This is a genomic window from Leclercia sp. CFBP8987 (genome assembly GCF_034044995.2).
Lineage (GTDB): Bacteria > Pseudomonadota > Gammaproteobacteria > Enterobacterales > Enterobacteriaceae > Enterobacter > Enterobacter tamurae.
Genome location: NZ_CM188255.1, coordinates 631,291 through 861,976 on the forward strand (window position 1 = coordinate 631,291; position 230,686 = coordinate 861,976).

203 protein-coding genes, 3 tRNA genes, 2 pseudogenes, 1 riboswitch and 1 other annotated feature (2 of these 210 running past the window's edge) are annotated in these 230,686 nt (G+C 56.8%); of the genes and pseudogenes, 116 read left to right on the forward strand and 92 right to left on the reverse strand.

Annotated elements, in window-relative coordinates:
• The 3 genes in view from hpaD to hpaG are tightly spaced (at most 1 nt apart) and all read right to left on the reverse strand, a layout consistent with a single transcriptional unit that may run on beyond the window.
• Positions 1-359, reverse strand: partial view of a 3,4-dihydroxyphenylacetate 2,3-dioxygenase gene (hpaD, locus tag SOM40_RS02980; protein ID WP_261644713.1) — the 5' end (the start) only. Its footprint begins 493 nt before the window's first position; the window shows 359 of its 852 coding nt (coding positions 1-359); the start codon lies at positions 357-359; its stop codon lies off the left edge, out of view.
• A gap of 1 nt (position 360) precedes the next feature.
• Positions 361-1,827 carry a 5-carboxymethyl-2-hydroxymuconate semialdehyde dehydrogenase gene (gene hpaE / locus SOM40_RS02985; RefSeq protein ID WP_320529940.1) on the reverse strand — a complete coding sequence of 489 codons (1,467 nt, stop codon included), beginning with the start codon at positions 1,825-1,827 and terminating at the stop codon, positions 361-363.
• Positions 1,824-3,113: a 4-hydroxyphenylacetate degradation bifunctional isomerase/decarboxylase gene (hpaG, locus tag SOM40_RS02990; RefSeq protein WP_320529941.1), complete on the reverse strand. Its 1,290-nt coding sequence runs from the start codon at positions 3,111-3,113 to the stop codon at positions 1,824-1,826. The genes hpaE and hpaG overlap by 4 nt, the downstream gene beginning before the upstream one ends.
• 272 nt (positions 3,114-3,385) lie before the next feature.
• Between hpaG and hpaR the strand changes: the two genes are divergently transcribed.
• Entirely contained in the window at positions 3,386-3,826 is a 441-nt protein-coding gene (hpaR, locus tag SOM40_RS02995; RefSeq protein ID WP_320529942.1) for a homoprotocatechuate degradation operon regulator HpaR, read from the forward strand.
• 84 nt (positions 3,827-3,910) lie between these two features.
• The gene (tsr, locus tag SOM40_RS03000) at positions 3,911-5,575 is read left to right on the forward strand and encodes a methyl-accepting chemotaxis protein (protein WP_320529943.1); all 1,665 of its coding nucleotides are present in this window, start codon (positions 3,911-3,913) and stop codon (positions 5,573-5,575) included.
• A gap of 118 nt (positions 5,576-5,693) precedes the next feature.
• Here the strand turns inward: tsr and SOM40_RS03005 are convergent, their stop codons facing one another.
• Both SOM40_RS03005 and SOM40_RS03010 read right to left on the reverse strand, forming a co-directional pair.
• The gene (locus SOM40_RS03005; protein WP_320529944.1) at positions 5,694-7,055 is read right to left on the reverse strand and encodes an MFS transporter; all 1,362 of its coding nucleotides are present in this window, start codon (positions 7,053-7,055) and stop codon (positions 5,694-5,696) included.
• Positions 7,056-7,261: 206 nt separating this feature from the next.
• Complete coding sequence (locus tag SOM40_RS03010) at positions 7,262-8,176, reverse strand: GntR family transcriptional regulator (protein WP_106995722.1); 915 nt, start codon at positions 8,174-8,176, stop codon at positions 7,262-7,264.
• A 201-nt stretch (positions 8,177-8,377) separates the two neighbouring features.
• On the opposite strand from SOM40_RS03010, the gene SOM40_RS03015 reads away from it, so the two are divergent.
• A complete protein-coding gene (locus SOM40_RS03015) occupies positions 8,378-9,400 on the forward strand; it encodes a zinc-binding alcohol dehydrogenase family protein (protein ID WP_320529945.1) in 1,023 nt (340 codons plus the stop codon).
• 50 nt (positions 9,401-9,450) lie between these two features.
• Here SOM40_RS03015 and opgB read toward each other — a convergent pair whose 3' ends face one another.
• From opgB to SOM40_RS03055, 8 genes are all read right to left on the reverse strand, one after another.
• On the reverse strand, positions 9,451-11,742 hold the full coding sequence (opgB, locus tag SOM40_RS03020; protein ID WP_320529946.1) for a phosphatidylglycerol--membrane-oligosaccharide glycerophosphotransferase: 2,292 nt from the start codon (positions 11,740-11,742) through the stop codon (positions 9,451-9,453).
• Positions 11,743-11,953: 211 nt separating this feature from the next.
• Positions 11,954-12,451 carry a YjjA family protein gene (locus tag SOM40_RS03025; protein WP_320529947.1) on the reverse strand — a complete coding sequence of 166 codons (498 nt, stop codon included), beginning with the start codon at positions 12,449-12,451 and terminating at the stop codon, positions 11,954-11,956.
• An 84-nt stretch (positions 12,452-12,535) separates the two neighbouring features.
• A complete protein-coding gene (gene dnaC, locus SOM40_RS03030; RefSeq protein ID WP_106994132.1) occupies positions 12,536-13,273 on the reverse strand; it encodes a replicative helicase loader DnaC in 738 nt (245 codons plus the stop codon).
• Entirely contained in the window at positions 13,270-13,815 is a 546-nt protein-coding gene (dnaT, locus tag SOM40_RS03035; protein ID WP_312077843.1) for a primosomal protein DnaT, read from the reverse strand. Before dnaT ends, dnaC begins: the two co-directional genes overlap by 4 nt.
• A gap of 106 nt (positions 13,816-13,921) precedes the next feature.
• Positions 13,922-14,350 (reverse strand): organic hydroperoxide resistance protein, encoded by a 429-nt coding sequence (locus SOM40_RS03040; protein ID WP_142488135.1) that lies wholly within the window; start codon positions 14,348-14,350, stop codon positions 13,922-13,924.
• A gap of 32 nt (positions 14,351-14,382) precedes the next feature.
• Positions 14,383-15,024 (reverse strand): TetR/AcrR family transcriptional regulator, encoded by a 642-nt coding sequence (locus tag SOM40_RS03045; protein ID WP_106994135.1) that lies wholly within the window; start codon positions 15,022-15,024, stop codon positions 14,383-14,385.
• A 66-nt stretch (positions 15,025-15,090) separates the two neighbouring features.
• Positions 15,091-15,564 carry a threonine/serine exporter gene (locus tag SOM40_RS03050; protein WP_106994136.1) on the reverse strand — a complete coding sequence of 158 codons (474 nt, stop codon included), beginning with the start codon at positions 15,562-15,564 and terminating at the stop codon, positions 15,091-15,093.
• On the reverse strand, positions 15,555-16,331 hold the full coding sequence (locus tag SOM40_RS03055; protein ID WP_313824769.1) for a threonine/serine exporter family protein: 777 nt from the start codon (positions 16,329-16,331) through the stop codon (positions 15,555-15,557). Before SOM40_RS03055 ends, SOM40_RS03050 begins: the two co-directional genes overlap by 10 nt.
• Before the next feature lie 210 nt (positions 16,332-16,541).
• Between SOM40_RS03055 and SOM40_RS03060 the strand changes: the two genes are divergently transcribed.
• The 3 genes from SOM40_RS03060 (at position 16,542) to bglJ (ending at position 18,135) form a co-directional block, all read left to right on the forward strand.
• The gene (locus tag SOM40_RS03060; RefSeq protein WP_225759622.1) at positions 16,542-16,703 is read left to right on the forward strand and encodes a hypothetical protein; all 162 of its coding nucleotides are present in this window, start codon (positions 16,542-16,544) and stop codon (positions 16,701-16,703) included.
• 65 nt (positions 16,704-16,768) lie between these two features.
• The gene (locus SOM40_RS03065) at positions 16,769-17,500 is read left to right on the forward strand and encodes a helix-turn-helix transcriptional regulator (RefSeq protein WP_181247290.1); all 732 of its coding nucleotides are present in this window, start codon (positions 16,769-16,771) and stop codon (positions 17,498-17,500) included.
• Positions 17,500-18,135: a DNA-binding transcriptional activator BglJ gene (gene bglJ, locus SOM40_RS03070; protein WP_106994138.1), complete on the forward strand. Its 636-nt coding sequence runs from the start codon at positions 17,500-17,502 to the stop codon at positions 18,133-18,135. Before SOM40_RS03065 ends, bglJ begins: the two co-directional genes overlap by 1 nt.
• Positions 18,136-18,179: 44 nt before the next feature.
• On the opposite strand, the gene SOM40_RS03075 is transcribed toward bglJ, so the two are convergent.
• A complete protein-coding gene (locus SOM40_RS03075) occupies positions 18,180-18,638 on the reverse strand; it encodes a YbaK/EbsC family protein (RefSeq protein WP_261644723.1) in 459 nt (152 codons plus the stop codon).
• 332 nt (positions 18,639-18,970) lie between these two features.
• On the opposite strand from SOM40_RS03075, the gene SOM40_RS03080 reads away from it, so the two are divergent.
• A complete protein-coding gene (locus SOM40_RS03080; protein ID WP_320529948.1) occupies positions 18,971-20,314 on the forward strand; it encodes a PTS sugar transporter subunit IIC in 1,344 nt (447 codons plus the stop codon).
• A gap of 97 nt (positions 20,315-20,411) precedes the next feature.
• Here the strand turns inward: SOM40_RS03080 and fhuF are convergent, their stop codons facing one another.
• The gene (gene fhuF / locus SOM40_RS03085) at positions 20,412-21,200 is read right to left on the reverse strand and encodes a siderophore-iron reductase FhuF (protein WP_262672757.1); all 789 of its coding nucleotides are present in this window, start codon (positions 21,198-21,200) and stop codon (positions 20,412-20,414) included.
• 156 nt (positions 21,201-21,356) lie between these two features.
• Here fhuF and SOM40_RS03090 point away from each other — a divergent pair, with 156 nt between their 5' ends.
• Positions 21,357-21,587 (forward strand): DUF1435 domain-containing protein, encoded by a 231-nt coding sequence (locus SOM40_RS03090; protein ID WP_106994142.1) that lies wholly within the window; start codon positions 21,357-21,359, stop codon positions 21,585-21,587.
• A 41-nt stretch (positions 21,588-21,628) separates the two neighbouring features.
• Here SOM40_RS03090 and SOM40_RS03095 read toward each other — a convergent pair.
• The 4 genes from SOM40_RS03095 to rsmC form a co-directional block, all read right to left on the reverse strand.
• A tRNA-Leu gene (locus tag SOM40_RS03095) sits at positions 21,629-21,714 on the reverse strand.
• A gap of 32 nt (positions 21,715-21,746) precedes the next feature.
• Positions 21,747-21,832: transfer RNA gene (locus SOM40_RS03100), tRNA-Leu, on the reverse strand.
• 29 nt (positions 21,833-21,861) lie between these two features.
• Positions 21,862-21,947, reverse strand: a tRNA-Leu gene (locus SOM40_RS03105).
• A 140-nt stretch (positions 21,948-22,087) separates the two neighbouring features.
• Positions 22,088-23,116: a 16S rRNA (guanine(1207)-N(2))-methyltransferase RsmC gene (rsmC, locus tag SOM40_RS03110; RefSeq protein ID WP_106994143.1), complete on the reverse strand. Its 1,029-nt coding sequence runs from the start codon at positions 23,114-23,116 to the stop codon at positions 22,088-22,090.
• 102 nt (positions 23,117-23,218) lie between these two features.
• Between rsmC and SOM40_RS03115 the strand changes: the two genes are divergently transcribed.
• The 8 genes from SOM40_RS03115 (at position 23,219) to SOM40_RS03150 (ending at position 29,617) form a co-directional block, all read left to right on the forward strand.
• Positions 23,219-23,632, forward strand: coding sequence for a DNA polymerase III subunit psi (locus SOM40_RS03115; protein WP_261644725.1), 414 nt, complete (start codon positions 23,219-23,221; stop codon positions 23,630-23,632).
• Positions 23,601-24,044: a ribosomal protein S18-alanine N-acetyltransferase gene (gene rimI, locus SOM40_RS03120; protein ID WP_312190246.1), complete on the forward strand. Its 444-nt coding sequence runs from the start codon at positions 23,601-23,603 to the stop codon at positions 24,042-24,044. Before SOM40_RS03115 ends, rimI begins: the two co-directional genes overlap by 32 nt.
• A gap of 17 nt (positions 24,045-24,061) precedes the next feature.
• Positions 24,062-24,739, forward strand: a complete 678-nt coding sequence (gene yjjG / locus SOM40_RS03125; RefSeq protein ID WP_320529949.1) for a pyrimidine 5'-nucleotidase — start codon at positions 24,062-24,064, stop codon at positions 24,737-24,739.
• Positions 24,740-24,829: 90 nt separating this feature from the next.
• Positions 24,830-26,419 carry a peptide chain release factor 3 gene (gene prfC / locus SOM40_RS03130; RefSeq protein ID WP_166181543.1) on the forward strand — a complete coding sequence of 530 codons (1,590 nt, stop codon included), beginning with the start codon at positions 24,830-24,832 and terminating at the stop codon, positions 26,417-26,419.
• A 304-nt stretch (positions 26,420-26,723) separates the two neighbouring features.
• Positions 26,724-27,341 (forward strand): molecular chaperone OsmY, encoded by a 618-nt coding sequence (gene osmY / locus SOM40_RS03135; protein ID WP_106994148.1) that lies wholly within the window; start codon positions 26,724-26,726, stop codon positions 27,339-27,341.
• 124 nt (positions 27,342-27,465) lie between these two features.
• Positions 27,466-27,627 (forward strand): DUF1328 domain-containing protein, encoded by a 162-nt coding sequence (locus SOM40_RS03140; protein WP_002887716.1) that lies wholly within the window; start codon positions 27,466-27,468, stop codon positions 27,625-27,627.
• A 149-nt stretch (positions 27,628-27,776) separates the two neighbouring features.
• Positions 27,777-28,838: a patatin-like phospholipase family protein gene (locus tag SOM40_RS03145; RefSeq protein WP_262672755.1), complete on the forward strand. Its 1,062-nt coding sequence runs from the start codon at positions 27,777-27,779 to the stop codon at positions 28,836-28,838.
• Positions 28,835-29,617 (forward strand): metal-dependent hydrolase, encoded by a 783-nt coding sequence (locus SOM40_RS03150; protein ID WP_106994150.1) that lies wholly within the window; start codon positions 28,835-28,837, stop codon positions 29,615-29,617. The genes SOM40_RS03145 and SOM40_RS03150 overlap by 4 nt, the downstream gene beginning before the upstream one ends.
• Here the strand turns inward: SOM40_RS03150 and SOM40_RS03155 are convergent.
• Positions 29,612-30,472, reverse strand: a complete 861-nt coding sequence (locus tag SOM40_RS03155) for a YjjW family glycine radical enzyme activase (protein WP_320529950.1) — start codon at positions 30,470-30,472, stop codon at positions 29,612-29,614. The genes SOM40_RS03150 and SOM40_RS03155 overlap by 6 nt on opposite strands.
• Complete coding sequence (locus tag SOM40_RS03160; RefSeq protein ID WP_320529951.1) at positions 30,444-31,985, reverse strand: YjjI family glycine radical enzyme; 1,542 nt, start codon at positions 31,983-31,985, stop codon at positions 30,444-30,446. The genes SOM40_RS03155 and SOM40_RS03160 overlap by 29 nt, the downstream gene beginning before the upstream one ends.
• A gap of 261 nt (positions 31,986-32,246) precedes the next feature.
• Here SOM40_RS03160 and deoC point away from each other — a divergent pair, with 261 nt between their 5' ends.
• The 5 genes from deoC to yjjJ all read left to right on the forward strand — a co-directional run bounded on the left by deoC (position 32,247) and on the right by yjjJ (position 37,994).
• Entirely contained in the window at positions 32,247-33,026 is a 780-nt protein-coding gene (gene deoC / locus SOM40_RS03165; RefSeq protein WP_106994153.1) for a deoxyribose-phosphate aldolase, read from the forward strand.
• A gap of 55 nt (positions 33,027-33,081) precedes the next feature.
• A complete protein-coding gene (gene deoA / locus SOM40_RS03170; RefSeq protein ID WP_106994154.1) occupies positions 33,082-34,404 on the forward strand; it encodes a thymidine phosphorylase in 1,323 nt (440 codons plus the stop codon).
• 50 nt (positions 34,405-34,454) lie between these two features.
• Positions 34,455-35,678: a phosphopentomutase gene (deoB, locus tag SOM40_RS03175; protein WP_166181549.1), complete on the forward strand. Its 1,224-nt coding sequence runs from the start codon at positions 34,455-34,457 to the stop codon at positions 35,676-35,678.
• Between the two features lie 125 nt (positions 35,679-35,803).
• Positions 35,804-36,526: a purine-nucleoside phosphorylase gene (gene deoD / locus SOM40_RS03180; RefSeq protein ID WP_010427122.1), complete on the forward strand. Its 723-nt coding sequence runs from the start codon at positions 35,804-35,806 to the stop codon at positions 36,524-36,526.
• Between the two features lie 139 nt (positions 36,527-36,665).
• Complete coding sequence (gene yjjJ, locus SOM40_RS03185; RefSeq protein WP_320529952.1) at positions 36,666-37,994, forward strand: type II toxin-antitoxin system HipA family toxin YjjJ; 1,329 nt, start codon at positions 36,666-36,668, stop codon at positions 37,992-37,994.
• 70 nt (positions 37,995-38,064) lie between these two features.
• Here yjjJ and lplA read toward each other — a convergent pair whose 3' ends face one another.
• Positions 38,065-39,081: a lipoate--protein ligase gene (gene lplA / locus SOM40_RS03190; protein ID WP_320529953.1), complete on the reverse strand. Its 1,017-nt coding sequence runs from the start codon at positions 39,079-39,081 to the stop codon at positions 38,065-38,067.
• A 39-nt stretch (positions 39,082-39,120) separates the two neighbouring features.
• Positions 39,121-39,765 (reverse strand): YtjB family periplasmic protein, encoded by a 645-nt coding sequence (locus tag SOM40_RS03195; protein WP_106994326.1) that lies wholly within the window; start codon positions 39,763-39,765, stop codon positions 39,121-39,123.
• Positions 39,766-39,886: 121 nt separating this feature from the next.
• Here SOM40_RS03195 and serB point away from each other — a divergent pair, with 121 nt between their 5' ends.
• Genes serB through nadR form a run of 3 tightly spaced genes read left to right on the forward strand, consistent with a single transcriptional unit; the run spans position 39,887 to position 43,520 of the window.
• Positions 39,887-40,855: a phosphoserine phosphatase gene (gene serB, locus SOM40_RS03200; RefSeq protein ID WP_106994325.1), complete on the forward strand. Its 969-nt coding sequence runs from the start codon at positions 39,887-39,889 to the stop codon at positions 40,853-40,855.
• Positions 40,856-40,866: 11 nt separating this feature from the next.
• On the forward strand, positions 40,867-42,252 hold the full coding sequence (gene radA / locus SOM40_RS03205; RefSeq protein WP_261644730.1) for a DNA repair protein RadA: 1,386 nt from the start codon (positions 40,867-40,869) through the stop codon (positions 42,250-42,252).
• A 35-nt stretch (positions 42,253-42,287) separates the two neighbouring features.
• Positions 42,288-43,520: a multifunctional transcriptional regulator/nicotinamide-nucleotide adenylyltransferase/ribosylnicotinamide kinase NadR gene (gene nadR / locus SOM40_RS03210; RefSeq protein WP_106994159.1), complete on the forward strand. Its 1,233-nt coding sequence runs from the start codon at positions 42,288-42,290 to the stop codon at positions 43,518-43,520.
• A 94-nt stretch (positions 43,521-43,614) separates the two neighbouring features.
• On the opposite strand, the gene ettA is transcribed toward nadR, so the two are convergent.
• Complete coding sequence (gene ettA, locus SOM40_RS03215) at positions 43,615-45,282, reverse strand: energy-dependent translational throttle protein EttA (protein WP_106994160.1); 1,668 nt, start codon at positions 45,280-45,282, stop codon at positions 43,615-43,617.
• A gap of 220 nt (positions 45,283-45,502) precedes the next feature.
• On the opposite strand from ettA, the gene sltY reads away from it, so the two are divergent.
• Entirely contained in the window at positions 45,503-47,440 is a 1,938-nt protein-coding gene (gene sltY / locus SOM40_RS03220; protein ID WP_320529954.1) for a murein transglycosylase, read from the forward strand.
• Between the two features lie 56 nt (positions 47,441-47,496).
• The gene (gene trpR, locus SOM40_RS03225; protein WP_106994162.1) at positions 47,497-47,826 is read left to right on the forward strand and encodes a trp operon repressor; all 330 of its coding nucleotides are present in this window, start codon (positions 47,497-47,499) and stop codon (positions 47,824-47,826) included.
• A 30-nt stretch (positions 47,827-47,856) separates the two neighbouring features.
• On the opposite strand, the gene yjjX is transcribed toward trpR, so the two are convergent.
• Positions 47,857-48,372, reverse strand: a complete 516-nt coding sequence (gene yjjX, locus SOM40_RS03230; RefSeq protein ID WP_225759610.1) for an inosine/xanthosine triphosphatase — start codon at positions 48,370-48,372, stop codon at positions 47,857-47,859.
• Between the two features lie 49 nt (positions 48,373-48,421).
• On the opposite strand from yjjX, the gene gpmB reads away from it, so the two are divergent.
• A complete protein-coding gene (gene gpmB, locus SOM40_RS03235) occupies positions 48,422-49,069 on the forward strand; it encodes a 2,3-diphosphoglycerate-dependent phosphoglycerate mutase GpmB (RefSeq protein ID WP_225759609.1) in 648 nt (215 codons plus the stop codon).
• Here gpmB and robA read toward each other — a convergent pair.
• The gene (robA, locus tag SOM40_RS03240) at positions 49,066-49,935 is read right to left on the reverse strand and encodes an MDR efflux pump AcrAB transcriptional activator RobA (protein ID WP_106994164.1); all 870 of its coding nucleotides are present in this window, start codon (positions 49,933-49,935) and stop codon (positions 49,066-49,068) included. The genes gpmB and robA overlap by 4 nt on opposite strands.
• 214 nt (positions 49,936-50,149) lie before the next feature.
• On the opposite strand from robA, the gene creA reads away from it, so the two are divergent.
• The 4 genes and pseudogenes from creA to creD all read left to right on the forward strand — a co-directional run bounded on the left by creA (position 50,150) and on the right by creD (position 54,156).
• Positions 50,150-50,620 carry a protein CreA gene (gene creA, locus SOM40_RS03245; protein ID WP_106994165.1) on the forward strand — a complete coding sequence of 157 codons (471 nt, stop codon included), beginning with the start codon at positions 50,150-50,152 and terminating at the stop codon, positions 50,618-50,620.
• Between the two features lie 14 nt (positions 50,621-50,634).
• Positions 50,635-51,324, forward strand: a pseudogene (gene creB / locus SOM40_RS03250) (two-component system response regulator CreB).
• On the forward strand, positions 51,324-52,748 hold the full coding sequence (gene creC, locus SOM40_RS03255) for a two-component system sensor histidine kinase CreC (protein WP_320529955.1): 1,425 nt from the start codon (positions 51,324-51,326) through the stop codon (positions 52,746-52,748). Before creB ends, creC begins: the two are co-directional and overlap by 1 nt.
• A gap of 58 nt (positions 52,749-52,806) precedes the next feature.
• On the forward strand, positions 52,807-54,156 hold the full coding sequence (gene creD / locus SOM40_RS03260) for a cell envelope integrity protein CreD (RefSeq protein ID WP_261644731.1): 1,350 nt from the start codon (positions 52,807-52,809) through the stop codon (positions 54,154-54,156).
• 44 nt (positions 54,157-54,200) lie between these two features.
• Here creD and arcA read toward each other — a convergent pair whose 3' ends face one another.
• Positions 54,201-54,917 (reverse strand): two-component system response regulator ArcA, encoded by a 717-nt coding sequence (arcA, locus tag SOM40_RS03265; RefSeq protein ID WP_032616427.1) that lies wholly within the window; start codon positions 54,915-54,917, stop codon positions 54,201-54,203.
• 95 nt (positions 54,918-55,012) lie between these two features.
• On the opposite strand from arcA, the gene yjjY reads away from it, so the two are divergent.
• From yjjY to SOM40_RS03300, 7 genes are all read left to right on the forward strand, one after another.
• Positions 55,013-55,153, forward strand: a complete 141-nt coding sequence (yjjY, locus tag SOM40_RS03270) for a YjjY family protein (RefSeq protein ID WP_001541509.1) — start codon at positions 55,013-55,015, stop codon at positions 55,151-55,153.
• A gap of 399 nt (positions 55,154-55,552) precedes the next feature.
• Complete coding sequence (locus tag SOM40_RS03275; RefSeq protein WP_225759605.1) at positions 55,553-56,239, forward strand: tRNA/rRNA methyltransferase; 687 nt, start codon at positions 55,553-55,555, stop codon at positions 56,237-56,239.
• A 212-nt stretch (positions 56,240-56,451) separates the two neighbouring features.
• Positions 56,452-56,520, forward strand: a complete 69-nt coding sequence (thrL, locus tag SOM40_RS03280; protein ID WP_103181027.1) for a thr operon leader peptide — start codon at positions 56,452-56,454, stop codon at positions 56,518-56,520.
• Positions 56,459-56,576, forward strand: a sequence feature (Thr leader region). Its footprint overlaps the gene before it by 62 nt.
• Positions 56,577-56,601: 25 nt before the next feature.
• Positions 56,602-59,064, forward strand: a complete 2,463-nt coding sequence (gene thrA / locus SOM40_RS03285) for a bifunctional aspartate kinase/homoserine dehydrogenase I (protein WP_320529956.1) — start codon at positions 56,602-56,604, stop codon at positions 59,062-59,064.
• Position 59,065: 1 nt separating this feature from the next.
• Complete coding sequence (gene thrB / locus SOM40_RS03290) at positions 59,066-59,995, forward strand: homoserine kinase (RefSeq protein WP_106994171.1); 930 nt, start codon at positions 59,066-59,068, stop codon at positions 59,993-59,995.
• A 3-nt stretch (positions 59,996-59,998) separates the two neighbouring features.
• Positions 59,999-61,285, forward strand: coding sequence for a threonine synthase (gene thrC / locus SOM40_RS03295; protein ID WP_166181560.1), 1,287 nt, complete (start codon positions 59,999-60,001; stop codon positions 61,283-61,285).
• Between the two features lie 212 nt (positions 61,286-61,497).
• On the forward strand, positions 61,498-61,785 hold the full coding sequence (locus tag SOM40_RS03300) for a DUF2502 domain-containing protein (RefSeq protein ID WP_106994173.1): 288 nt from the start codon (positions 61,498-61,500) through the stop codon (positions 61,783-61,785).
• A 30-nt stretch (positions 61,786-61,815) separates the two neighbouring features.
• Here the strand turns inward: SOM40_RS03300 and yaaA are convergent, their stop codons facing one another.
• Both yaaA and SOM40_RS03310 read right to left on the reverse strand, forming a co-directional pair.
• Positions 61,816-62,589, reverse strand: coding sequence for a peroxide stress protein YaaA (gene yaaA / locus SOM40_RS03305; RefSeq protein WP_312078753.1), 774 nt, complete (start codon positions 62,587-62,589; stop codon positions 61,816-61,818).
• 66 nt (positions 62,590-62,655) lie between these two features.
• Entirely contained in the window at positions 62,656-64,086 is a 1,431-nt protein-coding gene (locus SOM40_RS03310) for an alanine/glycine:cation symporter family protein (RefSeq protein ID WP_225759603.1), read from the reverse strand.
• A 261-nt stretch (positions 64,087-64,347) separates the two neighbouring features.
• Here SOM40_RS03310 and tal point away from each other — a divergent pair, with 261 nt between their 5' ends.
• From tal to SOM40_RS03325, 3 genes are all read left to right on the forward strand, one after another.
• The gene (gene tal, locus SOM40_RS03315) at positions 64,348-65,301 is read left to right on the forward strand and encodes a transaldolase (RefSeq protein ID WP_106994176.1); all 954 of its coding nucleotides are present in this window, start codon (positions 64,348-64,350) and stop codon (positions 65,299-65,301) included.
• A 110-nt stretch (positions 65,302-65,411) separates the two neighbouring features.
• Positions 65,412-65,999: a molybdopterin adenylyltransferase gene (gene mog, locus SOM40_RS03320; RefSeq protein ID WP_106994177.1), complete on the forward strand. Its 588-nt coding sequence runs from the start codon at positions 65,412-65,414 to the stop codon at positions 65,997-65,999.
• Between the two features lie 123 nt (positions 66,000-66,122).
• Entirely contained in the window at positions 66,123-67,415 is a 1,293-nt protein-coding gene (locus SOM40_RS03325; RefSeq protein WP_320529957.1) for an MFS transporter, read from the forward strand.
• A gap of 30 nt (positions 67,416-67,445) precedes the next feature.
• Here SOM40_RS03325 and SOM40_RS03330 read toward each other — a convergent pair whose 3' ends face one another.
• The 4 genes from SOM40_RS03330 to satP form a co-directional block, all read right to left on the reverse strand.
• Positions 67,446-68,582 carry an ABC transporter substrate-binding protein gene (locus SOM40_RS03330; RefSeq protein WP_320529958.1) on the reverse strand — a complete coding sequence of 379 codons (1,137 nt, stop codon included), beginning with the start codon at positions 68,580-68,582 and terminating at the stop codon, positions 67,446-67,448.
• An 18-nt stretch (positions 68,583-68,600) separates the two neighbouring features.
• Positions 68,601-69,377: an ABC transporter ATP-binding protein gene (locus SOM40_RS03335; RefSeq protein WP_320529959.1), complete on the reverse strand. Its 777-nt coding sequence runs from the start codon at positions 69,375-69,377 to the stop codon at positions 68,601-68,603.
• Positions 69,374-70,447, reverse strand: a complete 1,074-nt coding sequence (locus SOM40_RS03340) for a FecCD family ABC transporter permease (protein WP_106994181.1) — start codon at positions 70,445-70,447, stop codon at positions 69,374-69,376. Before SOM40_RS03340 ends, SOM40_RS03335 begins: the two co-directional genes overlap by 4 nt.
• A gap of 250 nt (positions 70,448-70,697) precedes the next feature.
• Positions 70,698-71,267, reverse strand: a complete 570-nt coding sequence (gene satP / locus SOM40_RS03345; RefSeq protein WP_166181566.1) for an acetate uptake transporter — start codon at positions 71,265-71,267, stop codon at positions 70,698-70,700.
• A 296-nt stretch (positions 71,268-71,563) separates the two neighbouring features.
• Here satP and dnaK point away from each other — a divergent pair, with 296 nt between their 5' ends.
• The 4 genes from dnaK to nhaR all read left to right on the forward strand — a co-directional run bounded on the left by dnaK (position 71,564) and on the right by nhaR (position 77,014).
• Positions 71,564-73,483: a molecular chaperone DnaK gene (dnaK, locus tag SOM40_RS03350; protein ID WP_106994183.1), complete on the forward strand. Its 1,920-nt coding sequence runs from the start codon at positions 71,564-71,566 to the stop codon at positions 73,481-73,483.
• 86 nt (positions 73,484-73,569) lie between these two features.
• The gene (gene dnaJ / locus SOM40_RS03355) at positions 73,570-74,706 is read left to right on the forward strand and encodes a molecular chaperone DnaJ (RefSeq protein ID WP_106994184.1); all 1,137 of its coding nucleotides are present in this window, start codon (positions 73,570-73,572) and stop codon (positions 74,704-74,706) included.
• A 174-nt stretch (positions 74,707-74,880) separates the two neighbouring features.
• The gene (gene nhaA / locus SOM40_RS03360; RefSeq protein WP_262672738.1) at positions 74,881-76,056 is read left to right on the forward strand and encodes a Na+/H+ antiporter NhaA; all 1,176 of its coding nucleotides are present in this window, start codon (positions 74,881-74,883) and stop codon (positions 76,054-76,056) included.
• Positions 76,057-76,114: 58 nt separating this feature from the next.
• Positions 76,115-77,014, forward strand: a complete 900-nt coding sequence (gene nhaR, locus SOM40_RS03365) for a transcriptional activator NhaR (RefSeq protein WP_166181568.1) — start codon at positions 76,115-76,117, stop codon at positions 77,012-77,014.
• Between the two features lie 57 nt (positions 77,015-77,071).
• Here nhaR and rpsT read toward each other — a convergent pair whose 3' ends face one another.
• Positions 77,072-77,335, reverse strand: coding sequence for a 30S ribosomal protein S20 (gene rpsT / locus SOM40_RS03370; RefSeq protein ID WP_012015991.1), 264 nt, complete (start codon positions 77,333-77,335; stop codon positions 77,072-77,074).
• Positions 77,336-77,436: 101 nt separating this feature from the next.
• Here rpsT and SOM40_RS03375 point away from each other — a divergent pair.
• From SOM40_RS03375 to ispH, 6 genes and pseudogenes are all read left to right on the forward strand, one after another.
• A pseudogene (locus tag SOM40_RS03375) lies at positions 77,437-77,655 on the forward strand (DUF2575 domain-containing protein).
• 7 nt (positions 77,656-77,662) lie between these two features.
• Positions 77,663-78,601, forward strand: a complete 939-nt coding sequence (gene ribF / locus SOM40_RS03380; RefSeq protein WP_320529960.1) for a bifunctional riboflavin kinase/FAD synthetase — start codon at positions 77,663-77,665, stop codon at positions 78,599-78,601.
• Between the two features lie 33 nt (positions 78,602-78,634).
• On the forward strand, positions 78,635-81,451 hold the full coding sequence (gene ileS / locus SOM40_RS03385) for an isoleucine--tRNA ligase (protein WP_320529961.1): 2,817 nt from the start codon (positions 78,635-78,637) through the stop codon (positions 81,449-81,451).
• The gene (lspA, locus tag SOM40_RS03390) at positions 81,451-81,951 is read left to right on the forward strand and encodes a signal peptidase II (RefSeq protein WP_320529962.1); all 501 of its coding nucleotides are present in this window, start codon (positions 81,451-81,453) and stop codon (positions 81,949-81,951) included. Before ileS ends, lspA begins: the two co-directional genes overlap by 1 nt.
• Before the next feature lie 96 nt (positions 81,952-82,047).
• Positions 82,048-82,518: an FKBP-type peptidyl-prolyl cis-trans isomerase gene (gene fkpB, locus SOM40_RS03395; protein ID WP_106994190.1), complete on the forward strand. Its 471-nt coding sequence runs from the start codon at positions 82,048-82,050 to the stop codon at positions 82,516-82,518.
• Positions 82,499-83,449, forward strand: a complete 951-nt coding sequence (gene ispH, locus SOM40_RS03400) for a 4-hydroxy-3-methylbut-2-enyl diphosphate reductase (protein WP_106994191.1) — start codon at positions 82,499-82,501, stop codon at positions 83,447-83,449. The genes fkpB and ispH overlap by 20 nt, the downstream gene beginning before the upstream one ends.
• Positions 83,450-83,466: 17 nt before the next feature.
• Here ispH and SOM40_RS03405 read toward each other — a convergent pair whose 3' ends face one another.
• Positions 83,467-84,372, reverse strand: a complete 906-nt coding sequence (locus tag SOM40_RS03405; protein ID WP_320529963.1) for a LysR family transcriptional regulator — start codon at positions 84,370-84,372, stop codon at positions 83,467-83,469.
• A gap of 92 nt (positions 84,373-84,464) precedes the next feature.
• Here SOM40_RS03405 and SOM40_RS03410 point away from each other — a divergent pair, with 92 nt between their 5' ends.
• Positions 84,465-85,097 carry an alanyl-tRNA editing protein gene (locus SOM40_RS03410; RefSeq protein WP_312190199.1) on the forward strand — a complete coding sequence of 211 codons (633 nt, stop codon included), beginning with the start codon at positions 84,465-84,467 and terminating at the stop codon, positions 85,095-85,097.
• Between the two features lie 210 nt (positions 85,098-85,307).
• Positions 85,308-86,129 (forward strand): 4-hydroxy-tetrahydrodipicolinate reductase, encoded by an 822-nt coding sequence (gene dapB, locus SOM40_RS03415; RefSeq protein WP_106994194.1) that lies wholly within the window; start codon positions 85,308-85,310, stop codon positions 86,127-86,129.
• Between the two features lie 147 nt (positions 86,130-86,276).
• Here dapB and SOM40_RS03420 read toward each other — a convergent pair whose 3' ends face one another.
• Positions 86,277-86,519, reverse strand: a complete 243-nt coding sequence (locus SOM40_RS03420; RefSeq protein ID WP_501050400.1) for a hypothetical protein — start codon at positions 86,517-86,519, stop codon at positions 86,277-86,279.
• Positions 86,520-86,584: 65 nt separating this feature from the next.
• Between SOM40_RS03420 and carA the strand changes: the two genes are divergently transcribed.
• From carA to SOM40_RS03435, 3 genes are all read left to right on the forward strand, one after another.
• Positions 86,585-87,733: a glutamine-hydrolyzing carbamoyl-phosphate synthase small subunit gene (carA, locus tag SOM40_RS03425; protein ID WP_320529964.1), complete on the forward strand. Its 1,149-nt coding sequence runs from the start codon at positions 86,585-86,587 to the stop codon at positions 87,731-87,733.
• Between the two features lie 18 nt (positions 87,734-87,751).
• The gene (carB, locus tag SOM40_RS03430) at positions 87,752-90,976 is read left to right on the forward strand and encodes a carbamoyl-phosphate synthase large subunit (protein ID WP_106994197.1); all 3,225 of its coding nucleotides are present in this window, start codon (positions 87,752-87,754) and stop codon (positions 90,974-90,976) included.
• Positions 90,977-91,163: 187 nt separating this feature from the next.
• Positions 91,164-91,397, forward strand: coding sequence for a YgdI/YgdR family lipoprotein (locus tag SOM40_RS03435; protein ID WP_106994198.1), 234 nt, complete (start codon positions 91,164-91,166; stop codon positions 91,395-91,397).
• Positions 91,398-91,448: 51 nt separating this feature from the next.
• Here SOM40_RS03435 and SOM40_RS03440 read toward each other — a convergent pair whose 3' ends face one another.
• Positions 91,449-93,914 (reverse strand): autotransporter family protein, encoded by a 2,466-nt coding sequence (locus SOM40_RS03440; RefSeq protein ID WP_320529965.1) that lies wholly within the window; start codon positions 93,912-93,914, stop codon positions 91,449-91,451.
• Positions 93,915-94,673: 759 nt separating this feature from the next.
• Here SOM40_RS03440 and kefF point away from each other — a divergent pair.
• From kefF to folA, 3 genes are all read left to right on the forward strand, one after another.
• Positions 94,674-95,204 carry a glutathione-regulated potassium-efflux system oxidoreductase KefF gene (kefF, locus tag SOM40_RS03445; RefSeq protein ID WP_166181576.1) on the forward strand — a complete coding sequence of 177 codons (531 nt, stop codon included), beginning with the start codon at positions 94,674-94,676 and terminating at the stop codon, positions 95,202-95,204.
• A complete protein-coding gene (gene kefC / locus SOM40_RS03450; protein WP_166181577.1) occupies positions 95,197-97,062 on the forward strand; it encodes a glutathione-regulated potassium-efflux system protein KefC in 1,866 nt (621 codons plus the stop codon). The genes kefF and kefC overlap by 8 nt, the downstream gene beginning before the upstream one ends.
• Before the next feature lie 114 nt (positions 97,063-97,176).
• Positions 97,177-97,656 (forward strand): type 3 dihydrofolate reductase, encoded by a 480-nt coding sequence (gene folA, locus SOM40_RS03455; protein WP_039030411.1) that lies wholly within the window; start codon positions 97,177-97,179, stop codon positions 97,654-97,656.
• A 43-nt stretch (positions 97,657-97,699) separates the two neighbouring features.
• Here the strand turns inward: folA and apaH are convergent, their stop codons facing one another.
• The 6 genes from apaH to lptD are packed head-to-tail and all read right to left on the reverse strand — an operon-like array spanning position 97,700 to position 104,424.
• Positions 97,700-98,548 (reverse strand): bis(5'-nucleosyl)-tetraphosphatase (symmetrical) ApaH, encoded by an 849-nt coding sequence (gene apaH / locus SOM40_RS03460; RefSeq protein ID WP_106994203.1) that lies wholly within the window; start codon positions 98,546-98,548, stop codon positions 97,700-97,702.
• A gap of 2 nt (positions 98,549-98,550) precedes the next feature.
• A complete protein-coding gene (gene apaG / locus SOM40_RS03465; RefSeq protein WP_106994204.1) occupies positions 98,551-98,928 on the reverse strand; it encodes a Co2+/Mg2+ efflux facilitator ApaG/CorD in 378 nt (125 codons plus the stop codon).
• Between the two features lie 3 nt (positions 98,929-98,931).
• Positions 98,932-99,753, reverse strand: coding sequence for a 16S rRNA (adenine(1518)-N(6)/adenine(1519)-N(6))-dimethyltransferase RsmA (rsmA, locus tag SOM40_RS03470; protein ID WP_106994205.1), 822 nt, complete (start codon positions 99,751-99,753; stop codon positions 98,932-98,934).
• Positions 99,750-100,736, reverse strand: a complete 987-nt coding sequence (gene pdxA, locus SOM40_RS03475; RefSeq protein WP_320529966.1) for a 4-hydroxythreonine-4-phosphate dehydrogenase PdxA — start codon at positions 100,734-100,736, stop codon at positions 99,750-99,752. Before pdxA ends, rsmA begins: the two co-directional genes overlap by 4 nt.
• Positions 100,736-102,022 (reverse strand): peptidylprolyl isomerase SurA, encoded by a 1,287-nt coding sequence (surA, locus tag SOM40_RS03480; RefSeq protein ID WP_106994207.1) that lies wholly within the window; start codon positions 102,020-102,022, stop codon positions 100,736-100,738. Before surA ends, pdxA begins: the two co-directional genes overlap by 1 nt.
• A gap of 53 nt (positions 102,023-102,075) precedes the next feature.
• Entirely contained in the window at positions 102,076-104,424 is a 2,349-nt protein-coding gene (lptD, locus tag SOM40_RS03485; RefSeq protein WP_320529967.1) for an LPS assembly protein LptD, read from the reverse strand.
• A gap of 239 nt (positions 104,425-104,663) precedes the next feature.
• Between lptD and djlA the strand changes: the two genes are divergently transcribed.
• A complete protein-coding gene (gene djlA / locus SOM40_RS03490; protein ID WP_142488203.1) occupies positions 104,664-105,482 on the forward strand; it encodes a co-chaperone DjlA in 819 nt (272 codons plus the stop codon).
• 40 nt (positions 105,483-105,522) lie between these two features.
• Here djlA and rluA read toward each other — a convergent pair whose 3' ends face one another.
• The 6 genes from rluA to araB all read right to left on the reverse strand — a co-directional run bounded on the left by rluA (position 105,523) and on the right by araB (position 115,676).
• Positions 105,523-106,182, reverse strand: a complete 660-nt coding sequence (gene rluA, locus SOM40_RS03495; RefSeq protein WP_225759592.1) for a bifunctional tRNA pseudouridine(32) synthase/23S rRNA pseudouridine(746) synthase RluA — start codon at positions 106,180-106,182, stop codon at positions 105,523-105,525.
• 12 nt (positions 106,183-106,194) lie between these two features.
• A complete protein-coding gene (gene rapA, locus SOM40_RS03500; protein ID WP_320529968.1) occupies positions 106,195-109,101 on the reverse strand; it encodes an RNA polymerase-associated protein RapA in 2,907 nt (968 codons plus the stop codon).
• A gap of 129 nt (positions 109,102-109,230) precedes the next feature.
• Positions 109,231-111,588, reverse strand: a complete 2,358-nt coding sequence (gene polB, locus SOM40_RS03505; RefSeq protein WP_320529969.1) for a DNA polymerase II — start codon at positions 111,586-111,588, stop codon at positions 109,231-109,233.
• A gap of 118 nt (positions 111,589-111,706) precedes the next feature.
• A complete protein-coding gene (araD, locus tag SOM40_RS03510) occupies positions 111,707-112,402 on the reverse strand; it encodes an L-ribulose-5-phosphate 4-epimerase (RefSeq protein WP_225759590.1) in 696 nt (231 codons plus the stop codon).
• Positions 112,403-112,453: 51 nt separating this feature from the next.
• Complete coding sequence (gene araA, locus SOM40_RS03515) at positions 112,454-113,956, reverse strand: L-arabinose isomerase (RefSeq protein WP_312078794.1); 1,503 nt, start codon at positions 113,954-113,956, stop codon at positions 112,454-112,456.
• 10 nt (positions 113,957-113,966) lie between these two features.
• Positions 113,967-115,676: a ribulokinase gene (gene araB, locus SOM40_RS03520; RefSeq protein ID WP_320529970.1), complete on the reverse strand. Its 1,710-nt coding sequence runs from the start codon at positions 115,674-115,676 to the stop codon at positions 113,967-113,969.
• Between the two features lie 335 nt (positions 115,677-116,011).
• Between araB and araC the strand changes: the two genes are divergently transcribed.
• Both araC and SOM40_RS03530 read left to right on the forward strand, forming a co-directional pair.
• Positions 116,012-116,857 (forward strand): arabinose operon transcriptional regulator AraC, encoded by an 846-nt coding sequence (araC, locus tag SOM40_RS03525; protein ID WP_225759588.1) that lies wholly within the window; start codon positions 116,012-116,014, stop codon positions 116,855-116,857.
• Positions 116,858-116,986: 129 nt separating this feature from the next.
• On the forward strand, positions 116,987-117,754 hold the full coding sequence (locus SOM40_RS03530; RefSeq protein WP_320529971.1) for a DedA family protein: 768 nt from the start codon (positions 116,987-116,989) through the stop codon (positions 117,752-117,754).
• Between the two features lie 6 nt (positions 117,755-117,760).
• Here the strand turns inward: SOM40_RS03530 and thiQ are convergent, their stop codons facing one another.
• The 4 genes from thiQ to sgrR form a co-directional block, all read right to left on the reverse strand.
• Positions 117,761-118,456, reverse strand: a complete 696-nt coding sequence (gene thiQ, locus SOM40_RS03535) for a thiamine ABC transporter ATP-binding protein ThiQ (protein WP_312190187.1) — start codon at positions 118,454-118,456, stop codon at positions 117,761-117,763.
• Positions 118,440-120,050 (reverse strand): thiamine/thiamine pyrophosphate ABC transporter permease ThiP, encoded by a 1,611-nt coding sequence (gene thiP, locus SOM40_RS03540; RefSeq protein ID WP_261644755.1) that lies wholly within the window; start codon positions 120,048-120,050, stop codon positions 118,440-118,442. The genes thiQ and thiP overlap by 17 nt, the downstream gene beginning before the upstream one ends.
• On the reverse strand, positions 120,026-121,009 hold the full coding sequence (thiB, locus tag SOM40_RS03545) for a thiamine ABC transporter substrate binding subunit (protein ID WP_320529972.1): 984 nt from the start codon (positions 121,007-121,009) through the stop codon (positions 120,026-120,028). Before thiB ends, thiP begins: the two co-directional genes overlap by 25 nt.
• A 34-nt stretch (positions 121,010-121,043) precedes the next feature.
• A riboswitch (TPP riboswitch) is annotated at positions 121,044-121,143 on the reverse strand.
• A 36-nt stretch (positions 121,144-121,179) separates the two neighbouring features.
• Positions 121,180-122,835 (reverse strand): HTH-type transcriptional regulator SgrR, encoded by a 1,656-nt coding sequence (gene sgrR, locus SOM40_RS03550; protein ID WP_166181588.1) that lies wholly within the window; start codon positions 122,833-122,835, stop codon positions 121,180-121,182.
• 87 nt (positions 122,836-122,922) lie between these two features.
• Between sgrR and sgrT the strand changes: the two genes are divergently transcribed.
• From sgrT to SOM40_RS03565, 3 genes are all read left to right on the forward strand, one after another.
• On the forward strand, positions 122,923-123,075 hold the full coding sequence (gene sgrT, locus SOM40_RS03555) for a glucose uptake inhibitor SgrT (RefSeq protein WP_166181589.1): 153 nt from the start codon (positions 122,923-122,925) through the stop codon (positions 123,073-123,075).
• 103 nt (positions 123,076-123,178) lie between these two features.
• Positions 123,179-124,384, forward strand: a complete 1,206-nt coding sequence (locus SOM40_RS03560; RefSeq protein WP_166181590.1) for a sugar efflux transporter — start codon at positions 123,179-123,181, stop codon at positions 124,382-124,384.
• 197 nt (positions 124,385-124,581) lie between these two features.
• The gene (locus tag SOM40_RS03565; RefSeq protein ID WP_261644757.1) at positions 124,582-124,734 is read left to right on the forward strand and encodes a Hok/Gef family protein; all 153 of its coding nucleotides are present in this window, start codon (positions 124,582-124,584) and stop codon (positions 124,732-124,734) included.
• Between the two features lie 89 nt (positions 124,735-124,823).
• Here the strand turns inward: SOM40_RS03565 and leuD are convergent, their stop codons facing one another.
• The 5 genes from leuD to leuL form a co-directional block, all read right to left on the reverse strand.
• The gene (leuD, locus tag SOM40_RS03570; RefSeq protein ID WP_225759582.1) at positions 124,824-125,429 is read right to left on the reverse strand and encodes a 3-isopropylmalate dehydratase small subunit; all 606 of its coding nucleotides are present in this window, start codon (positions 125,427-125,429) and stop codon (positions 124,824-124,826) included.
• A gap of 10 nt (positions 125,430-125,439) precedes the next feature.
• Positions 125,440-126,840 carry a 3-isopropylmalate dehydratase large subunit gene (gene leuC / locus SOM40_RS03575; protein ID WP_261644758.1) on the reverse strand — a complete coding sequence of 467 codons (1,401 nt, stop codon included), beginning with the start codon at positions 126,838-126,840 and terminating at the stop codon, positions 125,440-125,442.
• A 2-nt stretch (positions 126,841-126,842) separates the two neighbouring features.
• Positions 126,843-127,934, reverse strand: a complete 1,092-nt coding sequence (leuB, locus tag SOM40_RS03580) for a 3-isopropylmalate dehydrogenase (RefSeq protein ID WP_320529973.1) — start codon at positions 127,932-127,934, stop codon at positions 126,843-126,845.
• On the reverse strand, positions 127,934-129,505 hold the full coding sequence (leuA, locus tag SOM40_RS03585) for a 2-isopropylmalate synthase (protein ID WP_320529974.1): 1,572 nt from the start codon (positions 129,503-129,505) through the stop codon (positions 127,934-127,936). Before leuA ends, leuB begins: the two co-directional genes overlap by 1 nt.
• 92 nt (positions 129,506-129,597) lie before the next feature.
• Positions 129,598-129,684: a leu operon leader peptide gene (gene leuL, locus SOM40_RS03590; RefSeq protein WP_106994229.1), complete on the reverse strand. Its 87-nt coding sequence runs from the start codon at positions 129,682-129,684 to the stop codon at positions 129,598-129,600.
• Between the two features lie 633 nt (positions 129,685-130,317).
• Here leuL and leuO point away from each other — a divergent pair.
• From leuO to mutT, 23 genes are all read left to right on the forward strand, one after another.
• The gene (leuO, locus tag SOM40_RS03595; RefSeq protein WP_106994230.1) at positions 130,318-131,262 is read left to right on the forward strand and encodes a transcriptional regulator LeuO; all 945 of its coding nucleotides are present in this window, start codon (positions 130,318-130,320) and stop codon (positions 131,260-131,262) included.
• Between the two features lie 386 nt (positions 131,263-131,648).
• Positions 131,649-133,373: an acetolactate synthase 3 large subunit gene (gene ilvI / locus SOM40_RS03600; RefSeq protein WP_320529975.1), complete on the forward strand. Its 1,725-nt coding sequence runs from the start codon at positions 131,649-131,651 to the stop codon at positions 133,371-133,373.
• A 1-nt stretch (position 133,374) separates the two neighbouring features.
• Positions 133,375-133,866 (forward strand): acetolactate synthase small subunit, encoded by a 492-nt coding sequence (gene ilvN, locus SOM40_RS03605; protein ID WP_032616525.1) that lies wholly within the window; start codon positions 133,375-133,377, stop codon positions 133,864-133,866.
• Positions 133,867-134,045: 179 nt separating this feature from the next.
• The gene (cra, locus tag SOM40_RS03610) at positions 134,046-135,050 is read left to right on the forward strand and encodes a catabolite repressor/activator (protein WP_320529976.1); all 1,005 of its coding nucleotides are present in this window, start codon (positions 134,046-134,048) and stop codon (positions 135,048-135,050) included.
• Between the two features lie 599 nt (positions 135,051-135,649).
• Positions 135,650-136,108: a division/cell wall cluster transcriptional repressor MraZ gene (mraZ, locus tag SOM40_RS03615; RefSeq protein ID WP_103178262.1), complete on the forward strand. Its 459-nt coding sequence runs from the start codon at positions 135,650-135,652 to the stop codon at positions 136,106-136,108.
• A 3-nt stretch (positions 136,109-136,111) separates the two neighbouring features.
• The gene (gene rsmH, locus SOM40_RS03620) at positions 136,112-137,053 is read left to right on the forward strand and encodes a 16S rRNA (cytosine(1402)-N(4))-methyltransferase RsmH (protein ID WP_320529977.1); all 942 of its coding nucleotides are present in this window, start codon (positions 136,112-136,114) and stop codon (positions 137,051-137,053) included.
• Complete coding sequence (gene ftsL, locus SOM40_RS03625; protein ID WP_106994234.1) at positions 137,050-137,415, forward strand: cell division protein FtsL; 366 nt, start codon at positions 137,050-137,052, stop codon at positions 137,413-137,415. The genes rsmH and ftsL overlap by 4 nt, the downstream gene beginning before the upstream one ends.
• A gap of 15 nt (positions 137,416-137,430) precedes the next feature.
• A complete protein-coding gene (ftsI, locus tag SOM40_RS03630) occupies positions 137,431-139,197 on the forward strand; it encodes a peptidoglycan DD-transpeptidase PBP3 (protein ID WP_106994235.1) in 1,767 nt (588 codons plus the stop codon).
• Complete coding sequence (gene murE, locus SOM40_RS03635; protein ID WP_312078809.1) at positions 139,184-140,671, forward strand: UDP-N-acetylmuramoyl-L-alanyl-D-glutamate--2,6-diaminopimelate ligase; 1,488 nt, start codon at positions 139,184-139,186, stop codon at positions 140,669-140,671. The genes ftsI and murE overlap by 14 nt, the downstream gene beginning before the upstream one ends.
• Positions 140,668-142,023 carry a UDP-N-acetylmuramoyl-tripeptide--D-alanyl-D-alanine ligase gene (murF, locus tag SOM40_RS03640; protein WP_320529978.1) on the forward strand — a complete coding sequence of 452 codons (1,356 nt, stop codon included), beginning with the start codon at positions 140,668-140,670 and terminating at the stop codon, positions 142,021-142,023. The genes murE and murF overlap by 4 nt, the downstream gene beginning before the upstream one ends.
• Entirely contained in the window at positions 142,017-143,099 is a 1,083-nt protein-coding gene (mraY, locus tag SOM40_RS03645; protein WP_039030377.1) for a phospho-N-acetylmuramoyl-pentapeptide-transferase, read from the forward strand. The genes murF and mraY overlap by 7 nt, the downstream gene beginning before the upstream one ends.
• Before the next feature lie 2 nt (positions 143,100-143,101).
• Positions 143,102-144,418 (forward strand): UDP-N-acetylmuramoyl-L-alanine--D-glutamate ligase, encoded by a 1,317-nt coding sequence (murD, locus tag SOM40_RS03650; protein WP_320529979.1) that lies wholly within the window; start codon positions 143,102-143,104, stop codon positions 144,416-144,418.
• Entirely contained in the window at positions 144,418-145,671 is a 1,254-nt protein-coding gene (gene ftsW / locus SOM40_RS03655; protein WP_106994239.1) for a cell division protein FtsW, read from the forward strand. Before murD ends, ftsW begins: the two co-directional genes overlap by 1 nt.
• On the forward strand, positions 145,668-146,732 hold the full coding sequence (gene murG, locus SOM40_RS03660; protein WP_320529980.1) for an undecaprenyldiphospho-muramoylpentapeptide beta-N-acetylglucosaminyltransferase: 1,065 nt from the start codon (positions 145,668-145,670) through the stop codon (positions 146,730-146,732). The genes ftsW and murG overlap by 4 nt, the downstream gene beginning before the upstream one ends.
• A gap of 59 nt (positions 146,733-146,791) precedes the next feature.
• Positions 146,792-148,267: a UDP-N-acetylmuramate--L-alanine ligase gene (gene murC, locus SOM40_RS03665; protein ID WP_320529981.1), complete on the forward strand. Its 1,476-nt coding sequence runs from the start codon at positions 146,792-146,794 to the stop codon at positions 148,265-148,267.
• Positions 148,260-149,180, forward strand: a complete 921-nt coding sequence (locus SOM40_RS03670; protein ID WP_320529982.1) for a D-alanine--D-alanine ligase — start codon at positions 148,260-148,262, stop codon at positions 149,178-149,180. Before murC ends, SOM40_RS03670 begins: the two co-directional genes overlap by 8 nt.
• A gap of 1 nt (position 149,181) precedes the next feature.
• On the forward strand, positions 149,182-150,018 hold the full coding sequence (ftsQ, locus tag SOM40_RS03675) for a cell division protein FtsQ (RefSeq protein WP_106994243.1): 837 nt from the start codon (positions 149,182-149,184) through the stop codon (positions 150,016-150,018).
• Positions 150,019-150,020: 2 nt separating this feature from the next.
• Positions 150,021-151,277: a cell division protein FtsA gene (ftsA, locus tag SOM40_RS03680; protein WP_106994244.1), complete on the forward strand. Its 1,257-nt coding sequence runs from the start codon at positions 150,021-150,023 to the stop codon at positions 151,275-151,277.
• Between the two features lie 63 nt (positions 151,278-151,340).
• Positions 151,341-152,492, forward strand: coding sequence for a cell division protein FtsZ (gene ftsZ, locus SOM40_RS03685; RefSeq protein WP_032616544.1), 1,152 nt, complete (start codon positions 151,341-151,343; stop codon positions 152,490-152,492).
• A 101-nt stretch (positions 152,493-152,593) separates the two neighbouring features.
• Positions 152,594-153,511 carry a UDP-3-O-acyl-N-acetylglucosamine deacetylase gene (gene lpxC, locus SOM40_RS03690; RefSeq protein ID WP_039030368.1) on the forward strand — a complete coding sequence of 306 codons (918 nt, stop codon included), beginning with the start codon at positions 152,594-152,596 and terminating at the stop codon, positions 153,509-153,511.
• A 251-nt stretch (positions 153,512-153,762) separates the two neighbouring features.
• Positions 153,763-154,266, forward strand: a complete 504-nt coding sequence (gene secM / locus SOM40_RS03695) for a secA translation cis-regulator SecM (protein WP_166181602.1) — start codon at positions 153,763-153,765, stop codon at positions 154,264-154,266.
• A 59-nt stretch (positions 154,267-154,325) separates the two neighbouring features.
• Positions 154,326-157,031, forward strand: coding sequence for a preprotein translocase subunit SecA (gene secA / locus SOM40_RS03700; protein ID WP_106994245.1), 2,706 nt, complete (start codon positions 154,326-154,328; stop codon positions 157,029-157,031).
• A 57-nt stretch (positions 157,032-157,088) separates the two neighbouring features.
• A complete protein-coding gene (gene mutT, locus SOM40_RS03705; RefSeq protein ID WP_225759574.1) occupies positions 157,089-157,481 on the forward strand; it encodes an 8-oxo-dGTP diphosphatase MutT in 393 nt (130 codons plus the stop codon).
• Between the two features lie 34 nt (positions 157,482-157,515).
• On the opposite strand, the gene yacG is transcribed toward mutT, so the two are convergent.
• From yacG to coaE, 3 genes are read right to left on the reverse strand one after another with little or no spacing between them, the layout of a single operon-like run.
• The gene (gene yacG / locus SOM40_RS03710; RefSeq protein WP_106994247.1) at positions 157,516-157,710 is read right to left on the reverse strand and encodes a DNA gyrase inhibitor YacG; all 195 of its coding nucleotides are present in this window, start codon (positions 157,708-157,710) and stop codon (positions 157,516-157,518) included.
• A 9-nt stretch (positions 157,711-157,719) separates the two neighbouring features.
• Complete coding sequence (gene zapD, locus SOM40_RS03715) at positions 157,720-158,463, reverse strand: cell division protein ZapD (protein WP_166181604.1); 744 nt, start codon at positions 158,461-158,463, stop codon at positions 157,720-157,722.
• Positions 158,463-159,074: a dephospho-CoA kinase gene (gene coaE, locus SOM40_RS03720; protein ID WP_320529983.1), complete on the reverse strand. Its 612-nt coding sequence runs from the start codon at positions 159,072-159,074 to the stop codon at positions 158,463-158,465. Before coaE ends, zapD begins: the two co-directional genes overlap by 1 nt.
• A gap of 235 nt (positions 159,075-159,309) precedes the next feature.
• On the opposite strand from coaE, the gene SOM40_RS03725 reads away from it, so the two are divergent.
• Entirely contained in the window at positions 159,310-160,353 is a 1,044-nt protein-coding gene (locus SOM40_RS03725; RefSeq protein WP_106994250.1) for a GMP reductase, read from the forward strand.
• Positions 160,354-160,384: 31 nt separating this feature from the next.
• On the opposite strand, the gene hofC is transcribed toward SOM40_RS03725, so the two are convergent.
• The 4 genes from hofC to nadC all read right to left on the reverse strand — a co-directional run bounded on the left by hofC (position 160,385) and on the right by nadC (position 164,483).
• Complete coding sequence (hofC, locus tag SOM40_RS03730; RefSeq protein WP_320529984.1) at positions 160,385-161,581, reverse strand: protein transport protein HofC; 1,197 nt, start codon at positions 161,579-161,581, stop codon at positions 160,385-160,387.
• The gene (gene gspE, locus SOM40_RS03735; RefSeq protein WP_320529985.1) at positions 161,571-162,956 is read right to left on the reverse strand and encodes a type II secretion system protein GspE; all 1,386 of its coding nucleotides are present in this window, start codon (positions 162,954-162,956) and stop codon (positions 161,571-161,573) included. Before gspE ends, hofC begins: the two co-directional genes overlap by 11 nt.
• Complete coding sequence (ppdD, locus tag SOM40_RS03740; RefSeq protein WP_106994253.1) at positions 162,953-163,405, reverse strand: prepilin peptidase-dependent pilin; 453 nt, start codon at positions 163,403-163,405, stop codon at positions 162,953-162,955. Before ppdD ends, gspE begins: the two co-directional genes overlap by 4 nt.
• 184 nt (positions 163,406-163,589) lie before the next feature.
• Positions 163,590-164,483 carry a carboxylating nicotinate-nucleotide diphosphorylase gene (nadC, locus tag SOM40_RS03745; protein WP_106994254.1) on the reverse strand — a complete coding sequence of 298 codons (894 nt, stop codon included), beginning with the start codon at positions 164,481-164,483 and terminating at the stop codon, positions 163,590-163,592.
• An 87-nt stretch (positions 164,484-164,570) separates the two neighbouring features.
• Between nadC and ampD the strand changes: the two genes are divergently transcribed.
• Positions 164,571-165,134 (forward strand): 1,6-anhydro-N-acetylmuramyl-L-alanine amidase AmpD, encoded by a 564-nt coding sequence (gene ampD, locus SOM40_RS03750; protein ID WP_106994255.1) that lies wholly within the window; start codon positions 164,571-164,573, stop codon positions 165,132-165,134.
• Entirely contained in the window at positions 165,131-165,985 is an 855-nt protein-coding gene (gene ampE, locus SOM40_RS03755; RefSeq protein WP_106994256.1) for a beta-lactamase regulator AmpE, read from the forward strand. The genes ampD and ampE overlap by 4 nt, the downstream gene beginning before the upstream one ends.
• Before the next feature lie 18 nt (positions 165,986-166,003).
• Here the strand turns inward: ampE and SOM40_RS03760 are convergent, their stop codons facing one another.
• The 3 genes from SOM40_RS03760 to aroP form a co-directional block, all read right to left on the reverse strand.
• Complete coding sequence (locus tag SOM40_RS03760) at positions 166,004-166,954, reverse strand: glycoside hydrolase family 43 protein (RefSeq protein ID WP_225759571.1); 951 nt, start codon at positions 166,952-166,954, stop codon at positions 166,004-166,006.
• Between the two features lie 10 nt (positions 166,955-166,964).
• Positions 166,965-168,362 carry a glycoside-pentoside-hexuronide (GPH):cation symporter gene (locus SOM40_RS03765; RefSeq protein WP_106994258.1) on the reverse strand — a complete coding sequence of 466 codons (1,398 nt, stop codon included), beginning with the start codon at positions 168,360-168,362 and terminating at the stop codon, positions 166,965-166,967.
• A gap of 159 nt (positions 168,363-168,521) precedes the next feature.
• Complete coding sequence (gene aroP / locus SOM40_RS03770; protein WP_320529986.1) at positions 168,522-169,892, reverse strand: aromatic amino acid transporter AroP; 1,371 nt, start codon at positions 169,890-169,892, stop codon at positions 168,522-168,524.
• Positions 169,893-170,430: 538 nt separating this feature from the next.
• Here aroP and pdhR point away from each other — a divergent pair.
• The 4 genes from pdhR (at position 170,431) to lpdA (ending at position 177,493) form a co-directional block, all read left to right on the forward strand.
• Positions 170,431-171,195, forward strand: coding sequence for a pyruvate dehydrogenase complex transcriptional repressor PdhR (gene pdhR, locus SOM40_RS03775; protein WP_103947083.1), 765 nt, complete (start codon positions 170,431-170,433; stop codon positions 171,193-171,195).
• Between the two features lie 121 nt (positions 171,196-171,316).
• A complete protein-coding gene (aceE, locus tag SOM40_RS03780; RefSeq protein ID WP_225759570.1) occupies positions 171,317-173,980 on the forward strand; it encodes a pyruvate dehydrogenase (acetyl-transferring), homodimeric type in 2,664 nt (887 codons plus the stop codon).
• Positions 173,981-173,994: 14 nt separating this feature from the next.
• A complete protein-coding gene (gene aceF / locus SOM40_RS03785) occupies positions 173,995-175,893 on the forward strand; it encodes a pyruvate dehydrogenase complex dihydrolipoyllysine-residue acetyltransferase (RefSeq protein ID WP_166181609.1) in 1,899 nt (632 codons plus the stop codon).
• Positions 175,894-176,068: 175 nt separating this feature from the next.
• A complete protein-coding gene (lpdA, locus tag SOM40_RS03790; RefSeq protein ID WP_106994262.1) occupies positions 176,069-177,493 on the forward strand; it encodes a dihydrolipoyl dehydrogenase in 1,425 nt (474 codons plus the stop codon).
• Positions 177,494-177,551: 58 nt separating this feature from the next.
• Here lpdA and SOM40_RS03795 read toward each other — a convergent pair whose 3' ends face one another.
• Positions 177,552-178,346 (reverse strand): DUF2950 family protein, encoded by a 795-nt coding sequence (locus tag SOM40_RS03795; protein ID WP_320529987.1) that lies wholly within the window; start codon positions 178,344-178,346, stop codon positions 177,552-177,554.
• 11 nt (positions 178,347-178,357) lie between these two features.
• Positions 178,358-179,851: a DUF3300 domain-containing protein gene (locus tag SOM40_RS03800; RefSeq protein ID WP_320529988.1), complete on the reverse strand. Its 1,494-nt coding sequence runs from the start codon at positions 179,849-179,851 to the stop codon at positions 178,358-178,360.
• 890 nt (positions 179,852-180,741) lie between these two features.
• On the opposite strand from SOM40_RS03800, the gene acnB reads away from it, so the two are divergent.
• Both acnB and yacL read left to right on the forward strand, forming a co-directional pair.
• Complete coding sequence (acnB, locus tag SOM40_RS03805) at positions 180,742-183,339, forward strand: bifunctional aconitate hydratase 2/2-methylisocitrate dehydratase (protein WP_320529989.1); 2,598 nt, start codon at positions 180,742-180,744, stop codon at positions 183,337-183,339.
• 162 nt (positions 183,340-183,501) lie between these two features.
• Positions 183,502-183,864, forward strand: coding sequence for a protein YacL (gene yacL / locus SOM40_RS03810; protein ID WP_106994266.1), 363 nt, complete (start codon positions 183,502-183,504; stop codon positions 183,862-183,864).
• Between the two features lie 30 nt (positions 183,865-183,894).
• Here the strand turns inward: yacL and speD are convergent, their stop codons facing one another.
• The 3 genes from speD to SOM40_RS03825 form a co-directional block, all read right to left on the reverse strand.
• The gene (gene speD, locus SOM40_RS03815; RefSeq protein WP_106994329.1) at positions 183,895-184,689 is read right to left on the reverse strand and encodes an adenosylmethionine decarboxylase; all 795 of its coding nucleotides are present in this window, start codon (positions 184,687-184,689) and stop codon (positions 183,895-183,897) included.
• 5 nt (positions 184,690-184,694) lie between these two features.
• Positions 184,695-185,552: a polyamine aminopropyltransferase gene (speE, locus tag SOM40_RS03820; protein WP_261644776.1), complete on the reverse strand. Its 858-nt coding sequence runs from the start codon at positions 185,550-185,552 to the stop codon at positions 184,695-184,697.
• Positions 185,553-185,662: 110 nt separating this feature from the next.
• Positions 185,663-186,010 (reverse strand): YacC family pilotin-like protein, encoded by a 348-nt coding sequence (locus SOM40_RS03825; protein WP_103178301.1) that lies wholly within the window; start codon positions 186,008-186,010, stop codon positions 185,663-185,665.
• Positions 186,011-186,155: 145 nt separating this feature from the next.
• Between SOM40_RS03825 and cueO the strand changes: the two genes are divergently transcribed.
• Entirely contained in the window at positions 186,156-187,697 is a 1,542-nt protein-coding gene (cueO, locus tag SOM40_RS03830) for a multicopper oxidase CueO (RefSeq protein WP_261644777.1), read from the forward strand.
• Between the two features lie 73 nt (positions 187,698-187,770).
• Here cueO and SOM40_RS03835 read toward each other — a convergent pair whose 3' ends face one another.
• Positions 187,771-190,158, reverse strand: coding sequence for a glucose/quinate/shikimate family membrane-bound PQQ-dependent dehydrogenase (locus tag SOM40_RS03835; protein WP_320529990.1), 2,388 nt, complete (start codon positions 190,156-190,158; stop codon positions 187,771-187,773).
• 205 nt (positions 190,159-190,363) lie between these two features.
• Between SOM40_RS03835 and hpt the strand changes: the two genes are divergently transcribed.
• On the forward strand, positions 190,364-190,900 hold the full coding sequence (gene hpt, locus SOM40_RS03840) for a hypoxanthine phosphoribosyltransferase (RefSeq protein ID WP_106994270.1): 537 nt from the start codon (positions 190,364-190,366) through the stop codon (positions 190,898-190,900).
• Between the two features lie 97 nt (positions 190,901-190,997).
• On the opposite strand, the gene can is transcribed toward hpt, so the two are convergent.
• On the reverse strand, positions 190,998-191,660 hold the full coding sequence (can, locus tag SOM40_RS03845) for a carbonate dehydratase (protein WP_106994271.1): 663 nt from the start codon (positions 191,658-191,660) through the stop codon (positions 190,998-191,000).
• A 107-nt stretch (positions 191,661-191,767) separates the two neighbouring features.
• On the opposite strand from can, the gene SOM40_RS03850 reads away from it, so the two are divergent.
• The 4 genes from SOM40_RS03850 (at position 191,768) to SOM40_RS03865 (ending at position 195,317) form a co-directional block, all read left to right on the forward strand.
• Positions 191,768-192,694, forward strand: coding sequence for an ABC transporter ATP-binding protein (locus tag SOM40_RS03850; protein WP_106994272.1), 927 nt, complete (start codon positions 191,768-191,770; stop codon positions 192,692-192,694).
• A complete protein-coding gene (locus SOM40_RS03855) occupies positions 192,691-193,461 on the forward strand; it encodes an ABC transporter permease (RefSeq protein WP_106994273.1) in 771 nt (256 codons plus the stop codon). The genes SOM40_RS03850 and SOM40_RS03855 overlap by 4 nt, the downstream gene beginning before the upstream one ends.
• Before the next feature lie 105 nt (positions 193,462-193,566).
• Positions 193,567-194,007 (forward strand): PTS sugar transporter subunit IIA, encoded by a 441-nt coding sequence (locus SOM40_RS03860; RefSeq protein WP_320529991.1) that lies wholly within the window; start codon positions 193,567-193,569, stop codon positions 194,005-194,007.
• A 62-nt stretch (positions 194,008-194,069) separates the two neighbouring features.
• Positions 194,070-195,317 carry a polysaccharide deacetylase family protein gene (locus tag SOM40_RS03865; RefSeq protein ID WP_320529992.1) on the forward strand — a complete coding sequence of 416 codons (1,248 nt, stop codon included), beginning with the start codon at positions 194,070-194,072 and terminating at the stop codon, positions 195,315-195,317.
• 3 nt (positions 195,318-195,320) lie between these two features.
• Here the strand turns inward: SOM40_RS03865 and panD are convergent, their stop codons facing one another.
• From panD to thpR, 9 genes are all read right to left on the reverse strand, one after another.
• Positions 195,321-195,701, reverse strand: coding sequence for an aspartate 1-decarboxylase (panD, locus tag SOM40_RS03870; RefSeq protein ID WP_106994276.1), 381 nt, complete (start codon positions 195,699-195,701; stop codon positions 195,321-195,323).
• 83 nt (positions 195,702-195,784) lie between these two features.
• The gene (gene panC / locus SOM40_RS03875) at positions 195,785-196,639 is read right to left on the reverse strand and encodes a pantoate--beta-alanine ligase (protein WP_106994277.1); all 855 of its coding nucleotides are present in this window, start codon (positions 196,637-196,639) and stop codon (positions 195,785-195,787) included.
• Between the two features lie 11 nt (positions 196,640-196,650).
• On the reverse strand, positions 196,651-197,442 hold the full coding sequence (gene panB, locus SOM40_RS03880; RefSeq protein ID WP_106994278.1) for a 3-methyl-2-oxobutanoate hydroxymethyltransferase: 792 nt from the start codon (positions 197,440-197,442) through the stop codon (positions 196,651-196,653).
• A gap of 122 nt (positions 197,443-197,564) precedes the next feature.
• Positions 197,565-198,044 (reverse strand): 2-amino-4-hydroxy-6-hydroxymethyldihydropteridine diphosphokinase, encoded by a 480-nt coding sequence (gene folK, locus SOM40_RS03885; RefSeq protein WP_106994279.1) that lies wholly within the window; start codon positions 198,042-198,044, stop codon positions 197,565-197,567.
• Positions 198,041-199,438 (reverse strand): polynucleotide adenylyltransferase PcnB, encoded by a 1,398-nt coding sequence (pcnB, locus tag SOM40_RS03890; protein WP_207630114.1) that lies wholly within the window; start codon positions 199,436-199,438, stop codon positions 198,041-198,043. Before pcnB ends, folK begins: the two co-directional genes overlap by 4 nt.
• A 53-nt stretch (positions 199,439-199,491) precedes the next feature.
• Positions 199,492-200,379 (reverse strand): tRNA glutamyl-Q(34) synthetase GluQRS, encoded by an 888-nt coding sequence (gene gluQRS, locus SOM40_RS03895; RefSeq protein WP_106994330.1) that lies wholly within the window; start codon positions 200,377-200,379, stop codon positions 199,492-199,494.
• Between the two features lie 72 nt (positions 200,380-200,451).
• On the reverse strand, positions 200,452-200,907 hold the full coding sequence (gene dksA, locus SOM40_RS03900) for an RNA polymerase-binding protein DksA (protein ID WP_012016093.1): 456 nt from the start codon (positions 200,905-200,907) through the stop codon (positions 200,452-200,454).
• Positions 200,908-201,084: 177 nt separating this feature from the next.
• Positions 201,085-201,789 carry a DNA/RNA nuclease SfsA gene (gene sfsA, locus SOM40_RS03905; RefSeq protein WP_320529993.1) on the reverse strand — a complete coding sequence of 235 codons (705 nt, stop codon included), beginning with the start codon at positions 201,787-201,789 and terminating at the stop codon, positions 201,085-201,087.
• Between the two features lie 12 nt (positions 201,790-201,801).
• Positions 201,802-202,332, reverse strand: a complete 531-nt coding sequence (thpR, locus tag SOM40_RS03910; RefSeq protein WP_106994282.1) for an RNA 2',3'-cyclic phosphodiesterase — start codon at positions 202,330-202,332, stop codon at positions 201,802-201,804.
• A gap of 73 nt (positions 202,333-202,405) precedes the next feature.
• Here thpR and hrpB point away from each other — a divergent pair, with 73 nt between their 5' ends.
• The 6 genes from hrpB (at position 202,406) to fhuB (ending at position 213,777) form a co-directional block, all read left to right on the forward strand.
• On the forward strand, positions 202,406-204,835 hold the full coding sequence (gene hrpB, locus SOM40_RS03915) for an ATP-dependent helicase HrpB (protein ID WP_320529994.1): 2,430 nt from the start codon (positions 202,406-202,408) through the stop codon (positions 204,833-204,835).
• A 219-nt stretch (positions 204,836-205,054) separates the two neighbouring features.
• Positions 205,055-207,574, forward strand: a complete 2,520-nt coding sequence (gene mrcB / locus SOM40_RS03920; RefSeq protein WP_320529995.1) for a bifunctional glycosyl transferase/transpeptidase — start codon at positions 205,055-205,057, stop codon at positions 207,572-207,574.
• A gap of 232 nt (positions 207,575-207,806) precedes the next feature.
• Positions 207,807-210,056, forward strand: a complete 2,250-nt coding sequence (gene fhuA / locus SOM40_RS03925) for a ferrichrome porin FhuA (RefSeq protein WP_106994285.1) — start codon at positions 207,807-207,809, stop codon at positions 210,054-210,056.
• Between the two features lie 54 nt (positions 210,057-210,110).
• The gene (gene fhuC, locus SOM40_RS03930) at positions 210,111-210,908 is read left to right on the forward strand and encodes a Fe3+-hydroxamate ABC transporter ATP-binding protein FhuC (protein WP_106994286.1); all 798 of its coding nucleotides are present in this window, start codon (positions 210,111-210,113) and stop codon (positions 210,906-210,908) included.
• Positions 210,908-211,798, forward strand: coding sequence for a Fe(3+)-hydroxamate ABC transporter substrate-binding protein FhuD (gene fhuD, locus SOM40_RS03935; protein WP_320529996.1), 891 nt, complete (start codon positions 210,908-210,910; stop codon positions 211,796-211,798). Before fhuC ends, fhuD begins: the two co-directional genes overlap by 1 nt.
• Positions 211,795-213,777, forward strand: a complete 1,983-nt coding sequence (fhuB, locus tag SOM40_RS03940) for a Fe(3+)-hydroxamate ABC transporter permease FhuB (protein WP_320529997.1) — start codon at positions 211,795-211,797, stop codon at positions 213,775-213,777. Before fhuD ends, fhuB begins: the two co-directional genes overlap by 4 nt.
• A 142-nt stretch (positions 213,778-213,919) precedes the next feature.
• Here fhuB and hemL read toward each other — a convergent pair whose 3' ends face one another.
• Complete coding sequence (hemL, locus tag SOM40_RS03945) at positions 213,920-215,200, reverse strand: glutamate-1-semialdehyde 2,1-aminomutase (RefSeq protein ID WP_312190114.1); 1,281 nt, start codon at positions 215,198-215,200, stop codon at positions 213,920-213,922.
• A 177-nt stretch (positions 215,201-215,377) separates the two neighbouring features.
• On the opposite strand from hemL, the gene clcA reads away from it, so the two are divergent.
• Together clcA and erpA are read left to right on the forward strand one after the other, a co-directional pair.
• Positions 215,378-216,754 (forward strand): H(+)/Cl(-) exchange transporter ClcA, encoded by a 1,377-nt coding sequence (gene clcA, locus SOM40_RS03950; RefSeq protein ID WP_320529998.1) that lies wholly within the window; start codon positions 215,378-215,380, stop codon positions 216,752-216,754.
• Positions 216,755-216,833: 79 nt separating this feature from the next.
• Positions 216,834-217,178: an iron-sulfur cluster insertion protein ErpA gene (erpA, locus tag SOM40_RS03955; RefSeq protein ID WP_032616597.1), complete on the forward strand. Its 345-nt coding sequence runs from the start codon at positions 216,834-216,836 to the stop codon at positions 217,176-217,178.
• A 50-nt stretch (positions 217,179-217,228) separates the two neighbouring features.
• On the opposite strand, the gene SOM40_RS03960 is transcribed toward erpA, so the two are convergent.
• The 3 genes from SOM40_RS03960 to mtnN are packed head-to-tail and all read right to left on the reverse strand — an operon-like array spanning position 217,229 to position 219,361.
• Positions 217,229-217,852 (reverse strand): TRIC cation channel family protein, encoded by a 624-nt coding sequence (locus SOM40_RS03960; protein WP_262660676.1) that lies wholly within the window; start codon positions 217,850-217,852, stop codon positions 217,229-217,231.
• 2 nt (positions 217,853-217,854) lie between these two features.
• Positions 217,855-218,670: a vitamin B12 ABC transporter substrate-binding protein BtuF gene (gene btuF, locus SOM40_RS03965; protein ID WP_320529999.1), complete on the reverse strand. Its 816-nt coding sequence runs from the start codon at positions 218,668-218,670 to the stop codon at positions 217,855-217,857.
• The gene (gene mtnN, locus SOM40_RS03970; RefSeq protein ID WP_106994294.1) at positions 218,663-219,361 is read right to left on the reverse strand and encodes a 5'-methylthioadenosine/S-adenosylhomocysteine nucleosidase; all 699 of its coding nucleotides are present in this window, start codon (positions 219,359-219,361) and stop codon (positions 218,663-218,665) included. Before mtnN ends, btuF begins: the two co-directional genes overlap by 8 nt.
• Before the next feature lie 82 nt (positions 219,362-219,443).
• Here mtnN and dgt point away from each other — a divergent pair, with 82 nt between their 5' ends.
• The 3 genes from dgt (at position 219,444) to cdaR (ending at position 223,839) form a co-directional block, all read left to right on the forward strand.
• Positions 219,444-220,958 carry a dGTPase gene (dgt, locus tag SOM40_RS03975; protein ID WP_320530000.1) on the forward strand — a complete coding sequence of 505 codons (1,515 nt, stop codon included), beginning with the start codon at positions 219,444-219,446 and terminating at the stop codon, positions 220,956-220,958.
• A 130-nt stretch (positions 220,959-221,088) separates the two neighbouring features.
• A complete protein-coding gene (gene degP, locus SOM40_RS03980; protein WP_106994296.1) occupies positions 221,089-222,522 on the forward strand; it encodes a serine endoprotease DegP in 1,434 nt (477 codons plus the stop codon).
• Between the two features lie 159 nt (positions 222,523-222,681).
• The gene (gene cdaR / locus SOM40_RS03985; protein WP_039030313.1) at positions 222,682-223,839 is read left to right on the forward strand and encodes a DNA-binding transcriptional regulator CdaR; all 1,158 of its coding nucleotides are present in this window, start codon (positions 222,682-222,684) and stop codon (positions 223,837-223,839) included.
• Positions 223,840-223,980: 141 nt separating this feature from the next.
• Here the strand turns inward: cdaR and SOM40_RS03990 are convergent, their stop codons facing one another.
• From SOM40_RS03990 to map, 4 genes are all read right to left on the reverse strand, one after another.
• A complete protein-coding gene (locus SOM40_RS03990; RefSeq protein ID WP_032616607.1) occupies positions 223,981-224,370 on the reverse strand; it encodes a DUF3461 family protein in 390 nt (129 codons plus the stop codon).
• 111 nt (positions 224,371-224,481) lie between these two features.
• Positions 224,482-225,306 carry a 2,3,4,5-tetrahydropyridine-2,6-dicarboxylate N-succinyltransferase gene (gene dapD, locus SOM40_RS03995; protein WP_106994297.1) on the reverse strand — a complete coding sequence of 275 codons (825 nt, stop codon included), beginning with the start codon at positions 225,304-225,306 and terminating at the stop codon, positions 224,482-224,484.
• Between the two features lie 30 nt (positions 225,307-225,336).
• Entirely contained in the window at positions 225,337-228,012 is a 2,676-nt protein-coding gene (glnD, locus tag SOM40_RS04000; protein ID WP_166181629.1) for a bifunctional uridylyltransferase/uridylyl-removing protein GlnD, read from the reverse strand.
• Between the two features lie 62 nt (positions 228,013-228,074).
• Positions 228,075-228,869 (reverse strand): type I methionyl aminopeptidase, encoded by a 795-nt coding sequence (gene map, locus SOM40_RS04005; RefSeq protein ID WP_106994298.1) that lies wholly within the window; start codon positions 228,867-228,869, stop codon positions 228,075-228,077.
• A gap of 321 nt (positions 228,870-229,190) precedes the next feature.
• On the opposite strand from map, the gene rpsB reads away from it, so the two are divergent.
• Together rpsB and tsf are read left to right on the forward strand one after the other, a co-directional pair.
• Positions 229,191-229,916: a 30S ribosomal protein S2 gene (rpsB, locus tag SOM40_RS04010; RefSeq protein WP_103178332.1), complete on the forward strand. Its 726-nt coding sequence runs from the start codon at positions 229,191-229,193 to the stop codon at positions 229,914-229,916.
• 117 nt (positions 229,917-230,033) lie between these two features.
• Positions 230,034-230,686, forward strand: partial view of a translation elongation factor Ts gene (tsf, locus tag SOM40_RS04015; protein WP_039030310.1) — the 5' portion only. 199 nt of this gene lie beyond the right edge of the window; only the first 653 of its 852 coding nucleotides appear in the window; it begins with the start codon at positions 230,034-230,036; the stop codon falls past the right edge of the window.

A 230,686-nucleotide genomic window follows, 5' to 3' on the forward strand; every position in this document is an offset into this window, starting at 1 on the left:
CTCGGGATGTTGTGCGCTTTGGCACGCACGCCCTTCGCCACCGCTTCGTCGGCGATCAGCTGGCCCAGCTCCGGGTTGCCGTTATAGTCGTAGGTCATGTCGCGGATAAAGTGCGGCAGCTCGTTACTGGTGTAGACCCCGGCAAAATGGTCCGCACAGTTGATGTGATAGGCGCTGTTCACCAGCCAGTGGGTGTCGAAGACGATAATGGTATCGACCCCCAGCTCGCGGCAGCGTCTGCTGATCTCTTTATGCCCGTCGATGGCCCCCTGACGGCAGCCAAAGTTTTTGCCCGGTATCTCCGAGAGGTACATCGACGGCACGTGAGTGATTTTTGCGGCTAACGCTAACTTGCCCATCTCATACCCCCCATTTCGGGATTGGGTGGTCGCCCATGGAGATACAGACGTTTTTCATCTCCGCGAACACCTCGAAGCTGTATTCCCCGCCTTCACGGCCAGTGCCGGAGGCCTTCACGCCGCCAAACGGCTGGCGCAGATCGCGCACGTTCTGGGTGTTTACAAACACCATCCCCGCTTCGATGTTGCGCGCCAGGCGCAGCACCTTGCTGATGTCCTGGGTCCAGATGTAGGAGGCCAGGCCGTACTCGACGTCGTTCGCCAGCCGCAGTCCTTCGGCTTCGTCCTTAAACGGCAGCAGGCAGGCCACCGGGCCGAAGATCTCCTCCTGGGCCACGCGCATCCGGTTGTCGACATCCGCCAGCACCGTCGGGCGCAGGAAGTTGCCGCCTTTCAGGTGGGCAGGCAGATCGGTCGGTTTGTCCGGGCCGCCCGCCAGCAGGGTGGCGCCTTCCTCAATGCCGAGGCGGATATAGCCGGAGACTTTCTCCCAGTGCTGCTGGCTGATTAGCGCCCCGATCTGGGTGTTCGGATCGGTCGGATCGCCCACCCGCAGGCGGTTGGCGCGCTCGGCAAAGCGCTTGACGAATTCCGGGTAGATGCTCTGCTGAATAAAGATGCGCGAGCCGGCGGTGCAGCGTTCGCCGTTGATCGAGAAGATGGTGAACAGGGCGGCGTCCAGGGCGCGTTCGATATCGGCGTCTTCAAAGATCAGTACCGGCGACTTACCGCCCAGCTCCATGGAGTATTTTTTCAGGCCACCGGCCTGCATGATCCGGCGTCCGGTGGCGGTGCCGCCGGTGAACGACACGGCGCGGATATCCTGATGACGCACCAGGGCGTCACCCGCCGTCGCACCGTAACCCTGCACCACGTTCAGCACCCCCGCCGGAATACCCGCCTCCAGCGCCAGCTCGCCCAGACGGTCGGCGGTCAGCGGGGAGAGTTCAGACATCTTCAGCACCGCGGTGTTACCTAAGGCCAGGCAGGGAGCGACCTTCCAGGTGGCGGTCATAAAGGGCACGTTCCACGGCGACACCAGGGCGCACACCCCCACCGGCTGGACCAGGGTGTAGTTGAGCATCTTGTCATCGACCGGGTAGGTCTTGCCGTTCATCTGCTGGCACACTTCGGCGAAGAACTCGAAGTTGTGGGAGGCGCGCGGGATCAGCACGTTTTTGGTCTGGTGGATCGGCAGGCCGGTGTCGGCGGTCTCCATCGCCGCGATCTCCGGCACGTTCTGGTCGATCAGATCTCCCAGACGACGCATCAGGCGTGCGCGCTCTTTCATCGGCAGGTTGGCCCATTTCGGGAAGGCTTCTTTAGCGGCGGCTACGGCCTGGCCGATCTCCGCTTCACCGCCCGAAGCCACCTCCGCCAGCACCTCGCCGGTGGCCGGGTTGGTGGTGTGGAAATAGTCGTTACCCGCCACGTTTTTGCCGTTGATCCAGTGGTTTATCTTTTTCATGAGTTTGCCTCCTCGCTGACAATCCGGTTGACCAGACGGCCAACGCCTTCCACTTCCACTACCACTTCATCGCCCGGGCGCACGTCGGCCAGCCCTTTCGGCGTGCCGGTGGCGATCATGTCCCCCGGCTGCAGGGTCATAAATTCACTCAACCAGGCGATCAGGAACGGGATGCTGAAGATCAGATCCGCGGTGCTGCCCTGCTGGCGCAGCTCGCCGTTGATCCAGGTGCGTAGGGTGAGGTTGTGCGGATCGGCAATCGCCGATTTATCCACGATCTGCGGGCCGATGGGCGTCAGGCCGTCGCGGCTTTTCACCCGCAGGTTCGGGCGGTAGTAGTTTTCCAGGTAGTCGCGGATGGCGTAGTCGTTGCAGACCGTGTAGCCCGCCACGTAGTCCATGGCGTCGGCTTCGGCGACGTGGCGCGCGGTTTTGCCGATCACCACCACCAGCTCGGCTTCGTAGTGCATGTACTCGACGTTGTCCGGGCGCACCGAGGTCTGGTTGTGTTCGTTAAAGGAGTTCGGGGCTTTGATAAACACCAGCGGCTCGGTAGGCGGCTTGAAGTCCAGCTCGCTGGCGTGATCGGCGTAGTTCAGCCCGAGGGCAAACAGCGTCCCGCTGGTGCAGAGTGGCCAGGCGAAGGTTTGCTGAGCAGGCAGTTCGCAGGCGTTAACCACGCTGTTTTCCAGCGTCGGTAGCCCTTCCGCCAGCACGCGCACACTGTCACCCGGGTGCAGCGCCACGCGGGAGTGCGGGGTGCCCAGCAGAATGGCGTCGCCCGGGTTGAGGGTGGCGAAGGCGCTCAGCTCGCTCAGCAGGGTCGCGGCGTTGCGTTGCAGATCGGCGGTGTTCCAGCGATCCACTTCCCGGCCGTTGATCTCGGTGACGATCGTCAGGTCATCGATGTTGTCGATCGTCGCGCGATCGCCTACCGGACAGAACCCGTCCCGGCATTTGGCTTTGATCGCCGGGCGGTAGAAGCTCTCTTCCGGCAGGCTCACCTCGTTGGCCAGCGCGTACCCGGCAATATAGTCGGCGGCCTCTTGCGGGCTGATTTTGCTCGCGGTCTTGCCGACAATCAGCGCCACCGTCGCGCCGCTCAGCACCTGTTCGCCTTCGGGATGCGGGATGGCCTCGCCGGAGCGGATCAGGGTATTACGCGGTTTGATAAACCAGACGGCGGTTTTCGGCGGCGTGTTGTAAGGGGGCTGGTGAAATGCGTCGCGCCAGGCATCAAGCTGGCTGCGGTGATTGAGTGCCACCGCGAAAACAGTACCTTTCATTCCTTTCTCCTCGGGCCCGGGTATCGGGTTTTGAGTTCATTAATATGTTAATGATTAGGTTTTAGCCCCTTGCCGGGTGTTTGGCAAACAGAAGTAAATAATTTGTGATAGCAATAACAATAAATTTACATTCACTGTAATTTATTTATTTAGATCAATAAGTTAATATTTTTATGTGATATCTGTTAGACTTTTTGTCCGCGCCGCTGGTGCCGGGAAGCCGCGTGAGGCATTGATTGTTTCGTTATTAATGATGTTGAGGTGGGAGCGCCATGCACGATTCGTTAACTATCGCACTACTCCAGGCGCGGGAAACCGCGATGACCTTTTTTCGCCCAATTATCAAGCAGCACAATCTGACGGAGCAGCAGTGGCGGATCGTGCGCGTGCTGGCGGAACATCCGTCGATGGATTTTCACGATCTGGCCTTTCGCACCTGCATTCTGCGCCCGAGCCTGACCGGGATCCTCACGCGCATGGAGCGCGACGGGCTGGTGCTGCGCTTAAAGCCGCTTAACGACCAGCGCAAGCTGTATGTGTCGCTCACCAGAGAGGGCAGCGCCCTGTATGAGCGTGCTCAGGCTCAGGTGGAAGAGGCCTATCAGCGCATTGAGGCGGAGTATTCGCCGGAGAAAATGCAGCAGCTGACGGCGCTGCTGGAAGCGTTTATTGAACTTGGAAACCGGCAAGTCGCAGAGCGAGAAGAAGAGTAAAAACCACAAATTTCAGGATGATTTCCGTAAAGTTTTCGCTTCCCAGGCCGAAAATTCTGTACCTGTCTGGTGGAATGAGAACTCATGTTAAATCGTATAAAGATTGTTACCAGCTTATTGCTGGTCCTGGTTATTTTTGGCCTGTTACAACTCACATCCGGTGGTCTTTTCTTTAATGCTCTGAAGCATGACAAAGAAAACTTCACCGTTCTGCAAACCATTCGTCAGCAACAATCCACGCTTAACGGCAGCTGGGTAGCGTTGCTGCAAACCCGTAATACCCTGAACCGCGCGGGCATCCGCTACATGATGGATCAGAACAATATCGGTAGCGGTGCGACCGTGAACGATCTGATGCAGATTGCGTCGACATCCCTGAAGCAGGCGGAAAAAAACTGGGCGGAGTACGAAGCCCTGCCGCGCGATCCGCGTCAGAGCGAAGCTGCCGCGCTGGAAATCAAACGTAACTACGATATCTACCACGGCGCGCTGGCCGAGCTGATCCAGCTCCTGGGTGCGGGCAAGATCAATGAGTTCTTCGATCAGCCGACCCAGGGCTACCAGGACGGTTTTGAGAAGCAGTACGTCAACTATCTGCAGCAGAACGATCATCTGTATCAGACCGCGGTCGATGACAGCAACAGCTCCTACAGCCAGGCGATCTGGATCCTGTTAAGCGTGCTGGTCCTGGTGCTGGCGGTGATTGTCGGCGTCTGGGTCGGTATCCGTCACGCGCTGATCTCTCCGCTGAACCGTCTGACCGACAGCATTCGCCATATCGCCAGCGGCGATCTGGTGAAGCGCATTGAGGTGGACGGGACTAACGAGATGGGTCAGCTGGCTGATAACCTGCGTCATATGCAGGCTGAGCTGATGCGTACCGTGGGCGACGTGCGTAATGGTGCCAATGCCATTTACAGCGGCGCGAGCGAAATCTCCATGGGCAACAACGATCTCTCCTCCCGTACCGAGCAGCAGGCCGCTTCCCTGGAAGAGACCGCCGCCAGCATGGAAGAGCTGACCGCTACCGTGAAGCAGAACGCCGAGAACGCCCGTCAGGCAAGCCATCTGGCGCTGAGCGCGTCCGAAACCGCGCAGAAAGGCGGGAAAGTGGTGGATAACGTGGTGCAGACCATGCGTGACATCGCTGGCAGTTCGCAGAAGATTGCTGACATCATCAGCGTGATCGACGGCATTGCCTTCCAGACCAACATCCTGGCGCTGAACGCCGCGGTAGAAGCGGCACGTGCCGGTGAGCAGGGTCGTGGCTTTGCGGTGGTTGCCGGTGAAGTCCGTAACCTGGCGCAGCGCAGCGCCCAGGCTGCACGCGAGATCAAGAGTCTGATTGAAGACTCCGTGGGTCGCGTTGAGCTGGGTTCTACCCTCGTAGAGAGCGCCGGTGAAACCATGGGCGAGATTGTCAGCGCGGTCACCCGCGTGACCGACATTATGGGCGAAATCGCCTCTGCCTCTGACGAGCAGAGCCGCGGTATCGACCAGGTGGGTCTGGCGGTTGCCGAGATGGATCGCGTGACGCAGCAGAACGCCTCGCTGGTGCAGGAATCTGCGGCAGCCGCCGCGGCCCTGGAAGAGCAGGCGAGCCGCCTGACTCAGGCAGTGGCGGTGTTCCGTATTCAGCAGGACCAGCAGAAATCCCGTGCGCACGCGGCGGCGAAAACCGTTGCCACGCCGATGACGACGCGTAAAGCGGCCGTTACCGACAGCGGTGATAACTGGGAAACCTTCTGATGTAAAAAGCGCCCTGTTCAGGCAGGGCGCTGTTTTGCCGGGTGGCGGCTTCGCCTTACCCGGCCTACAAAACCCGTAGGCCCGTGCAAGCGCAGCGCCGCCGGGCAATTCCACACTATTACTGCTGGCGCGGATCGCTAATCGGCTGACGCACCAGGAAGATATACGCCAGTGCCCCCAATGCCGTGACGCAGCCGCAGATGATCAGCGCCAGGCGGAACGAGTGGGTGGTGTCGACGATAAACCCGGTGACAATCGGCGCAAACGAGGCGCAGATGAAGCTGGCGAAGTTCTGAATGCTGCCCACCGAGGCGGTCATTCGTGATGCCACGGCCACGTGGATCAACCCCCAGCACGACGTTCCCGCAAAGTGGATGCAGAACAGCGCCATCCCAATCAGCAGTACCGCACTCATCGCCGTGGTGGCTTCCGGCACCACAAAGGTAAAGGCCGCCGATAACAGCATCCCGCTGATAATACACAGCTTACGGCTGCGGACCGGTGCCATCCCGCGTTTGACCAGTGCATCGGTGGTAAAGCCGTTCACCAGCATACCCGCCGCACCAAACAGGAACGGGATCGCCGCCATCAGGCCGGTGCTTTTCAGATCGAGGTTATAGGCGGTTTGCAGATACCCCGGCAGCCAGGCGAGGTAGAGCCAGGCGGTATAGTTGATGCCGCTGAAGCCCAGCATCATCCCCCACATGGTGCGGTTGCGGAACAGGCTGCGCCATTCAGCAAAGCTTAACGGATCGCGGCGGGCATTAACGCTCCCGGCATTAAGGTACGCCTGCTCGACGCCGCTCAGGGCAATCTCCTCGCGGTTGCGATAGAGCATGTACCAGCCAATGGCGAGGAAAATGCCCAGCACGCCGATGGTGACAAACATCCCGCGCCAGCCCATCACCAGCATCATCGCCGCCAGCAGTGGTGGGCTGATCGCCACGCCGATGGTCGAGGCGGCGTTAAAAATGCCCATCGGACGGCCACGCTCTTTGATGTTGAACCAGTCGTTGATCACCTTTACGCCGCACGGGTTCATCGGCGCTTCGCCAATACCCATCCCGATGCGTACCAGCACGAACTGGGTAAAGCTGTGAACCATCCCGGACATCGCCTGGAACAGCGACCAGAAGAACATCCCCAGCCCCAGCATCAGGCGCGGGCCTTTGCGGTCCAGTAGCGGGCCGCAGGGCAGCTGCGCGATGCCATACGCCAGCGAGAAGACCGACAGCAGGGCGCCGATCTCGGTGGCGCTGAGCCCCAGCTCTTCGCGGATGGTTAAATTCGCCACCGACAACGAACTGCGATCGAGATAATTAATCACCGCGGCAAAAAATAATAACAGCATCGCCGTGGTCTGGATGCGCTTAATACGCGCGCTACGCTGAATAGTGCCCGCTGGCGGCAGAGACATATCGGGTATATTTTCTTTGTCAAAGGTGGTCTGCGGGTCGAGAGTTATATTGCTTTTTTCCACGCCGGACTCCTGAATAAATGTAGGGTTATTTCTCGGGTCTATTTATTGGAGAAATATCTATAACGACCAGTGATGAAATAAAGGTATTCATCACCACTCACGAAAATAAGTCGACTCCAGGTGAGCATAGGCAGCCGCTAATTTCCCGCGTGCGCCCGATTGCGGAAGCGTGCAGTCCGTATAGATTTGCTGTTTTTAATCGGTACTTAATAAAAGACCGTCGCGCTCTGTTTGATGGAGCGGATCATCGACTGTTTGGCGGTATTCAGGTGGTTGCGCATCGCCAGATTGGCATCGAGATCGCTGCGGCAGATCAGCGCGCTGAGGATGGTCATGTGCTCGTCGATGGCGATGATATTGCGCTGCTTCAGGTCGCTTTCGTCCCACTGGTAGTGGAAATGGAAGATAAACGAGATGATCTCCAGCGACTGGTTGAAGAAGATATTGTTGGCGGCGGAGAGCAGCAGGGAGTGGAAGTCGCGATCCAGCCGGGAGAACTGGCGAAAGCTGTCGCCGATGCTGTCGCGCAGGGCCCGGTGCTCCTCCAGCAGGGTGCGGGCCTGCAGCCAGCGCGGGTCGCTGTCGGGCAGGTTCAGAAAATGCTGCAGGGCATGGGTTTCCAGCATTTCGCGCAGCTCGAACAGCTGCTCGGCCCACGACTGGTCGAACTGCTTCATCCGCCACTGACCGCGTTTTTCGCTCTCAATCAGGTTGTAGCGACTGAATTTAAGTAAGTACTCCCTAACCACCACAGGACTGACGCCTGCGCTACGCGCCAGCTCCAGCTCCGAAAAGGCCTCCCCGGCACGCAGGATGCGCTGGTTAATCATCGACAAAAAGCTCTGCTCAAACAGCCGGGTCTGCTCCGCCAGCGGGGCGATTTCGCAGGTAAAGCCGTCCCCGGCGTCGGGCTTACGGGCAATCACGTAGTCACTGTTGACCCGTGTCAGAACGCCGCAGTCGCAGAGATGGGTCTGGATATGGCGCACGGTGGTGCGGCTGATGTTGTACATCTCCGCCAGCGCGCTCTGGGAGGGCAGCGGCGACGGGATGTGGCCCCGGGCCATATCGTCGATCACCTGGTTAATCACGTTGTGACGCAAATTTTGTGAACGGCTCATGGGGCTCCTTTTACTCCCTCTCCCTTGAGGGAGAGGGCTGGGGTGAGGGGGAACATATCGCACTGTCGGTTATTTCGGCGTATTAAAACCCTATTTAAAACGGCTTTATGCGCGGGAATTCACACTTCCTGTTTTTGTCTGCCCGTTATTTCGCGTTTTCATCAATATCTGAAACCACGAAAGAACAGGAGAGCGAAAAAAATGACGACGATGAATACGCTGGTGTGTCAGGAGCCGAAAAAATTACGCTGGGTGCAAAGGGACGTGCCCGCTCCCCGGGATAACGAAGCGCTAATAAAAATAAAAACCGTGGGGATTTGCGGAACGGATATACATGCCTGGGGCGGCAATCAGCCCTTTTTTAATTATCCCCGCGTGCTCGGGCATGAAATATGTGGCGACGTTGTGGCGCTGGGAAAAAATATTCAGACGCTAAATATAGGCCAGCAGGTGGCGGTTATCCCTTACGTGGCCTGCCAGCAGTGCCCGGCCTGCCAGAGCGGTAAAACCAACTGCTGTGAAGCGATCTCGGTGATCGGCGTGCATCAGGACGGCGGTTTCAGCGAGTATCTGTCGGTGCCGGTGAGTAATCTGCTGCCCGCCGACGGCATTAATCCGGAGGCGGCGGCCCTGATCGAGCCCTTTGCCATCAGCGCCCATGCGGTGCGCCGGGCAGCCATTCAGTCAGGGGATTGTCTGCTGGTGGTGGGGGCGGGGCCGATTGGTCTGGGGGCGGCGGCGATTGCTCACGCGGAGGGGGCGAACGTGATCGTGGCCGATACCAGCCCGGCCCGGCGCGAGCATGTCCAGGCCTGCCTCGGGGTGCCGACGCTGGATCCCTCCGCGGCTGATTTTACTGACCAGCTGCGGGCGCAGTGCGGCGGCCCGCTGGCCCAGAAGGTGATTGATGCCACCGGCAATCCGCAGGCGATGAACAATGCTGTCAATCTGATCCGTCACGGAGGGTCGATCGTTTTCGTCGGGCTGCATAAAGGCGATCTGCAGTTTTCCGATCCGGAGTTTCACAAGAAAGAGACCACCATCATGGGCAGCCGTAACGCCACCGGAGAGGATTTTGCCAAAGTCGGGCGGTTGATGGCCGAAGGGAAGTTAAGCGCAGAGATGATGCTGACCCACCACTATGCGTTTCGCGAGCTGGCGGAGGTGTACGAGGCGGAGGTGATTAATAATCGCGGGCTGATTAAGGGTGTGATTGCATTTTGAGCTTGCCATGCAGCGCCCGGGGTCAGGTTGGGCGCTGCTTTTTTATGCTGTCAGCCTTCGGCGTTAACCACTTTGATCTCCACCATGCCGATCCCCAGCTGACGCGGGGAGTGACCGAGGATATTCCCCTCGTTGGTGGATTCCGGCGCAGGCGGCACAATCACCAGGGTGCTGCTGTGCGACGGGTTGTCGAAATGCAGCGTGGTGGTGGTAACGTCGTTACCGAGGGTCAGGGTCTGTTCGGCATTGCCAATGCGTACCGGAATCGGTTTATTAGCGTTTGGCCCCCAGGCTTTGGCGGTGATCACCAGGTCAAACTTCGCCGGCAGCGGCTGGTTGTACTCGATCTTCACCTCATCCCCGAGCTGGGCGTTGGACCAGCGGCCCCAGGACTCCGGACGTGAAATACCGCTGAACTGCTTCACCTCTTCCGGCGCGCCAGCGACGTTAAAGACGAAGCTGTCGGCTTTGTAGCGGATGTCGTTGTCGGAGACTTTCAACATATCGACGTTGCGCTGATAGCGGTCGGTGCTGATGACGGTCTCTTTAAAGGCGGTTTTACCCTTCCACTGCGCTTTATCAACGTGCTGTACGGTCTGCTCGCCGCCCAGTTGGCCCTGGGAAACACACCAGTCAGTAGAGAGCGCCAGCGGCTGCGACCACAGCTGACCCATCTTGTAGCAGCGATCGACCCAGACGAAGTTATCCCGCGGGGCGAAGTCGGCCAGCTGATAGCGCAGCGGGGCGGAGTATTCGCTTTCCGGCAGCGGTTCGACCCGCTTATCGGAAACGCGCAGCAGCAGCGGCAGACGGAAATGGCTCCCGGAGAAGGCCATCATGTTCTTCTGGCTGTCGATGGTGAACTCTTTCAGCTCTTTCGGGAAATTCCACAGGCGGATCACGTCCGGCTTCCACGCCAGCACTTTATCCTTCATGTTGAGGAATACCTCGGACAGCGACTGCCCGGAGAGGCTGCTGCGGCCGAGGCCGATAAAGTTATCCCCGCCGAGAATATCCAGCACCGTTGCGCCGTTATCCATGGTGTTGCGCTTAACGGCCATCACCTCCTGCTGAGGTTTGTCGCCACGCAGGACAAAGAACAGGTTGCTGCGATCCTGCTTGTTCAGCGCCTCCCAGGCGCTGTTTTTCATCGCCAGATGGTCGGACGAGACCACAATCACCGTGTTTTTAAAGTACGGCGAGGCTTTGATTTTTTCGATCAGCGCCGCGATATGCTCCTGGCTGCAGCCCACCGCGCTGAAGGACTGATTGGGTTTACCATCAATCGCATAGCTTTTGCGCTGGCAGGTGCGGGAGATAAAGCCGTCCGGGTGGTGGGTATCCACCGTCAGGGCAAACAGCGAGAAGCGTTTGCCGGACTGCGACAGCTCCTCGAATTTTTTCCAGGTTTCGTCCAGCACCGTGTCGTCGTAAAAGCCCCAGTCGTTGCGGTACGTCGGGTCCGCGACGGTGGTTTTTAACTCTTCCGCGCCGTACAAATGGTCAAAGCCGTGGGACTGCAGGAACACATCTTTCCCGGCGAAGCGCAGGTTGGCACCCTGCATAAAGTAGTTCTCATAGCCGGAGTTCTTCAGGATATCGCCAAGGCAGATGTTCTGCGGGAAGAAGCTGGAGACCGACGCCGAGGCGTTGCCCTCGAACGGCGCAAACAGCGGGATCCCGCACTGGGAGGCGACCATTCCGGCGATGGTGTAGTCGGTGCCGGGCAGCTGCGCGGTATGGCTGAAGTCGATCCCTTCATTTTTGATGGCGCCCAGCTCCGGGGCGAGATCCGGGAAGGCGTTGTTATCAAAATAGGTGCGCTCAAGGCTCTCGCCATAGATATAGACGAGATTGAGTTTCGGGTTCGGGATCGTTTTGCCCGGCTCTTTATAATAGGCTGCGAAATCAGGATCGCCGTCGCGCGATTGCGATTTCACCAGCTCGGTGATCTGATGAAACGCCGGGCTGGCGTCCACCGAGGCGAGCGCCAGCACCAGCGCCAGCAGGCTGTAGCCGAGGTGGTGCGGGTGATGACGGCGGCGGCGTAGGATCCAGCCCAGCAGGGCAAATACGCTCACCAGAGCAACCACCACGCCGACGCCAGGCAGGATGTACTTACTGATCCCTGCGCCGGTCAGGCTGTTGGTCAGGGTATAAAGGACGGCATCGTTAATACCATCCCCGGTAAAATAGTCGCTGGCGTAGAGGGTAATGTTTAAAACGACAAAAAGCCCCAGCACCAGAAGGGTGACGGCAAACCACCAGGTATTACGACCCGCCTTGCGGGAATAAATCACCACCGAGGCGAGAAACAGGGCAACAGAAATAAACTCTGACAACAACTTATCCTCAATAAGGGCAGTCGCTGGTTAGCGGACTAACTGTATAATTTTTGGGTGATACAATGTAATGGCGATGCCATTTAGCTGCAATTGTAGTGTCACGGAATTGTGCTGTTGTTAGGATTTGGTTTAGAAAATGCAATGTTTGACGGGCGTCGCTTTACGCAGAAGGGTGAGACGCCGCGACGTTAATCGCGGCGTAGTGGGATCAGGAGATAAAGCTGAGACCCTGTTTCAGGACAAAATCGCAGGCCTGAGCTTTGACCTTTTTCGCCAGCGGGGTGTTGCCGATGGTTTCCAGGTTCAGCTGCTGGCCGTTGTTCGCATTCAGCAGACCCTGGATCCCTTCCAGATAGTTGGTGTCCTGCTGCTGCTCTTGCGGGGTATCCAGGCCCAGTTTCCCTAATACCTGATTTTTAATATTGGTGGCATCAGTCATCGAGGCCAGCTTCTCTTTGGCGCAGTATTCGAGGATCCCGGCTGCGTTATTCATGTTGCTGGCGCTGAGGGAGTCGGTGCCGTTGTTGAGCAGGCCGGTCAGTGAGGAGAGAGAAAGACCGCCGGTCTGGGACGTGGTGGTGCTGTTGCCCGCGCTGAGCTGGCTGGCAGCGCTGTTGAGCGAATCCTGCCAGGAGGTTGCCGCCTGTGCTGCACCGGTGACCAGCAGGGCGCTTAAGGCGGCGCTGAGAAGAAAATGTGTTTTCATAGGAGCTACTCTGTCGATGGCCCGCCGGGGCGGAGTGGCTGGCAGTATAAACCCCCGCGGCACCGGACTTCCTGGGTAAATATCCTAATACTCTTTGCCGGTCACGCGGCTGCGATAGCTTTCCCAGTCAAAAATCACATACAGGCTGTTGCCGAGCTTCATGCGATCCATCACCCGCTCACCCAGCAGGCGGGTCATCTCATCCACGTTGTGGTTGGTGAGCATGCCGGTCGGGCGCTTGGAGGAGGATCGACGATCGACGATCTGGTTGATGATCACTTTTTCGTAGCGCGATTCGGTCTGGACGCCGATCTCGTCGATCACCAGCAGATCCACGTTACTCAGATCGTTCAGGAGCTGCTCTTCGCTGGTTTCCCGGTTGCTGAAGGTATCTTTCATCGCCGACATAATGTCGGCCACGGTGATGATCAGTACCGATTTGCCGCGCAGCAGCAGTTCGTTGCAGATCGCCGCCGCGAGGTGGTTTTTACCGGTGCCCGGCTTGCCGCTAAAGATAAAGCTGGCGATGTTGCCGTCGAACTCTTCCACGTACTGGCGCGCCTGTTGCAGGGCTTTTAGCTGCCCCTGGCTTTCCACGTTGTAGTTATCGAAGGAGCAGTTCTGATGCAGGGGGCGAATACCGGAGCGATTGAAGGTGCGCTGCATCTTCATGGCGCGGTTTTCCCGGGCCAGCGCAGCCGCGCGGATCTCACCCTGCTCTTTCTGCCACGCCAGCAGCTCTTCGCCGGTGGTAAAGGCCGGTTTGACGTTGGCAGGCATCATCTTCTGCAGACGTTTCATCAGTTCGCCGAACTCTTTCATTTGGCACCTCGGAATCCGTGGGGGATCTGTTTATCCGGTTCTGAAAAGGCATTCACGTCGCGTTTTGATTGTGCGCCGCTGCTGGCCCGGTTGATCTGCACGCTGCGGGCCAACTTTTGCTGCCACTGGATATGGTGGAAGACTTTCCCTTCCGCCTGCCAGTAAGCGGTGAAGGCGGCCAGCTCTTCCGGGGCGACGGGCTGGGTGAGGGCAATGCCCCACAGCGCCGCCTGGCGTTGGAAATCGGGGTCGGGCTGCCAGCCGTTATACATGGCAAATTTGCCCATCGGCACGGCAACCGGCGCGCTGGTGGGTTCGTCGAAGAATTGCGTATCCAGAGTGACATCGCTGGTCGGGCGCGCCAGGCGCGCTTCCAGCTCCAGCAGCTGAGCCAGACGCTGGGGCGTGATCGCATAAAAAGCCGGTGCATTATCGGCAAAAACGGCGACAGTACCGCCTTCAGCATTGGCCAGCACGCCGCGGGGATCGTGCATAAAGGCATCAATGCCAGTGACGCTGTTGGTCAAAATTCTGGAGGACATAATACTTCTCTACTGGATTACTGCGGACGTGATATGGGCTTATGGTAGCACAGAGAGGAGGGGGGCTGGCAGGGGTCTGATACCCACTCTCTGCCCCCCTGAAAAATCAGGAGATAATGTTCAGCGTCACGTCAATATTATTGCGGGTGGCGTTGGAGTACGGGCAGACAATATGCGCCGCATCGACCAGTTTCTTCGCCTCGGCGGCGTCCATCCCCGGCAGATGAATATTCAGCTTCGCTTCGATACCAAACCCGGTTGGCAGCGGGCCGATCCCCACTTCCCCTTCAATAAACGCGTCCTGCGGCAGGGTGATTTTGTCGCGGTTAGCCACAAACTTCATCGCGCCGAGGAAACAGGCCGAATAGCCTGCGGCAAACAGCTGTTCCGGGTTGGTCACTTCCCCGCCCGCGCCGCCCATCTCTTTGGGAACACCCAGTTTGACATCCAGAACGCCGTCGGACGAGGTGGCGCGGCCATCACGGCCCCCGGTGGCTTTGGCTTTGGCGGTATAAACAACTTTATCTAAAGACATGTTGAGTTCCTTATTTCAGGGTTGTGTGCAAGCTATGGACAGGTATAACGCAAGGCAACCTGAACCGCCATCTTTCGATAGTGCTGGCGCTGGGCCTGCTCATCGGCCCCGTCTTCAAACAGCAGGGTGAAGGTGTAGCTGTTGGCCACATAGTGAAAGCTGAAGCTGCTGATCAGGCGGTGCAGATCCCGGGCGTTGACCGTCTGGTTAAACAGCTGCTTCGCTTTTCCACGCTCAAGGATGGATTCCAGCAGCTCCAGCGCGCTGCGGTTTACCTGGCGCAGCAGCGCCGATTGCTGCATAAACCGTCCGCGCTGCATGTTCTCCATGCAGATAATCCGGATGTAATCCGGGTGGTCAGCGTGATAATCAAAAGTGGTTTCGACCAGATTCACCAGCGCTTCAACCGGCGGCAGCGCATCCAGACTGAGCTGCTTTTCACTGGCGCGGATCTGGGTGTAGACATACTCCAGCACCAGCAGATAGAGGTTCTCTTTGGTCTTAAAGTGATACACCACCATGCGTTTGGTGGTGCCTGCTTTTTCGGCAATCTGCTCCATGCGCGCGCCGTTCAGTCCGTACTCGGCAAACAGCGAGAGGGCGCTGAGAAAAATTTTGTCTTTCAGGCGGGATCCGTCACTGTTTTCTGCGTGTTCGCTGTCAGGGGTAGACACATCCGTTCCTTACTTAGCCACATGAGAACACAGGATTATCACCACCACAGCGGGATAACACAACTCTCAAACCCGGGGGCGTTTGCGGTAGAGCCAGAGCCCGGGGATCGAGAGCCCGATCGAGAGCGCGCCGACGATCGACGACGCTTTCAGGAAGTTGGTCAGCAGCATGATCATCTGCGCTTCGCTGTAGCCAAAATGGCTAATTTTCACCGCCGAAATCATCGCCGTATAGGCGGAGATGCCGGGAAACATCGGAATAACCGCCGCGACGGTAAACACCTTCGGGTGGGCCAGATACCAGCGCGACCACTGGATCCCGATGCTGCCTACCAGCATCGAGGCCATAAAGGTCGACCACTCGATGTTCAGCCCGGCAGTCATCATCGCCATCCGCGAGCCGTGACCGATGGCCCCCAATAACGCACACCAGGGCAGGGCGCGATGGGGAACGTTAAATACCATCGCGAAACCCACCGCCGGTATGGCCGACAGCACCATGTCCTGGGCCAGCGCCCACAGAAAATCGATTATGCCCATCCGCGCAGCCCCCATAAGGTCATGGCCATCACCACCCCGATACAGGTGGCCAGAGTCAGCAGGCTGGCAATCGCCCAGCGCGCCAGGCCGGTATTGATGTGCCCTTTAAACATATCAGCCACCGCATTGATCAGCGGAAACCCCGGCACCAGCAGCAGCACGCTGGCGGCCATGGCGATGGTGGGGGTGGTGGTGAAGGCCGGAACCCGCAGCAGCAGGCCGGAGACCGTAGTGGCGACAAAGGCGGTGATACAGAAGTTAATTTGCGGGTGCAGATGCCGGTGGGTCAGCACCTGTCGCACGTACATGGCGAGGGTACTGGCGATTAAGGTGACAAAGGCGCCGTCCCAGCCGCCGTTATTGAGCTTGCAGAAGCAGGCGCAGGAGAGGCCAACCATCAGCACCACCAGCCAGCGCGGATAGCGCAGCGGTTTGATCTGGCTGAAACGCTTTTCGACCCCCTGTGCATCCAGCAGCTTATGTTCCGCCATGATGACGATGTGCTGCACCTCGGTGACGACGTGCATGTTGATCCCGCGATCCTGGTTTTTGCGCGTGGAGGTCAGACACTGGCCCGCTTTAATGGTGGTTAGCACAATGGCATTCGAGGAGATCGCACTCTCCACGCTGTCCATGCCGAGCGCCAGCCCCAGTCGGGTGGAGAGCTCCTCCACCAGGGCGCTCTCTGCCCCGTGTTGCAATAAAAAAAGGCCGCACTGAATACACAGTCGCGTAGCGGCCCGTTGTGATGACTGATCTGCCTGCATCTGTTGCCCTGAGGAGAGAGTGACGGTTGGATAGTTGCAATGGTTACTTTTAGCACACAACCCGGTGGCGCTTGCTCTGGGTTAGATCAAGGTTTAGGCAGATTAGCGCCCCATGACAGTGAAAAGAGCGGAACAACTAATTATTAATTATTATGGGTTTTATATTTATATAGTTATATTTTTTATATTTAGAATATCTAACGTGCTTTTGTGGATAATATCACGGATAAGGGATTAACTTTTAATGCTGATTTTGCGATATTGACGCCGGTTTTGGCGGTGTATAAATTTGTGATGCTGGTTCTTATCGCACTCTCATTTCGCTCAGCTAATGAAAAAGGAAAAACATTACATTTTTACGTCGCCCTGTAAAAGAGACAGGTATTTCAAATGGATGAAAGACGTGGAATGATTGTATGAATGGATTCGGAGCGCCAATGCCGTCTAAAGGTTGTAAAAGCGCAATAATAATTAGTAAATCACCCATAATGCAAACCGGTCTCGGTAGCGTTATGTCTCGTTATTTTCCGGACTATGAGCGCGCATTTAGCCGGTCTCAGGAAGAACTCACGCTTCTTCAGCTACGCCGCGCTATTGTAGTTATTACGGATCTTTCTGGCGACCAGCGCAATGCGCGTAGCCTCTGTGAACAGTATTACAGGCTACAAAATCAGTATCGGGACATTCACTGGATTTATCTGGTTCCGCGTACCATTTATCCCCTTGCTGTCGAGCTCTTGATGCGGCCAGAAAGCACGTTGCTTTCCGACATTGAGCCCATTGAAGGCGTGGTGAACGCCATCCGATCCGGGAGCGAGCATGCGGAACGTATTAGTCAGACATTGTTAAAACCCGAGCCGGAAGAGTTTTATGACAATCAGGATGATGTCATGTTGACCTTTTCGGAACGAAAAGTACTGCGCCTGCTTGGCAAAGGATGGGGAATTAATCAGATCGCAACATTACTGAAAAAAAGTAATAAAACGGTAAGCGCGCAAAAGAATAGCGCCATGAGAAGACTCTCCTTAACCAGTAATGCCGAAATGTATGCGTGGATTAACAGCACCAAGGGAATGAAAGAGCTGAGTTTATTCTCTGCCTATGGAGAGCAAGACGAATGGAAAAGAGCGCCGCAAAAAGACATATCGCTATCGTCGAAAAGTGCATGATGAGTGCTATGGGGCTGAAGCACCTTTTTACCAGCCCGGTATTTAATGGTTATGAAGTACATCTGTTTAATAACATCGCCAGTTTTCAATCCACACTTAATTTTGTCCCGTATTCAACGTTAATTTATTCACTCTCAGATGAGCGTGAAGAACGACGCAATTGTCTGGTATGTATCAAAGAGCTGGCTGCCAGCCACGGTATGATTCAGCGCGTTGTGCTGGCGTCAGACGAGAAAGAAGCCAGCCTGATGAATCAGCTTTCACCTTCACGTCTGCACGGGATTATTCTCAAGTCCGATCCGCTGGCAAGTCTGCAGGAGCAGCTCAGCAAACTGTTGAATGAGAATCGCCGGGTGAATGACAGCATAAACAACCACTGGAATATTCATCGTGGTCGGCTGCTGAGCCCGACCGAACGCGCCATTTTACAGTTTATGTCCTGCGGCTATTCTATCCAGGAGATTGCTACCCAGCTGGATCGCAATATCAAAACCATCCGTGCGCATAAATTTAATGCCATGATGAAGCTCGGCGTGCACTCCGACGTGGGGCTTCTGGATGCGGCAGATATTCTGACGCACTTCCCGGTGCCCGATCACCGCGCGCCGCGCTTCCTTCCTGCGCTCCATTCCTGAGCCGCGATACAGCGCCTGTGCCAGTCCCGGGGCTGGCGCAGGGCTTACAGGCAAACGTCCACCCATGTGGCTTTGGTCAGATCGGCCATGCGTTCCGGTGAAATGCGCACCGCGCTGTGAATGGCGCCTGCTGCAGGCAGGACTTCGGCATACTCCCGCAGCGAAATATCGCAGTAGATCGCCAGCGGATTTTCCAGCCCGAAAGGGCATACACCCCCGACGGGATGGCCGGTCACGGTCACCACCTCGTCGCTGCTCAGCATCCGGGCTTTTGCGCCAAAGGTCTGCTTCAGCTTTTTGTTATCCAGGCGCGCGTCACCTTTGGCAACCACCAGAATTACCTCATCTTTAATTTTCAACGACAGCGTTTTCGCTATCTGACCCGGCGCGACATTATGCGCCTCGGCAGCCAGCGCAACGGTAGCGGTACTTTGACCCAGCTCGATGACTTCAACGTCAGGGGCATGGTCAGCAAAAAACTGGCGCACAGACTGCAAACTCATTGTTTCCTCCAGAAAAATACTCGGCGTAATCTGTCATAAGAAATTATGCTCTGTAAATATTCCCTAAGTAACAAAACTCCAACATCAGCGATTTCTGGATCCTCTTCACAATCACGGAAACCGGTTACAGTAACCGGTTGCAGACCGCGAATCAGAGATTAATACTGATTACGTCATTTCCCCTGTATCCCATAAATAATAAGAGTCGATTATGAAACCTATCCGTTTGAGCAGTACCGCTGGTAAGCGAACCAGCAAGGTGGTGAAAGTGGTATATGGAACACCGTGCGGCGTGACTGCGCCCGAAACGATCGTCTGACAGGAGAGCCGTTATGTCTGCCAACCATGCTGCGTTTAACCTGATATTCCGCTTTGTCGAAAACTATGTCAGCCCCATTGCCGGACGCATCTCTTCCCAGCGTCACGTGATGGCGATCCGCGACGGCTTTATCTCCGCCATGCCGTTTATGATTGTCGGCTCTTTCTTATTAGTGTTTGCCTACCCGCCGTTTTCACCGGACACCACCTGGGGCTTTGCCCGCGCCTGGCTGGATATGGCGAAACAGTTTGAAGGCCAGATCCTGACCCCGTTCGATATGACCATGGGGGTGATGTCTCTCTATATCTGCGCCGCTATCGCCTATAACCTCGGCAAGCACTACGTCAAATCGCACCAGCTCGATCCCTTCATGTGCGCCATGCTGTCGCTGATGGCCTTCCTGCTGATTGCTGCGCCAAAAACAAAAGGCATGCTGCCGGTGGACAGCCTCGGGGGAACCGGGATTTTCACCGCCATTCTGGTGGCGATCTACTGTGTGGAGATGATGCGTTTCCTGAAGGCGCACAACATCGGTATTCGCCTGCCGGATCAGGTTCCGCCGATGATCAAAAACTCCTTCGATCTGCTGATCCCGGTGCTGGTGGTGGTGTTAACCCTCTATCCGCTGAGCCTGTTCATTCAGTCGGAGTTTGGCATGCTGATCCCGCAGGCCATTATGGCTATCTTTAAGCCACTGGTATCCGCTGCGGATTCGCTGCCGGCAATCCTGCTGGCGGTGCTGATCGGCCATCTGCTGTGGTTTGCAGGCATTCACGGGGCGGCGATTGTCTCCGGGATGCTGCAGATGTTCTGGCTGACCAACCTCGGGCTTAACCAGACCGCGCTGGCGCAGAGCGCGCCGCTGCCGCATATCTTTATGGAAGCGTTCTGGACCTTCTTCATTGTGATTGGCGGCTCCGGGGCGACGATGGGGCTGGTGTTCTGCTACCTGCGTAGCCGTTCGGCGCACCTGCGTTCGATTGGTCGTTTGAGCGTGGTGCCGAGTCTTTTCAACATCAACGAACCGGTGATCTTTGGTACGCCGATCGTTATGAACCCGGTGTTCTTTATTCCGTTCCTGCTGGCCCCGATGGTGAATGCGGTGCTGGCGTGGGCGGCGATGAAGCTGGATCTGATTGGGCGCGTGATTTCCGTAGTGCCGTGGACGGCGCCGGCGCCAGTGGGGGCCGCCTGGGCGCTGGGCTGGGATTTCCGCGCGGCGGTCCTGGTGGTGCTGTTAGCCCTCGTTTCCGCCATCATCTACTACCCGTTCTTCAAAGTGTACGAGAAGCAGCTGCTGGCGCAGGAAGCCGAAGAGGCTCAGCGTGCCGACGAAGAAAGTCAGCAGGTGGCATAGGTAAAAGCAAAACGGCAACCAAAAGGTTGCCGTTTTTAATGTGTGTACCCTCTCCCCGTGGGAGAGGGCCAGGGTGAGGGCATCAGGCCGCACCCGTTTATTTAAGCGTGCAGTCCCCGCACTGCTGCACATCCGGCAGGCGATAGCGCTGGCAGCAGGTGCGACGCACCAGCAACCCGTCGCGCGGAACCACCGTACGATAAAGCGGGTTATCACGCCCATCCGACAGCTGGCGGGCAAAGAAGATGGACTGGCGCAGCGCGTCGACCTTCTCATCACCCAGCAGGGTTTTCATTTCGGTCAGATACCAGTGAATTAAATACCCGGTATTGCTCCAGATAAGCTTGCCATTGATCTCACCTGTCTCTTCCAGCGCCTCAACCACCGGGATCAGCGCCCGGGTAATCAGCACTTCAATTCTTTGCTGCGCAGAAAGCGAGGTCGTCTGACTGTCTTCCTGGACGTCGATCCAGAAGCAGGCGGCGCGCCCGGTTTCGTGAAACTCAACGTGGAAGTGCTCAGGGGAGAGATCCAGCGCCACGTCCTGAGTGAGCAGGGCCAGCATCATCGGCGGCACCATCAGCCCGATATACCATTGCGCCCACAGCGACAGCAGCGGCTTGTTTTCGCGCGCTAACGTAGGTTGATTGCGATAGATGTGATCCGCATAGGTCGCCAGCAGCGACTGCAGTTCGGCAGGGCGTTGCCACTGTGCCAGCGTCAGGGCGTGATGCGGAGGCGTTTCATCCAGCTTAATGACATCCAGCATATGCGCACGCGTTTCGGCAATGGCATCGCGTACCGCATCCGCAAGCCCTGAAGGCCCGGTCGGAAGGCGGGTTTGCCAGATAACATTCTCAATGACGTGTGCGGAGCGTATGGCCATAAGTGAGCTGGATAAAAATCTAAATGATAATGATTGCCAATCCTAACTATAGATAAAACCGTGCGCAAGATTTTTTACACATTTACGCCCTGCGCTGACAAATGAGAAATTATATCATATGATATTGGTTATCATTATCGAGGCGGGAGACAGATCATGTTGAGCAGAGCGTTAGGGAGTGGATGGGGAGTGATACTGCCGGGGGCGATGATGGCCGGGCTGGCCTTTACCGATCTGTCGCTGGCGGTCTGGAAACTGATTATCGTGTCGGGATTGCTGATCTCATCCGCCATGATCTGGCATAAACAACTACGGCACTTTGTGCTGCTGCCATCCTGTGTCGCGCTGATTGCGGGCATGTGGGTTCTGGCGATGAATCTGAACTGAGAGGATAACAAGAGAGAATTGCAGGAGAGAGATAAGATAATTGGTGCGAGGGGGGGGACTCGAACCCCCACATCCTAAGGACACTAACACCTGAAGCTAGCGCGTCTACCAATTCCGCCACCTTCGCACAGTCATCTTATTTTATTGATATCGCCTCGTTGGTGCGAGGGGGGGGACTCGAACCCCCACATCCTAAGGACACTAACACCTGAAGCTAGCGCGTCTACCAATTCCGCCACCTTCGCCCAGTGCGAGCAATATCAATCATGGTTGTTGGTGCGAGGGGGGGGACTCGAACCCCCACATCCAAAGGACACTAACACCTGAAGCTAGCGCGTCTACCAATTCCGCCACCTTCGCATACCAACGATACAAAAAAGTATCGCAACCACGGAGGCGCATTCTAGATGTTTTCAGCTATTCGTCAACAGATAATTGTGCCGGATGTTTTGATTGTTGCAAAAATGGCCCGATCGGGGAGATCGGGCCAGATGTGGACGTTACTTCTTCGCCTGACGGGTCATGATCGCGCGGTAGATCTTAAAGCGGCCGGTCTGGGCCAGTACTTCGTGGAAGCCGAAGACTTCATCCAGCACTTTCGGATACGGCAGGAAGGCGTTCGCCACGATGCGCAGCTCACCGCCGCTGTTCAGATGGCGTACCGCGGTGCGGATCAGCGTCTGTGCGGCTTCGAGGCTGGTTTCCATCCCGTCATGGAACGGCGGGTTGGAGATGATCATATCGAAACGACCGGTCACGTCGGAGAGCACGTTGGAGGCGAATACCTCACCTTCAATGCCGTTAGCGGCCAGGGTCGCGCGGCTGGCTTCAATCGCGGATGCGCCGACATCGGTGAGGGTTAAACGCACCTTCGGCGAGTGGCTGGCGAGTACTACGGAGAGCACGCCTGCGCCACAGCCGACATCCAGCACTTTACCTTTGGTGTGCGGCGTGAAGGTGGAGAGCAGCAGCTGGCTACCAACGTCCAGACCGTCACGGCTGAAGACGCCCGGCAGCGTTTTGATGGTCAGGCCATCCAGCTGATATTCGCCCCAGTATTTTTCTGCGTCGAAGGTCGGTTTTTTGTCCAGACGACCATGGTACAGGCCACAGCGGCGGGCGCTGTCGACTTTGTTCAGCGTGGCATAATCTGCCAGCATCTGCTCGGCGCTGCGCACGCCGCTGCGGTTTTCACCGACCACGAAAATATCGCAGCCCACTGGCAGCAGGGAGAGCAGGTTCATCAGCTGGAACTGGGCTTCGGGTTTGTTCTTCGGCCAGTAGTAGATCAGCGTATCGCAGTCCGCCACGTCGCTCTGCTCAGCTACCAGGCTGTAGCGAACACGCTCGCCCATCTGGCGGCTCAGTAACTGCCAGTGGTGATACTGCTGGGTGTGGGCGCGGCTCTCAGCGCACTCGAAACGGGCAGGCAGGTCATCCTGCATATCTCCGGCAAACAGAATACGGCTTTGTTCGAAATCATCACTGTGGCGCAGCAAGACTTCACTTGCCGGGGTAAATGCAGACATGAATTGTTCCTCAATAAACTCAGGCGGGGATTATAGTAGGTAGATGGCGCAGATTCGACACATTTGGTATATTTGCGCGCCTGACAGACAGGAGTTTTCGCAATGGCATCCCGACGAGACAGGCAATTACAGCAACTGGGCATCACCCAGTGGGCGTTGCGTCGCCCGGCGGCCTTGCAGGGCGAAATCGCCATCTCGCTTCCGGCGCACATTCGCCTGGTGATGGTGGCGCAGGAACTGCCCGCGCTGAACGAGCCGTTGATTGCTGACGTGCTGCGCGCCCTGAAGCTGGACGCCGATCAGGTGCTGCAGCTGACGCCCGAGCGCGTAGCCATGCTGCCGCCAGACGGTCGCTGTAACAGCTGGCAGCTTGGCGTGACGGAAGAGATGGCACTGGAGGGCGGCAACCTGGCCACCCCGGTATTGGACGAACTTAACGCGAACCCGGCGGCACGTCGCGCGCTGTGGCAACAAATCTGCGAACATGAACACAATTTCTTCCCTCACGACGACTGATTTAGCCCAGGCTTTTGAGATCGAAAAACGCGCCCACGCCTTTCCGTGGAGTGAAAAAACGTTTGCCAGCAACCAGGGCGAGCGTTACCTCAACTATCGGCTGGATGTCGATAATACCCTGGCGGCTTTCGCCATTACGCAGGTCGTTCTGGATGAGGCGACGCTGTTTAACATCGCCGTGGATCCTGCCTTTCAGCGCCGTGGGCTGGGCAGAGCGCTGCTGGAACATTTAATTCGCGAGCTGGAAACACGAGACGTTTTCACGCTGTGGCTGGAAGTACGCGCCTCGAACGCCGCCGCCATCGCACTCTATGAAAGCCTGGGCTTCAACGAGGCGACGATCCGCCGTAACTACTACCCCACCGCAGAAGGACGTGAAGACGCCATCATCATGGCTCTGCCGCTTGGATAACTAAAAAGGTTGTAACGATGAACTGGGACTGGATTTTCTTTGATGCTGACGAAACGCTGTTTACGTTTGATTCGTTTGGCGGCTTACAGCGGATGTTTCTCGACTACAGCGTGACCTTTACCGCTGAAGATTTCCAGGATTACCAGCTGGTGAACAAACCGCTGTGGGTGGATTACCAGAACGGAGCCATCACCGCGTTACAGCTGCAGCATCAACGTTTCCAGGGATGGTCTGAGCGTCTGAACGTTCCGCCAGGCGATCTGAACCACGCCTTCCTTAACGCGATGGCCGAGATCTGCGCCCCGCTGCCGGGTGCCGCGTCGCTGCTCGCCTCCCTGAAAGGAAAGGCGAAGCTCGGGATCATCACCAACGGCTTTACCGCCCTGCAACAGATCCGCCTTGAGCGCACCGGTTTCCGTGACTATTTTGATCTGTTAGTGATCTCCGAACAGGTTGGCGTGGCCAAACCGGCCGCGAAAATCTTTGATTATGCGCTGGCCCAGGCCGGAAACCCTGACCGGGCAAAGGTGTTGATGGTAGGGGATACGGCAGAGTCCGATATCCTTGGCGGGATGAACGCCGGGCTGTCCACCTGCTGGCTGAATGCGCATAACCGCCCCCTGCCGGAAGGAATCAAACCGACCTGGACCGTGGCCTCCCTGAGCGAACTGGAGCAACTCCTGTGTAAACATTGATTGCCTGCCCCCCGTTGATGGGTAAAATAGCCGCAAATTCGTATTCCAAATGCGTGGCGTACTGCCGCGCTTATTAAAGAAGATTTTACTATGACGTTGTCTCCTTATCTGCAAGAGGTGGCCAAGCGCCGCACTTTTGCCATTATCTCTCACCCGGATGCCGGTAAAACCACCATCACCGAAAAGGTGCTGCTGTTCGGACAGGCGATCCAGACCGCCGGTACGGTAAAAGGCCGTGGTTCCAGCCAGCATGCAAAATCTGACTGGATGGAGATGGAAAAGCAGCGTGGTATCTCGATTACCACCTCCGTGATGCAGTTCCCGTATCACGACTGCCTGGTGAACCTGCTCGATACCCCGGGGCACGAAGACTTCTCCGAAGATACCTACCGTACCCTGACGGCGGTGGACTGCTGCCTGATGGTCATCGATGCCGCGAAAGGTGTTGAAGATCGTACCCGCAAGCTGATGGAAGTTACCCGTCTGCGCGATACGCCGATCCTCACCTTTATGAACAAACTCGACCGTGACATCCGCGATCCGATGGAAGTGATGGACGAAGTGGAGCGCGAGCTGAAGATCGCCTGCGCGCCAATCACCTGGCCAATTGGCTGCGGCAAGCTGTTCAAAGGGGTTTACCACCTCTATAAAGACGAAACTTACCTGTATCAGACCGGTAAAGGTCACACCATTCAGGACGTGCGCGTCGTGAAAGGGCTGGATAACCCGGAACTGAACGCGGCGGTCGGCGATGAGCTGGCAGAGCAGCTGCGTGACGAGCTGGAGCTGGTAAAAGGTGCGTCCCACGAGTTCGATCAGGATCTGTTCCTCGCGGGCGAAATCACCCCAGTCTTCTTCGGTACCGCGCTGGGTAACTTCGGCGTCGACCATATGCTGGACGGTCTGGTGGAGTGGGCGCCGCAGCCGATGCCGCGTAAAACCGACACCCGTGAAGTGGTCGCCAGCGAAGAGAAGTTCACCGGCTTCGTATTTAAGATTCAGGCCAACATGGACCCGAAACACCGTGACCGCGTGGCCTTTATGCGCGTGGTGTCCGGTAAATACGAAAAGGGCATGAAGCTGCGCCAGGTGCGTACCGGTAAGGACGTGGTGATCTCCGATGCGCTGACCTTTATGGCCGGTGACCGTTCCCATGTGGAAGAGGCCTACCCGGGCGACATCATTGGTCTGCATAACCACGGCACCATCCAGATTGGTGACACCTTCACCCAGGGCGAGATGATGAAGTTCACCGGTATTCCGAACTTCGCGCCGGAACTGTTCCGTCGTATCCGCCTGCGGGATCCGCTGAAGCAGAAACAGCTGCTGAAAGGGCTGGTTCAGCTGTCGGAAGAGGGGGCCGTGCAGGTGTTCCGCCCCATTTCCAATAACGATCTGATTGTCGGCGCCGTCGGGGTGCTGCAGTTCGACGTGGTGGTTGCCCGTCTGAAGAGCGAATACAACGTTGAAGCGATTTACGAATCGGTCAACGTGGCGACGGCGCGCTGGGTAGAGTGTTCTGACGTGAAGAAATTCGAAGAATTTAAGCGTAAGAACGAGATCCAGCTGGCACTGGACGGTGGTGATAACCTCACCTATATCGCCCCAACCATGGTCAACCTGAACCTGGCGCACGATCGTTACCCGGACGTTCAGTTCCGCAAAACCCGCGAGCACTAATCCCTTCTCAGAGCACGGCAGCCGCCGTGCTCTGCTTAAATCCCTGCCTTATTAATCCCTTGCGGAATGTTCTTAATTCATCATCTTTTGTTACTTGTTGCTCATTTTTTAGCCGATTCTGAAAGCAGCGCGCCGAGAGTGATCTATATTTAACTCAGTGTTTAACACCGGGCGCAGATGAAAGCTCCACTCAATGCGTGTTGATAAGGTTCTCATCTCGCCCGAGTGTTGATTGGTAGTATGAAAGACTACTTACGCATGATGATTTACGCTCGAATTCGGAGCAAAACACAGGAATACATCGATGAATACTAAAAAATTGAAGATTTCGAAAACTCTGCTGGCGGTAATGATGGGTAGTGCTCTGGTATGCGGTTCTGCAATGGCAGAAACCACCGCCACGGAAAAAGCACAGTCCACAGCGAATACCGCAGGGGAAAAAATCGATAACTCTATGAATAAAGTCGGTAACTTCATGGATGACAGCTCTATCACAGCAAAAGTAAAAGCTGCGCTGGTGGATGCTGATGACATCAAGAGCACCGATATTTCCGTAGAAACCGAGAAAAACGTTGTTACGCTGAGCGGCTTTGTTGAAAGCCAGGCGCAGGCTGAAAAAGCTGTTGCCGTGGCGAAAAAGGTAGAGGGTGTGACCTCTGTCAGCGACAAACTGCACGTGCGTGACGGTAAAGAGCAGTCTGCCAAAGGCTATGCGGGCGATACCGCAACGACCAGCGAAATCAAAGCTAAACTGTTAGCGGATGACATCGTGCCATCACGTAAAGTGAAAGTTGAAACCACCGATGGTGTTGTTCAGCTGAGCGGTACCGTTGATTCAAAAGCACAGAGTGACCGTGCTGAGAGCATCGCAAAAGCCATTGATGGCGTGAAAAGTGTTAAAAACGATCTGAAAGTTAAATAAAACACCACAATCGTCCTTCTGGCTGAGGCCAGAAGGCGAGATAAGAATTACACCTTAGATATCGCCGTGAGCAACCTGAGCGCTCACCATGCGGTCGACATTAACTATGGTTAAGGAGAGTCTTATGTTTCGTTGGGGCATCATTTTTCTGGTAATCGCGTTAATTGCCGCCGCTCTGGGTTTTGGTGGTCTGGCTGGTACTGCGGCGGGCGCAGCGAAAATCGTCTTCGTCGTCGGTATTATCCTGTTCCTGGTTAGCCTGTTCACCGGACGCCGTCGTCCATAGCTCAGGTTATAGGTACTTTGAAGAAAAAGGCTCATGGTTAACATGAGCCTTTTTTTATGTCTGACGTTCGTCAGCATCCGATTTGAGTCATACGTCAGGTATAGGCTACTGTGTAGTAACAGAATAAATAAAAAAACAGGAAAGCAGAGGTGGGACAGCGAATTCCGGTCACGCTCGGCAACATTGCGCCGTTGGCGCTGAAACCTTTTCGACCAGGCCAGATAGCCCTGGTGTGTGAGGGCGGCGGCCAGCGAGGGATCTTCACGGCAGGCGTCCTGGACGAATTCATGCGCGCGCAGTTTAATCCGTTCGATCTCTATTTCGGCACCTCCGCCGGGGCGCAGAATCTGTCGGCCTACGTCTGCAATCAGCCGGGCTATGCCCGCAAAGTGATCATGCGTTACACCACCTCCCGCGACTTCTTCGATCCGCTGCGCTTTGTGCGCGGCGGCAATCTGATCGATCTTGACTGGCTGCTGGATGCCACCGCCAGCAAAATGCCGCTGGCGATGGATAACGCCTCGCGGCTGTTCGATACCGGCAAAGCTTTCTGGATGTGCGCCTGTCGCGGCGATGACTACTCGGCCAGCTACTTCTCACCACAAAAAGAGAACTGGCTCGATATCCTTCGCGCCTCCAGTGCGATCCCCGGCTTCTACCGTACCGGCGCGGCGCTGGACGGCATCGCCTATCTGGACGGCGGGGTCAGCGACGCGATCCCGGTGCAGGAGGCGGCCCGACGCGGGGCGCAAACTATCGTGGTGATCCGTACCGTGCCGTCGCAGATGTACTATACACCGGAGTGGTTTAAGCGGATGGAGCGCTGGCTGGGCGCCAGCAGCCTGCAACCGATGCTGAATCTGGTCTCACATCACGAGGCCAGCTACCACACCATCCAGCGTTTTATCGAGAAGCCGCCGGGCAAGCTGCGGATCTTTGAAATTTATCCCCCGCGGCCGCTCAACAGTATGGCGCTGGGTAGTCGCGTGCCCGCCCTGCGCGACGACTACAAAACCGGGCGCCTGTGCGGGCGCTATTTCCTGGCGACGGTGGGCAAACTGCTGGCCGAGCGTCCGCCGCTGCGTCGGATCATCGCCCCGGCCACGAGGGTGGTGCCCCCGGCAAGCGTCGCCAACGACGTGGTTGCCACACCGCTGGTGATTACGCCCCAGGCCAATGACACCCTGTTTGATAGCGAGGATCTGGCGTGACTTACCGCTTTATCGATACCCATTGCCACTTTGATTTCCCACCTTTCACCGACGATGAGCCCGCCAGCATCCAGCGTGCCGCCGACGCCGGGGTGACGGCGATTGTGGTGCCCGCCATTGATGTGGCGAGCATCGATCGTGTCCTGCGCCTCGGGGCGCGCTATCCGACGCTCTATATGGCCCTGGGCCTGCACCCGATTGTGATCGAATCTCATCGCGATGAGCATCTTGACCAGCTGGAAGCGGTGCTGGCGGCGCGACCGGAAAGGCTGGTGGCGGTGGGGGAGATCGGCCTCGATCTCTACCGGGAGGATCCTCACTTCGATCGTCAGGAGACGATCCTCGATGCGCAGCTGAAGCTGGCGAAACGCTACGATCTGCCGGTGATCCTCCATTCCCGGCGCACTCATGACAAACTGGCGATGCACCTCAAGCGCCAGGATCTGCCCCGGACCGGCGTGGTCCATGGCTTTGCCGGCAGCCTGCAGCAGGCGCAGCGCTTCGTGGAGATGGGGTATAAAATTGGCGTTGGCGGCACCATCACCTATCCACGGGCCAGTAAAACCCGGGATGTGATGGCGCAATTACCGCTTTCCGCTCTGCTGCTGGAAACGGACGCCCCGGATATGCCCCTCAACGGTTTTCAGGGCCAGCCGAACCGCCCGGAACAGGCGGCGAGAGTATTTGCTACGTTGTGTGAACTGCGTGACGAACCCGCGGATGAGATCGCTGAGGCGCTGCTGAACAACACCCGCACGCTGTTCGATCTGCCGCTATAAGTAGAGCGCCGGGCGGATCACTCTGATCCGCTCCCGCTCCAGCATCTGTGCCAGGGGTTCAACATCCTCTGCCGTGGCGCTGCGCCAGTGCCGGGCTTCACCATAGACGCCATGTGCATGAAAGGCGTTGATCCTGACGGGCACGTCCCCTAACCGACGAATAAACGCGATCAGTTCCCGGCGGTGCGTCAGGTAATCGCAGTGATCCGGGATCACCAGCAGACGCAGCTCGCTCAGCCGGTTGTGCCCCGCCAGCCAGCGGATGCTGTGCTTGATCGGTGCGTTGTCACGCCCGGTCAGGTAGCGGTGATGTTCATTATCCCAGGCCTTGAGATCCAGCATCGCCCCGTCAAACACCGGGAGCAGTTTTCGCCAGCCGGTCTCGCTTAACAGGCCGTTGCTGTCCACCAGGCAGGACAAGTGCTGCAACAGCGGATCGGCTTTCAGGGTCGCAAACAGCGCCAGCAGAAACGGCAACTGGGTGGTAGCTTCCCCGCCGCTGACGGTGATGCCGGAGATAAAGGGCGACACCTTGCGGACCTGCGCCACCACCTCCTCGACGCTTAACCGCTGCGCCATCGGCGTCGCCTGCTGCGGGCACATCTGCAGACAGGTGTCGCACTGCTGACAATGGGCCTCATCCCACCAGACCCGTCCGGCCTGAATGTTCAGCGCGTCATGCGGGCAGTGCGGTACGCAGGCGGCGCAGTCGTTGCACCGTCCTATCGTCCACGGGTTATGGCAGGTTTTACAGCGCAGGTTACAGCCCTGCAGGAACAGGGCCAGGCGACTGCCGGGCCCGTCGACGCAGGAAAACGGGATAACCTTACTGACTAAAGCGCATCTGTTGTTCATGGCTTATCACGCGCGGCTGGCGCTCCAGAATGCGGGTGTTGCGGGCAGCTTCTTCGCCCAGCCAGGTGGTGTTGGTGCGGGACCCTTCAGCGCGGTATTTTTCCAGATCGGAGAGCCGCACCATATAGCCGGTCACGCGGACCAGATCGTTACCCGAGACATTGGCGCTGAACTCGCGCATCCCGGCGCGGAAGGCGCCCAGACAGAGTTCCACCACCGCCTGCGGATTGCGTTTGATGGTTTCGTCCAGGGTCAGAATGTCGCTGATCCCGGCGTGATAGTGCCGGTGATGCGGCGCCACCGCCAGCAGATGGCTGATGGGGTCGGGCTCATCGCCGTAAGGCAGACGCGCCCCCGGCGTGGTGCCGACGTCAGAGCTGATCCCCGACTGGGCATGCAGCATAGCGCGCTGTTTCCAGCCGTATCTGACCGGCGTATGTTCCACAAAGGCCGCCAGCTGTTCGCTGATGCGGTAGCCCAGCGCATTGGCCTGGACATCCTTGCCGTAGCGCCCTTTAAGCCCGGCTTTCTCGCACAGCACGTTCACCGCCTCGGCCAGGCCATACATGCCAAACATCGGCACAAAACGGTCCGGATCGATCAGCCCTTCTTTAACCAGGAAGCTATTCTCAAAGAAACCGGACTGTTGGTACAGGACGTCGCAGCGTGCATTGATGATGGCGATCTGCTGTTGGCAGTAGTGTGGCAGCATGCGGGTGAAGAACGCCTCTGGGGTATCGCTCTGTTCCGCGATGGCTTTCAGATTGAGGCGCACCAGGGTGCTGCCTCCGCCACCCAGCGGCAGGGAGTTGTAACAGCTGACCACGCCAAAACCGTTTTTTGTGAAAATTTTATCATTTTCCGGCCCGTTGGCGATATGCGGCTTACTGCATTCGCAGATATTGCTGGCCACCTCCAGCAGCAGATCGTCCGGGGTGATCTCAGGATCATAAATAAAGGTCAGATTGGGTGAGACCTGCTTAAGCTCTGCATCAGCACGTAAAATGGCGCGCGTTACCGGGCCATCGGCCGGGCCAATATTGGCGTGGACAAAGGCATCCGGCAGGGTGCGATCGAGATAGCGCCAGAAACGTTTTATTCGAATATCGATTTCTTGTTGTGTTAGAATTCTAACATACGGCTGCAGTAGCGTATCGAGATGGCCGAGGAACACCGGCATGCCGGTAACGGACGGAACGTGGTGGTAAAGGATGGTTAACAGCGACAGGGCATCGTCCAGATCCTGCGCCCCTTCCAGCTCCAGCCATTGCGAACCCTGTTTCAGGAACAGCGCATAGTCCGGTAACACATAGCGCGGCTTGTACGGCGCGTGGCCTTCAAACATATCGCAAATAAACCCCGCCTCCAGCGCCTGACGCGCTTCAGGGGGAAGCGACGGATAAGGCAGATTGTTTTCCGCCTCAAGCGCCAGAAAGTGGCGTTTTTGTTCGGGGCTTAACACCGGGCTTGTCACAATTTGCTGGCAACGTAGTTGCAGGCCATCGGGGGACATATTCGCTTCCTTCTTTTTCTGCAGTGGTGGGGAAGAATTGTAGAAAGCTTCTCGTCGGTGGCCATTGATCCTGCGCGTGTGCCTGGCGCTTTAATCAGCAGTTGTAGCTAAAATATTTGAAGTTGATCTCATTACGGTTATGCAAATTTGTATGCGGATTTCCTTAACTGTGATGAATGTCGAAGTGAGAATGCGGGTGGATGTTAGAATACTCACAGACCCGCAAGGTAAAATTTTACGGCTATACGCCGGGAGAATGTTATGACCGATTTAACCGCAAGCAGCCTGCGCGCCCTGAAACTGATGGATCTGACCACCCTGAATGACGACGACACCAACGAGAAAGTGATCGCCCTGTGTCATCAGGCAAAAACCGCCGTGGGCAACACCGCGGCCGTCTGTATCTATCCGCGTTTCATTCCGATCGCGCGTAAAACGCTGAACGAGCAGGGTACGCCGGACGTGCGTATCGCCACTGTCACCAACTTCCCACACGGTAATGACGATATCGGGATCGCCCTGGCAGAGACCCGCGCCGCTATCGCTTACGGTGCCGATGAAGTGGACGTGGTCTTCCCGTATCGCGCGCTGATCGCCGGTAATGAGCAGATCGGTTTCGATCTGGTGAAAGCCTGCAAAGAAGCCTGCGCTGCGGCAAACGTGCTGCTGAAAGTGATCATCGAAACCGGCGAGCTGAAAGAAGAAGCGCTGATTCGTAAAGCGTCTGAAATCTCCATCAAAGCGGGTGCTGATTTCATTAAAACCTCTACCGGTAAAGTGCCGGTAAACGCCACTCCGGAAAGCGCTCGCATCATGATGGAAGTGATCCGCGATATGGGCGTGGAAAAAACCGTGGGCTTCAAACCGGCAGGCGGCGTACGTACTGCGGAAGACGCGCAGCAGTTCCTGGCGATTGCCGACGAGCTGTTCGGTGCCGACTGGGCCGACTCCCGCCACTACCGCTTTGGCGCCTCCAGCCTGCTGGCCAGCCTGCTGAAAGCGCTGGGTCACGGCGACGGTAAGAGCGCAAGCAGCTACTAAGATTTGAATTGCCGGGTGACGCGTAGCGCTCCCGGCCTACTTTCGGGAGGTTACCGTGTTTCTCGCACAAGAAATTATTCGTAAAAAACGTGATGGTCATGCTTTAAGCGACGAAGAGATCCGTTTCTTTATCAACGGCATTCGCGACAATACCATCTCTGAAGGGCAGATTGCGGCCCTGGCGATGACCATTTTCTTCCACGATATGGCGATGCCGGAGCGCGTGTCGCTGACCATGGCGATGCGGGATTCAGGGACCGTTCTGGACTGGAAGAGCCTTAATCTTAATGGCCCGATCGTGGATAAACACTCCACCGGCGGCGTGGGTGATGTCACCTCGCTGATGCTGGGCCCAATGGTCGCTGCCTGCGGCGGCTATATTCCAATGATCTCCGGGCGCGGCCTCGGCCATACCGGCGGCACGCTCGACAAACTGGAAGCCATCCCGGGCTTCGATATCTTCCCGGATGACAATCGCTTCCGCGACATTATTAAGGACGTGGGTGTGGCGATTATCGGCCAGACCAGCTCCCTTGCCCCGGCGGATAAGCGTTTTTACGCCACGCGTGACATTACCGCGACCGTCGACTCCATCCCACTGATCACCGCCTCGATCCTCGCCAAGAAGCTGGCTGAAGGTCTGGATGCGCTGGTGATGGACGTCAAAGTGGGCAGCGGCGCCTTTATGCCGACCTATGAACTCTCTGCCGCGCTGGCCGAAGCGATCGTTGGCGTCTCCAACGGCGCAGGCGTGCGCACCACCGCGCTGCTCACCGACATGAACCAGGTCCTGGCCTCCAGCGCCGGTAACGCCGTCGAAGTACGTGAAGCGGTGCAGTTCCTGACCGGCGAATACCGTAATCCGCGTCTGCTCGATGTGACCATGGCGCTGTGCGTTGAGATGCTGATCTCAGGCAACCTGGCGAAAGATGACGCCGAAGCCCGCGCTAAACTGCAGGCGGTGCTGGATAACGGCAAAGCGGCCGAGATCTTTGGCCGGATGGTCGCCGCGCAGAAAGGCCCGACCGACTTCGTGGAAAATTACGCCAAATACCTGCCAACCGCGATGCTCAGCAAAGCGGTCTACGCGGATACCGAAGGCTTTGTCTCGGCAATGGACACCCGCGCGCTGGGTATGGCGGTGGTGTCGATGGGCGGCGGTCGTCGTCAGGCGTCGGATACCATTGATTACAGCGTCGGCTTCACCGACATGGCCCGTCTGGGCGACAGCGTTGACGGCCAACGTCCGCTGGCGGTGATCCACGCGAAAGATGAAAACAGCTGGCAGGATGCGGCGAAAGCCGTGAAGGCGGCCATTACTCTGGCAGATAAAGCGCCAGAAACCACGCCTTGTGTCTATCGTCGTATTACCGAATAGCGGTATACTGATCTGATCGCTTTTTTATAAGCACTGAGTACGGAGAACATATGAAACGTGCATTTATTATGGTGCTGGACTCATTCGGCATCGGCGCTACAGAAGACGCAGATCGCTTTGGTGACACAGGTGCAGATACCATGGGTCACATCGCAGAAGCCTGTGCAAAAGGCGAAGCGAACACCGGGCGTCAGGGCCCGCTGAATTTGCCAAACCTGACCCGTCTGGGTCTGGTGAAAGCCCACGAAGGCTCTACCGGCAACGTTGCCGCGGGTATGGATGGCAACGCGGAAGTGGTGGGCGCATACGCCTGGGCGCACGAGCTCTCTTCCGGGAAAGACACCCCGTCAGGTCACTGGGAAATCGCTGGTGTACCGGTTCTGTTCGACTGGGGCTACTTCTCTGACCACGAAAACAGCTTCCCGCAGGAGCTGCTGGATAAGCTGGTTGAGCGCGGCAACCTGCCGGGCTACCTCGGCAACTGCCACTCCTCCGGGACGGTGATTCTCGATCAGCTCGGCGAAGAGCACATGAAAACCGGCAAGCCGATCTTCTACACTTCGGCTGACTCCGTGTTCCAGATTGCCTGCCACGAAGAGACCTTTGGCCTGGATCGTCTGTACGAGCTGTGCGAAATCGCCCGTGAAGAGCTGACCGAAGGCGGCTACAACATTGGCCGCGTGATCGCGCGTCCGTTTGTGGGCGACAAAGCGGGTAACTTCCAGCGTACCGGCAACCGTCACGACCTGGCCGTTGAGCCACCAGCACCAACCGTGCTGCAAAAACTGGTCGATGAGAAAGAGGGCCAGGTGGTTTCCGTCGGTAAAATTGCGGACATCTACGCCAACTGCGGTATCACCAAAAAAGTGAAAGCTACCGGTCTGGACGCGCTGTTTGACGCCACCGTGAAAGAGATGAAAGAAGCAGGCGACAACACCATCGTCTTCACCAACTTCGTAGACTTCGACTCCTCCTGGGGCCACCGTCGCGACGTTGCAGGCTACGCTGCGGGTCTGGAGCTGTTCGACCGCCGTCTGCCGGAGCTGATGGAGCTGGTAGGGGAAGATGACATTCTGATCCTGACCGCCGACCACGGCTGCGACCCGACCTGGACCGGTACCGACCACACCCGTGAGCACATTCCGGTGCTGGTGTACGGCCCGAAAGTGAAACCAGGCTCGCTGGGCCACCGTGAATCCTTCGCGGATATCGGCCAGACCATCGCGAAATACTTTGGTACGTCTGACATGGAATATGGCAAAGCCATGTTCTGATTTTGATGGGTGCGGCCTGATGCCCTCACCCCGACCCTCTCCCACAGGGAGAGGGAGAACATCATGTAGGCTGGGTAAGGCGCAGCCGCCACCCGGCAAAAACAACAATATAAAAGGATCTGAAGATGGCAACTCCTCACATTAATGCAGAGATGGGTGATTTCGCTGACGTCGTATTGATGCCGGGCGACCCACTGCGCGCGAAGCACATCGCGGAAACTTTCCTCGAAGACGTGCGTGAAGTGAACAACGTTCGCGGCATGCTGGGCTTCACCGGGACCTATAAAGGCCGCAAAATTTCCGTAATGGGTCACGGCATGGGTATCCCATCCTGCTCCATCTACACCAAAGAGCTGATCACCGATTTCGGCGTGAAGAAAATCATCCGCGTGGGCTCCTGTGGCGCCGTGCGTATGGACGTTAAGCTGCGTGACATCGTGATCGGCATGGGGGCTTGCACCGATTCCAAAGTAAACCGTATGCGTTTCAAAGATCACGACTTCGCGGCGATTGCTGACTTCGGCATGGTACGTGACGCAGTTGACGCTGCCAAAGCGCTGGGCGTTGAAGCTCGCGTGGGTAACATCTTCTCTGCGGACCTGTTCTATGCGCCAGACGGCGGCGAGATGTTCGACGTGATGGAAAAATACGGCATCCTGGGCGTGGAAATGGAAGCGGCAGGCATCTACGGTGTGGCAGCAGAATTCGGTGCGAAAGCCCTGACCATCTGCACCGTGTCTGACCATATCCGTACTCACGAGCAGACCACTGCCGCTGAGCGTCAGACCACCTTCAACGATATGATCAAAATCGCGCTGGAATCCGTTCTGCTGGGCGATAAAGAGTAAGCATTCCCTTGGGGGCATGCTGCCCCCATTTTTTTTAAATCTATTCATATTCTCCCTCCTGCTTCGCCATTTCCCTTTACATTTCATTTGAATATGCTATGAAATTCATTCAAGTATCTATTCACAAAACCATTCACTGATGACAACCATAACTGACCTGCTGTTACAGGGGCCGCGTGCGGCACCAGAGCTTTGCCAGCACCTGGGCATCAGCCAGGCGACGTTTTCACGGCTGGTTTCCGCGCAGGAACGCGTGATCCAGTTTGGAAAAGCACGTGCCACGCGCTACGCCCTGCTAAGGCCGGTGCGGGGGATGAGCGTATTTCCCTTCTGGCGAGTGAATGAGCAGGGCCGGGCCATTAAAGGCGGCGAGATTTACCCCACCTGGCCGCAGGGGAGTTGCCTCGTATTAAAGGCCGAAGGCGACTGGCAATGGTTTGATGGGCTTCCCTGGTACCTGACCGATCTTCGCCCCCAGGGCTTTTTAGGCCGTGCCTGGGGCCGCCGCATGGCGCAGCAATGCTCACTCCCGGAAGATATTCGCCTGTGGCAGGAAAGCGACGTGCTGTATGCGCTTAGCCAGTTTTCAGGTGAGCATTCTGGCGGCTGGCTGGTGGGTGAAGACAATTATCAGCGCTGGCTCTCTGCCACGCCACCGCAGGCCATCCCCGACGATCAAAAGCCGCGACGCTATGCGCAATTATCCCGGGAGGCGCTGGCAGGGGAGATCGTGGGGTCGTCGGCGGGCGGGGAACAGCCCAAGTTTTCCTGCTTTACCCGGACGGCATCAGGTGATGCGCATGTGCTGGTCAAATTTACCGCCCCACAACTGAGCGCAGTTTCGGTTCGCTGGGGGGATCTGCTGCTGGCGGAGGCTATTGCCCTCAGTACGCTGGCGGATGCGGGGATCGCGGCCAGCGATGCAGTAGCGTTGCAAGGGGAAAACGGTCAGGTTTTTCTGGAGGCTAAACGCTTCGACTGTGAGGGTGTCGCCGGCAGAAGGGCCATTGTGTCCCTGGAGGCGGTGCAAAGTGAATTTGTCACCGCAAGCGCCTCGTGGTCGCACACGGTCAATGAGCTGGTGCAGGCGGGAATCTTGGAGACAATGGCCGTGGGCCAGGTCGAAAAGATATGGGCATTTGGCCGCCTGATTGGCAACAGCGATATGCACGCGGGAAACCTATCCTTTTATTATTCCGGCTTGCCGTTATCCCTCGCCCCCGTTTATGACATGTTGCCGATGGCGTTTGCCCCTTCCAGCGCGGGCATGATGCGTGAGGAAACCTGTGAGATACGTTTTGACAGTACGGTATCGCGCCAGGCCTGGGAGTTTGCCTTGCCGCTGGCGGCACGGTTCTGGGAGAAGGTGATGGCTGAAGGGCGGATAAGTGAAAACTTCCGCCAGATCGCAGCGGGTATGCAAGCACGATTAAGTGATATTGAAGTAATGGTCCAAAGAATGGCGTGAATGTTCTGCCGGGTGGCGGCTTCGCCTTACCCGGCCTACGCTTTACAGGCCCGCGTCAGCGGGCTTTTTATTATCTCACCGCCCGCGCAATCCAGGCCGACAGCTCACGCAGCTCAATCTCCTGTTCCGGGAAATCGCCGATCAACGCATCGCACGCCTGCTGCAGCATATCTGCCCGATACAGACAGCCCTGCAGACGGGCCGCAAGGGCTTCTAACGGGGCCGGGTTCAGGCTGTCGGTAAAGACCTGCGTGCGGGTGATATGGCCCTTCTCGACGTCGAAGTGCAATTCCACGCCGCCCCAGGTGAAACGCTCATCCAGCAGGTGCGAGAAGGCAGGGGCCTGACCGAAGTTCCACTCCCAGCTGCTCTGGCGGGCAAAGGTCTCGGCAAAGTTCGGCAGGTCCGGGGTCTTGTCCGGGGAGATCACTTCCGCTTCCACCCGTTCGCCATAGTGGGCAAAAAACGCCTCGCGGATCGCGTCGCAGATCTGCTCGTGGGTCACGCCCGGGAGCAGATCCACCAGATTGGCAACCCGTCCGCGCACGGAGGTAATGCCTTTGGCCTGCAGCTTTTTCTGGTCGGGATTGAGGTAGTTTGCCAGGCGGCTGAGATCGGCATTCAGCAGCAGGGTACCGTGGTGAAAACCGCGGTCCAGGGTTTCGCGATAGGCCGAGCCAGAAACCTTCCGATCGCCTTCTGGCGTTTTCACCACCAGATCGTTGCGCCCTGACGCTTCCGCCGTGGCCCCCAGCGCCTGTAACGCGCTAAGCACAATGTTGGTGGAGATGGTTTTGTCGTACTCCGGCTTCCCGGCCATAAAGGTAAAACAGGTATTGCCGAGGTCGTGGAACACCGCGCCGCCGCCGCTGCTGCGACGCGCCAGGCGGACGTTGTCCTCTTCCATGCGTCGCGTGTTGCACTCTTTCCACGGATTTTGCGCCCGGCCAATGACCACCGTATCGGCGTTGCGCCACAGGAACAGCACCCGCTGCGTGGCGGGCATCTGGCGGAAGATGCACTCTTCCACCGCAAGGTTAAACCAGGGATCGTAAGAGTCAGAGATAAGCAGGCGTAACGTCGTCATGGCAAAGTTCCTTTTCTGAATCGTCTCGCTACTTTAACACTATTCCTTCTTCTCGCTCTCTTCCTCTTCCGGCACCGACTTGCTGGCGGTAAGCAGGAAAGGCGACTGCTGCCAGCGGGTGCGTTTGCCCTGCAGCAGCGTGCGGGTCAGGACCACGCCAATCGCCAGCGACAGCAGCAGCATCAGGCGCAGAATGTTGGTGGTGTTATCCACCTGCTTGGCCTCGGTGGCCAGAGTATGGGTGTCGAGGGTCAGACGCAGATAGCCGAGCGGGCCGTTTTTGCCCTGAATCGGCTCCACCAGCTGCTGGTTAAAGTAGCCGCCGGCTTTTTTACCATCCAGCGCCAGCCGATCACGCACCTCAACATGCTCGCCCGAACGCGCAATCAGCTCGCCTTCTTCATCATAGACACTGGCATCGAGGATCCGGCTCTCATCCGTCAGGATATGCAGGATCTGGCCGATACGTTTTTCATCCGGTGATTCGGTACGCATCAGGGGGGCGATGTTAAGCGACACCTGACGGGCCAGAGTGTGTGCCAGCTCTTCAAGCTGCGGGTTACGTTGTCGTTGATGATTCTGGCTGAACCAGGATGCGCCCTGCATCAGCGCCACTAACAGGGCGAGACAGGAGAGGACAATCACGGCACGATGAAGCCGGAATTTCAGTTTTGCACGAGCCATATTCCACCTGCTGAAAATTTTCGGGGTTAATGTTGCCAGAAGTGATGGTTACAAGGTAGCCTCATGCGTTATTTTCACCCCCTGGATACTTCCCGGCGCGAACGATTTTACAGGAGCTTTAATGCCAAACATTACCTGGTGCGACCTGCCCAACGATGTCTCTTTATGGCCAGGATTGCCGCTCTCATTAAGTGGTGATGAGGTAATGCCTCTGGACTACCATGCTGGCCGTAGCGGCTGGCTGCTGTATGGACGCGGCCTGGATAAACAGCAGTTAACCCAGTATCAAAGCAAGCTGGGTGCGGCGATGGTGATCGTTGCCGCCTGGTGCGTGGAAGATTATCAGGTCATTCGTCTGGCCGGCTCCCTGACCCAGCGCGCCACCCGTCTGGCACACGACGCCGGGCTGGATGTGGCTCCGCTCGGTAAAATTCCGCATCTGAAAACCCCGGGACTGCTGGTGATGGACATGGACTCCACCGCCATTCAGATCGAGTGCATCGACGAGATCGCCAAACTGGCCGGTACCGGCGAGATGGTGGCCGAAGTGACCGAGCGTGCGATGCGCGGCGAGCTGGACTTCACTGCCAGCCTGAAACAGCGCGTGGCGACCCTGAAGGATGCCGACGCCAATATTCTTATGCAGGTGCGTGAAAAGCTGCCGCTGATGCCGGGCCTGGTGCAGCTGGTGCTGAAGCTGGAAACGCTGGGCTGGAAAGTGGCCATCGCCTCCGGCGGGTTCACCTTCTTTGCCGAGTATCTGCGCGACAAGCTGCGTCTGGATGCGGTGGTCGCCAACGAACTGGAGATCAGGGACGGGAAGCTGACCGGAAACGTAGTTGGCCAGATCGTCGATGCTCAGTTCAAGGCCAGCACCCTGACGCGTCTGGCGGAAAAATATGATATCCCGGTTGCCCAGACGGTGGCGATTGGCGACGGCGCGAACGATCTGCCGATGATTAAAGTGGCCGGGCTGGGCATTGCTTATCATGCTAAACCGACCGTGAATGAAAAGACGGAAGTCATTATCCGTCATGCTGACCTGATGGGGGTGTTCTGCATTCTCTCCGGCAGTGTGAATCAGAAATAAAGAGGTAAAACGTGGCGAAAGCTCCAAAACGCGCATTTGTTTGTAATGAATGTGGTGCGGATTATCCGCGCTGGCAGGGGCAGTGCAGCGCCTGTCATGCCTGGAACACCATCACCGAAGTGCGCGGAGTTGCCGCTTCACCCACCGTAGCCCGTAACGAGCGCCTGAGCGGTTACGCGGGCAACGCGGGCGTATCAAAAGTCCAGAAGCTCTCCGACATCAGCCTTGAAGCGCTGCCGCGCTTCTCCACCGGGTTTAAAGAGTTTGACCGGGTGCTGGGCGGCGGTGTGGTACCGGGCAGCGCCATTCTGATCGGTGGTAGCCCAGGGGCCGGGAAATCGACCCTGCTGCTGCAAACCCTGTGCAAGCTCGCGTCACAGATGAAAACGCTGTACGTCACCGGGGAAGAGTCGCTGCAGCAGGTGGCGATGCGCGCGCACCGGCTCTCTTTGCCGACCCAGGATCTGAATATGCTCTCCGAAACCAGCATCGAGCAGATCTGCATGATTGCTGAAGAAGAGCAGCCGAAGCTGATGGTGATCGACTCCATCCAGGTAATGCACATGGCCGACGTGCAGTCGTCGCCGGGCAGCGTCGCCCAGGTGCGTGAAACCGCAGCCTACCTGACGCGCTTCGCCAAAACGCGCGGCGTGGCGATCATCATGGTCGGCCACGTCACCAAAGATGGCGCGCTGGCCGGTCCGAAGGTGCTCGAGCACTGTATCGACTGCTCGGTAATGCTGGATGGCGATGCCGACACCCGTTTCCGTACCCTGCGCAGCCACAAAAACCGCTTCGGTGCGGTGAATGAGCTGGGCGTGTTTGCCATGACCGAGCAGGGGCTGCGTGAAGTCAGCAACCCGTCGGCCATCTTCTTAAGCCGCGGAGATGAAGTGACGTCCGGCAGCTCGGTGATGGTGGTCTGGGAAGGGACACGCCCGCTGCTGGTGGAGATTCAGGCGCTGGTCGATCATTCCATGATGGGCAACCCGCGTCGCGTGGCGGTAGGCCTCGAGCAAAACCGTCTGGCGATTTTGCTGGCGGTGCTGCACCGCCACGGCGGCCTGCAGATGGCGGATCAGGACGTGTTTGTGAACGTGGTCGGTGGGGTAAAAGTCACCGAAACCAGCGCCGACCTCGCGCTGCTGCTGGCGATGGTCTCCAGCCTGCGCGACCGTCCGTTGCCACAGGATCTGGTGGTCTTTGGCGAAGTCGGGCTGGCCGGGGAGATCCGTCCGGTGCCGAGCGGCCAGGAACGTATCTCCGAGGCAGCAAAACACGGCTTCCGTCGGGCGATTGTGCCCGCCGCCAACGTGCCGAAAAAGCTGCCGGAAGGGATGACGGTTTTCCCCGTTAAAAAACTCTCTGATGCGCTAAGTGTCTTTGACGACTTATAATTACCTATTCGTTGTTGCAGGAGGCACCGTAATTTATGTCGTCATTTGACTATATCAAGACCGCGATCCGCCAGAAGGGCTGCACATTGCAGCAGGTGGCGGAAGCCAGCGGTATGACCAAGGGCTATTTAAGCCAGCTGCTGAATGCCAAAATCAAAAGCCCCAGCGCGCAGAAGCTGGAAGCGCTGCATCGCTTTCTGGGGCTTGAGTTTCCGCGCATGCAAAAGAACATCGGCGTGGTATTCGGCAAGTTTTACCCGCTGCATACCGGGCATGTCTACCTGATCCAGCGCGCCTGTAGCCAGGTGGACGAACTGCATATCATCATGGGCTACGATGACACGCGCGACCGCGAGCTGTTCGAAGCCAGCGCCATGTCCCAGCAGCCGACCGTCTCTGACCGCCTGCGCTGGCTCTTGCAGACCTTCAAGTATCAGAAAAATATTCGTATTCATGCCTTTAATGAAGAGGGCATGGAACCTTATCCCCACGGCTGGGACGTGTGGAGCAACGGCATAAAAGCCTTTATGGAAGAGAAAGGGATCCAGCCTAACTGGATCTACACTTCTGAAGAGTCCGATGCCCTGCAATACCCTGAACATCTGGGAACGGAAACGGTGCTGATTGACCCTAAACGCACCTTTATGAACATCAGCGGGGCGCAGATCCGCGAAAACCCGTTCCGCTACTGGGAATACATCCCGACGGAAGTGAAGCCGTTCTTTGTGCGTACCGTGGCGATCCTCGGCGGCGAGTCCAGCGGTAAATCGACGCTGGTTAACAAGCTGGCGAACATCTTCAACACCACCAGCGCCTGGGAGTATGGCCGGGATTATGTCTTCTCGCACCTCGGCGGGGATGAGATGGCGCTCCAGTATTCCGACTACGACAAGATTGCGCTGGGCCATGCCCAGTACATTGATTTCGCGGTCAAATACGCCAATAAAGTGGCCTTTGTCGATACCGACTTCGTCACTACTCAGGCGTTCTGTAAAAAGTACGAAGGGCGCGAGCACCCCTTTGTGCAGGCGCTGATCGACGAGTACCGCTTTGACCTGGTGATCCTGCTGGAGAACAACACTCCGTGGGTGGCGGACGGGATGCGCAGCCTGGGCAGCTCAGTGGATCGCAGAGAGTTCCAGACCATGCTGGTTGAGATGCTGGAAGCGAACAATATCGACTTTGTGCATGTGGAAGAGGCGGATTATGACGGCCGCTTCCTGCGCTGCGTGGAGCTGGTGAAAGAGATGATGGGGGAGAAGGGTTAGGCCCTCGTGCGGCCTGATGCCCTCACCCTGGCCCTCTCCCACCGGGAGAGGGTACAAATACTAAAAACGGCAACCGAGGTTGCCGTTTTGCATTTTATTTCGAGATACGCTTGTACTTGATACGCTTCGGCTCCAGCGCGTCGGCGCCCAGCGTGCGTTTCTTGTACTCTTCGTACTCGGTGAAGTTACCTTCGAAGAACTCCACTTTACCTTCATCCTGGTAATCCAGAATGTGGGTCGCGATACGGTCGAGGAACCAACGGTCGTGGGAGATAACCATTGCGCAGCCCGGGAACTCCAGCATGGCGTTTTCCAGCGCACGCAGGGTTTCGATGTCCAGGTCGTTGGTCGGTTCATCGAGCAGCAACACGTTACCGCCAACCTGCAGCAGTTTGGCCAGATGCAGACGACCACGCTCACCACCGGACAGTTCGCCCACGCGTTTACCCTGATCAACACCCTTGAAGTTGAAGCGACCCACGTAGGCGCGGCTTGGCATCTCGGTGTTGCCGATACGCATGATATCCTGCCCGCCGGAGACTTCTTCCCACACGGTTTTGCTGTTATCCATCGCATCACGGAACTGGTCAACGGAGGCCAGCTTCACGGTTTCACCCAGGGTGATGGTGCCGCTGTCAGGGGCTTCCTGACCGGACATCATACGGAACAGCGTCGATTTACCCGCGCCGTTCGGACCGATGATGCCCACGATTGCGCCTTTCGGTACCGAGAAGCTCAGATCGTCGATCAGCACGCGGTCGCCGTAGGATTTACGCAGGTTGCTGACTTCCACCACTTTGTCACCCAGACGGGCTCCAGGTGGAATAAACAGTTCGTTGGTTTCGTTACGCTTCTGGTATTCGGCGTTGTTCAGCTCTTCAAAGCGTGCCAGACGGGCTTTGCCCTTAGACTGACGGCCTTTCGCGCCCTGACGAACCCACTCCAACTCTTTCTCAATCGACTTACGACGCGCCGCTTCCTGAGAAGCTTCCTGCGCCAGACGCTGATCTTTCTGCTCCAGCCAGGAGGAGTAGTTGCCTTCCCACGGAATACCTTCCCCGCGGTCCAGCTCGAGGATCCAGCCCGCGACGTTATCGAGGAAGTAACGGTCGTGGGTGATCGCCACTACGGTGCCTTCGAAGTCGTGCAGGAAGCGTTCCAGCCAGGCAACGGATTCCGCATCCAGGTGGTTCGTCGGTTCGTCGAGCAGCAGCATGTCTGGCTTTTCCAGCAGCAGACGGCACAGCGCGACGCGGCGGCGTTCACCCCCGGACAGTTTTTCAATTTTGGCATCCCAGTCTGGCAGACGCAGGGCATCGGCCGCGCGCTCCAGCTGCACGTTCAGGTTGTGACCGTCGTGTGCCTGGATGATCTCTTCAAACTTGCCCTGCTGAGCCGCGAGCTTGTCGAAGTCAGCGTCCGGCTCAGCGTACTTCGCGTACACCTCATCCAGACCTTTCAGTGCGTTAACCACTTCGGCAACGGCTTCTTCGACGGACTCGCGAACGGTGTGCTCCGGATTCAGCTTCGGTTCCTGCGGCAGGTAACCGATTTTAAGGCCAGGCTGTGGACGGGCTTCACCTTCGATGTCTGTATCGATGCCCGCCATGATGCGCAGCAAGGTGGACTTACCGGCACCGTTGAGACCCAGAACACCGATTTTTGCGCCCGGGAAGAAGCTCAGCGAGATATTTTTAAGAATATGACGTTTCGGCGGGACCACTTTGCCGACACGATGCATGGTATAAACGAATTGAGCCACGTTGGACTTCGCCTCTTTTATCGTGATGAGAATAGTGGCGAAGTGTAGCCTTTTTCCCTGCCTAATCCCAGCCATCGACGCCGGGAGTGTTAAAGCGCGCAAGAAAGGTAAAAATGTGTCCATGACGTGGCGCGTTAAGCGATGCCTGGTTAGCATAAGTTAATTACGCTTTTGCGCGGCAAGACGCTGCATTTAACGACGATTAACAGAGGACGAGCGTGTGGTAAAAGCCAAACAGGTGGCCTGGCAAGTGCTGGCTGCCAGCGTATGCGTGCTGACCATCAGCAGCGCGGCGCGAGCCGATTCACTGGATGAACAACGTAACCGCTATGCCCAGATCAAACAGGCATGGGATCAGCGGCAGATGGAGACGGTGCAGGCCCTGATGCCGACGCTGAAAGACTATCCGCTGTATCCGTATCTGGAATACCGTCAGCTGACTGACGATCTGATGAACCAGCCGACCGTCACCGTCAAAAACTTTATTCAGGCCAATCCGACGCTGCCGCCCGCGCGTACCTTGCAGTCGCGCTTTGTGAATGAGCTGGCGCGTCGTGAAGACTGGCGTGGTCTGCTGGCCTTTAGCCCGGATAAGCCTGGCACCACCGAAGCACAGTGCAACTACTACTACGCGAAGTGGGCGACGGGTCAGCAGGAAGAGGCCTGGAACGGTGCCAAAGAGCTGTGGCTGACCGGCAAAAGCCAGCCGAACGCCTGCGACTCGCTGTTTGGCGCCTGGCGCGCGTCCGGCAAGCAGGATCCGCTGGCCTATCTCGAGCGCATCCGTCTGGCGATGAAAGCGGGTAATACCCGTCTGGTGACCACCCTCGCCGGGCAGATGCCGCCGGAGTACCAGACCATCTCCAGCGCCCTGATTCAACTGGCGAACGATCCGAAGACGGTGATGGATTTTGCCCGCAACACCGGCGCTACCGATTTTACCCGTCAGATGGCGGCAGTGGCCTTTACCAGCGTGGCGCGGGATGACGTGGAAAACGCCCGGCTGATGATCCCATCCCTGGCCCAGGCACAGCAGCTGAATGACGATCAGACCCAGGAGCTGCGCGATATCGTGGCGTGGCGTCTGATGGGCAATGACCTCACCGACGAGCAGGCACGCTGGCGCGATGATGCCATCATGCGCTCAAACTCCACGTCGCTGGTGGAGCGCCGGGTGCGGATGGCGCTGGGCAACGGCGATCGCCGCGGCCTGAACACCTGGCTGGCACGTCTGCCGATGGAAGCCAAAGAGAAAGACGAATGGCGCTACTGGCAGGCCGATCTCCTGCTGGAACGGGGACGAGAGGACGAGGCCAAATCGATCCTGCACGCCCTGATGCAGCAGCGTGGTTTCTATCCGATGGCGGCGGCTCAGCGCCTTGGCGAAGAGTACAGCCTTAAGATTGATAAAGCCCCGGCTGGCGTCAATGCGGCGCTGGTGAACGGGCCGGAGATGGCGCGGGTGCGTGAGCTGATGTACTGGAATCTGGATAACACCGCCCGCAGTGAATGGGCGAATCTGGTTACCAGCCGCACCGTAGATGAGAAAGCCCAGCTGGCGCGCTATGCCTTTGATAACCGCTGGTGGGATCTGAGCGTGCAGGCGACGATCGCCGGCAAGCTGTGGGATCATCTCGAAGAGCGTTTCCCGCTGGCCTATAACGATCTGTTCAAGCGCTACACCAGCGGGAAAGAGATTCCGCAGAGCTATGCGATGGCGATTGCCCGTCAGGAGAGCGCCTGGAACCCGAAAGTGCGCTCACCGGTGGGGGCCAGCGGTCTGATGCAGGTGATGCCGGCCACCGCCGCCCATACGGTGAAGAAGTTTTCTATTCCAGGCTACAGCAGCCCATCGCAGCTGCTGGATCCGGAGACCAACATCAACATCGGCACCACCTATCTGCAAAGCGTCTACGACCAGTTCGGTAATAACCGTATCTTCGCCTCGGCGGCCTATAACGCTGGTCCAGGGCGGGTGCGCACCTGGCTTGGCAACAGCGCCGGACGCATCGACGCGGTGGCCTTTGTCGAGAGCATTCCGTTCTCGGAAACCCGCGGCTATGTGAAGAACGTGCTGGCGTATGATGCTTACTATCGCTACTTCATGGGAGAGAAAGATGCCCTGATGAGCGACAGTGAGTGGCAGCGACGTTACTGATCGGTGTGGGTTATGTTATGCTTGTACTCGTTTAAGAGTACAACAGGCGGCATAACATGACCCAGCATTCCCCCTATTCATCGGCGATGGCCGAACAACGTCATCAGGAGTGGCTTCGTTTTGTGGAGCTGCTTCGTGCATCTTATGACCAGGATTTGCATCTGCCGCTGCTGCAGCTGATGCTCACCCCCGACGAGCGCGAGGCGCTGGGTACGCGGGTGCGGATCATCGAGGAGTTACTCCGCGGTGAGATGAGCCAGCGCGAACTGAAAAGCGAGCTGGGGGCAGGGATAGCGACTATCACCCGCGGATCGAACAGCCTGAAATCGGCGCCGGTTGAACTGCGCCACTGGCTCGAACAGGTATTGCTTGAGGGCAAACCGTAGGCCGGATAAGGCGCAGTCGCCATCCGGCAATTAACGGTAAATCGCGTTATGAAACGGGCTTAACGCCAGAATCACCGCCTGATGGTAAACGCTTGAGCGCGTCAGTGCCCCGGCGGTAAAGACGCCAATCGCCCCCTCTTTGCGACCAATCTCATCAATGCCCGTGTAGTGTGACATCACCGGGCCCAGCGCTTCACCTGCCCGCACTTTATCCAGGATCACTTCCGGCAGCGGCAGGGTGGCCGAGCGTGCCTCACCGCGCTGGTCGCGGCTCTCGATAACCACCCAGCTAAAGGTGGCCCCTTCGTCAATACCGGCTTCAATCGCTACCCAAAAGTCCGCATCAGGACAGGCGGCCCTGGCGTTAGCCACGCGGTTTCGTGCGCCAGCGCGCGTTTCCTCGCTGCCGAATGGTTGTTCCGGGACGCCGCTCTCGACGCTGACAGAGGCAATATGGCAGGATCCTTCGCCGAAGATCTCGTCAAATGCCCTTAGAATTGCCTGAATTTTGGCAGGATTAGTGGTAGCAGAGACAACCTGGTGCATAATTAAGCCTAACTCTAAAAATATCATCGCAGTATAACGGAAAAAAAGCATGTTACAGGTATACCTTGTTCGCCACGGTGAAACGCAGTGGAACGCCGAGCGACGTATTCAAGGCCAGTCAGACAGTCCACTCACGGCCAAGGGTGAGGAACAGGCCCGGCAGGTTGGCGAACGCGCCAGAACACTGGGCATCACTCACATCATCGCCAGCGATTTAGGTCGCACGCGGCGCACAGCAGAGATCATCGCGCAGGCCTGCGGCTGCGATGTCACTGTGGATGCCCGCCTGCGCGAGCTGGACATGGGGGTGCTGGAGAAGCGGCTTATCGATACCCTGACCGAAGAGGAAGAGGCATGGCGTCGTACGCTGGTTAACGGCTCTGAAGATGGCCGCATACCGGAAGGCGAATCGATGCTGGAGCTGAGCGAGCGTATGCACGCGGCGCTGGCGACCTGTCTGGAGCTGCCTGAGGGCAGTCGACCGCTGCTGGTAAGTCACGGTATGGCGCTGGGTTGCCTGGTCAGTACCATCCTCGGACTGCCGGCATGGGCTGAGCGTCGCCTGCGTCTGCGTAACTGCTCGCTTTCCCGCATCGATTATCAGCAGAGTCCGTGGCTGGCGTCAGGCTGGATTGTGGAAATGGCAGGGGATATCTCGCATCTCGATGCCCCTGCGTTAGATGAGCTACAGCGTTAACGGCGAACCGGAATCAGGTATTCGCAGCGCAAATCGATTGGGCGTTCATCCGGTTTAACATCCGTTGACGGATAGTAACGCTCAATATCCTGACCCTTTCTGCGATTCAGGTTCAGCATCGGCATGCAGGTACCGTACACCGTCATGATGAAGTCCTGTACGCCGGTGCCCAGCCCTTCATAGGTGAACATCACGTATTCACCCCCTTCCACGACCACCGGTTTTGAGCCCTGGATATAGCCGTTAGCCATCTCAGGCGTTAACGCCGTGGTGTAGAAGACCTCCTGCTCGTCATCTTTTTCCAGACTTGGACGCGTCTCGTTCAGGCCATACAGCAGCGGCGGAATGGCCGGGGCGTGGCTGAGGAAATCACGCCAGAACTGGACCCGCATCTGGTGACGGAACTCGGAGATCTGCTCCAGCGAGCAAGAGTAGCTTTGGGTGGTGCCGATCAGGTGGGTTTCCGGCAGGGTGACCATCTCGTGCTTCGGCATCTCGAATTCGCCCAGACGCAGCGGCGGGCGCATCCCGAATGAACTCCAGTCCGGCGAGCGACGATAGAGCGCAGGGGTCAACGAGAACTGTTTTTTGAACGCGCGGGTAAAGGTCTGCTGCGAATCAAAACGATACTGTAAGGCGATGTCCAGAATAGGACGCGCGGTCAGGCGAAGCGCCACGGCGGATTTGGAAAGTCGACGCGCGCGGATATAGGCGCCGATGGCGTGACCGGTGACATCCTTGAACATCCGTTGTAAATGCCACTTAGAATATCCCGCTTTTGCCGCCACATTATCGAGTGACAAAGGCTGGTCCAGATGGCCTTCCAGCCAGGTAAGAAGATCGCGAATAATTCCAGCCTGATCCATATACTATCCTCATCCTTAATACAGCAGACACCCTGCTAAACAGGTTAGCGGATAATAGCATTTTTTGATGTTTTAGCATTCAGTGTTTTTTTTGCGCTTAAATGCGCTTTGCCCGGCATTTCGGGGAGATATATTCTAATCCTGTGATCTGGCTACCTTTTTTCTCATCATTGTTGAATAATGACGCAATGTAATTTTCAAATATGGTAACAATATGAAATACAAGACATTGATCCTTACTACGCTGCTTTTATTAACCGGACATGCCGCGCAGGCAGAAGAAATTGGTTCCGTTGATACCGTATTTAAAGTTTTCGGGCCTGACCATAAAATCGTTGTTGAAGCCTTTGACGATCCCGAAGTGAAAAATGTGACCTGCTATATCAGCCGGGCCAAAACCGGCGGCATTAAAGGCGGACTGGGACTGGCGGAAGATACCTCCGATGCGGCGATCTCCTGCCAGCAGGTGGGGCCGGTTGAGCTGAGTGATAAGATTAAAAACGGCAAGTCGCAGGGCGAAGTGGTATTCCAGAAACGCACCTCGCTGGTGTTCAAAAAACTGCAGGTCGTGCGTTTCTATGATGCGAAGCGTAATACGCTGGCCTATCTGGCCTACTCGGATAAGGTCGTGGAGGGATCGCCGAAAAACGCCCTCAGCGCGGTGCCGATCATGCCGTGGCATTAAATCAGGACTATCCCATGCAGCAACCCGTGGTCTGGCTGGTTGAAGACGAAATCAGTATCGCTGATACGCTGATCTACATGCTCCAGCAGGAGGGCTTTGCGGTAAAGGCCTTCGAACGCGGCCTGCCCGTGCTGGAAGAAGCGCGTCGGCAGATCCCGGCGCTTGCCATTCTGGATGTCGGCCTGCCGGACATCAGCGGCTTTGAGCTGTGTCGCCAGCTGCTTGCGCAGCATCCCGCGCTGCCGGTGCTGTTCCTGACCGCCCGCAGCGATGAGGTGGATAAATTGCTCGGGCTGGAGATTGGCGCGGATGATTACGTCGCCAAACCTTTTTCACCCCGGGAAGTGTGCGCCCGGGTGCGAACCATTTTACGGCGCATGCAAAAATCCGCCGCGCCGTCCGATATCGTCCGTATCGGCGAGTTTGAACTGAATGAGCCCGCCGCCCGCATCAGCTGGTAAGGAGAGCCGCTGCCGCTGACGCGCTACGAGTTTCTGCTGCTCAAAACGCTGCTGAACGCGCCAGGCCGCGTCTATTCCCGTCAGCAGCTGATGGATAAAGTCTGGGGAGAGGAGGGCGATAGCTACGATCGCACCGTGGACACCCATATCAAAACCCTGCGTGCCAAGCTGCGGGCGGTGAATGACCAGCTTTCTCCCATCAGCACTCACCGCGGCATGGGCTACAGCCTGGGACTGTATTAATGCGCATTGGCATGCGGCTGTTGCTGGGGTACTTCCTGATTGTGGCTATCGCGGCATGGTTTGTGCTGTCGATCTTTGTCCAGGAGGTGAAGCCCGGCGTGCGCAGGGCCACGGAAGGGACGCTGATCGACACCGCCACGCTGCTGGCCGAAGTCGGACGCGAAGATCTGCTCTCGGGCGATGCGCAGCTGGGCAGGCTGGCGCAGGCTTTTTCGCAGCTTCATCAGCGACCTTTTCGCGCCAATATCGGCGGCATTCACAAAGTGCGTAACGAATATCATGTCTACATGACCGATGCCCGTGGCCGGGTGGTGTTTGATTCCGCCGGGCTGGCGGTGGGCCAGGATTACTCGCGCTGGAACGATGTCTGGCTGACCCTGCGCGGTGAATATGGCGCCCGCAGCACCCCGGGCAATCCGGACGATCCTGAGAGTACGGTGATGTACGTGGCCGCGCCGGTGGTCGATCAGGGCAGGATTATCGGCGTACTGTCGGTCGGCAAACCCAACAGCGCGATGGCCCCGGTCATCAAGCGCAGCGAGCGGCGGATCCTGTGGGCCGGTGGGGCGCTGCTGGGTATTGCGTTGCTGATTGGTCTGGCGGTGGCCTGGTGGATCAACCGCTCGATTCACACCCTGTCGCGCTATGCCGACTCGGTCAACAGCGATACCCCGCTGCCGTTGCCCGATCCGGGAAGCAGCGAACTGCGCAAGCTGGCGCAGGCCCTGGAGAATATGCGTATTCGCCTTGAGGGGAAAAATTACATTGAACACTATGTTCATGCCCTCACCCACGAGCTGAAAAGCCCGTTAGCCGCGATCCGCGGCGCGGCGGAGATTCTGGCAGAACAGCCGCCGCCCCAGGTAGCTGCCCGCTTTATCGACAATATTCTGGTGCAAAATGCGCGCATGCAGTCGCTGGTGGAAAAGCTTCTCGCTCAGGCCCGGCTGGAAAATCGGGTAGAGATCGTTCCGGTGAGTGTCAGCGTTGACGCGCTCTTTACGCGGCTTGCCGATGCGCGGGCGGTAACGCTCGCAGCGGAAAATATCACCCTGACCTGCCAGCGCACGCCGTGCTGCGTGGCGGGCGATCCCGACCTGCTTGAGCAGGCGCTGGGTAACTTGCTGGACAATGCGATCGACTTCACCCCGCAGGGTGGGGCGATCCAGCTTGCGGCCACGGAAGCCCACGGGCAGGTGAACATTACCGTGACCGACAGCGGCAGCGGGATCCCGGACTACGCCCTGGCGCGGATTTTTGAACGCTTCTATTCGCTCCCGCGGGAGAACGGGCTGAAAAGCAGCGGGCTCGGGCTGGCCTTTGTTCAGGAGGTGGCGCGTCTGCATCAGGGCAGTATTGATTTGCAGAATCGCTCCGCCGGCGGCGTGACGGCTACGCTGACGCTTCACCGTCCCTTCACATAACTTCAAACTGGCCCCACATAGCGCAGTTAGGCTCTCCTCATCACAAAGGAGAGCCACTATGAAATCCCCCCTGTTCTGGAAAGTCAGCACCCTGTTGGGGTGCATCCTGCTGTTACTCGTCCCGCTGTTTATGGTGGGTAATCTGATTTCGGAGCGCGAGAGCTATCGCAACGAGGTCGAAAACACCCTGCGCCAAAGTACCAGTGGTCCACAGCAGCTGGTTGGCCCGCTTGTCGCCATTCCGGTGACGGAAACTTACTTCAAGGCTGAGGAGGGAAAGCAGGTTGAATATAAGAAGCGCTACATGCACTTCATCCTGCCGGAGTCGCTGCAGGTCAACGGTAATCAGCACGTTGAGTCGCGAAGCATCGGGATTTATGACGGGCAGATCTGGAATACTGAGCTAAAAATCAGCGCCCGATTTACGCTTGATGAACTGGATCAGCTGAAGGGTGAAACCATGACCCTCGGGAAACCCTTTATCGTGGTCGGCGTCGGGGATGCGCGAGGTATTGGCGCGGTCAGCGTTTCAAAAATCAATGGTGAGACGTTAAGCATCGAGCCGGGGGCGGGGGTTTACGGGGCGTTATCTGGCATTCACATGCCGCTAAGTGATAAAGCCCTCGAGTCTAAAAGCTTCCCGCTGGAGATGTCTCTGAACCTGACCGGTACCGGCAGCTTTGCGGTGGTTCCGGTGGGACGTAATAGCGCCATGACCCTCAACAGCAACTGGCCGCATCCGGGGTTTATGGGCAATTACCTACCGGTTAAACATCAGATTAGCGATTCCGGTTTCCAGGCTAACTGGCAGAGCAGCTGGTTCGCCAATAATCTCGGAGGCTGGTTCAACGACAACGATGTTCCTGAATGGAGTGCGATTCCGGCCTTTAGCGTCACGGTCGCGACCCCTGCGGATCAGTATCAGCTCACGGATCGCGCAATTAAGTACGCCATTCTGCTGATTGCCCTGACCTTTATGGCCTTCTTTGTCTTCGAAACCCTGACCGGGCTGCGCCTGCACCCGATGCAGTATCTGCTGGTCGGGCTGTCGCTGGTGCTGTTCTATCTGGTACTGCTGGCGTTGTCTGAGCATGTAGGCTTTACGCCCGCCTGGATTATCGCCAGCCTGGTGGGGGCGGTCATGAACGGTATTTACCTGCAGGCGGTGCTGAAAAGCTGGAAACGCAGCGGCATGTTTGTGCTGGCGTTGCTGGGGCTGGACGTGGTGATGTGGTTCCTGCTGCGATCGGAGGACAGTGCGCTGCTGCTGGGGTCGGCCGTACTGGCGCTGGCGCTATTTGCGGTGATGTATCTGACTCGTCACTTTGACTGGTACTCGCTTTCACAGCCAAAGCGTCCGCAGCCACCGGCGGAACCGGATACAGAGGCGATGCGGTTATGGAAATAAAAAAACGGCGCGAAAGCGCCGTTTTTTATGGCCGATGTGCAGGGTTACTCCTGCAGGTCACCGCAGAAACGATAGCCTTCACCATGGATGGTGGCGATGATTTCCGGGGTATCCGGCGTGGATTCGAAGTGTTTACGAATACGGCGGATGGTGACATCAACGGTACGGTCGTGCGGCTTCAGCTCACGGCCGGTCATTTTTTTCAGCAGTTCTGCACGGGACTGGATCTTGCCCGGGTTTTCGCAGAAGTGCAGCATGGCGCGGAATTCACTGCGCGGCAGTTTGTACTGGTCACCCTGTGGGCTCACCAGGGAACGGCTATTAATATCAAGTTCCCAGCCGTTAAATTTGTAGCTGTCTACGCTACGACGCTCTTCGCTGACCGTGCCCAGATTCATGGTACGGGACAGCAGATTGCGGGCACGAATGGTTAACTCGCGAGGGTTAAACGGTTTGGTGATGTAGTCATCCGCACCGATTTCCAGGCCAAGAATTTTATCAACTTCATTGTCGCGGCCGGTCAGGAACATTAACGCAACGTTCGCCTGCTCACGCAGTTCGCGCGCCAGCAGAAGGCCGTTTTTACCCGGCAGGTTAATGTCCATGATGACCAGGTTGATATCATTTTCAGAAAGGATCTGATGCATCTCTGCGCCATCGGTCGCTTCAAAGACATCGTAGCCTTCTGCTTCGAAAATGCTCTTTAACGTGTTGCGTGTTACCAACTCGTCTTCAACGATAAGAATGTGCGGGGTCTGCATGTTTGCTACCTAAATTGCCAACTAAATCGAAACAGGAAGTACAAAAGTCCCTGACCTGCCTGATACATGTCACAAATTAACATGACCGGCGTAACGTGACTAAAGTACGTAATTGCGTTCTTGATGCACTTTCCATCAACGTCAACAACATCATTAGCTTGGTCGTGGGTACTTTCCCTCTGGACCCGACAGTGTCAAAAACGGCTGTCATCCTAACCATTTTAACAGCAACATAACAGGTTAAGAGACGCCGGACACCCAATAAAACTACGCTTCGTTGACATATATCAAATTCAATTGTAGCACGTTAACAGTTTGATGAAATCATCGTAGCTGTTTGCTAGCCTTTGTCACATTTTTTCAATAAACCAACCAGTTGCGTTCATTGATTAATAAACAAGGCGAATCCAATGTCAACACCCGGCACAGGAATGCAATATCATTATTAAACATGGGGATAAGTGCTATTCTTTAACATTATCGCGTAAAGTTCATTCCTGAAATAGTTTAGCGATTTTAATTTGTAGTGAAACGCTATTTCGGTGATTTGTGTTGCAATTTTGTAAATTCGTGCTGCGTAATATGATGATGTCCATCACATTTTTATCGGCTAACTGCCTAAAAAGAGAGCATAAATGCATTTGTCAATCGTACTGGTATCCCCCGCAAGAGCAGAAAACATCGGTGCCGCTGCACGCGCCATGAAGACCATGGGGTTTACTGATTTACGTATCGTTGCCAGTGACGCCCATAACGATCCGGCGGCGCGGCGTGTGGCGCACGGTTCGGGAGATATTCTCGATAATTTAACCACTTATGAAACGCTGGCGGACGCGCTGCACGATATTTCGTTTACGGTCGCCACCACGGCCCGCGGCCGTTCGAAGTTCCATTACTACGCCACGCCGGCTGAGCTGGTGCCGCTGATGGCAGAGAAAAGTCAGTGGATGCCGAAAATGGCGCTGGTGTTTGGCCGCGAAGATTCCGGCCTGACCAACGACGAACTGGCCCTGGCGGATGTGTTGACCGGCGTGCCGATGGTGGCGGATTACCCGTCGCTGAATTTAGGCCAGGCGGTAATGGTCTATTGCTATCAATTAGCCTCTCTGATGCAAATGCCGGTTGCCCCGGCGGCGGAGGTAGATGAAAACCAGCTTGCCGCGTTACGTGCGCGCACCGATCGTTTGCTGACGACGTTGGATGTCGCTGACGACCAAAAAATGGTGGAGTGGCTACAGCAGCGGTTGGGTCTGTTAGCGCAGCGAGACACGGCAATGTTGCACCGATTGCTGCACGATATCGAAAAAAAGCTGGCAGAGTAAACGTCTGTCATAAATTTTTATTATGGTTAAATATTCCAGGATATGGATTGCAGGCGGCCCGATCCGGGCAGAAATAAAATCTCAGACAGTGAGACTTGACAGGGTCGGGAAAGGCGCTTAAATCAGAAATTCGTTGACTTAGCGGCACGTATGCTTTAACCAATATAGGTAGACAGCACAGACAGATAATAATGACAGAGTACACAACATCCATGAAACGCATCAGCATCACCACCATTACCACAACCATCATCATTACCACAGGTAACGGTGCGGGCTGACGCGTACAGGAAAGAAAGAAAAAAGCCCGCACCTGAACAGTGCGGGCTTTTTTTTCGGCTAAAGATTACGAGGTAACAACCATGCGAGTGTTGAAGTTCGGCGGTACATCAGTGGCAAATGCAGAACGATTTCTGCGTGTTGCCGACATCCTGGAGAGCAATGCCAGGCAGGGGCAGGTGGCGACGGTACTCTCTGCCCCGGCTAAAATTACCAACCACCTGGTGGCGATGATTGAAAAAACCATCGGGGGTCAGGATGCACTGGTGAACATCAGCGACGCAGAGCAGATATTTGCTAACCTGCTGCAGGGCCTGGCGGATGCCCAGCCTGGTTTTCCGCATGCCCAGCTGAAAGCTTTTGTTGAACAAGAGTTTGCCCAGATTAAACACGTCTTGCATGGTATCAGCCTGTTGGGGCAGTGCCCGGACAGCATTAACGCGGCGCTGATCTGCCGCGGTGAAAAACTCTCCATCGCCATCATGGCGGGTCTGCTGGAAGCGCGTGGCCATAACGTCACGGTGATCGATCCCGTCGAAAAACTGCTCGCTGTTGGCCACTACCTCGAATCTACCGTAGATATTGCCGAATCTACCCGTCGCATTGCGGCAGGCAAAATTCCTGCTGACCATATGATCCTGATGGCGGGCTTCACCGCCGGGAATGAAAAAGGGGAGCTGGTGGTGTTGGGCCGTAACGGCTCCGACTACTCTGCCGCCGTGCTGGCCGCCTGTCTGCGCGCCGACTGCTGCGAAATCTGGACCGACGTCGATGGCGTTTATACTTGCGACCCGCGTCAGGTGCCGGATGCCCGCCTGCTGAAGTCGATGTCTTATCAGGAGGCGATGGAGCTCTCCTACTTCGGCGCTAAAGTCCTGCACCCTCGCACCATTGCCCCTATCGCCCAGTTCCAGATCCCCTGCCTGATTAAAAATACCGGCAATCCGCAGGCGCCAGGCACGCTGATTGGTGCCAGCAATGACGACGATGGCCTGCCGGTTAAAGGCATCTCCAATCTTAACAACATGGCGATGTTCAACGTCTCCGGCCCGGGCATGAAAGGCATGGTGGGGATGGCGGCACGCGTGTTCGCCGCCATGTCACGCAACGGTATTTCGGTGGTGTTGATCACTCAGTCCTCCTCCGAATACAGCATCAGCTTCTGCGTTCCGCAGGTGGACTGCCTGCGTGCCCGCCGGGCGCTGGAAGAAGAGTTCTATCTCGAGCTGAAAGAAGAGCTACTGGAGCCGATGGCTATCCAGGAGCATCTGGCGATCATCTCCGTGGTCGGGGACGGCATGCGCACGCTGCGCGGCATCTCGGCGAAATTCTTTGCGGCGCTGGCGCGGGCGAACATCAATATTGTCGCCATCGCCCAGGGCTCGTCAGAGCGCTCCATCTCCGTGGTGGTGAATAACGACGACGCCACCACTGGCGTGCGCGTCACCCATCAGATGTTGTTCAACACCGATCAGGTGATTGAAGTGTTCCTGATTGGCGTCGGCGGCGTGGGTGGGGCGTTGCTGGAGCAGCTCAAGCGTCAGCAGGAGTGGCTCAAGAAGAAGCATATCGATCTGCGCGTCTGCGGTATTGCGAACTCAAAAGCGCTGCTGACCAACGTTCACGGGCTGAGCCTGGAGAACTGGCAGGCAGAGCTGGCGGAGGCGAAAGAGCCGTTTAATCTCGGCCGCCTGATCCGTCTGGTGAAAGAGTACCATCTGCTGAACCCGGTGATTGTTGACTGTACGTCGCACCAGGCAGTAGCCGATCAGTACGCCGACTTCCTGCGCGAAGGCTTTCACGTGGTCACGCCGAACAAAAAGGCCAACACCTCGTCGATGGATTACTACCATCAGATGCGCCACGCGGCGGCGAAATCCCGCCGTAAGTTCCTTTACGACACCAACGTGGGCGCCGGGCTGCCGGTTATCGAAAACCTGCAAAACCTGCTTAATGCCGGGGATGAACTGCAGCGCTTCTCTGGCATCCTGTCGGGCTCCCTCTCTTTTATCTTCGGCAAGCTGGACGAAGGCATGAGCCTGTCGGAAGCGACCAACGTGGCGCGCGAGCTGGGCTACACCGAGCCCGATCCGCGTGACGACCTCTCCGGCACCGACGTGGCGCGTAAGCTGCTGATCCTCGCTCGCGAAACGGGCCGGGAGCTGGAGCTGTCGGATATCGTGATTGAACCGGTGCTGCCGGAAAGTTTTGACGACTCCGGGGATGTGGCGACCTTTATGTCCCGGCTGCCGCAGCTGGACGATGTCTTCGCGGCCCGGGTCGCAAAAGCCCGTGATGAAGGGAAGGTATTGCGCTATGTTGGCAACATTGAAGAAGACGGCGTCTGCCGGGTGAAGATGGCGGCGGTAGACGGTAACGATCCGCTGTACAAAGTGAAAAATGGTGAAAACGCCCTCGCGTTTTACAGCCACTATTATCAGCCACTGCCGTTGGTCCTTCGCGGCTATGGCGCAGGGAATGATGTGACGGCGGCGGGCGTGTTTGCCGATCTGCTGCGTACCCTGTCATGGAAGTTAGGAGTTTAACATGGTCAAAGTTTATGCCCCGGCTTCCAGCGCCAATATGAGCGTTGGGTTTGATGTGCTGGGCGCGGCGGTGACGCCGGTGGATGGTTCATCGCTGGGGGATACGGTTACGGTTGAGGCCGCGGACAGCTTCAGTCTGAGCAACGTCGGGCGTTTCGCCAGCAAGTTGCCGACCGATCCGCGTGAGAATATCGTTTATCAGTGCTGGGAGCGTTTTTGTCAGGAGATCGGCAAAAACGTGCCGGTCGCCATGACCCTCGAAAAAAGCATGCCGATCGGTTCCGGGCTGGGCTCCAGCGCCTGTTCGGTGGTGGCCGCGCTGGTGGCGATGAACGAACATTGCGGCAAACCGCTGAATAACACCCGCCTGCTGGCCTTGATGGGCGAGCTGGAAGGGCGCATCTCCGGCAGTATTCATTACGATAACGTCGCCCCCTGTTTCCTGGGCGGCATGCAGCTGATGATCGAAGAGAACGGCATCATCAGCCAGCAGGTGCCAGGCTTTGATGAGTGGCTGTGGGTGCTGGCCTATCCGGGCATCAAAGTGTCGACCGCGGAAGCGCGCGCCATCCTGCCGGCGCAGTACCGCCGTCAGGACTGCATTGCGCACGGTCGCCATCTGGCGGGCTTTATTCATGCCTGTTATACCCGTCAGCCGCTTCTGGCGGCAAAACTGATGAAAGATGTTATTGCCGAGCCATACCGCACCAGACTGCTGCCGGGCTTCAACGAAGCGCGCAGCGCGGCGCTGGATATCGGCGCCCTGGCCTGCGGCATTTCCGGTTCCGGTCCGACCCTGTTTGCCCTGTGCGACAAACCGGATACGGCGCAGCGGGTCGCAGAATGGCTGGGGAAAAATTACCTGCAAAATCAGGAAGGCTTTGTTCATATTTGCCGTCTGGATACGGCCGGCGCACGAGTACTGGGATAAACGATGAAACTCTACAATCTTAAAGATCATAACGAGCAGGTTAGCTTTGCACAGGCCGTCACGCAGGGGCTGGGTAAAAACCAGGGGCTGTTCTTCCCGCACGATCTGCCGGAATTTGGTCTGACCGAAATCGACGAGATGCTGAAACAGGATTTCGTCACCCGCAGCACCAAAATTCTCTCCGCCTTTATCGGGGATGAGATCCCGCAGGAGCTGCTGGAAGAGCGCGTCCGCGCGGCCTTTGCGTTCCCTGCGCCGGTAAGCCAGGTTGAGCCGGACGTGGGCTGCCTGGAGCTGTTCCATGGCCCGACGCTGGCATTTAAAGATTTCGGCGGCCGCTTTATGGCGCAGATGCTGACTCACATCAGCGGCGATAAGCCGGTCACCATCCTGACCGCCACCTCCGGCGATACCGGCGCGGCAGTGGCGCATGCCTTCTATGGCCTGAAAAACGTGCGCGTGGTGATCCTCTATCCGCAGGGAAAAATCAGCCCGCTGCAGGAAAAACTGTTCTGTACCCTCGGGGGCAACATTGAAACCGTCGCCATCGACGGGGACTTCGATGCCTGCCAGGCGCTGGTTAAGCAGGCCTTTGACGACGAAGAGCTGAAGGTCGCGCTGGGTCTGAACTCCGCCAACTCGATCAACATCAGCCGCCTGCTGGCGCAGATTTGCTACTACTTCGAAGCGGTAGCCCAGCTGCCGCAGGAAGCGCGCAACCAGCTGGTGATCTCGGTGCCGAGCGGTAACTTTGGCGATCTCACCGCTGGCCTGCTGGCGAAGTCTTTGGGCCTGCCGGTGAAACGCTTTATCGCCGCCACCAATGCCAACGACACGGTGCCGCGTTTCCTGAAAGAGGGCAAGTGGACGCCAAACACCACGCAGGCCACCCTGTCCAACGCCATGGATGTGTCACAGCCTAACAACTGGCCACGTGTGGAAGAGCTGTTCCGCCGTAAAATCTGGCGTCTCAATGAGCTGGGTTATGCTGCGGTGACCGACGACACCACCAGAGAGACCATGCGCGAGCTGAAGCAGGTGGGTTACACCTCCGAACCGCATGCGGCGGTGGCGTACCGCGCCCTGCGCGATCAGCTGAACCCGGGCGAGTACGGTCTGTTCCTCGGCACCGCGCATCCGGCGAAGTTCAAAGAGAGCGTGGACGAGATCCTCGGTGAATCGCTGCCGCTGCCAAAAGAGCTGGCCGAGCGTGCCGATCTGCCGCTGCTGTCCCACAGCCTGCCAGCCGATTTTGCCGAGCTGCGTAAGTTGATGATGACCCGCGGGTAAACAAAAGCACCATACCGTAGGCCGGGTAAGGCGAAGCCGCCACCCGGCTTTTTTATGGAGAAAATAAGGAGAAAAATAGCAGGGAAAAAGTAGAAATTCCCAATAAATGCGGTCACTTACAGAATAGGATTGCAGAGAATAACATCCTCCACGCCCCTCACGTAATCTCCTTACATCGGCCCACATCGGGCAAGAATAATAAGGAGTAACCTATGTCTAAACTGAAGCCTGCACTTATCGCACTTTCGCTGATGCTGGTGGCTCCGATGGCGGTTCAGGCCGCTGAAATCACCCTGGTACCGGCGGTTAAACTGCAGATTGGCGATCGGGATAATCGGGGTCACCACTGGGATGGCGGCCGCTGGCGTGACAATGACTGGTGGAAGTCCCACTACGAGTGGCGCGACAATCGCTGGCGTCCGCATGGCGAGCATCACGATAATCGCCACAACGATCGTCATGACGATCACCGTCATGGACCGGACTGGAAGCACCATTAAACTCACCCCGCCAACCGGCGGGGTTTTGCGTTACTGCTCGTGGCGTTTAAACACCAGCTCACCTTTCCCTGACGCTTCCTCGTCAAAGAGATAGCCTTCGCTGTCGAATGCCGTCAGCTGCTCTGGCTTCGTCAGACGGTTTTCAATGATGTAGCGGCTCATCAGCCCGCGCGCTTTTTTGGCGTAAAAGCTGATCACTTTGAACTTACCGTTCTTCTCGTCGAGGAACACCGGCTTGATGATTTCCGCATCCAGCTTTCTCGGTTTGACCGATTTGTAGTACTCATCCGACGCCAGGTTGATCAGGATATTGTCACCCTGCGCCTTCAGCGCATCGTTCAGCGTGTCGGTGATGGTCTCGCCCCAGAATTGATACAGATCTTTGCCTTTTGCATTCTCCAGGCGAATGCCCATCTCCAGACGATAAGGTTGCATCAGATCCAGCGGGCGCAGCACGCCATACAGCCCGGAGAGCATGCGTAAATGCTGTTGGGCAAAATCAAAGTCAGCTTCGCTGAACGTTTCTGCCTGCAGGCCGGTATAGACGTCGCCTTTAAAGGCCAGAATCGCCTGGCGGGCATTGGATGGCGTGAAATCCGGCTGCCAGTCGTGAAAGCGGGTGGCATTAAGATCCGCCAGCTTGTCGCTGATGCTCATCAGGCTGGCAATTTGCGGCGCTGAAAGCTTGCGCGCCTCGCGGATCAGCTGTTGCGAATGATCCAGCAGTTCAGGCTGGGTATAACGCTCGGTGGCGAGTGGGCTCTGGTAGTCGAGCGTTTTAGCAGGTGAAATCAGAATCAGCATATCCAGTCCTTGCAGGAGATTTGGTGCGATTTTAACAAAAAAACCGCCTCGATTGATCGATGGCTGTTATTGACGCGGCAAATCGTCCCAGGCGCCGGGTGCCAGTTGCGCTGCAATCTCGGGATAACGTGAGGCATCAAAAACCGGCTGGACCCCCAGCTTCCGCTGGCGCAGATAATCCCGGGCGATCACGTTGATCACCGGAGAGAGCAGCAGGATCGCCGTCAGGTTAGTGATCGCCATCAGCGCCATAACGATATCCGCCAGCTGCCAGACCACTGGCAGGCTTAACAGAGAGCCGAGCAGCACCATCAGCACCACGCCGCCCCGTAGCAGCCAGCGGGATTTCCGGGCATCGGGATGCAAAAAGATCAGATTGTTTTCGGCATAGATGTAGTTCACCACGATGGAGCTGAAGGCGAACAATACGATGATAAAGGCCACGAAATCAGCGCCCCAGCCTCCGGTCAGATTGATCAGTGCCTGCTGCACCAGCTGCACGCCGTCGGTATTAGCCGGTAGATCCACCGGGCCTGCCAGCAGCACGATCATCGCGCTGGCGGTGCAGATGATGATGGTATCAACGAAGACGCCAATCATCTGCACGATGCCTTGCGAGGCCGGGTGAGGGGGCCAGGAGGCAGCAGCCGCGGCGGCATTGGGGGTTGACCCCATGCCCGCTTCGTTGGAAAACATACCGCGCTGAAAACCGGCCGTCAGGGCCTGGCTCAGGGTATAACCCAGCGCACCGGCGGCGGCTTCGCGCCAGCCAAAGGCGCTTTTTACGATCAGGGTGAAGACCGCAGGGAGCTGGTCGGCATGCCAGGCGCAGACCACCATGCTGGCGATCACCCACAGCAGCGCCATCACCGGCACCATCCACTGCATCAGCCGGGCGACGCCTTTGATGCCGGTGAGGATCACCACTAAGGTGAACAGGGCCATCACGCCGCCGGTGATGATTTCCGGGAAGTCGAAGGCGAAACGCAGCGCGTGGGCAACCGAGTGGGCCTGAACGGTATTAAAGATCAGGCCGTAGGCGATGAGTAAGAAGAGAGAAAACAGCACGCCCATCCAGCGCATGCCAAGGCCGCGGGCCATATACCAGGCCGGGCCGCCGCGAAACTGCCCCTGCTTATCCGCTTCCTTATACAGCTGGGCCAGCGAGCATTCGGCAAAGGAGGTCGCCATGCCGATGATGGCGGTCATCCACATCCAGAAGATGGCCCCCGGGCCACCCGCCGAGATCGCCAGCGCCACCCCGGCTACGTTACCGCTGCCGACCCGGGCTGCCAGGCTGGTGCAGAGCGCCTGGAACGAGGTTAAGCCGCCCGGCTGGGGAGTCAGGCTATTTTTCAGATTATTGCGCAACTGAGGAATGGCGCGAAATTGAATAAATCCGCAACGAAAAGTGAACCAAATCCCTGCCGCAAACAGCAGGTAAATCATCACCGAACCCCACAAAATTTCATTAATAAACGACAGATAATCAGGCATTAACGTCCCTCTTGTTGATGCCAAAGTGAATAGGTAATCGCTACTAATGAGTGAGCAAACAGGTAATTAGCAGTCCGGAGTTTTGCCAAGTTTATCACAGTATCTTTCAGCGCATTGTCTGCGGTTGCGCTGACCTTCCGTCGTGTTATCATCAGGGCAGACCGGTTACATCCCCCTAACAAGTAAACCTGTCATTTTTCCGTTTCTGGCATCCCGCTGGTAACGCGAATTATCCAGGGCAAGTTAAAGAGAAACACTATCATGACGGATAAATTAACCTCCCTTCGTCAGTTCACGACTGTTGTCGCTGACACCGGAGATATCGCGGCAATGAAGTTGTACCAGCCGCAGGATGCCACAACGAACCCTTCTCTGATTCTGAACGCCGCACAGATCCCTGAATACCGCAAACTGATCGACGACGCCGTTGCCTGGGCGAAAAGCCAGAGCAGCTCCCGCGATCAGCAGGTTGTCGATGCGACGGATAAACTGGCTGTTAACATTGGTCTGGAAATTTTGAAGCTGGTTCCGGGCCGTATCTCGACTGAAGTCGATGCGCGTCTGTCCTACGACACCGAAGCGTCTATCGCCAAAGCCAAACGCCTGATCAAACTGTACAACGATGCTGGCATCAGCAACGACCGTATCCTGATCAAACTGGCTTCCACCTGGCAGGGCATCCGCGCTGCAGAACAGCTGGAAAAAGAAGGTATCAACTGTAACCTGACCCTGCTGTTCTCCTTTGCTCAGGCGCGTGCCTGTGCAGAAGCGGGCGTGTTCCTGATCTCTCCATTCGTGGGCCGTATTCTGGACTGGTACAAATCCAATACCGACAAGAAAGAGTACGCGGCGTCTGAAGATCCGGGCGTGGTTTCCGTTACCGAGATTTACGAGTACTACAAACAGCACGGCTATGAAACCGTGGTGATGGGTGCAAGCTTCCGTAACGTTGGCGAAATCCTGGAACTGGCTGGCTGTGACCGCCTGACCATCGCCCCTGCGCTGCTGAAAGAGCTGGCAGAAAGCGAAGGCGCGATCGAGCGTAAGCTGAGCTTCAGCGGCGAAGTGAAAGCCCGTCCTGAGCGCATCACTGAGTCCGAGTTCCTGTGGCAGCACAACCAGGATCCAATGGCCGTAGACAAACTGGCGGACGGTATCCGTAAGTTTGCTATCGACCAGGAAAAACTGGAAAAAATGATCGGCGAACTGCTGTAATCATTCCTGCGTGACCGGGCTCCCGGTCACGCTACTTCTCTTGTTCCCTGTCTGAATCCCCCTGCTGCGTGTATCATTCCTTCAATCTGTATTGTTTGAATGGAATAGATATGAATACCTTACGCATTGGCTTAGTTTCCGTCTCAGATCGCGCCTCCAGCGGTGTCTATGAAGATAAAGGCATCCCCGCGCTGGAAGCCTGGCTGGCTTCTGCCCTCACCACCCCTTTTGAAGTGCAAACCCGCTTGATCCCGGATGAACAGGCGATCATCGAACAAACCTTATGTGAGCTGGTTGATGAAATGAGCTGCCACCTGGTGCTGACCACGGGCGGAACAGGGCCGGCGCGTCGCGACGTGACGCCGGATGCGACCCTCGCCATCGCCGATCGTGAAATGCCGGGTTTTGGTGAACAGATGCGCCAGATCAGCCTGCACTTTGTGCCGACGGCGATCCTCTCCCGTCAGGTAGGCGTGATCCGCAAGCAGGCGCTGATCCTCAATTTGCCGGGCCAGCCGAAGTCGATTAAAGAGACGCTGGAAGGGGTGAAAGAGGCCGACGGGAAGGTGGTGGTGTCAGGTATCTTCGCGAGTGTACCTTATTGTGTACAGCTGCTTGAAGGGCCATATGTGGAAACCGACCCGCAGGTAGTAGCAGCTTTTCGCCCGAAAAGCGCGAGGCGTGAAACAATCTCCTGAAATTAACAATAATGTGACATATGCTGTAACGGTAGTAGCGTGCTAATTGATTTACGGTATAGTAATTTTTTCTTTACGATCACTGTAAATATAACTCAACAATTCAGCTCATAATGGTTCGCTATGTCACATTACAACCGGCCTCTCAATCGTCAGGATTATAAGACTCTCACCCTGGCCGCACTCGGCGGCGCGCTGGAGTTTTATGACTTCATCATCTTCGTCTTTTTCGCGGCTGTCGTCGGGGCGCTGTTCTTCCCGGCAGACATCCCCGAATGGCTGCGTCAGGTACAGACCTTTGGCATTTTTGCCGCCGGGTATCTGGCGCGTCCGCTGGGTGGCATCATCATGGCCCACTTCGGCGATCTGGTGGGACGCAAAAAGATGTTCACCCTCAGCATCCTGCTGATGGCCGTTCCGACCCTGGCGATCGGCCTGCTGCCGACCTATGCCTCGATGGGAATTATTGCCCCGGTATTGCTGCTGCTGATGCGCATCCTGCAGGGGGCGGCGATTGGCGGTGAAGTGCCGGGTGCCTGGGTGTTTGTGGCGGAACATGTGCCGGCCCGGCGGATTGGCATTGCCTGCGGTACGCTGACCGCAGGGCTGACGGTCGGCATTCTGCTGGGCTCCGTGGTGGCGACCCTGGTGAACACCAGCATGACTCAACAGGCAGTGCTCGACTGGGGCTGGCGTATTCCGTTCCTGCTGGGCGGTGCTTTTGGTCTGGTGGCGATGTATCTGCGTCGCTGGCTGCAGGAGACCCCGGTCTTCCTTGAGATGCAGCAACGCAAGGCGCTGGCGCAGGAGCTGCCGGTCAAAGCGGTAGTGGTGCGCCATAAAAAAGCGGTAGTGGTGTCGATGCTGCTCACCTGGCTGCTGTCGGCGGGGATTGTGGTAGTGATCCTGATGTCGCCGGTCTGGCTGCAAAAACAGTACGGCTTTGCCCCGGCGGTAACGCTGCAGGCCAATAGCATCGCGACTATCATGCTCTGCTTTGGCTGCCTGATTGCCGGGCTGGTGGTGGATCGTATCGGTTCCAGCCTGACCTTTATCATCGGTAGCCTGCTGCTGGCTGCATCAAGCTGGGCGTTCTATCACCTGGTGGGCAGCCATCCGGAGCAACTGTTCCTGCTGTACGGCGTGGTCGGGTTGTGCGTCGGGGTGGTGGGCGCCGTGCCTTACGTCATGGTCCGCGCCTTCCCACCGGAAGTACGCTTCACTGGGATCTCCTTCTCGTATAACGTCTCCTACGCCATCTTCGGTGGGCTGACGCCGATTGCTGTTACCCTGCTGATGGGCGTGTCGCCCATGGCACCCGCCTGGTACGTGCTGGCGCTCTCGCTAATGGGGCTGGTGTTAGGCCTCTGGCTGCGCCAGAAGCCCGTAGAAGTACCGGTCCTCGCCGGAGAATAACAAGGCCGGGCATATTGCCCGGCCTTTTTGTTAGTGCGACGAAGTAAAGCTGAGGATGATGTTGTCATCCGGAATGTGGGTAAAGTTTTTGATAATGGCGTGGTAGTCCTCCAGCGGATCCACATCCTTAAACAGCGTCGGGTAGAAGATTTTACTCAGCGTCTCAATAGCGACGATGTTGTACGGGTTGTTGTAGAAGTGGTGATAGAGCGCCCCGGTGTGGCCTTGCGCGACGGCCGGAATGCTGGCAACGCCCTGACGCGTCAGCAGGGCGTTAAAGGCTGCGCTGACATCATGTGCCGGGACGTTATAGCCAAACGGGATAATCGCCGTGCCTTTACCCGGACGTTTTGAGCCGGTCATCAGGTAGTAATCCGGGTTCAGGGAGATAATCTTCTCTACCGCGATATTTCCGCTTGCACCCGGCAGCAGCTGCGAGCCGATGTTGGTTCCGCCAGCGGCCTCTACCAGCCCGCCCCAGCCGTTGCGCGCGTGGGTGAAGCAGCAGCCGTTATCCAGCCCGCCGACACCGGCAATCGGTTCGATAAAGACCAGCGGTTTTTTGCTAACGGTGGCCAGACGCTGGTGGATCCTGTCCAGACGCTGCTGATAGAAATCGATATAGGCCTGCGCGCGCCCGGTCTGCCCCATCACCTTACCCAGCAGGGCAATACTCGGCAGAGTGTTCTTCACCGGGTGCAGTTCATAATCCACGAAGATAACCGGAATATGCAGGGCTTCCAGCTGCGCCAGCACGCCGGTCTGCACCAGCGACGGCTTAGCGCGCAGCTGGGCAATCATCAGGTCGGGCTGGCGGGAGATCACCGTTTCGAGATCGACATTGCCCTGGTCAGAAAACTTCATGTCGAGGATCTTCTCCGCTTCCGGCCACTTACGCTTCAGTACGTTCCAGGTTTCGGTGTCCTGCTTCTTCGGCAGGTTGTTCCACGCCACTACTCTGGAGAAGGGGTTATCGCGCTCCAGCAGAGCCAGGGCAAAGATGTCGCGTCCGTCCTGGAGAATGATGCGCTGCGGTTCATGTTCAACCGTGACCGTGCGGTTATCCAGGTCTTTCACCGTCACCGGCCAGCTCTCTGCCTGGGCGAGTAAGGGTGAAAGTAACAGTGCCAGGCCGCCCGCGGCGGCAATGAGTTTTTTCAGCGTCATGTTTTTCCCGTCTTCTTCTTATGGTGTTAACCCGTCGACCACCACACGCGGCAGCCCACGGGAACAGTATTCAACCCGGCCATCCACGCCGTACACCGTCGCCAGGTTGGCAGGGTTGACAACCTCACCCGGCAGGCCGCTGGCGATAAGCTCGCCGCCTTTCAGCATCAGGGCAAAGTTCGCATGGCGCAGGGCTATGTTGATGTCGTGGATCACCACGACGGTGACGATATTGCGCAGCCGCGTTTCGCGGGCGACGATATCCATCACATGGAACTGGTAGTTGAGGTCGAGGGCGCTTAAGGGTTCATCCAGCAACAGCAGATCCGGCTCGCGAATGAGAGACTGGGCAAGGCCGATCAGCTGTTTTTGCCCGCCGGAGAGCTGGTCGAGAAAGCTCATCGCCAGATGGGCGACGCCCAGTTTATCGAGGATGGAATACGCTTCCTGTTCGACATTGAGACCAGAAGGACTGCCGCTGGCCCGACGGGCAACAATCACCGATTCGAGCGCATGCAGATGCACCCCCTGGGGCAGGGATTGCGGCAGATAAACCACCTTCTGCGCGCGCTTCGCCGCGGGCAGGGTCATCAGATCTTCGCCGTTGAGCTGCAACTCTCCCTGAGCGGGGTTCAGGTCAGCCAGGGCGCGCAGCAGGGTGGACTTGCCCGAGCCGTTTGGCCCCAGCAGGGCGGTGATCTGCCCGCGCGGGAGCAGCGGGGTGTTCAGACCACTGATGATTTTTTTCTTGCGATAGCCGGTGTGCAGATCGCGGATGCGCAGGCCGTCGGTCATACGTTCCCCCGGTTGCGAATAATGATGCTGAGGAAGAACGGCACGCCCACCAGCGAGGTGACAATGCCCACGGGAATAATGACGCCGGGAACGATGTTCTTGGAAAATACCGAGGCCAGCGAGAGTACCAGCGCGCCAATCAGCATGCTGCCGGGCAGATAAAACCGGTGATCCTCGCCAAACATCATGCGGGAGATGTGCGGCGCCACCAGGCCGATAAAGCCGACCGGGCCGACAAAGGCAACCGTCAGGGCCGAGATGATACTGATGCGCAACAGCGTGGTCAGACGCAGCTTTTTCACGTTGATGCCAAAGCTGACGGCACGATCTTCCCCCAGACGCAGCGCCGTCAGTTTCCAGGCGTTTTTCAGCGACAGCGGCACGATAATCAGCAGCGCGACGGCCAGAATGGCGAGCTTATCCCACGAGGCTCTCGCCAGGCTGCCCATCGTCCAGAAGACCAGCCCCTGCAGGGTATCTTCGCTGGCAACAAACTGCAGGATGGAAATCAGTGCGTTAAAGGTAAAGACCAGGGCGATACCAAACAGCACCACGCCAGAGGTCGCCACGCGGGTCCAGCGGCTGATGCCGTCCAGAATAAAGCAGGCCAGCAGCGCAAAGATAAAAGCATTCGCCGGAATGAACCACTTATCAGCAATGCCGGGAATGCCTAAACCGAGCACAATGGCCAGTGCGGCGCCAAAAGAGGCGGCAGACGACACGCCCAGCGTAAACGGGCTCGCAAGCGGGTTATTAAGGATGGTTTGCATCTCAGCCCCCGCCAGCCCCAGCGCCATGCCAACGGCGACGGCCATTAACGCGAACGGCAGGCGCAAATCCCAGACAATCACCCGCGTCCCGGCATCGGCCGCGGCGGAGTTGACTAAGGTGTGCCAGAGGGTAGAAACGGAGATGCCTGACGGGCCGAGCGTGAAGTCGAGGATCAGAGAGCAAATAATAAAGAAGAACAGCACCCCTGCCAGGGCAAAGCGCCGGACGAGAACCTTACGGTAATGTGACGCGATAATGGATTCGCCAGTTTGATCGCTGGCGGCAAGGCTGGAATTCATCGGTTAACCTTATGCAACACAACAGAATTATTTCATCCCCTTGGGTTCCTGTTCGGCACTGCATGATATCCATATCCGGGATGCGCCGGGTCACACTATTCGCAATGATAATGCTTATCAATTGAATAAGGTGATTATGCGCATTTTGTTTACTAACCGTTTCTGATGTGGTCGAAAAATGACCGTGTTGAAAAAGAGGGCAGTGACGGGGGAGGTGATTTCGTGCCCGCAGGGCGGGCACGAAGGGGGATCAGTGTTTTTCACCAATCGGCAGAACGGTGCGGCCGAACTGCTCGTTCAGCACTTCGCCCATCGCCAGGTAGATGGCGCTGGCGCCGCAGACCAGGCCAATCCAGCCGGCTACGTGAATAATGGACTCGCCGTTATCCACCAGGTGACCGACACACAGCAGAGCGAACAGCACGGTCAGGCTCAGGAACACGAACTGCAGCGCACGGTTACCTACCAGGGTGCCAAAGAACATGAACAGCGTGAACACGCCCCACAGGCCCAGGTAGACACCCAGGAACTGTGGGTTCGCCGCTTCGGTCAGACCCATTTTCGGCATCAGCAGAATGGCGACCAGGGTCAGCCAGAACGAGCCGTAAGAGGTGAATGCGGTTAAACCGAAGGTATTGCCTTTCTTATATTCCAGCAGGCCCGCGAAGATCTGTGCGATACCGCCGTAAAAAATGCCCATCGCCAGGATAATGCCGTCCATCGGGAACATCCCGATATTGTGCAGGTTCAGCAGAATGGTGGTCATGCCGAAACCCATCAGGCCCAGCGGAGCCGGATTAGCCAACTTAGTGTTGCCCATAAGTCCTCAAAAAAATCATCATTAATATGGTGAAATGGTGAATCCCACGCCAATTCTCCCTGGCGGGGCGCGGCATCATAATGGGCGGCATCAGCGCCGTCTATGATCTAATCAGGGTGAAATTAAAAATTTTTTTATCCTTCCCCCTTGATGGATGCCGTTGCGACCCCATCTTGTAGTCAACCGCAGTGTGTGGACCTGAAAAAATTCAAATCTGGACAGTTGAAAAAGCACCTTCTGCCCTTATTACAGGTACACAACCACATGTTGACTGAATTTTTAGTGGAGACGTTTAGATGGGTAAAATTATTGGTATCGACCTGGGTACTACCAACTCTTGTGTAGCGATTATGGATGGCACCACTGCACGTGTGCTGGAGAACGCCGAGGGCGATCGCACCACGCCTTCTATCATTGCTTATACCCAGGATGGTGAAACTCTGGTTGGTCAGCCGGCTAAACGTCAGGCAGTGACAAACCCGCAAAACACCCTGTTTGCGATCAAACGCCTGATTGGCCGTCGCTTCCAGGACGAAGAAGTGCAGCGTGATGAAGCCATCATGCCGTACAAAATCATCGGCGCTGAGAACGGCGACGCATGGATTGACGTTAAAGGTCAGAAAATGGCACCGCCGCAGATCTCTGCTGAAGTGCTGAAGAAAATGAAGAAAACGGCTGAAGATTACCTGGGCGAACCGGTAACTGAAGCGGTTATCACCGTACCGGCATACTTCAACGATGCTCAGCGTCAGGCAACCAAAGACGCGGGCCGTATCGCGGGTCTGGAAGTCAAACGTATCATCAACGAACCAACCGCAGCGGCACTGGCCTACGGTCTGGATAAAGAAGTCGGCAACCGTACTATCGCGGTATATGACCTCGGTGGTGGTACTTTCGATATCTCCATTATCGAAATCGACGAAGTTGACGGCGAAAAAACCTTCGAAGTTCTGGCGACCAACGGTGATACCCACCTGGGTGGTGAAGACTTCGACAGCCGTATGATCAACTACCTCGTTGACGAGTTTAAGAAAGATCAGGGCATTGACCTGCGTAACGATCCGCTGGCCATGCAGCGCCTGAAAGAAGCCGCAGAAAAAGCGAAGATTGAGCTCTCTTCTGCGCAGCAGACCGACGTGAACCTGCCGTACATCACTGCAGACGCGACCGGTCCAAAACACATGAACATCAAAGTGACTCGCGCGAAACTGGAAAGCCTGGTTGAAGACCTGGTTAACCGTTCCATCGAGCCGCTGAAAGTTGCTCTGCAGGATGCGGGTCTGTCCGTCTCCGAAATCCAGGACGTTATCCTGGTGGGTGGTCAAACCCGTATGCCAATGGTTCAGAAGAAAGTGGCTGAATTCTTTGGTAAAGAGCCGCGTAAAGACGTTAACCCGGACGAAGCCGTTGCTATCGGTGCTGCCGTTCAGGGTGGCGTTCTGACTGGTGAAGTTAAAGACGTATTGCTGCTGGACGTTACCCCGCTGTCTCTGGGTATCGAAACCATGGGCGGTGTGATGACGGCGCTGATCGCCAAAAACACCACCATCCCGACCAAGCACAGCCAGGTGTTCTCTACCGCTGAAGACAACCAGTCTGCGGTAACCATCCATGTGCTGCAGGGTGAGCGTAAACGTGCCGCAGATAACAAAGATCTGGGTCAGTTTAACCTCGATGGTATCAGCCCGGCGCCGCGCGGTATGCCACAGATCGAAGTCACCTTCGACATCGATGCTGACGGTATCCTGCACGTTTCCGCGAAGGACAAAAACAGCGGTAAAGAGCAGAAGATCACTATCAAGGCCTCTTCCGGTCTGAACGAAGAAGAGATCCAGAAGATGGTTCGCGAAGCGGAAGCTAACGCCGAGTCTGACCGTAAGTTCGAAGAGCTGGTTCAGACCCGCAACCAGGGTGACCATCTGCTGCACAGCACCCGTAAGCAGGTTGAAGAAGCCGGCGACAAACTGCCAGCTGACGACAAAACCGCTATCGAGTCTGCACTGAGCGCGCTGGAAGCGTCCCTGAAAGGCGAAGACAAAGCCGATATCGAAGCGAAAATGCAGGCGCTGGCTCAGGTTTCCGAGAAGCTGATGGAGATCGCGCAGCAGCAACACGCACAGCAGCAGGCTGGCGCGGGTGCTGACGCTTCAGCAAACAACGCGAAAGATGACGATGTTGTCGACGCAGAGTTTGAAGAAGTGAAAGACAAAAAATAATCGCCCTTTGAACGGGTAATACACTGGCACGGGCGAAGAGGTTTCCTCTCCGCCCGTGCACGCATGTTAGGGGCAGATAAAACAAGATGGCTAAGCAAGACTATTACGAGATTTTAGGCGTTTCCAAAACAGCGGAAGAGCGTGAAATCAAAAAGGCGTATAAGCGCCTGGCCATGAAATTTCACCCGGACCGCAACCAGGGTGACAAAGAGGCCGAAGCCAAATTTAAAGAGATCAAAGAAGCCTACGAAATCCTGACCGATGCCCAGAAACGTGCGGCCTACGATCAGTATGGCCACGCTGCGTTTGAACAGGGCGGCATGGGCGGCGGCGGCGGATTTGGTGGCGGCGGCGCAGATTTCAGCGATATCTTTGGTGACGTCTTTGGCGACATCTTCGGCGGCGGCCGCGGTCGTCAGCGTGCAGCCCGTGGCGCAGACCTGCGCTACAACATGGAGCTGACGCTGGAAGAGGCCGTACGCGGTGTAACGAAAGAGATCCGCATTCCAACCCTGGAAGAGTGTGACATTTGCCACGGCAGCGGCGCGAAAGTGGGTACCAAACCGCAGACCTGTCCAACCTGTCACGGTTCCGGCCAGGTACAGATGCGTCAGGGCTTCTTTGCAGTACAGCAGAGCTGTCCGCACTGTCAGGGCCGCGGTACGCTGATCAAGGATCCGTGCAACAAATGCCACGGTCACGGTCGCGTTGAGAAGAGCAAAACCCTGTCCGTTAAAATTCCGGCAGGCGTGGATACCGGCGATCGTATTCGTCTGTCTGGCGAAGGCGAAGCGGGTGAGCATGGCGCACCGGCAGGCGATCTGTACGTTCAGGTGCAGGTGAAGCAGCACGCGATTTTCGAACGTGAAGGCAACAACCTGTACTGCGAAGTGCCGATCAACTTTGCGATGGCGGCGATGGGCGGTGAAATTGAAGTGCCAACCCTCGACGGTCGCGTGAACCTGAAAGTGCCTGGTGAAACCCAGACCGGCAAGCTGTTCCGCATGCGTGGTAAAGGCGTGAAATCGGTCCGTGGTGGCGCACAGGGCGACCTGCTGTGTCGCGTGGTGGTTGAAACCCCGGTTGGCCTGAATGAGAAACAGAAGCAGCTGCTGCGGGAATTGCAGGAAAGCTTTGGCGGCCCAACGGGTGAGAACAATAGCCCGCGCTCCAAAAGCTTCTTTGATGGCGTGAAAAAATTCTTTGACGATTTGACTCGCTAATCCATTAGCTGACGTTCATTTTTAAAAAAGCCCGGAAGCGATTCCGGGCTTTTTCTATTTGTGGGTATTGCTCGGTAAAACTGAATTTATACTCAATATTAATCTGTTTTTGCCGAGTTGTTGGGCTTGGTATTATGGTTTTATCGAGGTATTGTTGTAAAAGAGAGAGCTTAAGTGAAATTATTACACCGTTTCTTTAGCAGTGAAGCGTCCGGCGGCATCATCCTGATTATCGCTGCCGCCGCCGCGATGGTGCTGGCCAACCTGGGTATCACCCGTGAGTTCTACCATGCGTTTCTGGAAACGCCCGTAGAGCTGAAGGTCGGGGCGCTTGAAATTAATAAGAACATGCTACTGTGGATCAACGATGCACTTATGGCGGTGTTCTTCCTGCTGGTGGGGCTTGAGGTGAAACGCGAGCTGATAGTGGGCTCGCTTGCCAGCCGCCAGCGTGCGGCGTTTCCGGTCATTGCCGCGCTGGGTGGAATGGTCGTTCCGGCGCTGCTCTTCCTGGCGTTTACCTGGCAGGATCCGGTGGCGCGCCACGGCTGGGCAATCCCGGCGGCAACGGATATCGCCTTTGCCCTTGGGGTACTGGCACTACTGGGAAGCCGCGTTCCGGCAGCGCTGAAAATCTTCCTGATGGCGCTGGCTATCATTGACGATCTTGGCGCTATTGTAATTATCGCGCTGTTCTACACCAGTGAACTGTCGATACTGTCGCTGAGCGTTGCTGCAGGCGCTATTGCAGTGCTGGCGCTGCTGAACCTGTTCAACGTACGCCGTATCGGCATTTACGTGCTGGTGGGGATGGTGCTGTGGACTGCGGTACTGAAATCGGGCGTGCATGCCACGCTGGCAGGGGTGATCGTCGGCTTCTTCGTACCGCTTAAACCGCAAAATGGCAAATCACCTGCCAGCCAGCTGGAGCATGTGCTTCATCCGTGGGTGGCCTTTATGATCCTGCCGCTGTTTGCTTTTGCTAACGCGGGTGTTTCCCTTAGCGGGGTGACGCTGGACGGGCTGACGTCAGTGCTTCCGCTGGGCATCATTGCCGGGTTGTTTATCGGTAAGCCGTTAGGTATCAGCCTGTTCTGTTGGCTGGCGCTGAAACTGAAGCTGGCATCATTGCCACACGGCACCACCTTCAGGCAGATAACGGCCGTGGGCGTGCTGTGCGGAATTGGCTTTACCATGTCGATCTTTATCTCGACGCTGGCGTTTGGTGCGCATGCGCCTGAGCTTATCGTCTGGGCAAAACTCGGCATTCTCATCGGGTCATTACTGGCTGCGGTGACGGGCTATACCTTGCTGAAGGTAAAATTGTCCGGACAGGCCGTCCAGGCATAACAGGAAAGCGGGGGAAGGGGAGCCTTCTCCCGATTTACGATCAGGGAGTGAATTCACGATGTCTCATTTGAATTACAACCATCTTTACTACTTCTGGCATGTCTACAAGCAGGGCTCGGTTGTCGGCGCTGCAGAGGCGCTCTACCTGACGCCGCAGACGATTACCGGGCAGATCAAAGCCCTGGAAGAGCGCCTGCAGGGGAAGTTATTCAAGCGTAAGGGACGCGGAATCGAACCCAGCGAGCTCGGCGAACTGGTATTTCGCTACGCTGACAAAATGTTCACCCTGAGCCAGGAGATGCTCGATATCGTCAACTACCGCAAGGAGTCGAACCTGCTCTTTGACGTCGGTGTCGCGGATGCGCTGTCAAAACGGCTGGTCAGCGGCGTGCTGGACGCGGCGGTGGTTGAAGATGAGCAAATCCACCTGCGCTGCTTTGAATCCACTCACGAGATGCTGCTCGAGCAGCTGAGCCAGCATAAGCTGGATATGATTATCTCCGACTGCCCGATCGACTCCACCCAGCAGGAAGGGCTGTTCTCAGTGAAGATTGGCGAGTGTGGGGTGAGCTTCTGGTGCATCAACCCGCCGCCGGAAAAACCCTTTCCCGCCTGTCTGGAAGAGCGCCGTCTGCTGGTGCCCGGCAGACGCTCCATGCTCGGCCGCAAGCTGCTGAACTGGTTTAACTCCCAGGGGCTGAAGGTCGAGATTCTGGGTGAATTTGATGATGCGGCACTGATGAAGGCCTTTGGCGAAGCGCACAACGCGATCTTCGTTGCCCCGACGCTTTACGCGCAGGATCTCTATTCGGACATCGGGATTACGGAGATTGGCAGGGTGGATAACGTGATGGAGGAGTATCACGCAATATTTGCGGAAAGAATGATTCAGCATCCGGCGGTACAGCGTATCTGTAACCGTGACTACTCGGCACTGTTTACGCCACCGGCAATCTGAAGGCATAAAAAAACCCGCGTTAAGCGGGTTCTTTAAACAAGCAACAACAAGTGGCGATTAAGCCAGTTTGCTGATCTGCGCGGTCAGGTTTGCTTTATGACGCGCTGCTTTGTTTTTGTGGATCAGACCTTTAGCAGCCTGACGGTCCACGATTGGTTGCATTTCGTTAAATGCGTTCTGCGCTGCAGCTTTGTCGCCAGCTTCGATTGCTGCGTATACTTTCTTGATGAAAGTACGCATCATAGAGCGACGGCTTGCGTTGTGCTTACGAGCCTTTTCAGACTGAACGGCACGTTTCTTAGCTGATTTGATATTAGCCAAGTCCAACTCCCAAATATGATCTATGTGGACAATTCAAAGGCCGAGGAATATGCCCTCTTTGCCTTCTTTTGTCAATGGATTTGTGCAAATAAGCGCCGTTAATAAGCGACGCTAAGTTACGTAGTGATGGCGCAGGATTCTACCAGCTTGTCTCTCCTGAATACAGCTTTTCGATACAAAAATCCTCATCTGCAGCCAGATTTTTTCGCTGTGAAAGGCAACCCTGATGAAATCATTACGGCTTTCTGTTTTGCGTGAACAATCGCCGGTTAACCTTAACCGCTGTACAAGGTATACTTTGGCGATTTTCACTGTTTTGAGCCAGTCATGAAGCTGATACGCGGCATACATAATCTCAGTCAGGCCCCACACGGGTGTGTGCTGACTATTGGTAATTTCGACGGCGTGCATCGTGGGCATCAGGTGCTGTTGCAGGGGTTACGTGAAGAGGGGCGGGCACGAGGTCTGCCGGTAGTAGTCATGATTTTTGAGCCGCAGCCGCTGGAGCTTTTTGCCAGCGAGAAGGCGCCTGCGCGCCTGACCCGTCTGCGTGAAAAGTTACGTTACCTGGCGCAGTGCGGCGTGGACTACGTCCTGTGCGTCCGTTTTGATCGGCGCTTCGCCGCCCTGACGGCACAAAATTTTGTCAGCGACCTGTTAGTGGATCGCCTTGGCGTGCGCTTTCTGGCGGTGGGAGATGATTTCCGCTTTGGCGCTGGTCGTCAGGGGGATTTCTTGCTATTACAGAAGGCTGGCCTGGAGTATGGCTTTGACGTCACCAGCACCCAGACCTTCTGCGAAGGCGGTGTACGCATCAGCAGCACGGCAGTACGCCAGGCGCTGGCTGACGACGATCTGGATACCGCCGCAACCCTGCTCGGTCGCCCGTTCTCTATATCCGGGCGCGTCGTGCATGGCGATGAATTGGGTCGCACCATTGGTTTCCCGACGGCGAACTTACCGCTGCGTCGTCAGGTTTCCCCGGTAAAAGGGGTCTTTGCGGTAGAAGTGACGGGGCTGGGCGATAAGCCCCTGCCCGGCGTTGCCAATATTGGTACCCGTCCGACAGTGGCTGGCGTATGCCAGCAGCTCGAAGTGCATTTGCTGGACGTTGTAATGGACCTTTATGGTCGCCATATAGATGTAATCCTGCGTAAAAAAATACGCAATGAGCAGCGATTCGCCTCGCTTGATGAGCTAAAAGCGCAAATCGCGAGAGATGAGTTAACAGCCCGCGAAATTTTTGGGCTATCAAACCCGGCTTAATGCCTGAGATATAAATACGGAACTGAGAATCTGATGAGTGACTATAAATCAACCCTGAATTTGCCGGAAACAGGGTTCCCGATGCGCGGCGATCTCGCCAAGCGTGAACCGGGAATGCTGGCGCGTTGGACCGATGATGACCTGTACGGCATCATCCGTGCAGCCAAAAAAGGGAAAAAAACCTTCATCCTGCATGATGGCCCTCCTTATGCGAATGGCAGCATTCATATTGGTCACTCTGTAAACAAGATTCTGAAAGACATTATCGTGAAGTCCAAAGGCCTCACGGGCTTTGACTCGCCTTACGTTCCAGGCTGGGACTGCCACGGTCTGCCGATCGAGCTGAAAGTGGAGCAAGAGTTCGGTAAGCCGGGCGAGAAGTTCACTGCCGCCGAATTCCGCGCCAAATGCCGCGAATACGCAGCCACCCAGGTTGACGGCCAGCGTGAAGACTTTATCCGTCTGGGCGTGCTGGGCGACTGGTCACACCCGTACCTGACCATGGACTTTAAAACCGAAGCCAACATCATCCGTGCGCTGGGCAAAATCATCGGCAACGGCCACCTGCATAAAGGCGCCAAGCCGGTGCACTGGTGCGTGGATTGCCGTTCGGCGCTGGCTGAGGCGGAAGTCGAGTATTACGACAAAACCTCTCCATCCATCGACGTGGCCTTTGAAGGCGTCGATCAGGATGCGCTGCAGGGCAAATTTGGTCTGCCGGGCGTAGAAGGCCCAATCTCGCTGGTCATCTGGACTACCACCCCGTGGACCCTGCCTGCCAACCGTGCGATCTCCCTCTCTGCGGAGTTCGACTATGCGCTGGTACAGGTTGAAGGTCGCGCGCTGATCCTCGCGAAAGACCTGGTGGAGAGCGTGCTGAAACGCGCGAACATCACCGAATACCGTATTCTCGGTACCGTTAAAGGTGCTGAGCTGGAGCATCTGCGCTTTAAGCACCCGTTCCTCGATTTCGATGTGCCAGCGATCCTGGGCGAACACGTCACCCTGGAAGCGGGTACCGGTGCGGTGCATACCGCCGGTGGTCACGGCCCGGACGACTACAGCATCAGCCTGAAATACGGTCTGGAGATCGCCAACCCGGTTGGCCCGGACGGCGCGTATCTGCCAGGCACATATCCGACGCTGGACGGCATCAACGTCTTTAAAGCCAACGACATCATCGTCAACATGCTGCGCGACAACGGTTCGCTGCTGCACGTTGAAAAAATGCAGCACAGCTATCCGTGCTGCTGGCGTCACAAGTCACCGATCATCTTCCGTGCGACCCCGCAGTGGTTCGTCAGCATGGATCAGAAAGGCCTGCGTGCGCAGTCGCTTTCCGAGATCAAAGGCGTGCAGTGGATCCCGGACTGGGGCCAGGCGCGTATCGAATCCATGGTTGCCAACCGTCCTGACTGGTGTATCTCCCGTCAGCGTACCTGGGGCGTACCGATGTCTCTGTTCGTGCATAAAGAGACGCAGAAGCTGCACCCGAACACCCTGGAACTGATGGAAGAAGTGGCGAAGCGCGTCGAAGTTGACGGCATTCAGGCGTGGTGGGATCTCGACTCCCGCGACATCCTCGGCGCTGACGCGGACAACTACGAGAAAGTGCCGGATACTCTGGACGTCTGGTTTGACTCGGGTTCTACCCACTCTTCTGTGGTTGATGTGCGTCCGGAATTTGCCGGTCACGCTGCCGATATGTATCTGGAAGGGTCTGACCAACACCGCGGCTGGTTCATGTCATCCCTGATGATCTCCACCGCCATGAAGGGCAAGGCACCTTATCGTCAGGTACTGACTCACGGCTTCACCGTGGATGGTCAGGGCCGCAAGATGTCCAAATCTATCGGTAACACCGTTTCTCCGCAGGATGTGATGAACAAACTGGGCGCCGATATTCTGCGTCTGTGGGTGGCATCAACTGACTACACCGGCGAAATGGCGGTGTCCGATGAGATCCTGAAACGTGCTGCTGACAGCTATCGTCGTATCCGTAACACCGCGCGCTTCCTGCTGGCGAACCTGAATGGGTTCGATCCGGCAAAAGATATGGTGAAACCGGAAGAGATGGTGGTGCTGGATCGCTGGGCAGTAGGCTGCGCGCAAGCGGCGCAGGAAGATATCCTGAAAGCCTACGAGTCTTACGACTTCCACGAAGTGGTGCAGCGCCTGATGCGCTTCTGCTCCATCGAGATGGGCTCGTTCTACCTCGACATCATTAAAGACCGTCAGTACACCGCGAAAGCGGACAGCGTGGCGCGTCGCAGCTGCCAGACTGCACTGTTCCACATCGCGGAAGCGCTGGTGCGCTGGATGGCACCGATCATGTCCTTCACTGCGGATGAGATCTGGGGCTACCTGCCAGGCGATCGTGAGAAGTATGTCTTCACCGGCGAGTGGTACCAGGGTCTGTTTGGCCTGGCAGAGACCGAAGCCATGAACGACAGCTTCTGGGACGAGCTGCTGAAAGTGCGCGGCGAAGTGAACAAGGTGATCGAGCAGGCGCGTGCCGACAAGAAAGTGGGCGGCTCTCTGGAAGCGGCAGTAACCCTGTACGCAGAACCTGAGCTGGCGGCGAAACTGACGGCGCTGGGCGATGAATTGCGATTTGTCCTGTTGACCTCCGGTGCGAATGTTGCGGATTATGCCGACGCGAGCGCAGATGCCCAGCAGAGCGAACTGCTCAAAGGGCTGAAGGTGGCGCTGGTGAAAGCCGATGGTGAGAAATGTCCGCGTTGCTGGCATTACACCACTGATGTCGGCAAGGTGGCGGAACACGCAGAGATCTGCGGACGCTGTGTCAGCAACGTCGCCGGTGATGGCGAAAAACGTAAGTTTGCCTGATGAGTAAATCACTCTCTTCAACAGGGCTGCGCTGGCTGTGGCTGGTAGTAGTCGTGCTGATTATTGATCTGGGCAGCAAGTACCTGATCCTCCAGAGCTTTGCTCTGGGGGATACGATGCCGCTGTTCCCGTCACTTAATCTGCATTATGCGCGCAACTATGGCGCGGCGTTTAGCTTCCTGGCTGACAGCGGCGGCTGGCAGCGCTGGTTCTTCGCGGGTATCGCTCTCGGTATCTGTGTGGTTCTGGCGGTGCTGATGTACCGCAGCAAAGCCACGCAGAAGCTGAATAACATCGCCTACGCGCTGATCATTGGCGGCGCGCTGGGTAACCTGTTCGACCGTCTGTGGCATGGCTTTGTGGTCGATATGATCGACTTCTATGTCGGCAACTGGCACTTCGCCACCTTCAACCTGGCCGATACGGCGATCTGTATCGGTGCGGCGATGATTGTGCTGGAAGGCTTCCTGCCTAAACCCGCAGCGAAAGAGCAGGCGTAACAAAACCCGCCGGGCGGCGCTGCGCTTGCACCGGCCTACGATCGTCGTAGGCCCGGTAAGCGCAGCGCCACCGGGCAAAATTAGCGAGCAATTTGCATGTCTAAATCCGTACAGAGCAACAGCGCGATGCTGGTTCACTTCACGCTGAAACTGGATGATGGCTCCACCGCAGAGTCCACCCGCAACAACGGCAAACCGGCGCTGTTTCGTCTTGGCGATACCTCTCTGTCGGAAGGTCTTGAGCAACAGCTGCTGGGCCTGAAAGAGGGCGAGAAAAAAGCCTTCACTCTGGAGCCGGATGCCGCGTTTGGTGTGCCGTCCCCGGACCTGATTCAGTACTTCTCGCGCCGTGAGTTTATGGATGCGGGCGAACCGGAAATCGGGGCAATCATGCTCTTTACCGCTATGGATGGCAGCGAAATGCCTGGCGTGATCCGTGAGATCAACGGCGACTCCATTACCGTCGATTTCAACCACCCGCTCGCCGGGCGTACCGTCCATTTTGATGTTGAAGTGCTGGAAATTGACCCGGTACTGGAGGATGTGAATGCAGATCCTGTTGGCTAACCCGCGCGGTTTCTGTGCCGGAGTAGACCGCGCTATCAGCATTGTTGAAAACGCGCTGGAGCTTTACGGCGCGCCGATTTATGTCCGTCACGAAGTGGTGCATAACCGCTATGTGGTGGATAGCCTGCGTACCCGCGGGGCGATCTTTATTGAGCAGATCGACGAAGTGCCGGATGGTGCAATCCTGATCTTCTCCGCCCATGGCGTCTCCCAGGCGGTACGTAACGAAGCGAAAAATCGCGATCTGACCGTGTTTGATGCCACCTGCCCGCTGGTCACCAAAGTACATATGGAAGTGGCACGCGCCAGCCGTCGCGGTGAAGAGTCGATCCTGATTGGTCACGCTGGTCACCCGGAAGTGGAAGGCACCATGGGCCAGTACAGCAACCCGGAAGGGGGCATGTACCTGGTCGAATCTCCGGATGATGTGCTGACGCTGAACGTCAAAAACGAAGCGAAGCTGTCGTTTATGACCCAGACCACGCTCTCGGTGGATGACACCTCTGATGTTATCGATGCCTTACGTCAGCGCTTCCCGAAAATCGTCGGCCCGCGTAAGGATGACATCTGCTACGCCACCACTAACCGTCAGGAAGCGGTGCGCGCTCTGGCGGAGCAGGCGGACGTGGTGCTGGTCGTCGGCTCGAAAAACTCCTCAAACTCCAACCGTCTGGCCGAACTGGCGCAGCGAATGGGCAAAGCCGCATTCCTGATTGACGATGCGACCGATATTCAGGAAGCCTGGGTCAAGAATGCTGCCTGTGTTGGCGTGACGGCGGGCGCGTCTGCCCCGGATATTCTGGTACAGAATGTGATTGCCCGTCTGCAGGAGCTGGGTGGCGGAGAAGCCATCCCGCTGGCGGGGCGCGAAGAGAATATCGTCTTCGAAGTCCCGAAAGAGCTGCGAATTGATGCCCGCGAAGTTAAGTAAGCTTTTAAAAATGCCAGTCACTGAATGACTGGCATTTTTTCATTCAGGTAGTCGATCATCGCCCGCATCCTGGCAGGCATATGTTTATTGCGCGTCCACAGCAGCCAGAGATCGCCCGTATAGCTACTGATAAACTCCCACTCCGGCAGTACCTGCACAATTTCCCCGCTTTCCAGCGCCTCACGCGCCGTGAACAGCGGTAAACTCCCGATTCCCAGGCCGCGCTTTACCGCATCCAGCCTCACACTCGTGTGGTTAGCGGCGTAACGTCCGTGGGTCTGTACCGTTTCCGTTTTCCCGTTCAAAGCAAACTTCCAGCGTGAATCGGCTGGGGTTTCACCGAGCGAGATACAGCTGTGTTCCCGAAGATCGTGCGGATGCTGGGGTGTTCCCGTGCGATGAAGGTACTCTGGCGTGGCGCAGATAACATGGGTGACTGGCATCAGCGATTTACCGTACAGGCCGGGGGAGGGGGTAGTAGTGATCCGTAACGCCAGATCGACGCCGTCGTCGATCAAATCCATATAGCGATCTTCCAGCCGCAGACAGACATCTATTTGCGGATAGCGCTCAAGGAATGCCGGGATTAAAGGATGGATCACAAAGCGTCCCACGGCTTTCGGCACGCTCATGGTGAGCTTTCCCTGTGCAACGGTCTGCAGGCTGCTGCCAGAATCCATCGCCTGTTGCGCCGCGTCCAGCATATCCAGCGCATGTTCATAAACCGATTTTCCGGTCACGGTAAGGGCCAGCTTGCGCGTGGTGCGGTGCAGCAATTTGCATCCCATCTCTTTTTCAAGACGTGAAACACAGCGGCTAATCGCGGAGGGCGTTGCGCCAGTCAGACGGGCTGCGGTTGAAAAGTTACCCTGCTCTACGATGGTGACGAAAGTGGCGAGATCGGGAAGCAGGGCAGGTTTCATTTGTGCATACCAGGCAAGAGTGCAATGTGTGAGCGGCAGATTATCGACATTTAAGTGACGAATATACTGTCAGGCTACAGAGGAGAGCAATCATGACAGAACGACTTTATTACTCAAGTGACGCGACAGCAGGCCGGGCACAGGTGATCCGTTGCACTGAAGAGCCTGACGGCCGTTACGCCATTGAACTCAATCAGACCCTTTTTCATCCGCAGGGGGGCGGGCAGCCAGCGGATCGGGGATGGATCGCCGGGATGGCGGTAGAAGAGGTCTCCCTGCGCGGGGAGCATGTCGTCCACATCGTGTCCGGCGCGCTTGCGCCGGGTGAGGTGGAGATGCAGGTCGATGAAGATATGAGAGAACGTCACTCCCGCTGGCACAGCGCAGGCCATTTGATTGGCTATGCCGGCGAGCAGTTTGGCTGGAAACCGGTAAAAGCCCACCACTGGCCCGGTGAAGGGCGGATTACCTTTATGCCCGGTGAAAGTGTGGACCCCCTGCCTGATGCCAGCGCTCTGATGGCCATGATTGACGGCTGGAAAGCCGACAACCTGCTTCGCCATACCGAAATTGAATCCAGCAGACGCAAGGTCCGCTTTGGCGATCTCCCGGCATACCTGTGCGGAGGAACGCACGTTAAACAACTGGCGGAGATTGGGGTAATGCAGATCCTCGGACTGAAAATGAAAAAAGGGCAGCTGGTGGTCACCTATGCGCTCGATTAACAGGATGGTGATTAACCCGCAAAACGCATCATCCTGCCGCCTGCGCTGGTGGTGCGTGAATCATGCGGTTTTCGCTGACGATCATGTCTTTCACTGATATCTCTCCCTGTTTATCATTAAATTCTAATTATCGGCGTTTTCAGTGGCAGCCTTCGTCAGGGCTGGTTAATCTGAAAACGGTTTACATCATTTTAACGTAAGAGAATAACTATGCATGATGCAGAGATCCGTGTCGCGATTGCGGGCGCGGGCGGACGTATGGGCCGTCAGCTTATTCAGGCGGCACTACAGATGGATGGCGTGGCACTTGGCGCGGCGCTGGAGCGCGAAGGTTCATCGCTTCTGGGCGCTGACGCAGGTGAGCTTGCGGGCGCAGCGAAGACGGGTGTCACCGTCCAGAGCAGCCTCGAGGCGGTTAAAGATGACTTTGATGTGTTTATCGATTTTACCCGTCCTGAAGGCACCCTGACTCACCTGGCGTTTTGCCGTCAGCATGGTAAAGGCATGGTTATCGGCACTACCGGTTTTGATGATGCAGGCAAGCAGGCTATTCAGGATGCGGCCAAAGAGATTGCGATTGTCTTTGCGGCGAACTTCAGCGTCGGCGTGAACGTGATGCTCAAGCTGCTGGAGAAGGCGGCGAAGGTAATGGGGGATTACACCGACATCGAAATCATCGAAGCGCATCACCGTTATAAAGTCGATGCCCCGTCCGGCACTGCGCTGGCGATGGGCGAGGCGATTGCTCAGGCGATGGACAAAGATCTGAAAGAGTGTGCGGTCTACACCCGGGAAGGTCATACCGGCGAACGCGTTCCTGGCACCATTGGTTTTGCCACCGTTCGTGCGGGCGACATCGTGGGTGAACATACCGCAATGTTTGCCGATATCGGCGAGCGTGTTGAAATCACCCATAAAGCGTCCAGTCGGATGACTTTTGCAAATGGGGCTGTTCGTTCAGCAATTTGGTTGAAAGGCAAAAAAGATGGTCTCTTTGACATGCGTGACGTGCTCGATCTTAACAATTTATAATCAAGTTTACCCTTCGTGATGTGGTTATTGCAGTCATAATTAGTTGATTGCAGAGGGCAATAATTTATTGCCCTTTAATTTTAGCTTTTTTTAAGATTTTTTGATTTGAAGTACTTATAAATATAAGTTATCTCCATTATTTCTGTTTCAAAATTGTGAATTTTGACCAAGTGGTCCACTTTTTGAGGCTGGTAAGGCCGGGTTAACAATAAAAATGACCCGCAAGCGTTTTCTTACGTGATTTAGTTGATCTTTTTGCCCATTAACAACCTTCCTGACCATCAGTGCCGCAAAAACTACAAATAAAAGCCGCTTTTTAAGTTGACTTTCCCCTGCCAAATCTCCAGAATGCCGCCGTTTGCCGAAAATCCACTGGCAGCAGATTTGCATTGCTTCACACTATGGTTGTGCATTAATATGCAAATAAAGTGAGTGAATATTCTCTGGAGGGTGTTTTGATTAAGTCAGCGCTATTGGTTCTGGAAGACGGAACCCAGTTTATCGGTCGGGCCATTGGGGCAACAGGTTCGGCGGTTGGGGAAGTCGTTTTCAATACTTCAATGACCGGTTATCAAGAAATCCTCACTGATCCTTCCTATTCCCGCCAAATCGTTACTCTAACTTATCCCCATATCGGTAATGTCGGCACTAACGCCGCTGATGAAGAGTCCTCCCAGGTACATGCACAAGGTCTGATTATTCGCGACCTGCCGCTGATTGCCAGCAACTACCGCAACACCGAAGACCTCTCGTCCTACCTGAAACGCCATAACATCGTGGCGATTGCCGATATCGATACCCGTAAGCTGACGCGTCTGCTGCGTGAAAAAGGTGCCCAGAACGGCTGCATCAGCGCTGGCGACAACCTGGATGCGGCGCTGGCGCAGGAAAAAGCCAAAGCTTTCCCGGGGCTGAACGGCATGGATCTGGCAAAAGAAGTGACCACCACTGAGGCCTACAGCTGGACTCAGGGTAGCTGGACGCTGGCAGGTGAACTGCCGGAAGCCAAAAAAGAAGAGGAGCTGCCATTCCACGTGGTGGCTTACGATTACGGCGCCAAGCGCAACATCCTGCGCATGCTGGTGGATCGCGGCTGCCGTCTGACCGTTGTGCCGGCAAAGACCCCGGCAGACGAGGTGCTGAAGATGAACCCGGACGGGATCTTCCTCTCCAACGGCCCGGGTGACCCGGCCCCGTGCGACTACGCCATCGACGCAATTAAGACCTTCCTCGAAACCGACATTCCGGTATTCGGTATCTGCCTCGGCCATCAGCTGCTGGCCCTGGCGAGCGGTGCCAAAACCGTGAAGATGAAGTTCGGTCACCACGGTGGTAACCACCCGGTGAAAGATATCGACAACAACACGGTGATGATTACCGCGCAGAACCACGGTTTTGCGGTGGACGAAGCCTCCATGCCGGCCACCCTGCGTGTGACCCACAAATCACTGTTCGATGGCACCCTGCAGGGCATCCATCGCACCGACAAACCGGCGTTCAGCTTCCAGGGACACCCGGAAGCGAGCCCTGGCCCACACGATGCCGCGCCGCTGTTCGATCACTTTATCGAACTTATCGAGCAATACCGTAAGACCGCTAAATAATCAGGAGCCGAGAAGACCATGCCAAAACGTACAGACATAAAAAGCATCCTGATCCTTGGCGCTGGCCCGATTGTCATCGGCCAGGCCTGCGAATTCGACTACTCCGGCGCCCAGGCGTGTAAAGCCCTGCGCGAAGAGGGTTACCGCGTTATCCTGGTGAACTCCAACCCGGCGACCATCATGACCGACCCGGAAATGGCCGATGCGACCTACATCGAGCCGATTCACTGGGAAGTGGTACGTAAAATTATCGAAAAAGAGCGCCCGGATGCGGTGCTGCCGACCATGGGCGGCCAGACGGCGCTGAACTGCGCGCTGGAGCTGGAGCGTCAGGGCGTGCTGGCCGAGTTCGGCGTGACCATGATTGGCGCGACTGCCGACGCGATTGATAAAGCCGAAGACCGCCGCCGTTTCGACGTGGCGATGAAGAAAATCGGTCTCGACACCGCGCGCTCTGGTATTGCCCATAATATGGAAGAAGCGCTGGCGGTTGCCGCTGACGTGGGTTATCCGTGCATTATCCGTCCGTCCTTCACCATGGGCGGCACCGGCGGCGGTATCGCCTATAACCGTGAAGAGTTCGAAGAGATTTGCGAGCGCGGTCTGGATCTCTCCCCAACCAAAGAGCTGCTGATTGATGAGTCGCTGATTGGCTGGAAAGAGTACGAGATGGAAGTGGTGCGTGATAAAAACGACAACTGCATCATCGTCTGCTCTATCGAAAACTTCGACGCCATGGGCATCCACACCGGTGACTCCATTACCGTGGCGCCAGCCCAGACCCTGACCGACAAAGAGTACCAAATCATGCGTAACGCCTCGATGGCGGTACTGCGTGAGATTGGCGTCGAAACCGGCGGCTCTAACGTTCAGTTCTCGGTAAACCCGAAAAACGGTCGTCTGATTGTTATCGAGATGAACCCGCGCGTATCCCGCTCCTCTGCGCTGGCCTCGAAAGCGACCGGCTTCCCGATTGCTAAAGTAGCGGCGAAACTGGCGGTAGGTTATACCCTCGACGAGCTGATGAACGACATCACCGGCGGCCGTACCCCGGCGTCGTTTGAACCCTCTATCGACTACGTTGTGACCAAAATCCCTCGCTTCAACTTCGAGAAATTTGCCGGTGCCAACGACCGTCTGACCACTCAGATGAAGTCCGTCGGTGAAGTGATGGCGATTGGCCGCACTCAGCAGGAATCCCTGCAGAAAGCCCTGCGCGGCCTGGAAGTAGGCGCCACCGGTTTCGACCCGAAAGTGAGCCTGGACGACCCGGAAGCGCTGACCAAAATCCGTCGCGAGCTGAAAGACGCCGGTGCCGAGCGTATCTGGTACATCGCCGACGCCTTCCGTGCCGGTCTGTCCGTCGATGGCGTCTTCAACCTGACCAACATCGACCGCTGGTTCCTGGTGCAGATTGAAGAGCTGGTGCGTCTGGAAGAGAAAGTCGCGGATCTGGGCATCAACGGCCTCGACGCTGACTTCCTGCGCATGCTGAAGCGTAAAGGCTTTGCCGATGCGCGTCTGGCTAAACTGGCGGGCGTGCGCGAAGCGGAAATCCGCAAGCTGCGTGACCAGTACAACCTGCACCCGGTCTACAAACGCGTGGACACCTGCGCGGCAGAATTTGCCACCGACACCGCGTACATGTACTCCACCTATGAAGACGAGTGCGAAGCGAACCCGTCCGTTGACCGCGACAAAATCATGGTGCTGGGCGGTGGTCCAAACCGTATCGGCCAGGGCATCGAGTTCGACTACTGCTGCGTACACGCCTCACTGGCGCTGCGCGAAGATGGTTACGAGACCATCATGGTCAACTGTAACCCGGAAACCGTTTCTACCGACTACGATACCTCCGACCGCCTCTACTTCGAGCCGGTAACGCTGGAAGACGTGCTGGAAATCGTCCGCATTGAGAAGCCAAAAGGCGTTATCGTGCAGTACGGCGGCCAGACGCCGCTGAAGCTGGCGCGTGACCTCGAAGCCGCAGGCGTACCGGTTATCGGTACCAGCCCGGACGCGATTGACCGTGCGGAAGACCGCGAGCGTTTCCAGAAGGCGGTTGACCGTCTGAAGCTGAAACAACCGGCTAACGCCACCGTGACAGCCATTGAGCAGGCGGTTGAGAAAGCCAAAGAGATCACCTATCCGCTGGTGGTGCGTCCATCCTACGTACTGGGCGGCCGCGCGATGGAAATCGTCTACGACGAAGCCGACCTGCGTCGTTACTTCCAGACCGCGGTGAGCGTCTCCAACGATGCACCAGTGCTGCTGGACCGCTTCCTGGATGACGCGGTGGAAGTGGACGTGGATGCCATCTGCGACGGCGAAATGGTGCTGATTGGCGGCATCATGGAGCACATCGAGCAGGCAGGGGTTCACTCCGGCGACTCCGCCTGTTCTCTGCCAGCCTATACGCTGAGCAAAGAGATTCAGGACGTGATGCGCGACCAGGTGCAGAAGCTGGCCTTCGAGCTGCAGGTGCGTGGTCTGATGAACGTGCAGTTTGCGGTGAAAGACAACGAAGTCTACCTGATTGAAGTTAACCCGCGTGCGGCGCGTACCGTACCGTTCGTCTCCAAAGCGACCGGCGTACCGCTGGCGAAAGTGGCGGCGCGCGTGATGGCGGGCCAGACTCTGGCACAGCAGGGCGTGACCAAAGAGATCATCCCACCGTACTACTCGGTGAAAGAGGTGGTGCTGCCGTTCAACAAATTCCCGGGCGTTGACCCGCTGTTAGGGCCAGAAATGCGCTCTACCGGGGAAGTGATGGGCGTGGGCCGCACCTTCGCAGAAGCATTCGCTAAAGCGCAGCTGGGCAGCAACTCCACCATGAAGAAGCAGGGCCGTGCGCTGCTCTCCGTGCGTGAAGGGGACAAAGAGCGCGTGGTTGACCTGGCTGCCAAGCTGCTGAAACAGGGCTTTGAGCTGGATGCAACCCACGGTACCGCGATTGTGCTGGGTGAAGCTGGTATCAACCCGCGTCTGGTGAACAAGGTGCATGAAGGTCGTCCGCACATTCAGGACCGTATCAAGAATGGCGAATATACCTACATCATCAACACCACCGAAGGGCGTCAGGCAATTGAAGACTCCAAGCTGATTCGCCGCAGCGCGCTGCAGTACAAAGTGCACTACGACACCACCCTGAACGGCGGTTTCGCGACAGCCATGGCGCTGAACGCGGATGCTACCGAGAAGGTGATTTCGGTGCAGGAAATGCACGCGCAGATTAACAAGTAATACGCAGGTTATCGTAGGCCCGGGAAGCGAAAGTGCCCCGGGCAGACGGCGGGTGGCGCTTCGCTTACCCGCCCTACGATGGCTGCCTTCCTCTTCAGAACCTTCTGCTTTTCCATCTCCCATCAGTCAGTTAGCCTAAAATTATCAGGTCGATAATTAAATCCAACTGAAAAGCAGGGAGAACACCATGCGAACTAAACTTCTGATGACCTCAATTTTTGCTGCCGCAGCACTGTTCACCGTTGCCGGTTGTTCATCTAATCAGGCGGTGAAAACCACTGACGGTAAAACTATCGTCACCGACGGGAAGCCGCAGGTAGATGACGATACTGGAATGATGTCTATTGATAATGCCGAAACCGGTCAGACGGAACAGATTAACCGCGATCAGGTTAAGTCCATGGGTGAACTGAAGAACTGATAAAAAAATGCAGTGGCCTGAGCCACTGCATCGATCGTTTCGGTAATACGATTACCAGCGGTGGTTCAGCAGGATATGACCGCCGTAAGCATCGTAGCTGTTTTCACCCCATTCGCCGCTGGCACGCAGCGAGATCAGCGTGGTCTCGTTTAGATTGCCGGTAACGCCCAACTCCAGCTGACCGCGGTCATCCGGGGTATCGTTGCTGAACGCTTCACCGTTAAAGGCGATATCGTTCTGTCCGGCGCCTTTCAGCCAGTTGACCGCAACATACGGCTGCCAGGCCTGCACATCTTTCTGATCGAAGTAACTGGTTTTCACCCCAACGCGACCCAGAATGCTGTCGTTATCGAGCGTGGTAATACGCACGCCGTCGGCATCGGTATGATCATCCTGGTCCAGATAGCTGTAAACGGCCTGGATCTGCGGTTCGATTTTCCAGGTTCTTTCGCTTTCAGAGTCAACAATCCAGGCGTGACCCGCTTCCAGCGAGGCGGCAAAGCCCTGGCTGTTATAGGACTCGTCACTGCGATCGTCGCTTCTCAGCTTATTGTGATACCAGCCGAAAGAGGCCCAGCTGTCGATATAGCTGCCTTTGCGCAACTGCTGATCTTCCTGCCAGGTAGCGTATACGCCGACGTTCACGCCATCGACTTTACCCTGCGCAGAGCGTTTGCTGCCGGTTGAGGTGGAGTCGGTTTTGGCCTGACCGGCGCCGAACATCATCCCGCTATGCAGCACGCCGGTGTCCATCTTCTTGCTGATGAAATCGCTGCCGACCTGCATCACGTACTGGGTGGTGTCATAGTTGACTTTGCCGCCTGCCACATCATTTTCATGATAGCGGCCTTTGACGTACATCCAGGTGTTGAGATCGTCCTCGTTGCGCAGGGTCAGTTGATCGCGATCGTCACGTTTGTGCAGGAACATGTCCTGGGCGGCGAGGTAGTTACCTAAGTAAGCACCAACTTCCGGGGCCAGATTGCTCATCTCTGGTGGGGTATAGCCGTCATCGTTGTTGTCATCAGGAGCGGGAACAGGATCAGGAACGACACTGTTATCATCAGGCGTCGGGACAGGGTCTGGAGCAGGGGCCGGTGCCGTAGATGCAGACTCCAGATACCAGTTACCATCGGTGTGTTGATTCAGGCTGTATTCCCACGCCCCGACCACGACCGGTCTGGAGAGTGAAAATGCAGCATCAGAGTTACCGCCTACGCTGACAACCTGCATCCCGTTCACGGTCTGCGCGCCCATCCCGCCGATATTGCTGATACTGACGCCAGACTCACCCGCGCTGTCGCCGGTGATAGTCAGATGGTCGGTGGCAGAGCTGTCATCGCCCAGCACGCTGTTCATGGCGATCAGGCTGCCGCTAACGCCGGTATAGTCACCGTTAATGGTGAAATCGTTACCCACGCTGTCGTTCAGCCCGGCTATCTGCAACGTGCCGCTGTTGGTAACGTTGCCGTTGATGGTATTAACGGTGGATGCAGTGGAAGCGCCGGTCCCCTGCACGGCATTCCAGGATGCCAGCACGCCGCCGCTGAGGATATCCACGTTGTTGTTTACGCTGCCTGCGCTGGCGAAGGTTGCGCCGTTATCAACGGTGAGGGTGGCGGTGTTGCCTGAACTACCCAGGGTTGCGCCTTCGGCGACCAGCGTAGTGCCGCTGCGCAGAAGGGTATTGCCGGTGTAGCTGTTGTTGCCGGTCAGGGTCAGGATGTTGGCATCGGTTTTTTCCACACTGCCGCTGCCGGTAATATCCGAAGCGAAGGTGGAGTCGGAGCCCTGGTTGAAGATAAAGGTGCCGTTATTGGTGACGGTGCCGGTCAGTGAGCCGGTATTAACGCCGTCACCCAGCTGTAGCGTGCCGACGTTGGAAATTAGGGTGTTGCCGACCTCATTTTTTATATCGCCTGCCAGGGTCAGTTTCCCGGTATTTACTTTAATTGAGTCGCCAGTGCCGATCACATCGACATTGCCAGTCAGATTCCACTCTTCACCATCCATGGTCAGTGTAGCGAAGCCGTCACCCGCATTCAGACCACGAAAATTACTGTTTTCTGAGCCCTGACCATGCAAAGTGAGCGTATTACCCGTTGAGTTGGTTGAAATAACGTCACCATCAAGCTGAGAGCCACTTTCCAGCGTCAGTGAGTTGTTTTGAGTACTTTTGAAGGTAATCGCGCTTTCTGAACCCTTTATGAGACCGGAGTTTATAAGCTGCAGTCGATTATTATCACTCGTAATAATGCCGTTTTGAGCACCTTCAATTGTCCCGCTATTTTCAATTTTGGTTTTACCCGCTTTTTGAAGTTCAACACCGTTCCCGGTATCGCCTTTAAAGAGCCCTGCATTATTAAGCGTAAAGCCAGCATCTGCTGAAAGCGCGGTTTTGCCTTCGATAATACCTGTACGGGTGTTAGAGACGTTAAAACTGCCTGAATTTTCGTCAATTTTAATACCGGACTCTGCACCAGTGATACTCCCGGCGTTGTTTATTTCACCGCCCATATCAATGACAGTAATGCCGTTAGCGGCAGTAGATTTAATACTGGCATTTTGCTGGTTATCCAGCTGTAGTGTTTGTCCGTCTGTTGTGATTAAAAGTCCATCGCCGGCACCAGTGATCTCTCCGTTATTAGTAACACCACGGACTGTGCTGCCAGAAATGGTAACAGAGGGGTCAGTAGTACTAGTGGAAATAGTGACGCCTGGATTGATGATGTAATCACTATCTGAAGAAAAAATTTGTGCGGTATTCGTTGAACCACTGATTGTTGTTTCTGCGGATACCATTAACGGCGTAAATACGATTAATGCTGATAAGGTGGGAAAAAGACTTTTTAATGATTTTGTCGTCTTATTTAATTGTGGAGCTTTACTTTTCATTGCCACATCCATTTTGTGTTTAAAAGAATGCGTATCTTAATGAGAAGGTAATTTCTTGTAAATAACTGATTTTTATGGAATAAATTTTTAATTAAAAGTGAAATTATTCATTCTTAAATCATTTATGTATAGCGATTATTTTTAAAGAGTGGATTTATTCTTATTTAATTATTTCACGATTTTTATTATTTTCGCTTAATCGATCTAGATATTAAATATTATTCTAATTCGTTATGATTTGAATAAAAAAGATAAATTCCTTTGAACAGCGGTTTATCAATCGTTGCGGTTAAGCCTCGCAAGGCTGCAGACCTCTTCAAACACCTCTCTTTCCTGTCTACACTGACTGTCACAACAAGAAAGCAGTTCATCAGGTTAATCATGATACTCATTATTTACGCGCATCCGTATCCGCAGCACTCGCATGCGAATAAGCGGATGCTTGAGCAGGTCAAGACGCTTGAGGGCGTAGAGATCCGCTCGCTCTATCAGCTCTATCCCGACTTCAATATTGATATTGCTGCCGAACAGGACGCTATTGCCAGGGCCGATTTGATCGTCTGGCAGCACCCGATGCAGTGGTACAGCACGCCCCCATTACTGAAACTGTGGATCGACAAAGTGTTCTCTCACGGCTGGGCATACGGTCATAACGGCCGGGCGCTGAAGGGCAAAAGCCTGCTGTGGGCAGTCACCACCGGGGGCGGTGAAAGCCACTTTGACATCGGATCCTTCCCTGGTTTTGAGGTGCTGGCGCAGCCGCTACAGGCCACCGCGCTCTATTGCGGCCTGAACTGGCTCCCGCCGTTTGCCATGCACTGCACCTTCGTCTGTGACGATGAAACGCTGCAGGCCCAGGCCCGACACTATAAACAACGTTTACTCGACTGGCAGGAGGCGCACCATGGATAGCCATACGCTGATTCAGGCGCTGATCTATTTAGGCGCCGCGGCGCTAATTGTGCCGGTTGCGGTACGCCTCGGGCTGGGTTCCGTGCTGGGGTATCTGATCGCCGGGTGCGTGATAGGGCCGTGGGGATTCCGGCTGGTTACCGACGCCGAGTCGATTCTGCATTTTGCCGAAATCGGCGTGGTGCTGATGCTGTTTGTCATCGGCCTCGAGCTGGATCCGCGGCGTCTGTGGAAGCTGCGCGCCTCGGTATTTGGCGGTGGGGCATTGCAGATGCTGGCCTGCGGTCTGCTGCTGGGCGGGTTCTGTATCCTGCTGGGTATGGACTGGAAGGTGGCAGGGCTAATCGGCATGACGCTGGCCCTCTCTTCCACGGCCATCGCCATGCAGGCTATGAACGAACGCAACCTGACGGTGACCCAGATGGGGCGCAGCGCTTTCTCGGTGCTACTGTTCCAGGATATCGCGGCCATCCCGCTGGTGGCGATGATCCCGCTGCTGGCGGTATCCGGGGCCTCCACTACCTTCGGTGCTTTTGCCCTCTCAGCATTAAAGGTCGTCGGGGCATTAACGCTGGTGGTCCTGCTCGGGCGATACGTCAGCCGACCGCTGCTGCGCTTTGTCGCCCGTTCCGGCCTGCGGGAAGTGTTCAGCGCCGTGGCCCTGTTCCTGGTCTTCGGCTTTGGCCTGATGCTGGAAGAGGCGGGGCTCTCTATGGCGATGGGCGCGTTTCTGGCTGGCGTCCTGCTGGCGAGTTCGGAATACCGCCACGCGCTGGAAAGCGACATCGAGCCTTTTAAAGGGCTGCTGCTGGGGCTGTTTTTCATCGGCGTGGGGATGTCTGTCGACTTCGGCACCCTGGTGACTCATCCGCTGCGCATCGCGATCCTGCTGGTGGGCTTCCTGGTCATTAAAATGGCGATGCTCTGGCTGGTGGCCCGTCCGCTGAAGGTGCCCGGGAAACAGCGCCGCTGGTTTGCAGTGCTGCTGGGGCAGGGGAGTGAATTCGCATTCGTGGTATTTGGCGCGGCCAATATGGCGAACGTCCTCGATCCGGAGTGGGCCAAGGCGCTGACCCTGGCGGTGGCGCTCTCCATGGCGGTAACGCCGCTGCTGCTGGTGGTATTGACCCGTCTGGAAGCGGCCAACAGCGGCCAGGAGCGCGAGGCGGATGAAATCGACGAAGAACAGCCGCGGGTGATCATTGCCGGGTTCGGTCGCTTCGGCCAGATTACCGGTCGTTTGCTGCTCTCCAGCGGCGTGAAGATGGTCATCCTCGATCACGATCCCGACCATATTGAGACCCTGCGTAAATTTGATATGAAGGTCTTTTACGGCGATGCCACGCGCGTGGATTTGCTGGAGTCTGCCGGAGCGCAGAAGGCCGAAGTATTGATCAATGCGATAGACGATCCGAAGAACAGCCTGCAGCTGGTCGAGCTGGCGAAAACCCATTTCCCGCATCTGAAGATCATCTCCCGCGCGCGCGATATCGATCATTACATCAAGCTGCGTCAGAGCGGTGTTGATGCGCCGGAGCGTGAAACCTTTGAAGGGGCACTGAAATCCGGTCGGCTGGCGCTGGAGAGTCTGGGGCTCGGGGCGTATGAAGCCCGGGAGCGGGCCGATCTGTTCCGCCGGTTTAATATTGAGATGGTCGAAGAGATGGCTGCAATGGCGGAGAACGATGCCACGTCACGCGCGGCGGTGGTTAAACGCACCAGCGCCATGCTGATGGACATCATCAATGAGGATCGCAATCACCTCTCGCTGACCCAGCGTCACGGCTGGCAGGGAACCGAAGAGGGCAAGCATACCGGGGATCCGGGGGACGAGCCGGAGAGTAAACCGCTGGCGTGAAGCGGGGTTGCCAGCAAATATAAAAAATTTCCTGTTCTTTACTCTGCCGCCAGTCGACGAAAGATTAAGCTTTCCGTATAGTGGCGGCAATTTTTTGCATCCGGGAAATAATCAATGATCAGTCTGATTGCGGCGCTTGCGGTAGATCGCGTGATCGGTATGGAAAATGCCATGCCGTGGAATCTGCCTGCCGATCTCGCGTGGTTTAAACGTACTACGTTGAACAAGCCGGTAGTAATGGGGCGCCTGACCTGGGAGTCAATCGGGCGTCCGTTGCCGGGCCGTAAAAACATCGTCATCAGCAGCCAGCCTGGCACCGATGAGCGTGTTGAGTGGGTGAAATCCATTGACGAAGCCATCGCTGCCTGCGGCGATGCCGAAGAGATCATGGTGATTGGTGGCGGCCGTGTATATGAGCAATTCCTGCCAAAAGCGCAGAAATTATATCTGACCCACATTGATGCTGAAGTGGAAGGGGATACCCATTTCCCGGACTACGATCCTGACGAGTGGGAATCGGTATTTAGCGAATTCCACGACGCGGACGCGCAAAATTCGCACAGCTACTGCTTCGAGATCCTTGAACGCCGCTAATGATTTACTGCACCTTTCCCGACGGGAGAGGTGCAGCTCTCCGCTACGACGCTACCGCTTCCTTCTCGCCTGAATCCAGATGCCGGTTCGACGGCTGAACAAAGTACGCTTTATCTTCCCAGCGCAGACAGGTCAGGTCTCCACCCCAGCAGCAGCCGGTATCCAGACCGTAAATGCCTTCAGGCGTGCCTTTGCCCTCCAGCGACGCCCAGTGACCAAAGATCACGTTGTAATGCTCCGTCACCGGACCGGGGATCGCAAACCATGGCTTGAGCGGGGTCGGCGCATTTTCCGGCACATCCTTGCAGTACATATCCAGCTGACCGTTCGGGAAACAGTAGCGCATGCGGGTGAAGGCGTTGGTGATAAAACGCAGGCGCGCCACGCCGCTGAGATCCATGCTCCAGTTGTTGGGCATGTCGCCGTACATGGCATCAAGGAAGAAAGGGTAAGAGTCGCTGGAGAGCACGGCTTCGACGTCGCGCGCGCACTCTTTTGCGGTTTGCAGATCCCACTGCGGTGTAATGCCCGCATGGGCCATCACCAGCTGCTTCTCTTCATCAACCTGCAACAGTGGCTGGCGACGCAGCCAGTTAATAAGCTCATCAGCGTCTGGCGCATCCAGCAGCGGGGTGATCCTGTCTTTCGGTTTATTACGGCTGATACCGGCATAGACCGCCAGCAGATGCAGATCGTGATTGCCAAGGACCAGCCGCACGCTGTCACCCAGCGACTTCACATAACGCAGCACATCCAGTGAGCCAGGCCCGCGCGCAACGAGATCGCCGGTTAGCCATAGCGTGTCCGTACCCGGGGTAAAATCCACCTGCTTTAACAACGCGATCAGTTCATCGTAGCAACCATGAACATCGCCAATGAGATATGTAGACATGTTTAGTGAATGAGTGTTGTAACAGCCAGACGGAAAACAGGAATGGCAACGCGGAATGCATTGCCGTCGGCATCGACCATTTCATAATGGCCCTGCATGGTACCCAGCGGCGTTTCGATTACCGCGCCGCTGGTATACTGATACTCTTCGCCGGGATCAATGTGCGGTTGTTCACCCACCACGCCTTCGCCCTGCACTTCAATTTCACGACCGTTGCCGTTGGTGATAAGCCAGTAGCGCCCAAGCAGCTGCACAGGCGTCCGCCCCAGGTTACGAATGGTTACCGTATAAGCAAAAACAAAGCGCTCTTCATCCGGTGTGGACTGGGACTCAACATAGATGCTTTGTACGTGAACACATACGCGGGGCGAATCAATCATGGCTTAGCTCTCCTTCGGCGGCGCATTGTCGCTGATGTAATTAGCCAGTTTGCAGTACTGCTCTACGGAGATGTTCTCCGCACGCATTGCCGGGTCGATACCCAGTTCAGCTAACACTTCAACGGTAAACGAATTGCTAAGGCTGTTACGAATCGTTTTACGGCGCTGGTTAAAGGCTTCTGTGGTGACACGGCTCAGTACGCGCAGCTCTTTGACCGGGAACGGCTTCGTTTTATGCGGCACAAGACGCACAACCGCAGATTCCACTTTTGGCGGTGGCGTGAACGCAGATGGCGGCACTTCGAGTACCGGGATCACGTTGCAGAAATATTGTGCCATCACGCTTAAACGACCATACGCTTTACTGTTTGGCCCTGCAACCAGTCGGTTAACGACCTCTTTTTGCAACATGAAGTGCATGTCGGCAATGGCATCAGTATAGCTAAACAGGTGGAACATCAGCGGGGTGGAGATGTTGTACGGCAGGTTACCGAACACGCGCAGCGGCTGACCGAGCTTCTCCGACAGCTCGCCGAAGTTCATGGTCATGGCATCCTGCTGATAAATCGTCAGTTTCGGCCCAAGGAACGGGTGCGTCTGCAGACGGGCTGCCAGATCGCGGTCCAGTTCGATGACGGTCAGTTCATCCAGACGCTCGCCAACCGGCTCGGTCAGTGCAGCCAGACCCGGGCCGATCTCGACCATCGCCTGACCTTTTTGTGGATTGATAGCCGAAACAATACTTTCGATCACGAACTGATCGTTGAGGAAGTTTTGCCCGAAGCGTTTACGGGCTAAGTGGCCCTGATGGACTCGATTAGTCATTGAGTATTAACAATCATTTTGATGGCGAGATTAAGCGCCGTAATAAAACTGCCGACATCTGCTTTCCCCTGGCCCGCTAAATCAAGTGCAGTGCCATGGTCAACAGAAGTACGAATAAAGGGTAAACCGAGGGTGATATTCACGCCGCGGCCAAATCCCTGGTATTTTAGCACGGGAAGGCCCTGATCGTGGTACATCGCCAGCACGGCGTCTGCATGATCGAGATATTTAGTCTGAAACAGGGTATCGGCAGGCAGCGGCCCGCTGAGATTCATCCCCTGAGCCCGCATCTCATCCAGCACCGGAATAATGGTGTCGATCTCTTCCATACCCATGTGACCGCCTTCGCCCGCATGCGGGTTCAGGCCGCACACCAGCACGTGCGGATCGGCAATACCGAATTTAGTGCGTAAGTCATGGTGCAGGATGGCAATCACATCGCGCAGCAGATCCGGCGTAATGGCCTCGGAAACGGCTTTGATCGGCAGATGGGTGGTAGCCAGCGCAACGCGCAGCTCCTCGGTGGCCAGCATCATCACCACTTTTGCACTGTGGGAACGCTCTTCAAAAAACTCGGTATGGCCGGTAAAAGCCACGCCGGCATCGTTGATCACCCCTTTATGCACCGGCCCGGTGATCAGCGCGGCAAATTCGCCGCTCAGGCAGCCATCACAGGCGCGCGCCAGCGTCTTCACCACATAGAGGCCGTTTTCGGTACTGAGTTGACCGGGGACGACGGGGGTTCGCAGGGGGACAGGCAACAGCGTCAGGGTGCCCGCTTGCTGGGGAAGAGGCGCGTTTTCTGCCTGATAGGGCAGCAGGGTGAGCGGCAGCTTGAGCTGTTTGGCTCGCGCCTCAAGCACGCTGGCATCGGCGCAGATCACCAGTTCGACCGGCCAGCTGCGCTGGGCAAGCTGGACGACCAAATCAGGACCAATCCCGGCAGGTTCGCCGGGAGTGATAACAACACGATGGTGTTTCATTACTTGCTCAGAACTTTGACGTAAGCGCTGGCGCGTTGTTCCTGCATCCAGGTTGCCGCTTCTTCAGAGAACTTACGGTTGAACAGCATGCGGTACGCACGGTCTTTCTGGGCCGCATCGGTTTTATCCACGCTGCGGGTGTCCAGCAGCTCAATCAGGTGCCAGCCAAAGGTGGAGTGAACCGGTTCGCTCAGCTGACCTTTGGTCATCCGCATCAGCGCATCGCGGAAGGCCGGATCGTAAATATCCGCTGCCGCCCAGCCCAGATCGCCGCCCTGATTCGCAGAACCTGGATCCTGAGAGAACTCTTTCGCGGCGTTAGCGAAGGACGTTTTACCGCTGCGGATATCGGCGGCAATCTGCTGCAGCTTCGCCCGCGCCTGATCGTCATTCATCAGTGGGGACGGTTTCAGCAGAATGTGGCGGGCATGCACTTCGGTGACCGAGATGCTCTGGCTCTGGCCGCGCAGATCGTTCACTTTCAGAATGTGGAAGCCAACGCCGGAACGGATTGGACCGACGATATCGCCTTTCTTCGCCGTGCTTAGCGCCTGGGCAAAGATAGATGGCAGCTCCTGAATACGGCCCCAACCCATCTGGCCGCCTTTCAGCGCCTGCTGGTCCGCCGAATAGGTGATCGCCAGCTTGCCGAAGTCACCGCCGTTACGCGCCTGATCGACGATAGAGCGGGCCTGGCTGTCCGCTTCAGCAACCTGGTCGGAAGAGGGGTTTTCTGAGAGTGGGATCAGGATGTGGCTCAGGTTCAGTTCGGTGCTGGCATCATTCTGGTTACCCACCTGTTTTGCCAGCGCGTCCACTTCCTGCGGCAGAATCGTCACACGACGACGCACTTCGTTGTTACGCACTTCTGAAATCAGCATCTCTTTACGGATCTGATTGCGGTAGGTCGAATAGCTGATGCCGTCATAGGCCAGACGGCTGCGCATCTGGTCGGCTGACATGTTGTTCTGCTTCGCAATGTTAGCGATAGCCTGATCGAGCTGCTCATCAGAGATCTTCACACCCATCTTCTGACCCATCTGCAGAACGATCTGATCCATGATCAGACGTTCAAGGATCTGATGACGCAGTGTGGAATCATCCGGAAGTTGCTGACCTGCCTGACCCGCGTTGAGCTTCACAGACTGCATTAAACCATCAACGTCGCTCTCAAGTACCACACCGTTGTTCACAACGGCAGCGACTTTGTCGACAACCTGTGGGGCCGCGAAGCTGGTATTCGCAACCATAGCGATACCGAGCAGCAGCGTTTTCCAGTTCTTCATACTTTTTCCATATCAATTAACCGCAATGCGGATTACGTTGTAAATCAAGTAGATCATAAGGAACTACGGTACGGCAGAATCGGTGAACGCAGCATCTGTTGAGTACCCAGACCATAGTTTGAACTCAGGCCACGCAATTCGATGTTAAAGCCGATGACGTTATCGTACTCGCTCTGATTTTTGTCGACATCCCAGCCGTTAAGCTTACGCTCGTACCCGACACGGATCGCGTAGCAGCAGGAGCTGTACTGCAGACCCAGCATCTGATCGGCCGCCTTACTCTGATTGGTATCAAAGTAGTACGCCCCGACGATCGACCAGCGATCGGCAATCGGCCAGCTGGCGGTACCGCCCACCTGCGAAATGCCCTGTTTGTACTGATCGGCATTCGAGAAGTTAGGCAGTGTCGCCTGGATGTATTCCGGGCTGGCGTAACGGTAGCTAAGCTGCACCATCCGGTCTTCATCACGGCGATACTCAATGGCGGCACTGCTGGTAGCAACGTTATCCAGACGCGTATCGTACTGCAGACCGCCACGCAGCCCCCAGCGATCGGTCATGCGCCAGTAGGTGTCGCCGGCCCAGACCAGGGAACCCGTTTTGTTGTTTTTCTCCCAGTTGATGTTGTCATCGCCGGTACGCGATTCTGTGAAGTAGTAGATTTGACCCACAGAAGCATTAAAACGTTCAACGGCAGCATCATCATAAACGCGGGTTGTGACCCCGGTCGTCACCTGGTTGGCTGAAGCAATACGGTCCAGACCACCATATGTACGGTCACGGAACAGACCGCTGTAGTCGGATTGCAGCAGTGACGAGTCGTAGTTATTGATTTTGCTCTGATCGCGATATGGCACATACAGGTACTGCGCGCGCGGTTCCAGGGTCTGGGTATAACCCTCGCTCCAGTTCATGTCGCGCTCGAAGACCAGCTTGCCGTCCATTTTAAACTGCGGCAGCGTACGGTTAACGGACTCTTCCAGGTTAGTACCGTTGTTGGTGTTGTACGTGTCCAGATTGTCCTGCTGATAGTGAGTCGCCATCAGCTTCACTTCGGTATCCAGGCTGGCCCAGTCGTTTGATACCGGCAGGTTGATTGTCGGCTCAAGGTGAACACGGGTGGCTTCTGGCATATCGGAGTTGGTATTCACGAAATGCACGGCCTGGCCGTAGATACGGGTATCAAACGGGCCGACATCATTCTGGTACCAGTTGACGTCCAGCTGCGGTTCCGCGCCGTAGGTGCTGGCGTTCTGGCTGCTGAATACCTGGAACTGGCGGGTCGATACCGTGGCATCAAAGTTTTTCACCGCATAGCCTGCGCTAAAGATCTGCGTGGCATAACCGTCGGTACTGGAACCGTATTTCGAGGTAAAGTCGTTGAAATAGTAGGGATCGCTGACTTTGGTATAGTTAACGTTGAAGCGCCAGACCTGATCCATCACCCCGGCATGTTGCCAGTAGTATAACCAGCGGTGGCGATCGCCCTCGGTGGGATGCTCGTCTTCAAAGACTTTATCCGATGGCAGATAGTCCAGCTCCATCAGGCCTGAACCCGCTTGCGTCAGATAACGGAACTCGTTTTCCCACATGATATTGCCGCGCTTGTGGATATAGTGCGGCGTGATCGTGGCGTCCATGTTGGGCGCGATGTTCCAGTAGTACGGCAGGTAGAACTCAAAATAGTTCGAGGTGCTGTACTGCGCGTTCGGGATCAGAAAGCCGGAACGACGTTTGTCGCCCACCGGCAGCTGCAGATACGGGCTATAGAAGACCGGCACCGGGCCGAGCTTAAAGCGAGCATTCCAGATCTCTGCAACCTGCTCTTCGCGGTCATGGATCACTTCGCTGCCGACCACGCTCCAGGTATCAGAGCCCGGGAGACAGGAGGTAAAAGTCCCGTTCTCAAGAATGGTATAGCGGTTTTCACCGCGCTGTTTCATCAGGTCGGCTTTACCGCGCCCCTGACGACCCACCATCTGATAATCACCTTCCCAGACGTTGGTATCTTTGGTATTCAGGTTCGACCAGGCTTTCGGACCTTTCAGGATGACCTGATTATCGTCATAGTGCACATTACCCAGTGCATCCACTGTTCGTACCGGTTCTGCCGCGCCTTCTGGCTGTTTCTGGTGCAACTGAACTTCATCGGCCAGCAAACGGCTGTTGCCCTGGTTAATATCCACATTGCCGCTAAAGACGGCGTCGTCAGGATAATTCCCTTTCGCATTGTCAGCAGTGATGGTGACCGGTAGCGTGTTCGTATCACCCTGAACCAGCGGGCGATCATAGCTGGGCACACCCAGCATACATTGCGAGGCGAGATCGGCAGCCAGACCCTGTTGACTGTACAGGGCAGACGCTATCATCGTGGCCAGGAGGGTGGGGATACGTTTTTTCATACGTTTTATTTATTGTTCCGTCATCAGTGGCTTATCGCTGGCAAACGGTCAGAGACTATCTTACTCATCATCACAGTGCCAGCGTTAATCCTGCCCGTAAACAAGCCGTGGTGATAGGCTCGTTATTGAATGACGAGTATGATAATGCAAATTATAGGCGATGTCCTTCAATTGACCGTGGCCAGGCCACCGGAATGATGGCGTTCGCGGGATCAAATACATCACCATTTGGGGAGTATATGCAGTATTGGGGAAAAATTATCGGCGTGGCGTTCGCTTTACTGATGGGCGCGGGCTTCTGGGGTATCGTTCTGGGCCTGATTATCGGCCATATGTTTGATAAAGCTCGAAGTCGTAAGATGGCCTGGTTTGCCAACCAGCGTGAACGTCAGGCACTTTTTTTTGCCACGACGTTTGAGGTGATGGGCCATCTGACCAAATCGAAGGGGCGGGTGACCGAGGCCGACATCCATATCGCCAGCCAGTTTATGGACCGCATGAACCTGCACGGTGACTCGCGGGCCGCGGCGCAACACGCATTTCGCATCGGCAAGGCGGATAACTATCCCCTGCGCGAAAAAATGCGTCAGTTTCGCAGCATCTGCTTCGGACGCTTCGACTTAATTCGGATGTTTCTGGAGATTCAGATCCAGGCAGCCTTTGCTGACGGCTCGCTCCACCCGAACGAACGCGCGGTGCTATATGTCATTGCTGAAGAGCTGGGCATTTCCCGTACCCAGTTCGATCAGTTCCTGCGGATGATGCAGGGTGGGGCGCAGTTTGGCGACGGCTATCAGCAACAGCAGGCGGGCGGTGGCGGCTGGCAGCAGGCGCAGCGTGGGCCTACCCTGGAAGATGCCTGTAACGTGCTGGGCGTGAAGCCGACCGACGAGCCGACGACCATTAAGCGCGCCTATCGCAAGCTGATGAGCGAGCATCATCCGGATAAGCTGGTGGCGAAAGGTTTACCGCCGGAAATGATGGAGATGGCGAAGCAAAAAGCGCAGGAAATTCAGAAAGCGTACGAGCTCATCAAAGAGCAGAAGGGATTTAAGTAAAGAGAGTTGCCCGGCAGACGAAGCGCCGCCGGGCAAAACATCAGAAATCCGCCGGGGCCTTAAAGGTCATCGGCGTACCGTATTCCGGGTGGGTGATGGTCAGCATCTCCGCATGCAGCTGCAGACGCGGCGCCATGGCCCGGGCTTCCGGCGTGGCATAAAAGCGATCCCCCAGAATCGGGTGACCCAATGCCAGCATATGCACGCGCAGCTGATGCGAGCGCCCGGTAATCGGTTTTAACAGTACGCGGGCGCTGTTATCCGCTGCGTACTCCAGCACTTCATACTCGGTTTGCGCCGCCTTGCCGGTCTCATAACAGACCTTCTGCATCGGGCGGTTCGGCCAGTCGCAGATCAGCGGCAGGTCAACCAGACCTTCCGCCGGTTGTGGATGTCCCCAGACGCGCGCCAGGTACTGCTTCTTCGGCTCGCGCTCACGAAACTGACGCTTCAGCTCGCGCTCTGCCGCCTTGGTCAGCGCGACCACAATCACCCCGCTGGTTGCCATGTCCAGACGATGCACAGACTCCGCCTGCGGATGATCGCGCTGAACGCGCGTCATGACGCTGTCCTTGTGATCGTCCAGCCTGCCCGGAACAGACAACAAGCCGCTCGGCTTGTTGACCACCATAATGTGCTCATCCTGATACAGAATGACCAGCCACGGATCCTGCGGCGGATTGTAGGGTTCCATCAACATGTTGCGCTCCGCTTACTGATGCGTCACAACGATGAGACGCAGCGCATCCAGACGCCATCCTGCCTGATCCAGGCTCTCAAGCACCTGCTGACGATTGCTCTCAATCGTCGCCAGTTCATCGTCACGAATGTTCGGGTTCACCGCGCGCAGGGCTTCCAGACGCGACAGCTCCGCCGACAGTTTTTCATCCGCTTCGCTGCGTGCCGCGTCAATCAGTGCCCGCGCCGCTTTCTCAATCTGGGATTCACCCAGTTGGAGAATGGCGTGCACATCCTGCTGCACCGCATTCACCAGCTTGCTGCCGGTGTGGCGGTTCACTGCGCTCAGTTGACGGTTGAAGCTCTCAAACTCGACCTGCGCCGCCAGGTTGGTGCCGTTTTTATCCAGCAGCAGACGCACCGGCGTGGCAGGCAGGAAGCGGCTGAGTTGCAGCTGTTTCGGTGCCTGGGCTTCCACCACGTAGATCAGCTCTACCAATAGCGTCCCCACCGGCAGTGCCTTGTTCTTCAGCAGCGAAATAGTGCTGCTACCGGTATCGCCGGAGAGGATCAGATCCAGACCGTTGCGGATCAGCGGATGCTCCCAGGTGATGAACTGCGCATCTTCGCGGGAGAGGGCCACATCACGCTCAAAGGTGATGGTGCAGCCATCTTCCGGCAGGCCCGGGAAGTCCGGAACCAGCATGTGATCGGACGGGGTCAGCACAATCATGTTCTCGCCACGATCGTCCTGGTTGATACCCACGATATCAAACAGGTTCATGGCGAAACTGATCAGGCTGGTATCGTCATCCTGCTCTTCGATACTCTCTGCCAGTGCCTGGGCTTTTTCGCCGCCGTTAGAGTGGATCTCCAGCAGACGGTCACGGCCTTGTTCCAGCTGGACTTTCAGCGCGTCATGCTGCTCGCGACAGGTTTTGATCAGATCGTCAAAGCCGTCGGTATTTTCCGGCGTCGCCAGGTAGCCGGTCAGCTCGCTATGCACGCTGTCGTAAATGGTACGGCCGGTCGGGCAGGTATGTTCAAACGCATCCAGCCCTTCGTGGAACCAGCGCACCAGTACCGACTGGGCGGTTTTTTCCAGATACGGGACGTGGATCTGAATGTCGTGCGCCTGACCAATACGATCCAGACGACCGATCCGCTGCTCCAGAAGATCCGGGTTGAAAGGCAGATCGAACATCACCAGACGGCTGGCGAACTGGAAGTTACGCCCTTCGGAGCCGATTTCGGAACAGAGCAGTACCTGGGCGCCGCTGTCCTCTTCGGAGAACCACGCCGCGGCGCGGTCGCGTTCGATAATCGACATGCCTTCATGGAACACCGCCGCGCGGATACCTTCCCGCTCGCGCAGAACCTGCTCCAGCTGCAGCGCAGTGGCGGCTTTGGCACAAATGACCAGCACCTTCTGGGAGCGGTTGGCAGTCAGGTAGCCCATCAGCCACTCAACGCGCGGGTCGAAGTTCCACCAGGTGCCGCTGTCGCCTTCAAATTCCTGATAAATCTGCTCCGGATAGAGCATGTCCCGGGCGCGTTCTTCTGCCGTTTTACGTGCGCCCATGATGCCGGAGACCTTGATGGCCGTCTGGTACTGGGTTGGCAGCGGCAGTCGAATAGTGTGCAGCTCGCGTTTCGGGAAGCCTTTCACCCCGTTACGGGTGTTACGGAACAGGACGCGGCTGGTGCCGTGGCGATCCATCAGCATGGAGACCAGCTCCTGACGCGCGGCATCGGCACCGTCACGATCGCTGTTGGCGGCCTGCAGTAATGGCTCGATATCCTGTTCGCCAATCAGTTCGCTCAGGGTGTTGAGCTCCTCGTTGGAGAGGTGCTTGCCCGCCAGCAGCAGGGCCACCGCATCGGCGACCGGGCGGTAATTTTTCTGCTCTTCGACGAACAGCTCAAAGTCGTGGAAGCGGTTGGGATCCAGCAGGCGCAGACGCGCAAAGTGGCTTTCCAGACCCAGCTGCTCCGGGGTAGCGGTCAGCAGCAGTACGCCCGGCACGCGTTCGGCCAGCTGTTCAATCGCCATATACTCACGGCTCGGGGCCTCTTCGCTCCACACCAGGTGGTGGGCTTCGTCGACCACCATGATGTCCCACTCGGCATCACACAGGTGCTCGAGGCGCTGCTTGCTGCGGCGGACAAAGTCCAGGGAGCAGATCACCAGCTGTTCGGTTTCGAACGGGTTATCGGCATCGTGTTGGGCTTCGGCATAGCGTTCGTCATCGAAAAGGGAGAAACGCAGGTTAAAGCGGCGCAGCATCTCCACCAGCCACTGATGCTGCAGGGTTTCCGGCACCACAATCAGCACGCGCTCGGCCGCGCCGGAGAGCAGCTGTTGATGCAAAATCATGCCCGCTTCGATGGTTTTACCTAAACCCACCTCATCCGCCAGCAGGACGCGCGGCGCATAGCGACGACCCACATCATGGGCGATGTTTAACTGGTGGGGGATCAGGCTGGTGCGCTGGCCGCGCAGGCCGCTCCACGGCATACGGTACTGCTCACTCTGGAACTTACGCGCGCGATAGCGCAGCGAGAAGCGATCCATGCGGTCAATCTGACCGGCGAACAGGCGATCCTGCGGCTTGCTGAAGACCAGTTTGCTGTCGAGCAGCACTTCACGCAGCATCACATCGGTCTCGTCGGTATCGAGGCGAGTCCCGATATAGGCGAGCAGTCCATTCTCTTCTTTTACGTCTTCAATCTTCAGCTGCCAGCCTTCATGGCTGGTAACGGTGTCGCCCGGGTTGAACATCACGCGGGTAACAGGGGAATCATTGCGAGCATACAGACGGTTTTCACCGGTGGCGGGGAACAGGAGAGTCACCATCCGCGTATCCAGCGCTACCACAGTTCCTAACCCAAGTTCGCTTTCTGTGTCGCTGATCCAGCGTTGACCAAGTGTAAAAGGCATATTTGTTCGGCTCTAATCTTTAATTGCAGGCAATAGTTCAACCACCGATCAGAAATGACGGTAATCGAATAATGGGTCCGGGAATGGAAAGGGCGCTATGGTACTGGATGGCAGCGATTTCGTCACCTGTCAAAATAGCCCCAACTGACCTGTCATCAGTGTAGCAAAGTCGTCGTCCATGAAAGGTAAAATTCCGTCTGCCACCGGCTGCAGCTGCCGCGTCAGGTAGTGCTCATAATCAAGAGGAGCGCGCTGATAATCCACTGGTTCAGGCCCGCCGGTGGTCCAGACATATTTGATGGTGCCGCGGTTCTGGTACTGCGGCGCCCGCCCGAGACGGACGTTCTCCTCATCGGCAAGCCGGGCGGCGCGAACGTGCGGCGGCACGTTACGCTGGTACTCCGCCAGCGGGCGGCGCAGGCGTTTGCGGTAGATAAGCTGGTCATCCAGCTCACCCGCCATCAGGCTGGCGATGGTCTCGCGGACAAACTCCTGATAGGGCTCGCGCCGGAAGATTTTCAGATACAGCGCCTGCTGGAAGTGCTGCGCCAGCGGCGTCCAGTCGGTGCGCACGGTCTCCAGCCCTTTAAACACCATCCGCTGCTTTTCGCCCTCCTGGATAAGCCCGGCGTAGCGCTTTTTACTGCCCTGATCGGTGCCGCGGATAGTGGGCATTAAAAAGCGGCAGAAGTGGGTTTCATACTCCAGCTCAAGGGCGCTGGTTAAGCCCGCCTGTTGCAGATGGGACCGCCACCAGTCGTTCACGTAGGTCACCAGCGCCTGGCCGATGGCCGCCGCCTCCGCTTCGCTCTGCGCGCCCTTGAGCCAGACGAAGGTTGAGTCGGTATCGCCATAAATCACGTCATAGCCCCGGGATTCCACCAGCACTTTGGTCTGACGCATGATCTCATGGCCGCGCATGGTGATCGACGACGCCAGGCGCGGATCGAAGAAGCGGCAGGCGCTGGTGCCGAGCACGCCGTAAAAGGCGTTCATGATGATCTTCAGCGCCTGGGAGAGGGGTTTGTTGCCGTGGCGTTTGGCCTCTTCGCGCCCGTGCCAGATCTGGCTGACAATCTCCGGCAGGCAGTGTTTTTCCCGGGAGAAACGCGCCCCCAAAAAACCTTCGGTGCTGTGCTGCTCATCCGGCTGGGCCAGACCTTCCACCAGCCCGACCGGATCGATCAGAAAGGTGCGGATGATCGACGGATAGAGGCTTTTATAATCCAGCACCAGCACCGAGTCGTAAAGACCGGGGCGGGAGTCCATGACATAGCCGCCGGGGCTGGCCTGAGGCGGTACGTCGCCGAGGTTAGGGGCCACATAACCCGCCCGGTGCATGCGTGGGAAATAGAGGTGGCTGAAGGCAGCCACTGAGCCGCCGTGCCGGTCGGCGGCGAGACCATTGACCGTGGCGCGCTCCAGCAGGAACGGCATGATCTCGGTTTTGTGGAAAATCCGCGTTACCAGCTCGCAGTCTTTCAGGTTATAGGTCGCCAGGGCCGGTTTATCTTCGGCGAAGCGGCGGTCAATCTCGTCCATCCTGTCCCAGGGGTTGTCGATGGACTTACCTTCCCCGAGCAGCTCCTGCGATACCGACTCCAGCGAAAATGACGAAAAGCTCCAGAATGCTGACTTAAGCGCCTCGATGCCGTCGATAATCAGCCGCCCGTTCGCCTGGGCAAAGAAGACGCCATTTTTAAAGCCGTGCTCGCGCCACTGCAGCTCGCTGTTGCCGCGCCCGAGCAGCAAGGGGATGCGGTAACGTTCAGCATGCTTTTGCAGCACCCGCAGGTCAAACTGCACCACGTTCCAGCCGATGATTACGTCCGGATCGTGTTGCGCAAACCAGGCGTTAAGCTTCTCGAGCAGCTGCGGGCGGCTGTTGACGTAGATAAGCTCAAAATCGAGGCCGCTGGCATCGCCGTTGGCCGGGCCGAGCATGTAGACCACCCGCTGGCCGCAGCCCTCAATGCCGATGCAGTACAGCTCGCCGTGGCGGGTAGTTTCAATATCCACTGACGCCCATTTCAGCGGCGGGCGATAGTGTGGGTTGGGTTTGAGGCGGGCATTGATCAGCCGATCGCCCTGAGGTGTACCGTCTACCCAGACCGGAGCGGTGATAAAGCGCTCCATCAGAAAGCGTTCCGGGGGACGAACGTCGGCTTCGTACAGCGTCACGCCCGCCTCGCGCAGCAGTTTTTCATAGCGCATCTGCTGGCGATGGGCGCGGCAGTAGAGGCCGTAGACCGGACGACGCTGGAAATCTTTCAGTTCAAGGGGGGTCAGCCGCCAGCCGCTTTCACCGCGCAGCAGCTGTTTCGTTTTTTCGACGTCAGGCTCAGGAATAAAGGCCACGGACTCCTGCGGCGGCAGGGTGATGTGCAGCGGACCGTTGTCGGTCGCCAGCCAGAATTCCACTTCGGTACCCTGCGGGGTATCCCGCCAGTGTCGGGTCAGTAAAAAGCCTTCTTGCGCCTGCGCCACGCCGTTTTCTCATAAAACAAAACCAGGCGTGAGTATAGCCTGGTTGCGGGTGTTTTGCTGGGGTTTTATACAGGTATCCCCTCACCCTGGCCCTCTCCCCAAAGGGGAGAGGGAACAATCACTGACCGTAATAGGCTTTCGCGCCGTGCTTACGCAGATAATGTTTATCCAGCAGGGTCTGCTGCATATCCGGCAGCTGTGGTGCCAGCTGGCGGCAGAAGATGCCCATATAGGCCACCTCTTCCAGCACGATGGCGTTGTGTACCGCGTCTTCGGCATTTTTGCCCCACGCGAACGGGCCGTGAGAGTGAACCAGCACCCCCGGCATCTGCGCCGCGTCGATCCCCTGTTTCTCGAAGGTTTCGACGATCACGTTCCCGGTTTCCCACTCGTACTCGCCGTTGATCTCGGCGTCGGTCATTTTGCGGGTGCAGGGGATGGTGCCATAGAAATAGTCGGCGTGGGTGGTGCCGGTCGCCGGGATCGGTTGCCCGGCCTGCGCCCAGATGGTCGCGTGTCGGGAGTGGGTGTGAACGATGCCGCCGATCGACGGGAAAGCCTGATACAGCAGGCGATGGGTCGGCGTATCGGAGGAGGGCTTTTTCGTTCCTTCCACCACTTCACCGGTGGCGATACTGACCACCACCATATCGTCGGCGGTCATCACCCGGTAGTCGACGCCGGACGGTTTAATAACGAACACGCCAGCGTCGCGGTCAACCGCGCTGACGTTGCCCCAGGTCAGGGTGACGAGATTGTGTTCCGGCAGGGCCAGGTTGGCTTCAAGCACCTGACGTTTGAGATCTTCCAGCATGTATCCTCCAGGAAAAAAGGCCCGCCCTGCGGCAGGCCAAAGGTTCCCCTGTTAACGTTTTGAACCGTAATAGACTTCGTTCCAGCGCAGGGCGTCTTTGAACGCTGGCATCCGGGTGTCGTTATCAATCACGGTCAGCTCGATGTCGTGCAGTTCCGCGAACTGACGCATATCGTTGAGATCCAGCGCATGGCTGAAGACGGTATGGTGGGCGCCGCCTGCCACGATCCAGGCTTCGGACGCGGTCGCCAGATCCGGCTGGGCTTTCCACAGGGCGTTGGCCACCGGCAGTTTCGGCAGGGCGTGCGGGGTTTCCACCGCGTCTACGCAGTTGACCAGCAGGCGGAAGCGATCCCCCAGGTCGATCAGGCTGGCGTTAATCGCCGGGCCGGTGCGGGTGTTGAAGATCAGACGGGCTGGATCGGCTTTGCCGCCGATGCCGAGTTGCTGAACGTCGAGGATCGGTTTTTCATCCACGGCGATCGATGGGCAGACTTCCAGCATGTGCGAGCCCAGCACCAGATCGTTGCCGTTCTCGAAGTGGTAGGTGTAGTCCTCCATAAAGGAGGTGCCGCCCTGCAGACCGGTCGACATCACTTTCATGATGCGTAGCAGAGCGGCAGTTTTCCAGTCGCCTTCCCCGGCAAAGCCGTAGCCTTGCTGCATCAGACGTTGTACCGCCAGGCCCGGGAGCTGCTTCAGGCCGTGAAGATCTTCAAAGGTAGTGGTAAAGGCATGGAAGCCGCCCTGTTCGAGGAAGCGCTTCATGCCCAGCTCGATGCGCGCCGCATCCAGCACGTTCTGGCGTCTGTCACCATTCACCTGTGCCGCCGCCGTCAGGCGGTAACTGCTTTCATATTCATCCACCAGCGCATTGACGTCGCCATCGCTGACCTCATTGACGATCTGCACCAGATCGCCCACCGCCCAGGTATTGACGGAGAAACCAAATTTGATCTGCGCGGCGACTTTATCGCCGTCGGTCACCGCCACTTCGCGCATGTTATCGCCGAAGCGCGCCACTTTCAGATGACGGGTATCCTGCTTCGATACCGCCTGACGCATCCACGAGCCAATACGCTGGTGGGCCTGTTTATCCTGCCAGTGGCCGGTGACCACCGCGTGTTGCTGACGCATACGCGCGCCGATGAAGCCGAACTCGCGGCCGCCGTGCGCGGTCTGGTTCAGGTTCATAAAGTCCATGTCGATGCTGTCCCACGGCAGCGCCGCGTTGAACTGGGTATGGAACTGCAGCAGCGGTTTGTTGAGGATGGTGAGGCCGTTGATCCACATCTTGGCCGGGGAGAAGGTGTGCAGCCACACCACCAGGCCGGCGCATTTGTCGTCGTAGTTGGCGTCGCGGCAGATATGGGTGATTTCATCCGGTGAGGTGCCCAGCGGCTTGAGCACCAGTTTGCACGGCAGTTTTGCTTCCGCATTCAGGGCGTTGACCACATGTTCTGCGTGCTGAGTCACCTGGCGCAGGGCTTCCGGCCCGTAAAGATGCTGACTACCAATCACAAACCACACTTCATAATTATTAAAAATCGTCATTATCGTGTCCTTAATGTGTCAGGGTTGCCGTAGATTCCGGGATGCTCTTAACCGGGGCGGCGACAGGGAGATAGTGCTGCTCAGCGCTCTTCGCCCACTGCTGGTAGCGCTGATAAAGCTGTTCAAAACGTTGCGCCTGCTGTGGGCGCGGCTGCAGGGTGCTTTCCACCTGGCTCGCCATATGCTGCTGCGCCGTCGGGATATCGGCATGGACTCCCGCCGCGACCGCGGCGAAGATCGCCGCGCCCAGGGCACAGCACTGATCGGAGGCGACAATCTGCAGCGGACGGTTCAGCACGTCGCAGCAGGCCTGCATGATCACCGGGTTCTTACGGGCGATACCGCCCAGGGCCATCACCTCATTAACGGCGATCCCCTGCTCGGTGAAGCACTCCATGATGGCGCGTGCGCCAAAGGCTGTGGCGGCCACCAGCCCGCCGAACAGCGCCGGGGCGTCGGTGGCGAGGTTCAGATCGGTAATAACGCCTTTCAGACGCTGGTTGGCGTTCGGCGTGCGGCGACCGTTAAACCAGTCGAGCACCACCGGGAGATGCTCCAGCGACGGATTTTTAGCCCAGGCTTCGGTCAGCTGCGGCAGAATTTGTTTCTTGCTGGCGTCAATCTGGGTTTTCAGTTCCGGGTGTGTAGCCGCCAGCTGATCCAGCGGCCAGCCCAGCACCCGGCCAAACCAGGCGTAGATGTCGCCAAAGGCGGACTGACCCGCCTCCAGCCCGATAAAGTCAGGTACCACGCTGCCGTCCACCTGACCGCAGATGCCTTTCACGGCGCGGTCGCCGACGCTGGCTTTGTCGGCGGTCAGAATGTCGCAGGTGGAGGTGCCGATCACTTTCACCAGCGTATTTGGCTGGGCACCGGCGCCGACCGCACCCATATGGCAGTCAAATGCCCCGCCGGAGATCGCCACCTGCTGCGGCAGGCCCAGACGTTCTGCCCACTCGGCGCAGAGGGTGCCCACCGGAATATCGGCGGTCCAGGTGTCGGTAAACAGCGGGTAGTCGAGGTTCTGGTTGATGATCGGGTCGAGCTCGTCAAAGAAGGCGGCAGGTGGCAGGCCACCCCAGCTCTCATGCCAGAGGGATTTATGCCCGGCGCTGCAGCGGCCGCGGCGGATATCCTGTGGGCGCGTGGTGCCGGAGAGCAGGGCCGGAACCCAGTCGCACAGCTCAATCCACGATACCGCCGCCTCGGCAACGCGCTGATCCTCACGGGTAACGTGCAGGATCTTCGCCCAGAACCATTCGCTGGAGTAGATGCCGCCGATGTAGCGGGAGTAGTCGCTTTTGCCAGGCTGATGGCACAAACGGGTGATGGCTTCGGCTTCTTCCACCGCGGTATGGTCTTTCCACAGCACGAACATGGCGTTCGGGTTGTCGGCAAACTCCGGACGCAGGGCCAGCACCTGGCCGTCGGCGTCAATCGGGGCCGGGGTGGAGCCGGTGCTGTCCACGCCGATGCCGACGATCTGGCTGCGCTGTGCTTCGCTTAACTCAGCCAGCACGGTTTTGATCGCCGCTTCCATCGACTCGATGTAGTCGCGCGGGTGATGGCGGAACTGATTATTCGGCGCATCGCAGAAGCGCCCCTCCTGCCAGCGTGGGTACCACTCAACGCTGGTCGCTATCTCCTGACCCGTTGTGCACTCCACTGCCAGGGCGCGTACTGAGTCACTGCCAAAATCGAGGCCAATCGCAATTGCCATGGTGTTGCTCCATCAAAAAACAGATATGCATGAACATTAGAGAGTGAGGGGGAAAATCGTCAGGCAGGATCCGCTAATCTTATGGATGATTTTGCTGTGACATGGGAAAGTGTGACGCCGTGCAAATAATCGATGTGGACATTTCTGCCGTGGTTATAGACACTTTTGTTACTGCCGACCCGCTCGATGTTACGGTTAAATCGCAACGGAAGCGTTAAGATGGCGGACCTAAAAGCGGGCTGATACCTTTTCGTTCTTTGACTGGCCCGTTTTTATGCCGCTTTTGTTGATATGGACAAATGGTTTCCTTCAGGACCGTCAGGAGTACAGACAATATGGCTGAAACGCAAAGTGATCCCCTGCTGCCGGGCTACTCGTTTAACGCGCATCTGGTGGCGGGGCTGACGCCCATCGAGGCCGACGGCTATCTCGATTTTTACGTTGACCGACCGCTGGGGATGAAGGGCTATATCCTCAACCTGACCGTGCGCGGGGAGGGGGTAATCAAAAATGGTGACCAGACCTTCGTCTGCCGTCCAGGGGATATTTTGCTCTTCCCGCCGGGGGAGATTCACCACTACGGTCGCCATCCTGACGCCCGGGAGTGGTATCACCAGTGGGTCTACTTCCGCCCCCGCGCCTACTGGCATGAGTGGCTGGCCTGGCCGTCGATGTTTGCCCATACCGGCTTTTATCGTCCGGATGAGGTTCATCAGCCGCAGTTTCGTGAGCTCTTTGCCCAGATTATCGAGGCCGGACAGGCGGGAGGGCGCTATGCCGAACTGCTGGCGATCAACCTGCTGGAGCAGCTCCTGCTGCGGCGGATGGAGGCGATCAACGAATCCCTGAACCCGCCGCTGGATCACCGGGTGCGCGAAGCCTGCCAGTACATCAGCGACCATCTGGCGGACAGCCAGTTTGATATCGCCAGCGTCGCCCAGCATGTCTGCCTGTCGCCGTCGCGTCTGTCTCACCTGTTCCGCCAGCAGCTGGGGGTGAGTGTCCTGAGCTGGCGCGAGGATCAGCGTATCAGCCAGGCCAAGCTGCTGCTCAGCACCACCCGGATGCCGATTGCCACTGTCGGACGCAACGTCGGCTTTGAGGATCAGCTCTATTTCTCCCGGGTCTTCAAAAAATGTACCGGGGCCAGCCCGAGCGAATTTCGCGCAGGCTGTGAATAGAAGGTAAATAAAACTAAACATATTCGCTGAATGCCGTTCACACCCGGTAAACTATTCAGACAATTGTTGTCTTGACGCAGCAGGCCTCTGTTCGCAGAATCCCTGCTTCGCCACCTGACCGGAACTGTTATGCAGGCATTGCTGGAACATTTCATTACCCAGTCCGTTACTTACTCGCTTATCGCTGTGGCGTTAGTGGCCTTTCTTGAATCCCTGGCGCTGGTCGGCCTGATTTTACCCGGCACGGTGATGATGACCGGTCTCGGCGCCCTGATCGGCAGCGGCGAGGTGAACTTCTGGCAGGCATGGCTGGCGGGCATCGTCGGATGTCTGCTGGGGGACTGGATCTCATTCTGGCTGGGCTGGCGCTTTAAAAAACCGCTCCACCGCTGGTCGTTCATGAAGAAGAACAAAGCCCTGCTCGATAAAACCGAGCACGCGCTGCATCAGCACAGCATGTTTACCATTCTGGTGGGCCGCTTTGTCGGCCCGACGCGTCCGCTGGTGCCGATGGTGGCGGGGATGCTGGATCTGCCGGTGACCAAGTTCATCGTGCCGAACCTGCTGGGCTGCCTGTTCTGGCCACCGATCTACTTCCTGCCGGGCATTCTGGCCGGGGCGGCCATCGATATTCCTGCCGGGGTGCAGAGCGGCGGCTTTAAGTGGCTGCTGCTGGCAACCGCGCTGCTGCTGTGGCTGGCGGCCTGGCTCTGCTGGCGGCTGTGGCGCAGCGGAAGAGCTTCCGCGGATCGTCTGAGCACTTACCTGCCGCGCGGGCGCTTATTCTGGGTAGCGCCCGTCACCCTGGGGATTGCCGTAGTGGCGCTGGTGGCCCTGGTCCGCCATCCGCTGATGCCGGTCTACGGTGAGATTTTATTGAAGGTCGTCAGCCGCTGACCGTCGTCAGTGGATCCCCAGCAGGCGCGATGCGCTGGCCTTGCCGCTCACCAGCTGTTCCGTATCGCCGTCCCAGGCGATACGGCCATCGGCAATCACCACCGACCGATGAGCGATTTTAAGCGCATCTTCCACGCTGTGGGACACCATCAACATCGTCAGGTTCTGGCGTTCACACACCTCTTTGACCAGCAGCAGCATCTCCTGACGTAACGCGGGGTCAAGCGCCGAAAAGGGCTCATCCAGTAGCAGGATCGGCTGCTCGCGTACCAGACAGCGTGCCAGTGCGACGCGCTGGCGCTGGCCACCGGAGAGCTCACCCGGCAACCGCTCCAGCAGATCGCCAATCCCCATTTGCGCCGCGATATCGCTCAGCTTCTGCTGTTGTCCGGCATTCAGCCGGAGGCCCGGATGCATGCCGAGGCCGATGTTCTGGCGCACGGTCAGGTGGGTAAAGAGATTGTTTTCCTGAAACAGCATCGACACCGGGCGTTCAGCAGGCGGCGTGTGGGTATGATCCCGTCCCTCAATCGTAATTTGGCCGTTGGCCGGTTGCAGAAAACCGGCCACCAGATTGAGGAGCGTGCTTTTCCCCGCCCCGCTGGGGCCGAGCACGGCGATCAATTCCCCCTGGCGCACGGACAGGGTGAAGCGCATCGGCAGGTGCTGATAAAGCCAGGTTACATCAGTGAGAGTTAGCATCACGCCCCGGGAGTTTTTCGATAACGGTAAATAACGCAAAGCACAGCAGCAACAGCAGCAGTGCCGTCACGGCACCGTCCTGGCTGCGATACGAGCCGATCTGCTGATACAGCCAGAACGGCAGGGTGCGGAAATCATCATTGCCAAACAGCGCCACCACCCCGAAATCACCGATCGACAGCACGCAGGCAAAGGCCAGCGCCTGCGCCAGGGGGCGTTTCAGGGCGCGGAGTTCCACCACCCTCAGCCGCTGCCAGCCATGCATGCCCAGTGAATCGCAGAGCAGGGTGTAGCGGGCGCTGAGGTCGCGCATCGGGTTTTCCAGTACCTTCAGCGCATACGGAATGGCCATCAGGGCGTTGGTGAAGATGACGATGCCATCGGCGGATTCCGGCAGGCCAACGGTGCTGTTGAACAGCAGGAAAAACCCGCTCGCCAGCACAATGCCGGGCATCGCCAGGATCAGCATCCCGCTGAGATCCAGCGCCTGCCCAGCCACCTTTGCCTGACGGGCATACAGCTCCCGGCTGGTCCACAGTAGCATCATGGTCAGCACCACGCAGAGCAGCCCCGCTCCCAGGGCAATGCGCAGCGAGGTGCCGAGCGCCTGCCACAGCACCGGCTGTTGCAGCACCGACAGCAGGTTAAGATTCAGGCCATCCACCACTACCGCCAGCAGCGGCGGGAGTAACAGCAGCAGAGCGAGAGTGATCAGCAGGCCATCGGTCAGACGGCTGCGCAGGCTATCCTGCGGATCGCGCCAGCCGGTAAGCTGGCTACTGCCCACGGCGATGGCTTTACCCAGCCGCTGGCTCAGCATCACCAGCCCCAGGCAGCAGAACATCTGCACCATCGCCAGCAGCGCCGCCCGGCCCGGATCGTAGTCGTAGCTCAGGGCCTGATAGATGGCGAGCTCAATGGTGGTGGCCTGCGGTCCGCCGCCCAGCGAGAGCACGGTGGCGAAGCTGGCAAAGCAGAGCATAAAGATCAGCGCGGCAACGGGCGGAATTTGACGGCGCAGCCACGGCCACTCTACGAAGCGGAAAAAGGACCAGCCGCGCATCCCGAGCTGAGCGGCGAGCTGGCGCTGCTCGCCAGGGATATTCTCCAGCGCCTGCAGCAGCAGCCGCGTCGCCATCGGCATGTTGAAAAAGATGTGCGCCAGCAGGATGCCCTGCAGGCCATAAGGGGAGAAGGTCCACTCCAGCCCCAGAGCCTGACAGAGCGCGGCAAGCCAGCCCTGACGCCCGTAGACGCTGAGGATACCGAATATCGCCACCAGCACCGGCAGGATCAGGGTCATGGCGCACAGGCGCAGCAGCGCCTGCCGTCCGGGGAAGCGCCGCCGGTAGAGGGCGCGGGCAAGGAAAATAGCGGGTACCACGGAGAGCAGGGCGGAAAGAAACGCCTGCCAGAACGAGAAGCGGATGACGTGCCACAGATAGCTGTCGTGCAGCAGCGCCGTGACGTCGGTGGCTGGCGCGTTAAACCACAGCGCCAGAAATGCTCCCAGGGCGACGGTCACCATCAGGATGGCGGCGATCAGCCCCGGGAGTAACCAGCCGGCGATCAGCGGCTGACGGCGCGTTGCCATTCACTGACCCAGGCGGCACGTTTCCCGGCCACTTCTTGCGGAGAGTATTCCAGTGCGGTTTGCGGTTTGACCAGGCTGTCGAAACCGGCCGGTAAAGCGACGTCAGTCACCGGGTACATCCAGTTGCCGGTTGGGATCGTATTCTGGAACGACGGCGAGACCATAAATTTCAGAAACTTCTCCGCCAGTTCCGGCTGTTTGCTGGCATAGGTGCGGGCGGCGACTTCAACCTGCAGGTAGTGACCTTCGGCAAAATCAGCGGCGGCGTAGTTCTCTTTTTTCTCCGAAATAATGTGGTACGCCGGAGAGGTGGTGTAGCTCAGCACCAGGTCGCTTTCGCCTTTCAGGAACAGCCCGTAGGCCTCGCTCCAGCCTTTGGTGACGGTAACGGTTTTGGCGGCCAGTTTCTGCCAGGCTTCCGGGGTCTTGTCCCCATACACTTTTTGCATCCACAGCAGCAGACCCAGCCCCGGGGTGCTGGTGCGCGGATCTTCGTAGATCACGCGCCATTTCTGGTCGCTCTCAACCAGCTCTTTCAGGCTCTTCGGCGGGTTTTTCAGCTTGTTTTTGTCATACACGAAGGCGAAGTAGCCATAGTCGAAGGGTACAAAGGTGTCGTTCTTCCAGCCGCCAGGAATTTTAACCGCATCGGCCGCCACGCCGCTTTTGGCGAACAGCCCGGTTTGCGTGGCCGCTTCCAGCAGGTTGTTATCGAGACCCAGCACCACGTCGGCTTTGCTGTTCTTGCCTTCCATCCGCAGACGGTTGAGCAGCGAGACGCCATCTTCCAGCGCCACGAATTTCAGCTCGCAGTTGCAGTCGGCTTCGAAGGCTTTTTTGACCGCCGGGCCAGGGCCCCAGTCGGCGGCGAAGGAGTCGTAGGTGTAGACCGTCAGGACAGGACTGGCAACGGCAGGCAGCGCAATCAGCGCCAGCAGGGGAAGAACAGTTTTGAACACTTTGCACCTCTGTATGTGAGAGTGGCAAAGGATTTTGAGCGACAGCCTCAAATCCCTTCGCCGGCGTTATCCGGATCAGGTTCGACGGGTATTTTCTCAGCACACGCTTGCGCGCAGCACCCCGTTGAGAACGACGGTATTGTAATGATTTGGTGAATATTACGAAAGTGTTAAGGTTCCGGCGGTGCAAACCACGCCGATTTAAAGTCAAACCAGCCCAGGGTATTCATGCGTAAACCGCGCATACTGCGCTGACCCTGGATCATCAGCCAGTGGTGGATCAGCGGGACAATCGCCTGCTGGGACAGCAGCTGCTGGCACCAGACGGCAAGGTTCATCTCACCCGCACGCCACTGGGCGGCGTCCTGCTGCCAGTCGCGGGGAATACAGTGCTGCAGGAGCGGGACTTCATACAGATGCGAGAACAGCGAGAAGTCGAGGGGCAGGGTGAAGTTGACGCTGTTGAGCCAGATATCGCTCACCGTCTCGCCGCGATGCCACTCCTCATAGCTGACTTCCTGAATGTTTAACGTCACCTGCTCGGCGGCCAGAAGTTCGCTCATCATTCGGGCGATCACCCGGTGCTCGATATGTTCGCGGTAGAAGGTCAGGGTGAGGCTCTCCAGCCCGGCCGGTTTGTCGCCGCGTCCCGGGCGGGCGTGGTGCCAGCGCGGCAGCAGGCCATACGCCGGGAACCAGTAGGATTGATATACCTCCTCGGCCTGGTAGATCAGGTTCGCCGGGGAGAGGATCCGGCTTACCCACTGCCGCACCTCTGCGCTGGCGCCGCGGTGGGAGCGGGCGTCGAACAGCAGATAGTAGCAGCCCTCTTCCAGCCGGCTCTCCACCGCTTTTTCCCCCTCGGTGGGCCCTTCCAGCGTCAGGCCGACGCTCAGCTCTTCGTTGATATCCGGCAGGACCCAGACGTTGACCTCATCAATCAGCGCCCGGTAACCAAAGTAGTCATCGAAGGCGCGGATCTTCAGCTGGTTATTGTTGTTGCGGGAGACCGCATACGGCCCGGTGCCCACCGGCTGGCTGGCAAAGTTATGCATCGATTCCCACTCGCGCGGCAGGATCATCGACGGCACATATCCCAGCAACCATGGCAGCCAGCGGTCGGGCTGCGAGAGCTGAATATCCAGGGTCCAGGCGGTGGGGGACTGGACCCGGGTAATGTGTGAATAGAGGGGCAGCTCGCGGGCGCGCTGCAGGGTGGCAATGACGTCGGCCATCTCCAGCTCACGTCCATGATGAAAATGGATGCCGGGCCGCAAGAAAAAGCGCCAGTGCAACGGGGAAAGTTGCTGCCAGTGGTGGGCAATGTCGGCTTCCAGTTCCCCGTTTTCCTCATTTATGCGCGTCAGGCCGCTAAAGATCTGCCGTGCCATATGGGTTTCGGAGCGTCGTAGTGCGCTGCCCGGTAACAGGTTTTTCATCGGGCGATAGTAGAGCACCCGCAGGATATGCCTGCCCTGGCGAAAGCTGCGGCCCAGGTGGGAGACCAGCATCTGGCGTACCGCGGCCTTGTCACCCACCAGCTGCACCAGTTGCTCGATGCGATCCTGCTCGAGGAGATCTTCTGCCCGCTGCTGCTGCAGGGCGAGGCCGGTGTAAAGGAAGGTGAGGCGGGAACGTTTGCCGCGCCCGGCTTCGGCCTCCCAGCTCAGCCAGCCCTGTTGCTGCATGGTATTAAGCAGGGTGCGCATATGACGGCGCGAACAGTTGAGCAGCTCGGCCAGCTCGCTGAGCGTGGTCTCCTGGGGTTGGCCGTCACAGCACTGCCACAGGCGGATGAATTGTTGTTGCAGACGACCAGAGGGCATAAAAGAGGAACTCCTGACAAAAAATCAGCAATTTATTAATCCCTATATTAGGCCAATAATCTTCTTCGATGAAGCGAGGAGGTGAATATGAAGAGGTCGACCACGAATCAGTTTTACCAACAGTACTTCTCAGCGACAAAGGGAATGTCCTGGCTGGCCCGCCGGTGTGCAGAGCAGCGGCTGAAAATACTGGAAGATCTGATGCAGTGGGAGGTGACAACATCGACCTCGGAACGCTGAATGGCTTCGATCATGTGTGACTGAGTATTGGTGCGAATCACCACGCCAGCAGGTATTATCTGCTGGCTTTTTTCGTTTTCACTTGCGCTAAAGGGAACAGGTAATGCTCTGGTTAATGACGATGGGACGCCGTCTCAACGGTGTTTATGCTGCCTTTTTAATGGTGGCTTTTATGATGGGCATCGCCGGTGCGCTGCAGGCCCCGACCCTGAGCCTGTTCCTGAGCCGCGAGGTGGGGGCTCAGCCCTTCTGGGTAGGAATTTTTTACACCGTCAACGCCGTCGCCGGGATCCTGGTCAGCCTGTGGCTGGCGAAACGATCCGACAGCCAGGGCGATCGCCGCAAGCTGATCCTCTTTTGCTGCGCGATGGCAATCGGCAATGCGCTGCTGTTTGCTTTTAACCGTCACTATCTGACCTTACTCACCTGCGGCGTACTGCTGGCTTCGCTGGCTAATACCGCTATGCCACAGCTTTTTGCCCTGGCGCGGGAATATGCCGACAGCTCGGCGCGGGAAGTGGTGATGTTCAGCTCGGTGATGCGTGCCCAGCTATCGCTGGCGTGGGTTATCGGCCCGCCGCTGGCCTTTATGCTGGCGCTTAACTATGGCTTTACCGCCATGTTCTCGATTGCGGCGGCCATTTTTGCCATCAGCCTGGGGTTAATCGCCTTTGCGCTGCCCTCCGTTGCCCGGGTGGATTCCGCAGGCGCGATACCGGTGACCCAGGTCAGCGGCTGGAAGAACAAAAACGTCCGCAGGCTGTTTATCGCTTCCACCCTGATGTGGACCTGCAACACCATGTACATCATCGACATGCCGCTGTGGATCAGCAGCGATCTGGGCCTGCCGGACAAGCTGGCCGGGATCTTAATGGGCACCGCCGCCGGGCTGGAAATCCCGGCGATGATCCTCGCCGGTTATTACGTCAAACACTTTGGTAAACGGCGGATGATGGTGATTGCGGTGGCGGCAGGCGTACTGTTTTATCTGGGGCTGATCCTCTTCCACAGCCGTGAAGCGTTACTTGCCCTGCAGCTGTTCAACGCGGTCTTTATCGGCATCGTCGCCGGGATTGGCATGCTCTGGTTCCAGGATCTGATGCCGGGGCGGGCAGGTTCAGCCACTACGCTGTTTACCAACAGCATTTCAACCGGGGTGATTCTGGCGGGGATCATCCAGGGGGCGCTGGTGCAAAGCTATGGTCATTACGTGGTGTACTGGGTAATTGCAGCGATTTCGCTGGTGGCGCTGGTGCTGACCTGGCGGGTAAAAGAGAGTGAAATTCTGGAAGGCGGCTTCACGAAATGAGAGCCCATTCTGACAGCGGGGGGGAATACGAATAGAGTTCAGGCGGGTGCTTGAGGCTGTTTGCCTGAAGCATTTGCGCAAGGGTAGACAGAAGAAAGCCCCACTCAACTTAACATTGATGTGAGGCTACCCAACACAACATACTTGACCCTATGAGGGTAGCCTCTTCATCGCTGGAAAGCAATAAGGAGGCTGGAATGCCAAAACGTACTCTGCTGTTAGGTTTGTTGATGATCTGTATAACGTTATTGATCTTCACCTGGATGGTTCGCGACTCGCTGTGTGAGCTGCGATACCGACAGGATCATACAGAGCTGGCGGCAGTGTTAGCGTGTGAAGTGAAACGTTAAGGCGAGGGCGGGGAGCTTTTTCCCCGCCTTTCCAGAGTGTTTGTTGGCTCAGGCACCTTTTTTAATGGCCCGCTAAGCGGGCCATTAAATTAATTCATAAAGGCTGGCTGTTTGTTCTCGTAGGCGGCAATCGCGTCTTCGTGCTGCAGGGTCAGTCCGATGCTGTCCAGGCCGTTGATCATGCAGTGGCGACGGAAAGTATCGATGTTAAAGCCATAGGTTTTATCTCCGGCTTTTACTTCCTGCGCTTCCAGATCCACCTCAAAGGTCATCCCCGGATGGCTCTGCACCAGCGCAAACAGCTCGTCGACCTGCTCATCGCTTAACGTCACCGGCAGCAGCTGGTTGTTGAAGCTGTTGCCGTAGAAGATATCGGCAAAGCTCGGGGCAATCACCACTTTGAAACCGTAGTCGGTCAGGGCCCATGGGGCGTGCTCGCGGGAGGAGCCGCAGCCGAAGTTTTCCCTCGCCAGCAGGATTGACGCGCCTTTGAATTCCGGGAAGTTCAGCACGAACTCCGGATTCGGCACTTCGCCTTTGTCATCCAGGAAACGCCAGTCGTTAAACAGATGGGCACCAAAACCGGTGCGGGTAACCTTCTGCAAAAACTGCTTGGGAATAATGGCGTCAGTATCGACGTTGGCCGCGTCCAGAGGGACCACCAGGCCAGTATGTTGGGTAAATTTCTCTGCCATGATGGTCTCCTTATTTCAGGCTGCGAATATCGGCAAAATGGCCGGTCACTGCGGCAGCTGCGGCCATCGCCGGGCTGACCAGATGGGTACGCCCGCCGCGACCCTGACGACCTTCAAAGTTACGGTTGCTGGTAGAGGCGCAACGTTCACCCGGATTCAGGCGGTCGTTGTTCATCGCCAGACACATGGAGCAACCCGGCAGACGCCATTCAAAGCCGGCTTCGATGAAAATCTTATCCAGCCCTTCGGCTTCGGCTTGCGCTTTCACCGGACCGGAGCCTGGCACCACCAGCGCCTGCACGCCCGGGGCCACTTTACGGCCTTTCGCGACTTCTGCCGCCGCACGCAAATCTTCGATACGTGAGTTGGTGCAGGAGCCGATAAATACTTTATCAATTGCTACGTCGGTCAACGGCACGCCCGGTTTCAGCCCCATATAGGCCAGCGCCTTCTCTGCACTGGCGCGTTCAACCGGATCGGCGAACGAGGCCGGGTCAGGAATGCTGTCGTTAACGGAGATCACCTGCCCCGGGTTGGTGCCCCAGGTGACCTGCGGCGCAATTGCTTCGGCCTGCAAGGTCACCACGGTGTCAAACTGTGCACCCTCGTCGGTTTTCAGGGTCGACCAGTACGCAACGGCTTCGTCGTAGTGCTGGCCTTTCGGCGCATGCAGACGATCTTTCACATATGCGAAGGTGATCTCATCCGGGGCAACCAGACCGGCTTTTGCGCCCATCTCAATGGCCATGTTGCACAGGGTCATACGGCCTTCCATGCTCAGGGCCTGGATCGCGCTGCCACAGAACTCCACCACATGACCAGTGCCGCCGGCGCTGCCGGTTTTACCGATGATCGCCAGCACGATGTCTTTGGCTGTGATGCCCGGTGCAGCCTGGCCGGTAACTTCAATCTTCATGGTCTTCGCCCGGCCCTGCTTCAGGGTCTGGGTCGCCAGCACGTGTTCCACTTCTGAGGTGCCGATCCCGAAGGCCAGCGCACCAAAGGCGCCATGGGTGGCGGTATGGGAGTCGCCGCAGACGATGGTCATGCCCGGCAGGGTGATACCCTGCTCTGGCCCCATTACGTGAACAATGCCCTGGTACGGGTGGTTCAGGTCGTACAGTTCCACGCCAAATTCGTTGCAGTTTTTGATCAGCTCCTGCATCTGAATGCGCGCCATCTCACCGGAAGCGTTGATGTCTTTGGTCTGCGTCGAGACGTTATGGTCCATCGTGGCAAAGGTTTTGCCTGGCTGACGCACCGGGCGATTATGCGCGCGCAGGCCATCGAACGCCTGCGGCGAGGTCACTTCGTGAACCAGGTGACGGTCAATATAGAGCAATGGGGTTTCGTTCGGCGCTTCGAAGACCACGTGCGCATCAAACAACTTTTCGTACAACGTCTTCGCCATGATTACACCCCTTCAGCGACATAGCGGGCGATGATGTCGCCCATTTCATCGGTAGTAACTGCGGCAGCGCCACGGGCCAAATCACCGGTGCGAATGCCTTCTTCCAGCGCACGGTTGATGGCGCTCTCGATTGCCGTTGCCGCGTCGTTCGCATCCAGGCTGTAGCGCAGCAACAGCGCCAGAGAGAGGATCTGCGCAATCGGGTTAGCAATATTCTTGCCCGCGATATCCGGTGCTGAGCCGCCTGCCGGCTCGTACAGGCCAAACCCTTCTTCATTCAGGCTGGCGGACGGCAACATCCCCATCGAGCCTGTGATCATCGCGCACTCATCAGAGAGGATGTCACCGAACAGGTTGGAGCACAGCAGTACGTCGAACTGGGACGGATCTTTAATCAGCTGCATGGTGGCATTGTCGATATACATATGCGACAGCTGCACGTCCGGATATTCCCGGGCGATTTCGTTGACGATCTCACGCCACAGGATCGAGGATTGCAGCACGTTCGCTTTATCGATCGAAGTAACTTTATGGCCACGTTTGCGGGCAGATTCGAACGCGATACGGGCGATACGTTCGATCTCAAAACGGTGATACACCTCGGTATCAAAGGCTTTTTCGTGCTGACCGCTGCCTTCGCGGCCTTTCGGCTGACCAAAGTAGATGCCGCCGGTCAGCTCACGCACGCAAAGAATGTCGAAACCGTTGGCGGCGATATCGGCGCGCAGCGGGCAAAACTCTTCCAGCCCCTGGTACAGCTTCGCCGGACGCAGGTTGCTGAACAGCTTGAAATGTTTACGCAACGGCAGCAGCGCGCCGCGCTCAGGCTGCCCGGCTGGCGGCAGATGTTCCCATTTCGGGCCACCCACGGAGCCAAACAGCACCGCGTCGGCATTTTCACAGCCGGTCACGGTCGCCTGCGGCAACGGCGTGCCGTGATTATCGATGGCGATACCGCCCACATCGTAGTGGCTGGTGGTAATTTTCATCGCAAAACGGGTGCGGATCGCTTCCAGAACCTTCAGCGCCTGTGCCATAACCTCGGGGCCAATTCCGTCGCCCGGTAACACAGCAATATGGTAATTCTTCGACATTACACGGTTTCCTTATTGTTCTCTTTATTCTGAGCTTTGCGTTGCAACTCTTTTTCCACTTCGGCGGCGCGCCAGATGTTGTTCAGGACGTGAACCATCGCTTTGGCGGAGGATTCGACGATATCGGTCGCCAGGCCCACGCCGTGGAAGCGGCGGCCATGGTAGTTGACCACGATATCAACCTGGCCCAGCGCGTTCTTGCCCTGGCCTTTGGCCGTCAGGTCATATTTGACCAGCTCAACGTCGTATTCGGTGACGCGGTTAATCGCCTGGTAGATGGCATCCACCGGACCGTTGCCGTTGGCGGCTTCAGCTTTGATTTCGTCGCCGCAGGCCAGCTTGACGGAGGCGGTAGCGATATCGCTTGAACCGGACTGCACGCTGAAGTAGTCCAGACGGAAGTGCTCCGGCTCTTCCTGCTGTTTGTTGATAAACGCCAGCGCTTCCAGATCGTAATCGAAGACCTGACCTTTCTTATCGGCCAGCTTCAGGAAGGCGTCGTACAGATGATCCATGTTGTAGTCGGCGTCTTTGTAGCCCATCTCTTCCATGCGGTGTTTTACCGCGGCACGGCCAGAGCGGGAGGTCAGGTTCAACTGCACCTGGTTCAGACCGATGGATTCCGGAGTCATGATCTCGTAGTTTTCGCGGTTCTTCAGCACGCCGTCCTGGTGGATACCGGAGGAGTGGGCGAAGGCCCCGGTGCCGACAATCGCTTTGTTTGCCGGGACCGGCATGTTGCAGATCTGACTGACGGTCTGGCTGGTGCGCCAGATTTCATGGTGATTAATGCGGGTCTGCACATTCATGATGTCTTTGCGCACTTTGATCGCCATGATCACTTCTTCCAGCGAACAGTTGCCCGCGCGCTCACCGATACCGTTCATGGCACCTTCTACCTGACGTGCACCGGCGTGGACGGCCGCAATGGCGTTACCCACCGCCAGGCCCAAATCGTCGTGGGTGTGTACAGAGATGATCGCTTTATCAATGTTCGGCACACGCTCATACAGCCCGGTAATGATGTTGGAGAACTCGAACGGCATGGTGTAGCCGACGGTGTCAGGGATGTTGATGGTGGTGGCCCCGGCACGGATCGCTGCTTCAACCACGCGGGCCAAATCTTCAATTGGCGTACGGCCTGCGTCTTCACAGGAGAACTCAACGTCGTCGGTGTAATTACGGGCGCGTTTCACCATATAGATGGAGCGCTCAATCACCTCATCCAGCGTGCTGCGCAGCTTGGTGGCGATGTGCATTGGCGAAGTAGCAATAAAAGTATGAATTCGGAAGGCTTCAGCGACTTTCAGCGACTCAGCGGCCACATCGATGTCCTTCTCAACGCAGCGGGCCAGGGCGCACACGCGGCTGTTTTTGATGGTGCGGGCAATGGTCTGAACGGATTCAAAATCACCTGGAGAAGAGACCGGGAAACCCACCTCCATCACGTCTACGCCCATACGTTCCAGGGCCAGAGCAATCTGCAATTTCTCTTTAACGCTCAGGCTTGCCTGTAATGCCTGTTCACCGTCACGTAAGGTCGTATCGAAAATAATGACTTGCTGGCTCATGGGTTAGGTCCTTGTCTGAATTTGGGCGCCTTGCTACGAGCATAAAAAAACCCGCGCAGTGGCGCGGGTTTTTTGTGTTACCAGAGAACGATTCAACGCTGAATTTCGCCCGCCAGCCTACCGCGCACAGTGGATGCGTTTAGTAGTAGTAGACCGGTGAAACGAATGCTGTGATTCATGAATCATGCCCCAGATAAATAAGATATGCTTTTAGTGGTACTGGATACGCCGTTTGATGTCAACCCCTGAGAGGTGAAAACGGTGATTCGGCATACCAGACGCCATCAGTGGAATTAGCTTATTGTGCTGGTTTTTCCCTTTCTGACAATTTTGTTCTTCTGCAGGATGTCGCTGAATACATCGATAGAATTGTTTTAATATACTTAATTGCAATTGTTCAAACTTTCGAAACAATACATCGGCCTTTTGAATGTGTTAACTTTCATTATGTTAGCCTGATGCCAAGCGTATAAAGCCTGCGAAGGTAGTGTTACTGATAATAAAATGTTAAGCATTTAAATTAAGTTGCTATTAATATTTTATTAAAACTTAAATAAGCCTTAACTAAACGCCATATTGTTTATTTGTGTGATTTATGGTTTCATTCGATCTATAAACTTATAGATATGTTTTTTCTCTCTGAACATGTTCTCACGTTTTATTTTGTGTCCCTGTCACGATTGACGGGTATTTATATATTCCTAATTTGTAACATTTCTCTTTTTCTTGTTTTATATGCGTGGTAAATCATATTTTTAAAAATGATTGTTGCGGACGAGTAAAGGGAGTTTAGCGTGACAGTGGAGCAGGATATGTCTGAAGAAAAAAATGAAAAACCGGCAGCACTCGACGGGGCAAAACCACAGCTCCGTACGGTAGATCTGAATCTGTTAACGGTATTTGATGCGGTGATGCAGGAGCAAAATATCACGCGTGCCGCGCAGTCGCTGGGGATGTCCCAGCCCGCGGTGAGTAATGCCGTTGCCAGACTCAAGGTCATGTTCAATGACGAACTGTTTGTGCGCTATGGCCGCGGGATCCAGCCTACGGCACGGGCATTCCAGCTGTTTGCATCGGTACGCCAGGCTTTGCAGCTTGTGCAGAATGAGCTGCCGGGATCGGGATTCGACTCGTCCAGCAGCGAGCGTATTTTCCATTTGTGTGTTTGCAGCCCTCTCGATAATTATCTGACCTCGCTTATTTATAATAAGGTTGAAAAGGTCGCTCCTAATATTCATCTGGTGTTCAAGTCTTCCCTTAACCAGAATACTGAACATCAGCTGCGTTATCAGGAAACCGAGTTTGTGATTGGCTATGAAGAGTTCCGCCGTCCGGAATTTTCCTGCGTACCCTTATTCAAAGATGAAATGGTGTTGGTGACCAGCAAAACACACCCGCGCCTGCACGGTACGCTGCTGGAGAGCGATATTTATCGCGAACAGCATGCGGTCGTCGCCCTCGATCGCTACGCATCCTTTAGCCAGCCGTGGTATGACACCCCGGATAGACAGGCCTGCGTAGCGTATCAGGGAATGGCGATGGTCAGCGTATTAAACGTCGTCTCGCAAACGCAGCTGGTTGCTATTGCGCCGCGCTGGCTGGTAGAGGAGTTTGCCGAGCCGCTGAATTTGCGGATATTGCCGCTGCCGTTGAACCTGAACTCGCGGACGTGTTATCTCTCGTGGCATGAAGCTGCCGGACGCGACAAAGGCCATCAGTGGATGGAAGAGCTGCTGGTGAGCGTCTGCCGCCGCTAATCGACCTCAGGATAAATGGCGCTGTTGTTGTTATTTATCCTGACTTTCTTTTTATTATTGAAATATTATTCTGTAGCCATTTTTTTCATTGCCGCTTTCGGTCAGTAAAATTGCATGAATTACTGCACCTTTCCCTTTTTAAATGATGAATGCTCACGGCGCTTCGTTATCGTAGTTGATTTATCCATAACAAATATTAATACCTCATATTTCTTCTTTCACGCTTCTGCGTTCGCGCGGGTTTGCTAATTGCCTGCCTTCCGGGGAGCGGTTATGGTAACTGTCACTCTGCACAATAAAAAAACGCCAGGGGTGACCCTGACAAAAAAGACGGCACGGTGCATATTTTTCCTGTCCGTCTGAAACGATAAGCCTGGAGGCTAATCATGGAGATGTTGTCTGGCGCCGAAATGGTCGTCCGGTCGTTAATCGATCAGGGCGTGAAGCAAGTGTTCGGCTACCCCGGGGGCGCGGTCCTCGATATTTACGATGCGCTACATACCGTGGGCGGTATCGATCACGTCCTGGTGCGTCATGAGCAAGCTGCCGTACATATGGCCGACGGACTGGCGCGTGCGACAGGTGAGGTTGGCGTGGTGCTGGTAACCTCCGGCCCCGGCGCAACCAACGCCATTACGGGTATCGCTACCGCCTATATGGACTCCATTCCGATGGTGGTGCTCTCCGGTCAGGTCGCGACCTCGCTGATTGGCTACGATGCCTTTCAGGAGTGCGATATGGTCGGCATCTCCCGTCCGGTGGTGAAACACAGTTTCCTGGTCAAACAGACGGAAGATATTCCCGGCGTGTTGAAGAAAGCTTTCTGGCTGGCGGCGAGCGGGCGTCCGGGGCCGGTGGTGGTTGACCTGCCGAAAGATATCCTCAATCCGGCGAACAAACTGCCTTATGTCTGGCCAGAGTCAGTCAGCATGCGCTCCTATAATCCAACGACCCAGGGGCACAAAGGCCAGATCAAGCGGGCGCTGCAAACCCTGATCGCCGCCAAAAAGCCGGTGGTGTATGTCGGCGGCGGGGCGGTGAATGCTAAGTGTGAAACGCAGCTGCGCACGCTTATCGAAAAGCTGAATCTGCCGGTAGCCTCTTCATTAATGGGCTTGGGGGCGTTCCCGGCCAGTCATCGTCAGGCGCTCGGCATGCTCGGTATGCACGGCACCTACGAAGCCAACATGACGATGCACAATTCCGATGTCATTTTTGCTGTGGGGGTGCGCTTTGACGATCGCACTACCAATAATCTGGCGAAATATTGCCCCAACGCCACCGTGCTGCACATTGATATCGATCCAACCTCCATTTCCAAAACGGTCCCGGCGGATGTGCCCATTGTGGGCGACGCGCGGCAGGTTCTGGAGCAGATGCTGGAGTTACTGGCGCAGGAGAGCAGCGTCCAGCCGCTCGATGAGATCCGCGACTGGTGGCTGCAGATTGAGCAGTGGCGCGCGCGGCAGTGCCTGAAATATGACACCCAAAGTGAGAGCATCAAGCCGCAGGCGGTGATCGAGACTATCTGGCGACTGACCAAAGGCGAGGCTTACGTGACCTCTGACGTGGGTCAGCACCAGATGTTTGCCGCACTCTATTATCCGTTTGATAAGCCGCGCCGTTGGATCAACTCCGGTGGCCTGGGCACCATGGGCTTTGGCCTGCCCGCCGCGCTGGGGGTTAAGCTGGCGTTGCCAGACGAAACGGTGGTCTGCGTGACCGGCGATGGCAGTATTCAGATGAACATCCAGGAGCTCTCCACCGCGCTGCAGTACGACCTGCCGGTGCTGGTGCTCAACCTGAACAACGGCTATCTGGGCATGGTGAAGCAGTGGCAGGATATGATCTATTCCGGTCGTCATTCACAATCCTATATGAAATCGCTGCCTGATTTTGTTCGTCTGGCTGAAGCCTACGGCCATATTGGCATTCGTATCAGCGATCCGGCAGAGCTGGAAGCGAAGCTCAGCGAAGCCCTTGAGCACGTCAACAATAACCGCCTGGTGTTTGTCGATGTCGTGGTTGATGGCACCGAGCATGTCTATCCGATGCATATTCGCGGCGGCGGTATGGATGAAATGTGGTTAAGCAAAACGGAGAGAACCTGATATGCGCCGGATATTATCTGTATTACTGGAAAACGAGTCCGGCGCGCTGTCGCGCGTGATTGGGCTCTTCGCACAGCGCGGCTACAACATCGAAAGCCTGACGGTTGCCCCGACAGACGATCCCACACTCTCACGCATGACTATCCAGACGGTCGGTGACGCCAAGGTGCTGGAGCAGATCGAAAAGCAGCTGCACAAACTGGTTGATGTGTTACGCGTCAGCGAGCTGGGGCAGGGGGCTTACGTTGAACGTGAGATTATGCTGGTGAAAATTCAGGCCACCGGTTACGGGCGGGAAGAGGTGAAACGCAATGCGGACATTTTCCGCGGGCAGATCATCGACGTTACCCCTTCTATCTATACCGTTCAGCTGGCCGGCACCAGCGATAAACTGGACGCCTTCCTCGCCTCGGTGCGGGATGTCGCCAAAATTGTTGAAGTGGCGCGTTCTGGCGTCGTGGGACTTTCCCGCGGTGACAAAGTGATGCGTTAAGGATAAAAGTTTCGCCTCGAGCTTGCCCGGTGTGAATGACCGGGCTTTTTTTTGTGCACCGATGTCGCTGTACCGACAAAAGCGGTTGCCGGACAGGCTATTCTGCGCTTAGATGTTACAAGATTTAGCCATAACCCTGACGAGGTCATGGACTCTTTTCTTTTTTTTAAGGGGCAATTGTGAAACTGGATGAAATCGCCAGGCTAGCCGGTGTGTCGCGAACGACGGCAAGCTATGTGATTAACGGTAAAGCGAAGCAGTATCGTGTCAGCGATAAGACCGTTGAAAAAGTCATGGCAGTGGTTCGTGAACATAACTACCATCCGAACGCCGTGGCGGCAGGTTTACGTGCCGGGCGCACCCGTTCGATCGGTCTGGTGATCCCGGATCTGGAAAACACCAGCTACACCCGGATCGCAAACTACCTTGAGCGCCAGGCGCGTCAGCGCGGCTACCAGCTGCTGATCGCCTGTTCCGAAGATCAGCCCGATAATGAGATGCGCTGCATTGAGCATCTGCTGCAACGCCAGGTTGATGCCATTATCGTTTCCACTTCCTTACCCCCTGAACATCCCTTCTATCAGCGTTGGGCCAATGATGCGTTCCCGATTGTCGCCCTCGACCGTGCGCTGGATCGTGAGCATTTCACCAGCGTGGTAGGTGCGGATCAGGACGATGCTGAAATGCTGGCGGCAGAGCTGCGCACCTTCCCGGCGGAAAATGTCCTCTATCTGGGAGCATTGCCGGAACTCTCCGTGAGTTTCCTGCGCGAGCAGGGTTTCCGCACCGCCTGGAAAGACGATCCCCGTGAAGTGGATTACCTCTATGCCAACAGCTACGAGCGCGAAGCCTCGGCCCAGCTGTTCGAGAAGTGGCTCGAAACCCATCCGATGCCGCAGGCCCTGTTCACCACGTCTTTTGCGCTGTTACAGGGGGTCATGGACGTGACCTTGCGTCGTGAAGGCAAGCTGCCATCCGATCTGGCGATTGCCACCTTTGGCGATCATGAATTGCTCGATTTCCTGCAGTGCCCGGTGCTGGCCGTGGCGCAGCGTCATCGCGATGTGGCCGAGCGGGTGCTGGAGATCGTACTGGCAAGCCTCGATGAACCGCGTAAGCCGAAACCGGGTCTGACGCGTATTCGTCGTAATCTTTATCGTCGCGGCATATTAAGCCGTTCGTAATGACGTCAGGGCAGTACGCGCTGCCCTGAATTTCTCATCCTGCCTCAACCTGTTAATTTCCACATTATTTTTAAGATAATTCCTTTAAAATCTTTGCCTGCTACGCGTTTTAATTCCCTTTACTGTTTAAAACGTCACTTCATGTTTATATTATTGTTATTAGTGCGATGAATTGTATTATTTTGTTACATAACCGACCGCCGGTGCTGAATTATCAGCCGTTTTTTCTCTCTGGATCTCCCTGCCTGCACCTGCCCGCTACAGGCTTCGCGCCCGCGGTGCATCTGGCGCTGTCATCCCCCTGCAATATGGCTTAAAATGCCGCCCGCGTCGCAAACTGACACTTTATATTTCCCCGTGATGATATGAGGGGTTTTTAAGACGGGTATGCATATTTGCGTTTTTTCTCACAAATATTCATCACGTTAATTTTGCCGCGCCAGTTGTGCAGTTAATAGCCGGGCCAACTTCCATTCGTAAATCAGTGACATTTAGACAGATGTCGCGGAAGTCCTGGCTTGACAAGCTTTTCCATCGCTCCGTAAACTCCCTTAAGTGGGAATTTGTGGGTTAAAGTGGCGAGGAGGGGTGAGACTGGCATGTTCCGTGGAGCGACGTTAGTCAATCTCGACAGCAAAGGGCGTTTATCGGTACCAACCCGATATCGCGACCAGCTGAACGAGAGCGCTTCTGGTCAAATGGTATGCACCATTGACATCAACCACGCCTGCCTGCTGCTTTACCCCTTGCCTGAATGGGAAATCATTGAGCAAAAGCTGTCTCGACTGTCGAGCATGAACCCGCAGGAGCGCCGCGTGCAGCGGCTGTTATTGGGTCATGCCAGTGAATGTCAGATGGACAGCGCGGGACGTTTATTGATTGCGCCCGTGCTGCGGCAGCATGCCGGTCTGACAAAAGAAGTGATGCTGGTCGGACAGTTCAATAAGTTTGAACTGTGGGATGAAACGGCCTGGTATCAACGGGTCAAGGAAGATATCGACGCTGAGCAGTCCGATTCCGCAACATTATCGGAACGATTGCAGGATTTGTCTCTATAAAAAATGATGGAAAATTATAAACATACGACGGTGCTACTGGATGAGGCCGTCAACGGCCTGAATATTCGTCCTGATGGCATCTATATTGATGGCACTTTTGGCCGGGGTGGCCACTCACGTTTGATCCTCTCCCATCTGGGCGCGGACGGCCGTTTGCTGGCAATCGATCGCGATCCGCAGGCTATTGCCGTGGCGAAAACCATCGATGACCCACGCTTTTCCATCGTTCATGGACCTTTCTCCGCGCTGGCTGACTATGTCGGCCAGCGCGATTTAACCGGCAAGATTGACGGGATCCTTCTCGATCTTGGCGTCTCCTCACCGCAGCTTGATGATGCTGAACGTGGCTTCTCCTTTATGCGCGATGGTCCGCTGGACATGCGTATGGATCCAACGCGCGGCCAGTCTGCCGCCGAGTGGCTGCAAACGGCAGAAGAAGCGGATATTGCCTGGGTGATCAAAACCTTCGGGGAAGAGCGCTTTGGCAAACGTATTGCCCGCGCCATCGTTGAACGCAACCGCATTGAGCCCATGACCCGTACCAAAGAGCTGGCGGCCGTTATTGCTGCAGCCATGCCGGTGAAAGATAAGTTCAAACACCCTGCAACCCGTACCTTCCAGGCGATTCGTATCTGGGTTAACAGCGAGCTCGAAGAGATCGAGCAGGCGCTGAAAAACTCGATTAGCGTCCTGGCGCCGGGTGGTCGCCTGTCGGTGATCAGCTTCCACTCGCTGGAAGATCGCATTGTGAAGCGCTTTATGCGTGAGCAAAGCCGTGGTCCGCAGGTGCCGGCCGGGTTGCCGATGACGGAAGAGCAGCTCAGAAAACTGGGCGGTCGCCAGCTGCGCGCTTTAGGCAAGTTAATGCCAGGCGAAGCGGAAGTCGAAGAGAACCCACGCGCCCGTAGTTCAGTGCTGCGTATCGCAGAAAGGACCAGTGCATGATCGGCAGAGTGGCAGACACCCTCAGCAAGGTAAAAGAGACGTTAGGCAGCAACGAGCGTCATGCCTTGCCGGGCGTTATCTGGGACGACCTGTTGCGTTTCGGCAAGCTGCCACTGTGTCTTTTCATTTGCATCATTGTGACGGCGGTTACCGTGGTGACCACCGCTCACCATACCCGTTTGTTAACGGCGCAACGCGAACAGCTGGTGCTGGAGCGTGATGCGCTGGATATCGAGTGGCGAAATTTGATCCTCGAAGAAAATGCGCTCGGCGATCATAGCCGGGTTGAACGGATCGCAACGGAAAAGCTGCAGCTGCAGCATGTTGATCCTTCTCAGGAAAATATCGTAGTACAAAAATAAGGGAAAACGCGACGCATGAAACCCGCGGCGAAGGCGCTAAAACCAAAACGTCAGGAAGAACAGGCCAGCTTTATCAGCTGGCGTTTTGCGTTGCTTTGCGGCTGCATTTTACTGGCGCTGGGTTTCCTGCTGGGACGCGTGGCATGGCTGCAAATTATCGCTCCCGACATGCTGGTGCGTCAGGGCGACATGCGTTCCCTGCGCGTGCAGGAGGTCTCCACCTCGCGTGGCCTGATCACCGACCGTTCCGGTCGTCCGCTGGCGGTCAGCGTGCCGGTGAAGGCGATCTGGGCGGATCCCAAAGAGCTGCATGATGCGGGCGGGATCTCTCTCGATAACCGCTGGAAAGCTCTCTCTGACGCGCTGAAAATGCCGCTGGATCAGCTGGCGGCCCGCGTTAATGCTAACCCGAAAGGGCGCTTTATCTATCTGGCGCGTCAGGTTAACCCTGACATGGCGGATTACATCAAAAAGCTGAAGCTGCCCGGCATTCACCTGCGTGAAGAGTCCCGTCGCTACTACCCGTCCGGGGAAGTAACCGCGCATCTGATCGGCTTTACCAACGTCGACAGCCAGGGGATTGAAGGCGTCGAGAAGAGTTTTGATAAGTGGCTGACCGGCCAGCCGGGCGAGCGTGTGGTGCGTAAAGACCGTTATGGCCGCGTTATTGAAGATATCTCTTCCACGGACAGCCAGGCGGCGCACAACCTGGCGCTGAGCATCGACGAACGTCTGCAGGCGCTGGTCTATCGTGAACTGAATAACGCCGTGGCCTTTAACAAGGCGGAGTCCGGCAGCGCGGTGCTGGTGGATGTCAGCACCGGCGAAGTGCTGGCGATGGCCAGCAGCCCGTCCTATAACCCGAATAATTTTGCCGGAACGGCCAAAGACGCCATGCGTAACCGTTCCATCACCGACGTCTTTGAGCCGGGTTCAACGGTTAAACCGATGGTGGTGATGACGGCGCTGCAGCGCGGCATCGTCAATGAAAATACCGTGCTCAACACCGTGCCTTACCGAATCAACGGTCACGAAATCAAAGACGTGGCGCGTTACAGCGAATTGACCCTCACCGGGGTTTTACAGAAGTCGAGTAACGTCGGCGTTTCTAAGTTGGCGTTAGCGATGCCGTCCTCAGCGTTGGTAGATACTTACTCACGTTTTGGGCTGGGAAAAGCGACCAATTTGGGGTTGGTCGGAGAACGCAGTGGCTTATATCCTCAAAAACAACGGTGGTCTGACATAGAGAGGGCCACCTTCTCTTTCGGCTACGGGCTAATGGTAACCCCGTTACAGTTGGCGCGTGTCTATGCAACGATTGGCAGCTATGGCGTCTATCGCCCGCTGTCGATTACCAAAGTCGATCCGCCGGTTCCCGGTGAGCGTATCTTCCCGGAATCGATTGTACGCACCGTCGTGCACATGATGGAAAGCGTGGCCCTGCCCGGCGGCGGTGGCGTGAAGGCGGCGATCAAAGGCTATCGCATCGCGATTAAAACCGGTACGGCGAAAAAAGTCGGGCCGGATGGCCGCTACATCAATAAATACATTGCATATACCGCAGGCGTTGCGCCTGCGAGTAATCCGCGTTTTGCGCTGGTGGTGGTTATCAACGATCCACAGGCGGGTAAATACTACGGTGGCGCCGTTTCTGCGCCGGTCTTCGGTGCCATCATGGGCGGCGTACTTCGCACCATGAACATCGAGCCGGATGCGCTGGCAACGGGCGAGAAAAGTGAATTTGTAATTAATCAAGGCGAGGGAACAGGTGGCAGATCGTAATTTGCGCGACCTTCTTGCTCCGTGGGTAGCTGGTTTACCTGCGCGAGAACTGCGGGAGATGGTACTCGACAGCCGTGTGGCTGCGTCGGGCGATCTTTTTGTGGCAGTGGTTGGTCATCAGGCGGACGGGCGTCGGTATATCCCGCAGGCGATAGCGCAAGGTGTAGCTGCCATTATTGCTGAGGCAAAAGATGAAGCCGCTGATGGTGAAATCCGTGAAATGCACGGTGTGCCGGTCATCTATCTCAGCCAGTTAACCGAACGTCTCTCCGCGCTGGCGGGGCGTTTTTATAACGAACCTTCTGACCAGTTGCGCCTGGTGGGCGTGACCGGCACTAACGGTAAAACCACCACCACGCAGCTGATGGCGCAATGGGCGCAGCTGCTGGGTGAAACCAGCGCGGTGATGGGCACCGTGGGTAACGGCCTGCTGGGCAAAGTGAACCCAACGGAAAACACCACCGGCTCCGCCGTCGACGTGCAGCATGTGCTGGCCGGTCTGGCAGGGCAGGGTGCAACCTTCGCAGCAATGGAAGTCTCTTCCCACGGGCTGGTCCAGCATCGTGTTGCGGCGCTCAAATTTGCCGCCTCCGTGTTCACGAACCTGAGCCGGGACCATCTTGACTACCATGGCGACATGGAAAACTACGAAGCGGCAAAATGGCAGCTGTATGCCACGCACCACGCCGGTCAGGCGATTATCAATGCTGACGATGACGTGGGCCGTCGCTGGCTGGCTAAGCTGCCGGATGCCGTTGCGGTCTCCATGGAAGACCATATCAATCCCAACTGCCACGGCCGCTGGTTGAAAGCCACTGACGTGACTTATCACGACAGCGGGGCGACCATCCGCTTTGCCTCTTCCTGGGGTGAAGGCGAAATCGAAAGTCGCCTGATGGGGGCGTTCAACGTCAGCAACCTGCTGTTGGCTCTCGCCACTCTGCTGGCGCTGGGTTATCCGCTGCCAGCGCTGCTCAGCACCTCCGCGCGTCTGTTGCCGGTTTGCGGACGGATGGAAGTATTCACTGCCCCAGGTAAACCTACCGTGGTAGTGGATTACGCTCACACCCCGGATGCACTGGAAAAAGCATTGGAAGCGGCCCGTCTGCACTGCGCCGGTAAGCTGTGGTGCGTCTTTGGCTGCGGCGGCGATCGCGATAAAGGCAAGCGTCCGCTGATGGGGGCCATTGCCGAGCAGTTCGCGGATATCGCGGTTGTGACCGATGATAACCCGCGTACCGAAGAGCCGCGCACCATCATCAACGACATTCTGGCCGGGATGCTGGATGCCGGGCGTGCCCGTGTTGTCGAGGGTCGCGCCGAAGCGGTGACCAACACCATCATGCAGGCTGGCGAGAACGACGTCGTGCTGCTGGCCGGGAAAGGCCATGAAGATTATCAGATCGTCGGCACCAATCGTCTGGACTACTCCGACCGTGTGACCGCAGCGCGTCTGCTGGGAGTGATGGCATGATTAGCGTAACGCTAAGCCAGCTGGCCACTATCCTGGGCGCAGACGTCAGCGGCGAGCTGACCTTCGATGCGGTCACCACCGACACGCGTAAAATCACTCCCGGCTGCCTGTTTGTGGCGCTGAAGGGTGAGCGTTTCGATGCGCACGATTTTGCGGAGCAGGCGAAAGCCGCGGGCGCAGGCGCGCTGCTGGTGAGCCGTAAACTGGATATCGACCTGCCGCAGGCGGTGGTGAAAGACACCCGCCTGGCGTTTGGTGAACTGGCGGCATGGGTTCGCCAGCAGGTCCCGGCGCGCATTGTGGCGCTGACCGGCTCCTCCGGTAAAACCTCCGTCAAGGAGATGGCCGCCGCGATCCTTAGTCAGTGTGGCAACACCCTCTATACCGCAGGCAATCTGAATAATGATATCGGCGTGCCGATGACGCTCCTGCGTCTGACCCACGAGCATGAATATGCGGTGACTGAACTCGGCGCTAACCATCAGGGCGAAATCGCCTGGACCGTTAGCCTGACGCAGCCGGAAGCGGCGCTGGTGAATAACCTCGCCGCAGCGCATCTGGAAGGTTTCGGCTCGCTGGAAGGCGTGGCGAAAGCGAAGGGCGAGATCTACACCGGCCTGCCGGTCGACGGCATCGCCATCATGAATGCCGACAACAACGACTGGCTGAACTGGAAAAGCGTTATCGGGGATCGTAAAACCTGGCGCTTCTCACCGAATGCCGCCAACAGCGACTTCACCGCCACCAACGTCCATGTGACCTCCCACGGTACCGAATTTACGCTGCAGACCCCAACGGGGGATGTGGATGTACTGCTGCCGCTGCCGGGTCGTCACAATATCGCCAATGCCCTCGCCGCCACTGCGCTGACGATGGCGGTCGGCGCACCGCTGTCGGCTATCAAAGCCGGTCTGGCGAACCTGAAAGCCGTTCCCGGACGCCTGTTCCCGATCCCGCTGGCGGAAAACAAACTGCTGCTGGATGACTCCTACAACGCCAACGTTGGCTCCATGACCGCTGCGGTACAGGTTCTGTCTGAGATGCCCGGTTATCGCGTGTTGGTGGTCGGCGATATGGCCGAGCTGGGTGATGAGAGCGAAGCCTGTCACATCCAGGTGGGTGAAGCGGCGAAAGCCTCCGGTATCGATCGCGTGTTAAGCGCCGGTCATCTTAGTCAAAATATCAGCCAGGCCAGCGGCGTCGGCGAGCATTTTGCCGATAAAGCGGCGTTGATCGCCCGCCTTAAGGCCCTGGTCGAAGAACAACAAATTGTGACAGTTTTAGTGAAAGGTTCACGCAGTGCCGCCATGGAAGAGGTTGTGCACGCTTTACAGGAGAATGGGACATGTTAGTTTGGCTGGCCGAACATTTGGTCAAATATTATTCCGGCTTTAACGTCTTTTCCTATCTGACGTTTCGCGCCATCGTCAGCCTGCTGACTGCGCTGTTCATCTCCTTGTGGATGGGCCCGCGCATGATTGCCCGTCTGCAAAAACTCTCTTTCGGTCAGGTTGTGCGTAACGACGGTCCCGAATCACACTTCAGTAAACGCGGCACGCCGACCATGGGCGGCATTATGATTCTCACCGCGATTGTGGTGTCGGTGCTGCTGTGGGCTTACCCGTCAAACCCGTACGTCTGGTGCGTGCTGGTGGTGCTGGTGGGCTATGGAATTATCGGTTTTGTCGACGACTACCGCAAAGTGGTGCGTAAAGACACCAAAGGTCTGATCGCCCGCTGGAAGTATTTCTGGATGTCGGTGATTGCGCTGGGCGTGGCCTTTGCGCTCTATCTGGCAGGCAAAGACACCCCGGCCACCGAGCTGGTGGTGCCGTTCTTCAAAGACGTCATGCCGCAGCTGGGTCTGTTCTACATCCTGCTGGCCTACTTCGTGATTGTCGGTACCGGCAACGCGGTAAACCTGACTGACGGCCTCGACGGCCTGGCGATCATGCCCACGGTCTTCGTCGCGGCGGGCTTTGCCTTAGTGGCCTGGGCGAGCGGCAACATGAACTTCGCCAGCTACCTGCACATCCCGTATCTGCGCCATGCCGGTGAACTGGTGATCGTCTGTACGGCGATTGTCGGCGCGGGCCTCGGTTTCCTCTGGTTTAACACCTACCCGGCGCAGGTCTTTATGGGCGACGTCGGTTCGCTGGCACTGGGCGGCGCGCTGGGCATTATCGCCGTACTGCTGCGTCAGGAGTTCCTGCTGGTAATCATGGGCGGCGTGTTCGTGGTCGAAACCCTGTCGGTGATCCTGCAGGTAGGCTCCTTCAAGCTGCGCGGACAGCGCATCTTCCGGATGGCGCCTATCCATCACCACTATGAACTGAAAGGCTGGCCCGAACCGCGCGTGATCGTGCGCTTCTGGATTATTTCGCTGATGCTGGTGCTGATTGGCCTGGCAACGCTGAAGGTACGTTAATCATGGCAGATTACCAGGGTAAAAAAGTCGTCATCATCGGGTTAGGCTTAACCGGCCTCTCCTGCGTGGACTTTTTCCTCGCGCGGGGTGTGACGCCCCGCGTAATGGATACGCGTGTTTCTCCGCCTGGTCTGGATAAACTGCCGGAGCAGGTTGAACGCCACCTTGGTGGTCTGAATGAAACGTGGCTCAACGCTGCGGATCTGATTGTCGCCAGCCCGGGTATCGCCCTGGCTCATCCGGCGTTAAGCGCTGCGGCGGATGCGGGCGTCGAGATCGTCGGTGATATCGAACTGTTCTGCCGTGAAGCCCTGGCGCCCATTGTGGCCATTACCGGTTCTAACGGCAAAAGCACCGTTACCAGCCTGGTGGGTGAAATGGCGAAAGCGGCGGGCGTCAATGTGGGCGTGGGCGGTAATATCGGCCTGCCAGCGTTGATGCTGCTGGATGCGGCCCGCGAGCTGTACATCCTTGAGCTCTCCAGCTTCCAGCTGGAAACCACCTCCAGCCTGCAGGCGGTGGCAGCGACCATCCTCAACGTGACCGAAGACCATATGGATCGCTATCCGTTTGGCCTGCAGCAGTATCGTGCCGCCAAGCTGCGTGTCTATGAAAATGCCCATGTCTGCGTGGTGAACGCCGATGATGCGCTGACCATGCCGGTACGCGGGGCGGACGAACGCTGCGTGAGCTTTGGCATCAATATGGGCGACTATCACCTGAATCGTCAGCAGGGCGAAACCTGGCTGCGGGTGAAGGGTGAGAAGGTGCTGAACGTGAAAGAGATGCACCTGACGGGTCAGCATAACTATACCAACGCGCTGGCCGCACTGGCGCTGGCGGATGCCGCCGGTCTGCCGCGCGCCACCAGCCTGAAAGCGCTGACTACCTTTAGCGGTCTGGCGCATCGTTTCCAGCTGGCGCTGGAGCATAACGGCGTACGCTGGATCAACGATTCAAAAGCCACCAACGTCGGCAGCACCGAAGCGGCGCTGAATGGTCTGCACATTGATGGCACCCTGCATCTGCTGCTGGGTGGCGACGGCAAATCGGCTGATTTCTCTTCGCTGAAGCAGTACCTCGGCGGTGACAACGTGCGTCTTTACTGCTTTGGTCGTGATGGTGCCGAACTGGCGGCGCTGCGTCCGGACGTTGCCGAGCAAACCGACACCATGGAGCAGGCGATGCGGCTGATTGCCCCGCGCGTGAAGCCGGGCGACATGGTGCTGCTTTCCCCGGCCTGCGCCAGTCTCGATCAGTTTAAGAACTTCGAGCAACGCGGCGATCTCTTTACCCGCCTGGCGAAGGAGTTAGGCTGATGCGCTTCTCTCTCCCTCACCTGAGAATGCCCCGGATGCCCCGGATGCCAGGATTTGGCATCCTGATGTGGATCTCGTCGGCGTTAAAGGGCTGGGTCATGGGCTCCCGGGATAAAGATTCCGATAGCCTGATTATGTACGACCGCATGCTGCTCTGGCTCACGCTGGGGCTGGCGGCGATTGGCTTTATTATGGTGACCTCGGCCTCGATGCCCGTCGGGCAGCGTCTGGCTAACGATCCCTTCCTGTTCGCCAAGCGTGACGGGCTGTACATCATCCTGGCGTTCTGTCTGGCGATGGTGACGTTACGTCTGCCGATGTCATTCTGGCAGCGCCACAGTACCGCAATGCTGATCGCCTCGATCGTCATGCTGCTGATTGTGCTGGTGGTGGGTAGCTCGGTAAACGGGGCATCGCGCTGGATTGCCTTCGGCCCGCTGCGTATACAGCCTGCGGAATTCACCAAGCTGTCGCTGTTCTGCTATCTCGCCAACTACCTGGTGCGTAAGGTGGATGAGGTCCGCAACAACCTGCGCGGCTTCTTAAAACCGATGGGCGTGATCCTTGTGCTGGCGGTGCTGCTGTTGGCCCAGCCTGACCTCGGTACCGTGGTGGTGCTGTTCGTGACCACCCTGGCGATGCTATTCCTGGCCGGAGCAAAATTGTGGCAGTTCATCGCCATCATCGGGATGGGGATTTCGGCGGTGGTGCTGCTGATCCTTGCCGAGCCGTACCGTATCCGCCGTGTGACCTCTTTCTGGAACCCGTGGGAAGATCCGTTCGGCAGCGGCTATCAGCTGACCCAGTCACTGATGGCCTTTGGCCGCGGTGAAGTATGGGGCCAGGGGCTGGGGAATTCCGTGCAAAAACTCGAGTATTTACCCGAGGCGCATACCGACTTCATCTTCTCCATTATTGGGGAAGAACTGGGTTATATCGGTGTGGTACTGGCACTTTTAATGGTATTCTTCGTGGCTTTCCGTGCGATGTCGATCGGCCGGAAAGCACTGGTTATCGACCACCGTTTCTCGGGTTTTTTGGCCTGTTCAATCGGTATCTGGTTCAGTTTTCAGGCTTTAGTTAACGTCGGTGCCGCAGCGGGTATGCTGCCAACCAAGGGTCTGACGTTGCCGTTAATCAGTTATGGTGGTTCGAGTCTGTTGATCATGTCGACCGCCATTATGTTTTTGCTACGCATAGATTATGAAACGCGTCTGGAAAATGCCCAGGCGTTTACACGAGGTTCACGATGAATCAACCGAAGCGGTTAATGGTGATGGCAGGCGGTACCGGCGGGCATGTGTTCCCGGGACTGGCGGTTGCGCACCATTTAATGGATCAGGGCTGGCAGGTACGCTGGCTGGGAACCGCAGACCGCATGGAGGCCGATCTGGTGCCGAAGCACGGGATCGAGATCGACTTTATCCATATCTCCGGCCTGCGTGGCAAGGGGATTAAAGCTCTGCTGCTGGCACCGGTGCGCATTTTCAACGCCTGGCGCCAGGCGCGGGCGATCATGAAGCGTTTTAAGCCGGACGTGGTGCTGGGAATGGGCGGGTATGTCTCTGGTCCAGGTGGACTGGCGGCGTGGTCGCTGGGGATCCCGGTTGTGCTGCATGAGCAGAACGGTATTGCTGGCCTGACCAACAAGTGGCTCTCCCGGATCGCCAGCAAAGTGATGCAGGCCTTCCCCGGCGCGTTTCCGAAAGCGGACGTGGTGGGCAATCCGGTGCGTGTAGACGTGCTGGCGCTGCCGTTGCCCCAGCAGCGCCTTGTCGGACGTGAAGGTCCGGTGCGTGTGCTGGTGGTGGGCGGCTCTCAGGGCGCGCGCATTCTGAACCAGACGCTGCCGCAAGTCGCAGCGAAGCTCGGTGACGCGGTGACCATCTGGCATCAAAGCGGGAAGGGCGGTCAGCAAACGGTCGAACAGGCGTATGCCGACGCGGGCCAGCCGCAGCATAAAGTGACTGAATTTATCGACGACATGGCGGCGGCGTATGCCTGGGCCGATGTCGTGGTCTGCCGCTCCGGCGCGCTGACGGTGAGCGAAATTGCCGCCGCAGGCTTACCGGCGCTGTTTGTGCCGTTCCAGCACAAAGATCGTCAGCAGTACTGGAATGCGTTGCCGCTTGAGAAAGCCGGCGCCGCGAAAATTTTTGAACAGCCGCAGTTCACCGCAGAAGCGGTCGCCACCACCCTGGCGGGCTGGAACCGGGAGACATTACTGGAGATGGCGCAGCACGCACGTGCCGCAGCGATCCCGGATGCAACGGAGCGGGTGGCGAAAGAAGTGAGCCTGGCAGCCCAGGTTTAACCCTCGCAGCGCGTGTTGCGCTGCACGAATTTTTTGAAGTAGTCGATGGCGTTTAGAGAATGAATACACAACAACTGGCGAAACTGCGTTCAATCGTGCCCGAGATGCGTCGCGTCCGGCACATTCACTTTGTTGGCATCGGCGGCGCCGGTATGGGCGGTATTGCCGAAGTGCTGGCGAATGAAGGCTACCAGATCAGCGGTTCCGATCTGGCGCCGAACCCTGTTACGCAACAGTTGGCGTCCCTTGGTGCGACCATCTATTTTAACCATCGCCCGGAAAACGTCCTTGATGCCAGCGTGGTTGTAGTCTCCAGCGCCATCTCTGCCGACAACCCGGAAATCGTTGCCGCACACGAAGCGCGTATCCCGGTGATCCGCCGTGCCGAGATGCTGGCCGAGCTGATGCGTTTTCGTCACGGCATCGCCATCGCAGGTACTCACGGTAAAACCACCACCACGGCGATGGTCTCCAGTATTTATGCCGAAGCGGGCCTCGATCCGACCTTCGTCAACGGCGGGCTGGTGAAAGCCGCAGGCGTACACGCGCGCCTGGGCAACAGCCGTTATCTGATTGCCGAAGCAGATGAAAGCGACGCGTCCTTCCTGCATCTGCAGCCGATGGTGGCGATTGTCACCAACATCGAAGCTGACCATATGGATACCTACCAGGGCGACTTCGAAAATTTAAAGCAAACATTCATAAACTTTCTCCACAATCTGCCGTTTTATGGACGGGCGGTAATGTGCGTTGACGACCCGGTGATCCGCGAGCTGCTGCCGCGCGTCGGTCGTCAGATCACTACTTACGGTTTCAGCGAAGACGCTGACGTGCGTGTGGAAAGCTACAAGCAGGTCGGTGCGCAGGGGCATTTCACCCTCGCGCGTCAGGATAAAGAGCTGCTGCAGGTCACGCTGAATGCCCCAGGCCGTCACAACGCCCTGAACGCTGCAGCGGCCGTTGCGGTAGCTACAGAAGAAGGCATTGACGACGGAGCCATTCTGCGGGCGCTGGAAAGCTTCCAGGGTACCGGTCGTCGTTTCGATTTCCTCGGCGAGTTCCCACTGGAAACCGTTAACGGAAAAAGCGGCACCGCGATGCTGGTTGATGACTACGGCCATCACCCGACCGAAGTGGATGCGACGATCAAAGCGGCGCGCGCGGGCTGGCCGGACAAAAATCTGGTGATGGTGTTCCAGCCACACCGCTATACCCGTACCCGTGACCTGTACGACGATTTCGCAAACGTGCTGTCACAGGTTGATGCTCTGCTGATGCTGGATGTTTACTCAGCGGGCGAAGCGGCCATTCCGGGCGCTGACAGTCGCTCCCTGTGCCGCACCATTCGCGGCCGCGGCAAGATCGACCCGATTCTGGTCTCCGATCATGCCCAGGCAGCCGCGATGCTTGCCCCGGTGTTGACCGGCAATGATTTGATTCTGGTGCAGGGTGCGGGAAATATCGGCAAGATCGCCCGTACGCTGGCCGAAATCAAACTTAAGCCGCAAATTTCGGAGGAAGAGCGTCATGGCTGATAAGATTGCGGTCCTCTCTGGCGGCACCTCTGCAGAGCGCGAGGTTTCCCTGAATTCCGGTGCTGCGGTACTGGCAGGGCTTCGCGAAGGCGGCATTGATGCGCACCTGGTCGATCCGAAAGAGACTGACGTGACGCGCCTGAAAGAGATGGGTTTTGCTAAAGTCTTTATCGCCCTGCATGGCCGCGGCGGTGAAGACGGTACGCTGCAGGGCTTGCTGGACATCATCGGCCTGCCATATACCGGCAGCGGCGTAATGGCCTCGGCCATCTCCATGGACAAACTGCGCAGCAAATTGCTGTGGCAGGGGGCCGGTTTGCCGGTTGCGCCATGGATGGCACTGACCCGTCGTGAATTTGAGCAGGGCCTTGATGCTAGCGTCACTGAACGTATTGCGGCGCTGGGATTGCCGGTAATCGTTAAGCCGAGCCGTGAAGGCTCAAGCGTAGGAATGTCTAAAGTTGACGAAGCAGGCGATATATCATCTGCATTAGCGCTGGCATTTCAACATGATGAAGAAGTTCTGATAGAAAAATGGCTCAGCGGACCGGAATTTACCGTTGCGATGCTCGGTGAAGAAATTTTACCGTCAATTCGTATCCAACCAGCAGGAACCTTCTATGATTATGAGGCGAAGTATCTCTCTGATGAGACGCAATATTTCTGCCCAAGTGGTCTGGAAGCGGAGCGTGAGACCCTTTTAAAGGCTCTGGTGCTCAAAGCCTGGCATGTACTTGGCTGCCGTGGCTGGGGACGAATCGACGTGATGCAGGATAGTGATGGGCAGTTTTATCTGCTGGAAGCCAATACTTCGCCGGGGATGACCAGCCATAGCCTGGTGCCGATGGCGGCGCGCCAGGCGGGAATGAGTTTCTCGCAGCTCGTGGTTCGCATTCTGGACCAGGCGGGCTGATATGTCTCAGGCTGCGCTGAACACGCGAAACCGTGACGAAGAAGAAGAGTATTCTTCTTCGCGTCGGAGTAATGGAACGCGTCTTGCAGGGATCACCTTCCTGCTCGCCGTGCTGTGTACGGTGTTTGTCAGCGGCTGGATGGTGCTCGGCTGGATGGAAGATGCACAACGTCTGCCTCTGTCGAAACTGGTGGTGACGGGTGACCGTCACTACACGCGTAATGATGATATCCGGCAGTCGATTCTGGCATTAGGATCGCCCGGCACCTTCATGACGCAGGACGTGAATATTATCCAGAGCCAGATTGAACGCTTGCCATGGATTAAACAGGCGAGCGTCAGAAAGCAGTGGCCAGATGAATTGAAGATTCATCTGGTTGAATATGTACCCATTGCGCGTTGGAATGATCAGCATATGGTTGACGTAGATGGAATTTCTTTCAGCGTCCCGGCCGATCGTGTCAGCAAGCAAAATTTACCCATGTTATATGGTCCGGAAGGCAGCGAAAATGAAGTGCTTGAAGGTTTCCGTAACATGGGGCAAGTGCTGGCTAAAGATCGTTTTACCCTGAAACAAGCCGCCATGACGGCGCGTCGTTCCTGGCAGTTGACGCTGACGAACGACATTAAGCTGAATCTTGGCCGGGGTGACACGATGAAGCGTCTGGCCCGTTTTGTAGAACTTTATCCCGTTCTGCAGCAGCAGGGGCAGGCTGAAGGCAAAAGGATTAGCTACGTTGATTTGCGCTATGACTCAGGCGCATCGGTCGGGTGGATCCCGGCGCCGGTTGAGGAACCTAATCAGCAACAGAATCAGGCTCAGGTACAGGCAGAATAACAATGATCAAGGCGACGGACAGAAAACTGGTAGTAGGACTGGAGATTGGCACTGCGAAGGTTGCCGCTTTAGTAGGGGAAGTTCTGCCCGACGGTATGGTCAATATCATTGGTGTGGGTAGCTGCCCGTCTCGTGGTATGGATAAAGGTGGGGTAAACGACCTCGAATCGGTGGTTAAATGCGTTCAGCGCGCCATCGATCAGGCCGAATTGATGGCAGATTGCCAGATTTCCTCCGTGTATCTGGCGCTCTCTGGCAAGCATATTAGCTGCCAGAACGAGATTGGCATGGTGCCGATCTCAGAAGAAGAAGTCTCGCAGGAAGACGTCGAAAACGTCGTGCATACTGCCAAGTCTGTGCGCGTTCGCGACGAGCATCGCGTTCTGCATGTGATCCCGCAGGAGTATGCGATCGACTACCAGGAAGGGATTAAAAATCCGGTAGGCCTTTCCGGCGTACGTATGCAGGCAAAAGTGCACTTGATCACATGTCACAACGATATGGCGAAGAACATTGTCAAAGCCGTTGAACGTTGTGGTCTTAAAGTTGACCAACTGATTTTCGCCGGTCTGGCGGCAAGTTATTCTGTGCTGACCGAAGACGAACGTGAACTGGGCGTCTGTGTAGTGGATATCGGTGGTGGTACGATGGACATGGCCGTCTATACCGGTGGTGCGCTGCGCCACACCAAAGTTATCCCCTATGCGGGGAACGTGGTGACCAGCGATATCGCCTACGCCTTTGGCACGCCACCGAGCGATGCAGAGGCGATTAAAGTGCGCCACGGTTGTGCACTGGGCTCCATTGTGGGCAAAGATGAGAGCGTTGAAGTGCCAAGCGTCGGTGGACGTCCACCGCGCAGCCTGCAGCGCCAGACGTTAGCCGAGGTCATTGAGCCGCGTTATACCGAGCTGCTCAACCTGGTCAACGAAGAGATTTTGCAGTTACAGGAACAGCTTCGCCAGCAGGGTGTCAAACACCATCTTGCGGCGGGGATTGTATTAACCGGCGGCGCGGCGCAAATTGAAGGTCTTGCGGCCTGTGCTCAGCGAGTGTTCCATACGCAGGTGCGCATCGGCGCACCGCTGAACATCACCGGTCTGACGGATTATGCTCAGGAGCCGTATTATTCAACGGCAGTGGGCTTGCTTCATTACGGGAAAGAAACGCATCTCAGTGGTGAAGCAGAAGTAGAAAAACGCGTGTCGGTAGGTTCGTGGTTTAAACGAATCAACACCTGGCTGCGAAAAGAATTTTAATTTTAGTAAGAGACCGGCGAAAATTAACGGTTTCGGGCGACAGGCACAAAACGGAGAGAAACTATGTTTGAACCTATGGAACTGACCAACGACGCGGTGATTAAAGTCATCGGCGTCGGTGGCGGCGGCGGTAATGCTGTAGAGCACATGGTGCGCGAGCGCATCGAAGGTGTAGAGTTCTTCGCGGTGAACACCGATGCGCAGGCACTGCGTAAGACGGCGGTTGGCCAGACGATCCAAATCGGTGGCGGCATCACCAAAGGGCTGGGCGCTGGGGCAAACCCGGAAGTCGGCCGCAATGCTGCAGAAGAAGACCGTGAGGCACTGCGTGCTGCGCTTGATGGTGCAGACATGGTGTTTATCGCCGCAGGTATGGGCGGTGGTACCGGAACCGGTGCTGCGCCAGTCGTTGCTGAAGTTGCTAAAGATTTAGGTATCCTGACGGTTGCTGTCGTGACCAAGCCTTTCAACTTTGAAGGCAAGAAGCGTATGGCGTTTGCCGAGCAGGGTATCACCGAGCTGTCCAAGCATGTGGACTCGCTGATCACTATCCCTAACGACAAGCTGCTGAAGGTGCTGGGCCGTGGCATCTCTCTGCTGGACGCCTTTGGCGCAGCGAATGATGTGCTGAAGGGCGCAGTCCAGGGTATCGCCGAGCTGATCACCCGTCCGGGTCTGATGAACGTCGACTTTGCTGACGTGCGCACCGTGATGTCCGAAATGGGCTACGCGATGATGGGCTCCGGCGTGGCGAAAGGTGAAGACCGTGCAGAAGAAGCCGCTGAAATGGCGATCTCTTCTCCACTGCTGGAGGATATCGATCTCTCTGGCGCACGTGGCGTGCTGGTCAACATTACCGCGGGCTTCGACCTGCGTCTGGATGAGTTCGAAACCGTGGGTAACACCATCCGTGCGTTCGCCTCTGACAACGCCACCGTAGTAATCGGTACTTCCCTTGATCCGGAAATGAACGATGAGCTGCGCGTAACGGTTGTTGCTACCGGTATCGGCATGGACAAACGTCCTGAGATCACCCTGGTAACTAACAAAACTGCTCAGCAGCCGGTGATGGATCGCTACCAGCCGCACGGCATGGCGCCGCTGACGCAAGAGCAAAAACCGGCCGCGAAAGTGGTCAATGACAATACAACCCAGACCCAGAAAGAGCCGGATTATCTGGATATCCCAGCGTTCCTGCGTAAGCAAGCTGATTAAGAATTAGCTGGAATTAGGGAATTTACGCTCTTTGTGCTAAACTGGCCGCCCGATAGTGATATACACTCTCGGTTGGATAAGTAACTTGGCGAGATTATACGATGATCAAACAAAGGACATTAAAACGTATCGTTCAGGCGACTGGTGTCGGTTTACATACCGGCAAGAAAGTCACACTGACGTTGCGCCCTGCGCCGGCCAATACCGGGGTCATCTATCGTCGCACCGACTTGAATCCACCGGTAGATTTCCCGGCTGATGCCAAATCTGTGCGTGATACTATGCTCTGTACTTGCCTGGTGAACGAGCATGACGTGCGGATCTCTACCGTAGAGCACCTGAATGCCGCCCTGGCGGGTCTGGGTATCGACAACATCGTTATCGAAGTCGATGCGCCGGAAATCCCGATCATGGATGGCAGCGCTGCACCGTTCGTTTATCTGTTGCTGGACGCTGGCATTGAAGAACTGAACAGTGCGAAGAAATTTGTGCGTATCAAAGAGACCGTTCGTGTCCAGGATGGCGACAAATGGGCTGAATTCAAGCCGTTTAATGGTTTTTCGTTGGACTTCACCATCGACTTCAACCATCCGGCGATTGATTCCAGCACCCAGCGCTATGCGATGAACTTCTCTGCTGATGCGTTTATGCGTCAGATCAGTCGTGCACGTACTTTCGGTTTCATGCGTGATATCGAATATCTGCAGTCCCGCGGCCTGTGCCTGGGCGGTAGCTTCGATTGTGCCATCGTTGTTGACGATTATCGCGTACTGAACGAAGACGGCCTGCGTTTTGAAGATGAATTCGTTCGTCACAAAATGCTGGATGCGATTGGGGACCTGTTCATGTGTGGTCACAATATCATTGGTGCGTTTACCGCGTATAAATCCGGTCACGCACTGAACAACAAACTGTTGCAGGCTGTTCTGGCAAAACAGGAAGCCTGGGAATATGTGACCTTCGAAGACGAAGCTGAACTGCCGCTAGCATTCAAAGCACCGAGCACGGTTCTGGCGTAACGGTAGATCCCGTTATCTAAATTCGACTGGTTGACCTGGCACTCTCTCCGGCCAGCAAGACCAGTCGTTTTTGTTTTTGTCCTTTCTGAATTGCCGTAGTCAATGGCGCGTTTGCTGATTTCATCACCATTTTTAACCTCTGCGGTGCCTCATTACTGCTGCTGTGAAGTAGCTTTAGTGGTAATATCTGGGCGCGAAAATATAAAAATCATACGGTGAGTCTTAAGGCTTACTTACTTGTGGTGGGGCAATTGAGCGGAATTCTGACGCGCTGGCGACAATTTGGCAGACGTTACTTCTGGCCGCATCTCCTTCTGGGGATGGTCGCGGCGAGTTTTGGCCTGCCCGCGCTCAGCAGCAATGCCGAAGCGGCTAATCCTGCGAAGACCGCTACCTCCCGACAAGATCTGAACACGCGGGTTAATTTCACTAACCTTGCCCTGCTGGAAGCGAACCGCCGACCGAATTACACGGTAGATTACTGGCATCAACACGCTATCCGCACCGTTATTCGCCATCTTTCTTTCGCCATGGCACCGCAGGCGTTGCCTGCTGTTGAAGAGACGTTACCGGTTCAGGCGCACCATCTGGCGCTGCTGGATACGCTCAACTCACTGCTTACCCAGCAGAGCGAGCCGCCGGTCATTGTTCGTCAGGTGGCCCTTACCGCATTTTATCCCCCATCCGCTTTCTCCGTGTCGGCCTGGATTAGTCAGGTACAGGGCATCCGCGCCGGACCTCAACGCCTCAGCTAAATTAACCCTTTTCAATACCTTAATTTAACTGCCCATGATGGGGCGTTTGAGAATTTATTATGTTAATCAAATTACTAACTAAAGTTTTCGGTAGTCGTAACGATCGTACTTTGCGCCGCATGCGCAAAGCTGTCAGCGTCATCAACGGCCTTGAGCCGGCAATGGAAAAACTCTCTGATGACGAACTGAAAGGCAAAACTGCCGAATTCCGTGCCCGCCTTGAAAAAGGCGAAACCGTTGAAAGTCTGATCCCGGAAGCCTTTGCCGTTGTCCGCGAAGCGAGTAAGCGTGTGTTTGGCATGCGTCACTTCGACGTGCAGCTGCTGGGCGGTATGGTCCTTAATGACCGCTGCATCGCCGAGATGCGTACCGGTGAAGGTAAAACCCTGACCGCGACCCTGCCTGCTTACCTGAATGCCCTGTCCGGTAAAGGCGTTCACGTCGTTACCGTCAACGACTATCTGGCGCAGCGTGACGCCGAAAACAACCGCCCACTGTTTGAGTTCCTCGGCATGAGCGTTGGGATCAACATGTCAGGCCTGCCGGCTCCGGCGAAACGCGAAGCCTACGGCGCGGACATCACTTACGGCACCAACAACGAATACGGTTTTGACTACCTGCGTGACAACATGGCGTTCAGCCCGGAAGAGCGCGTTCAGCGTAAACTGCACTATGCGCTGGTGGATGAGGTCGACTCCATTCTGATCGATGAAGCCCGTACTCCGCTGATCATCTCCGGCCCGGCTGAAGACAGCTCCGAGATGTATCGCAAAGTCGACAAAATCATTCCTCACCTGATCCGTCAGGAAAAAGAGGACTCCGATAGCTTCCAGGGTGAAGGCCACTTCTCCGTGGACGAAAAATCCCGTCAGGTAAACCTGACCGAACGTGGTCTGGTCCAGATTGAAGAGTTGCTGGTGCAGCAAGGCATTATGGAAGAGGGTGAGTCACTTTACTCTCCAACCAACATCATGCTGATGCACCACGTGACCGCAGCGCTGCGTGCGCACGTGCTCTTTACCCGTGACGTGGACTACATCGTTAAAGATGGCGAAGTCATTATCGTCGACGAACACACCGGCCGTACCATGCAGGGTCGCCGCTGGTCTGACGGTCTGCACCAGGCGGTTGAAGCCAAAGAGAACGTCGATATCCAGAACGAAAACCAGACGCTGGCATCTATCACCTTCCAGAACTACTTCCGTCTGTACGAGAAGCTGGCAGGGATGACCGGTACGGCGGATACCGAAGCCTTTGAATTCAGCTCTATCTACAAGCTGGATACCGTGGTGGTGCCAACCAACCGTCCGATGATCCGTAAAGATATGCCGGATCTGGTCTATATGACCGAAGCGGAAAAAATTCAGGCCATCATCGAAGATATTCGCGACCGTACCGCCGCGGGCCAGCCAGTTCTGGTGGGGACAATTTCCATCGAAAAATCGGAAGTAGTCTCCGAAGAGCTGACCAAAGCCGGGATCAAGCACAACGTTCTGAACGCCAAGTTCCACGCCAAAGAGGCCGATATCGTTGCCCAGGCGGGTTATCCGTCAGCGGTGACCATCGCTACCAACATGGCGGGTCGTGGTACTGACATTATGCTGGGCGGTAGCTGGCAGGCAGAAGTGGCCGCGCTGGAAGATCCAACCCCGGAACAGATCGCGCAGATCAAAGCCGACTGGCAGGTTCGTCACGATGCCGTACTGGCCGCGGGCGGTCTGCACATCATCGGTACTGAACGCCATGAATCCCGTCGTATCGACAACCAGCTGCGTGGTCGTGCAGGCCGTCAGGGTGATGCCGGTTCATCCCGCTTCTACCTGTCGATGGAAGATGCGCTGATGCGTATTTTCGCCTCTGACCGTGTGTCAGGTATGATGCGTAAGCTGGGCATGAAGCCGGGCGAAGCGATCGAGCACCCGTGGGTGACCAAAGCTATCGCCAACGCCCAGCGTAAAGTGGAAAGCCGTAACTTCGATATTCGTAAGCAGCTGCTTGAGTATGATGACGTGGCTAACGACCAGCGTCGCGCGATTTACACCCAGCGTAACGAGCTGCTGGACGTGTCCGACGTGAGCGAAACCATCAACAGCATCCGCGAAGACGTGTTTAAAGCCACGATCGATGCTCACATTCCTCCGCAATCCTTGGAAGAGATGTGGGATATCGAAGGCCTGCAGGTGCGTCTGAAAAACGATTTCGACCTCGACATGCCTATCCAGGAGTGGCTGGATAAAGAGCCGGAGCTGCACGAAGAGACCCTGCGCGAACGTATTTTTGCTAATGCCATTGAAGTTTATCAGCGTAAAGAAGAAGTGGTCGGCGCTGAGATGATGCGTCACTTCGAGAAAGGCGTGATGCTGCAAACTCTGGACTCCCTGTGGAAAGAGCACCTGGCGGCGATGGACTATCTGCGTCAGGGTATCCATCTGCGCGGCTATGCACAAAAAGATCCGAAGCAGGAGTACAAGCGCGAATCCTTTGCCATGTTTGCCGCGATGCTTGAATCCCTGAAATACGAAGTGATCAGCACCCTGAGTAAGGTGCAGGTGCGCATGCCGGAAGAAGTGGAAGAGATGGAGCAGCAGCGTCGCGAAGAGGCTGAACGTCTGGCCCAGATGCAGCAGCTCAGCCATCAGGACGACGAAGAAGCCGCCGCTGCCGCCATTGCTGCGCAGGCCGGTGAGCGTAAGGTCGGTCGTAACGATCCGTGCCCATGTGGTTCAGGTAAAAAGTACAAACAGTGCCATGGCCGTCTGAGCTAAGCATTAAACCAACTGAAAAGGCGCAGATATCTGCGCCTTTTTTATGGAATCAGGACAATGAAAACACTGCAAATCGCTGTCGGGATCATTCGCAATTCCGATAATCAAATCTTTATTACCCAGCGTGCGGCCGATGCGCACATGGCGAATAAATGGGAGTTTCCCGGTGGGAAGATCGAGGCTGGCGAAACACCGGAGCAGGCGCTGATCCGCGAGCTTCAGGAAGAGGTGGGGATCACCCCGCTTGGTGCGACCCTGTTCGATAAACTGGAATATGCGTTTCCCGATCGCCATATCACGCTGTGGTTCTGGCTGGTAGAAAGCTGGGAAGGGGAGCCGTGGGGCAAAGAGGGGCAGCCGGGGAATTGGGTTACGCTTCAGGCAAGTGATGCCGATAAATTCCCGCCGGCCAATGCGCCTGTTATTACCCGCTTAGTGGGTATCGAGTAAGCCTGCTCAGCGAAGCGCCAGCAGGCTGATACTGTTACTGCTGGCTTTCGCTCCAGTCATCGCTTTCAGAGTGATCGCCTTCGCTCGGAATACGTTTCTCCTCTGCCGCCCATTCACCGAGATCGATCAGCTGACAACGTTTGCAGCAAAAAGGACGAAAAGGACTCTGCTCGCCCCAGATAACGGGCTTCCCACAGGTGGGGCAGTTCACGGTAGTTACATCAGACATCATGACTCCTTAACAACACGCCAGCTCAAAGTCGAGACGTTCCGGCACCAGACCATGTTCACTGTCGAGCGGCATGAAACGAATCGCAAAGCGGCTCTTGTGACCTGAAATTTGCGGATAAAGCTGATCGGCAAGGGTCAGCTGCAGGCGCAGCAGATCGGCATCCTCGCCGTTATCCTGATAAAACCCGTTCAGGCTGGTTTGCTTGCGGAACGGCGCGGAGTTGCGGATCAAATCGAGGATCAGCGACAGCGCCTGCGTCAGTGGCTCAAGGCTGCCGAGCCAGCTTTGGACCTGAATATCGCGCTGCTCCTGCGGCATATGCAGCCAGATATGCAGGGTCGGCAAATCGAAACTGCAGCAGCCGCCAGGAATGCTCAGACGTTGACGAACCAATGCTACCAGGCGATCTTCTCGCAAAAACTGGCCGATACGCGGCGCAGCCATCAATACTGTGCTGTTGTGTTTCAGCTGCTGACGCAGGCTGTCAATGCGGCTGTTATCCACGCCCGGGACTTCGGCCCAGGCCTGCAATTTACGCTGCTGACGCTCCAGTTCTTTCAGTAATTCAGTGCGGACTTCGCCACGCTCTAACACATCCAACAGGTCGCTTACGTTACGAAAAAAATGCAGCGCCGAGGTGTGGTCGTGTACCGGCAGGAGGCCTGAAAGCTGCTGGATTAAAAACTCGATGCGCAGCCAGGTACGCATTTTTTCATTGAGGGGATGCTCAAAAAGAACGTGGGTGTGCATTAGGCTTTTTCCTGTAAAACGGCCTGCGCCAGGTAGTACTGATGCAGGCGGGCAACATCGGAGGCGATGGCATCCGGTGCGCCGTTATTATCAATAACATCATCCGCGACGGCAAGGCGCGCTTCACGCGTGGCCTGCGCGGCAAGAATTTGTTCAGCATGTTCGCGCCCGACATTATCGCGGGCGATGGTGCGCTGAATTTGTGTTGTCGGAGAGACATCCACCACCAGGACCCGGTCAGCTTTGTCGTGAAGCTTATTTTCCACCAGAAGCGGTACGACCCAGAGTACATAAGGGGAGGTCGCCTGCGATATCTGCTTCTGCGTCTCCTGCTGGATCAGCGGATGAAGCAGGGCATTAAGCCAGGCTTTTTCTGCAGGATGCGAGAAAATGCGTTCACGCAGCATCCGGCGGTTTAAGGTACCGTCGGGCGCAATCATGTCGTGGCCGAAATGTTCTGCGATAGCGTGTAATACAGGTGTACCGGGCTCTACCACCTGGCGGGCAATGATATCGGCATCAATAATTGTGACACCCAGACGTGAGAAGGCGTCGGCCACAGTGCTTTTGCCACTGCCAATGCCTCCCGTTAATGCAACGATGTACCCCATTAATTAAAATCCTGGGAAATATTCATTATTGATATCAATTGCTTAAGATTTAATCTTTTAACGGCAATGGTTAAGCTCTGCTTACGGACTTTTTACCAGGTAAATTTATAGGATTGTAGCGTAAAAAAAGTGAATTTCGCAGTCTTGCGCAACAGGTATTAGTGCGTATGATAGCGTCACTGGAGTTGTGTGTTTCGTTTTTCGACATTTACCCCAGTACCCCAGGAATCCGCAAATGCGTATCGAAGAAGATCTGAAGTTAGGTTTCAAAGACGTTCTTATCCGCCCTAAACGTTCTACCCTGAAAAGTCGCTCCGACGTTGAACTCGAACGTGAATTCACCTTTAAGCATTCCGGTCAGACCTGGTCTGGCGTGCCTGTTATCGCCGCCAATATGGATACGGTTGGGACGTTTGCGATGGCAAAAGCACTGGCCTCCTTCGACATTCTGACCGCGGTGCATAAGCATTACAGCGTTGAAGAGTGGAATGCGTTTGCAGGCTCGGTATCTGAAACCGTGCTTAAGCACGTGATGGTTTCCACTGGCACCTCTGACGCCGATTTCGAAAAAACGAAACAGATCCTGATTGCCAACCCGAACCTGAACTTCATCTGCATTGATGTCGCCAATGGTTACTCTGAGCATTTCGTGCAGTTCGTCAGCAAAGCGCGTCAGGCCTGGCCGACCAAAACCATTATTGCGGGTAACGTGGTTACCGGTGAAATGTGTGAAGAGCTGATCCTGTCCGGCGCCGATATCGTGAAAGTGGGCATTGGCCCGGGTTCCGTCTGCACCACCCGCGTGAAAACCGGTGTTGGCTATCCGCAGCTTTCCGCAGTAATCGAGTGTGCTGATGCCGCTCACGGCCTGGGCGGCCAGATCATCAGCGACGGCGGTTGCACCACGCCAGGTGACGTGGCGAAAGCCTTTGGTGGCGGCGCAGACTTCGTCATGCTGGGCGGTATGCTGGCAGGCCACGAAGAGAGTGGCGGTACCGTGGTTGATGAAAACGGTGAAAAATTCATGCTGTTCTACGGCATGAGCTCTGAATCGGCGATGAACCGTCACGTAGGCGGTGTTGCTCAGTATCGTGCGGCAGAAGGTAAAACCGTCAAACTGCCACTGCGCGGCCCGGTTGAGAATACCGCGCGTGATATCCTGGGTGGCCTGCGTTCAGCCTGTACCTACGTGGGCGCATCCCGCCTGAAAGAGCTGACCAAGCGCACCACCTTTATCCGCGTTCAGGAACAGGAAAACCGCGTTTTCAATAGCCTGTAATGCACTCTCGCTGGCGCATCTCGCGCCAGCGTTATCCCGCACTCATCGCATCCCCCAGATGGAAAATCGGCAGGTACATCGCGACCACCAGCGTGCCGATAATTAACCCCGTCACAATCAACAGCAGCGGCTCCAGCAGCGAGGCCAGATTATCAGCCTGCTGAAAAGTCTGTTCATTATGATGCTGCGCCAGATTTGCCAGCATGATATCCAGCGACCCCGACGCTTCACCAGTGCGCACGAGCTGAATGCAGAGCGGCGTAAAGATCGCTGCTTCATTCAGGGCAGACCAGATAGGCGCACCCTGCATGATGCGCTGGCGTGCCGCCTGTAATGTCTCCTGCCAGAAGGGGCACGTCAGCGTCTCCTCGGTACTGTCCAGCCCCTGAAGAAAGGCGATGCCTGCCTGCTGGGTGAGCGACAGCACGGTAAAGATCTGGCTGAGCTTTTGCCCGCGCACCAGCGGGCCAATCACCGGGCTGTTCAGCAGCAGACGCTGCGTAGCACGTTGCCACCGCCGGTTGCGGCGAACCAACATCAGGCCAGATGCCGCCGCCAGCAGACTTAACACCAGTCCGGCCCCCCACTCCTGAAGCGTGGTCGCTAGCGCCATTACGGCCCGGGTCAGGGCCGGTAGGGGCGTATTGAAGGTTTTGTAGATCGCGGCAAACTCCGGCAGCACCAGGGTCACCATCGCCAGCACTACGGCGACGGCCAGGGCGAGAATGATGATCGGATAGCGCAGCGCCTTTTTCACCTTCGCGCTGAGCTGTTGCTGCGTTTTTTGCTGCTGGGCCAGTTGACGGCAGCACTCATCAAGCTTGCCGGTCAGCTCCCCGGTTTTGATCATCGACACATAGAGGGGAGGGAAGACGTGCGGCCACTTTTTCATGGCTTCAGAAAAGGCACATCCGGCGCTAAGATCGTCGGCCACGCTCTGCAGTAAGGCCTGCCACTGTCGGGCCGGATGCTGCTGGGCCAGAAGCGCCAGACCGGCCGAGAGCGTTAAGCCCGCCTGCAGTAGCGTCGCCAACTGGTGGATCATCTCGTAGCGATGCTGCGCCTGCCAGCGCGTCTGTTGCCGGCAGCGCCTGAGCTCAAGGGGAACCAGCTCCCGGCCTGAGAGGATATCCCACGCCGTCTGTTTGTCGGGCGCCCAGAGCGCGCCTGTCTGCTGCTCCCCCTGCTGGGTGAGCGCCCGCCAGCGCCAGAGTTGATTACCTGTCATCTGATTCGCCCAGCATCTGTACCAGCTCCCCGAGGGTGGTGTGGCCTTGCTCTACCGCCATACAGCCATGCTCAAACAGCGTGATCATGCCTGACTGCCGGGCCAGTTTTTCAATCTCTTCGACCGGCGCGCCGCTGGCAATGGCGGTGCGCAGCTCACGGGTGATGACCATCACCTCGAAGATTGCCACCCGACCATAAAAGCCGTGATAGCAGCGGTCGCAGCCCACGGGCTGCCAGTGCGGCAAAGGGCGAGGCCACAGCGCCTGGGGTAGCGGCGCATCCCGACGCAACTCAGTACGACAATGGGGACATAATCGGCGCACCAGCCGCTGGGCGATCACCAGAGACAACGCCGAGGAGATCATCCAGCGCGCCACCCCCATCTGCTGCAGGCGAACCAGCGTCTCTGCAGTGGAGTTAGTATGCAGCGTCGACAGCACCAGATGGCCGGTCTGGGCAGCGTTGATGGCGATCTCCGCCGTTTCGCCATCGCGAATTTCGCCCACCATGATGATGTCGGGATCCTGGCGTAAAAACGCCCGCAATACGCTCTGAAAGGTTAACCCCGCCCGCGGGTTAATGGGGGTCTGATTGAGCCCCGCCAGCGGGATTTCGACAGGATCTTCCACGCTGCAGATATTTACTTCGGGCGTGTTCCTGGCCTGTAATGCGCTATAAAGCGTGACGGTTTTGCCGCTGCCGGTGGGGCCAGTCACCAGAATCAGTCCCTGGGATTTGTTCAGCGCGCTGGCGAAGAGTCGCTGTTGGGTCTCGTTCATCCCCAACTGTTCGAGCTGCAGCGTCTGTTGCTCCTGCTGCAGAAGCCGCAGAACGATTTTTTCGCCGCTGCGACAGGGGAGCGTGGCGATACGAAACGAGACGGGGGAGCCCGAAAGCTCGACGGTAAATTGCCCGTCCTGGGGTAAGCGACGTTCGGCAATATCCAGATTGCCCAGCACCTTCAGCCGGGCGATTAGCGTTGTGCCCAGTTCGGCTGAGAGCGGCGGCTGCGGATAGAGCACGCCGTCAATGCGCAAGCGGATCTGCCAGCTCTCGTCGGTGGGCTCGATATGAATATCCGACGCGCGCTGGCTCAGGGCGTGAGTCAGGGTGTGGTTAAGAAGGTCGGTGGCGGAACGCGTCGAGGTATTAACCACGGGCAGATGTGCCTCCGACGTGGTTTGCTGCTGCTTTTCCATGCGCTCGGCGGTCCAGCATTCAATATCGATTCTTTTCTGCGTCGCGAAACGTAACGCCTCCAGCAGTTCGGTCGGCGGGTTGCCGACCACCGCAATATTGATTCTGTCCGGGTCGCTGGTCAGCAGCAGGGCGTGATGACGCCGACACAGCGCCGTTAACTGTTCAGGCTTCATTGCCCGCTCTCCTGCTCAGCCGTAAAGCGGAACACCTCTTCGCAGGCCTGCTTCAGCGCGCTGTCCTCGCCCACGGTGCAGAGTCGCTTCCAGCCGGTGATGCCGTTGCCATTATCCCACTGCGGCGTCATTACTACCTCGAGACCATTCAGGCTCTCCTGGCCGGTAAGGGTGACGGCACCTTTAGCGATACTCATCCCGGAGACATAGCGGCTGGTTGCCGGGGAGGGAATGCCGTTGACGCCTGCGTCGCAGCGCTCAGTTCCGCCATGATCGAGGGCGCAGAGTTCGACGGCGGTACGGTAGGGCATAAAGGTTTGCAGCATGTCGGTGAGAGCGGCTTTACGCAGGTAGTTCTGGTAAGCCGGAATGCCAATCGCGCTGAGAATGGCGACGATACCGATGACCACCATTAACTCGATGAGGGTAAATCCTTTTTGTCTTTCCATGGGTCGCTCCTTAAGTTGACGCACGCTACTGTGGCAGCGGGACAGACCGGGGGCGAGGGGCAAAAATCGATTTGTGAAGCATGATTCAGCGAGATGTGCGGGCGTTACAGAGCAATGCAGCGGGTTTGCGAGGCGGGTCGTAAATCGGGTTTGCCCGGCCAGTGCTGACCGGGCTTAGTGTCACTTAGCGAAAGCGCATTGACAGGTCGAGGGCGCGAATGTGTTTGGTCAGCGCGCCAACGGAGATGAAATCGACGCCGGTTTCGGCGAACTCACGTAAGGTTTCGTGCGTCACGTTGCCAGAGACCTCAAGGCGGGCCTGGCCGTTAGTGCGTTTGACGGCCTCGCGCATCTGCTCAGTCGTAAAGTTGTCCAGCATGATGATGTCAGCCCCGGCTTTCAGCGCATCGTCCAGCTCCTGCAGATTCTCCACTTCCACTTCCACCGGCACATCCGGGTGCAGCCAGAAGGCTTTTTCCACGGCCTGGCGAACGGATCCCGAGGCGATAATGTGGTTCTCTTTAATCAGGAACGCATCGGATAATCCCAGACGGTGGTTGGCGCCGCCGCCGCACAGCACGGCATATTTCAGGGCGGTACGCAGGCCCGGCAGCGTTTTGCGGGTATCCAGCAACTGGGTCGTTGTGCCTTCCAGCAGATCGACATAGCGGCGTGCTTCGCTGGCGACGCCGGAGAGCGTCTGGACAAAGTTGAGCGCGGTGCGCTCACCGGTCAGCAGGACTCGCGATGCGCCTTCCAGTTCAAACAGCGGCTGGTTAGCTTTAATGTTATCGCCATCTTCAACATGCCACGTCACCTGAACGCCGTCCCCGGCCAGCTGGATAAAGACCTCTTCCACCCAGCGTTTACCACAGAACACACCATCCTCACGGGTGATCACCACCGCATGGGAACGGGCATCTTCCGCCAGCAACTGGGCGGTAATGTCGTTGTCAGCGTTGACGTCTCCACCCAGATCTTCGCGCAACGCATTGGCGACGCTTACCGGAATATCGAGATTAATACGTTCCAGCAGTACGTTACGTCTGTGGTCGGGGTTGTAGCGACGAGGCGGCATGTTAAAACTCCAAATTGGTAACGAATCATAAGATTGAAACATGCTACTCTGAACCGGGAATCAGCACCATATATAAGGAGATCCTGCATGCACTCAGAACATGGCTGGCTGGCAGAGGCACGGCGTGTTCCTTCGCCACACCACGATTGCCGCCCGGAGGATGAGATCCCGTCGCTGCTGGTGGTGCATAACATCAGCCTGCCGCCAGGCGAGTTTGGCGGTCCGTGGATTGACGCGCTATTCACCGGGACAATCGATCCCGATGCTCACCCCTTTTTCGCGGAGATCGCTCACCTGCGCGTTTCGGCCCATTGTCTGATTCGCCGTGACGGTGAAATCGTCCAGTATGTTCCCTTTGATAAACGTGCCTGGCATGCAGGCGTTTCTCAGTATCAGGGGCGTGAACGCTGCAATGATTTTTCTATTGGTATCGAGCTGGAAGGCACGGATACGCTGCCTTACACCGATGCGCAGTATCAGCAGCTGGCCGCGGTGACGCGCACGCTTATCAGCCTCTACCCGGCTATCGCCCGCAACGTGACCGGACACAGCGATATTGCGCCGCAGCGCAAGACCGACCCCGGGCCGGCGTTTGACTGGCAACGATTCAACACCCTGCTTACCGCCCTGTCAGAAAAGGAGATGACATGACGTTATTTACCATGCTGCTGGTAATGATTGCTGAGCGTTTGTTCAAGCTGGGCGAGCACTGGCATCTGGATCACCGGATGGAAGTGCTGTTTCGTCGCATCCGCCATTTTTCCATGATCCGCACCCTGCTGATGACGGCGGGGGTGATGCTGGTGGTGTTCCTGCTGCTGCGTTCGCTGTATGGCCTGTTCTTTAATGTGCCGCTGCTGGTGGTGTGGATCCTGCTCGGCGTCCTCTGCATTGGCGCGGGCAAGGTGCGTTTGCACTACCATGCCTACCTGAAGGCGGCAACCAACAATGATGCCCATGCCCGCGGGGCGATGGCCAGCGAGCTGACGCTGATCCACGGCGTCCCGCCGGAGTGCAATGAGCGCGAGTTTTTACGCGAGCTGCAGAATGCGCTGCTGTGGATTAACTTCCGCTTCTATCTGGCACCCTTGTTCTGGTTTGTGGTGGGCGGTGCGTGGGGCCCGGTCCTGATGATGGGCTATGCCTTTTTACGCGCCTGGCAGAGCTGGCTGGCACGCTACCTGACCCCGCACGAGCGATTGCAGTCAGGGATCGACGCCATTCTGCATGTGCTGGACTGGCTGCCGGTGCGGCTGTTCGGGGTGGTGTATGCGTTGATTGGGCATGGTGAGAAAGCCCTGCCGGCATGGTTCGCCTCGCTGGGAGATCGTCATACCTCGCAGTACCTGGTGTTAACGCGTCTGGCGCAGTTCTCGCTGGCCCGCGAGCCGCACACCGATAAGATCGAAACGCCGAAAGCGGCCGTCTCAATGGCCAAGAAAACGTCGTTTGTAGTAGTGGTAATTGTGGCGCTGCTGACCATTTACGGCACGCTGATCTAAACCAGCGTGCCGCAGGACTTACACTGTATCCGCTGACGGGATGCCAAAATCAGGCATCCCGTTTTCATTCCAGCGAACAAGTTTCAGGCGGGTGTGGCGGTTTGGATCGTAGAGCGGATCGCCCTCGATTTCGGTGTAGTTGCGTGCATGGTAAATCAGCACGTCTTCGCCGTCCGGCGTTTGGGTGAAGCTGTTGTGTCCCGGCCCGTACTGACGGTTCTCGTAGCTGGTGGTGAATACCGGCTGCGGTGATTTATGCCAGTTCGCCGGGTTCTGTGGGTCGGCATTGAGGTCGATCCACAGCAGCCCCATGCAGTAATTTTCATCCGTGGCGCTGGCGGAGTAGCTGATAAACAACCGCTCGCCGTGGAACAGCACTGCCGGACCTTCGTTGACCCAGAACCCACGGCACTCCCAGTCATACTCCGGTTTGCTGAGCATCACCGGCTCGCCTTTTAAGGTCCACGGGTTCTCCATCTCGCACAGATACAGATTCGAGTTACCGGTGATATCCGGGGCTTTTTGCGCCCAGAGATACCAGCGTTTCCCCTGATGAATAAAAGTGGTGGCGTCTAACGCAAAGGTATCGAAGGGCGTTTTAACTTGCCCTTTTTCCGTCCACTCTCCTGTCAGGGGATCGTTGTCGGTACATTCGAGCACAAACATCCGGTGCTGGAACATCCCGAGTTTATCCAGCGCCTGGGTGTGCGTGGCGGCAAAATAGATGTACCAGTTGCCGTCAATGCAGTGCAGTTCCGGGGCCCAGATCAGCTGACTCATCGGGCCGGTGGCCGGTTTGCGCCAGACCACCACCTCATCGGCACTGCGCAGCCCCTCCAGCGTGTCGGCACGGCGGATCGCCAGCCGGTCATATTCCGGCACCGAGGCAATAAAGTAGTATTGCCCTTCATGATGAAGAATGTACGGGTCAGCGCGTTGTTCAATAAACGGGTTTGGCCAGGTTTGCATTCGGCTTTCCTTATTTAGTCTCAGCGGCTTTGAGTTCCTGAAAATCATTCAGCTCGCGATAGTTGTTCCGGCGTTTTTCCAGGTCTTCCTGAATCTGCTTCATGGTTTCGCGATCGACTTTCAGCAGACGGACCACGCCAGCGGTAACGAGATACCCGACGCCAGGGATGACGGTAAACAGCAGCACGATGCCGTTGATGGCGTCCGCGCTTTGCGCTTTAGCACCCGCATCATAACCGTACCAGGAGAGCAGGAAGCCCACCATCGCCCCGGCAATTGCCAGGCCCAGCTTGAGGAAGAAGATGTTGCCGGAGAAGCTGATCCCGGTGATGCGCTTACCGGTTTTCCACTCGCCATAGTCGTCCACGTCGGCCATCAGCGACCAGTGCAGCGGCGACGGGATCTGGTGAAGGATGTTCAGCAGGAAGTAGAGCACCACAATGGTCACGGTGGCTTTCGGATCGAAGAAGTAGAAGGCGGTGGAGAAGATCGCCAGCACGATGTTAGTCCAGAAGAAGACCTTCAGCTTACACCAGCGGTCGGTCAGCACTTTTGCCAGCACGCTGCCAAGCATCATGCCCACCACGCCCAGGCTGATAAACAGGGTGGCGAAGTGAGTGCTCTGGCCCATAACCCAGGTAACGTAGTACATGGTTGCCGCCATGCGGATAAAGCCCGGGCAGACGTTGCACAGGGTCAGGAGCAGAATGCGTACCCACTGGTCGTTCTTCCACACGTCTTTGAGATCGTTTTTCAGCTCGTCATGGGTTTGCACTGCCGGGCGCACGCGCTCGCGCACGGTAGAGAAGCTGAACAGGAACATGCAGGTACCAATCAGCGCCAGCACGGTCATCGCCATCTGGTAGCCTTTGGCTTTGTCTTCGCCGCCGAACCAGTCAGCCATCGGCAGCAGCGTCAGCGACAGCAGCAGCGTGGCGATACCGACCATCACGAAGCGGTAGGACTGACAGGCCACGCGCTCTTTGGGATCGTTAGTGATCACACCACCCAGCGAGCAGTAGGGGATATTGATCGCCGTATAGGTCAGAGAGAGCAGGAAGTAGGTAACAAAGGCATAGATAACTTTGCTGTTGTAGGTCCAGTCCGGGGTGGTGAACATGAGAATACTGAACAGCGCATAGGGGAAGGCGATCCATAACAGCCATGGACGAAATCGCCCATACTTACTGCGGGTACGATCGGCAATGGCACCCATAATCGGGTCGGTAATGGCATCAATGACGCGCACGGAGAGCAGCAGCACCCCCACCAGCGCCGGGGCCAGACCGAAAATATCCGTATAAAAATAGTTCACAAACAGCATGATGGCGCCAAAGATGATGTTGCATCCGGCATCCCCCATTCCATAGCCGATCTTTTCTTTTACTGAAAGTTTATTGTTATCCATCGACGATTCTCCGAGTTCGGTATGGAGAGAATTATTCGCTGCCGAAGCAAAATATGCGTTGCAGTATAACGTCGGTGATATGGATAAAATGGCTGTAGACGGGAAAGTGTGAGGAAGGTAACAACCCTCTGCGTCCGGGGGACGCAGAGGGGAAGGGCATTAATGTACTTTTACTGCTTTGGCATTTTTTTCTTTAAACATATAGCCGACCCCGAGGATCACAATCCAGACCGGGATCAGGTAGACCGAGATCGCCATGCCCGGCGTCATCAGCATGATAACCAGTACCGCGGCCATAAAGATCAGGCAAACCCAGTTACCCAGCGGGTAGAGCAGGGCAGGGAAGCGCGTTTTTACGCCCTGCTGCTGTTTCGCACGACGGAACTTCATGTGCGCCAGGCTGATCATCGCCCAGTTGATCACCAGGGCGGAGACCACCAGCGCCATCAGCAGACCGAAGGCAGAGTCCGGGGCCAGGTAGTTGATCAGCACGCACAGTGCCGTCACAACCGCCGACACAATAATGGTGTTAACCGGTACGCCACGCTTATCGACATTGAGCAGCGCTTTCGGGGCGTTACCCTGCTGAGCCAGGCCGAACAGCATACGGCTGTTGCAGTAAACGCAGCTGTTGTACACCGACAGCGCCGCGGTCAGTACCACTACGTTCAGGGCGTTGGCCACGAAGGTGTCGCCCAGCTCGTGGAAGATCAGCACGAACGGGCTGGTGTCCGCGGTAACGCGGGTCCATGGCAGCAGGGAGAGCAGCACCGCCAGCGAGCCCACATAGAAGATCAAGATGCGGTAGATCACCTGGTTGGTGGCTTTCGGGATGCTCTGCTCCGGGTTGTCGGCTTCAGCGGCGGTAATACCCACCAGCTCCAGACCACCAAAGGAGAACATAATGATTGCCATCATCATCACCAGCCCGGTCATGCCATGTGGCAGGAAGCCGCCCTGATCCCAGAGGTTGCTTACGCTTGCCTGTGGGCCGCCGTTCCCGCTGAACAGCAGCCAGCCGCCGAACAGGATCATCGCCACAACTGCGATAACTTTAATAATGGCGAACCAGAACTCCATCTCACCGAACACTTTCACGTTGGTCAGGTTAATGGCGTTGATCACCACGAAAAAGACTGCCGCGGAGACCCAGGTCGGGATCTCAGGCCACCAGAACTGGACGTATTTACCAACTGCGGTCAGTTCCGCCATCGCCACCAGCACATACAGCACCCAGTAGTTCCAGCCAGAGGCGAAGCCGGCAAAGCTGCCCCAGTATTTATAGGCAAAATGGCTGAAAGAACCGGCGACCGGCTCTTCGACCACCATTTCACCGAGCTGACGCATAATCAGAAAGGCAATAAAACCGGCAATGGCGTAACCCAGAATAATACCCGGACCGGCAGACTGAATAACCGATGCGCTGCCCAGAAACAGGCCAGTACCGATAGCGCCCCCGAGCGCGATAAGCTGAATATGGCGGTTTTTAAGGCCGCGTTTCAGCTGATCGCCGTGCTGTTGACCATCCATTATGAAACCTCGTGTGTGGTTGTTATGTTCACGCTCAGGCGTGTGTAATTATGAAATTCCATTTCATGTATTTATTAGTTTACGGTTCAATTGGCTGAAATAACCGGATGTGTCTTCCGTAATCGGAAGAATAGTGTTAAGCGACGGCGAATGCACCTGCTTTATGCGTGGAGAAAGCGAGTTCGAATAAAAAGAAAGCATTTGTAAATCGTTCCGTTTGCGTCCCTTCATCAACCTATAGAATAAAAATGCTCCATAAGTGGGCAGTTTTTCATTTTTTACTCCGCTAAATCGGTTCAGATCGCACTTTTCATCGTTTCGATAACGTTAAAACTGCCTCTTTAGGAGTAATCATTTCATTTGTGCAGAGTTACATTTTTGAAACGTTATTTCTGTAAGGTTGTTAAAATAAGCAGGGTTTACTGATTTCGGTCAAAACCAATATGGACAGAAGGTGAATACTTTGTTACTTTAGCGATACGAATATGAAATTGGTAAGACCAATTGACTCCGGGCAAAAAGGCGTAAGACAGGGAATATGGCCTACAGCAAAATTCGCCAACCAAAATTATCCGATGTGATTGAGCAGCAGCTGGAGTTTTTGATCCTGGAGGGGACCCTGCGCCCCGGTGAAAAACTACCACCTGAACGCGAACTGGCTAAACAGTTCGACGTTTCCCGTCCCTCGCTGCGTGAGGCGATCCAACGTCTCGAAGCCAAGGGCCTGCTGCTTCGTCGCCAGGGTGGCGGAACCTTTGTGCAAAACAGCCTGTGGCAGAGCTTCAGCGACCCGTTAGTGGAGCTGCTCTCCGACCACCCAGAATCCCAGTTCGATCTGCTTGAGACCCGTCACGCGCTTGAAGGCATCGCGGCTTACTACGCGGCGCTGCGCAGCAACGATGAAGATCGTGAACGCATTCGCGAACTCCATCAGGCCATTGAACGGGCCCAACAGTCCGGCGATCTCGACGCCGAGTCCGACGCCGTCGTCCAGTATCAAATTGCCGTCACTGAAGCAGCCCACAACGTGGTGCTCCTCCATCTGCTACGCTGCATGGAGCCAATGCTTGCCCAAAACGTTCGTCAGAATTTTGAATTGTTGTATGCCCGTCGGGAGATGCTCCCGCTGGTCAGCAACCATCGCACTCGTGTATTCGAGGCGATAATGGCCGGGGAGCCGGAGCAGGCGCGTGAAGCGTCGCACCGTCACCTGGCTTTCATTGAGGAAATCTTGCTGGACCGCAGCCGTGAACAGAGTCGTCGAGAACGTTCACTGCGCCGCATACAGCAACGAAAGGATTAAGCGCCAGTTTTTTAGAGCGCGGCAACTAAACGCAGAACCTGTCTTATTGTGTTTTCTGGCGAAAATACAATGGGACAGGTTCCAGACAAATCAACGTATTAGATAGATAAGGAATACCCCCATGTCAGAACGTCTCCAAAATGACGTGGATCCGATCGAAACTCGCGACTGGCAACAGGCGATCGAATCGGTCATCCGTGAAGAAGGTGTTGAGCGCGCTCAGTATCTGATTGAACAGATGCTTTCTGAAGCCCGCAAAGGTGGCGTGAAAGTAGCTGCAGGTGCAGGGGCTAACAACTACGTAAACACGATTGCCGTCGAAGACGAACCGGAATACCCGGGCAATCTGGATCTGGAACGCCGCATCCGTTCTGCAATTCGCTGGAACGCCATCATGACCGTTCTGCGCGCGTCCAAAAAAGATCTGGAGCTGGGCGGCCACATGGCTTCCTTCCAGTCTTCTGCAACCGTTTATGAAGTGTGCTTTAACCACTTCTTCCGCGCGCGCACCGAGAAAGACGGCGGCGACCTGGTGTACTTCCAGGGCCACATCTCTCCGGGCGTGTACGCACGTGCGTTCCTGGAAGGTCGTCTGACTGAAGAGCAGATGAACAACTTCCGTCAGGAAGTTCACGGTAAAGGCCTCTCTTCTTATCCGCACCCGAAACTGATGCCAGAATTCTGGCAGTTCCCGACCGTATCCATGGGCCTGGGTCCAATCGGTGCGATCTACCAGGCTAAGTTCCTGAAATATCTGGAACACCGTGGTCTGAAAGACACCTCCCAGCAGACCGTTTACGCCTTCCTGGGCGACGGCGAGATGGATGAGCCAGAATCTAAAGGTGCGATCACCATCGCTACCCGTGAGAAGCTGGACAACCTGTGCTTCATCATCAACTGTAACCTGCAGCGTCTGGATGGTCCGGTAACCGGTAACGGCAAGATCATCAACGAACTGGAAGGCATCTTCGCAGGTGCTGGCTGGAACGTGATTAAAGTCATGTGGGGTGGTCGTTGGGATGAGCTGCTGCGTAAAGACACCAGCGGTAAACTGCTCCAGCTGATGCAGGAAACCGTTGACGGCGACTACCAGACCTTCAAATCCAAAGACGGTGCCTACGTACGTGAGCACTTCTTCGGTAAATACCCTGAGACTGCAGCCCTGGTTGCAGACTGGACTGACGATCAGATCTGGGCCCTGAACCGTGGTGGTCACGATCCGAAGAAAGTCTACGCTGCACTGAAAAAAGCGCAGGACACCAAAGGCAAAGCAACTGTAATCCTGGCGCATACCGTTAAAGGTTATGGCATGGGTGATACTGCCGAAGGTAAAAACATCGCGCACCAGGTGAAGAAAATGAACATGGACGGCGTGCGTTATATCCGCGACCGTTTCAACGTTCCAGTGACAGACGAGCAGGTTGAAAACCTCTCCTACATCACCTTCCCGGAAGGTTCTGAAGAGCACACCTATCTGCACGCGCAGCGTCAGAAACTGAACGGCTACCTGCCGTCCCGTCAGGTGAACTTCACTGAGAAACTGGAACTGCCAGCGCTGGAAGACTTCTCTCAGCTGCTGGAAGAGCAGAACAAAGAGATCTCCACCACTATCGCCTTCGTGCGTGCCCTGAACGTGATGCTGAAGAACAAGTCGATCAAAGATCGTCTGGTTCCAATCATTGCTGACGAAGCGCGTACCTTTGGTATGGAAGGTCTGTTCCGTCAGATCGGTATCTACAGCCCGAACGGTCAGCAGTACACCCCGCAGGACCGCGAGCAGGTTGCATACTATAAAGAAGACGAGAAAGGCCAGATTCTGCAGGAAGGTATTAACGAGCTGGGCGCAGGCGCATCCTGGCTGGCTGCTGCGACCTCTTACAGCACCAACAACCTGCCGATGATCCCGTTCTACATCTACTACTCCATGTTCGGTTTCCAGCGTATCGGTGACCTGTGCTGGCAGGCTGGCGACCAACAGGCTCGCGGCTTCCTGGTAGGTGGTACTTCCGGTCGTACGACCCTGAACGGTGAAGGTCTGCAGCACGAAGATGGTCACAGCCACATTCAGTCTCTGACTATCCCTAACTGTATCTCTTACGACCCGTCTTACGCGTACGAAGTGGCAGTCATCATGCATGATGGCCTGACCCGTATGTACGGTGAAGCGCAAGAGAACATTTACTACTACATCACCACTCTGAACGAAAACTACCACATGCCGGCGATGCCGGAAGGTGCCGAGGAAGGTATCCGTAAAGGTATCTACAAACTCGAAACCGTTGCAGGTAGCAAAGGTAAAGTTCAGCTGCTGGGCTCCGGCTCTATCCTGCGTCACGTTCGTGAAGCAGCGCAGATCCTGGCGAACGACTACGGCGTAGGTTCTGACGTTTACAGCGTGACCTCCTTCACCGAACTGGCACGTGATGGCCAGGATTGTGAGCGCTGGAACATGCTACACCCGCTGGAAACTCCACGCGTTCCGTACATCGCTCAGGTGATGAACGACGCGCCAGCGGTCGCTTCTACTGACTATATGAAACTGTTCGCTGAGCAGGTTCGTACTTACGTACCAGCTGATGATTATCGCGTTCTGGGTACTGACGGCTTCGGTCGTTCTGACAGCCGCGAAAACCTGCGTCACCACTTCGAAGTTGATGCTTCTTACGTGGTTGTAGCAGCACTGGGCGAACTGGCTAAACGTGGCGAAATCGATAAGAAAGTGGTTGCAGACGCAATTACCAAATTCAACATCGATGCAGAAAAAGTTAACCCGCGTCTGGCGTAAGAGGTAAAAGAATAATGGCTATCGAAATCAATGTACCGGACATCGGGGCTGATGAAGTTGAAATCACCGAGATCCTGGTCAAAGTGGGCGACAAAGTTGAAGCTGAACAGTCGCTGATCACCGTAGAAGGCGACAAAGCCTCTATGGAAGTCCCGTCTCCTCAGGCTGGCATCGTTAAAGAGATCAAAGTCTCTGTTGGCGATAAAACCGAGACTGGCAAACTGATCATGATTTTCGATTCCGCCGACGGTGCAGCAGCTGCTGCACCTGCGCAGGAAGAGAAGAAAGAAGCCGCTCCGGCCGCCGCTGCTCCAGCAGCTGCCGCGGCAGCGAAAGAAGTGAACGTGCCTGACATCGGCGGTGACGAAGTTGAAGTTACCGAGATCCTGGTCAAAGTGGGCGACACCGTTGCCGCTGAACAGTCGCTGATCACCGTAGAAGGCGACAAAGCCTCTATGGAAGTCCCGGCGCCGTTCGCAGGTACCGTTAAAGAGATCAAGATCAACACCGGTGACAAAGTGTCTACCGGCTCCCTGATCATGGTCTTCGAAGTGGCAGGTGCAGCACCTGCTGCCGCGCCAGCTCAGGCTGCTGCTCCGGCACAGGCTGCTGCCCCAGCAGCGGCTGGCGGTGCGAAAGACGTTAACGTCCCGGACATCGGTGGCGACGAAGTTGAAGTGACCGAAGTGATGGTTAAAGTGGGCGACAAAGTTGCTGCTGAACAGTCACTGATCACCGTTGAAGGCGACAAGGCTTCTATGGAAGTCCCTGCGCCGTTCGCCGGTACCGTTAAAGAGATCAAAATCAGCACCGGCGACAAAGTGTCTACCGGCTCCCTGATCATGGTCTTCGAAGTGGAAGGCGCTGCGCCTGCTGCAGCCCCTGCGGCGGCCGCTCCGGCACCTGCTGCTGCACCGGCTCAGGCAGCTAAACCTGCTGCAGCCCCTGCTGCGAAAGCAGAAGGCAAATCTGAGTTCGCTGAAAACGACGCTTACGTCCACGCGACTCCGCTGATTCGTCGCCTGGCGCGCGAATTCGGTGTGAACCTGGCGAAAGTGAAAGGCACCGGTCGTAAAGGCCGTATCCTGCGCGAAGACGTTCAGGCTTACGTGAAAGACGCGGTTAAGCGTGCTGAAGCGGCACCTGCTGCTGCCACCGGTGGCGGTATCCCGGGCATGCTGCCATGGCCGAAAGTCGACTTCAGCAAGTTTGGTGAAATCGAAGAAGTGGAACTGGGCCGTATCCAGAAGATCTCTGGTGCTAACCTGAGCCGTAACTGGGTGATGATCCCGCACGTTACCCACTTCGACAAAACTGATATCACCGATCTGGAAGCGTTCCGTAAACAGCAGAACGCCGAAGCTGAGAAGCGTAAACTGGATGTGAAATTCACCCCGGTTGTCTTCATCATGAAAGCCGTTGCCGCTGCTCTGGAGCAGATGCCACGTTTCAACAGCTCCCTGTCCGAAGATGGCCAGAAGCTGACGCTGAAGAAATACATCAACATCGGTGTTGCGGTTGATACGCCAAATGGTCTGGTTGTTCCGGTCTTTAAAGACGTGAACAAGAAGAGCATCACTGAGCTGTCCCGCGAACTGACCGTGATCTCTAAGAAAGCGCGTGACGGTAAGCTGACTGCTGGCGAAATGCAGGGCGGTTGCTTCACCATCTCCAGCATCGGCGGCCTGGGTACTACCCACTTCGCGCCGATTGTGAACGCGCCGGAAGTGGCGATCCTCGGTGTCTCCAAGTCCGCGATGGAGCCAGTGTGGAACGGGAAAGAGTTTATGCCGCGTCTGATGATGCCGATTTCTCTCTCCTTCGACCACCGCGTGATCGACGGTGCTGATGGTGCCCGCTTCATTACCATCATCAACAACACCCTGAGCGACATTCGCCGCCTGGTGATGTAATCGAAAAGCCGGCCTGACGGCCGGCTTTTTTCTGATAATCTCATGCAGTTCGTGAGCTTATTGGCGAAAGCAAAAATTCGTGAGCCGTTTGTTGTTTCAAAATTGTTAACAATTTTGTAAAATACGAGCGGATAGAACGACCCGGTGGACGACGGGTATAAATTAAGAGGTCATGATGAGCACAGAAATCAAAACTCAGGTCGTAGTACTTGGGGCAGGCCCGGCAGGTTATTCCGCAGCATTCCGTGCCGCGGATTTAGGTCTGGAAACCGTCATCGTAGAACGTTACAACACCCTCGGTGGTGTTTGTCTGAACGTCGGCTGTATCCCTTCTAAAGCGCTGCTGCACGTTGCAAAAGTTATCGAAGAAGCCAAAGCGCTGGCCGATCACGGTATCGTCTTCGGCGAGCCGAAAACCGATATCGACAAGATTCGTACCTGGAAAGAGAAAGTTATCACTCAACTGACCGGTGGTCTGGCTGGTATGGCCAAAGGCCGTAAAGTGAAAGTGGTCAACGGTCTGGGTAAATTTACCGGGGCAAATACCCTGGAAGTGGAAGGCGAAAACGGCAAAACCGTGATCAACTTCGACAACGCGATCATCGCGGCGGGCTCCCGTCCGATCGAACTGCCGTTCATTCCTCATGAAGATCCACGCGTGTGGGACTCCACCGATGCGCTGGAACTGAAAGAAGTACCAAAACGCCTGCTGGTTATGGGTGGCGGTATCATCGGTCTGGAAATGGGCACCGTGTACCATGCGCTGGGTTCAGAGATTGACGTGGTTGAAATGTTCGACCAGGTTATCCCGGCTGCGGACAAAGACATCGTTAAAGTCTTCACCAAACGCATCAGCAAGAAGTTCAACCTGATGCTGGAAACCAAAGTGACTGCCGTTGAAGCGAAAGAAGACGGTATTTACGTTTCCATGGAAGGCAAAAAAGCCCCTGCAGAAGCGCAGCGTTATGACGCCGTGCTGGTGGCGATCGGCCGTGTGCCGAACGGTAAAAACCTCAATGCAGGTGCAGCGGGCGTGGAAGTTGACGACCGTGGCTTCATCCGCGTTGACAAGCAGCTGCGCACCAACGTGCCGCACATCTTTGCTATCGGCGATATCGTCGGTCAGCCAATGCTGGCACACAAAGGTGTTCACGAAGGTCACGTTGCCGCAGAAGTTATCGCCGGCATGAAGCACTACTTCGATCCGAAAGTAATCCCATCTATCGCCTACACTGAGCCAGAAGTTGCCTGGGTTGGTCTGACCGAGAAAGAAGCGAAAGAGAAAGGCATTAGCTACGAAACCGCCACCTTCCCGTGGGCTGCTTCTGGCCGTGCTATCGCTTCTGATTGCGCAGATGGCGTAACCAAACTGATCTTCGACAAAGAGACTCACCGTGTGATCGGTGGTGCGATTGTCGGCACCAACGGCGGCGAGCTGCTGGGTGAGATCGGTCTGGCGATCGAAATGGGCTGTGACGCTGAAGACATCGCGCTGACCATCCACGCTCACCCGACTCTGCACGAGTCTGTTGGCCTGGCGGCAGAAGTGTTTGAAGGCAGCATCACCGACCTGCCAAACGCGAAAGCGAAGAAGAAGTAATTTTCTTCCGGCAATAAAAAAGCGGCTCATGAGCCGCTTTTTTTTATCCTGCAAAACCCTACTGCGCCACAAGTTGCCAGCGACCGCCCGGATTAAACGCCGCCAGCGCTTTGGCTTCTTCCGCCGACGCCTCACCCAGATTGGCCTGCCACACCCGGTCATCCCCGTTGATCATAAAGCTCATCACCCCGGTTTCACCGTAACTCACTGGCCAGGCAATCATCGCAAAGCCTGATTTGCTGTCCGGCAGGATGCGGAAGTGGTAGCCGTGGTAGCCCTGACCCGGCTCTTTCGGGCTGAAGGCCGGGCCGAGCGGGCTGGGGGCTTCACCGGGTTTCACCGGCCAGTAGAGACAATCTTTTTTACCCTCGCTGCTGACAATTTTCTGCGCATACTGGCTGGTGAGGGCGTAATAGCTCTCCTGCGCATCGACGTAGGCGTGCAGCGCCTCGATGGCGGCCAGCTCGTTGCGACCCACTTCACGGTTGAGGATCTCCTCTTTGGCCTCCTGCATGTCGAACTGCCACCCCTCGGCGCGTTTCACCACCGGGATCGGCAGCTGCCAGTGGTACTCCCCCACGGTGAGCCAGGCCATGTCGCCGTCGATCACCGTATGATGGTTCACCTGCCAGTCACGCTTAAAACGATCCACCGCTTCCGGGTCAACGCCGTCGGCCGGTAAGAAGGTGCGCCAGTCTTCGCCGAGCAGGTTGACCAGTTCCTTGTCGTTCTGCTCGTTGATGGCTTTCGCCAGCGCATCGGTCGCCTGTTCGGGCGTGCTGAAATGTTGTTGGGCAAAGACGCCGGTCGATACCATGAACAACATCATTCCGCTGAGTAATTTACTTTTCATTGTCCTCTCCCTTAACGATGACGAAATTCACGGTGTTCACCGCCGCCCCGGCGTTCAGACATCTGGGCTCTGCCACCGCTGCGCTGTTCCGGGGTACGGGCCGACTGCTGACGGCTCTGCATCCCACGCTGCTGTTGGGCCTGCCAGCTGGCCGAGCGGCTGTCGTTGCCGCTGAGGGCGTTGGCCCGCTGATGCGTTTGCGTGGTGCGCTGCCGGGTCTGCTCAGTGCGCTGCTGCGGTTGTGCCTTACGGGCAGTTTCCTGACGGGTCGCGCTGCGTTGGGCGTTATTTTCCCGTTTGGTGGCTTTCGGGCGCTCGTTGTCGTATCCCCGGTAGTTATTGCGCTGGGAGAGCTGGTTCAACTGCTGGCTTGCCGCCTGGCGCTGGGCGTCGCGGTTGACGGTCCCTGGCGGCGTTGTGGGGCTGGTGTTAGCGGTCCGGCGCACCGCGGTGTTGTTCTGCGGGTAGCGGGTATTTAACTGGCTGGTGGCGTAGGGTACGCCCCCGCGATACGCCGGATTATGCTGCCAGCCGCGGTTAGCATCCAGTCGTTCACCGCTGATCTTATTGAAGTTATCCACGTTGATATTGATGTTGTTATCACCGTTACGCGAATAGCCGCCGTGGTGATCCCCGTTATGATGGTCATGATCCCAGTCATCATCGTCATCCCAGTCGATATTGCTGAAGATGGCATAGGTTGTGGCCACCCCGAGACTGAAGCCCAGCCCTTTCACCAGGCTGTCGGTGAACTGCTCCCCCGGAGGCGGCGGCAGATAGACCGGCGGATAACTGGTGTTAGGCCAGGTACCATAAACCGTGCTGGGGTTATAGGTTGGGACATACACCACCTGCGGATCGGCGGATTCAATTTTGATCACCGTTGGGGCAGGAGCTGATGTTGAGGTTGAAGTCGAGGCTTTTAGCGGTTCGGTTTTCGCCACCGTGGTCACCGTCTGCTGCGGCGTAGACTGCAGCGCGCCGGTTTGCTGCGCCAGCAGGCGCAAGCGCTGGACGGAGTCCATCACATCCTTCGGCTGGGCGAGAAACGCATCCCCGAGATTCTGCACCCACGGCGGGTTTTCCCCCATCAGCGACATCAGCTGCGGGAAGGCGACCAGCGATTTTACGCTCGGATCCCAGGGCTGCCCCGCGACCGCCTGAACCGCCGCATCTCCCTGCATCTTCGGATTGTCCCGCGACCACTGGGCTGCCTGGATCACGTTCGCCGGATAGGTGGCGGCCATCAACACTTGCGACAGCAGTGCGTCCGGATACAGCGCAATCGGGGCGACCCATTGATCGATTTGCGCTGCGGTGTAGGCCACCGGCACCTGGGGCACAGCCACTGGCGCAGTCTGGGTGACCGGAGCGGGCTGCACGGGTGGGGGAGGCTGAGTGATGGTTTCCGGTGCGCGGCTATTCACGTAGACAACGCCCGAGGCGGCTAACAGCCCGGCGCTACACAGGAGAGCAATCAGATGTGGCTTAAGGGGCAACTTCATAGTAAGACTCCGACGAGAGCGAGGCCGTAAGGCGTTTACGTTGCCGCGAGTATATGCACCCGGGTATTACTTTTTTGACTTAAACAGGGAACCGTGCCGACCGGCCGGAGAAAGAGTGTGAGCATTTATTACACAGATTATATCCGATGACGCAAAATCCGTTGGGGTTTCAAATGGCCGCTCTTGCGAGCGGCCAGCAGCTAGTTGCCGAGGTTAATGACAAACAGCACTGTGATGTCGGATATGCTCCAGCCACCGTGCAGTGCCGTCAGCAGTAAACCGATCACAACGATCAGCGTATAGAATCGCATCTCCATTGCGAGCGTTCCTTTGCAGGCTACGCGGGTTCATTCTTCACCGGGAAAGGCAGAACCAGGCAAATTGGGACTTTGCCACGTAGGTTACGGAACTGCTCCCGGACCCGGTGACTGGTTGCTACACCAGCGAAGCAGGCCGATAAAAACAATAGCGGATTCATGTGGAACGCAATAGCAGGAAGAGATAATTACATGCAGTTTCATCTGAAACTGGATAAGCCTGCGCAAAAGTGAACTAACCAGTTGCAAGTGAGCAGACTTGGGAGCAAAATCAGCTTCGTTGGGACTTTGCCACAAATCTGCTAACCCGGTGTGCTACCACCGCAAGGCAACAAAATAACCGCTTTAGAGCGGTTTTTTTGTGCCCAAAATTCTTCCCGCCTCGCCGCTATACCATGCTTAACGATTCAGCAAACGATTTAATGTTGCTTTTTTGTAAACGGATTAACACTGTCTGAAAATCCTGCTATGCTGCCCGACGCGGTATCGGGCATTTACCCTACAAACTGCTGTCTCACAGGAGCGTGAAGAGAACGCCGGCCGCATATGACAATGAGAGCGAGGAGAACCGTCGTGCTAGAAGAATACCGTAAGCACGTAGCAGAACGTGCCGCCGAGGGGATTGTACCGAAACCCTTAGATGCTACCCAGATGGCTGGGCTCGTCGAGCTGCTGAAGAATCCGCCAAAAGGCGAAGAAGAATTCCTGTTAGATCTGTTGATCAACCGTGTACCGCCAGGCGTCGATGAAGCCGCCTACGTTAAAGCCGGTTTCCTTGCTGCGATTGCCAAAGGCGAAGCAACCTCCCCACTGGTTACCCCTGAAAAAGCGATTGAACTGCTCGGCACCATGCAGGGTGGTTATAACATTCATCCGCTGATTGATGCGCTGGACAGCGCCACGCTGGCACCGATTGCCGCTAAAGCCCTGTCCCATACGCTGCTGATGTTCGACAACTTCTACGACGTAGAAGAGAAAGCGAAAGCGGGCAATGGCTACGCGAAGCAGGTTATGCAGGCCTGGGCTGATGCCGAATGGTTCCTGAGCCGTCCTGCGCTGGCGGAAAAAATGACCGTCACCGTCTTCAAGGTGACCGGCGAAACCAATACCGATGACCTCTCTCCGGCGCCGGATGCCTGGTCACGCCCGGATATCCCACTGCACGCCCTGGCGATGCTGAAAAACGCCCGCGAAGGCATTGAGCCGGATCAGCCTGGTGCCGTCGGCCCGATCAAGCAGATCGAAGCCCTGCAACAGAAAGGTTTCCCGCTGGCTTACGTTGGTGACGTGGTCGGTACCGGTTCTTCCCGTAAATCCGCCACCAACTCCGTGCTGTGGTTTATGGGCGATGACATTCCACATGTGCCGAACAAGCGCGGCGGTGGTCTGTGCCTCGGCGGCAAAATTGCCCCTATCTTCTTCAACACCATGGAAGATGCCGGCGCTCTGCCAATTGAAGTGGACGTGAACAACCTGAACATGGGCGACGTGATTGACGTCTACCCGTTCAAAGGTGAAGTGCGTAACCACGAAACTAACGAACTGCTGGCGACCTTCGAGCTGAAAACCGACGTGCTGATCGACGAAGTGCGCGCCGGTGGCCGTATCCCGCTGATCATCGGTCGTGGCCTGACCACCAAAGCGCGTGAAGCGCTGGGTCTGCCGCACAGCGACGTATTCCGTCAGGCGAAAGACGTCGCCGAAAGCAACCGTGGTTACTCTCTGGCGCAGAAAATGGTTGGTCGCGCTTGCGGCGTAGCCGGTATCCGTCCGGGTGCCTACTGCGAGCCGAAGATGACCTCCGTGGGCTCTCAGGACACCACCGGTCCTATGACCCGTGACGAACTGAAAGACCTGGCGTGCCTGGGCTTCTCCTCTGACCTGGTGATGCAGTCCTTCTGTCACACCGCGGCCTATCCGAAGCCGGTTGACGTCACTACCCACCACACCCTGCCAGACTTCATCATGAACCGTGGCGGTGTCTCTCTGCGTCCGGGCGATGGCGTAATCCACTCCTGGCTGAACCGCATGCTGCTGCCGGATACCGTCGGTACCGGTGGTGACTCTCACACCCGTTTCCCGATTGGGATCTCCTTCCCGGCGGGTTCTGGTCTGGTGGCCTTTGCCGCTGCGACCGGCGTGATGCCGCTGGACATGCCGGAATCTGTTCTGGTGCGTTTCAAAGGCAAAATGCAGCCGGGTATCACCCTGCGTGACCTCGTGCATGCGATCCCGCTGTACGCGATCAAACAGGGCCTGCTGACCGTTGAGAAGAAAGGTAAGAAGAACATCTTCTCTGGCCGCATCCTCGAGATCGAAGGTCTGCCGGATCTGAAAGTGGAGCAGGCGTTTGAACTGACCGATGCCTCTGCTGAGCGTTCCGCTGCCGGCTGTACCATCAAGCTGAACCAGGCACCAATCGAAGAGTACCTGACCTCCAACATCGTGCTGCTGAAGTGGATGATTGCTGAAGGCTACGGCGATCGTCGTACTCTGGAGCGTCGTATTCAGGGCATGGAGAAATGGCTGGCGGATCCACAGCTGCTCGAAGCCGATGCTGACGCAGAATACGCGGCAGTGATCGACATCGATCTGGCCGACATCAAAGAGCCAATCCTGTGTGCGCCGAACGATCCGGACGACGCGCGTCCTCTGTCTGACGTTCAGGGCGAACAGATTGACGAAGTGTTTATCGGTTCGTGCATGACCAACATCGGTCACTTCCGCGCTGCCGGTAAACTGCTGGATACCCACAAAGGCCAGCTGCCGACCCGTCTGTGGGTGGCACCGCCAACCCGTATGGACGCGGCCCAGCTGACGGAAGAAGGTTACTACAGCATCTTTGGTAAGAGCGGGGCGCGTATCGAAATCCCTGGCTGTTCCCTGTGTATGGGTAACCAGGCGCGCGTGGCTGACGGTGCGACGGTGGTCTCCACCTCAACCCGTAACTTCCCGAACCGTTTAGGTACCGGTGCAAACGTCTACCTGGCCTCTGCGGAGCTGGCGGCGGTTGCGGCGCTGATTGGCAAGCTGCCAACCCCGGAAGAGTACCAGACCTTCGTGGCCCAGGTAGATAAGACCGCGGTGGATACCTATCGCTATCTGAACTTCGACCAGCTCTCTCAGTACACCGAGAAGGCTGACGGGGTTATCTTCCAGACGGCAGTATAATTAGTGTTTGTTCCCTCTCCCTGTGGGAGAGGGCCAGGGTGAGGGCATCAGACCGCAGGGTCTTGCCCTCACCTTTTTATTTTCATTCCTTCCACGCGTTCCGCTTTTTTTCTGCCTCGCTGCTGCGATAATTACTGTAAGGGCTTTGCAGAGGAAAATACTATGGATTACGAATTTCTGCGTGATATTACCGGCGTGGTGAAAGTGCGCATGTCGATGGGCCACGAAGTGGTCGGTCACTGGTTCAATGAGGAAGTGAAAGAGAACCTGAGCCTGCTCGATGAAGTGGAACAGGCTGCGCGCACGGTAAAAGGCAGTGAACGATCCTGGCAACGTACCGGGCATGAATACACGCTGTGGATGGACGGCGAAGAGGTCATGGTTCGCGCCAATCAGCTGGAGTTTTCCGGCGACGAGATGGAAGAGGGGATGAACTACTACGATGAAGAGAGCCTGTCGCTGTGCGGCGTAGAGGATTTTCTGCAGGTGGTGGCGGCCTACCGTGATTTCATGAAACAGAAGTAAGATCCGGAGCCTCCCTGCTCCGGACGCACCTTATACGGCCGTAATGTTGCGGCCGTAGTAAATTTCGCGCATCTCTTTCCACAGCAGGTCAGTAATAACCTTCCGCTCATCTTCGCTTAAATCTTCCGGCCGGGTATGGAACATGTAGTGCTTCAGGTCGAACTCCTTCAGCAGCATCTTGGTATGGAAGATATTTTCCTGATACACGTTCACATCCATCATGTCGTACAGCGCTTTCATGTCCTCAGACATAAAGCTCTGGATCGAGTTAATTTCATGATCGATAAAGTGTTTCATACCATTGATATCACGGGTAAAGCCGCGCACGCGGTAATCAATGGTCACGATGTCGGACTCAAGCTGATGAATCAGGTAATTCAGCGCATTGAGAGGGGAGATGACTCCGCAGGTCGACACTTCAATATCGGCGCGGAAAGTACATAATCCGCCTTCCGGATGACTCTCCGGGTAGGTATGGACGCAGATATGGCTCTTATCGAGATGGGCCACCACCGCTTCCGGCAGCGGGCCGGGGTGCTCGGTAGGGTCGATAAGCGTCGGATCGACAGGCTCTTCGCTGACCAGAATGGTGACGCTGGCGCCCTGAGGTTCATAATCCTGACGGGCGATGTTCAGGATATTGGCACCGATGATGGAACAGGTTTCTGACAGGATCTCGGTCAGTCGGTTGGCGTTATAGAGTTCATCGATATAGGCGATATAACCATCGCGCTCTTCCGCCGTTTTCACATAGCAGATATCGTAAATACAAAAACTCAGGCTTTTGGTCAGGTTGTTAAAGCCATGCAGTTTTAGCTTTTTCAATTCATTCACCCCCTCAGAGCATCCTGCAAATATTGTGGTAAGGCAAAGGCTGCAGTATGGACGGCCGGATTGTAATAACGGCAGGTCAGATTCGCGTGCTGGAAGCGCGCCTGAATGATGCCGGTAGAGAGATGACGCAGGGCATCATTGTCCGTCGCCCAGGCAAAGGTCATTACGCCGCCGTAATAGGTCGGGATCGCCGCCTGGTAGAAGCTGACGTCGGTAAAGTAGTGGCTCAGCTTACGGTGGCTGTCGAGGGCCTCATCCTGCTGCAGGAAGCAGACGCCGTTCTGGGCGACGAAGACCCCGCCGGTATTCAGGCAGCGTTTGCAGCCTTCATAGAACGCCGAGGTAAAGAGGCTCTCGCCGGGCCCAATCGGATCGGTGCAATCGGAGATGATCACATCGAAAGTCTGCGCCGTCTGATTAACAAAATTGACGCCGTCGTCGATCACCAACGTAAAGCGCGGATCGTCGTAACTTCCGGCATTGTGATTGGGCAGATACTGGCGGCAGAAAGAGACCACGCCAGCGTCGATCTCGACCATGGTGATGCTTTCAACGTTTTTATGGCGGGACACTTCACGCAGCATGGCGCCGTCGCCGCCGCCGATGATCAGCACATGCTTCGCATTGCCGTGGGCCAGCAGCGGGACGTGAGTCATCATCTCGTGATAAATGAATTCATCACGCTCGGTGGTCTGCACCACGCCATCCAGCGCCATCACCCGGCCAAAGGCCGCGTTTTCGAAAATGATCAGATCCTGATGATCGGTTTTCTCATGATAGAGCACGTTATCAATGGCAAAGTACTGTCCAAACTGGTCATGCAGCGTTTCATGCCACATTTTCTTTTCGGCCATGGGATGATACCTCCTTTGTTAACACCCGGTTAAAACGGGCGAAACATCATAGCTAACAATGACCGTGGTTGCACGGTCATCAATTCAGCAATCGGGCATCGGGAGGGGAGTTACTTAACGTAGGCGAGCAGGCTCAGCGAGTCGCGAGCCAGGGCTTTACATTTTTTTGCCGTGGGAATGCCGATGCCGCTGAGATCGCGGTAGCTGTCTTCACCGAGGGTTTTCATATCGAAACTGTCGTAGTTGCTCAGATCCCACTGGTTCTGTTGAGCAAAGAAGACCAGCGCGCGACGAATCTGACCGTTAGGTAAATTCTGGTAGCCACAGTCGTTTTTCAGAAATACAAACACCGCCGTTAAATCCGCCATGTCTTCGGCTTCATTTTCACTCAGCGCATAGCTGTTTGCGCAACTTATCATCAGGGTGCTGAACAGGATTGTTCGGAAAAACGTCTTCATTGCTTCTACCAATACGTCACGGAAATTCAACGTTAGCACACTTCCCGCCGGTGCGACGATCTTTATTATCTCCGCTTTTCTTGACCTTCCGGCAGGGGGAGGGTTTATGCTCATGACATCGAATGCTGCGAATAAGGAGATGAACATGCAACGCCGTGATTTTTTAAAATATTCTGCCGCACTGGGTGTCGCCAGTGCCTTACCGCTGTGGAGCCGCGCCGCTTTTGCGGCCGAGCGTCCCGTCCTGCCGATCCCCAATTTGCTCACACCCGACGCGCGTAATCAGGTGAAGCTGGTGGTGCAGGCGGGCAAAACCACCTTTGGACCGCACAACGCCACCACCTGGGGCTACAACGGCAATCTGCTGGGCCCGGCCATTCAGCTACGCAAGGGAAAAGCGCTGACCGTCAATATCCACAATACCCTTAATGAAGAGACCACCGTCCACTGGCACGGTCTGGAGGTACCGGGCGAGGTGGACGGTGGCCCGCACGGCATCATTAAACCCGGTGGCCAGCGGACAGTGACCTTTACCCCGGATCAGCGGGCGGCCACCTGCTGGTTCCATCCCCATCAGCACGGCAAAACCGGGCATCAGGTGGCGATGGGGCTCGCCGGGCTGGTACTGATTGAGGATGATGAAAGCCGCCTGCTGCGCCTGCCTAAGCAATGGGGCATCGACGATGTGCCGGTGATCGTGCAGGACAAAAAATTCACCGCCGACGGACAGATTGATTACCAGCTGGATGTGATGAGCGCCGCGGTGGGCTGGTTTGGCGATACGCTGCTGACCAACGGCGCTATTTATCCGCAGCACAATGCCCCGAAAGGCTGGCTGCGCCTGCGTCTGCTCAACGGCTGTAACGCCCGCTCGCTTAACTTTGCCGCCAGCGATAAGCGCCCGCTGTACGTAGTTGCCAGCGACGGCGGTCTGCTGGCCGAGCCGGTGAAAGTGACCGAGCTGCCGATGCTGATGGGCGAGCGTTTTGAGGTGCTGGTGGATATCAGCGACGGCAAGCCGTTTGATCTGGTGACCCTGCCGGTCAGCCAGATGGGGATGGCGGTGGCACCGTTTGATAAGCCGCAGCCGGTTTTGCGCATTCAGCCGCTGCTGGTGACCGCATCGGGCACATTGCCAGAGACGCTGACCACCCTGCCGGCGCTGCCATCACTGGAGGGGCTGACCCAGCGCAAACTGCAGCTGTCGATGGATCCGATGCTCGACATGATGGGCATGCAGGCCTTAATGAAGAAGTACGGCCATCAGGCCATGGCGGGCATGGATCATGGCCAGATGGATCACGGCAAGATGGGCGGGATGGATCACAGCATGCATGGGTTTGATTTCCGTAACGGCAATCGCATCAACGGTAAAGCTTTCGATATGCACACGCCGCAGTTCGCCGCCGCGAAAGGGCAGTATGAGCGCTGGACGATCTCAGGTGAGGGGGACATGATGCTGCACCCGTTCCATATCCACGGCACGCAGTTCCGCATCCTGGCGGAAAACGGTAAAGCGCCAGCGGTGCATCGCGCGGGCTGGAAAGATACGGTTCGCGTTGAGGGTGGGGTGAGTGAGGTATTAGTGAAGTTCGATCACGACGCGCCGAAAGAGTATGCCTATATGGCGCACTGCCACCTGTTAGAGCATGAAGATACGGGGATGATGCTCGGTTTCACGGTATAAAAAAGCCGGGTGGCGGCTACGCCTTACCCGGCCTACAGTTCTAAAAACGGCAACTTTCGTTGCCGTTTTGCTTTTATTTCTCGTCAGGCAACGCGTAGGCAACAATATAGTCGCCCATCTTCGTGCCAAACGAACCGTGACCGCCCGCGGAGATCACCACAAACTGCTTACCATTGGCCTCATAGGTCATTGGCGTGGCTTGTCCACCGGCTGGCAGACGACCCTGCCACAGTTTCTCACCGTTGCTCATGTTATATGCGCGCAGGTAGTTATCGGCAGTCGCGCCAATGAACAGCACGTTGCCGGCGGTGGAGATCGGGCCACCCAGCATCGGCATACCCATATTGAACGGCACCGGGATCGGCATCGGGAACGGCATGCTGTCCTGTGGCGTACCAATACGTTTTTTCCATACCACCTGATTGGTTTTCAGATCCAGAGCGGAAATGTAACCCCAGGCAGGCTGTTTACACGGCAGACCAAACGGAGAGAGGAACGGATTCAGGGTCACGCCATACGGCACGCCGTACTGTGGCTGAATACCCGATTCAGTACCGGTACCCTGAGCGTCTTTCGGCTGCTCCATCGGGTTGCCAGGGCCGCGTGGGATCAGCTTAGAAACGAACGGCAGGGCCATCGGGTTAGCAATCGCCACCTGACGGTTCGGATCCACGGAGATACCGCCCCATTCGAACATCCCCAGGTTACCCGGGAACACCAGCGTGCCCTGCTCGGACGGCGGGGTGAAGATACCTTCATAGCGCAGCTGATGGAACATCACGCGACACACCAGCTGGTCAAACATAGTGGCGCCCCACATGTCTGCCCCGCTGAGATCTTTCTTCGGACGGAAGCTCAGATCGGAGAACGGCTGGGTTTTGGTGACGTAGTCGCCTTTTGCTGCGCCCTGTGGAACCGGTTTTTCCGGTGCCGGCACGACCAGCTGACCGTTACGACGATCCAGCACAAAGATATTACCGGTTTTCGCCGGGGCGTAGATCACCGGTACGGTCTGGCCGTTAACGGTGATGTCAGCCAGCGTCGGCTGGGACGGCATATCCATATCCCACAGATCGTGGTGAACGGTCTGATAGCTCCACGCCAGTTTCCCGGTGGTCGCATTCAGTGCCACCACAGAGCTGGCATAACGCTCCTGTTCCGGCGTGCGGTTGCCACCCCAGATATCCGGCGTGGTCACGCCCATCGGCAGGTAGACCAGGTCCAGCTTCGCGTCATAGGCGGCAGGCGCCCAGGAGTTCGGGGAGTTGAAGGTGAAGGTGTGCTCATCCGACGGGATAGCGTTTGGATCTTTCGCACCCGGGTCAAAGGCCCACAGCAGCTTACCGGTGTTAACATCAAAACCACGGATCACACCGGAGGTTTCGCGGGTGGAGAAGTTATCTGTTACTGAACCGGCAATCACGATGGTTTTATCGGTGATGATCGGCGGTGAGGTCGGCTCATACAGACCCGGAGTTTGATCCGGCATGTTGGTCTGCAGATTCAGTACGCCTTTGTTGGCAAAGGTTTCGCACAGCTTGCCGGTTTCCGCGTTGAGAGCAATCAGACGACCGTCGTTCACCGGCAGCATGATGCGGCGCGGACAGTCGGCAACCACTTCCGGGCTGGCATTATCAGCACGGGCTTCGTGGTAAGAGACACCACGGCAGGTTACGTGCTGGAACTGGTTATTGGTTTTCAGCTGCGGATCGAAGTGCCATTTCTCTTTACCGGTGGCTGCATCCAGCGCGAACAGACGCTGGTGCGCCGTACACAGGTAGAGCATGTTGCCCACTTTAATCGGCGTCACTTCGTTAGTCAGCTCGCCCGGATCGTTCGGCATCTTGAGATCGCCGGTACGGAATACCCAGGCTTCTTTCAGGTTTTTCACGTTGTCCGCGTTGATCTGCTTCAGCGGGGAGTAACGTTGGCCTTCCTGGTTACGACCGTAGGCAGGCCAGTCGCCATCTGCCACGTCGGAGATAGCCGCCGCCGGGGTGGAATCGGCATTCAGCGTGCCTTTGATTTCCTGCGGATCGTTAAAACCAGCCCAGGTCAGGATCCCGCCGCTGATCAGCAGCGCCACGACCAGCGCGGTAACCGCCCCGCCGGAGCGCACGATCAGACGACGCCAGACGAAAGGCAGGATCAGCCAGATACCGAAGAAGACCAGAATATCGCTGCGTGGGGTCAGCGCCCAGAAGTCGAAGCCGACCTCCCAGACGCCCCAGATCATCGTAGCGAGCAGCAGGACGGCATAAAGCCACAGTGCCGATTGTTTACTGCGCCATAACAACAGGGTGACGCCTAACATCACTACGCCAGCAATCGGGTAGTACCAGGAGCCGCCAATCGCCACCAGCCAGACTCCCCCTATTAACAGGTAGAGCCCGCACAGGGCTGCGAACAGCGCTGTAAGCCTCACGAGTAACCGTGAGTGTTGAACCTTTGTTTCCGCCATAAAAAGTACTCTTTAAGTTTGTTAATTTTTTGATAGCAATTAATTATAGAACTTAACAAGTGTGATCGGAATCACAAATCTGGCTTTTATGAACGGATGCGCCAGGAGGATCCATTTGCTGGTATACTTCAGGGCTTATGTAGCGATGCCGGACGCGAATCCATCGGCATTGAGAAATTCGTTCTAAAAACATACGGTTAGTAAAATGAAACATACTGTTGAAGTGATGATCCCGGAAGCGGAGATCAAAGCGCGTATCGCCGAACTCGGTCGTCAGATCACCGAAGCCTATAAAGACAGCGGCAGCGAGATGGTGCTGGTGGGTCTGTTACGCGGTTCCTTCATGTTTATGGCCGATCTCTGCCGCGAAGTGCAGGTCTCCCATGAAGTCGATTTTATGACCGCCTCCAGCTATGGCAGCGGTATGTCGACCACTCGTGATGTGAAAATCCTTAAAGACCTGGATGAAGACATTCGCGGCAAAGATGTTCTGATTGTTGAAGACATCATCGACTCCGGCAACACCCTGTCGAAGGTGCGCGAAATTCTCAGCCTGCGTGGACCTAAATCGCTGGCGATTTGTACCCTGCTGGACAAACCGACCCGCCGTGAAGTTCAGGTTCCCGTGGAGTATGTTGGCTTCTCGATTCCGGACGAATTCGTGGTGGGCTACGGCATTGACTACGCTCAGCGTTATCGCCATCTGCCGTATGTCGGCAAAGTGGTGCTGCTGGACGAGTAAGGTAAGTTGGGTGCGGCTTGATGCCCTCACCCCGACCCTCTCCCACAGGGAGAGGGAGCAAACACTAAAAACGGCAACTTGCGTTGCCGTTTTGCTTTTACTTATGATTATCGTGCTTCTGGGTCAGGTTTGAGACGCCGCGACGGTAGCGCTGCTCAAGGGTTTCCCGGTTGGTGGCAGTGACTTCCAGATCGCGCAGCAGGCCATCGTGGATGCCGTACGCCCAGCCGTGGATCGTCACTTTCTGCCCGCGCTTCCACGCAGACCGCATAATAGTGGAGTGGCCGAGGTTATAGACCTGCTCCATCACGTTCAGTTCACACAGGGTATCCAGACGACGCTCCTGCGGCATTTGCCCCAGCAGTGAGCTATGTTTGAACCAGATATCACGAATGTGCAGCAGCCAGTTGTCGATCAGACCCAGTTCGGTGTTCTCGACCGCCGCCTGTACACCGCCGCAGCCGTAGTGACCGCAAATAATGATGTGTTCGACTTCCAGCACGTCAATGGCGTACTGCACCACGGACAGGCAGTTCAGGTCGGTGTGGATCACCAGGTTTGCGACGTTACGGTGAACAAAGAGTTCGCCCGGTTCGAGGCCAGTCAGACGTTCAGCGGGAACGCGGCTGTCGGAGCATCCAATCCAGAGAAAGCGTGGTTTCTGCGCCTGAGACAGTTTCTCAAAAAATCCGGAATCTTCCTCCAGCAGCATCTTTGACCATAGTGCGTTATTGCTGATGAGTGTATCTATGTCATTCATGGAGATAAACGGCCTGTAACCGGGTTAATGCGTTGCGCTAATATAGGGCAACTCCATTTTTTTTAAAACAACACTTCGCGTGTCAGCACTATAGGTAACTCTATTTCATGACCATTGCACTGGAGCTCGAGCAGCTTAAAAAAACCTATCCGGGTGGTGTCCAGGCACTGCGCGGCATAGATCTTAAAGTCGAAGCCGGTGATTTTTATGCGCTTCTGGGGCCCAACGGGGCAGGTAAATCCACCACCATCGGCATTATCAGCTCGCTGGTGAATAAGTCCTCTGGCCATGTAAAGGTCTTCGGCTACGACCTGGAAAAGGACGTGGTGAACGCCAAGCGCCAGCTGGGGCTGGTGCCGCAGGAGTTCAACTTCAATCCGTTTGAGACCGTTCAGCAGATTGTGGTTAACCAGGCGGGCTATTACGGCGTGGAGCGCAAAGAGGCGGTTGAGCGCAGCGAAAAGTACCTCAAACAGCTCGATTTGTGGGAAAAACGAAACGAACGTGCGCGGATGTTGTCCGGCGGCATGAAGCGTCGTCTGATGATTGCCCGGGCGTTAATGCATGAGCCAAAACTGCTGATTCTGGATGAACCGACTGCCGGGGTGGATATCGAACTTCGCCGCTCGATGTGGGGCTTTTTGAAGGATTTAAACGACAAAGGCACCACCATCATTCTCACTACCCACTATCTGGAAGAGGCGGAAATGCTGTGCCGCAACATCGGCATCATTCAGCATGGCGAGCTGGTGGAAAACACCTCGATGAAGAGCCTGCTCTCCAAGCTGAAATCAGAAACCTTTATTCTCGATCTGGCGGCGAAAAGCGCCCTGCCGAAGCTGGAAGGCTATCAGTACCGTCTGGTAGATACCTCCACACTGGAAGTGGAAGTCCTGCGCGAGCAGGGGATCAACAGCGTCTTCAGCCAGCTGAGCCAGCAGGGGATTCAGGTATTAAGTATGCGTAACAAAGCAAACCGACTGGAAGAGCTGTTCGTCTCGCTGGTCCATGAGAAACAAGGAGATCGCGCATGATGCAGCTTTACTGGGTGGCGCTGAAAAGTATCTGGGCCAAAGAGATCAACCGCTTTATGCGCATCTGGATCCAGACCCTGGTGCCGCCGGTGATCACCATGACACTCTACTTTATTATCTTCGGCAACCTGATTGGCTCGCGGATCGGTGAGATGCACGGCTTCACCTATATGCAGTTTATCGTGCCCGGCCTGATCATGATGGCGGTGATCACCAACGCCTATGCCAATGTGGCGTCGTCGTTCTTTAGCGCCAAGTTCCAGCGCAACATTGAAGAGCTGCTGGTGGCCCCGGTGCCTACCCACGTTATCATCGCTGGCTACGTCGGCGGCGGCGTGGCGCGCGGACTGTGCGTCGGCGTGCTGGTGACGGCGATTTCCCTGTTCTTTGTGCCGTTCCAGGTGCACTCCTGGCTGTTTGTCGGCCTGACGCTGCTGCTGACGGCGGTGCTGTTCTCACTGGCCGGTCTGCTGAATGCGGTGTTCGCCAAAACCTTTGACGATATCAGCCTGATCCCGACCTTCGTCCTGACGCCGCTGACCTACCTCGGCGGGGTGTTCTACTCCCTGACGCTGCTGCCGCCGTTCTGGCAGGGGCTGTCACACCTGAACCCGATCGTCTATATGATCAGCGGTTTCCGCTTTGGCTTCCTCGGTATTTCCGATGTGCCGCTGGTGACCACCGTCGGCGTGCTGGTGATCTTTATCGTCGCCTTCTATCTGCTGTGCTGGAACCTGATCCAGCGCGGACGCGGACTGCGCAGCTGATCCTCAGGCCCGGCGGCGTTCTGTTGCCGGGCCGGTTTATTGACCATCATCACCCCCATATTCTCCCGACCCCGCTAGACTACCCCTTTCTGATGAGAGGTGACGATGCTGGGTTGGGTAATCACGTGCCATGATGAACATGCGCAGGAGATGGCGGATAAGCTCGCCGTCCGGTTTGGGCCGCTGGTGCAGTGCCAGGTGGTCAATTTCTGGCGCGGATTAAGCGTCAATATGCTCAGCCGTATGCTGTGCGATGCCCAGCATCAGGTCGACAGCGGTGACGGGGTGATCTTCCTGACCGATATCTCTGGCGCCGCCCCTTATCGCGCGGCGGCGCTACTCAGCCACAAGCACGACAATTGCGAAGTGATCTCCGGGATCGGTTATCCCTTGCTGGAGATGATGTATCCCCTGCGGGAGATGACCGACAGCACCGGCTTTCGCGACACCATCGTGGCCCGCGGTGCACCGGGGGTCAGCAGCCTGTGGCATCAGCAGCAGAAAAACCCGCCTTTTGTTCTGCTCCATAACGTGGAGAAATATTAGGCATTGGTATTACTGGCGCTTTTGTTACAATGCCGTCAGTTTTTCGTACTGAATAAAACCCTATGTTCTCGCGTATCTTTTTCCTGCTTCTGCTGCTGGTCTCCGGCGGCGTCTCTGCCAGTCTGCTCAGCCAGCAAGGGCTTCCGCCCCGCTATATGCAAACCACCGAAGATGCCGCTATCTGGGCGCAGGTGGGCAACAAGGTCGTCACCGTAGGCAACCTGCGTGCCGGGCAAATCATTGCGGTGGTGCCCACCGCGGCGGATTACTATGAGTTCCGCTTTGGCTTTGGCACCGGCTTTATCGACAAAGGCCATCTCGGCAAGGTGCAGGGCAAACAGCGGGTGGAGGATAGCCTGGGGGATCTGAACAAACCGCTCAGCAATCAGAACCTGATCACCTGGAAGGACACGCCGGTCTACAACGCCCCCAATGCCGGCAGCGCGCCGTTTGGCACTCTGGCGAGCAATCTGCGTTATCCGATCCTCAGCAAGCTGAAGGACCGGCTTAATCAGACCTGGTATCAGATCCGCATTGCCAACCGCCTCGCCTGGGTCAGCAGCCTGGACGCGCAGGAGGATAACGGCCTGCCGGTGCTGACCTATCACCATATCCTGCGCGATGAAGAGAACACCCGTTTTCGCCATACCTCAACCACCACCAGCGTGCGCGCCTTCAATAACCAGATGGCCTGGTTGCGCGATCAGGGTTACACCACCCTGACGATGTACCAGCTGGAAGGCTACGTGCGTAACAAAATGAACCTGCCGGCCCGCGCGGTGGTGATCACCTTTGACGATGGCCTGAAATCGGTCAGCCGCTACGCCTGGCCGATCCTGAAGCAGTACGGCTTTCACGCCACGGCATTTATTATCTCGTCGCGGATCAAAGCCCATCCGCTGAAATGGGATCCCAAATCGCTGCAGTTTATGAGCATTTCCGAGCTGCGTGAGATCCAGGACGTGTTTGACGTGCAGTCACACACCCATTTCCTGCACCGGGTGGATAACAACCGTCATCCGATCCTGCTGAGCCGCAGTTACCAGAACATCGTGATGGACTTTAAGCACTCCCGTCGCGCGCTGGCGCAGTTTAACCCGCACGTGCTGTACCTTTCGTACCCGTTCGGCGGCTATAACGATAACGCGGTAAAAGCGGCTAACGACGCTGGTTTTCATCTGGCGGTGACGACGGTGAAAGGGAAGGTGAAACCGGGGGATAATCCATTCCTGCTGAAGCGCTTATATGTGCTCAGAACGGATTCGTTAGAGACGATGTCGCGGCTGATCAGTAATCAGCCGCAAGGATAAAAATCAGGCGACCTGAACCGGAATCGCTTTCGCGGTACGTTTCATGTCGTTATCCCCTTCAAAGTAGGCCACTTTTGGCTGCCAGCGGCGCGCTTCTTCATCGGACATCATGACAAAGCTGGCGATGATGACGATATCATCCACATTGGCGCAGTGCGCTGCCGCACCGTTGACGGAGATAATTTTAGAACCCCGTTCAGCCGCGATAGCGTAGGTTGAGAAACGGTTACCGTTACTCACGTTCCAGATATCAATGGCTTCGTTTTCAAGAATACCCGCTGCGTCGAGAAAATCCTGGTCGATCGCGCAGGAGCCTTCATAATGCAGATCGGCCTGCGTGACCTTCACACGGTGAAGCTTACCTTGCAGCATTTTGCGAATCATGACGTTACCTTAACTCTTTGTCGTATCCCCTCCCGAAGAAGGGGCTGAGGAAACTAATCCGTTAGCATGGATATGCTCAGTGCTTACTGAGCCAGTTCAACTACTGTGTTATCAATCAGACGCGCCTGGCCGAGCCATGCGGCCACCAGGATCACCGCCCGCTTGCTGTCAGACGAGAGCGCCAGCAGGGTGTCGGCATCGCGGATTTGCACATCGTCAGCCCGTAAGCCGCCGTCGTTCAGCGCCTGTTCTGCCAGGGCCACAATCTCTTCGCTGCTCAGCTCTTTATTCTTCAGCTGGGCGGCCATGTTGCTCATCACCTTGTACAGCGTCGGGGCGATTTTACGCTGGTCAGCGGTGAGATAGCCGTTGCGCGAACTCAGCGCCAGACCATCTTTGGCGCGCACGATCGGTACGCCAACGATCTCGATGTCGTAGCCCATGTCGGCGACCATCTTGCGGATCAGCGCCAGCTGCTGGAAATCTTTCTCACCGAAGCAGGCGATATCCGGCTGCACCAGGTTAAACAGCTTGCTGACGATGGTGGAGACGCCGCGGAAGTGACCCGGACGGCTGGCCCCTTCCAGCATGGTGGAGATGCCAGGCACGTCAACAAAGGTGGTCTCTTCCGTGCCTTTCGGATAGACATCATTCGGGGCCGGGGAGAAGACGAAATCCACCTTATGCTTTTTCAGCTTCTCGCAATCTTCCTGCAGCGTGCGCGGGTAGCGCGCCAGGTCGTCGGCACGATCAAACTGCATCGGGTTAACGAAGATACTCACCACCACCACATCGGCGCGGGCTTTGGCTTCGTCCACCAGCTTCATGTGGCCGTCATGCAGGTTGCCCATGGTGGGCACCAGGGCGATACGTTTGCCTTCCTGGCGCAAACGACGAATGTGCTGGCGCAGCAGCGGCAGGGTTTCAATGATTAGCACAACGAGACTCCTTACTGGAAACTGTGTTCTTCACCCGGGTAAACACCCGATTCAACGTCGGCAATATACTGCCTGACCGCGCCGCGCATGTCGCCTGCGTCGCTAAGGAAATTCTTCGCAAATTTCGGGATATGCCCGCCGGTGATGCCAAACGCGTCATGCATAACCAGGATCTGGCCGTCGGTGACGTTACCGGCACCAATGCCGATCACCGGAATAGTGAGCGCGTCGGTGATGCGTTTCGCCAGCGCGACCGGCACGCACTCCAGCACCAGCAGCTGGGCGCCCGCGGCTTCGATGGCCAGCGCATCGTCAAACAGCGTCTGGGCGGCATCACCGCGGCCCTGCACCTTGTAGCCGCCAAAGATATTGACCGACTGTGGGGTTAACCCCAGATGGCCGCAGACCGGCACTGCGCGCTCGGTGAGCATGCGCACGGTCTCAACCAGCCAGGCGCCGCCTTCCACTTTGACCATATTGGCCCCGGCGCGCATCACCGTGGCGGCATTCTCAAACGCCTGCTCCGGGGTGGCATAGGCCATAAACGGCAGATCGGCGAGCAGCAGGCAGGCGGGAGCCCCGCGACGCACCGCCCGGGTGTGGTAAGCAATATCCTCTACCGTCACCGGCAGCGTGGAGTCATGTCCCTGGACCGTCATCCCTAACGAGTCGCCAACCAGCATGACGTTAATGCCCTCTTCGGCAAAGAGTTTGGCGAAGCTGTAGTCATAGGCCGTAATCGTGGCGAAGCGCTGCTTGTCCTGTTTGCATTTCTGCAAGGTGGCGATGGTGGTTGGTTTCATACTGTTTCCTGATAGCCCAAAGCGAATCTTTGCGCATTCTAACAGTAACATTCGAGGGAACAATGATTTTAGGTGTTCGATAAACCATAAAAGATTTAGGGTTTATTAACAGAAAAGTGGCGTTACCAGCGGGCGGGTTTTTCGGCGTTCAGCTGTGCAAGCAGGGCGCTCAGACTTTCACCGTCAGGGAAGAGAAGATCGGGGGCAATTTCGAACAGCGGCCAGAGCATAAAACCGCGGCGCTTCATGTCGTAATGCGGCACCGTCAGGCGCTCGGTGTTAATCACTGCATCACCAAACAGCATGATGTCCAGGTCGAGGGTGCGCGGTCCCCAGCGTTCTTCTTTACGCACGCGACCCTGCTGCAGCTCGATGCGCTGGGTATTGTCCAGCAGCGATTCGGCGCTGAGCGCGGTCTTCAACGCAATGGCGGCGTTCAGGTAGTCGGGCTGATCCTGCGGGCCCAGCGGGGGAGTGCGGTAAAACGAGGAGAGGGCGACAACGCGGGATTGCGGGATGTCGCCTAACGCCTGAACGGCAGCATTGACCTGCTCCAGGGGAGAGGCCAGATTGCTGCCGATGGCGATATACGCCAGCGTCATGCCGCGCCTTCGCGACGCGGCGCGCGCTTGCGTGGACGACGATGACGACGACGCGGAGCCGGATCTTCATCCAGATCGCCCAGCATGTCTTTCTGCGCCGGTGGTGCTGACACCTGGAACTCACCCCACCACTGCACCAGAAGCTGCAGCTCGCGGTTGTTTTCCGCTTCGGCACGCAGGGCCATCAGATCGTAAGCTGCACGGAATTTTGGATGCTCCATTAACTTCCACGCGCGTTTACCCTGACGACGGGACATCCGCAGCTGAAGCTGCCAGATATCACGCACCAGCGTGGTAATGCGTTTCGGGATCGCCAGCGAGCGGCAGGCTTCATCAAGCACGTCGTTGGCGGCCAGGGCGAAAGCGTCGTAATAGGCCAGACCGCTTTCCTGGGCAATCTTCTGCGCGGTTTCCAGCAGCGGATACCAGAACATCGCCGCAAACAGGAATGCCGGGTTAACGCGCATATCGTTCTGAATGCGGTTATCGGTATTCTTCAGCACCTGGTCGATGATGCGTTCCATTGCGCTGTCACCTTTTTCGGTGAAATTACGCGTGATGGTCGGGAACAGGGGCTGGAACAGGCTGTATTCGCGCAGCAGCTGATAGGTAGCAAAACCGTGACCTGCCTGCAGCAGCTTCAGCGCCTCTTCAAACAGACGCGCCGGCGGCACATCGTTGATCAGGGTCGCCAGGCGCGGGATCGGCTCGGCGGTCTCAGGGCTGATCTGCATATCCAGCTTGGCGGCGAAACGCACGGCGCGCAGCATACGCACCGGATCTTCACGGTAGCGCGTTTCCGGGTTGCCGATCAGGCGGATCAGACCCGCCTTCAGGTCCGGCACGCCACCGACGAAATCGCGGACGGTAAAGTCAGCCACGCTGTAATAGAGGCTGTTGATAGTGAAATCGCGGCGCTGAGCATCTTCTTCGATAGAACCAAAGATGTTGTCACGCAGCAGCATGCCGTTCTGACCCTGCTGAGAGGTCGTCCGGTCTGATGGGGTACCTTCGTGATGACCACGGAAGGTGGCGACCTCGATGATTTCTGGGCCAAACATGACGTGAGCAAGGCGGAAGCGACGACCGACCAGGCGGCAGTTGCGGAATAATTTACGCACCTGCTCAGGCGTGGCGCTGGTGGTCACGTCAAAATCTTTTGGCTTTTTGCCCAGCAGTAAGTCACGCACCCCGCCACCAACAAGATAGGCCTCATAGCCAGCTTTATTCAGGCGATAAAGGACCTTCAGGGCGTTTTCACTGATATCTTTGCGGGAAATAGCATGCTGCTCGCGCGGAATAACCGACATCGTATTTTGAACAATGACGTCATCCGCCATGCTCTCATCGCGGCTCAGCACCTTACGGCAAAAATTAGCGACTCGGGTAAAAATAGTACACCTCGGTAGTGTGTGTTTCAGAATTCAGGACAAAAAATAGCGGCTAATCATAGCTCAGCGAGACGCATTTGAGAATGCTGGATTTTCGGCACGCGGTTTAGCGACCACTGGGCCACCGCTTTTTCCAGTAATTCTTCGGTTCGCAGATCCTGCCACTCATGTGTTACATCCTGGTTGAGAAATTGTAAGGCATTGATAAGAACTGGGCGAGGATCGCCTGTCGGTAACGCCGGGGCATGATTCTGTTTCGAGAGTTTCATCCCTTTTTCATTCACCACCAGCGGCAAATGGATATAGTCCGGTACTGGCCAGCCAAACAGCTGGTAGAGCGAAATCTGCCGCACGGTGGGTTCGATCAGATCGGCCCCGCGGACAATCTCGTTTACTCCCTGAAAATGGTCATCCACCACCACCGCCAGATTGTAAGCAAACAGCCCGTCCCGGCGATGGATAATAAAATCCTCATCCGCCAGCCGTGGATCGGCGTGGAGCAGGCCTTGCAACTGGTCGGTAAAGCAGGTCACCGGATGCTGTTGCACTACGCGCACCGCCGCGTTTTCCGGGCCATGATGCAGCGTGCGGCAATGGCCGTCATAGACGCCGCCGACGCTCTGAATGCGCGCGCGGGTGCAGGTGCAGTAGTAGGAGAGTCCCTGGGCGTGCAGCCAGGCCAGGCGCTCGCGATAGGCGTCGTGACGCTGAGATTGCCACAGCACCTCGCCGTCCCAGTGCAGGCCGTAATGTTCCAGCTGACGCAGAATGGTCTCTGCTGCACCGGGAACTTCACGCGGGGGGTCAATATCTTCGATACGTACACGCCAGATACCCTGGCGGGCACGGGCTTGCAGATAGCTGCCAAGCGCGGCAATGAGCGAGCCGAAATGCAGTTCGCCAGAGGGGGATGGCGCGAAGCGCCCAATATAGTCAGCAGGCATAATCACACAGCGCAGAAAGTAATCAGGCGGGAGAAGACTCCCGCCTGTGATAGCGTCACGACAGGGTCGGAATTAACCGGCCATCTGTTTTTCGCGGATTTCTGCCAGCGTTTTGCAGTCGATGCACAGGTCGGCTGTTGGACGGGCTTCCAGACGACGAATGCCGATTTCGACACCGCAGGACTCGCAGAAGCCGAAATCTTCGTCTTCGACTTTTTTCAGCGTCTTTTCAATCTTCTTAATCAGTTTGCGTTCGCGGTCACGGTTACGCAGTTCAAGGCTGAACTCTTCTTCCTGGGCGGCACGGTCTACCGGGTCCGGGAAGTTAGCGGCTTCGTCCTGCATATGAGTAACGGTGCGATCGACTTCATCCCTGAGTTGATTACGCCATGCTTCAAGAATTCGCTTGAAGTGCGACAGCTGGGCTTCGTTCATATACTCTTCGCCCGGCTTCTCTTGATACGGCTCCACCCCAGCGATGGCGAGAATACTCAGGGACGATGTTTTACGGTTTTGCCCTTCTTGCATGTTGCTTCTCCTTAACACGCACTATCGATCCCCGTGTTGGGGGAAAAATCAGGCCGCTATAAATAGCAGATGCTTTTCCGTAAGGCAATTATCTAAACGTAACACTTGACAAGCCTGTGAGGAAAAGCGTATTTGCGCACACGACCAGAACACTTAATAAACAACACTCAACCCCTTTTATAACGTGACGGGAAGAGCGGATCTCAGAGTCATATTATCGGCAGAAAGTTCCGCTTTATAAGCCAAAACCTCGACCCCCTGCTTTTGTGCCTCATTCAACAGTTGCGCGTACTTAAGGTCAATATGGCGGGCGGGTGAAAATCGTCTAATTGCGCTGTGCAACACCGCAAATAACAGCACGGCGCGCTTGCCTGCCGCCGCCACACTTATCAACTCCCGGAGATGCTTCTGCCCTCGCAGCGTGACCGCATCCGGAAAGTAGCCATTATCCCTTTCAGCTAACGTGACTGATTTCACTTCAATATAGCACTCAGGGCGATCCTCTGCCTGCAACATAAAGTCGATTCTGCTGTTTTCAGCACCATATTTCACTTCACTTTTTAAGGTGTTGTAACCGCACAGTTCAGGAATTAAATCCAGAGTAATCGCCTCTTTGACCAGCTGGTTCGCCCGCAGCGTATTGACGCAAATATAGTCTCCGGCGGCAGTCTGGGTTATTTCCCAGGTGTGGGGGTATTTGCGTTTGATATTGGAAGAGGTGGAGTACCAGACGGTATCGCCGGGCGTGGCGCAGCCGGTCATCGCCCCGGTATTCGGGCAGTGCAGGGTCAGCGTTTCGCCTTCCGGCGTCACCACGTCGGCGAGAAAACGCTTGTAGCGCTGCACCAGCGTGGCGGGTTTCAGGGCAGGGGTAAACAGCATGCAGATTCCTTGTTATTCGGTAAGCGTCCAGCGCTGGAGCGGCGTATAGCGGGTGCGCCCTCCGGCAAAAAGGCTCTCATAGAGGACAAATTCCGTCACCGGAAACGTCCACCGAAAACCCGGCGGCGGAATGGCCACCGCGTGGCTGGCGTCGCGCAGCAGGGTGATGTGCGGGTGAAACGGCTGCGGGCTCTGGTAACAGCCGCTGCGCGCCGCCTGGGCTCGCAGCATATTCGCCAGCTGCAACACTCCCCGGGGCGGCTGGCGGGTGCCCAGCCAGACGACGCGGGAGCGCAGCCACTGCCCGGCATCGTCCAGGGTCAGGGTAAACCCCGGCTGGCGAATGCGTCCGGCCATCGCCGCCAGCGCCTGACGTTTCTCGTCGCTGACATCCCCTAAAAACGCCAGCGTCAGGTGCAGGTTGGCCCCGGCCACCGGGCGGCCCGCTTCCGGGGCAAAGTGGTCGGCGCGCCAACGCACGATCTGCCGCTGGATCGGGGCAGGCATTTCAATGGCAAAAAACAGCCTTTTCGACTCAGACATACGGGGCACTCGGTAATGAATTGTGGCGATGCTACAATGTACGCCGTCTAAAGTTAACCCTCTGGAGCCATTCGTGTCCCTGTTGCCGGTCGCCGCTGTCCTTCCTGAACTTCTCCTCGCGTTACACCACGCCCCCCAGGTTCTGCTTACTGCGCCTACTGGTGCGGGGAAATCGACGTGGCTGCCGCTGCAGATCCTGGCCGAAGGGAAAATTAACGGCAAAATTATTCTGCTCGAACCGCGGCGGATCGCCGCCCGCAACGTGGCGCAGCGTCTTGCCGACCTGCTGGGGGAAAAACCGGGAGAGACGGTGGGCTACCGGATGCGGGCTGAAACCTGCGTGGGGGCGAATACCCGGCTGGAGGTGGTCACCGAGGGGATCCTCACCCGTATGCTGCAGCAGGATCCCGAGCTGACCGGCGTAGGGCTGGTGATCCTCGATGAGTTCCACGAGCGCAGCCTGCAGGCGGATCTGGCTCTGGTGCTGCTGCTGGATGTCCAGCAGGGGCTACGGGACGATCTTAAGCTGCTGATCATGTCCGCGACCCTGGACAACGATCGGCTTCAGCGCCTGCTCCCTGAGGCACCGACGATCGTTTCTGAGGGGCGTACCTTCCCGGTTGAGCGGCGCTATCAGTTGCTCTCCACCCAGCAGCGTTTCGACGAAGCGGTGGCGGTGGCGACTGCCGAACTGCTGCGTCAGGAGCCCGGTTCGCTGCTGCTGTTTTTGCCGGGGGTGATCGAGATCCAGCGCGTACAGGAGCAGCTCGCCCGCCGGGTGGCTGACGACGTGGTGCTCTGTCCGCTGTATGGCGCGCTGTCCTTGTCCGAGCAGCGTAAGGCGATCCTGCCTGCGCCGGTCGGACAGCGCAAAGTGGTGCTGGCGACCAACATCGCCGAAACCAGTCTGACCATCGAAGGCATCCGGCTGGTGGTGGATTCAGCCCAGGAGCGGGTGGCGAATTTCGATCCGCGCACCGGTCTGACCCGCCTGCTGACCCAGCGCGTCAGCCAGGCCTCGATGACCCAGCGCGCCGGGCGTGCCGGGCGACTGGAGCCGGGCATCTGCCTGCACCTTACGCCGTTTGAACAGGCCGAGCGCGCCGCCGCCCAGGGCACGCCGGAAATGTTGCAAAGCGATCTCAGCGGTCTGCTGATGGAACTTCTGCAGTGGGGATGCCGGGATCCTTCCCAACTGAACTGGCTGGATCTGCCCCCAGCGACTAACCTTGCTGCGGCCCGCCGCCTGTTAACCCAGCTTGGGGCACTGGTAGGGGAGCAGCTCAGCACGTTTGGCCAGAAGATGGCGAGGCTCGGCAACGACCCGCGGCTGGCGGCGATGCTGGCCAGCGCCAGAGGTGAAGACGAAATTGCGACGGCGGCAAAACTGGCGGCTATCCTTGAACAGCCCCCGCGAGGCGGCAGCAGCGATCTGGCCCAGGCCTTCTCCCGCAATCAGCCGGAGTGGCAGCAGCGCGCCCGGCAGTTAAGTTCGCGCCTCAACAGCCGCGGCGGAGCGCCGGACAGCGATTGCGTACCTGCGCTGCTGGCAAAGGCGTTTCCTGACAGGATCGCCCGCCGCCGCGGGCTCGACGGTCGCTATCAGCTGGCGAACGGCATGGGGGCGATGTTGCAGAGCGACGACGCCATGACCCGTCACGAGTGGTTGATTGCCCCGTCGTTATTGCAGGGCAGCCAGTCACCGGATGCCCGCATTTTGTTGGGCCTGGCCGTGGATATCGATGCCCTGATTGCCACCTCGCCGGGGCTGGTGGCGCAGTCTGACACCGTCGAGTGGGATGATACCCAGGGCACGCTGAAGGCATTTCGCCGTGCGCAGATTGGCCGCCTGACGGTAAACGTCAAGCCGCTGGCCAAGCCGTCGGAAGAGGAGCTGCACCAGGCGATGCTCAACGGCATCCGCGATAAAGGGCTCAGCGTCCTGAACTGGACCCCGGAGGCGGAGCAGTACCGGATCCGCCTCCACTGCGCGGCGCAGTGGCTGCCGGAGTTTGCCTGGCCGGCGGTGGATGACGCCTCGCTGCTGGCGTCTCTTGAGACGTGGCTACTGCCGCAAATGCAGGGCGTGCATTCACTTCGCGCCCTGAAATCACTGGATGTTAAGGCGGCGTTACAGAACTTAACCGACTGGTCGTTACGTCAACGTCTGGATACTGAGCTTCCGGGGCATTACACTGTGCCGACCGGCAGCCGGATAGCCATTCGTTATCATGAAGATAATCCTCCGGCGCTGGCGGTACGGATGCAGGAGATGTTTGGCGAGGCGATCACCCCAGCCATTGCCCAGGGGCGTGTGCCGCTGGTGCTGGAGCTGTTATCCCCGGCTCAGCGCCCGCTGCAGATTACCCGCGATCTGGGTGCTTTCTGGGCCGGCAGCTACCGCGAGGTGCAAAAAGAGATGAAAGGACGCTACCCGAAACATGTCTGGCCGGACGATCCGGCAAATACGGCGCCCACCCGGCGGACTAAAAAGTATTCGTGATGGTCATTGTAGGCCGGGTAAGCGTAGCGCCACCCGGCAATGGGGACCGAGCGGCCTGATGCCCTCACCCCGACCCTCTCCCACGGGGAGAGGGAGCAAACACTAAAGACGTTTATTTCATAAACGTCTTGCTGTTTATTTTGAGAGATTTCTTCTTCCTCCATCAGGGGGAAGAACTGAGAATCGGGCCCTTGCGCCTGATAGTTGCGGAGAGAGAGCATGGCGGGGAATGACCGCGAGCCAATAGGACGTAAAGGAAAGCCTTCACGTCCGGCGAAAGAAAAGGCAGGCCGTCGTCGCCTCAGTGATGAGGAGTATGACGACGTTGATAATGAGTATGAGGATGAAGCGCCCGTGCCACGTAAAGGAAAAGGCAAAAAAGGTAAACCTCGCGGCAAGCGCGGCTGGTTCTGGCTGCTGCTGAAGCTGTTAATTGTTTTCATCGTCCTGCTGGCGATCTACGGCGTCTATCTGGATCAGAAGATCCGCAGCCGTATCGACGGTAAAGTCTGGCAACTGCCAGCGGCGGTGTATGGCCGGATGGTCAACCTCGAGCCGGAGATGACCATCAGCAAGAACGAGATGGTCAAGCTGCTGGAGGCCACCCAGTACCGCCAGGTGACGAAGATGACCCGTCCTGGTGAGTTTACGGTGCAGGCGAAAAGCATCGAGATGATCCGCCGTCCGTTTGACTTCCCGGACAGCAAAGAGGGGCAGGTGCGTGCGCGTCTGACCTTCGACGGCGATCATATCGACACCATCGAGAACATGGAGAACAACCGTCAGTTCGGTTTCTTCCGTCTCGATCCGCGGCTGATCACCATGCTCTCCTCGCCAAACGGCGAGCAGCGTCTGTTTGTCGCACGTAACGGCTTCCCGGATCTGCTGGTGGATACTCTGCTGGCAACCGAAGACCGTCACTTCTATGAGCACGATGGCGTCAGCCTGTACTCCATTGGCCGTGCGGTGCTGGCCAACCTGACCGCCGGACGGACGGTGCAGGGGGCAAGTACCCTGACCCAGCAGCTGGTGAAGAACCTGTTCCTCTCCAGCGAACGTTCCTACTGGCGCAAGGCTAACGAAGCGTACATGGCGGTGCTGATGGACGCCCGCTACAGCAAAGATCGCATCCTTGAGCTGTACATGAACGAGGTCTACCTCGGTCAGAGCGGCGACAATGAAATCCGCGGCTTCCCGCTGGCGAGCCTCTACTACTTTGGCCGTCCGGTGGAAGAGCTGAGTCTCGACCAGCAGGCGCTGCTGGTGGGCATGGTGAAAGGGGCGTCAATCTACAACCCATGGCGTAACCCGAAACTGGCGCTGGAGCGTCGTAATCTGGTCCTGCGTCTGCTGCAACAGCAGCAGGTGATCGACCAGGAGCTGTACGACATGCTCAGTGCGCGTCCGTTAGGCGTTCAGCCGCGCGGCGGCGTCATCTCCCCGCAGCCTGCCTTTATGCAGATGGTGCGTCAGGAGCTGCAGGCTAAGCTCGGCGACAAAGTAAAAGATCTCTCCGGCGTGAAGATCTTCACCACCTTTGACTCGGTGGCGCAGGATGCCGCAGAGAAAGCGGCGGTGGAAGGCATTCCGGCGCTGAAAAAGCAGCGTAAGCTGAGCGATCTGGAGACCGCGATGGTGGTGGTCGATCGCACCACCGGTGAAGTGCGGGCGATGGTCGGCGGGGCAGAGCCGCAGTTTGCGGGCTACAACCGCGCCATGCAGGCACGCCGTTCGATCGGTTCTCTGGCAAAACCAGCGACCTATCTCACCGCCCTGAGCCAGCCGAACCAGTATCGTCTCAATACCTGGATTGCCGATGCCCCGATTGCCCTGCGCCAGCCAAACGGCCAGGTGTGGTCGCCGCAGAACGACGACAAACAGTACAGCGGTCAGGTGATGCTGGTGGATGCCCTGACGCGGTCCATGAACGTACCAACGGTTAACCTCGGGATGGCGCTGGGTCTGCCAGCGGTCACCGATACCTGGCTGAAGCTGGGCGTGCCAAAAGATCAGCTGCATCCGGTTCCGGCTATGCTGTTAGGTGCCCTGAACCTGACGCCAATCGAAGTGGCGCAGGCGTTCCAGACCATCGCCAGCGGCGGTAACCGTGCTCCGCTCTCGGCGTTGCGTTCGGTGATTGCCGAAGATGGCACCCCGCTGTACCAGAGCTTCCCGCAGGCGGAGCGTGCCGTACCGGCGCAGGCCGCGTACATGACCCTGTGGACTATGCAGCAGGTGGTACAGCGCGGGACCGGTCGCCAGCTTGGCGCGAAGTATCCGGGTCTGCATCTGGCGGGTAAAACCGGGACCACCAACAACAACGTCGATACCTGGTTTGCCGGCATCGACGGGCGTGAAGTGGTGATCACCTGGGTCGGACGCGATAACAACCAGCCGACGAAACTGTACGGTGCCAGTGGGGCGATGTCGATTTACCAGCGCTATCTGGCTAACCAGTCGCCGGTGCCATTAACCCTGACGCCACCGGAAGATATCGTCGATATGGGCGTGGATCAGTCGGGCAACTTCGTGTGTGGCGGCGGGATGCGTAGCGTTCCGGTCTGGACCTCCAACCCGGACTCCCTGTGCCAGGCGCCAACGCCAGAGCCAACGGGCAACCCGTTTGAGCAGTCTTCTCCTCAGCAGCCGCAGCAGCAGCAACAGCCGCAGCAGCAGAATGAGAAGAAGGACAGCGACGGCGTCGCGGGCTGGATCAAAGATATGTTCGGCGGTAACTAATCAAAAGTCCCTCTCCTGCGGGAGGGGGACTTTTCACCTCAATTCAACATCCCTCCAACAGTAAAATTCCCGTTTATTAACCCTGCGTTTTCCGTTGTTTATTTCTTATACCCTCATTTCCTGTAGGGCCGCATATCACTTGCTATGCCGTGAATGTTTCGCATAATATGCTGCGGTCATAATAATAATTCTCGTTTACGTTATCATTCACTCTTTCATCAGAGATATACCAATGGCGCATTCAAAAACTGCTCAGCCAATGCAATCTTCGCTGCGTAAAATCGCAGTTGTTGTAGCTACAGCGGTTAGCGGCATGTCTGCTTTTGCCCAGGCTGCTGACACCCCTAAAAAAGAAGAAACCATCACCGTAACCGCAGCGTCAGCTCCACAGGAGAGCGCCTGGGGTCCGGCGGCAACCATTGCCGCACGCCAGTCCGCTACCGGGACCAAGACCGATACCTCCATTGAGAAGGTACCGCAGTCTATCTCCGTAGTGACCGCGGAAGAGATGGCCCTGCACCAGCCACGCTCGGTGAAAGAAGCTCTGAGCTATACGCCAGGGGTGGCAGTGGGTACGCGCGGTGCGTCGAACACCTATGACTACCTGATTATTCGTGGTTTTGCTGCCGATGGCCAAAGCCAGAACAACTACCTCGACGGCATGAAGATGCAGGGCAACTTCTATAACGACGCGGTAATTGACCCTTATATGATCGAGCGCGCGGAAGTGATGCGCGGGCCGACCTCTGTTCTCTACGGCAAAAGCAGCCCGGGTGGCTTGCTGAACATGGTCAGCAAACGTCCGCTGACAGAGCCGCTGAAAGAGATCCAGTTTAAAGTTGGGACGGACAGCCTGTTCCAGACCGGGTTTGACTTCAGCGATGCGCTGGATGATGACGGCGTTTACTCTTATCGTCTGACCGGCCTGGCGCGTTCCAACAACGCCCAGCAGGAGCGCGCGGAAGAGCAGCGTTATACCATTGCGCCATCCTTCTCCTGGCGTCCGTCAGATAAAACCACCTTCACCTTCCTCTCCTATTTCCAGAACGAGCCAGAAACCGGTTACTACGGCTGGTTGCCAAAAGAGGGCACGGTTGATCCGCTGCCAAACGGCGATCGTCTGTCGACCGATTTCAACGAAGGGGCGAAAAACAATACCTATTCCCGTAACCAGAAAATGGTCGGGTATAGCTTCGATCACGAGTTTAACGACACCTTCACTGTGCGTCAGAACCTGCGCTTTGCCGAGAACAAAACCTCGCAGAACAGCGTCTATGGCTACGGCGTCTGCTCCGATGCGGCGAACAGTGGCAACGCCCTGTGTAACGCGTTATCCCCTGCGGACAAAGGCCATTACCTGGCGCGTAAGTACGTGGTTGATGATGAGAAGCTGCAAAACTTCACCGTCGATACCCAGCTGCAGAGCAAATTCGCTACCGGCGAAGTTGACCATATCCTGCTGACCGGCGTTGACTTTATGCGCATGCGTAACGACATCAACTCGTGGTTCGGCTATGACGGTTCCGTCCCGCTGCTGGATCTCTACAATCCGGTGTATAGCGATTTCGATTTCGGCTCACAAAACCCGGACAACTCCGGCCCGTATCAGATCCTGAACAAGCAGCAGCAGACCGGTCTCTACGTCCAGGATCAGGCGCAGTGGGATAAAGTGCTGGTTACCCTGGGTGGTCGTTACGACTGGGCCGATCAGGACTCTATCAACCGCGTTGCGGGCACTACCGCGTCACGGGATGACAACCAGTTCACCTGGCGTGGCGGGGTTAACTACCTGTTCGATAACGGCGTTACCCCTTACTTCAGCTACAGCGAATCCTTCGAGCCGTCCTCCCAGTCCGACGCACAAGGCAAGCCGTTTGCGCCGTCGAAAGGCAAGCAGTACGAAGTGGGCGTGAAGTATGTTCCGAGCGATCGTCCGATCGTGCTGACCGGGGCGCTGTATCAGCTGACCAAAACCAACAACCTGATGGCCGATCCTGCGGGCTCGTTCTTCTCGGTTGAAGGCGGCGAGATCCGCGCCCGTGGCGTGGAAATCGAAGCTAAAGCGGCACTGTCTGCCAGCGTTAACGTGGTGGGCTCTTACACCTACACCGACGTGGAGTACACCACCGACACCACTTACAAAGGCAACACCCCGGCGCAGGTGCCGGAGCACATGGCCTCCCTGTGGGGTGACTACACCTTCTATGATGGCGCACTCTCTGGCCTGACGCTGGGTACCGGCGGTCGCTTCTCCAGCTCCAGCTATGGCGATCCGGCGAACTCCTTCAAGGTGGGCAGCTATGCGGTGATGGATGCCCTGGTCCGTTACGATCTGGCGCGTGTTGGCATGGCGGGCTCGAACGTGGCGCTGCATGTGAACAACCTGCTGGATCGTGAATATGTCGCCAGCTGCTTCAACACCTATGGCTGCTTCTGGGGTGCAGAACGCCAGGTTGTTGCGACTGCGACCTTCCGCTTCTAATCGTTAAACTTGGGCACGATTTTCGTGCCCTTTTCTTTACTTAAGTTGGCTAACATGCAGGAAAACAACCCGCAGTCCGATACCACTTTTGCACTCGATGGCATCTCCTTTCGCGTTCCCGGACGCACGCTGCTGCATCCGCTTTCGCTGACCTTTCCCGCAGGCCAGGTGACAGGCCTGATCGGCCATAACGGCTCCGGCAAATCCACCTTACTGAAAATGCTTGGCCGCCATCAGCCGCCTTCCGACGGCGATATTCTGCTCGACGGACAGCCGCTGGAGAGCTGGAACAGCAAGGCCTTTGCACGCAAGGTGGCCTATCTGCCGCAGCAGCTGCCGCAGGCGGAAGGCATGACCGTCCGCGAGCTGGTGGCGATTGGCCGTTATCCCTGGCATGGTGCCTTGGGTCGCTTCGGCGTAGCCGACCGCGAGAAAGTGGAGGAGGCGATTGCGCTGGTGGGGTTAAAACCGCTGGCCCACCGTCTGGTGGATAGCCTGTCCGGCGGCGAGCGCCAGCGGGCGTGGATCGCCATGCTGGTGGCGCAGGACAGCCGGTGTTTACTGCTGGATGAACCCACTTCGGCGCTGGATATCGCCCATCAGGTGGACGTGCTGGCGCTGGTGCATCGCTTAAGCCAGCAGCGCGGGCTGACGGTGATTGCGGTGCTGCACGACATCAATATGGCAGCGCGTTACTGCGACTATCTGGTGGCGCTGCGCGGTGGCGAGATGATCGCCCAGGGCACACCAGCCGAGCTGATGCGCAGTGAAACGCTGGAAAACATTTACGGAATTCCAATGGGTATTCTGCCGCATCCTGCCGGAGCGGCACCGGTGAGCTTTGTCTATTGATGCCTGAGTTAACACATATTAGCCGTCGTCGACTGTTGACGGCGATGGCCCTCTCGCCGCTGCTGTGGAAAATGGGCACGGCGCATGCCGCGACTGTCGATCCTCATCGCATTGTCGCCCTCGAATGGCTGCCCGTTGAATTGCTGCTGGCCCTCGGCGTCACGCCCTACGGCGTGGCCGATATTCCTAATTACACCCTGTGGGTGAATGAGCCTCGTCTGCCGGAATCGGTGATCGACATTGGCCTGCGTACCGAGCCCAACCTCGAGCTGCTCACCCAGATGAAACCGTCGTACCTGGTCTGGTCGGCCGGATATGGACCGTCGGAAGAGAAGCTGGCGCGGATTGCGCCGGGGCGCGGGTTCGCCTTTAGCGACGGTAGAAAGCCGCTGACTAATGCCCGCAAATCCTTAACCGAGATGGCGCAGCTGCTGAACATGGAGGCGGCTGCCCGTTCGCATCTGGATCATTTCGACAGCGTGATCGACAGCTACAAACCGCGTTTTGCCGGCCGGGGCGATCGCCCGCTGCTGATGGTCACCCTGCTTGATGCCCGCCATATGCTGGTGTTTGGCAATAACTGTCTGTTCCAGGAAGTGCTGGATCGCTTCGGAATTAAAAACGCCTGGGAAGGGGAGATGACCTTCTGGGGCAGCACCGCCGTCGGCATCGACCGTCTGGCCATGTTCCGCGATGTGGACGTGCTCTGCTTCGATCACGGCAACGAGCGCGAGATGCAGACCTTGATGGCGACGCCGCTGTGGCAGGCAATGCCCTTTGTCCGCCAGCAGCGTGTGAAGCGCGTCCCGGCGGTGTGGTTCTACGGCGCGACCCTGTCGGCCATGCACTTTGCCCGTGTGCTGGATAGCGCGCTGGGAGGCCAGGCATGAGATCGCGAATCGCCTTTTTCCCGGCGCTGTTAATGACGCTGCTGGTGGTGGTGGCGCTGGGCTTAACCTGGTCGAATCTCAATCTGGCCCTGCCGCGCGCCCAGTGGGGCACCGCCCTGGTAGCCCCGGATATCGACAATATTCAACAGATGCTGTTCCACTACAGCCTGCTCCCGCGGCTGGCGATCTCGCTACTGGTGGGTGCCGGGCTTGGGCTGGTGGGCGTGCTGTTCCAGCAGGTACTGCGTAACCCGCTTGCGGAGCCGACCACCCTGGGGGTGGCCACCGGTGCCCAACTGGGGATGACCATTATCACCCTGTGGGCGCTGCCGGGGGCGCTGGCACCGCAGTTTGCCGCGCTGGTGGGCGCCTGCGTCGTCGGGGCGATTGTCTTTGGTGTGGCCTGGGGCAAACGCCTCTCGCCGGTAACGCTGATCCTCGCCGGGCTGGTGGTGAGCCTTTACTGTGGGGCGGTGAACCAGTTGCTGGTGATATTCCATCACGACCAGCTGCAGAGCATGTTCCTCTGGAGCACCGGGACGCTGACGCAAACCGACTGGAGCATCGTTCAGCGCCTGTGGCCGCAGCTGCTCGGCGGCGTGCTGCTGACCCTGCTGCTGCTGCGTCCCCTGACCCTGATGGGGCTGGACGATGGCGTGGCGCGCAACCTTGGCCTGGCACTGTCGCTGGCCCGTCTGGCGGCGCTGACCCTGGCGATTGTCATCAGCGCCTTGCTGGTGAATGCGGTCGGCATCATCGGCTTTATCGGCCTGTTCGCGCCGTTGCTGGCAAAAATGCTCGGCGCGCGGCGCTTGCTCTCCCGCCTGATCCTTGCCCCGCTGATTGGGGCGCTGATCCTCTGGCTCTCCGATCAGGTGATCCTCTGGCTGACCCGGGTGTGGATGGAAGTCTCCACCGGGTCGGTGACGGCGCTGATTGGCGCGCCGCTGCTGCTGTGGCTGCTGCCGCGTCTGCGCAGCATGAGCGCCCCGGCGATGAACGCCGGCGATAACGTGCAGGCTGAGCGTCACCACGTGCTGTGGTTTGCCCTGGCGGGCGGCGCGGTGCTGATGCTGGCGGTGATTGCGGCGCTGGCGTTTGGCCGGGATGCCGGGGGCTGGCACTGGGCGAGCGGGGCGATGCTCGATGAGCTGCTGCCGTGGCGCGCGCCGCGTATCTTTGCCGCGCTGATTGCCGGGGTGATGCTGGCGGTCGCGGGCTGCATTATCCAGCGTCTGACCGGCAACCCGATGGCGAGCCCGGAAGTGCTGGGGATCAGCTCCGGTGCGGCCTTCGGCGTGGTAGTGATGCTCTTCTTTGTGCCGGGTAATGCCTTCGGCTGGCTGATGCCGGCGGGCAGTATCGGTGCGGCGGTGACCCTGCTGATCATCATGATTGCCGCCGGACGGGGCGGCTTCTCGCCGCACCGGATGCTGCTGGCGGGGATGGCCCTGAGCACTGCGTTCACCATGCTGCTGATGATGCTACAGGCCAGCGGCGATCCGCGCATGGCGCAGATCCTGACCTGGATTGCAGGCTCAACCTATAACGCCACTACCGAACAGGTGGTGAGTACCGGTATCGCGATGATCGTGCTGCTGGCGCTGGTGCCGCTGTGCCGTCGATGGCTGACGGTGCTGCCGCTGGGGGGCGACACGGCCCGGTCGGTGGGGATGGCGCTGAGTGCTTCGCGCATCGGTCTGCTGCTGCTGGCGGCGTCGCTGACGGCCACAGCTACCCTGACCATTGGTCCACTGAGCTTTATCGGGCTGATGGCGCCGCATATCGCGCGAATGATGGGCTTCCGCCGGACGATGCCGCACATTGTGATGTCGGCGTTAACGGGGGGGATCCTGCTGGTGTTCGCCGACTGGTGTGGCCGGATGGTGCTGTTCCCGTATCAGATCCCGGCGGGGCTGCTTTCCACCTTCATCGGTGCGCCGTACTTTATCTATCTTCTGCGGAAACAGAGCCGATAGAAAAGCCGGGTGCGGCTGCGCCTTACCCGGCCTACGAGGTCAATGCAAAACGGCAACCAACGATTGCCGTTTTTTATGTGTGCTCCCTCTCCCTGTGGGAGAGGGCCGGGGTGAGGGCATCAGGCCGCACCCCGGCAAATTATCAGAGCTTCGCAAACACCCGACGCGCTGCGTCGATGGTGTTATTGATATCCTCTTCGCTGTGCGCGACCGACATAAAGCCTGCCTCAAACGCTGACGGTGCCAGATAGACACCTTCCTCCAGCATCAGATGGAAGAAACGCTTGAAGCGCTCAACGTCGCACTTCACCACATCCTGATAGCAGGTCACGGTTTTCGCGTCGGTGAAGAAAAGGCCAAACATGCCGCCAACGTGGTTCACCACCAGCGGGATACCCGCCTCTTCAGCCGCCTCCAACAGGCCGTTTGCCAGCTGAGTGGTGCGCTCGGTGAGGGTGGCGTGAATGCCCGGCTGCGCCACTTCGTTCAGGCAGGCGAAACCGGCCGCCATGGCAATCGGGTTACCGGAGAGCGTACCCGCCTGATAGACCGGGCCAGTTGGTGCCAGTGCGTCCATTACCTCTCTGCGGCCACCGAAGGCGCCTACCGGCATCCCGCCGCCGATGATTTTGCCCAGGCAGGTCAGGTCCGGCACCACGTCGTAATAGGCCTGCGCACCCGCGAGGGCCACGCGGAAACCGGTCATCACTTCGTCGATAATCAGCAGCGCGCCGAACTCGTCGCACAGCGCACGCAGGCCCTGCAGGAAGCCCGGCTGCGGTGGAATGCAGTTCATGTTGCCCGCTACCGGTTCAACAATAATGCAGGCGATCGCCTGCGGATTCAGTTCAAACGCCGCGCGCACTGAATCCAGATCGTTATAGGTGCAGGTCAGGGTGTGCTTGGCGAAATCCGCCGGCACGCCCGGGGAGTTCGGCTGGCCGAGGGTCAGCGCGCCGGAACCGGCTTTCACCAGCAGGCAGTCCGCGTGGCCGTGGTAGCAGCCTTCGAACTTGATAATTTTATCGCGGCCGGTAAAACCACGGGCCAGACGGATGGCACTCATGGTCGCTTCGGTACCGGAGTTCACCATGCGCACCATATCCATGGTCGGCACCAGTTCGGTCACCAGCGCCGCCATTTTCACTTCCATCTCGGTCGGCGCACCGAAACTTAATCCGCGCTGCGCCGCTTCGATCACCGCGTTGCGGATCGCCGGGTGGTTATGACCCAGCACCATCGGGCCCCATGAGCCGACATAATCGATATAGGCTTTGCCATCCACATCGTACAGATAGGCGCCATCGGCACGTTCGATAAACAGCGGTGTACCGCCCACGCCGGTAAAGGCACGGACCGGGGAGTTCACACCGCCGGGGATAAGCTCGCGGGCTGCACTGTAGAGGTTTTCAGACTTGCTCATGGCGTCGTTCCTGGCTCGTATAAAATGATTAAGCCCACTATTCTAAGTGATTCGTGGAAGGTTATGAAATCTTTACCCAGGTAATCCATTAACAATTGTTAAGCAATTTTCCGGAGACGGCCGGGCGGTCTCTGGTAAAATCCCTGCGGCTATTTGTATGACGAAAGATAACGGGCAATGAAAGCAGATTCTCCCTCATTTGAAGAACAACAGTTTGCGCGGGCGCGATACCGTATCAGCATCCGGCGGCTGCTCAACCGCGACAAGACACCGCTGGCGATTTTGCTGGGCGCGGCCGTTGTCGGCACGCTGGCCGGGCTGGTAGGCGTCGCGTTCGAAAAGGCCGTCAATGGCGTGCTTAACTGGCGTATTGGCACCGTGGCGGGTCATGCCGATCGTGACGTGCTGGTCTGGATCCTGGCGTTTGGTTTATCTGCCCTGTTCGCGATGGTCGGTTATTTTCTGGTGCGTAAATTCGCGCCGGAAGCGGGCGGCTCGGGGATCCCCGAGATAGAAGGGGCGCTCGAGGAGCTGCGTCCGGTGCGCTGGTGGCGCGTACTGCCCGTTAAGTTTATCGGCGGGATGGGGACGCTTGGCGCAGGGATGGTGCTCGGGCGAGAAGGGCCGACCGTGCAGCTGGGCGGTAACGTTGGCCGTATGGTCAGCGATCTGTTCAGGATGCGCAGCGCGGAAGCACGCCATACGTTGCTGGCCACCGGTGCCGCCGCGGGGCTCTCTGCCGCCTTTAATGCCCCGCTGGCGGGGATCCTGTTTATCATCGAAGAGATGCGCGCTCAGTTTCGCTATAACCTGATCTCGATTAAAGCGGTCTTCACCGGCGTGATTATGTCGAGCATTGTCTTTCGGCTTTTCAATGGTGAAGGGGCGGTGATTGAGGTCGGTAAGTTGACCAACGCGCCAGTCAATACGCTGTGGCTGTATCTGATCCTCGGCATGATTTTTGGCATCGTAGGTCCGCTGTTTAATGCCCTTATTATTCGCGCTCAGGATATGTTCCAGCGCATCCACGGCGGCAATACCACCAAATGGGTGCTGGTGGGCGGCCTGCTGGGGGGCGTGTGCGGCGTACTCGGCTTTATCGAACCTAACGCGGCGGGCGGGGGCTTTGGCCTGATCCCGATTGCGGCGGCGGGTAATTTCAGTATCGGCCTGCTGCTGTTTATGTTTATCTCCCGGGTTATTACCACCGTACTCTGCTTCTCCTCCGGCGCGCCTGGGGGCATTTTTGCCCCGATGCTGGCGTTGGGCACGTTGCTGGGTACGGCTTTTGGCATGGCCGCTGCCGCAGGTTTCCCGGCATATCATCTTGAGGCCGGCACCTTCGCCATCGCCGGAATGGGGGCGCTGCTGGCGGCGTCGTTGCGCGCGCCGCTGACCGGTATCGTGCTGGTGCTGGAGATGACCGACAATTACCAGCTCATTTTGCCAATGATCATTACCTGCCTGGGGGCCACACTATTAGCCCAGTTCCTTGGCGGGAAACCGCTATACTCCACCATTCTTGCCCGTACCCTGGCGAAGCAGAATACTTGAATGAATTACCAGGGTATTAGATAATGACAACAAGAATTGGGTGATTTTTACCCACTAGCAGTATTCATGGGAGCATAAGATGAGTGATGACGTAGCGCTGCCGTTGCAGTTTACCGAAGCAGCAGCCAAAAAAGTAAAAGACCTGATTGCCGATGAAGACAACCCGGAACTGAAATTGCGTGTTTACATTACGGGCGGCGGCTGCAGCGGCTTCCAGTATGGTTTCACCTTTGACGATCAGGTTAACGACGGCGACATGACCATTGAGAAGCAGGGCGTCGCGCTGGTCGTTGACCCGATGAGCCTGCAGTATCTGGTGGGTGGCGCGGTGGACTACACCGAAGGTCTGGAAGGTTCCCGCTTTGTGGTGACCAACCCGAACGCAACCAGCACCTGCGGGTGTGGCTCGTCGTTCAGCATCTAATAGTTATGCCCGGTGGCGCTTCGCTTACCGGGCCTACAAAACCCTTCCCTTTACCTGCCGTTTTCATCCAGCGCAAAGGTTGGCAGCTTCAGGTGCCAGCGGATTGCCGCCAGCCGGATCCCCAGCGTCACCACCATCCCCAGCATCGCCGCCTGTTCCAGCGGAACGTGAAAGGTATACCAGGCCGTGGCGTGGACGATCCCACCCAGAATACAGGCCGTGGCGTAGATTTCCGTTCTCAGGATCATCGGCACTTCGCGGGCCAGAATATCGCGTATAATCCCACCACCCACACCAGTGACCACCCCCATACAGATCGCCACCAGCGGGCCGGTGCCAGCCATAAAGGCTTTATTCACACCAATGCCGACAAACACCGCGAGGCCCACCGCATCCAGTACCGGCAGCAGCCATTTCGGCATGCGGCGCGGCTGGCGGACCAGAATAATGGTTAACAGGCAGGTGACCATGGCCACCACCAGATCGGTGGGATCTTTGACCCAGAATACCGGGCCATGATCGAGCGCCATGTCGCGGATCGTCCCCCCGCCTACGGCGGTGACTACGCCTAACACCAGCACGCCAAACGGGTCCATGCGTAATTTACCGGCCAGCAGAACGCCGGAGATCGCAAAAACGGCTGTGCCAAGAATATCCAGCCAATAAACGAGCATCGTCATCCTCGGGAAAATGAGTGGCCCTGCGACAGCGCAGAGCAGAGTTGTTTTGCGGCGAGGATAATACGCGGGCTTGCGCGCTCAAACCAGTCGCTGTTCAGCGCAATCACGGGTATTTTTAGCTGGCTTTGCCAGTACTGTTCTATTTTAGGAATATCGCCCGCAGAACCGGCCACCACAATCGCCTGCGGCTGGCGCGCCAGCACCTGCTCGCGGCTTACCTGGGGCCAGGGAACACGGCTGGCAGCGAAGATATTTTCCCCGCCACACAGCTCAAGCACCTGATGTTGCAGGGAACCCTGGCTGGTGGTGAACAGCGGCTGTTGGCCGAACTGGAGAAATACCCGTTTTTTCGGCAGGGTGCCGTAGGTGGTTTTTAAGGCGGCATAATCGGTCAGCATCTGCTGTGCAGCCTGCCGGGCCTTGTCTGGTGTTGGGCTCCAGGGAGCGAGATCGCGAAGGGCCTGGGCGACCTGTTCAATGCGGGTGGCATCGATCCACTGCACTTTAATCCCCAGCGAGGCCAGCTGGTTCACCTGACGTTCTGCGTTGCCACCGCGCCAGGCCAGTACCAGATCGGGCTTCAGGGCGACGATACGTTCGACGTTCATGCCTTGCCAGGTGGCGACCTGCTCAATCTTCGCCGCTTCGGGGGGATAGTCGGAAAAACTGCTGACCCCGACGGGGGTGATCCCGGCGGCAAAGGCCAGTTCGGTATTGGCAGGGGAGAGGGTGATAACACGCGGCGCGGCCAGAAGCCACGCCGGTGTCAGCAGAAACAGCGCCAGAAGCGCCCTGAGGAGCGGCTTAGCCACGCGCCAGTTTCTGCACCAGGGTCTCAACCATCAGGCTGGACTGTTTGGCAGCGACCACGAGAAACTCGTCGAAGCTCAGGTGAGACTGCTGATCTGCCACGTCAGAGATGGCGCGAACCACCACGAAGGGGACGTTGAAGTTATGGCAGACGTGGGCAACGGCAGTAGCTTCCATCTCAACGGCAATCGCCTGCGGGAAGTTATGGCGGATTTTCGCCAGGTTCACGGAGCCATTGATAAAGGCATCGCCGCTGACAATCAGGCCGCGTACCGCGTTGAGGTTCAGTTCCGCGATGCAGCTTTCTGCGGCGGCAACCAGTTTGTCATCGGCTTTGAAACCGGCCGGGCAGCCCGGGAGCTGGCCGTACTCGTAACCGAAGGCGGTCACATCGGCGTCGTGATAGCGCGCTTCGTCAGACACCACGATATCGCCCACTTTCAGGGTTGGCGCCAGGCCGCCCGCAGAGCCGGTGTTGATAATCACGTCTGGCTTGCAGTGTTCCAGCAGCAGGGTTGCGCCCAGCGCGGCGGAAACTTTACCGATACCCGATTTCAGCAGAGCAACTTCTGTCCCGTTCAGCGTGCCGGTGTAAATCTCGCAGCCACCCAGAGAGAGGGTCTGACGGTTCTCAATTTTGTCACGCAGCAGCGTAACTTCTTGTTCCATTGCTCCAATAATACCGATTTTCATAGATTTACTCGCGATGTGCCTTGTTAAGATGCATAGTCTATCATGCGCTTCAGGGGAAACGCATTCTCACGCGGGGGAGCACATGGCACCAATCGATTTTCGTACCAAAATTAACTGGCGTCGCCGGTATCGCTCTCCGCAGGGGAACAAGAGCGAACATGAGATCCTGCGGATCTTCGAAAGCGACCGCGGACGCATCGTTAATTCACCGGCGATCCGCCGCCTGCAGCAGAAAACGCAGGTCTTTCCCCTCGAACGTAACGCCGCCGTCCGTACCCGCCTGACCCACTCGCTGGAGGTGCAGCAGGTGGGCCGCTATATCGCCAAAGAGATCTTAAGCCGCCTCAAGGAGCAGCGCCTGCTTGAGACCTACGGGCTGGATGAACTGACCGGGCCGTTCGAAAGCATCGTCGAGATGGCGTGCCTGATGCACGATATCGGTAATCCCCCCTTCGGTCATTTTGGCGAAGCGGCTATCAATGACTGGTTCCGCCAGCGCCTGTTCCCCTCTGATGCCGCCAGCCAGCCGCTCAGCGACGACCGCTGCGTGGTCCAGGCTCTACGGCTGCGTGAAGGCGAAGAGACGCTGAACGGGCTGCGACGCAAGGTGCGTCAGGATCTGTGTCATTTTGAGGGCAATGCGCAGGGCATCCGCCTGGTGCACTCCCTGATGCGCATGAACCTCACCTGGGCGCAGGTGGGATGCATACTGAAATATACCCGTCCCGCCTGGTGGCAGGGTGACCCGCCCGCGACGCACAATTATTTAATGAAAAAACCGGGGTACTATTTCTCGGAAGAGGCGTATATCGAGCGGCTCCGTCAGGAACTGTCCCTCCCGCCGTATGGCCGTTTTCCATTGACCTGGATTATGGAAGCAGCAGACGATATTTCCTATTGCGTGGCCGATCTGGAAGATGCGGTAGAGAAAAGAATATTCAGCGTCGAGGGGCTTTATCAGCATCTTTATGAGGCCTGGGGCAACCACGAGAAAGGGTCTTTATTTTCTCAGGTGGTTGAAAACGCCTGGGAGAAATCACGCTCCAATTCCCTCAGTCGCAGCACTGAAGATCAGTTCTTTATGTATTTACGCGTCAATACATTAAATAAGCTGGTGCCCTACGCGGCTGAGCGTTTTATCGACAATATCGAACAGATTTACAGCGGTGAATTCAACCATGCCCTGCTGGAGGACGACAGCAGCTTTAGCCAACTGCTTGAACTCTATAAGAATGTCGCTATGCGCCATGTGTTCAGCCATCCCGAGGTCGAGCAGCTGGAATTACAGGGCTACCGGGTGATAACCGGCCTGCTGGAAATCTATCGTCCGCTGCTGCAATTATCGGTGGAGGAATTTAGCGAGCTGGCCGAAAAGGAACGCGTTCGCCGTTTACCGATTGAATCCCGGCTATTTCATAAACTTTCGCCGCGCCATCGGCTGGCGTATGTCGAGTCGGTCAGTAAATTTGATCGGCAGCAGCCAGACTGGCCGGTGCTGGAGTTTTATTATCGCTGCCGCCTGATTCAGGACTATATCAGCGGAATGACAGACTTATATGCCTGGGATGAATACCGTAAGTTGATGGCGGTGGAATAAGGCTGAGTTTTGTAAAGACGGCCAATAAATTTTTACTTTTTCCAGAAACTTAATGCCGGAACTTAGCGCGACGAAACGAATCTGATATACACAGCAATTGTGCGTGACCTGTAAATCGAGATTAAGAAACATGAAAAAAACCACATTAGCAATGAGTGCACTGGCTCTGAGTTTAGGTTTAGCGTTATCCCCTCTGTCTGCCAGCGCAGCAGAGACCGTCTCTTCCGCAGCCACGGCGCAACAGATGCCAAGCCTGGCACCGATGCTGGAAAAAGTGATGCCGTCGGTAGTGAGCATCAATGTCGAAGGCAGCACTACCGTCAACACGCCGCGTATGCCGCGTAACTTCCAGCAGTTCTTTGGTGATAACTCGCCGTTCTGCCAGGAGGGGTCGCCATTCCAGAGCTCACCGTTCTGTCAGGGCGGGGCAGGTGATGGCAGCGGCGGCGGTCAGCAGCAGAAATTTATGGCGCTGGGTTCCGGCGTGATCATTGATGCCGCCAAAGGCTATGTCGTCACCAACAACCACGTGGTGGACAATGCCAGCAGTATCAAGGTCCAGCTGAGCGACGGGCGCAAGCTTGACGCCAAAATGGTCGGGAAAGATCCGCGCTCTGATATCGCCCTGATTCAGATTCAGGATCCTAAAAACCTGACCGCGATTAAGCTGGCTGACTCTGACGCGCTGCGCGTCGGGGATTACACCGTGGCGATCGGTAACCCGTTTGGTCTGGGTGAGACGGTCACCTCCGGTATTGTTTCTGCCCTCGGCCGTAGCGGTCTGAACGCAGAAAACTACGAAAACTTTATCCAGACCGATGCGGCGATTAACCGCGGTAACTCCGGTGGCGCGCTGGTCAACCTGAATGGGGAGCTGATCGGGATTAACACCGCGATCCTCGCCCCGGACGGCGGCAATATCGGGATTGGCTTTGCGATCCCAAGCAACATGGTGAAAAACCTGACCGCGCAGATGGTGGAGTTTGGCCAGGTGAAACGCGGCGAGCTGGGTATCCTCGGCACCGAGCTGAACTCCGAGCTGGCGAAAGCCATGAAAGTTGACGCCCAGCGCGGCGCTTTTGTCAGCCAGGTGATGCCAAACTCCTCTGCGGCGAAAGCGGGGATCAAGGCCGGGGACGTGATCACCACCCTGAACGGCAAACCGGTAAGCAGCTTCGCGGCACTGCGTGCGGAAGTGGGCTCCATGCCGGTGGGTAGCAAAGTGTCCCTGGGTCTGCTGCGTGAAGGTAAACCGGTAACGGTGACCCTGGAACTGCAGCAGAGCAGCCAGAATCCGGCGGGTGGTGCTACCGCGGTCTTCAGCGGTATCGAAGGCGCGGATATGAGCAATAAAGGCCAGGATAAAGGCGTGTCGGTGGATAACGTCAAAGCCAACAGCCCGGCTGCCCGTATCGGCCTGAAGAAGGGGGATGTGATTATCGGCGCCAACCAGCAGCCGATTAAGAACGTCGAAGAGCTGCGCAAAATTCTCGACAGCAAACCGTCGGTGCTGGCGTTGAATATCCAGCGTGGCGACACCTCTCTCTATCTGCTGATGCAGTAATCTGTTCAGCCCCTGTTTCTGCCTGGAAACAGGGGCTTTTTCATCCCTTTCTGTGAACCCTTCCACAAGTCCATACTTCTCCCCATCAGTTTGTGCATTCGCACAATGCAGGCCTAATTAATCTTCCTTATGCTTGAGCTCTGCTCAGAGGAGGGCGACATGGCTGGCTGGCATCTTGATACCAAAATGGCGCAGGATATCGTGGCGCGAACAATGCGCATCATCGACACCAATATCAACGTGATGGATGCACGTGGCCGAATTATTGGCAGCGGCGATCGTGAGCGTATTGGGGAATTGCACGAAGGTGCGCTGCTGGTGCTCTCTCAGGGGCGCGTGGTGGATATTGATGACGCGGTGGCGCGACATCTGCATGGCGTGCGCCAGGGAATCAACCTGCCGCTGCGTCTGGAGGGCGAGATCGTCGGGGTTATCGGCCTGACCGGTGAGCCGGAATCCTTGCGCAAATATGGCGAGCTGGTCTGTATGACGGCAGAAATGATGCTGGAGCAATCCCGCCTGATGCACCTCCTGGCGCAGGACAGCCGCCTGCGTGAAGAGCTAGTCATGAACCTGATCCAGGCGGAAGAGCATACCCCGGCGTTGACCGAGTGGGCGCAACGTCTGGGCATCGACCTTAACCAGCCCCGCGTGGTGGCGGTGATCGAGGTCGACAGCGGTCAGCTGGGGGTCGACAGCGCGATGGTGGAGTTGCAGCAGCTGCAGAACGCGCTGGCAACGCCGGAGCGCAATAACCTGGTGGCGATCGTCTCGCTGACCGAGATGGTGGTACTCAAACCGGCGTTAAACCAGTTTGGTCGCTGGGATGCGGAAGATCATCGGCGACGGGTGGAGCAGCTGATCGCGCGGATGAAAGAGAACGGACAGCTGCGTTTTCGGGTGGCATTAGGTAACTACTTCACCGGCCCGGGCAGCATAGCCCGCTCCTGGCGTACGGCTCGCACCACCATGATGGTCGGCAAGCAGCGTATGCCGGAAAACCGCAGCTATTTTTATCAGGATCTGATGCTGCCAGTGCTGCTCGACAGCCTGCGCGGCGGCTGGCAGGCCAACGAACTGGCCCGCCCGCTGGTACGTCTGAAAGCGATGGATAACAACGGCCTGCTGCGGCGCACGCTGCAGGCGTGGTTCCGTCATAACGTGCAGCCGCTGGCGACCTCAAAGGCGCTGTTTATTCACCGTAATACGCTGGAATACCGCCTGAACCGTATTTCGGAGTTAACGGGGCTGGATCTGGGGAATTTTGACGACCGGCTGTTGTTGTATGTGGCGTTGCAACTGGATGAGCAGCGGTGATGTTGTTTGCCGGGTGGCGGCTGCGCCTTATCCGGCCTACGAGGTAAATGCAAAACGGCAACCTTTGGTTGCCGTTTTTAGTGTTTGCACCCTCTCCCGGTGGAAGAGGGCTGGGGTGAGGGCATCAGGCCGCACCGGGCATTACTTGTTACGGGTCAACTTCTCAAGATCCGCTTCGATTTCCGTGATCTTGTGGGCAACGACGCTTTCCAGATGACGCAGGTCATCCAGGATCTTCCGCTTCAGATCCACTTCAGTGCGATCGCGCTGGCAAATCTGATCCAGCTCATCAATCACATAGCGCAGATTTGGGCTGATCTCCTGCACCTCTTTGTAACCCTGACCGATGCCATCGGCAACGACAGTCTTACGCTGACGTGGGTATTTGAACTTCACGCTCTTGGCGAAGAACTCGCCTTTATCCTTGTGGAAATAGATTTTCAGGATATCGTTGTTGGCTTCCTGACGGAGGCTGTAACGGTCAATTTCATCAGGATTAGTAATGCCCAGACTTTTCAGATTATCGTACATAGCGGTACCCTTGATCTCAACATAACCCATGAATAATTCACGAAAAAATCTATTTTCGCCACCCTGAGATATAAAAAAAGCGGGGTTGCCCCCGCTTTTTGTTATACCCGATTAATCGATGGTGCGCAGCAGTTCGTTGATGCCAACTTTGCCGCGGGTTTTCGCATCGACTTTTTTGACGATCACCGCACAGTAGAGGCTGTATTTGCCATCTTTTGATGGCAGGTTGCCGGAAACCACCACGGAACCCGCCGGAACGCGACCGTAATGCACTTCGCCGGTTTCACGATCGTAAATACGGGTGCTCTGACCGATGTAAACGCCCATCGAGATTACCGAGCCTTCTTCCACGATCACGCCTTCAACCACTTCGGAGCGTGCGCCGATGAAGCAGTTGTCTTCGATGATGGTCGGGTTGGCCTGCAGCGGCTCCAGAACACCACCAATACCGACGCCGCCGGAGAGGTGAACGTTTTTACCGATCTGCGCACAGGAGCCCACGGTTGCCCAGGTATCCACCATGGTGCCTTCGTCAACGTAAGCGCCGATGTTCACGTAGGATGGCATCAGCACGGTGTTACGGGCGATATACGCACCCTGACGTACGGCCGCTGGTGGCACTACGCGGAAACCTTCTTTCTGGAAACGCGCTTCGTCGTAGTCAGCGAATTTCATTGGGACTTTATCGAAGTAGCGGCTTTCCGCACCGTCGATAACCTGGTTATCGTTAATACGGAAAGAGAGCAGTACCGCTTTCTTCAGCCACTGATGAGTGACCCACTGACCGTCGATCTTTTCGGCTACACGCAGTGCGCCGGAATCAAGCAGAGAAATCACCTGATTGACCGCCTCACGGGTCACGGTATCCACATTTGCCGGAGTAATGTCGGCGCGACGCTCAAAAGCGGACTCAATAACGTTCTGTAACTGCTGCATAGTTCAACTCTTTCCAGGTAAAAAAAAACATCACCCTTTATCGTTTGGATTGAGGGCTGCTGTCAACCGTTGTTGCACTTCCTGTTGCAGGGCATTATTAAGCCCACGACGGTCGGCTGTGGCGATTATAAATAAATCTTCTACTCGCTCGCCAATGGTTGTAATTCTGGCACCGTGCAGCGAAATTCCCAGGTCGGCAAACACCTGTCCGACCCGCGCCAGCAGCCCCGGCTGGTCGAGGGCGATCAGCTCGAGGAAGGATTTACGGTCGGTATGAGTCGGCAGGAAATTGACTTCGGTATCGACGGTAAAGTGGCGCAGTTTGGCCGGCTGTCGACGCGGCTGCGGTGGCTGCCAACTGTGCTGGGTGATCGCCTGCTCCAGCCCGTAGCGAATCGGCTCGTGACGATCGGCGGAAAGGGGACTGCCGTCCGGCTCCAGCACAATAAAGGTATCCATCGCCATCCCGTCCCGGGTAGTGAAGATCTGCGCGTCGTGTACGCTGAGGTTACGTCGGTCGAGTTCCGCACAGACCGCGGCGAACAGATAAGCGCGATCGGGGCTCCAGATAAAGATCTCCGTCCCGCCGCGGGTCGCCTGCGGACTGAGCAGGATCAGGGGCTTGGTCAGATCGTGCTGCAGCAGATGGCGGGCATGCCAGGCCAGCTGGTTCGGGCTGTGACGGACAAAATAGTTGGCGCGACAGCGGGCCCAAATCAGATGCAGCGCCTCTTCATTGATATTCTCCATCCGCAACAGCGCCAGGGCCTGCATCTGGTGATGGCGCACGCGCTCGCGCATGTCCGGGGTGCTCTGCATACCACGGCGCAGCTGCTTTTCGGTGGCAAAGTAGAGTTCGCGCAACAGGCTCTGCTTCCAGCTATTCCACAGTGTCTCGTTGGTGGCGCAGATGTCAGCCACCGTCAGGCAGACCAGGAAGCGCAGTCGGTTCTCGGTCTGTACTTCTTCGGCAAACTGTTTGATCACCTCGGGATCCTGAATATCGCGCCGCTGGGCGGTGACCGACATCAGCAGGTGATGGCGTACCAGCCAGGCGACCAGCTGGGTTTCGCGCGAGTTGAGCCCGTGCAGCTCGGCAAATTTCAGCACGTCTTCCGCACCCAGGATCGAGTGGTCGCCGCCGCGCCCTTTGGCGATATCGTGGAACAGGGCGGCAATCAGGATCAGCTCCGGATTGGTGAGGCGCGGCCAGAGCTCAACGCAGAGCGGGTGGCGGCTGCGCACCTCCTCATTGGCGAAGCTTTCCAGCTTCAGCATCACGCGGATTGTGTGTTCATCAACGGTATAGGCGTGGAACAGGTCAAATTGCATCTGGCCGACAATATGCGACCACTGCGGCATATAGGCCCAGAGCACGCTGTGACGATGCATCGGCAGCAGCCCGCGGCTGACCGCGCCCGGATGGCGCAACATGCTAAGGAACAGCGACCGCGCTTCCGGGATGTAGCACAAAGGCTGGGTCAGATGGCGGCGGGCATGGCGCAGGTGGCGTAGGGTGGTGGAGTAGATCCCGGTGATGGTGCTATTACGCACCATGGCGTAGAACATCCGCAGGATCGCTTCCGGCTTGCGGATAAACAGCGTTTCGTCGCGCAGGTCGATTAAGGTGCCGCGCAGCTGGAATTCATCATCAATCGGGCGCGGTTTTTCATCGGCGGTCAGGGCGAGGATCGCCTCGTCGAACAGCTGCAACAGCATCTGATTCAGTTCACCCACCCGACGGGTGACGCGGAAGAAATCCTTCATCATCTGCTCGACCGGCTCGTTACCCTCGCCGCTGTAGTGCAGGCGCTGGGCGACGCTCAGCTGGCGGTCAAACAGCAGACGGTTGTCGTAGCGGGTCACTTCGAGATGCAGGGCAAAACGAATACGCCACAGCAGATGCAGACACTCATTCAGCTCGGTCCGTTCGGCTTCGGTGAGAAAGCCAAAGCCGACCATCTCATCCAGCGAGGTGGCGCCAAAATGACGGCGGGCGACCCACTGCAGAGTGTGAATATCGCGCAGGCCACCCGGGCTGCTTTTGATATCCGGTTCCAGGTTATAGCTGGTGCCGTGGTAACGCTGGTGGCGCACCTGCTGCTCATCGACCTTGGCGGCGAAGAATTTTTCCGACGGCCAGAAGCCATCGCTAAAGATGTGCTTTTGCAGCTCAAGGAACAGAGCCACATCGCCAATCAGCAGGCGTGATTCAATCAGGTTGGTGGCGACGGTAAGATCGGACAACCCCTCCAGAAGACACTCTTCCAGGGTGCGCACGCTGTGGCCGATTTCCAGCTTGACGTCCCACAGCAGGGTCAGCAGCTCGCCGATTTTTTGCGCCTGTTCATCCGGCAGCTTTTTCCGGCTCAGAATCAGCAGGTCGATATCCGAAAGGGGGTGCAGCTCACCCCGACCATAGCCGCCGACGGCGACCAGTGCCACATCGCCCAGTTGACCAAAGCCGTAGTCAATCCACAGGCGCTGCAGGAGCTGATCGATGAACTCCGTGCGCGCTTCAATGAGCGCTTCGGCGGAGATGCCGCTGTCAAAGGTCTCCCCCAGCCAGCGCTGGAAGGTGTCGATATGCGCTTTAATGCCCGCGCAGGTCAGCTCGGCCGTCGGCCAGACGCCGGGGTTGTCCGGCTGGCCAGGCAGGGTAGGGAGGGCCGTATTGGCATACTGTTCGGGTAAAAGGTTACTCATTGCGCGCCACCCATAAGAAAAAACGATAGCCATTAAAAAAGCCGGCATTTGCCGGCTTCTTATCATGCGTCTTGCGAGAGTATCGCCGGGATGGTGTCATCCTTGCGTAACGTCAGAATTTCGCAGCCGTTGTCGGTCACCACAATAGTATGCTCGTACTGGGCAGACAAGCTCCGGTCTTTGGTTTTCACCGTCCAGCCATCTTTCATGGTACGGATGCGGTAGTCGCCAGCGTTGACCATCGGCTCGATGGTGAAGGTCATGCCCGCCTGCAGCACCACGCCACCGTCATCCGCATCATAGTGCAGAACCTGTGGCTCTTCGTGGAACACACGGCCGATACCATGACCGCAGTATTCGCGCACCACGGAGAAACCCTCTGCTTCTACGAATTTCTGGATCGCCGCTCCGAGGGTACGCAGACGAATGCCCGGCTTGACCATCTTCAGGGCCAGGTAGAGGCTCTCCTGGGTCACTTTACACAGACGCTCGCCCAGAATGGTCGGTTTACCAACGATGAACATTTTAGAGGTGTCACCGTGGTATTCATCTTTAATGACGGTCACGTCGATGTTGACGATGTCGCCGTCTTTCAACAGCTTTTCGTCATCCGGGATGCCATGGCAAACCACTTCATTAATAGAGATGCAGACTGATTTCGGGAAGCCGTGGTAGTTAAGGCATGCGGAGATCGCCTGCTGCTCGTTCACGATGTAATCATTACAGATGCGATCCAGTTCGCCGGTGCTGACGCCCGGTTTGACGAACGGCTCGATCATTTCCAGCACTTCAGCGGCCAGACGACCGGCGACGCGCATCTTTTCAATTTCTTCAGGTGTCTTAATAGAGATAGCCATGTAATCTGTCCATCGGTGTCGATTTTTTCGACAATACTAGTCTAAGTGTTGTCAATGGTATCAGTCTGGCGCACATGCTGCCAAATTGAGATTCCTTCGCCGCACACTCCGCCAACAATTGTTGGTTTCGGGTAGCATTTTGTGGTATAAAGCGCGCCGGACTTCCGATCCATTTCAGATACACAGAATGGACGGAAGCGACAAATCTCACTTTGTGTAACAACACACACGTATCGGCACATATTCCGGGGTGCCCTTTGGGGTCGGTAATATGGGATACGTGGAGGCATAACCCCAACTTTTAAATAGAGGTTTTAAAACATGGCAACTGTTTCCATGCGCGACATGCTCAAGGCTGGTGTTCACTTCGGTCACCAGACCCGTTACTGGAACCCGAAAATGAAGCCTTTCATCTTCGGCGCACGTAACAAAGTTCACATCATCAACCTTGAGAAAACTGTACCAATGTTCAACGAAGCCCTGGCTGAGCTGAACAAGATCTCTTCCCGTAAAGGTAAGATTCTGTTCGTTGGTACTAAGCGCGCTGCAAGCGAAGCTGTGAAAGAAGCTGCTAACAGCTGCGACCAGTTCTTCGTGAACCATCGCTGGCTGGGCGGTATGCTGACTAACTGGAAAACCGTTCGTCAGTCTATCAAGCGCCTGAAAGATCTGGAAACCCAGTCTCAGGACGGTACTTTCGAAAAGCTGACCAAAAAAGAAGCGCTGATGCGCACTCGTGAGCTGGACAAGCTGGAAAACAGCCTGGGCGGTATCAAAGATATGGGCGGCCTGCCAGACGCGCTGTTCGTTATCGATGCTGACCACGAGCACATCGCAATCAAAGAAGCTAACAACCTGGGTATCCCAGTATTCGCAATCGTTGATACCAACTCCGATCCGGACGGTGTTGACTTCGTTATCCCGGGTAACGACGATGCAATCCGTGCTGTTAGCCTGTACCTGAGCGCTGTAGCTACTACCGTTCGTGAAGGCCGTTCCCAGGATCTGGCTTCTCAGGCGGAAGAAAGCTTCGTAGAAGCTGAATAATAAGGTTCTACCCCTTATTAGTACCGTGTATGAATAGGGGCCAATTATCGGCCCCTTTTTTCAATTTATACTGTTTGGCTTCTGGCCGGGCAGTTCACATCTCCCGAGGATTTAAGAATGGCTGAAATTACCGCATCCCTGGTAAAAGAGCTGCGTGAACGTACTGGCGCAGGCATGATGGATTGCAAAAAAGCGCTGACCGAAGCGAACGGCGACATCGAGCTGGCAATCGAAAACATGCGTAAATCTGGTGCGATCAAAGCAGCTAAGAAAGCAGGCAACGTTGCTGCTGACGGCGTGATCATCACTAAGATCGACGGCACCTACGGCATCATTCTGGAAGTTAACTGCCAGACTGACTTCGTTGCTAAAGATGGCGGTTTCCAGGCATTTGCTAACAAAGTTCTGGACGCAGCTATTGCTGGCAAAATCACCGACGTTGAAGTTCTGAAAGCACAGTTCGAAGAAGAGCGTGTTGCACTGGTTGCTAAAATCGGTGAGAACATCAACATCCGTCGCGTATCTTCTCTGGAAGGTGACGTTCTGGGTTCATACCAGCACGGCGCACGTATCGGTGTTCTGGTTGCGGCTAAAGGCGCTGACGAAGAGCTGGTTAAACAGCTGGCAATGCACATCGCTGCAAGCAAGCCAGAATTCGTTAAGCCAGAAGACGTGTCTGCTGAAGTTGTTGAGAAAGAGTACCAGGTTCAGCTGGACATCGCCATGCAGTCTGGCAAGCCAAAAGAAATCGCAGAGAAAATGGTTGAAGG

Bases quoted from the DNA above. Each gene is read 5' to 3' on its own strand.
- hpaE (WP_320529940.1), bottom strand. From the start codon at position 1,827: ATGAAAAAGATAAACCACTGGATCAACGGCAAAAACGTGGCGGGTAAC.
- hpaG (WP_320529941.1), bottom strand. From the start codon at position 3,113: ATGAAAGGTACTGTTTTCGCGGTGGCACTCAATCACCGCAGCCAGCTT.
- hpaR (WP_320529942.1), top strand. From the start codon at position 3,386: ATGCACGATTCGTTAACTATCGCACTACTCCAGGCGCGGGAAACCGCG.
- tsr (WP_320529943.1), top strand. From the start codon at position 3,911: ATGTTAAATCGTATAAAGATTGTTACCAGCTTATTGCTGGTCCTGGTT.
- SOM40_RS03010 (WP_106995722.1), bottom strand. From the start codon at position 8,176: ATGAGCCGTTCACAAAATTTGCGTCACAACGTGATTAACCAGGTGATC.
- SOM40_RS03015 (WP_320529945.1), top strand. From the start codon at position 8,378: ATGACGACGATGAATACGCTGGTGTGTCAGGAGCCGAAAAAATTACGC.
- SOM40_RS03025 (WP_320529947.1), bottom strand. From the start codon at position 12,451: ATGAAAACACATTTTCTTCTCAGCGCCGCCTTAAGCGCCCTGCTGGTC.
- dnaC (WP_106994132.1), bottom strand. From the start codon at position 13,273: ATGAAAGAGTTCGGCGAACTGATGAAACGTCTGCAGAAGATGATGCCT.
- dnaT (WP_312077843.1), bottom strand. From the start codon at position 13,815: ATGTCCTCCAGAATTTTGACCAACAGCGTCACTGGCATTGATGCCTTT.
- SOM40_RS03040 (WP_142488135.1), bottom strand. From the start codon at position 14,350: ATGTCTTTAGATAAAGTTGTTTATACCGCCAAAGCCAAAGCCACCGGG.
- SOM40_RS03050 (WP_106994136.1), bottom strand. From the start codon at position 15,564: ATGGGCATAATCGATTTTCTGTGGGCGCTGGCCCAGGACATGGTGCTG.
- SOM40_RS03055 (WP_313824769.1), bottom strand. From the start codon at position 16,331: ATGCAGGCAGATCAGTCATCACAACGGGCCGCTACGCGACTGTGTATT.
- SOM40_RS03065 (WP_181247290.1), top strand. From the start codon at position 16,769: ATGCCGTCTAAAGGTTGTAAAAGCGCAATAATAATTAGTAAATCACCC.
- bglJ (WP_106994138.1), top strand. From the start codon at position 17,500: ATGAGTGCTATGGGGCTGAAGCACCTTTTTACCAGCCCGGTATTTAAT.
- SOM40_RS03075 (WP_261644723.1), bottom strand. From the start codon at position 18,638: ATGAGTTTGCAGTCTGTGCGCCAGTTTTTTGCTGACCATGCCCCTGAC.
- SOM40_RS03080 (WP_320529948.1), top strand. From the start codon at position 18,971: ATGTCTGCCAACCATGCTGCGTTTAACCTGATATTCCGCTTTGTCGAA.
- fhuF (WP_262672757.1), bottom strand. From the start codon at position 21,200: ATGGCCATACGCTCCGCACACGTCATTGAGAATGTTATCTGGCAAACC.
- SOM40_RS03090 (WP_106994142.1), top strand. From the start codon at position 21,357: ATGTTGAGCAGAGCGTTAGGGAGTGGATGGGGAGTGATACTGCCGGGG.
- rsmC (WP_106994143.1), bottom strand. From the start codon at position 23,116: ATGTCTGCATTTACCCCGGCAAGTGAAGTCTTGCTGCGCCACAGTGAT.
- SOM40_RS03115 (WP_261644725.1), top strand. From the start codon at position 23,219: ATGGCATCCCGACGAGACAGGCAATTACAGCAACTGGGCATCACCCAG.
- rimI (WP_312190246.1), top strand. From the start codon at position 23,601: ATGAACACAATTTCTTCCCTCACGACGACTGATTTAGCCCAGGCTTTT.
- yjjG (WP_320529949.1), top strand. From the start codon at position 24,062: ATGAACTGGGACTGGATTTTCTTTGATGCTGACGAAACGCTGTTTACG.
- prfC (WP_166181543.1), top strand. From the start codon at position 24,830: ATGACGTTGTCTCCTTATCTGCAAGAGGTGGCCAAGCGCCGCACTTTT.
- osmY (WP_106994148.1), top strand. From the start codon at position 26,724: ATGAATACTAAAAAATTGAAGATTTCGAAAACTCTGCTGGCGGTAATG.
- SOM40_RS03140 (WP_002887716.1), top strand. From the start codon at position 27,466: ATGTTTCGTTGGGGCATCATTTTTCTGGTAATCGCGTTAATTGCCGCC.
- SOM40_RS03155 (WP_320529950.1), bottom strand. From the start codon at position 30,472: ATGAACAACAGATGCGCTTTAGTCAGTAAGGTTATCCCGTTTTCCTGC.
- SOM40_RS03160 (WP_320529951.1), bottom strand. From the start codon at position 31,985: ATGTCCCCCGATGGCCTGCAACTACGTTGCCAGCAAATTGTGACAAGC.
- deoC (WP_106994153.1), top strand. From the start codon at position 32,247: ATGACCGATTTAACCGCAAGCAGCCTGCGCGCCCTGAAACTGATGGAT.
- deoB (WP_166181549.1), top strand. From the start codon at position 34,455: ATGAAACGTGCATTTATTATGGTGCTGGACTCATTCGGCATCGGCGCT.
- deoD (WP_010427122.1), top strand. From the start codon at position 35,804: ATGGCAACTCCTCACATTAATGCAGAGATGGGTGATTTCGCTGACGTC.
- yjjJ (WP_320529952.1), top strand. From the start codon at position 36,666: ATGACAACCATAACTGACCTGCTGTTACAGGGGCCGCGTGCGGCACCA.
- lplA (WP_320529953.1), bottom strand. From the start codon at position 39,081: ATGACGACGTTACGCCTGCTTATCTCTGACTCTTACGATCCCTGGTTT.
- SOM40_RS03195 (WP_106994326.1), bottom strand. From the start codon at position 39,765: ATGGCTCGTGCAAAACTGAAATTCCGGCTTCATCGTGCCGTGATTGTC.
- serB (WP_106994325.1), top strand. From the start codon at position 39,887: ATGCCAAACATTACCTGGTGCGACCTGCCCAACGATGTCTCTTTATGG.
- nadR (WP_106994159.1), top strand. From the start codon at position 42,288: ATGTCGTCATTTGACTATATCAAGACCGCGATCCGCCAGAAGGGCTGC.
- trpR (WP_106994162.1), top strand. From the start codon at position 47,497: ATGACCCAGCATTCCCCCTATTCATCGGCGATGGCCGAACAACGTCAT.
- yjjX (WP_225759610.1), bottom strand. From the start codon at position 48,372: ATGCACCAGGTTGTCTCTGCTACCACTAATCCTGCCAAAATTCAGGCA.
- gpmB (WP_225759609.1), top strand. From the start codon at position 48,422: ATGTTACAGGTATACCTTGTTCGCCACGGTGAAACGCAGTGGAACGCC.
- robA (WP_106994164.1), bottom strand. From the start codon at position 49,935: ATGGATCAGGCTGGAATTATTCGCGATCTTCTTACCTGGCTGGAAGGC.
- creA (WP_106994165.1), top strand. From the start codon at position 50,150: ATGAAATACAAGACATTGATCCTTACTACGCTGCTTTTATTAACCGGA.
- creC (WP_320529955.1), top strand. From the start codon at position 51,324: ATGCGCATTGGCATGCGGCTGTTGCTGGGGTACTTCCTGATTGTGGCT.
- creD (WP_261644731.1), top strand. From the start codon at position 52,807: ATGAAATCCCCCCTGTTCTGGAAAGTCAGCACCCTGTTGGGGTGCATC.
- arcA (WP_032616427.1), bottom strand. From the start codon at position 54,917: ATGCAGACCCCGCACATTCTTATCGTTGAAGACGAGTTGGTAACACGC.
- SOM40_RS03275 (WP_225759605.1), top strand. From the start codon at position 55,553: ATGCATTTGTCAATCGTACTGGTATCCCCCGCAAGAGCAGAAAACATC.
- thrA (WP_320529956.1), top strand. From the start codon at position 56,602: ATGCGAGTGTTGAAGTTCGGCGGTACATCAGTGGCAAATGCAGAACGA.
- thrB (WP_106994171.1), top strand. From the start codon at position 59,066: ATGGTCAAAGTTTATGCCCCGGCTTCCAGCGCCAATATGAGCGTTGGG.
- thrC (WP_166181560.1), top strand. From the start codon at position 59,999: ATGAAACTCTACAATCTTAAAGATCATAACGAGCAGGTTAGCTTTGCA.
- SOM40_RS03300 (WP_106994173.1), top strand. From the start codon at position 61,498: ATGTCTAAACTGAAGCCTGCACTTATCGCACTTTCGCTGATGCTGGTG.
- yaaA (WP_312078753.1), bottom strand. From the start codon at position 62,589: ATGCTGATTCTGATTTCACCTGCTAAAACGCTCGACTACCAGAGCCCA.
- SOM40_RS03310 (WP_225759603.1), bottom strand. From the start codon at position 64,086: ATGCCTGATTATCTGTCGTTTATTAATGAAATTTTGTGGGGTTCGGTG.
- tal (WP_106994176.1), top strand. From the start codon at position 64,348: ATGACGGATAAATTAACCTCCCTTCGTCAGTTCACGACTGTTGTCGCT.
- mog (WP_106994177.1), top strand. From the start codon at position 65,412: ATGAATACCTTACGCATTGGCTTAGTTTCCGTCTCAGATCGCGCCTCC.
- SOM40_RS03325 (WP_320529957.1), top strand. From the start codon at position 66,123: ATGTCACATTACAACCGGCCTCTCAATCGTCAGGATTATAAGACTCTC.
- SOM40_RS03330 (WP_320529958.1), bottom strand. From the start codon at position 68,582: ATGACGCTGAAAAAACTCATTGCCGCCGCGGGCGGCCTGGCACTGTTA.
- SOM40_RS03335 (WP_320529959.1), bottom strand. From the start codon at position 69,377: ATGACCGACGGCCTGCGCATCCGCGATCTGCACACCGGCTATCGCAAG.
- SOM40_RS03340 (WP_106994181.1), bottom strand. From the start codon at position 70,447: ATGAATTCCAGCCTTGCCGCCAGCGATCAAACTGGCGAATCCATTATC.
- satP (WP_166181566.1), bottom strand. From the start codon at position 71,267: ATGGGCAACACTAAGTTGGCTAATCCGGCTCCGCTGGGCCTGATGGGT.
- dnaK (WP_106994183.1), top strand. From the start codon at position 71,564: ATGGGTAAAATTATTGGTATCGACCTGGGTACTACCAACTCTTGTGTA.
- dnaJ (WP_106994184.1), top strand. From the start codon at position 73,570: ATGGCTAAGCAAGACTATTACGAGATTTTAGGCGTTTCCAAAACAGCG.
- nhaR (WP_166181568.1), top strand. From the start codon at position 76,115: ATGTCTCATTTGAATTACAACCATCTTTACTACTTCTGGCATGTCTAC.
- ribF (WP_320529960.1), top strand. From the start codon at position 77,663: ATGAAGCTGATACGCGGCATACATAATCTCAGTCAGGCCCCACACGGG.
- ileS (WP_320529961.1), top strand. From the start codon at position 78,635: ATGAGTGACTATAAATCAACCCTGAATTTGCCGGAAACAGGGTTCCCG.
- lspA (WP_320529962.1), top strand. From the start codon at position 81,451: ATGAGTAAATCACTCTCTTCAACAGGGCTGCGCTGGCTGTGGCTGGTA.
- fkpB (WP_106994190.1), top strand. From the start codon at position 82,048: ATGTCTAAATCCGTACAGAGCAACAGCGCGATGCTGGTTCACTTCACG.
- ispH (WP_106994191.1), top strand. From the start codon at position 82,499: ATGCAGATCCTGTTGGCTAACCCGCGCGGTTTCTGTGCCGGAGTAGAC.
- SOM40_RS03405 (WP_320529963.1), bottom strand. From the start codon at position 84,372: ATGAAACCTGCCCTGCTTCCCGATCTCGCCACTTTCGTCACCATCGTA.
- SOM40_RS03410 (WP_312190199.1), top strand. From the start codon at position 84,465: ATGACAGAACGACTTTATTACTCAAGTGACGCGACAGCAGGCCGGGCA.
- dapB (WP_106994194.1), top strand. From the start codon at position 85,308: ATGCATGATGCAGAGATCCGTGTCGCGATTGCGGGCGCGGGCGGACGT.
- SOM40_RS03420 (WP_501050400.1), bottom strand. From the start codon at position 86,519: ATGCAAATCTGCTGCCAGTGGATTTTCGGCAAACGGCGGCATTCTGGA.
- carB (WP_106994197.1), top strand. From the start codon at position 87,752: ATGCCAAAACGTACAGACATAAAAAGCATCCTGATCCTTGGCGCTGGC.
- SOM40_RS03435 (WP_106994198.1), top strand. From the start codon at position 91,164: ATGCGAACTAAACTTCTGATGACCTCAATTTTTGCTGCCGCAGCACTG.
- SOM40_RS03440 (WP_320529965.1), bottom strand. From the start codon at position 93,914: ATGGGCGGTGAAATAAACAACGCCGGGAGTATCACTGGTGCAGAGTCC.
- kefF (WP_166181576.1), top strand. From the start codon at position 94,674: ATGATACTCATTATTTACGCGCATCCGTATCCGCAGCACTCGCATGCG.
- kefC (WP_166181577.1), top strand. From the start codon at position 95,197: ATGGATAGCCATACGCTGATTCAGGCGCTGATCTATTTAGGCGCCGCG.
- folA (WP_039030411.1), top strand. From the start codon at position 97,177: ATGATCAGTCTGATTGCGGCGCTTGCGGTAGATCGCGTGATCGGTATG.
- apaH (WP_106994203.1), bottom strand. From the start codon at position 98,548: ATGTCTACATATCTCATTGGCGATGTTCATGGTTGCTACGATGAACTG.
- apaG (WP_106994204.1), bottom strand. From the start codon at position 98,928: ATGATTGATTCGCCCCGCGTATGTGTTCACGTACAAAGCATCTATGTT.
- rsmA (WP_106994205.1), bottom strand. From the start codon at position 99,753: ATGACTAATCGAGTCCATCAGGGCCACTTAGCCCGTAAACGCTTCGGG.
- pdxA (WP_320529966.1), bottom strand. From the start codon at position 100,736: ATGAAACACCATCGTGTTGTTATCACTCCCGGCGAACCTGCCGGGATT.
- surA (WP_106994207.1), bottom strand. From the start codon at position 102,022: ATGAAGAACTGGAAAACGCTGCTGCTCGGTATCGCTATGGTTGCGAAT.
- lptD (WP_320529967.1), bottom strand. From the start codon at position 104,424: ATGAAAAAACGTATCCCCACCCTCCTGGCCACGATGATAGCGTCTGCC.
- djlA (WP_142488203.1), top strand. From the start codon at position 104,664: ATGCAGTATTGGGGAAAAATTATCGGCGTGGCGTTCGCTTTACTGATG.
- rluA (WP_225759592.1), bottom strand. From the start codon at position 106,182: ATGTTGATGGAACCCTACAATCCGCCGCAGGATCCGTGGCTGGTCATT.
- rapA (WP_320529968.1), bottom strand. From the start codon at position 109,101: ATGCCTTTTACACTTGGTCAACGCTGGATCAGCGACACAGAAAGCGAA.
- araD (WP_225759590.1), bottom strand. From the start codon at position 112,402: ATGCTGGAAGATCTCAAACGTCAGGTGCTTGAAGCCAACCTGGCCCTG.
- araA (WP_312078794.1), bottom strand. From the start codon at position 113,956: ATGACGATTTTTAATAATTATGAAGTGTGGTTTGTGATTGGTAGTCAG.
- araB (WP_320529970.1), bottom strand. From the start codon at position 115,676: ATGGCAATTGCGATTGGCCTCGATTTTGGCAGTGACTCAGTACGCGCC.
- araC (WP_225759588.1), top strand. From the start codon at position 116,012: ATGGCTGAAACGCAAAGTGATCCCCTGCTGCCGGGCTACTCGTTTAAC.
- SOM40_RS03530 (WP_320529971.1), top strand. From the start codon at position 116,987: ATGCAGGCATTGCTGGAACATTTCATTACCCAGTCCGTTACTTACTCG.
- thiQ (WP_312190187.1), bottom strand. From the start codon at position 118,456: ATGCTAACTCTCACTGATGTAACCTGGCTTTATCAGCACCTGCCGATG.
- thiP (WP_261644755.1), bottom strand. From the start codon at position 120,050: ATGGCAACGCGCCGTCAGCCGCTGATCGCCGGCTGGTTACTCCCGGGG.
- sgrR (WP_166181588.1), bottom strand. From the start codon at position 122,835: ATGCCCTCTGGTCGTCTGCAACAACAATTCATCCGCCTGTGGCAGTGC.
- sgrT (WP_166181589.1), top strand. From the start codon at position 122,923: ATGAAGAGGTCGACCACGAATCAGTTTTACCAACAGTACTTCTCAGCG.
- SOM40_RS03560 (WP_166181590.1), top strand. From the start codon at position 123,179: ATGCTCTGGTTAATGACGATGGGACGCCGTCTCAACGGTGTTTATGCT.
- SOM40_RS03565 (WP_261644757.1), top strand. From the start codon at position 124,582: ATGCCAAAACGTACTCTGCTGTTAGGTTTGTTGATGATCTGTATAACG.
- leuD (WP_225759582.1), bottom strand. From the start codon at position 125,429: ATGGCAGAGAAATTTACCCAACATACTGGCCTGGTGGTCCCTCTGGAC.
- leuC (WP_261644758.1), bottom strand. From the start codon at position 126,840: ATGGCGAAGACGTTGTACGAAAAGTTGTTTGATGCGCACGTGGTCTTC.
- leuB (WP_320529973.1), bottom strand. From the start codon at position 127,934: ATGTCGAAGAATTACCATATTGCTGTGTTACCGGGCGACGGAATTGGC.
- leuA (WP_320529974.1), bottom strand. From the start codon at position 129,505: ATGAGCCAGCAAGTCATTATTTTCGATACGACCTTACGTGACGGTGAA.
- leuL (WP_106994229.1), bottom strand. From the start codon at position 129,684: ATGAATCACAGCATTCGTTTCACCGGTCTACTACTACTAAACGCATCC.
- leuO (WP_106994230.1), top strand. From the start codon at position 130,318: ATGTCTGAAGAAAAAAATGAAAAACCGGCAGCACTCGACGGGGCAAAA.
- ilvI (WP_320529975.1), top strand. From the start codon at position 131,649: ATGGAGATGTTGTCTGGCGCCGAAATGGTCGTCCGGTCGTTAATCGAT.
- ilvN (WP_032616525.1), top strand. From the start codon at position 133,375: ATGCGCCGGATATTATCTGTATTACTGGAAAACGAGTCCGGCGCGCTG.
- mraZ (WP_103178262.1), top strand. From the start codon at position 135,650: ATGTTCCGTGGAGCGACGTTAGTCAATCTCGACAGCAAAGGGCGTTTA.
- rsmH (WP_320529977.1), top strand. From the start codon at position 136,112: ATGATGGAAAATTATAAACATACGACGGTGCTACTGGATGAGGCCGTC.
- ftsL (WP_106994234.1), top strand. From the start codon at position 137,050: ATGATCGGCAGAGTGGCAGACACCCTCAGCAAGGTAAAAGAGACGTTA.
- ftsI (WP_106994235.1), top strand. From the start codon at position 137,431: ATGAAACCCGCGGCGAAGGCGCTAAAACCAAAACGTCAGGAAGAACAG.
- murF (WP_320529978.1), top strand. From the start codon at position 140,668: ATGATTAGCGTAACGCTAAGCCAGCTGGCCACTATCCTGGGCGCAGAC.
- mraY (WP_039030377.1), top strand. From the start codon at position 142,017: ATGTTAGTTTGGCTGGCCGAACATTTGGTCAAATATTATTCCGGCTTT.
- murD (WP_320529979.1), top strand. From the start codon at position 143,102: ATGGCAGATTACCAGGGTAAAAAAGTCGTCATCATCGGGTTAGGCTTA.
- ftsW (WP_106994239.1), top strand. From the start codon at position 144,418: ATGCGCTTCTCTCTCCCTCACCTGAGAATGCCCCGGATGCCCCGGATG.
- murG (WP_320529980.1), top strand. From the start codon at position 145,668: ATGAATCAACCGAAGCGGTTAATGGTGATGGCAGGCGGTACCGGCGGG.
- murC (WP_320529981.1), top strand. From the start codon at position 146,792: ATGAATACACAACAACTGGCGAAACTGCGTTCAATCGTGCCCGAGATG.
- SOM40_RS03670 (WP_320529982.1), top strand. From the start codon at position 148,260: ATGGCTGATAAGATTGCGGTCCTCTCTGGCGGCACCTCTGCAGAGCGC.
- ftsQ (WP_106994243.1), top strand. From the start codon at position 149,182: ATGTCTCAGGCTGCGCTGAACACGCGAAACCGTGACGAAGAAGAAGAG.
- ftsA (WP_106994244.1), top strand. From the start codon at position 150,021: ATGATCAAGGCGACGGACAGAAAACTGGTAGTAGGACTGGAGATTGGC.
- ftsZ (WP_032616544.1), top strand. From the start codon at position 151,341: ATGTTTGAACCTATGGAACTGACCAACGACGCGGTGATTAAAGTCATC.
- lpxC (WP_039030368.1), top strand. From the start codon at position 152,594: ATGATCAAACAAAGGACATTAAAACGTATCGTTCAGGCGACTGGTGTC.
- secA (WP_106994245.1), top strand. From the start codon at position 154,326: ATGTTAATCAAATTACTAACTAAAGTTTTCGGTAGTCGTAACGATCGT.
- mutT (WP_225759574.1), top strand. From the start codon at position 157,089: ATGAAAACACTGCAAATCGCTGTCGGGATCATTCGCAATTCCGATAAT.
- yacG (WP_106994247.1), bottom strand. From the start codon at position 157,710: ATGTCTGATGTAACTACCGTGAACTGCCCCACCTGTGGGAAGCCCGTT.
- zapD (WP_166181604.1), bottom strand. From the start codon at position 158,463: ATGCACACCCACGTTCTTTTTGAGCATCCCCTCAATGAAAAAATGCGT.
- coaE (WP_320529983.1), bottom strand. From the start codon at position 159,074: ATGGGGTACATCGTTGCATTAACGGGAGGCATTGGCAGTGGCAAAAGC.
- SOM40_RS03725 (WP_106994250.1), top strand. From the start codon at position 159,310: ATGCGTATCGAAGAAGATCTGAAGTTAGGTTTCAAAGACGTTCTTATC.
- hofC (WP_320529984.1), bottom strand. From the start codon at position 161,581: ATGACAGGTAATCAACTCTGGCGCTGGCGGGCGCTCACCCAGCAGGGG.
- gspE (WP_320529985.1), bottom strand. From the start codon at position 162,956: ATGAAGCCTGAACAGTTAACGGCGCTGTGTCGGCGTCATCACGCCCTG.
- ppdD (WP_106994253.1), bottom strand. From the start codon at position 163,405: ATGGAAAGACAAAAAGGATTTACCCTCATCGAGTTAATGGTGGTCATC.
- nadC (WP_106994254.1), bottom strand. From the start codon at position 164,483: ATGCCGCCTCGTCGCTACAACCCCGACCACAGACGTAACGTACTGCTG.
- ampD (WP_106994255.1), top strand. From the start codon at position 164,571: ATGCACTCAGAACATGGCTGGCTGGCAGAGGCACGGCGTGTTCCTTCG.
- ampE (WP_106994256.1), top strand. From the start codon at position 165,131: ATGACGTTATTTACCATGCTGCTGGTAATGATTGCTGAGCGTTTGTTC.
- SOM40_RS03760 (WP_225759571.1), bottom strand. From the start codon at position 166,954: ATGCAAACCTGGCCAAACCCGTTTATTGAACAACGCGCTGACCCGTAC.
- SOM40_RS03765 (WP_106994258.1), bottom strand. From the start codon at position 168,362: ATGGATAACAATAAACTTTCAGTAAAAGAAAAGATCGGCTATGGAATG.
- aroP (WP_320529986.1), bottom strand. From the start codon at position 169,892: ATGGATGGTCAACAGCACGGCGATCAGCTGAAACGCGGCCTTAAAAAC.
- pdhR (WP_103947083.1), top strand. From the start codon at position 170,431: ATGGCCTACAGCAAAATTCGCCAACCAAAATTATCCGATGTGATTGAG.
- aceE (WP_225759570.1), top strand. From the start codon at position 171,317: ATGTCAGAACGTCTCCAAAATGACGTGGATCCGATCGAAACTCGCGAC.
- aceF (WP_166181609.1), top strand. From the start codon at position 173,995: ATGGCTATCGAAATCAATGTACCGGACATCGGGGCTGATGAAGTTGAA.
- lpdA (WP_106994262.1), top strand. From the start codon at position 176,069: ATGAGCACAGAAATCAAAACTCAGGTCGTAGTACTTGGGGCAGGCCCG.
- SOM40_RS03795 (WP_320529987.1), bottom strand. From the start codon at position 178,346: ATGAAAAGTAAATTACTCAGCGGAATGATGTTGTTCATGGTATCGACC.
- SOM40_RS03800 (WP_320529988.1), bottom strand. From the start codon at position 179,851: ATGAAGTTGCCCCTTAAGCCACATCTGATTGCTCTCCTGTGTAGCGCC.
- yacL (WP_106994266.1), top strand. From the start codon at position 183,502: ATGGATTACGAATTTCTGCGTGATATTACCGGCGTGGTGAAAGTGCGC.
- speE (WP_261644776.1), bottom strand. From the start codon at position 185,552: ATGGCCGAAAAGAAAATGTGGCATGAAACGCTGCATGACCAGTTTGGA.
- SOM40_RS03825 (WP_103178301.1), bottom strand. From the start codon at position 186,010: ATGAAGACGTTTTTCCGAACAATCCTGTTCAGCACCCTGATGATAAGT.
- cueO (WP_261644777.1), top strand. From the start codon at position 186,156: ATGCAACGCCGTGATTTTTTAAAATATTCTGCCGCACTGGGTGTCGCC.
- SOM40_RS03835 (WP_320529990.1), bottom strand. From the start codon at position 190,158: ATGGCGGAAACAAAGGTTCAACACTCACGGTTACTCGTGAGGCTTACA.
- hpt (WP_106994270.1), top strand. From the start codon at position 190,364: ATGAAACATACTGTTGAAGTGATGATCCCGGAAGCGGAGATCAAAGCG.
- can (WP_106994271.1), bottom strand. From the start codon at position 191,660: ATGAATGACATAGATACACTCATCAGCAATAACGCACTATGGTCAAAG.
- SOM40_RS03850 (WP_106994272.1), top strand. From the start codon at position 191,768: ATGACCATTGCACTGGAGCTCGAGCAGCTTAAAAAAACCTATCCGGGT.
- SOM40_RS03855 (WP_106994273.1), top strand. From the start codon at position 192,691: ATGATGCAGCTTTACTGGGTGGCGCTGAAAAGTATCTGGGCCAAAGAG.
- SOM40_RS03860 (WP_320529991.1), top strand. From the start codon at position 193,567: ATGCTGGGTTGGGTAATCACGTGCCATGATGAACATGCGCAGGAGATG.
- SOM40_RS03865 (WP_320529992.1), top strand. From the start codon at position 194,070: ATGTTCTCGCGTATCTTTTTCCTGCTTCTGCTGCTGGTCTCCGGCGGC.
- panD (WP_106994276.1), bottom strand. From the start codon at position 195,701: ATGATTCGCAAAATGCTGCAAGGTAAGCTTCACCGTGTGAAGGTCACG.
- panB (WP_106994278.1), bottom strand. From the start codon at position 197,442: ATGAAACCAACCACCATCGCCACCTTGCAGAAATGCAAACAGGACAAG.
- folK (WP_106994279.1), bottom strand. From the start codon at position 198,044: ATGACGCTGGCGTATATCGCCATCGGCAGCAATCTGGCCTCTCCCCTG.
- gluQRS (WP_106994330.1), bottom strand. From the start codon at position 200,379: ATGCCTGCTGACTATATTGGGCGCTTCGCGCCATCCCCCTCTGGCGAA.
- dksA (WP_012016093.1), bottom strand. From the start codon at position 200,907: ATGCAAGAAGGGCAAAACCGTAAAACATCGTCCCTGAGTATTCTCGCC.
- sfsA (WP_320529993.1), bottom strand. From the start codon at position 201,789: ATGCTGTTTACCCCTGCCCTGAAACCCGCCACGCTGGTGCAGCGCTAC.
- thpR (WP_106994282.1), bottom strand. From the start codon at position 202,332: ATGTCTGAGTCGAAAAGGCTGTTTTTTGCCATTGAAATGCCTGCCCCG.
- mrcB (WP_320529995.1), top strand. From the start codon at position 205,055: ATGGCGGGGAATGACCGCGAGCCAATAGGACGTAAAGGAAAGCCTTCA.
- fhuA (WP_106994285.1), top strand. From the start codon at position 207,807: ATGGCGCATTCAAAAACTGCTCAGCCAATGCAATCTTCGCTGCGTAAA.
- fhuC (WP_106994286.1), top strand. From the start codon at position 210,111: ATGCAGGAAAACAACCCGCAGTCCGATACCACTTTTGCACTCGATGGC.
- fhuD (WP_320529996.1), top strand. From the start codon at position 210,908: ATGCCTGAGTTAACACATATTAGCCGTCGTCGACTGTTGACGGCGATG.
- fhuB (WP_320529997.1), top strand. From the start codon at position 211,795: ATGAGATCGCGAATCGCCTTTTTCCCGGCGCTGTTAATGACGCTGCTG.
- hemL (WP_312190114.1), bottom strand. From the start codon at position 215,200: ATGAGCAAGTCTGAAAACCTCTACAGTGCAGCCCGCGAGCTTATCCCC.
- clcA (WP_320529998.1), top strand. From the start codon at position 215,378: ATGAAAGCAGATTCTCCCTCATTTGAAGAACAACAGTTTGCGCGGGCG.
- erpA (WP_032616597.1), top strand. From the start codon at position 216,834: ATGAGTGATGACGTAGCGCTGCCGTTGCAGTTTACCGAAGCAGCAGCC.
- SOM40_RS03960 (WP_262660676.1), bottom strand. From the start codon at position 217,852: ATGCTCGTTTATTGGCTGGATATTCTTGGCACAGCCGTTTTTGCGATC.
- mtnN (WP_106994294.1), bottom strand. From the start codon at position 219,361: ATGAAAATCGGTATTATTGGAGCAATGGAACAAGAAGTTACGCTGCTG.
- dgt (WP_320530000.1), top strand. From the start codon at position 219,444: ATGGCACCAATCGATTTTCGTACCAAAATTAACTGGCGTCGCCGGTAT.
- degP (WP_106994296.1), top strand. From the start codon at position 221,089: ATGAAAAAAACCACATTAGCAATGAGTGCACTGGCTCTGAGTTTAGGT.
- cdaR (WP_039030313.1), top strand. From the start codon at position 222,682: ATGGCTGGCTGGCATCTTGATACCAAAATGGCGCAGGATATCGTGGCG.
- SOM40_RS03990 (WP_032616607.1), bottom strand. From the start codon at position 224,370: ATGTACGATAATCTGAAAAGTCTGGGCATTACTAATCCTGATGAAATT.
- dapD (WP_106994297.1), bottom strand. From the start codon at position 225,306: ATGCAGCAGTTACAGAACGTTATTGAGTCCGCTTTTGAGCGTCGCGCC.
- glnD (WP_166181629.1), bottom strand. From the start codon at position 228,012: ATGAGTAACCTTTTACCCGAACAGTATGCCAATACGGCCCTCCCTACC.
- map (WP_106994298.1), bottom strand. From the start codon at position 228,869: ATGGCTATCTCTATTAAGACACCTGAAGAAATTGAAAAGATGCGCGTC.
- rpsB (WP_103178332.1), top strand. From the start codon at position 229,191: ATGGCAACTGTTTCCATGCGCGACATGCTCAAGGCTGGTGTTCACTTC.